Here is a 201,171-nt window from a genome sequence, read left to right as displayed (position 1 = left end):
GGAGCGCCGGAAGGGGTGCGTCCCGGAAACGCCCCAGTGGGGCGTTTCAGCACCGAACGCGCGTAGCGCCGGAAGGGGTGCGTCCCGGAAACGCCCCAGTGGGGCGTTTCAGCACCGAACGCGCGTAGCGCCGGAAGGGGTGCGTCCCGGAAACGCCCCGGCGGGGCGTTTCAGCACCGAACGCGCGTAGCGCCGGGAGGGGTGCGTCCCGGAAACGCTCCAGTGGGGCGTTTCAGCACCAACGCGCGTAGCGCAAAGTCTTTTGGTTGCTGTATTTGTGTTAGAATTTCGCACAATACATATTTATTATATTGATAATACTTTTTATGATCGATAATAATAGGCGCGCGAAAGCTCACTAAATATGTGTACCTGAGGATAAAATGAAATCAATCACTTCAATCGCCGCTGTTATTGTATTGACTGCCTGTGCAGCGCCTTTTCCAAAAGTCGAAACACCGGGGCTGACAACGCCCAAGATTAGCATGCTTTTCAATTTCCCCGAAGGATCCGTCTGCCGCGTTGAAACATCAGCAGGTACGCTTGAAATGGCAACGATACCGGGTGCAATCGATTTTCCGCAAGCGGACCGAACAGCGCCATCCTCCTGCGACCTGCCGGATGGGCGAACGGTCGCCATCACAGCACATAATTTCGTGCCCGAGAATAATCGCGTGGCAGGTATCACGGTTTATCCCGATGGACGTGCTTACATCACAAGCTCCACGGAAGATGGTGATTTGATCAACCTAGAGCCCGTTGACACCGTGAACTAAAGACCCGGCAACGTCTTATGTTCATATATGAGACGTTGCCAGTCGCACCGTGCGCCAGCGGATTGTCATTGCTCACCGTGTAAGAGCTAGCAACCGCGTTGGGTTGGGTAATTCCTTTCGCCTGAACAGGGTGAAATCTATCAATCCGCATCCCTTATATGTGGGCATGCGCGTGCTCATTCTCCTTCTGGCCATGGCCCTTCCTGCATCTGCGAACACCACCGTGTTCGGCGGTGTCATGGTCGAGAATGATTTTCAGGATGCCTTTACCCCGTGGGAGCTGAATCCCGATGAGCCGGGCTTCATCGGTATTGCGCGGTCTTATCCCGTTGCCAGCCGCTGGGGCCTCGATTTCGAGGTGGAGGGGCAGGTCGTGCGTCATTTCGGGCGGCAGGAGCATTGGGAGGTCAATGTCCCGCTGATCGGGCGCTATCAGTTTGACGGGGTCGTGGACAGTGTGGCGTGGGGCATCGGCGCAAGCTATGCGAGCGAGGAGCCGGATTTCGAGCGGGATCGCAACGGCAACGCGCAGCGCGCCCTGATCTATTGGGTGGCGGAACTGGCCTTTGCCGGGCCAGAGAATGGCCCGCAGCCCGTGCTGCGCCTGCATCACCGGTCCAACGGGTTCGGGCTGGTTGGCCCTGATGGCGGCTCGAACGCAATTGCCATTGGGGTGCGCCTGCCGCGATAACGCCGCTTGCCCTTCGATTCGCGGCCTGAAAGACTGACCGCAATCAAAGGAGCACCCTGTATGATCCGCGCCGCACTTCTCCCTATTCTGATGGTTAGCATGGCCTGTGGGCCTGCCTCCCTTTTGCCCGATGGCACGGTTTTGCCTGATGGCGATCTGAGCACCCTTGATGAAGCGCAACGCGGCGGCGTGTTCGCTGTGTTGGGGGGCATCACCGCGCCAGAGGATTTGCGCGTGGCCCAATGCGATCTCAGCTTTGACGATCAGCCGGAATTGATCGTGTTCGGCACCGGGCCAGACCAATGTGACGCCGCGACTGGCGACTGCCTCAACTGGGTTCTGGAGGCGACCGAAGACGGCTGGCTGCCGGTGATGGAAGGGGCGGGCAGTGTCCAGATTGCAATCTCCTCCAGCATGGGGCGGCCCGATCTTGTGACCACGCAAAACGATGGCGCGCTGATCGTGCAGAAATTCGATGGAGTCGCGTGGCGCGCCTCCCTTGAGGGGCTGATCTATGGTGAGGCCGAGGAAGATCTTGCCGGTTACGGCACCCCGGATGATTTCGGCTATCTGTCTGTTGCCTGGGGCGGGGAGGCATCGGATGTCGCCGCCTATCACGCCGCAAAGACGATCGTGGATCGCACGACTTTGGAGGTCGGTCTGGCGGATTTGAACGAGGATGGCGTGGCGGAGGTGATCCTGCGCTCCATCTCACAGGCCGGATGCGGGCGGGATGGCTGTGATCACTGGGTCTATGACGCGTCGGGCCCGTCACCCGCATTGCTAATGGAAGCACAGGGCACGGATATGGAGGTGCTTGCCACCTCCGCCAATGGATACCGCGATCTGGGATTATGGACCCGTGCGGGCCTGATGCTGCACCGGTTTGACGGGGCCGCGTACCGTTAGACCGGATCGAAAGTGCGCGTGTCCCCGTGGTATTCGTGCATTTCGCCTGATGCGATATTCACCCAGATGCCATGGACCGACAGCCGCTTTTCGTTGATCGCGTCCTGCACGAAGGGGAACGTCAGAAGGTTATCGACGGATACAAGAACGCCCTGATGCTCCAGCGCGGTAAGCTGCGCCGGGCGGCCCTCTTTCATGTCCTTCACAACCTCGAAACCGGGGGCGAGGATATCCATCCAGCGCCCGATAAAGCTTTTCTCTTCCATCAGTTCCGGGGCCGCGCCTGAACACATGTCAAAGCACGCCTCAACCCCGCCGCAGCCGGAATGCCCCATCACCACGATATGCGCCACGCCCAGCGCCTTGACCGCGTATTCGATTGCGGCGGACGTGCCGTGATGGTCATGATCCGGCGCATAGGGCGGGATCAGATTGGCCACGTTGCGCACCAGAAAGAAATCCCCCGGCTCCGCGCCGAACATCGCCATCGGGTCCACCCGGCTATCGCAACAGGACACCACCATGGCCCGCGGATGCTGCCCTCGCTCCGCCAGCGAGGCATACCACGCGCGGTTGTCGTTGAAGTCCGTCGCGCGCCAGCCATTCAGGCGCTTTGACAGATATCCGGGCAGAGGGCGAATGCGGTGCATGAAGTTTGGTTCCTTTCTGCGACCTTATTTCGGTAACCCAGCATTAACCTTCGCGCAAGTCTGCGCGATGTCTGAAAGGACTTGTTAAGACCTGCGCCCGATAACCGAGCGTGGGTGAAATGAGCGAAAGTTGGGACCATGGGTGGGGTAATCCGGCTTCCTGCACAGGATGCAGAGCTGGTTGATATGGATACGGTGCTTGGGCTGCAACGCAGCATGGCGCCGCTGGAATTCTCTGAAACACTGGATCGGGTGATCTTTGTGCTGACCCGCGACCTGTCGGTGACGGAACATGCCTGCCATTCCGGGGACTGGGGGCAGGTGAAACGATACGCGCTGGGCTTGGGTGAACTGAGTGCGGAGGTTGGCCTGATGCGGCTTGCGATGGTCGCGCGGGATCTCAGCCGCGTTGCGGACCGGGCCGATGCGGCGGCAACAGGGGCCGTTACGGCACGGCTTGTCCGGCTGGGGGAAGAATCCCTGTTTGCGCTTGTGTCCATTGCGGATCAGGGGCCTGACATCCACGCTTAACCGCGATAGCCTGCGCGCCAGATCGGACAGAACCCGACGAAGGAGGCAGGCTGATGACATCGGTTTTCGCGACAGGGTCCGTGGCGGACGCAATCCCATTGATCATACTGGACCCTGCCGGATTTGACCGCTGGCAGGAGGACGCCAGCGCCGAAGACCGCGGCATGGCGGATTTGCAGAAATTCACCGGCGCGCTCGGTGACAGGGCGCTTTTGCAGGATGGTGGGCGGTTGCGGGCCGTGCTGATCGGGTGGGGGGAGGCCAAGCGCCGCGCGCGGGGCCGCTTCCCCCTCGCCGCGCATCGGGCCCACTTACCGGAAGCCAGCTACCGCATCGCGGAGACACCAGAGGATTTCGATACGCTGCAAGAGGTCACCGGCTGGTGCCTTGCCGGGTATAGCTTCACCCGCTACGCCGGGCGCCCGGCAAACGCTGCCCTGCTCCATTGCCCCAAGGGCGTGGATGCCGCACGGATCACGGCGATGGTGGATGGCATTACGCTGACCCAGGATCTGATCAACACACCCGCCAATGACCTCGGCCCGGCCGGGTTGGAACAAGCCGTGGCCGACCTTGCCGAGCGGCACGGTGCCGCCCTGCGGGTGATCCGGGGCGATGACCTTCTGTCCCAGCACTTTCCGATGATCCACACGGTCGGGCGCGCTGCTGCCGAAGCGCCGCGCCTGCTGGACCTGACTTGGGGCGATGCGACCGCCCCCAAGGTGACGCTGGTGGGCAAAGGCGTCTGCTTTGACACAGGCGGGCTGAACCTCAAACCGGGTGCGTCGATGGGCCTGATGAAGAAGGATATGGGCGGTGCGGCCAATGCGCTGGGCCTTGCACATATGATCATGGCGCTGGGTCTGCCGGTGCGGCTGCGGCTGCTGATCCCGGCGGTGGAGAACGCCATCGGCGCAGGCGCGTTCCGCCCCGGCGACATCTTGCAAAGCCGCAAGGGCCTGACGGTGGAGATCAACAACACCGATGCCGAAGGGCGGCTGGTGTTGGCCGATGCGCTGGCGCTCGCCGATGAAGAAACGCCCGATCTGATGCTGTGCATGGCCACGCTGACGGGGGCGGCGCGCGTGGCGCTAGGCCCTGATGTGCCGCCCTTCTTCACCGATCAGGAGGGGCTGGCGCAGGATTTGGCACAGGCGGCCACGGCGCAGGCCGATCCCCTGTGGCGGCTGCCCTTCTGGGACCCGTATGAGCCGATGATCGAGCCGGGGATCGCGGACCTCGACAATGCGCCCGCGGGCGGCATGGCAGGGGCGATCACCGCCGCGCTGTTCCTGCGCCGCTTTGTCGAAAACGCCCGGAGCTTTGCCCATTTCGACCTCTATGGCTGGACGCCGGTGGCCAAACCCGGACGGGCTAAGGGTGGTGCCGCGCAGGGCATCCGCGCCATGCTCGCCGTGATCGAGGAGGGGCGCTGGCATGAAACATGATCCCCGTCTGACGCCCGCGCGCCCGGATATCGCGGCCGCACACCTTTCCGGCACGGTCAACTCCGACCGCTTCGTTGAGGGGCGGGCGATGCGCGTGGCGCTGCCACTGCTGCCGCTCACCATGAAGCCGGACCCGGAGGCGCCGCTCGACACGCAGCTCCTGTTTGGGGAGGTGTTCACGGTCTATGACGTGGATGACAATACTGGCCTTGCTTGGGGCCAGTCGGGGCGCGACGGCTATGTCGGCTGGGTGCCCCATGCGGGGCTGGAGCCACCGGCGACGCCGACCCATCACGTCACCCAACCCCTCGCGCTCCTCTACGCCGAGCCGGAGATGAAGGGCCGCCCGGTCGATGCGCTGCCCTATCTGGCGCAGGTCGAGGTGATCGGCCAATCGGGCCGCTGGCTGGAACTGGCAGAGGGTGGATGGCTGCCCGGTCGCCACCTGAGCGATGCGCCCGACAGGGGCGATTGGGTCACCTTGGCGGAGCGGTTCACCGACGCGCCTTACCTCTGGGGCGGACGGTCCGTCTTGGGCCTTGATTGTTCGGCGCTGGTGCAACTCGCGCGGATGGGCGCGGGCCATGACTGCCCGCGCGACAGCGACATGCAACAGGCGCTCGGCGCGGCGCTGCCGCTTGATGGCCCGTTTCAGCGGGGTGATCTGATGTTCTGGAAAGGGCATGTCGGGATCATGCTGGATGCGGAAATCATGCTGCACGCCAATGCGTTTCACATGGCCGTCCGGCAGGAGCGCCTGACCCTTGCCCGCGACCGGATCGCGGCGCAGGGGGATGGCCCGATGACGGCGGCCCGCCGCCTGTCCTAGCTTTTCGCTTTCACAAAAATATCCCCGCCGGAGGCATCAAATCTGGCGGCGTGCCCGCTCTCAGAACTGGTAGCGGTGAAGCTCCGCGCCATGGGTGCGCAGCCAATGCTGCGGGCTTTCATGACCGGGATAAAGCTGTTTGACCACGCGCCAGAACGCGGGCGAATGGTCCATATGCTCCAGATGGGCCACCTCATGCGCGGCGACGTAATCCAGCACTTCGGGCGGGGCCATCACCAGTCGCCATGACAGCATGATGTTGCCCTCAGACGTGCACGATCCCCAGCGTGAGCCGGTATCGCGCAAAGTGAGCCGCCCGAACCGCCGCCCGAGCACGCCGGAATGGTGGTCCAGCGCCTCAATCGCGCGGGTCCGTGCCAGCGTTTTGAGAAATCCGAGCGTTTGCCCACCAACCCGGGCCGCGGGGCCGGGCAGGATCAGCAGGTCACCATCCACGCGGATCGGGCCGGGGCCGATATGGACCGTGCGCATTTCCCCCTCGATGGGAAGGGTCGCGCCAAGGGTCACTGGCTGTGTGTCGGGCACCCGGGCCACGGCCCTGCGCAACCATGGCTCCCGATCCGTCAGGAAAGCGCGCGCAAGCGACAGGCGCGCGCTCTGCGGCAAAGTCAGCACCGGATCGCCACCAGTGGCTGGCACGCGCAGGGTCAGCCGCTTGGCACGGGTGGAGCGGCGCAGCACCACCGATATGGGGGGGCTGCCAATCTCGATCGTGGCAGGGTCGGTCAGCCGCGCACCATCATACGTTTGGCCCGGATAAAGTCGCGCACGCGCGGCTGGATCTCCTGCCGCCAGCGGGAGCCGTTGAACACCCCGTAATGGCCAACCTTGGCCTGAATATAGTGCTGCTTTTTCTCATCCGGGAGGTTCACGGCGAGGTCAAGCGCGGCTTCGGTCTGCCCCAGCCCGGTGATGTCGTCCTTCTCCCCTTCAATGGTGAGAAGCGCGATATCGGTGATCGCGCCCGGGTCCACCTTACGGTCGCGATAGACGTACTCACCGACCGCGAGCAGGCGTTTTTGGAACACACGCTCGATGGTTTGCAGATAGAAATCCGCCGTCAGGTCCATCACCGCCATATACTCGTCATAGAAGGACCGGTGCGCGGCGGCGCTGTCCCCGTCGCCCTTGATCAGATCGCGGAACTGGCGCAGATGCGCGTCCACATGCCGGTCCATGTTCATCGACATGAAGCCCGACAATTGCAAAAAGCCCGGATAGACCCGGCGCAAGAAGCCCTTGTTCGGGAAGGGCACGGTCACGACCACGTTGTTTTCAAACCATGACAGGGGCCGCCCGGTGGCCAGCTCATTCGGCTGCTTGGGATTGCGCGCGGTATCAATCGGGGAGCCCATCAGCGTAACGGAGGAGGGCCGCGCCGGATCCTTGTCCTCTGCCATGAGGGAGGCTGCGACCATCATCGGCACGCCCGGCTGGCAGACGGCCATAACGGCAGGACGCTCGCCATCCTTGGCGAGGTATTGGCACATCTCGATAAGGTAATCGACATAATCATCAAGGTCGAATTTCCCGTCCGACAGCGGCACGTCGCGGGCATCAATCCAATCGGTGATGTAGACGTCATGTTCCGGCAGCATTTTTTCGACGGTGCCGCGCAGCAGGGTCGCGTAATGGCCGGACATGGGCGCGATAATCAAAACCTTGGGGTCGTTGCGCGCCGCAGCATGGGGGGCGTCCCGCTTGAAACGAATCATATCGCAGAACGGTTTGGACCAGACTTTCTGCTCCACCACCGGCACGACCTCTCCGGCGACTTCGGTCTCTTCGATGCCGAATTCGGGCTTGGCGTAGCGGCGCGTTGCGTTGATGAACATCTCAAACGCTGCCGCTGTCGCCTTTGCCCCATAGGTTTGTGCGAAGGGGTTGAATGGGCTTTGCACCATTTCCTGACCCATCCGGGCAGCCTGTCGCATTGGGCCAACAGCCGCATGAGAAGCTTCATAAGCGTGATAGAGCATGGGTCATCCTTACCTAACGTGTCGCGCCTAGGGCAGCCGCAATCGGCATACTACAGTGTGCAGGTGCGAAATTAACCGCCATTCATACCGCTGCGCAACAAAATTACAGAAATATGACAAAAGTCTTTGTTTTGGATGAACACGCGGCGGTATCCGAACACGCCCGACAAGGTGCCAGCCATGGGTGCGGCAAAAGCCCGTCGAATCGGGCCAAAGCCTTTGACAACCACGCAAGGCTGTGGCACGTCGCACCATCTTGAGATGACCAATGCATTGAGGTTGACCATGCCCGAGCAGGAATGGGGTGTTAAGCGCACTTGTCTAAGCTGCGCGTCCCGCTTTTACGATCTGAATAATGATCCGTGCATCTGCCCCAATTGCGGCGCGGAAGCGGAGCTTGCGGCCTTCTCATTGTCCAAGAGCAAAGCGACCCAAGACGCCAAGGCAAAAGCCGCGGCCAAGGTGGAAGCCGCCAATCAGGTGGATGACGACGACGTGCTTGACGATGATGATGTCGATCTGGCGGATGATGACGTGCTCGTCGATGACGACGATGATGATGTCAGCCTTGATGACATCGCAGATGTCGCCAAAGACGACGACGACTGACTTTTGACTTGATCCTGTCGAGCGGGGAAAGTATCACCCCGCTCGCACCGCACGATGATCTGTGCACCGGGGCCTTAGCTCAGCTGGGAGAGCGCTTGCATGGCATGCAAGAGGTCAGGGGTTCGATCCCCCTAGGCTCCACCAATTTCCCTAAATCATAACCGATTGCCTGTTTGATTGAAGAACAGGCGAAGGCTTTTGAAGGCATGTTGCGTTGGTCGCGAAAACGGAGGGCGTGCAGGCGACGGGGTGGTGAACGGCAGCTTTTAAGCACAAAACCCCGGTTAGATCGCTTCTGACCGCAAGGTCGATGCGCGCTTTTTGAGCGTAAAGCCAAGGTCGATGTTGCGGATATCCGGCTGGGGGCCGCCTGCCGCGCGATCAAGGATGTATTGCGCCGCGCGCTCCCCGATCTCCACCCTTGGTGTATAGACCGACGTTATCGCGGGGTTCATCTGCGATGTGGTGCCCAGATCGTTGAAGCCGCAAATGCCGAAATCCTTTGGCACTGACAGATTGCGCCGCTGGCATTCCAGCCCGATCCCGACGGCAACATCATCATTGTTGCAAAACACGCCATCGCAATCGGGCACCTTGTCCAGCAATCCGGCCAGCAGGTGGCGCCCGATCTCCACGCTCGATTTTTGGGGTGTCGTGATAAACAATGCCGGGTCATAGATTTGGTGCTGGCGCATCACGCTCTCAAATCCGGCCATCCGCTGTTGGGTCCGCGGGTCCATCCGCGTCCCGACAAAGGCGATGCGTCGATATCCCTGATCGACCATGTGCTGCGCTGATGCGGCGGCAGCCTCGAAATTGGAAAACCCGACAATCACATCCACCGGATCATCTGTGGAATCCATAATCTGCACGACGGGGCAATCGACCGTTTCAAGCATGTTCCGCGACGTCTCCGTCTGGTCCACCCCCGCGATGATCAGGCCAACCGGGCTGAGCGACACGAATTTGCGGATCATCGCCTCTTCGGTCAACGGGTCGTAGCCGGTATTCCCGATCTGGATCGAATAGCCGGTTTTCTCAATCACGCTATTCGCCCCCGACAGGACATCCGCGAAAACGTAGTTCGAAAAGGACGGGACCAGAACCCCAATGATGGAGGAGCGGTTGGACGCCAGCGACGAGGCCGCCGGATTGGGCACATAGCCGAGCTTGTCGATGGCCTTGGCGATTCGTTCGCGCAGGGACTCGGACACCTTTTCAGGCTCGCGCAGGGCGCGGGATACGGTGATTGCGCTAACGCCAGCTTCAATCCCGACATCTATGAGCGTTGGTCTTTTCATAGGGTAATCATCAGATTTTGAAGGGTTTAAGGCAAGAAATAACTCCCCGAATTATCGTGATTGACACATGATTGCGCAATCATTTAGCGTATCTCACGGGAGGACAAAGCGTGCCGAAGCAAAACCAAAACGTGGCAATCGTCGTCATGGGCGTCTGCGGTGTTGGCAAAACATCCGTCGCGCGTGTCCTCGCGGGTACGCTGGAGGCGCGGTATATTGAGGCGGATGACTTTCACTCCCCCGAAAATCGGGAGGCGATGGCGCATGGTATTCCGCTCTCAGATGAAATGCGGTTTCCGTGGCTGAACCGGCTGGCGGAAGCGGCAGAGGCCGCGCGGGCGCATGGCCATGTGGTCATGGCCTGTTCGGCGCTCAAGCGCAGCTATCGTGATGTCCTGCGGGCCAAGATGGGGCAAGTGCAATTCCTGCACCTGACGGGGGAGCGGGGGATCATCGCGGATCGTCTCGGGAACCGCCGCGATCATTTCATCTCTCCTTCGCTGCTCGACAGCCAGCTCCAGACCCTTGAGGCGCCCACGGCGGACGAACACGCCATCGTCGTGGACGTGTCAGGGTCGCGGGAGGAAGTGGACCGGATCGTCGCCCAAAGGATCAACGACCTGCTTTTCCAGATTACCTGACCAACCAAACCAACACATAAACTTGGAGGAAAGACCAAATGCTCACCAACCTTAAGGCACTCACCCTCGCGGCGGCCGCGACGATCGGCATGACAGCCGCCGTTACGGCGCAGGATTATTCCTTGCGCTTTCAATCCTCGGACCCGGCGGGCAACCCGAATTTCGAGCTGAAAGTCGAATGGGCCGACAGCGTGAACACGCTGACCAATGGCCGCGTCTCGATTGAGATGCTGCCGGTCAATTCCATCGTTCAGCACACCGAAACACAAGATGCCGTCGCCGCCGGGATTATTGACGGCCACATCACCGACACGTCCTATTTCACGGGTAAGGACGCGGCATTCGGCCTGATCGCAAACCCGGTCGGCGCATGGTCCTCGCCCTATGAAATGTTCGCCTTCCTTGAATATGGCGGCGGCAACGAGTTGATGCGCGATTTGCTGGCACCTTATGGCCTGCATTTCATCGGCGCGACGACGCCCGGCCTTGAAGCCTTCATTTCCAAGGTGCCGCTGACGGGTGTTGATGACCTCGCGGGGCTCAAGATGCGCGCGCCTGAAGGGCTGGTCCAGCAGGTGTTTGCAGCAGCCGGTGCCGCACCCGTGAACCTGCCAGGGTCGGAAGTGTTCACCTCCCTCGACAAGGGCGTGATTGATGCGGCAGATTACACCGTGTTCTCCACCAACCACGCGCAGGGTATGCATGATGTGGCGACGCATCCGGTCTATCCCGGTTTCCATTCCATGCCGCTCGTCGAAGTGTCCATGAACAAGGCGACATGGGATTCCATGCCCGCTGACATTCAGGCGATCCTTGAAATGTCGGTCCGCGATTTCGCGCATAACATGGTCGGAAAGCTGGCAGCGCGCGACACGCTTGCCGTGGCCGAGGCGAATGCAGACCCGAACATCACCGTGCATAACTGGTCCGCGGCTGAGCGGGCCAAGTTCCGCACCATCGCGCAGGGCGAGTGGAGCAAGGTGGCGAGCCAGTCCGCCAACGCGCAGAAGGTGTTTGACGTGCTGACCGGATATCTGGTCGAGCAGGGCATGATCTCCCAATAACAAAAGCAATCGCCCCGTGGCATCACTGTCGCGGGGCCATTTCAAACACGGGGAGCGATCATGACCGAGGATATCGTAGAACGCCTGCATGAAGATCCGGGTGCGGACGTCCATGCGGGTGCACTAGGCCGGATCATCAACGCCGCCGGCATCCTGTTTGCCATCGGGCTGCTGGCGTCCGCCGCTATCCTCGTGATCGAGATTTTCCTGCGCTATGTCCTGAATGCCCCGACCATCTGGGCGCATGAGACAGTCATTTTCCTCACGGCGAGCGCGTTTGTGTATGGCGGGCTCTATGTTGTGGCGCGCAACGCGCATATCCGCGTCGTTCTGATCTATGACTTTCTGCCAAAGCGGCTGCGGCGCTATTTCGACATTGGCATTTCCGCGACCTGCTGCCTGTCCTCCGCGATGTTTGCGTGGGCGGCATGGAAAGGGGTGCAGCGGTCCATCTGGACACCGGCGGGGGATTTTCGGCTGGAAACCTCCGGCTCTGCCTGGAACCCGCCGACGCCCGGTCTGATCAAGGTGTTCCTTCTGTTTATCCTGATCGTGATGACAGTGCAGTTTCTTGTGCTCACGATCTCCTACATCAAGAAAAGAGCCTGAGATGGAGTGGCTGTCACTCATCCCCGATCTGAAATCCATGGGCATCGAATGGGCGACCTTCACGATGTTCCTGTCGCTGCTGGCACTGTTGTTGACCGGTATGCCGCTCGCCTTTGTCACGCTGCTGGTGGCGCTGATTTTCGCGCTTGGCTGGTTTGGCCCGATGGCAGTGCCGCTGATCACCAGCCGGATTTTCAGCTTCGTAAATTCCTTTGTCTTTGTGTCGGTCCCGATGTTCGTGATGATGGCCGCGATCCTGGATCGGTCGGGCATCGCGCGTGACCTGTTTGACGCAATGCGTCTGGTGGGCGGGCGTTTGCGCGGGGGCGTTGCGATCCAGACCCTTTTGGTCGCGGTGGTGCTCGCCGCCATGTCGGGCATTATTGGGGGGGAGGTCGTTCTGCTGGGCCTTCTGGCGCTGCCGCAGATGCTGCGGCTCGGATATGACCGCAGGCTGGCGATTGGGGTCTGTTGTGCGGGTGGCGCGCTTGGCACCATGATCCCGCCGTCCATCGTTCTGATCGTTTACGGGCTGACCGCGAATGTGTCGATTGGCGATCTGTTTACGGCCTCTTTCGTGCCCGGTTTGATGCTGGCGGGATTGTATGTCGTCTATATACTCGTGCGCGCCTATCTTAACCCCGAGGTCGCCCCGATCCCTGAACAGGGTGAAATCCCCCGCTCGGAGAAGCTGCGCCTTCTCAAGGGGCTGTTTCTGCCGTTTCTGGTGGTGTTTTTCGTGCTTGGCTCGATTTATGGCGGCATTGCCAGTGTGACGGAGGCGTCCGCTGTCGGCGTGCTGGGCGTTGCGCTGTCCACCGTCATTCGCGGCGAGTTCTCCTTTGGCCTCCTGTTGGGCGCGGCCCGTCAGACGCTGGCGACGGTGGGCATGATCGTCTGGATCGGGATCGGAGCGACCGCGCTTGTCGGGGTGTTCAACCTGATGGGCGGGATCAACTTTGTCTCGCAACTCATCACCGGTATCTCTGAAGAGCCGATCATCATCATCCTGTTCATGATGCTGATCTTGTTCGTCTTGGGCATGTTCCTGGATTGGGTGGGGATCGCGTTGCTGACGATGCCGATTTTTGTCCCGATTGTGGTGTCGCTTGGCTATGATCCGGTCTGGTTCGGGGTGGTGTTCGCGATGAACATGCAGGTCAGCTTCCTGTCACCGCCCTTCGGGCCAGCGGCGTTCTACCTCAAGAGTGTGGCCCCGGCAGGTATTTCGCTGGGGGAGATTTTCCGCGCTCTCCTGCCGTTCATTGGCCTCCAGATAGTGGCACTTGGCCTTTTGCTGGCGTTTCCCGGCATCACGTTGATCGAAGGGTTGTGATCGGGGCTGCCATTGCAGCCCCGCATCCGCCGCACACCGGACAATCACAAACCTACACAAGGGACCATTTGCGACCCGATATGTCGGGCGTTGGCCAGATGTGATCCGCAGCGACGCTTTTCCTGAAGCGATCATGCCCCGTTGCAGCATTCAGGACCAAACATGAAGACCCACGCGCAGGCCGTTGTCATCGGAGGGGGCGTGATCGGATGCTCCATCCTCTATCACCTCACGAAACTGGGATGGGCGGATGTTGTCCTCATTGAGCGGGACGAACTGACCTCTGGCTCCACTTGGCACGCGGCGGCCAATATTCACGGGCTGCATGACAGCACAAATATCAGCCGCCTCCAGCATTACACGATGCAACTCTACAACGATCTGGAAGCGGAAACGGGGCAAAGCTGCGGCGTGTTCCAACCCGGATCGCTCTATCTGGCGCAGACGGAGGAGCGGGAGCACCAGCTCCGCCTGCAAGAGGCCAAGGCCCGCCGATACGGCATGAACTTCCATGAAGTCAGCCGCGATGAGGCAGAGCGGCTGCATCCGCTTGTCAATTATGACGGCGTGCGCTGCATCATGTTCGAGCCGGATGGTGGCAATGTCGATCCCTCCGGTGTGACCAACGCCTATGCCATCGGCGCACGCCAGCGCGGCGCGGAGATTTACCGCTTCACCCCCGTGACGGGGACCGAGGCACAGCCAGACGGCACATGGGTCGTGCGCACGGACAAGGGCGATATCCGCACGCCTTGGGTCATCAATGCGGCGGGTCTCTGGGGGCGCGAGGTGGCGGCCCTTGCTGGGCTGACGCTGCCCCTCCAACCCACGGAGCACCAGTATTTCGTGACCGAGACCATCGCAGAGATCGCCACGATGGATCGCCGCCTTCCTTCCGTCGCGGATCGGGATGGGGAGTATTACCTGCGGCAGGAGGGTCAGGGCCTTCTCGTGGGGGCGTATGAAAAGGACGTGCGGTTCTGGGCGGAGGAGGGCACGCCGCTTGGTTTTGGTCATGAGTTGTTCGCTGATGACCTTGACCGGATCGAGGATAACATTATGCGCGCGATCGAACGGGTGCCCGCCGTCGGGGAGGCCGGGATCAAGCGGGTCATCAATGGCCCGATGATCTGGTCCCCTGATAGCAACGTTCTGTTCGGCCCGGTGCCGGAGATGACCGGCTATTTCTGCTGCAACGGGATCATTCCGGGGTTCAGCCAATCAGGCGGGATGGGCAAACTCGCCGCCGAATGGATCGTGGAGGGCGAGCCGACGCTCGATCTGTTTGGCTGGGACATGGCGCGGTTCGGCGCGTGGGCGGGGAAAGCCTTCACCAAGGCGCGGGTCGCGGATCAATACGCCAATCGGTTCAAGATACACTTCCCCAATGAGGAGCGCGATGCGGGCCGCCCCGTCCGCACCCGCCCCGCACACCCGATGCAGCAGGATATGGGCGCGGTGTTTGGCCTCAATTACGGTTGGGAGCATCCCCTGTGGTTCGCCGGCGAAGGTGAGCCGCGCCGCGAATCCCATGGCTTCACCCGGCAGAATTGGTGGGCTCAGGTGGGGCGAGAGGCCCGGATGCTGCGGGACCATGCGGGCATCATCGACATCTCCAATTTCGCGAAATACCGCGTGATGGGCCCGGGGGCAGAGGATTGGCTGAACGCCCTGTTCGCCAACCGGATGCCGCGCGCCGTGGGGCGGTCCTGCCTTACGCCATTGATCGGCAAACGCGGCGGCGTGGCGGGGGATTTCACCGTAACACGGCTGGGGGAGGAGGAATTCCTCATCATCGGCTCCGGCATGGCGGAGCGGTTCCACCAGCGGTTTTTCCGTGCAATCCCGCTGCCCCGTGGCACCACATTCGAAAGCCTGACGGAGGCACTGTGCGGCTTCAACGTTGCAGGCCCGAAATCGCGGGAGATGTTGCAGCGGCTGACCAACACGTCGCTCGAAACCGAAGAGTTCCGCTTCATGCGGTCCCAGCGCATCACGCTTGCGGGGGTGGAGGTGATCGCGCTGCGGGTCTCTTTCACTGGTGATCTGGGCTGGGAGTTGCATTGCGCGGCCGCCGATCAGGTCACGCTCTACACCGCCCTGCTGGAGGCCGGCTCATCCGTGGGTGCGGGGCCGGTGGGCAGCCGCGCGCTCATGTCCTTGCGACTGGAGAAGGGATACGGCTCATGGGGGCGCGAATACTCCCCCGAATACTGGCCACAGGAAAGCGGGCTGGCGGGCCTGATCAAGATGGATAAGGATTTCCTCAACAAGTCCGCCTATGCCGCCATTGCGACGCGTGCCGCGCGGGAGGAATTGGTGATCTTCGAGGTGGATGCGGGCGACACCGCGGCCAGTCAGGCCGATGCGACCGGTGGGGAGCCGATTTTCCTCACCGATGGGACGCCGGTTGGGCAGGTCAGTTCGGGGGCCTATGGCTATGGCGTCGATAAATCGCTCGCGCTGGGCTATGTGAAGGCCGGGCAGGTGCAGCCCGGCGACAGGGTTCATATCGCGATCCTCGGGCGGCCCCACCGGGCCATCCGGCTGGCCGCACCCCCGTTTGACCCCGATGGCGCAAGACTGCGCGCCTAGTCTAATCCAGACGGAGCGTGAAGGCCTCCCGCCCGAAATCCTGCCCGTTGATCCGCAGGCTCACGGCATGCTCGCCCGCGTAATAGGTGCGCGTCGTGATCGGGCGGATGGGGTGGCGCCGCTCAAGCCTGCGCTCGGCGCCGGGAGCGAGGGTCAGGGTCGTCCATTTGAACACTTTGGGTGACAGGCCCCCATGCGCTTTGCGGTGGTGGATGACGTAATCCAGCGCGATCTGCTGTTCCTGCGCGCTGGTGGAGCGCAGGTGAATGCCGAATTCAAGTGCTGCGCCCAAATCCACAATGGGGGTCGCGATGCGCAGATGCGGCGGCGCGATCTGTGGCGGCGCAAAACCGAATGTCGCAAGCGCGCCCGGATGCCCCTGTTTGATCAGCGTTCGGCAGGCGTGCCGCACGAGCCGCGCCCGGTCCGGCGATGCCCCGTCCATCCAGTCATGGGCAAGCCGGGCGATCCGGTTGGGGTGGTCCTTTGCGATGTCGTTCAGATGGTTCGCCACCGACCGCCGGACATAGTCCGACGGATCGTCCCGCAGCCGGGTGAGCAAGGGAAGGGTCAGCTCTGGCCGTTCGATCAGGGCATGCAGCCGCATCCCCCATGGCAGGCGCGGGCGTGTGCCTTCGCTGATCAGGCGGCGGACATGGAGGTTCGGATCGTCTATCCAACTGGCCATGATGCGTAACGCGTGCTCCGGGTCTTGCGCGATGAAGGGGCGCACGTCGAATTCCGCTGTTCCGCGTTTGGTCATGTCCCGCAAGGTGGCCAAGGCCTGCTCCATCGTGCCAAGCCCATAGCGCCCGATCACGGTGGTAAGCGGCCAGATGCCCCAGCCGCAGAGGCCCGCCTCATCGCTTTCCTTCGTTGCGTGGTCCTGCTCATCGGGATGCAGCATGGCAAGCAGGACGGCCTGCCGCGCGGTCGGATCGGTAGGCAAGGCGCGGTGCAGCGCCTCCGCCACCAGATCGACCCGCTGTTTCAACTCCAACGCATCAAGCTGTGAGATCAGCGGCGCGGCAAAGCGGTCCGCGTCAACGGTGCTGACATGCCGCGCCAAAATCCGGGCCGTAAGAGCCACCAGCTTTGGCGAGATGAAGGTCTTGAACGGCTCCGGCATGGGTCACTCCTTTCGGGTGAAAGAGCACAGAACCGGGCAGTGCTCCACCCCGGTTTCTGCTGTCTCAGGGTCCATCTGCATGAGCGAGAAATATTGCCCAGCTACCGGCGATGCCATCGCGCGCTGAAACACGGCGTCGGCTTGGACGCGGCTCTCCCATAGGATCACGTCGACAAACCGCCCGTCCTCCCGGCGGATCATGTCGCGGCGGATGAACCCATCCTGATGATCAAGGAAATCGCGCTGGAATGCGGCAGCGGCAGTGACGAGCTCCTGTTCGGTGACGCCGGGCGCGAGGGTGATGGTGGCCAGTTCAAGGATAGGGTCGGTCATGCGGTGTCCTTTGGTTCGAATTGCAATGACCGGGTTTTGTCGCAATAAAGTGTCAGAAAATGACATATATCTTGCGATGCTGACGACATGAAAACACTTGATCGGATCGACAGGTTGGAACGGCTGGAAAGCTGGCTCAAATCGGATGAGCCGCTGGTGTTGCACGACGCTGCGCGGGAGTTGGGCGTGTCGCTCCGCACGGTGCATCGTGATCTGGAGGTGCTGCGGCTCCGTGGTATCCCGGTGGAGGCGGATCGGGGGCGGGGCGGCGGCGTGCGCCTGCCGTCCTCATGGGGGATAGGGCGCGTTCGGCTGACCCGTGCCGAAACGCTCGATCTGTTGATCGGGCTGGCAATTGGGGAAAGCGCGCACGCGACGATGCAGATGGGCCATGCCGATGCGATCCGGCGCAAATTGCTGGCCTCGTTCTCTCATGCGGATCAGCGTCAGATCGGCGCGCTCCGCCGTCGCATCCGGGTCGGGCCGACCGCATCAGGCGCGATGGTCGGCACATTGGGCAGCACACCACAGCAGGTCAGCGATCCGCTGAAGGAGGCGTTCATTCTGGGGCGTGTCCTCACGATCCGCTATAAGGATGGACAGGCTGCGATGACCAGCCGACAGGTTGAGCCGCATTTCCTGCTGCACAATCCACCGATCTGGTACGCTGTCTGTTGGGATCATCTGCGCCAGCAAAACCGGACTTTCCGCTGCGACCGGATGCAGGGCGCCACCGTCACGGAACAGAGCTTCACCCCGCGTCCATGGTCCGCATTCGAAACGGATATGGTCGGCAATCCGACCCGTGAAATCTGACGATAAGGGGAGAGTGACACGACCGCGCATCTGCGCCGGACGATTGGTGCCCAGGAGAGGACTCGAACCTCCACATCCATACGAATACCAGCACCTGAAGCTGGCGCGTCTACCAATTCCGCCACCTGGGCAGGTGTCGTGAAGGGGCGTTTATCCTTGCGCGCGGGGGGTGTCAACGGGGTGTGAGCGGCAAGCGGCCCCTTCGATCAAAAAATCTGCGGCAGGGGTGTCAACGCTCCGCGAAGGGGCGCAACACGCTGGCGGCGCGCCGGATTTCGCGGGTGATCGGCGCGATGGCTTTTCCGACCATGCGGCTGGTTTGCCAATGTAGCGGCACGTCCAGCGGAGCCTCTGGCATCAGCGGCACAAGCCGCCCCGTGGCCAAGTGATCGGCAATCAGGATTTCCGGGTTCATGGCCCAGCCCATTCCTGCAAGCGTCGCCTCAACAAAGGGATGTGTGGCGGGGATCCAATGGCTTGGCGGGCGCAGGGGGCGGCCAAACGTGGCGCGCAGCCAGTCTGTTTGCAACGTGTCCTTGGGATCGAAGGTCATCATCGGCGCGTGTTTCAGCGCCTCCACTGTCACACCATCGGGAAACCAGCGCGCCATGAAAGCGGGCGAGGCGGTCGCGACATAGCGCATCACGGCAAGCGGATGGGAATCGCATCCTTGCACCGGTGCCGCGTGGGAGGTGATCGCGGCGCTGACCTTCCCTTCCCGCAGCCATGCAGCACTGTGGTCCTGATCGTCGATCACCAGATCGAACAGGATGCCGTCACAGGCGGCCATGCCGGGGATCAGCCATGTGGCAAGGCTATCGGCATTGACCGCAACACGCAGCGTGCTGAGCGCGGGGGCCGCGCCACCCAGATCGCGGTGCAGCATCTGCTCCAAGAGATCAACCTCTTCGGCATGGCGCAGGATGCGCTGCCCGGTTGGCGTCGGCAGACAGGGCTGACCACGCATGATGAGGACCGACCCAATCCGCTCCTCCAATGCCTTGACCCGCTGGGAAATGGCCGAGGGCGTGACCGATAACCGCTCCGCCGCGCGTTCAAAGCTGCCGGTTCGGATGACTTCGGTCAGGGCGGACATCTGCGCAGGATCAAGCATTAGAAAAATTGCATCACATGAAAAATCATTAATTCGCCTTATCATGCGCCAGCCGTTATCCCTCCTGCAAGTCACATTCTGGAGGGCCATCATGATCACCAATGCCGCTTTGCCCGGTTTCCTGCTCGCCATCAGTCTGATTGCGGCGATCGGGGCGCAAAACGCGTTTGTGCTGCGGCAGGGGATCCGGCGCGAGCATGTGTTCGCGATCTGCCTGACCTGTGCGCTGTCGGACGCGATCCTGATCACGCTGGGCGTGACCGGGTTCGGCGTGATCATGGAGCGCGCGCCATGGGTGCAGCCCCTGTTTCTCTATGGTGGTGTGGCGTTCCTGCTGGCCTATGGCGCGCGCAGTTTTCTGGCCGCGTGGCGCGGTGGTGCGGCGTTGGAGCCAGAGGGGCAGGGCGGCGCACTTGTGCCCGTGCTGCTGACCACGCTGGCGCTGACATGGCTCAATCCGCATGTCTATCTGGATACGGTGATCCTGCTTGGCTCCATCTCGACGCAATATGAGGGGCAAAAGCTCGCCTTTGCGCTGGGCGCGATCAGCGGGTCGTTCGTGTTTTTCTTCAGCCTTGGATATGGCGCGCGGATGCTGCGCCCCCTGTTCGCCAAGCCCGGCGCGTGGCGCGTTCTTGACGTGTTCGTCGGCTGCGTGATGTGGGCCATCGCGGCAAAGCTGGTGGTGAGCGCATGAAAAATGGCCCCGCTGAACACAGCAGGGCCAAGGTAGGTTAACCGCAGGCTAACCGGGCAGTCAGTTGGAACCCCTCTCGCAGGACCCCACCCGCATCTCTAGTGTTTCATCTCCGCACGGATCTGTTGACGCAGCAGGTCAATGGGTACGTTTTTGCCATCGCGCTTGAAGTACCAATAGGTCCAGCCATTGCAGCTTGGCGCGCCTTCCAGATGGGCCCCGACCTGATGGATGGAGCCTTTTGTGTCATGCGCCACAAGTGTGCCGTCGGCCCGTACCTTCGCGGAATGGCGCCCGTTCAGCGAATAGAGCTTGTCGCCCGCGTTCAGCATGCCCCGCTCAACCAGAGTGCCGAAGGGCACGCGCGGCTCCGCCCGTTTGGAGGTGCTGACCTCCAGCGCGTCCTTGTCCAGCCGCCGGATGCTGTCGATCCGTTTTGTGGCGACCTTGCGATAGGCCTCTTCCCGCTCGATGCCGATGAAATCACGGCCCAGCCGCTTGGCCACAGCGCCGGTCGTTCCGGTGCCGAAGAACGGGTCAAGCACCACGTCGCCCGGATTGGTCGTCGCCACAAGCACACGGTGCAGCAGGCTTTCGGGCTTCTGCGTCGGGTGCGCCTTGTCGCCGTTCTCATCCTTGAGACGCTCATGGCCCGTGCAGATCGGCAGCAACCAGTCGGAGCGCATCTGCACGCCGTCATTCATCGCCTTGAGCGCTTCATAGTTGAACGTGTATTTGCCCGCCTCGGATTTCGCGGCCCAGATCATCGTTTCATGCGCGTTGGTCAGGCGCTTGCCCCGGAAATTCGGCATCGGGTTCGATTTGCGCCAGACCACATCATTGAGCACCCAAAAGCCCGTGTCCTGCAACGACGCCCCGACGCGGAAAATGTTGTGATAGCTGCCAATGACCCAGATCGCGCCGTTCGGTTTCAGGATGCGATGCGCGGCCTTGAGCCAGTCGCGGGTGAACCGATCATAGGCGGCAAAGCTTGAAAACTGGTCCCACGCATCATCGACCGCATCCACCTTGGAATTGTCGGGCCGGTGCAGATCGCCCTTCAATTGCAGGTTATAGGGCGGATCGGCAAAGATCAGGTCCACCGATCCTTCCGGCAACTTGTTCATTTCCGCGATGCAATCGCCCGCAAGGATTTTGTTCAGCGGCAGGGGCGCCGCTGTTTGTTTGATGGTGGCCATGGGTTTGTCCCGATGTTGTGTGTCTGCCTATGACACTAAATGAGTCATCGGTGATTCGTTTGTCAATTATTTAATTGAATCAATGGCCTGCAATCCGTTCTTGACCCAATATCTTGTGTATGGGTTTGAACGAGCGTCTATGATGTGGGGTCACGCCGAGCCGTTCTAGCCCCGCGATATGCGCCGCCGTGCCGTATCCTGCGTTGGTTTCCCAGCCGTAACCGGGGTGTGCCTTCGCCAAATCAGCCATGATCCGGTCACGAGTGACCTTCGCCACGATGGAGGCCGCGGCGATCGACAGGCTGATACTGTCCCCCTTGATCACCGCCTGCGCGGGGCAGGGCAGATCGGGCGGCAGGCGGTTTCCGTCAATCAGGGCAAAGGCCGGCGCGTGTGGGAGGGCCGCAATCGCGCGGCGCATGGCCAGATAGGTGGCTTGCAGGATGTTGATCTCGTCAATCTCCGCCACGCTGGCAGACCCGATGCCGACCTGAGCCACCTCCATGATCTGCGGCACCAGCGCCTCCCGCCGCGCGGCGGTGAGTTTTTTGGAGTCGTTCAACCCCGGCGGAATGCGCGCAGGATCAAGGATCACCGCCGCCGCCATCACCGGCCCGGCCCATGGCCCACGACCAACTTCGTCGATGCCGCAGACGGGGGAGGGGTGGAGGCTTTCAAAGGATAGATCAGGCATGACCTTGCGTCGCACCCCGCAAACGCGTGGTCAAGCATTGTGACGTAGGCCGATGCTCGGGCCGCCCTGGAGTGCTTGTCGCGGCACCTTCCGTTTGATCCCGTCAGAGGAAGGTTTTCAAAACAGCGACAACTGATCGCCCGGCCGCACCGGAACCCGGAAGGCGGTGCAATCCAGTTCAGGCCGTTTCGCCGCCAGCCCTTCCCGACCACAGGCCACGGCGAAGCGGCGGGCGATCATTGCGGCATACACACCCTCACCACGCATCCGCTTGCCCCAATCGGCGGAGTAATCCTTCCCGCCATGCAATTCCTGCACATAACGCATGATGCGTTTGGCGCGTTTCGGATACGCCTCTTCCAGCCAGTCGCGGAACAGGGGTGCCACGGCACCGGGCAGGCGCAGCGTGATGTAGCCCGCACTTTCCGCCCCGGCGCGCGCGCCCGCGGCCAAAATCGCCTCCATCTCATGATCGTTGAGCGCGGGGATCACCGGGGCGAGGTTCACACCCACCGGAACGCCCGCCTTGGCCAAAGCCGCAATCGCGCGCAGCCGCACGGTGGGGGCAGACGCGCGCGGCTCCATCGCGCGATGCAGCTTGGTGTCGAGCGTCGTGACAGAGATTTGCACCCGCACCAGATTGTCCCGCGCCATGCGGCTCAGAATGTCGATATCGCGGGTGATCAGGCCGCCCTTGGTCGTGATCATCACGGGGTGGCGATACTTTGCCAGTACCTCCAGCACCCCGCGCATGATCCGCAACTCTTTCTCAACGGGTTGGTAGGGGTCGGTGTTGGTGCCAATCGCTATGGGGGCGACAGAATATCCGGGGCGGCGCAATTCCGCCTCCAGCAGTTTTGCGGCATCGGGCTTGGTGAAAAGCTGCGTCTCAAAATCCAAGCCAGCGGACAGGCCCAGATATTCATGCGTGGGCCGGGCAAAGCAATAGATGCAGCCATGCTCACAGCCTTTGTACGGATTGATCGAGCGGTCAAACGGCACGTCGGGCGATTGGTTGCGGGTGATGATCTTGCGCGCCTGATCAATGTAGAGGGTCGTACGGTGGGGCGTGTCCTCCGCCTCCTTCCAGCCATCATCCACCTTGGCCGTACTCAGCCGTTCAAATCGGCCAGCATTATTGCTGGTGGCCCCACGCCCCCGCCGTGCATCGGGCTGAATTTTCGATGGGAAAAGGTCGTCCATGCTTTGCTCCCTGAATGAGAACAAAATAAGAACATTTTAACCAAGAGGCAACGATTCTCAGGCGGGTTCCAACACCTGAAGCCGGTCGCTCAAAGGTGCGTTTCCATCAACCAGCTGATCCAGCGTCACATCCGACAGGACGGCATAAAACGCATCCAGCGCCTTGGAAAAATGGCCCTTCAGGATGCACACATCGGCAATCGGGCATGTGCAGGTCTCAGGCTCGAAACATTCGGCAAAGGGAAAATCGGATTCGATCGCCTTGACCACCTGTCCGATATTGATCCGTTCTGGTGCCCGCGCAAGCCGCACACCCCCTGCACGCCCCCGGACCGAGTCGAGGAATCCCAGCTTCGCCAGCCGGTGCACGATCTGCGCAAGGTGATGCTCCGACGCGTGGCTGGCCTGTGCAATATCGGCGCTGCGCAACAGTTTGCCCGGATTGACCGCGCAAATCATCAGCACGCGCAGGGCTTGGTTCGTTCGGATTGTTAGTCGCATTTTGAGCGCATCCTTTTCCCTAGAATGCGGTCTTATATCCGGTCTTTCAGGTTAGGGATTTGATTGAGGTCAAGCCATCGCGCGGCCCGCAGCCCGCCCTGAGAAGATGCAACCGCCAAGGAACGTACCCTCAAGGCTGCGATATCCATGCACCCCGCCACCGCCAAAGCCTGCAGCCTCCCCCGCCGCGAACAGGCCCGGGATCGGCTGACCGGTCGCATCCAGCGCGCGGGAGGACAGGTCCGTCTCGATCCCGCCAAGGGACTTGCGCGTCAGGATGTTGAGCTTGACCGCGATCAGCGGGCCATTGGCCGGATCAAGGATCGCGTGCGGCTTGGCCGTGCGGATCAGTTTGTCCCCGATATAGGTGCGGGCCTGCCGGACCGCATCCATCTGCCCATCCGACTGCGCCGCATCGACCGCAGAGGCATCGCGGGCCGCCGCTGCCTGCCGGATCGTCTCCGCCGTAAGCGGCACTTGCCCGATCTTGTTCATGCCCGCGACAAGCTCATCAAGCGTGTCTGCCACCACGAAATCCGCGCCATGCTCCTTGAACGCCTCAACAGGGCCGGTCGCGGCTTTGCCAAAGGCGCGTTTCGCGACCAGCGACCATTTCTTGCCCGTCAGGTCCGGGTTCTGTTCGGAGCCGGACAGCGCAAACTCCTTCTTGATGATCCCTTGGGTCAGGATGAACCACGAATGCTCATAGCCGCGTTTGCGCAATTCATGCAGCGCACCCAGCGTATCGAAGCCCGGCCAATTCGGATCGTTCAGCCGCGCCCCCGCCGCATCCAGCCACAACGAGCTTGGCCCCGGCAGGATACGGATACCGTGATGCGGCCAGATCGGGTTCCAGTTCTGCACGCCTTCCACATAGTGCCACATCCGGTCCTGATTGATCAGATGCGCACCTGCCGCCTGTGAGATGCCCAGCATCCGGCCATCCACATGATCCGGCACGCCGGAGACGAGGAAATCGGGGGCCGTGCCCAACCGCTCTGGCCAGTGCTGTCGTACCAGGTCGAAATTCCCGCCAATCCCGCCGGAGGAGACGAGCGTATTCTCTGCCCTTAGGCTGAAATCTCCGGTCTCCTCCCGATTGGTGGAGCCGCCCCGTTCGGCAGTGTCGTGGGCCAGCACGCGGCCCGACACACCTTTCACTGCGCCGCCCTCAACGATCAGCGCATCCACCCGGTGACGGAAGGCGAACCGCAACAGCCCCTTTTTCTCCGCCTCCCGCGCGCGCAGCACGAACGGCTCGATCACCCCCGGCCCGGTGCCCCAAGTGATGTGGAATCGCGGCACGGAATTGCCCGGCCCCTTATCGGCATACGCGCGCCGTTCGGCCCAGCCGACGATGGGGAAGAATTTGAAATCGCGGGCCTTGAGCCAGTCGCGCTTTTCCCCGGCGGCGAAGTCCAGATACGCCTCTGCCCAGCGGCGGGGCCAGCCATCTTCGTTACGATCAAAGCCTGCTGTGCGCATCCAGTCGGAATGAGCCTGATCGTAGCTGTCCTTGATACCAAGGCGGCGCTGTTCGGGTGTGTCGATCATGAACAATCCGCCAAGCGACCAGAACGCCTGCCCGCCCAGATGCTGTTCGGGTTCCTGATCGACCACGATCACCCGCTTGCCCGCATCGGTCAGTTCACACGCCGCGACAAGGCCCGCAAGCCCGGCACCAACAATCAAGGCATCAGCATCCATCAGCGGGGCATCGGGTTTGTCCCGTCCTTATAGGGGGTCCAGTCGGTAATCTCGGGGTAGTAGCGCGCGCGCCATGCCTTGACCCGTGGGTTCATCACCCGGCGGTAAAGCGGCGGCACATTCGCCAGCGCGACCATCAGCGGATAGCCATAGGGCAGCTGCGGCGCCTCCGCCTCGTCATAGGTTTGGAGCAAGGGGAACCGCCGGTCGGGCTTATAATGGTGATCGGAATGGCGCTGCAGGTTGATCAAGAACCAGTTCGTCACCTTATGCCCAGCGTTCCAGCTATGGTGCGGGCGGACCGGTTCATATTTCCCGTCACCAAGGTGTTTGCGCACCAAACCGTAATGTTCGACATAATTGACCAATTCCAGATGCAGCACCGCGACATAGGCCTGCAACGCCCATAGCGCGACCCCCCACCAGCCCGCAATCGCATAGGCCAGCAGCGCAAATCCAAGGCTGAACCCCAGATACCGCCAAAACGGATTGCGCCGCGCGTACCATGGCTGTCCCGCGCGGGCCAAAAGGGCGGCTTCGGCTTTCCAAGACGATGTCAGGCACTGCCAGAGAACCCGGATGAAAAAGCGGGGGAAGCCTTCATTATAGCGCGCGGTGACCGGATCGCGCGGCGTCCCGATATAGCGGTGATGGACCAGAAGATGCTCTGACCGGAAATGGCCATAGGCGACCATGGTCATCAACAGGTCGGCGGCCAACCGTTCCCACTTGTTCTTTTGGTGCATCAACTCATGAGCAAAGTTGATCCCGATCGCGCCGCTGACGATGCCGATCCCGGCCATCAGGCCCACGCTTTCCCATGTCCCCATCACGCGGCTGGCATAAGCGATGCCGCCGAACACGAGCGCAAATTGCATCGGCGGCCAGACCCAAGTGAGCATCTTGTGCCAGAACAGATCGGCATCGCTGTTCGGGTCGGGATTGGTCGTGTCCACTCCCGCCACCGCGTCAAGCAGGCTCAGCACGATCCACGCATAAGCCGGGATCAAAAGCATCCACCATCCACCAAGCAGCGCCAGCCCGACCACAACAGGGACAAGCGAAAAAGCCGTCAGAAACAGATAGGCAGGCGGGATCATGATGCTCCTCGGTTGCGTTTCGCAATCTTGCCCATGGAGCATCCGTTTCGGCAAGGGAGCAAGCGGTGGCTAACGCGACGTCACCCTTTTGCCGCCAGCCGGAATGCTTTCGCAAAAACCGTGGGCAAGTCGGTGGCCGTGATGCTGTGCTTGTCCCGAAACGTGCCGCGTGCGGGGATCGTATCTTCAGCCACCGACGCGGCGCGCACATCAAGGATCAGATGGAAATGGGTGAAGGTGTGCCGCACCTCCCCCACGCTGCGCCATTGGCCCGCACAGGGCGGCGTATCGGCGGCAGGAGTTTCCGCCCAATCCGTCGTGGGCAACGCGAGCATTCCGCCGAGCAGCCCCTTGTCGGGCCGCGTCTCCAGCAGGATCGCCCCATCGCCGCGCCGCGCGACATAGACGATCCCATGGCGAGTCGGCTTTGCCTTTTTCGGGCGTTTGCGCGGAAGCTCTGCAGCGATGCCCGCGCGCCGGCCTGCGCAGTCTGCCAGAATGGGGCAAATCCCGCAGGCCGGATTGCGCGGGGTGCAGATCGTAGCACCCAGATCCATGACCGCTTGCGCATGATCGCCGGGACGCAGCACGGGGGTGTGCCGGGCGGCAAGGGCGCGCAACGCTTCCTTGCTGTCTGGCAATGGCTCCTCCACGGCATGAAGGCGGGCCATCACCCGCTCGACATTGCCGTCAAGCACCGTGGCCTGCCGATCAAACGCGATAGAGGCGATTGCCGCCGCCGTGTAAGGGCCGATGCCGGGCAGGGTCAAAAGTGCGGCCTCGGTATCGGGAAACCGCCCGCCATGCTCGGCCACTACAACGCGCGCGCATTTGAGCAGGTTGCGCGCGCGGGCATAATAGCCAAGACCGGCCCATGCCTTCATCACCTCCTCATCCGCTTCGGCGGCGAGCGCGCCCACCGTGGGCCAGCGGCTGACGAAGCGCCGGAAGTAGGCCGTGACAGCGGCAACTGTGGTCTGTTGCAGCATGATCTCCGACAGCCAGACATGGTAGGGATCTGGGCGCTGCCCCGCGGCCTTGTCCGCTGGCCCGACGCGCCATGGCATCTCCCGCGCGGCGGAATCATACCAATCGAGCAGGCGCGCGCTGACTTCACGCATGTTTGACACCTCGTTTGCGACGTTTGCGGTGGCATCCGCTGCCGAGCCTGCTACCACTTGATCAACATGGGGGCCAGCATGGCGAAATCTGGAGCATCACCGGCGAATGGCAATGCAGGGCGGACAGCGCCCCGGCGGCGCTATCGGTTTGCTCAGACCGGATCGCTGGTGACGGCCCAGATCCGCAAGGTGGCCGAAAGCCGGGGCTTTGCCCAGATGCGCCTGCTCACCGAATGGGAGGAGGTTGTGGGACCAGAGGTCGCGCGCCTCGCCCGGCCAGAGAAGGTGGGCTATGCAAGGCAGGGAATGGGCGCGACGCTGCACGTATCCTGCCTGCCCGGTGCGGCGACGGATGTGCAGATGATGAGCACGACGATCCTGGAGCGGGTGAATGCCTGCTATGGCTATCGCGCGGTGACCAAGCTGCGCATCGTGCATGCCGCCGCTGCCGTCGGGATGGCTGAGCCCGCCGCTGCCTTTGTCCCGCGCAAACCGGAACCCAAACCGCGCCAGATCGCGCCGGAGGACCGCGCGCGCCTGCGCGACACAATCAACAGTATCGAGGATGAAGGCTTGCGCAACGCGCTCACCCTCCTAGATCAGAATTTGCACAATCAGAAGGATCGTTGACGATGACCATAGCCACCCCGACCCGCCGCAGCCTGCTTAAAGGCGTGGCTGCCGCGACCCTCGCCACCAGCGCGGGGCTGCCCGCCATGGCACAAGATATCGAAGTCACCGAAATGGTGCTGGGCGATGCCGACGCACCGGTTGAGGTGATTGAATACGCCTCGCTCACCTGCCCGCATTGCGCGCGCTTCCATACGGATGTGTTCCCGCAACTGCGCGCGAATTACATTGATACCGGAAAGGTGCGGTTCGTGTTCCGCGAGGTCTATTTCGATCGGTTCGGACTTTGGGGCGGTATGCTCGCGCGCTGCGATGAAAGCCGGTATTTCGGGGTGGTCGATCTGTTGCTGAAACAGCAGCAGGACTGGAGCGGCGCGGGCGATCCTGCAGCGATCGTGCAGGCCATGCGCCGCGTGGGCGCGCAGGCGGGCCTGAGCCAAGAACAGATGGAGCAATGCCTCAGCGATGGGGATAAGGCGCAAGCGCTGGTTGACGAATACCAGCGGAATGCCGAGCGCGACAATGTCCGTGGCACCCCGTCTTTCATCATCAACGGCACACCCTATGGCAACATGGGCTATGCCGCTTTCGCGCAAGCGATTGACGCCGAGCTTGACGGCTAAGGGGCTCTCCCGCTCGTCGTTCAGTCGCTGGCGCTCCCGCCTCCCGTTGGGGGTGAGGCCGAGAGACAAACGCTGCGGGGCAGCGTTTGCGCCCGAACGCGCGGAATGGAATGAAGCGCCGGGAAAGGCGCGGCTGCGCCGCGAGAAAGAAAGTTTGCGCTGAGGTGTTTGAGGAACAGGTGTGTTCCTCAAATCACCGTCTCAATTGTGAGTGTCACGATTCGCCCGCGCGTCAAGGCCGCTCGTTCCTCGGACCTTGACCCACGGCCGAATCGCGGGGGCTGCTCTTACACCGCCCCCCAAATTCACTTTCTTCAAATATCCCCAGCGCAGAGCGCATCGCGCCGCAAGGCGCGATCAGGCTGCGCGCGGACGTCGGTTGCGCTGACCACCCTTTGGGCCATTTGACCGGCGGTGTTGTTGACCGCCCGGTTTCTTGCCGCCACCGCCGCGCCGGTTTTGTGGTTTCGCACTAGGCTCCACCGCTGCGGGTTGGCCGCTTTCGACGCGGATGCTGATTTTCATCAGTTTCTCAACCGCGCGCAGCAGGCTCTGTTCGGACGGATTGCAGAATGCGATCGCCTCTCCGCCACGGCCCGCGCGGGCCGTGCGCCCGATCCGGTGGACGTAATTTTCGGCCACATCCGGCAGGTCGAAATTGTAGACATGGCTCACCCCCGGAATGTCGATCCCGCGCGCGGCGACATCCGTGGCAACGAGCACCTTCGTCTCACCCGATTTGAAGCTGCGGATCGCGCGTTCCCGCTGGCCCTGACTTTTGTTGCCATGGATCGAGTCCGCCGCGAAACCTTGCTCCACCAGATGCTTTTTCAGCTTCTCCGCGCCATGTTTCGTGCGGGAGAAGACCAGCGACAGGCCATCGGGGCTTTCTGCCAGCAGTTTCTTCAGCAGGGTGGATTTCTCTTTCTGCCCCACGAAATGCACCGATTGGCGCACCTTGTCCGCAGCCAGACCGGGGCGCGCGACTTCCACTCGCACCGGGTCTTTGAGGTAGCTTTGTGCCAGTTCCGCCATGTTTTTCGGCATGGTCGCCGAAAACAGCAGGGTCTGGCGCGGCTCTCCCAACAGCTTCGCGATTTTGCGCAGCGCGTGGATGAACCCAAGGTCAAGCATCTGGTCCGCTTCATCCAACACGAGGAAGGTCGCGGTGTTCAGTTGCACCGCGCGCCGGTCCACCAGATCAAGCAGGCGACCGGGCGTTGCCACCAGAATATCAGTGCCCTTGGACAGCACGCCAATCTGTTTGCCGATGGACGCGCCACCGACCACGACATTCACCCGCAAGTGAGAGTTCTTTACATAGGCGCGCAGGTTTTCCGCGATCTGGTTTACCAATTCGCGGGTCGGGGCCAGCACCAGCCCGCGCACCGTTTTGGGCGCGGGTTTGCCATGGAGTTTCGTCAGGTGATGCACCATCGGCAGGCCGAATGCTGCCGTTTTGCCGGTGCCCGTCTGGGCAAGGCCCATCACGTCGCGGCCTTCCAGCACATGCGGGATCGCCTGCATCTGGATCGGGGTGGGCGTGGTGAAGCCCTGTTGTTCAATGGTCTTGAGAAGATTGGGGGACAGCCCCAAATCGGAAAATTGTGTCAAAGCACATGCCTTTCAGGGGGCAAGCGCGCGTGTTTCGCGGCATGACCCGAATGATCTGCCCCGCCAATGGCAGGGTCAGTCGCGTATCGTTCTCACCCCGATGCTCGCATCTGGCCGGATGCCAATGATGCCGATGGGGCGACAGAACCCCGCGTGAAATGGGAACCGGTGAAGTTTATCGTCCTGTGCGCAAATAGGGCCACTCGCGGGGCCAAGGGCGCAGGCCGCTCACGCGGCGGCCGGGATACGATGACCCGCATATCGGCTTCGAGGGCTTCAAAGTCAAGCGGCGCAGGACTTGATCTGAAAATTAAATCGGGCCAAGATTTCGTCTCATGCCTCGCACACGTCGTGAGTTCAGCTATGAGGACAGTACTTCTCCTTGCCAGTTCCCTGATTGTTGCCGGATGCAGCGGCGACTTTGATCGTGCGGATGCGGCTGGCGATTTTGAGGCGCTGCTTCTCGGGTTTTCCCCAAATCAGATATCCGCCTGCGCTGGCGCGCCACGGGCAACGCGTGCCTTAGGCGCGGACGAAATATGGGTCTATGAATACCGCGCATTTGAGCGGGGGTATTACGACAAGGACTATATCGGGGTAACGGAGCTTGTCTTTACCGATGGGGAGGTGAGCGCGGTCGTCTATGGCTCCAACCACACCACCGATGGGATCGGACTGCCGCTCGCAGAGTCGGCCCTGCGCAATTTCAATGCTCCGATCTTTGCGAGGTGCTGATGCGATGTCTCCTTTTGGCATGTGTTGTGGTATTGGCCAGTTCGGGGGCATCGATGGCCTGCACGTCGGATGCGCCTCCTGCGAATATGAACGCGGTGTCCAGCCTGTCTGGTGATCGGCTTGGCTTACGCGCGCAGATTATCAGCGACATGGCAGCCTATTTTCAGTTGCGGCGCGATGGGTGCGATACGCTCGCCGCGAGCTACCGTGAGCGGGCGGAGAGCCTGAAACCCGCGCTGCGTGTTTTTACCAATCGCAGTCTGGCGGCTGCGAATGACGCGCAGGCGGCTGAAGGGGAATTACGCGGGTTAAACGTGCTTGCCCCAACGATGATCGAGTTGCAACGCCAGCAGAACCGTTCCTCCGGCACCGGGGGCGATGGCAATTTTGATGACGGCACATGCGTGCGCCAATGCCGGGACGGAACTTCGGTCACGGGCGTGATGACCCGGCAGGGGCAGTGTTTTTTTGAGGCGACCTGTCCGAACGGCTGACCGGCCTATCCCTGAAACAGCATCGTATCCGCGCCCTTCGCGTGGGGTGCTGGCTCAATATGGATCAGCACATCCCCGCCATGGACGAGCGGGGCCAGCGCGTCCTCGATCCGGTCGCAGATCACATGCGCGTCCTGCACGCTCATCCGGCCCGGCACCACGAGGTGCATCTCAACGGCAAGGCCCCGGCCAAGGGGGCGGACCTTGAGGTCATGTGCCTCCAGCGCGGGGCCAAGGTGCTGTGCCACCACCTGCTCGATCTCCTCCAGAGAGCCCGCATCCACCGTTTCATCCATCAACCCGGCGAGGGAGCTGCGCACCATCCGGTAGCCCGATGCCAGCACATGAATGCTGACCGCGATCGCCAGCACCGGATCAATCCAATACCAGCCTGTCGCAATGGCAAGCCCAAGCCCCGCCACCACGCCGATTGTCGTGATCACGTCGGTGTTGAGGTGGTGACCATCGGCTTTCAGCGCGGGGGAGCGGAGCGTGGTGCCGCGCCGGATCAGCACCCGCGCCCAGACAAGGTTGAGGATCGTGGCCAGCACAAGGGCCGCCATGCCGATGGGCGGCAGGCTCACTGGCGCGGGATTGAGCAGGGCGACAATCGCCTCACGCAGAATCAGAATGGCCGCGGCCAACACCAGCGCCCCCTCGACAATCGCGGCGAGGTATTCGGCCTTCTCATGCCCATGGGGATGGTTGGCGTCCGCCGGGCGCTGTGCGACGCGTACCGCAAACAGCGCCAAGAGTGCGGCAAGCACGTTGACCACACTCTCCAGCGCATCCGACAGCACCGCGACACTGCCGGTCGCGACATAGGCCGACAGCTTGATGCACAGAACAGCGACCCCGATCAGGATGCTGATCTGAGCCGTGCGCGTGATCTTTTGACTGCGGTGTTGCATGGCCCTAGTCGTAAAGCGGCAGGCGGAGGGCTGCAATCACGCAGCACCGATCACTTTTAGAACAATTCTAAAGAGGGTGCTTGATTCCGGCGCGCAGCAGGGCCAAATATGGGACAACTTAGATAGAGGTCTGCCAGATGTTTATTCAAACCGAAGCCACTCCGAACCCCGCGACGCTGAAATTCCTCCCCGGTCAAACGGTGATGGAGAGCGGCTCGGCAGATTTCCCGAGCATTGAGGCGGCTGCGGCCTCCCCGCTTGCGGGTCGTATCTTTGGGGTGGAGGGCGTCTCTGGTGTGTTCTTTGGCCCCGATTTCGTGACCGTCACCAAAACCGACGCGGTCGATTGGGCGCATATCAAGCCCGCGATCCTTGCCGCGATCATGGAGCATTACCAGTCCGGCGCACCGATCATCGAAGGCGATGCAGGCGCCGTTGGCCATGCCGAGCATGATGGCCCGGATGGAGAGATCGTGGGGCAGATCAAGACCCTGCTCGACACCCGCGTGCGCCCCGCCGTGGCGCAGGATGGTGGCGACATCACCTTCCACGGGTTTGATCGCGGCGTTGTCTATCTGCACATGCAAGGCGCTTGCGCGGGGTGCCCGTCCTCTACGATGACGCTCAAGATGGGGATCGAGAACCTGCTCCGCCATTACATCCCGGAAGTGACCGAAGTCCGCCCGGTTGGCGTCTAAGCCGCACACCGGGCCACTGACAGGGCGTTGTTATTGCGGGGCGATCGGGTTTGAGATCGACGCGGCTCCGCAAACGGCTGCCTATTGCCATTGCACCGATTGCAGGCGGCTGACCGGGGCACCGGTGGCCGCCTTTGCTGCTTTCGCGGCAGCGGATGTGACGTATCTGGATGCGGCGACCCATCTCAAGATGTCTGACGATGTGGAGCGCTGGCATTGCGGGCGCTGCGGGTCAGCCCTTGCCTCATGGTTCAGCTATTTGCCTGATCAAATCTATGTCCCCCTCGGTGTGCTGGACGCGGCGGGCAGTCTTGCGCCCACGGTCCATTGCCATGCCGACAGCGCGCTGCCGTGGTTGCATATCGCGGATGATCTGCCGCGCGTGATGGGCAGTGCGCGGGAGGTGCTGCACTCATGATCCTCGCCTTTGATACATCCGGCCCCTATTGCGCGGCGGCACTCCTCGCGGGGGATGAGGTGCGCGCCCATCGCCATGACGACATGGCGCGCGGGCAGGCAGAGCATCTGTTGCCCATGCTCGACGAGGTACTGGCGGCAGGCGGGGTCGCGTATTCCGATCTGACAGCACTCGCTGTCTGTACCGGACCGGGGAATTTCACGGGCATTCGCATCTCCGTCGCAGCGGCGCGCGGGCTGGGGATGGCGCTGGGCGTTCCGGTCGCGGGCGTGAGTATGCTGGAGGCGCTGGCCCATAACGTGCCGGGGGAGGTGCTTGTGACCCTCGACGCGCGGCGCGGCGCGATCTATGCGCAAGGGTTCCGGGATGGAGTCGCCGTGGCCGCGCCCGAATTGACCGATCAGGACAGCCTTGATCTAAGTCCCGGCGTCACCGTGTTGGGCTTCGCGGCCCCCGATGGCCCGCGCGTCACCATCGCCCCGACGGATGTGTTTGCCCGGATCGCCGCGACGCGGATTGCCGACGGCGCGCCCATCCCGCGCCCCGCCCCGCTCTATATCCGCCCCGCTGACGCCGCGCTGCCGAGTGAGGCCCCGCCCCGGATGCTCGACTGACCGATGGAGCATCTGGCAGCGATCCACGCGCAATCCTTCACCGACATGCCGCGCCCATGGTCGGCGACAGAGCTTGCCGATGTGGCCGCCAGCCCCGGCGCGATCCTGATTGAGGAGGCGCAGGGATTTGCCCTTGGCCGGGTGGTGATGGATGAGGCGGAACTGCTGACCATCGCCGTCGCCCCCGAGGCGCGCCGCGCGGGGCGGGGCGCACGGCTTTTGACGCGGTTCGAGTTGGCGGCACAGGAGGCGGGGGCGACGCGCGTGTTCCTTGAGGTCGCGGCGCGGAATGCGCCCGCACAAGCGCTCTACCTTTCCCATGGATATGCGCCTGTGGGCGCGCGGCGTGGCTATTACCGGGGGCAGGGTGGCGCGCAGGATGATGCGGTCGTGATGGCGAAATCGCTGACCGACGCGGAACTGTCACGGAACTGACATATGCCCGCGCTATCCGGCTGCGATAGCGAATTGAAGGCCTCTTATGTTGCGTATCCTTTTCCTGTGCACGGGCAACTCCGCGCGCTCAATTCTTGCCGAAGCCACGCTGAACGGGCGCGGCGGGGCGGCGTTTCGCGGCTATTCGGCGGGCAGTATGCCGACCGGGGCCGTGCAACCCTTCGCGCTGGAGGTGATCAAGGCGCAGGGATACCCCGCGACAGGCTATCGCTCAAAAAGCTGGGATGAATTCAGCGGCCCCGACGCCGTGCGGATGGATGGGATCATCACCGTCTGTGACAATGCCGCGGGCGAGGCATGCCCGCTTTGGCTTGGCAATCCGTCCACCGCCCATTGGGGCCTGCCCGATCCTGCTGCCGTGACCGGGCAGCGCGATGTGCAGCGCGCAGCCTATGCCAGCACGCATCAGGCGCTCGCTGCACGGATCGACGCGTTGATCGCGGCCAAACCCACTGCCGCCACGCTCGCCCCCACCCTGAAACGGATCGCGGCGGAATTCGCATGAGAGAATTGGTGGCAGAGGCGCTGGGCACCCTGCTGCTGGTCGCCACGGTGGTCGGCTCCGGCATCATGGCGGAGCGGTTGACCGATGACACGGCCCTTGCCCTCTTGGGCAACACGCTGCCCACGGGTGCGATCCTCGTGGTCCTGATCACCGTGCTGGGGCCCCTGTCGGGGGCGCATTTCAATCCGGCGGTGACCTTGGCGTTTCTGGTGCGCGGGCAGATCGCGGGCGGGCTGGCGGTCAAATATATCGCGGCACAGGTCGCGGGCGGCATCGCGGGCACCATCGTGGCGCATCTGATGTTCGACCTCGCACCCTTCGCGGCCTCCACCACGATGCGCACGGGTCTCAGCCAATGGTGGGCAGAGCTGGTGGCGACCTTTGGCCTTGTCTTCGTGATTTTCGGCGGGTTGCGGTCGGCCCCTGCTGCGGTGCCGTGGCTGGTCGGCCTTTATATCACGGCGGCCTACTGGTTCACCGCGTCCACCTCCTTTGCCAATCCGGCGGTGGCGATTGCGCGCGGATTCACGGATACGTTTTCCGGCATTCGTCCCCTGGACGTGCCGATGTTTGTGGTGATGCAATGCGTGGCAGCGATAATCGCGGCCCTGTTTTGCCGCTGGTTGTTTGCGGATAAACAGCCCCGCTAGGCCCCGTGGCCTTTCCAAATTCGGCGCAATGCAGCCCGGCTGTGAAATCAAACTGTCACATACCCAATAACCCGTCTTGCAGTGCAGCATAGCCGTGGGGTACGACTCGCGTGACTTCCACCCCATGGAAAGGGTTTTGCCATGGCAGACTTCCAGAAGATCCTAATAGCGAACCGGGGCGAGATTGCGATCCGTGTGATGCGGGCGGCGAACGAGCTTGGGAAACGGACCGTTGCGGTTTATGCGGAGGAGGACAAGCTGGGGCTGCACCGGTTCAAGGCGGATGAGGCCTACAAGATCGGGGAGGGGCTTGGCCCCGTGCAGGCCTATCTGAGCATTGAGGAGATCATTCGGGTTGCCAAGATGTCTGGCGCGGATGCGATCCATCCGGGCTATGGCCTGTTGTCGGAGAACCCGGATTTCGTGGATGCGTGCACCGAGGCGGGCATCACCTTTATCGGGCCGAAAGCGGAGACGATGCGCCAGTTGGGCGACAAGGCGTCGGCGCGCCGCGTGGCGATCGAGGCAGGCGTGCCCGTGGTCCCGGCCACCGAGGTTTTGGGCGATGATATGGACGAAGTGGCGCGGATGGCCGATGAGATCGGCTATCCCCTGATGCTCAAGGCGTCCTGGGGCGGCGGCGGGCGCGGGATGCGCCCGATCCATTCCAAGGATGAGTTGCGCGACAAGGTGCTTGAAGGCCGGCGGGAGGCCGAGGCCGCGTTCGGCAATGGCGAGGGCTATCTGGAGAAGATGGTCACCCGCGCGCGCCATGTGGAAGTGCAGATCCTGGGCGACAAGCAGGGCAATATCTACCACCTTTATGAGCGGGACTGCTCGGTCCAGCGGCGCAACCAGAAGGTCGTGGAGCGCGCGCCTGCGCCCTACCTTTCGCCGGCACAGCGCGAACGCATCTGCAATCTGGGCAAGAAGATCGCGGAGCATGTGGGCTATGAATGCGCGGGCACGATCGAGTTTCTGATGGATATGGAAACGGGGGATTTCTACTTCATCGAAGTGAACCCTCGCGTGCAGGTCGAGCATACCGTGACCGAAGAAGTCACCGGCATCGACATCGTGCGCGCGCAGATCCTGATCGCGGAAGGCAAACCGCTGGTCGAGGCGACGGGCACCGCATCGCAATATGATGTGGAACTGTCGGGCCACGCGCTGCAATGCCGGGTGACGACCGAGGATCCGCTCAACAACTTTATCCCCGATTATGGCCGGATCACCGCCTATCGCGGGGCGACTGGCATGGGCATCCGTCTGGACGGGGGCACGGCCTATTCCGGGGCGGTGATCACCCGCTTCTATGACAGCCTTCTGGAGAAGGTGACGGCATGGGCGCCCACGCCAGAGGCCGCGATTGCACGGATGGACCGGGCGCTGCGCGAATTCCGCATCCGGGGCGTGGCCACCAATATCGCTTTCGTGGAGAACCTGCTGAAGCATCCCAGTTTCCTTGATAACACCTATTCCACCCAGTTCATCGACACCACGCCGGAGCTGTTCGACTTCAAACGGCGCAAGGATCGGGCGACGAAAATCCTGCGCTATATCGCGGATATCTCCGTCAACGGGCACCCGGATGTGGCCGGTCGTCCGCGCCCGGCGGAGGGCGCGAAACTGCCCAAATCCCCCGATCTGCGCGCCGCAGCGCCCGCCGATGGCACCAAGCAATTGCTGGACCGTGAAGGCCCGCAGGCCGTCGCGGACTGGATGCTGGCGCAAAAGCAGCTTTTGCTGACCGACACCACGATGCGGGACGGGCACCAGTCGCTATTGGCCACGCGGATGCGCACGATTGATATGCTCAATGTCGCGGATGCCTATGCCCATAACCTGCCGCAACTGTTCAGCGTTGAATGCTGGGGCGGGGCGACGTTTGATGTGGCCTATCGTTTCTTGCAGGAATGCCCGTGGAAGCGGCTTGTCGATCTGCGTGAGCGGATGCCCAATGTGATGACGCAGATGCTGCTGCGCGCCTCAAACGGGGTCGGCTACACCAACTATCCTGACAATGTGGTTGAGAAATTCGTGGCGCAGGCCGCGGAAAGCGGTGTTGATGTGTTCCGCGTGTTCGACAGCCTCAACTGGGTGGAGAATATGCGCGTCGCGATGGACGCGGTGATCGAGGCGAACAAGGTCTGCGAAGGCACGATCTGCTACACCGGCGACATTCTGGACGCGGATCGCGCGAAATACGACCTGAAATACTATGTCGATATGGGCAAGGATCTGAAGGCCGCGGGCGCGCATGTGCTGGGTCTCAAGGACATGGCGGGCCTGTTGAAACCCGCCTCCGCCCGGGTGCTGATCAAGGCGCTGAAGGAAGAGGTCGGCCTGCCGATCCATTTCCACACCCATGACACGAGCGGCATCTCTGCCGCGACCGTGCTGGCGGCGGCAGAGGCGGGCGTGGATGCGGCGGATGCGGCGATGGACGCGTTCTCTGGCGGCACATCGCAGCCCACGCTCGGCTCCATCGTTGAGGCGCTGGAGAATACCGACCGCGCGACCGGGCTCGATATCGAGGCGATCCGCGCGATCTCCAACTATTGGGAAGGGGTGCGCGAGCAATATGCCGCGTTTGAATCCTCACTCAAGGCGCCGGCATCGGAGGTGTATCTTCACGAGATGCCGGGCGGGCAGTTCACCAATCTCAAGGCCCAGGCCCGGTCCCTGGGGCTGGAGGAGCGCTGGCACGAGGTCGCGAAATCCTATGCCGAGGTGAACCAGATGTTCGGCGATATCGTGAAGGTCACGCCCAGCTCCAAGGTCGTGGGCGACATGGCGCTGATGATGGTGACCCAAGGGCTGACCCGCGCCGAGGTTGAAGATCCAAAGACCGACGTGTCCTTCCCCGACTCGGTCATCGACATGATGCGCGGCAATCTTGGCCAGCCGCCGGGCGGCTTTCCCAAGGCGCTGGTCAAAAAGGTGCTCAAGGGCGACAAGCCCAACACCGAACGCCCCGGCGCGAGCCTGCCCCCGGTCGATCTGGAAGCCGTGCGCGCCGAAGTGTCGGCCAAGCTTGATGGCATGGAGATCGATGACGAGGATCTGTGCGGCTATCTGATGTATCCCAAAGTGTTCACCGATTACATGACGCGGCATCTGGAATATGGCCCGGTGCGCATCCTGCCGACCCATGTGTATTTTTACGGCATGGAGCATGGCGACGAGATCGAAGTGAGCCTTGCTCCGGGCAAGACCCTCAACATCCGCCTCTCCGCCATCGGGGAGACGAATGAAGAGGGTGAGGTCAAGGTGTTCTTCGAGCTGAACGGCCAGCCGCGCAACATCCGCGTCCCGAACCGCAAGGCGGCGGCCACGGCGGCGCGCACCCCGAAGGCTGACCCGACGAATGACGCCCATATCGCCGCCCCGATGCCGGGCGTCATCGCGTCGGTCGCGGTCACGCCCGGGCAAAAGGTGAAAGCGGGCGACATGCTCTTGACCATCGAGGCGATGAAAATGGAAACCGCAATCCACGCCGACCGCGACGGCACAATCAAAACCGTCCACGCCCCCGCAGGAAGCCAAGTCGACGCCAAAGACCTCCTCATCGAACTCGAAGCCTGATCCGACACCCTCCCCCGGCCACAGCCGGGGGAATTAGACCGGGGTGAACAACACGTCGAATTCCGAGAGAAAGACCTGTTCATACCCCAATTGCGCAAAGCTGCGGCTGATCCGATCATACCGCGCCTTTTTGTTGCGCCAAATCTCCATCACCACGGCGGGACGTTCACGGGCGATCAGCTTTTGCGCCCCGGCGAGCACCTGCTCCTCCATCCCTTCAACGTCAATCTTGATCAGGTCCACTTTGCCACGGATTTCATGATCCAATGTGCTGACCTCAAAATCGCCCTCTGGATCGGGGGTGAAGGCGGTCGCCCCCTGATTGCGCTTTTGATGACGGATCATCCGGGCGTGGCTGCGTTCCGCACCCAGCAGGGTTGGCTTGACCTTGGCCTTGCTGAGACCATTGAGGTGGAGGTTCCGCTCCAATGTCGCGCGCACGCTGTCCTGCGGCTCGAAACAAACGAGTTTCTCGACCCCCATCACGGCCCCGAAAAACACCGCGTGATTGCCGATATTGGACCCGACATCGACGACGGAGCGAATGCCGCTGAACCGATCCTTGATCTGGGACAGAACGGTGGATTCGTAGAATGTCTGCTGGGACAGGATGATTTGCTGGATGATGTCGCTCATCCCCAATGGCAGATAGAACTGAACCGGCGTCCCGTCATAGTCGAATGAGGTGATAAACCCGTTTTCCTCATGCTCCTGAATCATGATCTGGCGCGTGACCTTGGCCACGCGCTGTTCCAGATGCGCGAGTTTGGTGCGCAATTGGGTCAGATATTCGCTTTCGGTCTCGGGCATGGATTTCCTGACTGCTCGGGGGTGGTTGAACCACGCCGTTAATGCCCCATTTATACTCATCATGCGATGCTGGGTCTGCGCAAATCCTTCCAACCGGAGCAGATACCCTCACGTTTTGCGGAAATTTCGGGAATTGCCCTTGATCCCGACCCGCACAAGCCGAAATGATATAAGTAAGGAAGCGCGATTTGCGCGCCGGGATATGCCTCCCGGAATATGAAAGGATGATTGCGTCATGCCATCGTTTTCGCCCACGTTAGAGGCCGCCATTCACAACGCATTGAGCCTTGCGAATGCGCGCCGCCACGAACTCGCCACGCTGGAGCATCTGCTTCTCGCGTTGATTGATGAACAGGACGCAGCGCGGGTGATGAAAGCCTGCCGTGTGGACCTTGACCAGTTGCGCACCACGGTGACGAAATTCCTCGATGAGGAACTGGAGGCGCTGGTCTCTGACATTGAAGGGTCCGAGGCCGCCCCGACCACCGGGTTCCAGCGGGTGATCCAGCGCGCGGCGATCCATGTGCAATCCTCTGGCCGCACCGAAGTGACCGGCGCGAATGTGCTGGTCGCGATCTTTGCCGAGCGGGAAAGCCATGCCGCCTACTTCCTGCAAGAGCAGGACATGACCCGCTATGATGCGGTGAATTACATCTCTCATGGGGTGGCGAAAGATCCCGCGCATTCGGAGCCACGGCCCGTGACCGGGGCGGACGACCTCAATGACAACACCACGCAGGATGCCGAAGCGCCGTCAAAAGACGAAACCGCGCTCGCCAAATATTGCGTCGATCTGAACGCCAAGGCGCGCAAGGGCGACGTGGACCCGCTCATCGGGCGGGAAGAGGAGGTTGAGCGCGCGGTGCAGGTGCTGTGCCGGCGGCGCAAGAACAACCCGCTTCTCGTTGGCGATCCGGGCGTCGGGAAAACCGCGATTGCCGAAGGGCTCGCGCGGAAAATCGTCGATGGTGAAACGCCAAAAGTGCTTGAGAACGCGACGATCTATTCGCTTGATATGGGCGCGCTTCTTGCAGGCACCCGCTATCGCGGCGATTTCGAGGAGCGGCTCAAGGCCGTGATGAAAGAGCTTGAGGATCACCCCGACGCGGTGCTGTTCATCGACGAAATTCACACGGTGATCGGTGCCGGGGCGACCTCAGGCGGGGCGATGGATGCGTCCAACCTCCTGAAGCCCGCGCTGCAAAACGGCGGCCTGCGCTGTATGGGATCGACCACCTATAAGGAATACCGTCAGCATTTCGAGAAGGACCGCGCCCTGTCCCGCCGATTCCAGAAAATCGACGTGAAAGAGCCGACGGTCGATGACGCGGTGAAAATCCTCAAGGGTCTCAAGGCGATCTTTGAGAAGCATCACGACATCCGCTACACGAATGACGCGATCAAAACGGCGGTCGAAATGTCCGCCCGCTATATCCATGACCGCAAGCTGCCCGATAAGGCCATCGACGTGATTGATGAGGCCGGGGCCGCGCAGGCGCTGGTCGCGGACAGCAAGCGGCGCAAGACGATCACCGCGAAAGAGATCGAGGCCGTGGTTGCCAAAATCGCGCGCATCCCGCCGAAAAACGTGTCCAAATCCGATGCCGAAGTGCTCAAGGATCTTGAGGCGAGCCTCAAGCGGGTCGTGTTCGGGCAGGACAGCGCGATCATCGCCCTGTCCTCCGCGATCAAGCTCAGCCGCGCGGGCCTGCGGGAGCCGGAAAAGCCCATCGGCAACTACCTGTTCGCCGGGCCAACCGGTGTGGGTAAGACCGAGGTGGCAAAACAGCTTGCCGATACTCTGGGCGTTGAATTGCTGCGCTTTGACATGTCCGAATACATGGAAAAGCACGCGGTCAGCCGCCTGATCGGCGCGCCTCCGGGCTATGTCGGGTTCGATCAGGGTGGTCTGCTGACAGATGGCGTGGATCAGCACCCGCATTGCGTGCTGTTGCTTGATGAGATCGAAAAGGCGCACCCGGATGTGTTCAACATCCTGTTGCAGGTGATGGATCACGGCAAGCTGACGGATCATAATGGCCGTCAGGTCGATTTCCGCAATGTCGTGCTGATCATGACCTCCAACGCCGGGGCCGCTGAACAGTCGAAAGAGGCGATCGGCTTTGGCCGCGACCGTCGCGAGGGTGAGGACACCGCCGCGATTGAGCGGACCTTCACGCCGGAATTCCGCAACCGTCTGGATGCCGTGATCAGCTTCTCCGCCCTGCCGAAAGAGGTGATCCTCAGCGTGGTCGAGAAATTCGTGGTGCAGCTTGAAGCACAGTTGATGGACCGGAACGTGTCCATCGAACTGACCCGGCCTGCCGCCGAATGGCTCGCCGATAAGGGTTATGATGACAAGATGGGCGCGCGCCCCTTGGCCCGCGTGATCCAAGAGCACATCAAAAAGCCGCTGGCGGAGGAGTTGCTCTTTGGTCGTCTGTCGAAGGGTGGGCTTGTTCGGGTGATGGTGAAGGATGGCGAAATCCATCTGGAAATCACCGAAGAAGAAAAGAAACGCATCTCCGGCAGCAAACCACCGCTTTTGCCGGCGGATTGATCGGATCAGGCCGGGCACATCGCCCGGCCTTTTCAGTTTTGGGGGAGCCATGCGCGGCCTTATCCTTGCCTTGAGCCTTGTCACCTTGCCCGCGACGGCGGCGGAAATCGTCAGCGCCCGCTATGACGCGCCTACCACGCGTTACGCCCATGCGGTGCTGGGCGATGACGTGGAATATGGCGCGCTGGTGTTGGAAGTGCGGGATTGCGCCGCGTGCGCGGCGCGGGAGGTGACGCACACATTGCCCCAGAACCGGGTGTTTGAGGATCTTGCCCCACGGCTTGCCGATCTCGACGGCGATGGACTGCCTGAGGTGGTGACGGTCGAATCGGATGCGCGGCAGGGCGCGCAACTCGCCATCTACAGCGCCCGCGGCAAGATCGCAGAAACCCCGTTTATCGGCCGCTCCTTCCGCTGGCTCGCGCCTGCCGGGATCGCGGATTTCGACGGGGATGGGCAAAATGACATCGCCTATGTCGAAACCCCGCACTTAGGCAAAACCCTGCGGTTCTGGACCCTCCGCAATGGCGATTTGACCCAAATCGCCGCAACTGGCGGAGTGACGAACCACCGGATCGGGGAGGACTTCATTACCAGCGCCGTGCGCGATTGCGATGGGCGCGTGAGCGTGCTGATGGCGGATGCGCGCTGGCGGCGCGTGATCGGCACCCACCTTTCCCCTGATGGACCGGTGCAAACGGATTTCGGCCTGATGACCGACTTGGCGGGCCTTCGGGCGCTGGCAAGCTGTATGTGAGTTATTGCGGCAGGCGGTAGGCCAGCGCTTCCGCCACATGGCTGCGACCCACGCCATCTGCCCCGGCCAGATCGGCAATCGTGCGCGCGACGCGCAACACCCGGTGATAGCCACGTGCGGTCATCCGGTGCCGCTCCGCCACCTGTGACAATAAATCCTGCCCGGCCTGATCCGGCGTTGCCACACGATCCAACAGATCGCCCTCCGCATCCGCATTGACCCGCGCCGATGCGTGACCCTTGTACCGCTCCTCCTGTATCGCCCGCGCACGCGCCACCCGGCCTGCGATCTCCGCCGAGCCTTCGGCAGGGTTGGGCAGGGACAGATCGGCCATCGACACGGGCGGCACGTCCAGCCGGATATCGAACCGGTCAAGCATCGGGCCGGAGATACGGCCAAGGTAATCCTGACCGCAAAGCGGCACCTTTGCGCAGGCGCGCTCCGGCTCTGTCAGGTAGCCGCATTTGCACGGGTTCGCGGCGGCAACCAGCATGAATTTGCTGGGATATTTCACATGCGCATTCGCCCGCGCGACCGTGACATGCCCCGTCTCGATCGGTTGGCGGAGCGTTTCCAGCACGGTGCGCGGAAACTCCGGCAACTCATCCATGAAGAGCACACCGTTATGGGCAAGGCTGATCTCCCCCGGGCCAGCCCGCCGCCCGCCGCCGACAATCGCGGCCATGGACGAGGTGTGATGCGGCGCGCGATAGGGTCGCGCGCGGTCAATGCCCCCTTCGCTCAACAGCCCGGCAAGCGAATGGATCATGGAGGTTTCGAGTGCCTCCTCCGGCGTCAGAGGCGGCATCAGGGACGGGATACGTTCCGCCAACATGGATTTGCCGGACCCGGGGGAGCCGACCATCAGGATATGGTGCCGCCCGGCGGCGGCAACCTCAAGCGCGCGTTTGGCCCGCTCCTGCCCTTTCACATCGCGCATATCGGGCAGATCGGCCGGCTCGTTGACGGTGCCAGGTTTCGCGTGGGGCAGGGTCATGCGCCCGTTGAAATGGTTGACGATGGCCAAGAGGCTGGGCGCGGCGAGCACCTCCACCGCGCCGACCCAAGCGGCCTCCGCCCCACAGGCGGCAGGGCAGATCAGGCCGCAATCCTCCTCCGCCGCGCGCAGGGCTGCGGGCAGTGCGCCGATCACCGGCACCAGCGATCCGTCGAGGGACAATTCGCCAAGGGCGATGTTCTGCGCCACTTCCTCCGCCGGGATCACGTCCATCGCGGCCAAAAGCGCAAGGGCAATGGGCAGATCGAAATGGGAGCCTTCCTTGGGCAGGTCGGCAGGCGACAGGTTGATCGTGATCCGTTTGGACGGCAGCGCGAGGCCAAGCGCGGTGAGCGCGGCGCGCACCCGCTCTTTCGCCTCCGACACGGCCTTATCCGGCAGGCCAACGAGGGTGAAGGCGGGCAATCCGGGCGCGAGCGCGCATTGCAGCTCCACCGGGCGGGCCTCAACCCCCTGAAACGCAACCGTATATGCGCGCGCGACCATGACCCGTGAACCCTCATTTAACCACAGGGCAGGGTAGGGCGGTTATGCCTACCAAAAGGTTAACGCATGAGACGCAGGCGGAAGGTTAACGCGGCAGGATCGGCGGGGCCGCGTTGATCTCCGCGATGCCATAGCCCGCCAGTGCCTTATATTTGGCTGCATGATCTGCGAGGATTTGCGGGTCAATCACGTCCTCTATCCGGTCAAACACGCCGCCGCACGCGTCCTCCACCATCTGCATCACGGCATCCGGGCCAGAGCCGCGATTGGCCAGCGTCACAGCAGCGGTCCGGGGGCGCATCTCCGCCTCATAGGCATGTAGGGCATCGGGGGTCACGCCATGGGCGCGGATCACCGCGCCGATCTTGCGCGCGTCGATGATCGCGGTGGTCGCCCCGTTTGAGCCAACGGGATAGGTCGGGTGCGCGGCGTCCCCCATCAGGGTAACGGCGCCATGGGTCCAGCGGTCAATCGGATCGCGATCCACCATTGGGTATTCATAAACGGCCTCTGCGCCCCGGATCAGGCCCGGCACATCGAGCCAGCCGAAATCCCATTCCTCGAACGCGGGCAGAAAATCCTCCAGATCAGCCGCGCGGTTCCAATCCTCCCGCCGCCAGCCGCTGCTTGGGTCCACGGTCAGTTCCGCAATCCAGTTGATCGTTTGCAAGCCGTCCGCCCCCACCCCGCTGATCGGATAGGCCACGACACGCTGTGTCGCGTGCCCGCACAGCGCCATGGCCGCGCCGCCGCGAAATGGTGTCGCCCGCGTCGTTCCGCGCCAGAGGATCGCGCCACCCCAATGCGGCGCGCCCTCCTCCGGCACCATTTGCGCGCGGATCGCGGAATGGATGCCATCGGCCGCGATGACCAATGATCCCTCTACCGCGTCCCCGTCAAACAAAAGCCGCCCCTCCGGCGCAAAGCCCGTCGCGCGCGCGCCCGTCACGATGCACTCCGCCCCTGCGCGCGCGATCAACGCATCATGGAGCATCATCTGAAGCCGCCCGCGATGGACCGAGTATTGCGGCCACGCATAGCCCGCCGCCCGCCCGCGCGGCTCAATCCAGATCGGACGCCCCGTTTTGGTGTAAAAGCCGTATTCCTCCGTCGCGACGCCAATCGCGGCCAAATCCGCCTCCAGCCCCAGATCGTAGAGTTCCCGCACCGCGTTGGGCTGAATGTTGATCCCGACGCCAAGCGGGCGGATGTCGCGCACGGCCTCATAAATGCGAAATGGCACGCCGATCTGGTGCAAGGTCAGGCCCAGCGTCAGCCCCGCAATCCCGGCACCCGCAATCAGGATCATCGCTGGCCCGCCAGCGTCAAAGCGGCGTCAAGCACCGCGCGATCCCCGATATGGTTGGCAAGGATGAGGATCAGTTCGGCGTTGAGCGCGGCACTCTCCTCTGCCGTGAGGCCCTTATGCGCGGCCAAAAGGGCTGCGTAAAACCCGTCATGGTCGGGCAGGTTGGGTAGGGTGTTCAGGGCCATGGCCGCCCCTCCTTGTGGTGGCTGAGTGCTGTCGTGACCTCGGCTGCAGTGGCGGTGATCCAGCGTGCCGCCACCACCTGATCCGGGCGAATGAGATAGAGCGCGTTTGCCGCATCGCCCTGATACCGGGCGCGGGCGTTGTCGCCCGTGGGGTGCAAAACCGGCAGCCCGACATCGGGGGCATCGTGGTTGAACGCCAGCAGCGTCCAGCCGCGCAATTGATCCTGCAACCAGCCCTCGGCGACGGGCGCATCCGGTGCAACCATGCCCGGCGCAGCACCCACAGGCAGGTCCGCGTCCGGCCCAAGGCCGGGATAGGTGCAGGGCCGGGATAAGCGCCCGGAATTGACCCAAGCGCGCGCAAACGCGGCCTTCCCGGCCAGTCGCAGCACCGCATCGCGAAACACCCGCTCCGCCCCATCCTCGGGGGTCATGAACCGAGTCGCGCGGGTCGAGTTGGCGATGTTTTCATCCGCGCCGTGCTGGCGTTCGCGGTCATAGCTTTCCAGCAGGGTCTCAGGCCCACCTGCCAACACGGCGGCCAGTTTCCAGCCCAGATTGTCCACATCCTGCATTCCGCCATTCCCGCCGCGCGCCCCGAAGGGGGAGACGACATGCGCGCTGTCACCGACAAAAATCACCCGATCATGGACAAACTGATCCAACCGGCGGCATTGAAAGGTATAAACGCTCACCCAATCGAGCCGGAAATCGCTATGTCCCACGACCCGCTCGATCCGGGGGATGACGCGGTCGGGCTGACGCTCCGCCTCCGGGTCCGCGTCCCAGCCCAGTTGCAGGTCGATGCGGTAGATATTGTCGGGCTGTTTGTGGAGGAGCGCCGATTGACCGGGATGAAAGGTCGGCTCGAACCAGAAATGCCGCTCGGGCGGGAAATCGGCCTCCATCTCGATGTCCGCGATGAGGAAACGCTCCTCAAACAACTCGCCCTTGAAATCCAATCCCATCAGGCCGCGGATCGGAGAGCGCGCGCCATCGCAGGCCAGCAGATACTCCGCCTCCAGCCTGTAGGGGCCATCGGGTGTGCCGATTTCGGCCCGCACATGGTCCGATTGGCTGAGGGCTGTGACCCGGTTTTTGAACCGCAGGTCAATCAGCGGATGCGCAATCGCAGCCTCGGCCAGATACTGTTCCACATAATATTGCTGAAGGTTGATGAAGGCGGGCATCCGGTGCCCGTCCTCCGGCAGCAGGTCGAAATTGAACACTTCGCGGTCCCGGTGGAATGTGCGGCCGACCTTCCATGTCACGCCCTTCTCAAGGCAGCGTTCCGCGATGCCGAGCCGGGCGAAAATCTCAAGGCTGCGCTTGGACCAGCAGATCGCGCGGGAGCCGACGGACACCACGTCATTGTCATCCACCACGACAGAGCGCACCCCGTGATTGGCCAACTCAAGCGCCATCGCCAGCCCAATCGGCCCCGCGCCGACGATCAGCACAGGGTGACGCGGCTCTGGCGCGGTCAGGCCCGGTGGCGGGGCATAGGGAAACGGGCGGTAGTCATAGGCCATTGCGCAGCCCCCGGATCGCGCGCCACAGGGACCACGCAAAGAACCCGCCGCCGATCACCACGATCTCAATCGCGGCGGGGCCCATCCAGCCCCGGGTCAGCAAAAGCCATCCGATCACGGCAAAGCCTGCCACGCTGAGGCAAAGGTAGAACCAATGCTCCCCCCGTGACGGCCCGGTCATGCCTGTAGGCCTTCCCACATCTCGATATCGCGCTGCGCGGTCCAGATGCGCGGGTGGTCAAGGCCGCGTGCCTCGTCATAGGCGCGGGCAACGTTGAAGGGCAGGCAATGCTCATAGATCGCGTAATCGCTGAATTTCGGGTCGCATTCGGCGCGCACGGCGTCCCATGCTTCCTTGAGGCTGCCACCTCGCGCGGCGACGCGGGCCGCGGGGCGGTAGGTGCTGTCCACGAAATCGCGGGTGTTTTCAATCGCGGCGTTCACCATATCCTTGCCCACAAGCGCGTCGCCGCGCCCCGGTGCGATGGCGTCCACATCGAACCATTTGATCGCGTCGAGCGTATCGCCCCAATCGGCGAAATGCCCGTCGCCGCAATAACAGGCGGAGTGATACTCAACGATATCGCCCGTGAACATGACGTTCTGATCCGGCACATGGATCACGATATCCCCTGCCGTATGCGCCCGGCCCAGATGCATCAGATCGACCCGGCGATTGCCAAGGTAGACGGTCATGCTGTCGCTGAATGTGGTAGTGGGCCAAGTCAGGCCGGGGATGCTTTCATGCCCCTGAAACAGGCGGGGGAAGCGTTGAAATTCGCTGTCCCAATCCTCCTGCCCCCGCTCCACCACCATGCTGCGCGCGGTGTCGGACATCAGGATTTCGCGCGCGCCATAGGCGGATGCCCCCAGCACGCGCACGGCGTGATAATGGGTCAGCGCCAGATGGGTGATCGGTTTGTCGGTGACGGAGCGGATACACTCGATGACCTTCGCGGCAAGGCGCGGGGTCGCCTGCGCCTCCACCACCATCACGCTGTCATCCCCGATAATGACGCCGGAATTCGGATCGCCCTCCGCCGTGAAAGCGTAAAGCCCTTCGCCCACTTGCGTGAAACTCGTCTTCTTTTCCGTCAGGTCGCCCTGACTGGCAAATGCCTTGGCCATGCGGCCCTCCCCTATTTCAGTCCCGGTGTGCCGTCGAATTTCTTATCCAGCCCGTCCCAGCAGTCGATATAGTCATCCTGCAACGGTGCCTCATCCGCGGCAAAGCGTGTCAGATGCTGCGGAAACCGGGTCTCAAACATAAACGACATGGTGTTTTCCAGCTTTTCCGGTTTGAGATCGGCATTCGACGCGCCCTCAAAGGCCGGGCCATCAGGGCCATGGGGCAGCATCATGTTGTGCAAGGACATCCCGCCGGGGATGAACCCTTTGGGCTTCGCGTCATAAATGCCGAAGATGTTGCCCATCAATTCGGACATGATGTTCTTGTGATACCATGGCGGGCGGAATGTATCCTCTGCCACCATCCAGCGGTCGCGGAACAGGACAAAGTCGATATTGGCTGTGCCCTCCACCCCGCTCGGGGCGGTCAGCACCGTGAAGATCGACGGGTCAGGGTGGTCAAACAGCACCGCGCCGACGGGGCAATAGGTGCGCAGGTCGTATTTGCAGGGCGCGTAATTGCCATGCCACGCGACCACATCAAGCGGGCTGTGCCCGATGTGCGTTTCATGAAACTGGCCGCACCATTTCACGGTCACGGTGCTGGGGGCCTCATGGTCCTCAAAATGCGCAACCGGAGTTTTGAAATCGCGTCGGTTGGCCATGCAATTCGCGCCAATCGGGCCACGGCCCGGCAGCTCGAATTTCATGCCGTAGTTTTCACAGACAAAGCCGCGACACGGCCCCTCGATCACCTCCACGCGATAGACCAGCCCGCGCGGGATGATCGCGATTTCCTGCGGCTCAACCTCAATCACGCCAAGCTCGGTGCAGAATCGCAACCGCCCCTCTTGCGGCACGACCAGCATTTCGCTGTCGGCGGAGTAGAAATACGCGTCCTTCATGCTTTCGGTGACCAGATAGATATGGCTCGCCATGCCGACCTGCGTGTTCACATCGCCTGCTGTGGTCATGGTGCGCATACCTGTCAGCCATGTCAGCGGCGCGTCCGTATGCGGCACCGGATCCCAGCGATATTGGCCAAGGCTGGTGACATCTTCGACCACATGCGGGGCTGATTTCCAGTAGGGCAGGTGGGTGCGCCGGAACCGCCCGGTATGCTTCACCGATGGGCGGATGCGGTAGCACCATGTCCGCTCATTCTGGTGGCTGGGGGCGGTGAAGGGCGTGCCGCTCAACTGCTCCCCATAAAGGCCATAGTTGCATTTTTGCGGGCTGTTCATCCCCTGTGGCAGCGCGCCGGGCAGGGCCTCCGTCTCGAAATCATTGCCGAAGCCGGGCATGTAGGCGAGCGTGTTCTTGGACATGCGGTGTCTCCCCTGATCCGTCGTTGGCAAAGTGATACGGAACCAATTGTTGCATGTGCAACAAGTTTTTGTCTGGACCTGATCAGCGCCACCTGCCACCACCATGCGGAACAAAACCAGCAGGCGGCGCGTATTCCTTTTATGACTGGCATTTCCCCCGATCCAGAGTTCCTGCTGACTGCCGAGGAGGCGTTTCCGGCGCTGGAGCGGATGTTTCTGGACGCGCAGGATGAGATCAGCGGCGGCTTTCGCATCTTCGACCCAGATACAAAGCTGCGCCATGCCAGCGATGTGGGGGAGACGTGGTTTGACCTCATCGCACATACGCTGGCGCGTGGCGTGCGTATCCGGATGGTTTTGGCGGATTTCGACCCGATTGCGGCCCCCGCGTTACACCGCATGGCATGGTGCGCGGTGCGCCAATGGCGAGCGGCCGCCGAAGCGTCGGGTCAGCCTGATCTGCTGGACATAAGGGCGGCGCTCCATCCCGCGCGGGTGGGGCTTGGCTCCCGGATGCTGCTGTTGCCAGTGATCCAGTCCTATTTGCGAAAGGAGCGGCGGCGCCTTGCTGCCCTGCCGCAAAAGGAGCGGGACACCGCGATCCGCGACATGCCCGGCCTGCGCCCGTGGCTTGAGAGCGGCGTGCTGTCGCGCCCGACGATCCTGCCGCCTTTGCATCCGGCGACACATCACCAGAAACTCGCCGTGATGGACCGCAGCCGCCTGTTCATCGGCGGGATTGACGTGAACAATCGCCGCTATGACACGCTTGACCACGCGCGCGCGGCCAAATCCACTTGGCACGATGTGGCGGTGATCGTCGAAGGCCCAGTCGTGGCGGAGGCCTGCGCCCATCTCGACACTTTCGTCGCTGTGTCGCGGGGGGAGCGGCCGCCGCCCTCCCACCAGCACCTTTTGACCACCCTGTCACAGGCGCAGCCCGGCAGCCCGCGTGGCCTGTCCCCGCGCCCGGTGGTGGATACGCTCTATCAGGCGACGCTCGCGGAAATCGCGCGCGCCGACCATCTGATTTATCTGGAGACGCAGTTTTTCCGGGATCAGCGGCTGGCGCGCGCACTGGCGGAGGCCGCGCGGGCCAAGCCTGATCTGTCGCTTGTCCTGATCCTGCCTGCCGCGCCGGAGGATGTGGCCTTTCACGGCTCCGAAGGGCCGGATGCCCGCTATGGTGAGCACCTTCAGGCCAAAGCGGTGGAGGTGGTGCGCCGCGCCTTTGGCCCCCGCGCGCTGATCGGCAGCCCGGTGCAGCCCCGGCGGAAAGACAGCGACGCGCGGGACACGGCAGAGGGCGCGCCGCTCATCTACGTCCATGCGAAGCTGTCGATATTCGACAATGCGCGCGCGATTGTGTCCTCCGGCAATCTGAATGGCCGCAGCATGGAATGGGATACGGAAGCCGGTGTGTGCCTCACCCGCCGCGACGATGTGGAGCGGCTCTCCGCGCGGGCCTACCGGCACTGGTTCGGGCAGGAGTTGACCGCCGCCGAAATGGCCCCTGCCGCTGCCGCGCGCGTGATGGCCGATGCTGCCGTTGCGAACGCGGCGCGGCCACCCGAGGACCGCGATGGCTTCATCGTGCCCTATGACAGGCGCCCGGCGCGGCGATTTGGCTGGCATCTGCCGTTCATTCCGCCGCAGATGGTCTAAGCGTTACATCAAATGCCTTCTGCGGCTGATAGCGTAACATAAATATTGCACCACGCCCGAATCCCCCTTACCCTGTTGCTCTAACAGGGGAGGTGCCGATGTACGCGCAGATGGTCAAATCCACCGGCAGCGGGGTCAAACCGCTCGATGAAATGTCACCCCAAGAGCGTGCCTTTCAGGAACGCATCGACCGTGGTGAGAAGATTGAGCCGAAGGATTGGATGCCCGACGGCTATCGCAAGACCCTGATCCGCCAGATCGGGCAGCATGCCCATTCCGAGATTGTCGGCCAACTCCCCGAAGGCAATTGGATCACCCGCGCCCCGACGCTGGAGCGTAAGGCCATTCTGCTCGCGAAAGTGCAGGATGAGGCGGGCCATGGTCTGTACCTGTATTGCGCGGCGGAAACCCTTGGCGTCAGCCGGGATGAGTTGACCATGGCACTGCTGGAGGGACGGATGAAATACTCCTCCATCTTCAATTATCCGACGCTGACATGGGCCGATATGGGCGCGGTTGGCTGGCTCGTCGATGGGGCGGCGATCATGAATCAGGTGCCGTTGCAGCGCACCTCCTACGGCCCCTATGCCCGCGCGATGGTGCGCATCTGCAAGGAGGAATCGTTCCACCAGCGGCAGGGCTTCGACATCATGATGAAGATGGCCAAGGGGACGGAGGCGCAGCGCAAAATGGCGCAAAATGCGCTTGACCGGTTCTGGTTCCCGGCCCTGATGATGTTTGGCCCATCCGATAAGGACAGCGTGCATTCCGCGCAAAGCATGGCGTGGCGGATCAAGATGAACACCAATGATGAACTGCGCCAGAAATTCGTCGATCAGACGATGCCGCAGATCGACTACCTTGGCCTGACCTGCCCCGACCCGGATATCGCATGGAACGCGGACAAGGGCGGCTATGACTTTTCAGAGCCGGACTGGTCAGAGTTTTTCGATGTGCTGCGCGGCAATGGCCCCTGCAACGCGGACCGGATGCAAGCCCGGCGAAAGGCGTGGGAGGATGGCGCATGGGTCCGCGATGGGCTGATGGCGCACGCGGCCAAAAAATCCGCACAGATGGCCGCAGAATGACCGAAACACGCAGCGAATGGCCGCTCTGGGAGGTCTTTATCCGCGGTCAACACGGCCTGTCGCATCGTCATGTCGGCAGTCTGCACGCGGCGGATGCGAAAATGGCGATGCACCATGCGCGCGACGTCTACACCCGCCGGAACGAGGGCGTCAGCCTCTGGGTCGTGCCCGCCGCTGCGATCACGGCAAGTGCGCCGGGCGACAAGGGGCCGATGTTTGAGCCATCGAATGACAAGGTTTATCGCCACCCCGATTTCTTCGACATTCCCGACGACGTGGGGCCGATGTGACGGCGCTGTTTGAGGGGTTATTGCGGCTTGGCGACACCACTCTGATCCTGAGCCACCGGGTGTCCGAATGGTGCGGGCACGCGCCTGCACTGGAGGAGGATATCGCACTTGCCAACACCGCGCTTGACCTGATCGGGCAGGCGCAGATGTGGCTTGGCCTTGCGGCGGAGGTGGAGGGGGCGGGCCGCTCTGCCGATGATCTGGCCTATCTGCGGGACGTGTGGGAATTTCGCAATTTCCTGCTGGTCGAACGCCCGAATGTGGATTTCGGCCACACGATCATGCGGCAATGTCTGTTCGATCAATGGAATGGTTTGATGTTAAACCATTTGAGTGGTTCGACGGATGACCGCATCGCCGCCATCGCACAGAAAGCCGCGAAAGAGGCCGCGTATCACACTGAGCGCTCCGCCGATCTGGTCATCGCGCTGGGCGACGGGACAAAGGAAAGCCACGCGAGGATGCAATCCGCGCTCGACGCGTTCTGGCCCTATGTGGGGGAGATGTTCACGGCCGATCCTGTCGATACGGAGCTGGCGCGCGATGGCGTGTTCCCAGATCTCGCAAGCCTGCGTGCCCCATGGGATGCGCGGATTAATGAGATTTTCGCCAGCGCGACCCTTCACAAACCGGACAGCGCTTTCGCCCATCAGGGTGGCAAATCGGGCAAGCACACCGAGCATCTGGGCCATCTGTTAACCACGATGCAATGGCTCCAGCGCGCCTATCCGGGGGCGACATGGTAGCCACCGCGGCAGAGGTTTGGGCCGTGCTTGCGACCGTGCCGGACCCGGAAATCCCGGCAATCTCCCTCGTTGATCTGGGTGTGATCCGCGCTGTTGAGTGGCAGAATGATCTGCTCACGGTGACGCTAACGCCGACTTATTCCGGCTGCCCGGCGACCCGCGTGATCGCGATGGATGTGGAGGTTGCGCTGCGCGATCATGGTGTCCAAAACCTGAAACTTGAAACACAGCTTGCCCCGCCATGGACGACCGATTGGATAAGCGATGCCGGGCGCGCTAAGCTTGAAGCCTACGGGATCGCCCCGCCTCAGCCAGCTGGTGGTCCTGCCCATTGTCCGCTTTGCAAATCGCAAGCCGTTGAACGGATTAGTCAATTCGGCTCCACCCCGTGTAAGGCGCAATGGCGGTGCCAGACCTGCCTTGAACCCTTCGACTATTTCAAATGTATCTGAAAGGCGCGTCATGGCCCGTTTTCATCCCCTCACCGTGACCGCCATTCACCGCACCATCCGCGATGCCGTCGCGGTCACACTCGCCCCGCCGGCAGATGCAGATTTCAGCTTCACCCAAGGGCAATACCTGACCTTTCGCCGTCAATTCGACGGCGCGGAACTCCGCCGCTCGTACTCCGTTTGCGCCGCCGAAGGAGATGCCCTGCAAGTGGGGATCAAGCGGGTGGAAGGGGGCACCTTCTCCACATGGGCCAATACCGAATTGCGGGTCGGTGACGTGATCGAGGCGATGCCGCCGATGGGCAAGTTTCACGCGGGCGTTAACCACGGGAAACGCCTGCTGTTCTTCGCCGGTGGCTCCGGGATCACGCCGATCCTGTCGATCCTGCGCACCACATTGCGCGATGATCCGGACGCAGATTGTACGCTGGTTTATGCCAATCGGGCGATCAACACGATCATGTTCCGGGAGGACCTGGAGGAGTTGAAAAACACCCATCTGGGCCGCTTCACCCTGATCCATATTCTTGAGAGTGATGCGCAGGATATCGACCTGTTCACCGGTCGCGTGGATGCCGAGAAATGCGCGGCTCTGTTCACCCATTGGATTGATCTTGAGCGCATGGATACGGCATTTATCTGCGGGCCGGAGCCGATGATGCTGACGATTTCAGAGGCGCTCCAGCAAAATGGTTTAGCCAAGGACCAAATTCGTTTCGAATTGTTCGCATCGGGCCAGCCGGGGCGGGCTAAGCGCCCGGCAGCCTCTGCCACCATCGCCCAAACCGGCGCGCAGGCGACGATCACCCTCGACGGCGCCGCCCGCGAAATCACCATCGCGCCGGGGGATACGGTGCTCGATGCCGCACTCGCCGCCGATCTTGATGCGCCGTTTTCCTGCCGGGCTGGGGTGTGTTCCACCTGCCGTGCGCGCGTGACCGAAGGCGAGACTGAGATGATCGCGAACCACGCATTAGAGGATTACGAAGTCGCGCAAGGATATGTGCTGACCTGCCAATGCCTGCCGCGCAGCCCGGTGATCCGGCTTGTCTACGACCATTAAATCCGGGGCACACCGCCCAGAACCATATCGGCCACGGTGCGCGCATATGAGGCGCGCGCGTCCTCCGTCTCATCCCGGTTCCACATGTAAAACCAGTTGAGCATGCCGAACACGGCCATCGTCGCCTCCCGCAATTTGCGCGCGTCTCCGGCAAATGCATCGGGGGCCGTCCGGGTCAGCGCGCGGGACATGTGCATCACCAGATCGCGCTGATAACCACGCAACACTGCCTGTTGCGCATCCGGGAGGGCAGAAAGGCCCGTCTGTTGCACCCGGTGTTCATTGTCGGATCCCGCATAAGCGCGCAGGATCGCCGCGATCAGCGCGTGCAAATCTGCATCCGGCGCTCCGTCCAGCGGGACGGCGACAACCTGATCCCGCAACCCATGCAAATAGCTGTCGAGCACGTCGAACAGCAGCGCATCCTTGCCCGGGTAATAGTGGTAAATCGCCGCTTTCGACACGCCACAGGCCTGCGCAAGCTGGCTCATCGACGCGCCATCGACGCCCTGTTCGGCAAACAGGCGCGCGGCCTCCCGCAACAGGCGGTGGCGTTTGGCGTCGTGATCCTTGGCGCGGGGGCGGGGCATGGTTAATCCTTGGGGCGGCTGTCACGCAGGCGCTGCGCTTTGCCCTCGGACCGGGGGACGCCACCGGGGGTGGCGACGGCGATGTCACAGGTCACGCCAATGATGCTCTTGATCTGATGGGACAAGGCGCGCGCCGCACCCGCGCGGGCCGCGTCATCCGCCTGCTCGGGCAGGGCCTCCACATGCACACGCAACGCATCAAGCCGCCCATCGCGATAAAGCTCCAACTGGAAATGCGGGCTGAGGCCGGGAGTGGCGAGCAACACTTCCTCAATCTGGGTCGGAAACACGTTCACGCCACGCAGATTGATCATATCGTCAGATCGCCCGGTGATCTTTTCCATCCGCCGCATGGTGCGCGCGGTGCCGGGCAACAGCCGGGTCAGATCGCGGGTGCGGTAGCGGATCATCGGCAACGCCTCTTTCGTGAGTGTTGTGATCACAAGCTCCCCACGCTCGCCCTCCGCCACTGGCTCTCCGGTCTCGGGGTTGATGATTTCGGGGTAGAAATGATCCTCCCAAAAGTGCAATCCGTCCTTTGTCTCCACGCATTCATTGGCGACACCCGGCCCCATGATTTCCGACAGGCCATAGATATCGACGGCATGCATGTCGAACGCGTCCTCAACCTCCCGCCGCATCGCGTTGGTCCATGGCTCCGCCCCGAACACGCCCACCTCAAGGGAGGTGTCGCGCGGGTCAATGCCCTGCTCCCGAAACGCATCCAGAATGTTGAGCATGTAAGAGGGTGTGACGAGGATCGTGGTCGGTTTGAAATCCTGAATGAGCGTCACCTGCCGCGCGGTCATCCCGCCTGATACGGGCACCACCGTGCAGCCCAGCCGCTCCGCCCCGCCATGCGCGCCAAGGCCCCCGGTGAACAACCCGTACCCATAGGCGATATGCGCCACATCGCCCGCGCGTGTGCCACTTGCCCGTAGGGAGCGGGCCATCAGATCGGCCCAGTTTGACAGGTCATGCGCGGTGTAGCCCACGACCGTCGGTTTGCCCGTCGTGCCGGAGGACGCATGAAGCCGCGCAATCCGCTCCCGCGGCACCGCAAACAGGCCGAACGGATAATGATCGCGCAAGTCCTGCTTCACCGTGAACGGGAATTTCGCAATATCTGCAAGAGCTTGCAGATCATCCGGGTGCACCCCCGCCGCGTCAAACCGCGCGCGATACATCGGCACATTGTCATAGGCATGGCGCAGCGACCAGCGCATCCGTTCCAGTTGCAGGGCGGTGATTTCGTCGCGCGACGCGGTTTCGATCGGGTCCAGATCGCCGGGTTTGGGCGAGAGGTCTTTCATGCGGTGCCCTCCTCGAAATGGGTGCCGCCAATGATGCGGGAGCCGCCCCGGAAATGAGCGATTTCGGTGCCGTCCTGCCGGGTTACGGTCACGTCATAGATGCCATTGCGTCCGACAAGGCTGACCTCCCGCGCGGTCGCGGTCAGCCGATCACCCGCCCGCGCGGGGGCTGTGTAAGTGATCGAATTGGCTTGTGCGACCGCGATCTGATTGCGGCTGTTACAGGCAAAGGCAAAGGCGCTGTCAGCAAGCAAAAACGTCACGCCGCCATGGCAGGTGTCATGCCCGTTCGTGTGGTGCTGTGCGACGGTGAGGGACATCACCGCGCGCCCCTCTCCGACCGCGTCCAGCGACAATCCGGCCCATTTCGACGCGTCATCCCGTGCCCACATGGCATCGGCGCAGCGTCTGGCGCGCTCGTCCCCCGTCATGCGATCCTCCCCATGCTTTTGCGAAAACGTTTGCATAAGCCGACCGGTCGGTCAATAAATTCCTGACCCCAAGATGGAGATGCAGACATGACCGTCCAACAGGTGCAAAGTTTCGCCGCTGGCCAGTGGATCGTCCCCGGCGCGGGCGCACGGCCCATCCGCTCCGCCATCACAGGGGAGGTCATCGCAGAGGCCGGGGGGCCACTGGACCCGGCCGCGATGATTGCCTTCGCCACCGAAAAAGGTGGCCCCGCGCTGCGCGCAATGACCTTCCACGACCGGGCCAAGATGCTGAAGGCCTTGGCGCTTTACCTGCGGGAGCGGCGTCAGCCCCTCTATGACCTGTCATTTCATACCGGCGGCACCATGGCCGATCACCGGACCGACGTGGATGGCGGGATCGGCACGATGCTGGTCATCGCGTCCAAAGGGCGGCGCGAAATGCCGGAGGGGCATGTCTATCTCGATGGCGGGGTGGAGCAACTGTCGCGCAACGGCACCTTCCTTGGCCAGCATATTTGCACGCCATTGCAGGGGGTTGCGATCCATATCAACGCGTTCAATTTCCCTATCTGGGGGATGCTGGAAAAGCTCGCGCCGACCCTTCTGGCCGGGATGCCCGCCATCGTGAAACCCGCCACGACCAGCGGTTATGTCGCCGCCCGCGCGGTGGAGATGATGATGGATAGCGGCCTTTTGCCGGAGGGGGCTGTGCAGCTTGTCTCCGGGTCTGCGGGCGGGCTGCTGGATCATCTGGGAATGCAGGATGTGATCAGCTTCACCGGGTCTGCGGCCACCGCCGACATGCTGCGCGGCGGGGTTATGGGGCAGGGTGCCCGGTTTTTGGCAGAGCAGGACAGCCTTAATGCCTCGATCCTTGGGCCGGACGCGCTGCCCGGCACCCCGGAGTTTGACCTTTTCATCCGGGAGGCAACGGCGGAGATGACCGCGAAAGCCGGGCAGAAATGCACTGCCATCCGCCGCATGATCGTGCCACAGGATGCGACCGAAGCGGTGCTTGACGCGCTGAAAACCAACCTCGCCGCAATCACCATTGGCGATCCGCGCGAGAAAACCACCCAGATGGGCGCGCTCATCTCCACCGATCAGCGCGACGATGTGCTGGCGAAGGCGGCCCTCATCGGGGCGGAGGCCGAATGCGTCTATTCCGCTGACGCGGTGCCGGAGGATGGCGCCTTCATGGCGCCGATGTTGTTCCACTGCGCCGATCCCGATGCCGCGCAAACCATTCATAAGACCGAGGCTTTTGGCCCGGTCGCGACCGTAATGGGCTACCGCGATCTGCCCCATGCCATCACGCTCGCCAATCGGGGGGAGGGGAGCCTTGTGACCTCTCTCATCACCCATGATACGGGTGTCGCCCGCGACGTGGCGCTGGGCATCGGCAGCTATCACGGGCGGCTCTATATCAATGACCGTACCAGCATGGCGGAGGCGACGGGCCACGGCTCCCCCTTGCCGCATATGGTCCATGGCGGGCCGGGCCGCGCGGGCGGTGGGGAGGAGTTGGGCGGTATCCGTGGCGTGATGCATTACATGCAGCGCACGGCGGTGCAGGCCAGCCCCGATATGCTCACCGCGATCACCGGGCAATGGGTGCCGGGTGCGGCAGAGCAGACCGCCCCAGCCCACCCCTTCACCCGCAGCTTTACCGATTTGCAGATTGGGGAGACGCTTATCACCGATCCGCGCACCGTGACGCTGGACGATATCGAGCATTTCGCGACGTTCACGGGCGATACGTTCTATGCCCATATGGACGACGCGGCCGCCGCCGCAAACCCGTTCTTCCCCGGTCGGGTGGCGCATGGATACCTTCTGCTGTCCTTCGCGGCGGGTCTGTTTGTGGAACCGAATGTGGGGCCGGTGCTGGCCAATACGGGGCTCAACACGTTGCGCTTTCAAAAACCCGTCAGCCCCGGCGATGCGATCCATGTGCGCCTGACTGTCCGGCGAAAAACCCGCCGCACCGATACCTATGGGGAAGTCCGCTGGCATGTCACCCTGTTCAATCAGGATAGCGATCAGGTGGCGGAATATGAGCTTTTGACGATGAACGCCTATTGACGCCTCGCACCCGCCGCGCGCATCACGGGGACCATGACACAGGACGCAACACAGGCGATTGAGACTCTCACGGCCCTTGGCGATATCAAGGTCTGGTCGCTGATCGTCACGGTGTTGGGGGATCGCGCGCTTGACGGGCGGTTCATCCCGTCCGCGCAGATCGCGGCGGTGCTGGAGCCGATTGGGGTCAAGCCCGACGCGCTGCGCGTGTCGCTCCACCGGTTGCGCCGGGACGATTGGGTGGTCAGCCGTCGCGTGGGCCGAACCAGCGAATATGCCCTCTCCACCAAGGGGATTTCGATCAGTCGCCGTGCAGCACACCGGATCTATGCCGCCGCGCCTGCGCGGGATGATTGGGTGATGATCGTTGCCGACACGGCCGAGCAGCAGGAAATGTTCAGCGCAAGGCCGGGTGCCGCGCGGCTCACGCCCGATGTGTTTCTGGTGCCGAACCTGCCGCCCTGCGGCGCCAATCTGACCGCCAAGGCGACATGGCCGCTGCCGGGCTGGGCGGTTGCGCGCATTGTCGAGCCGGATGTCTGGCAGGGTTATGAGCGGCTGGCCATTGTGGTGCGGATGATCCGCCGGACCGTGGCGCAGGCAGAGCCGGGCATGCAGGACGCGATCCGCATTCTGGTCCTGCACCAATGGCGGCGTCTGGTGCTGCGGCACCCCGATGTGCCCGATGCGGCCATCGGTGGGGCTTGGCCCGGCGCGATCTGCCGGGCGGAGGTGCAGCACCTTCTGGCGCTGATCCCGCGCGCGGGCTCTGCGTGACGGGGATGCGCCCGATTGCCTTTCCTCAGATATGACGATTTAATCGAACCGTTCTCAATTACAGAATGGTTGGGCGATGAATTACACACATTTGCGGGCCTTTTGGGCCGTGGCGCATGAAGGATCGCTGACCCGCGCCGCCGGGCGGCTCAACGTCGCGCAATCGGCCCTTTCGACCCAGATACAGGCGCTGGAACAGAGGATGGGGCAGGCGCTGTTTGAGCGGCGCGGGCGCGGGCTGCACCTGACGGAGGCAGGGCGCATCGCGCTTGACCATGCCGATGTGATCTTTGCCACCGCGGAGGAGCTGACCGCCACGCTCGCCAGCCAATCCGGCCCCCGGCAGATCCTGCGGGTGGGGGCACTCGCGACCCTGTCGCGGAACTTCCAGCTTGAGTTTCTGGCGCCCATCCTTGGCAAACCGGGGGTGGAGGTGGTGCTGCGCTCCGGCGGGATGGCCGATCTTCTGGCCGCGTTGGAGGCGCACCGGCTTGATGTGGTGCTGCTGACGACCGTGCCGCCGCGCGACGCGGCAACGCCATGGGTGGTGCATCCGATTGACACGCAATCAGTGAGCCTTGTCGGCACGCCCGAACGGATTGGAGAGGCCAAAACCCTCGCCGCGCTGTTGGATCAGCCGCTCATCCTTCCGTCCGTCGAAAGTGGCATCCGCATGGGATTTGACCGGCTGGTCGATCAGCACAAACTGCGCCCCAATGTGGTGGCGGAGGCGGATGACATGGCCATGCTCCGCCTGCTCGCGCGGCAGGATATCGGCATCGCGCTGGTGCCGCCCATCGTCGTGCAGGACGAACTGAAAAGTGGTAAACTCGTTGAGGCGCTCGCGCTCGACGGGGTGCAGGAGGCGTTCTCCGCCGTGACCCTGTCGCGCCGCTTTCCCAACACGCTCTTGCAGGATGTGTTGCCCTCGGCAGCCAAGTAATCTTTGCCCATTTCCATCTCAATTGCCCAATAAACCGCCAGCTTCTCAAAAATCATACGCTCGCCTGCCCCCTGTGAGGCGATGATCGTTGACCACTCCGTCGCGCGTGCCTGATCAATCGGGCATTCGAGTTGAACCTGACCCCTTTGTTCGAGGCTCCCCAGTTGGTCAACACGCTGAAGATTTTGGTGATTGATCTCAACACGGATCGTGGAGAAGAGATCGTCGCGGCCTTGTCACAAGATGACACTGTGACCGTGGTGCTGCGCCGTGGCGCGGGCGGGCTTGTCCGCGATCTGGAGGAGATTGCCCCCGATCTTGTGCTCATCGACATGGAGCATCCCAACCGCGACACGATCGACGCGCTGACCGTGGCGACCGCCCCGCTGGACCGGCCCGTCGCGATGTTCGTTGACCGCTCGGGCAAGGCGCTGATGCAGGCGGCGGTGGCGGCGGGGGTGTCGGCCTATGTCGTCGATGGCTTGCGGGCAGAACGGGTACGCCCGGTGCTTGATATGGCCATCGCCCGGTTTCATGAGGTGGACCGGTTGCGCAAGGAGCTGCGCGCCACCCAGACCGCGCTGTCGGAGCGTAAGACCATCGACCGCGCAAAGGGGCTGTTGATGTCCGCCCGTGGCCTCAGCGAAGAAGAGGCCTACGCCCTGTTGCGCAAAACCGCGATGGACAAGGGAAAGCGTGTGTCCGACGTGGCAGAGGCGCTGATCTCAGCGGCGGAGTTGCTGCAATGATCGGCGCGGATGTCTCCCTCGGGTTTATTCCGCTCACCGACGCGGCCCTGCCGATCATCGCGCTTGAGATGGGCTTCGCGGCGGAGGAAGGCGTGGCCCTCACGCTGGTGCGCGAAACCAGTTGGTCCACGATCCGGGACAAGATCGCGCTGGGGGTCTATCCAGCGGCGCATATGCTGGCGCCCCTCGCGATTGCCATGTCCGCCGGGGTGGGGCCGATGCGCGCCGGGCTGGTCGCACCGATGCTGCTGGGCACCAATGGCGATACGCTGACCGCGCGGCCCGATTTTGCCGACCGGCTTGTCGAGCATGGCGCGCGGTTTGGGGATGCGATGGCGACGGGGCGAGCGCTGGTGAAATGTGCTGATCCCGGCGGGTTGCGCGTCGGTGTGCCGTTTCCCCATTCGATGCATCAGGAACTTGTCCGCCTGCTGGTCGAACGATCCGGCGGGGATGTGTCTAAGGTGACGTTCCTCACTGCCCCGCCCAAGGTGCTGCCCGAAGTGCTCAAGGCGGGAGAGGTTGATGTGTTCATGGTCGGTGAGCCATGGGGCAGCGTCGCTGTTGAGCGCGGCGCGGGCGAAATCCTGCTCTCGGGCGCGGATATCTGGACGGCCTCGCCCGAAAAGGTGCTCGCACTTCAGGCTGACTGGGCCATGGCGCATCCCGACACGATGGATGCGCTTGTGCGTGCGCTCTACCGCGCGAGCATGTGGCTGACGGTCAGCGGCAATCTGGGTGTCGCGGCTGAAATTCTGGCGCTGCCGCATTACCTCGACGCGTCGCCCATGACGATTGAGCGCGCGCTCTTGGGGCGATTGCAATTGCGCCACAGCGGGGCGACGGTGGACGCCCCCGACGTGATCCGCCTGTCTGGTCTGGGCGCGCTCTATCCATGGCAAAGTGCAGCGGCCTTCATCGCGGAGCGCGCGGCCCCTGCCTGGGGGATCAGCCCGATCAGGGCGCAGGCCGCCGCACTTGAAACCTTCCGCCCCGATCTGATGCACCGCGCGCTTGGCCCGCTGCATGTCTCCGTCCCGATGGCGCACGCGCGAATCGAGGGGCGAACGGAACTCGGTGTTTCCGTGCCCGGAACATCCGGCCCGGTGCGCGTCGGGCGCAGCGGCTTCTTTGACCGAAGCGAATTTCACCCGCAGACCTAGACTATTTTTTGTGCATCAGATGCGAATTTTGGCCAAATTTTGCACTGCAACACAAAAACTGCTCGCAAATGCAACATCCCACTTGACGAAAAATCCCCGGATTCGCAGGATTAGGGCATAGGACAACGATGTCCGCCTGCGACCTCGTAGATGGGGTCACCCAACCGAGCAAAGCCGCTCATTCCACGCTGAACCCATCGGGCCAGCGCGTGAATGGACGGCTTTTTTGTTTTTTACGGTCTGAGGAGACTGGATATGACCTTCAAGAAACCCATCGCGATTGTCGCGTCGCTCTTTATGAGCACATCCGCCTTTGCCCAAGGTGAGATGATCTTTCCCGAAATCGACGAGCTGACCTTCGGCTTTATCAAGCTGACGGATATGGCCCCGCTCGCCGTGGCCTATGAGCTTGGCTATTTCGAGGATGAGGGGCTCTATGTCACGCTTGAGCCGCAGGCGAACTGGAAAGTGCTGCTTGACGGCGTGATCGACGGCAACCTGCACGGCGCGCATATGCTCGCCGGTCAGCCGCTTGCCGCCACGATCGGCTACGGGACGGAGGCGCATATCGTCACCCCCTTCTCCATGGACCTGAATGGAAACGGCATCACGGTTTCCAACGAAGTGTGGGACATGATGAAGCCGCATATCCCCCATGACGCGGATGGCAAACCGATCCATCCAATCTCTGCCGAGGCATTGGTGCCGGTTGTCGAGGAATTCAACAATCAGGGCGAATCGTTCCGCATGGGCATGGTGTTCCCTGTCTCCACGCACAATTACGAATTGCGCTACTGGCTTGCCGCAGGTGGCTTGCACCCCGGCCTTTACTCGCCCGAGAACACCACCGGCCAGATTGACGCCGATGTGCTTCTGTCCGTCACCCCGCCGCCGCAGATGCCAGCCACGATGGAGGCAGGCACGATCCACGGCTATTGCGTGGGTGAGCCATGGAACCAGCAGGCGGTGTTCAAGGGGATCGGAGTGCCGGTCATCACCGATTACCAAATCTGGAAGAACAACCCCGAAAAAGTGTTCGGCATGACCGCCGAGTTTGTTGAGGAAAACCCCAACACCGCGCTTCTGGTGACCAAGGCGCTGATCCGTGCCGCGATCTGGCTTGACGAGAATGACAACGCCAACCGCCCCGAAGCGGTGGAGATCCTGTCCCGCCCCAACTATGTCGGCGCGGATGCGGATGTGATCGCGGCTTCCATGACCGGGACGTTCGAGTTTGAAAAGGGGGACGTGCGCGACATCCCTGATTTCAACGTGTTCTTCCGCCACTACGCGACCTACCCGTTCTATTCCGACGCGATCTGGTATCTGACGCAGATGCGCCGCTGGGGTCAGATCCCCGAGGCCAAGGACGACCAGTGGTATTTCGATGTCGCGGAAAAGGTGTATCGCCCCGATATCTACATGCAGGCCGCACAGATGGTGATCGACGCGGGCTATGCCTCCGCTGAGGATTTCCCCTTTGGCACCAATGGCTTCAAGGAGCCGACGAATGCCTTCCTCGATGGCGTGACCTATGATGGCACCCAGCCCAACGCCTATATCAACAGCCTGACCATTGGCCTGTCGGGCGTTGAGACGGTGTCCTCCCTCGCGGCCCAGTAAGGCCCTCGCTGACCGGGCGGTGTCCCTGCGCCCGGTCAGCCCCTTTTCCCCAGTCCTTTGAGCCGGAGCGACCCATGACCGCCCTGACCGATCCCGAACTCAATGCCGCGCGTGACGCCCGGCGCGAACGCAACTTCACCCGCATCAACAAGGCCGACGGCACGTTCAAGGTGCTGGGTCTGAGCTGGATCACGCCGCTGCTGAAAATCATCGCGGGTGACAATCCGCGCAGCAATCTGGCCGATATCTGGCGCCTTTTGGGTGTGCCGCTCTTGGCGATTGCGGTGTTTCTGATGGCTTGGGGCACGCTGGCCCCGCGGGTGCAAACGTCGCTCGGTGCGATCCCCGGTCCTGCGCAAGTCTGGGAGCAGGTCGAGGTGCTCCATGGCGAGGCAGAGCGCGAATGGGCCAAAGAGGCCGAATTTTTCGAACGGCAGGAAGCCCGCAATCAGGCCCTGCGTGAGGCAGGCCATGAGGACCGCATCCGCGAGCGCGCCTATACTGGCGCCCCCACCTATTACAGCCAGATTTGGACGTCGCTCCAGACCGTGTTCTTCGGCTTTCTGATCGCGACCGCCGTCGCGGTGCCCATCGGGATCGCCTGTGGTCTGAGTGCCACGTTCAACGCCGCGATGAACCCGATCATCCAGATTTTCAAGCCGGTCTCACCGCTTGCATGGTTGCCGATTGTCACCATGGTCGTCTCTGCCGTCTACACCACGCAGGATGGCTGGTTCGAGAAGGCGTTTCTGACCTCCGCCATTACGGTCACGCTGTGCTCTCTCTGGCCGACGCTGATCAACACCGCGCTGGGTGTGGCGAGCATCGACAAGGACCTCGTCAATGTGGGCCGGGTGCTGAAACTCGACACCAAGACGCGCATCCTCAAGCTGGTGCTGCCCTCGGCGCTGCCGCTCATTTTCACCGGGCTGCGGCTGAGCCTCGGTGTGGGCTGGATGGTGCTGATCGCGGCGGAAATGCTGGCGCAGAACCCCGGTCTTGGCAAATTCGTCTGGGACGAGTTCCAGAACGGCTCATCCGACAGTCTGGCCCGGATCATGGTGGCCGTCCTGACCATCGGCATCATCGGCTATCTTCTGGACCGGTTGATGTTCGCGATCCAGTCCATGTTCACCTTCTCAAGCCAGCGGTGATCGGTATGAGCATCCTGTCCCTTAAGAATGTCTATAAAGGATATGGCGCTGGGCCGATCCTGAAGGATGTGAGCCTCGATGTGGCCGAAGGCGAGTTTGTCGCGGTGCTGGGCTTCTCCGGCACGGGCAAAACCACGCTGATGAGCTTGCTTGCGGGGTTGGAATTGCCCGATCAGGGCAGCGTCACCTTCCGAGGCGAGCCGGTCACCGGCCCCTCCCCCGAACGGGGGCTGGTGTTCCAGTCCTACTCCCTGATGCCGTGGCTGACCGTGACCGGCAATGTGGCGCTCGCCGTGGATGCCGTCCATGCCGACAAGTCCAAGGCTGAGCGGGCGGAGATCGTCGATCACTACACCACCATGGTGGGCCTGTCCCACGCGGTGGACCGCCGCCCGGCGGAGCTGTCAGGCGGGATGCGCCAGCGCGTGGCCGTCGCCCGTGCGCTGGCGATGCGCCCGGATGTGCTGCTGTTGGATGAGCCGCTATCGGCGCTTGATGCCCTCACCCGCGCGAATTTGCAGGATGAGATCGAGGTCATCAGCCAGATCGAAAAGAAAACCATCGTCCTCATCACCAATGACGTGGACGAGGCGATCCTGCTCGCGGATCGGATCATCCCGCTCAATCCCGATGGCACCTTTGGGGAGGCGTTCACCGTCACCATCCCCCGCCCCCGCGACCGCACCGCGATGAATGACGATCCGGTGTTCAAGGCGCTGCGCGGCAAGGTCACGCAATACCTCATGGATGTGGGCATCGCGGCCAAGGCCGAAGGCACCCGCAACCTGCCCGATGTGACAGCCGTCCATCACATGACCCCGAAAGTCTATCGCGAAGCAGCCGAGCCGGTGGTCAAGAACGACGCGCGGTATCTGCAATTCTCTAAGGTGCATAAGGTCTATCCCACGCCCAAAGGCCCGCTCACGGTGGTGGAGGATTTCGACCTGACGCTGCGCAAGGGGGAGTTCATCTCCATCATCGGGCATTCTGGCTGCGGCAAGTCCACGGCGCTGACCATGGCGGCGGGCCTCAACGAGATTTCCAAAGGGGGCATCATCCTTGACGGCACCCATGTAGAGGGCGCGGACCCGGAGCGCGCGGTGGTGTTTCAGGCACCCTCCCTCTTTCCATGGCTGACCGCGAAAGAGAACGTCGCGATCGGCGCGGACCGCGTTTATCCCAAGGCGACGCAGGCCGAGCGGCAGGAGGTCGTGGAATACTATCTGGAGCGCGTCGGCCTTGCCGATGCGATGGACAAGCCCGCCGCTGACCTGTCGAACGGGATGAAACAGCGGGTCGGGATCGCGCGGGCCTTTGCCCTCTCCCCGAAACTCCTGCTTCTGGATGAGCCATTCGGGATGCTCGATAGCCTTACCCGCTGGGAATTGCAGGAAGTGCTGATGGAGGTGTGGTCCCGCACCCAAGTCACCACGATTTGTGTCACCCATGACGTGGATGAGGCGGTTCTGCTGTCTGACCGCGTGGTGATGATGACCAATGGTCCCCGCGCCACCATCGGCAAGATCATGGATGTGAACCTGCCGCGCCCGCGCACCCGCAAGGCGCTGTTGGATCACCCCGATTATTATCGGTATCGCGGCGAAGTGCTTCAATTCCTTGAGGATTACGAGCACGGCCACACCCCCAAACCCAAGCCGACACAAGCGTCGAGCGTCGCGGCGGAGTGAAAGACATGACCCAACATATCGTTGTGATCGGGGCTGGCATGGCGTCTGGCCGGATGCTGGAGCACCTGTTTGACGCGGGCGCGGATGTGCACGTCACGCTTTTCGGGGCGGAGCCGCGCGGGAACTATAACCGCATCATGCTCTCCCCCGTTTTGTCGGGCGAGAAAACCTTTGAGGAGATCGTCACCCATGACTCCGATTGGTACGCTGCCCATGGCGTGACGACCCGGTTTGGGGAGCATATCACCGCCGTCGATCCGGTCGCCAAAACGGTGGCCACGGGCCAAGGGCCCTTGTCCTACGACAAGCTCGTCATCGCCACGGGCTCCGATCCGTTCATCATCCCGGTGCCGGGCAAGGATTTGCCGGGTGTCATGGCCTACCGCGATCTTGATGACGTGGAGCGGATGAAATCCTATGCCGCCAAGCCGGGTGCCAAGGCCGTCGTCATCGGCGGTGGTCTTTTGGGTCTTGAGGCCGCAGCGGGGCTGAAGGCGCAGGGCATGGACGTGACCGTCATCCACCTTGCCGGTCACCTGATGGAACGGCAGCTTGACCCGGCGGCGGGATACCTTCTCAAGCGCGAACTGGAACTGCGCGGGATCAAGGTGCTGCTGGAGGCCAACACTGCCGAATTGCGCGGCACGGACCATGTCGAGGCGGTGTTGTTGAAAGATGGCCGCGTGATTGAGGCCGATATGGTCTGCATGGCCGTTGGCATCCGTCCCGCAACCGCGCTTGGCACCGCCTGCGGTATCGCTTGTGAGCGGGGCATCATCGTGGATGACCAGATGCGCACGGTGGACCCGGATATCCTCGCCATTGGCGAATGCGTGCAGCATCAGGGCCAAATTTTCGGCCTTGTCGCCCCGCTCTATGATCAGGCGAAGGTCGCCGCGAAAACCCTGATGGGGGAGGAGGCGGCGTTCACGCCTCCCATGGTCTCCACGAAGTTGAAGGTGACGGGCGTTGATCTGTTTTCCGCCGGGGATTTCGCCGATGGCGATGATCGCGAAGAGATCGTGTTCCGCGACGCCGCGCGCGGGGTCTATAAACGTCTCATTCTCGCGCAGGACCGGATCATCGGGATCGTCATGTATGGCGACACTGCCGATGGCCCTTGGTTCCTGCAAAAGCTGAAGGATGGCGAGGATATCTCGGAGGGGCGCGATACGCTCATCTTTGGTCAGAACTACGCCGGAGGTGCCCCGCTGGACCCTATGGCGGCCGTTGCAGCCTTGCCGGATGAGGCAGAGATTTGCGGCTGCAACGGCGTCTCCAAAGCGATCATCCTTGCCGCGATTGCGGGTGGCGCGGGCAGCCTTGCCGAGGTGACGGCAAAGACGAAGGCCAGCACCTCCTGCGGCTCCTGCGCGGGGCTGACGGCGCAGGTCGTCGCCCTTGGCCTTGGCGATGATTTCGTGATCCCGGCAGAGGCGGGCATGTGCGGCTGTACCGATCACAGCCATGAGGACGTGCGCCGCCTGATCGTCGCGGATGGCATGAAATCCATTCCCGAAGTGATGCAGAAACTGCACTGGACCTCATCGGGCGGCTGCGCTAAATGCCGCCCCGCGCTGAATTACTACCTCCTATGCGCATGGCCCGAGGAGTATGCCGACCACGCGCAAAGCCGCTTCATCAACGAGCGGGTGCACGCGAATATCCAAAAGGACGGCACCTATTCCGTCGTGCCGCGCATGTGGGGCGGGATCACGACGCCTGATGAGCTGCGCGCGATTGCCAATGCCGCCGACAAATACAATGTCCCGACGGTCAAGGTCACAGGCGGCCAGCGGATCGACCTTCTGGGCGTCAAGAAAGAGGATCTGCCTTCGATGTGGGCCGATCTCAATGCCGCCGGGATGGTGTCGGGCCACGCCTATGCCAAGGGGCTGCGCACGGTGAAAACCTGCGTCGGCACCGATCATTGCCGCTTTGGCACGCAAGACAGCACCGGCCTTGGCATCAAGATCGAAAAGGCGCTCTGGGGCGCATGGTCCCCGCATAAATTCAAGCTCGCCGTCTCCGGCTGCCCCCGCAACTGTGCGGAGGCGACATGCAAGGATTTCGGCGTCGTGTGCGTCGCGGAGGGCTATCAGCTTCATGTCGGCGGGGCTGCGGGGATGGAGGTGAAAGCCACCCAACTCATGTGCACCGTCGCCACCGAAGAAGAAGCAATCGAGTATTGCGCCGCCTTCTACCAACTCTACCGCGAAGGGGCGCGCTATCTCGACCGGCCATGGAAATGGATTGACCGCGTCGGCCTTGATCACATCATCGAAAAGGTGGTGGAGGACGCAGACAGCCGCACGGCCCTCGCCGCCCGGTTCTTCCACTCCCAAAAATATTTCCAGACCGATCCATGGGCAGAACGGGCCGGGGGCAAGGACGCCCACGAATTCACCCCGCTTGCCGATCTGACACAGGTGGCCGCAGAATGACCCGCTTTATCGACATTGGACATTTGGACGACATCCCCACCGAAGGGGCGCGGGTCGTCAAAACACCGCTTGGATGCGTGGCCGTGTTCCGCACCGCGCAGGATGAGGTCTTCGCGATTGATGACCGCTGCCCGCATAAGGGCGGGCCATTGTCCAACGGCATCCAGCATGGCCGCAGCGTGACTTGTCCGCTGCACAATTGGGTCATCTCGCTGGAAAGCGGGATGGTCGAGGGCATGGATGAGGGGCAGGTGGCCACTTGGCCCGTCGAGGTTCGTGGGGGCCGCATCCTGATGGATGTGGCACGACTCGATCAGGCGATGGCTGCCGAATGACCGGGGCGGGGGGCATCCGCACGACCTGTGCCTATTGCGGGGTCGGCTGTGGCGTCGTGATGACCCCCGATGGCGCGGGCGGATTTTCCGCCCGTGGGGATGAGGACCATCCCGCGAATTTCGGGCGGCTCTGCTCGAAAGGGGCCGCTCTTGGTGAAACACTGGGGCTTGAGGGGCGCTTGCTTGCACCCATCGTTGATGGGGTGGAGGCTGATTGGGATACGGCCCTTGACCGGGTCGCCACCGCATTCAGTCAAGCGATTGCGGAGCATGGGCCCGATAGCGTCGCTTTCTACGTCTCGGGCCAGTTGCTGACCGAAGATTACTACGTCGCCAACAAGCTGATGAAGGGCTTTATCGGCTCGGCCAATATCGACACCAATTCGCGCCTGTGCATGGCGTCCTCTGTCGCCGGTCACAAACGCGCCTTTGGGGAGGATGTGGTCCCCGGCACCTATGCCGATCTGGAGGAGGCCGATCTGATCGTGCTCACCGGATCGAACCTTGCGTGGTGCCATCCGGTGTTGCACCAGCGGATTCTCGCAGGCGGGGCGAAGGTCATCGCGCTTGACCCCCGGAGCACGGTGACGGCGGACAGTGCTGATCTGCATCTGCCGCTCAAGCCCGGCTCGGACGTTCTGTTCTGGTCCGGGCTGATGGGTTATCTGCGCGCGCATGGGCATTGGAACGCGGATTTCGCGGGTCATGTCGATGGGCTCGATCCCGCCATGCCCTATCCCACCATACCCGAGGTCGCCGCTGGCACCGGCTTGTCCAGCACTCAGATTGCGGAGACCTACGCGCTTTGGGCCGCGACCAAGCGTGTCGTCACGATTTATAGCCAAGGGGTCAATCAGGCCACCGATGGCTCTGACCGGGTGAACGCGATCCTTGATTGCCACCTTGCCACGGGGCGGATCGGCATACCCGGCGCGGGGCCGTTTTCGGTGACCGGTCAGCCCAACGCGATGGGCGGGCGGGAGGTCGGCGGCTTGGCCAATATGCTGGCCGCCCATCTTGATCTGGAAAACCCCGCGCATCGCGCCGCCGTGCAATCCTATTGGGCCAGCCCCACCATCGCGGACAAACCGGGGCTGAAGGCCGTTGATCTGTTTGACGCCTGCGCCGATGGCCGGATCAAGGCGCTGTGGATCATGTGCACCAATCCCGCGGTGTCCCTGCCAAAGGCCGACGCGGTGCGCGCGGCCATTGCCAATGTGCCCTTCGTGGCTGTCTCCGATATCGAGGCAGAGACCGACACGACCCGGCTGGCCCATGTCCTTTTGCCCGCGCTGGGATGGGGGGAGAAGGACGGCACTGTCACGAATTCTGAGCGCCGCATCTCCCGCCAGCGCGCCTTTTTGCCTGCCCCCGGTGCGGCTCGTGCCGACTGGTGGCATATGGCGGAGGTCGGCAAGCGGATGGGCTGGGCAGACGCGTTCAACTGGTCCTCCCCGGCAGAGATTTTCGCCGAATATGCCGCGATGACAGCACTGTCCGTGTCCTTTGGCAAAAAGCTGGACCTCACCCCGCTCGCGCATGTGGACTATGACATGATGGCACCGGTGATGTGGCCCGTGGGTGGCGCGGAGCGTCAGTTTGCCGATGGCGCGTTCCCATCGGGCAAGGCGCGCATTCTGTCGCCCCGCGCCGGTGCCGCGCCAAATGCTGTCGAGTTTCACCTCAACTCTGGCCGTGTGCGCGACCATTGGCACACGATGACCCGCACCGGGCGCAGCGCCACGCTGTCGCTCCATATCGCGGAGCCGTTCGTTGAGATGCACCCGGCGGATGCAGCGACGCTCGGTGTGGCCCCCGCGAGCCTTGTGCGCCTGTCGAATGCGCATGGTGACGTGACCCTGCGCGCGCTGATCTCGGACCGCACATCCCCCGGCACGCTGTTCGCTCCGATCCATTGGACGGGGGAGACGGCATCTGCTGCGCGGATCAATATCCTTGTGGAGGGTGCGACCGATCCGGTGTCGGGCCAACCTGCGCTGAAAGCCGGGCGGGTGACGGCGACGGCCCTCAATCCTGCGTGGTACGGTTTTGCCGTGTCAGCCGCGAAACCCGTGGCCAACACGGCCTATTGGGCGCGGGCGCGCACCTCTCATGGCTGGCAAATGGAACTGGCGGATATGGCCCCGACGCAGGATTGGACGGCCTTTGCGCAAGCCCTGATCGGTGCGCCCGCCAGTGACCCGATCACCGTCGAGGACCGCAAAAGAGGCATCGCCCGCGTGGCCCTGATGCAGGATGGCGTGCTTGTCGGGGCGTTCTTCGCCGCGCCTGATCCCGTTTCCCTGTCGCGCGGGTTCTTGCGGGATCTCATCGGGCAGGGCGACGCGCAGGCGGCCCTTGCGGGTCGTCCGGGCGCGGGGATGCCTGATCCCGGCCCGACGGTCTGCGCCTGTTTCGGGGTGGGTCTCAACACCATTCTGACCGCGATCAAGGGTGGTGCCGCCACGGTTGAGCAGATCGGCGCGGCGCTCAACGCAGGGACCAATTGCGGGGCCTGCCGCCCCGAAATGGCAGCCCTTCTTCCTCAACAATCCATCGCTGCGGAGTAGCCCGATGCAGACCTTCCCCATGTTCCTCAAAATGTCCGGTCGCCGTGTCATCGTGTTCGGCGGGGAGGAGGAGGCCGCGCAGAAAACCCGGCTAATGCTCAAGACCGAGGCCGAGATTGTCGTGGTGGCCGAAAGCCTTTGCCCCGAATTGGCCGAGCTTGCGCGCGCGGGCCGGGTGATCCACCACGCGCCCGCGATCACGGCGGACGGGATCAGCGGGGCTGTGCTTGCTTTTTGTGCGTCGGGTTGCCCCGGCGCGGATGCGGCTCATGCGGCCCTTGCGCGGGAGGCGCGCGTGCTGGTCAACGCGGTGGATCAGCCGGACCTGTGCGACGCCTTCACCCCCGCCATCGTGGACCGCGACCCGGTGGTCGTCGCCATCGGCACCGAAGGCACCGCGCCGGTGCTGGCCCGCCGGATCAAATCGAAGCTGGAGACGGAACTGGAGCCGAACCTTGGCCGGTTCGCCGCGTCCCTTGGCCGGATGCGCGGCATGGTCGCCCACCGCGTGCAAAAGGACGCGCGCCGCGCGTTCTGGGCGTGGGTCTGGGATGTGCTGCGCCCCCTTCATGCCTCGGGCGCTGAGGATGAGGCGCTCAACCGGATGACGGAGGCGGCACTTGCAGGCCGCGCGCCGGATGCCGCGCGCGCCGGGTCCGTGTCGCTTGTGGGTGCCGGGCCGGGCGGGGTGGACCTCATTACCTTGCGCGGGCTGCGCCGCCTGCAAGAGGCCGATGTGATCTTGCATGACGCGCTGTCTGACCCGGAGATTCTGGAGTTGGCCCGCCGCGATGCCGAACGGATCGACGTGGGCAAAATCTGCGGCGATACCAAGCGCCCCTCCGCGTGGCAGCAGGACCGCATCGCCCGGCTGATGGTGCAACACGCGTCAGAGGGCAAGCATGTCGTGCGCCTCAAATGCGGTGATCCGGGCCTCTTTGGACGCGCGCGCGAGGAGATGGACGCCTGCGACGCCGCAGGCATCCCGGTGGAGATCGTGCCGGGCATCACTGCCGCCTTCGCCGCCAGCGCGGAGTTCAACGCCGTGCTCACCGAACGCCATGAGATCGACGCGATCACGCTTGCCTCCGCGCGCAAGGCAACCGGCGCGGCCTGTACCTCAGCCGCCCCGACCCTGCGCCCCGGCGGGGCAATCGCCTATTACATGGGCGTGCGCGAAGCCGCCGCGATTGAGGCCGGGTTGTTGCAAACCTGCCCCGCCGATCTGCCCTGCCAGATCGTGAGCCGCGCGGGCTACGCCGACGCGCGCAGCGTCACGACGACCCTGTCGGACCTTTCCGGCACGATTGAGCGCGATGGCATCAAAAGCCCCGCGATCCTGTTCGTGAAATGGCCAACCAGCCATGGGGTCGCTGCGGCAACGGCCCCCGTTGCCCGCGTGCTACACGCCTGATCAGCCCAACAGGTCCGCGAAAACGCCAAGGAGTTGGTGCTTGAGGATCTTGCCGGTGGCTGCCGCCGGGAGCCGCTCTGTCACGATGATCCGCGCGGGGCGCTTATAGGCTGTCAGCCGCTTGGCCACGAAATCCATCAGGGCGGCTTCGGTCAGGGTTGTGTCCTCGGTCTGGACGAAGCCGAGCACCTCCTCATTGCCGTCCACTGGCCGCCCGATCACCGCTGCAAAGGCGACGGATGGATGCTCGTTCAGCGCCGCCTCCACCTCCTGCGGATAAACGTTGAAGCCGGAGCGGATGATCAATTCCTTCGCGCGCCCCACGATGGTCAGCCGCCCCTCCGCATCCATCCGGCCCAGATCGCCGGTGCGCAGAAAGCCGTCAGCGCGCAGCGCCATCGCGGTGTCCCTTGATGCCTCGAAATAGCCGCGCATGATATGCGGGCCACGGGTCAGCACCTCCCCCACGCCATCCGCGCCGGGCGCGTCGAGGGTGACGTCAACCCCCGGCAATGGCGCGCCCACGCTGATATCGGGCGAGCCGATGGGATTGCGGGTCGCCGCGATCCCGGCGGTGCTTTCCGTCATGCCATATCCGTTTTGCAACGGCAGGCCATAGAACGCCTCCGCCGCGCGTTTCCATTCGGGGTCCAGCGGTGCTGCGCCCGAGGAGACATAGCGCAGCGCCGATCCCTCCAGCCGCGCAAATCCCTGCGCCCGGACATATTGCATCAACAGCGCATGCATCTGCGGCACGGCGGGCAGGATCGTCACATCCTGTTGCAATGCCCCGAACAGCGCCTCCGGTGTGAAGCGGTGGTGCAAGCGGATCGTGGCACCCGCATGGGTCGCCGCCATGATCATGGAGGCCAGCCCGAACACATGGGTGATCGGCAGCGCGCCATAGACCACATCGCCCACCCCCATGCCCCGCAACTCTGCCGAGGCTTTGGCGGCAAATCGCAGATTGTCATGGGTGAGCATCACGCCCTTAGGCTGCCCGGTTGTCCCGGTGGTGTATAACATGACCGCGACGCCTGCCTCCGCGCTGGGGTTGCTCGCATGGGGCAGCGTGAGGTGATAGCGCCCGGCGCCCGTGTCCACCGCGTGCGCCTCATGGCGGGTGGCATGGCCCTCCCCACCCAAGGCAAAGAGCACCGCGCGCGGGCGGGCATGGGCAATGATCCGGTCCAACTCTGCATCAGAGAGCCGCGCATTCACCGGCACCGCCCAAGCGCCGAGCCGCGCTGCCGCGAAAATCGCGATAATGGCGCGGGCGCAATTCTCCGTCACGATGAGCACCCGGTCGCCCGCGCGCACGCCTTGAAGGGCAAGAAGGTCAGACAGGCCCGACGATCCGGCTTGCACCTTGCCATAGCTGTGGCGCGTGTCGTGCCCGGTGATCAGCATCACCCGCTCTGCGGGCTGCGCGTCGAGCATTGCGTGGATCATGCGGCCCCTCCCAACCGGGTGAGTGCTGCCCGCGCCTCCGCCTCAATCCCCGCGATGATATCGGCCATCGGTGCCGCCTCGTGGGTGAGGCCAAGCGCTTGTCCCGCCGACAAAAGCCCCTTTGTCACATCGCCGGTCTGATAGGCTCTCCGCCCGATCTGGCCGGAGATATGGGGCATCAGATCGGCAATCGGAATGTCCGGGTCCGCGGCCTCCATCTCTTGCACAAGGCGGGTGGTTTCATTGGCGAGCGTGCGGATCGTGTTGCGCTTTGACTGCAGGGTCAGGGCAGTGTCCAATTCGGTCGCGTTGATCAGCGCGGCCTTGTATTCGGGATGCACGCGCAGTTCATCGGCCACCAACAGCCGCGTGCCCATCACCACACCAGCCGCCCCCATGGCAAGTGCCGCGACAAGCTGCGATCCGGTCCCGATGCCCCCGCCGATCAGGTAGGGAATGCGCAACCGCTGCTCTGCGAGGGCGGCGTTCACCATGGTGCCGATCATGTCCATCCCCGGATGCCCGCCGCATTCCGCGCCCACGATGCTGACCATATCCACGCCCACGGATTGCGCCTTTTGCGCGTAGCGCACGCTTGGCACCTTATGCAGCACGGTGATGCCTGCGTCCTTGAGGATGGGCAGGAACTCTTCTGGGTTGCGGCCCGAGGTCTCCACATGCCGCACGCCCGCATCCGCGATCAGGCGGAACGTGTCGGCGGTGCGCGCGGGGTCCACCAGCTTCGGCAGCATGGAGACATTGACCCCAAAAGGCCGCCCCTCACAGAGCCGCGCGCATCGTGCGATTTCCGCGCGCAGGTCCGCCAGATCGGGAAAACTCGCCGCCGTGATGAAGGAGATGATGCCGGCATGGGCGCAGGCGGCAACATAGTCCGCATCCGACAGCCACATCAGCCCGCCCGCAACGATCGGCAATCGGATGCCATAGCTGCGGGTGACGGCGGTCTCGGGCAGGCTCATATGCGGGTCTTTCTGAAATCGGCGGGGCGCTTGCCCAAGAACGCGTCGATCCCTTCGATCCCGTCGGGGGAGGTGACGGCATGGGCCATCGCGTCCCGCTCGTGATCGAGATGGGTGGCGGGGTCCGTGTGCGCCGCACTTGTCATCAATGACTTGATCGTGGCCTGCGCCCCGCCCGCCCCGGTGGCGAGGGTATCCGCCAGCGCGCAGGCGGTGGCCAACGCATCGCCCGGATTACAGAGCCGGTTTATGGCCCCTAGCGCATAGAGCCGCTCCGCCGGGATCGGTGTGCCAAAAAGGAGCGCTTCCGCCACCATCGGGCGGGGCAGGCGGGTGAGCAGCGCATGGGTCAGGCCACCATCCGGCGTCAGCCCCGCCTTGACATAAGCGGCGGTGAAGCGTGCCTCCCGGCTCGCCACGATCAGATCAGCGGCAAAGGCCAGCGACATGCCCGCCCCCGCAGCACCCCCCTCCACAGCGGCCATGACCGGTTTGGGGCAGGACCGGATGCCCCGAATAAGGTCGTGCAACTGATCCACACGCGCGCGGCGCTCCGCCTCTGGCAGGGTGCGACGCTCCCGCAGGAGGTTCAGATCGCCCCCGGCACAAAAGAAATCGCCCGCGCCGGTCAGGATCAGGCAGGCGATGCCCGGGTCACTTGCGGCGTCCTCCAGCGCCAAGGCAAGGGTCGCGTAATAGTCCGGCGACAGGGCATTGCGGCGCGCGGTGTTGTGGTTCGTCACGATCAAGGACGCTCCGGCGCGGGTGCGCGTGGCAAGGGTCATGTGCGGCTCCTTTCGGCTGACGCCGAAGCCTTCGGCTTGGATATTTGGAGAAAGTGAAACATGGGGGCGGGTCACGTCGCGGAGAGGGCGATAAACCGGGCGAGGTGGTGGTCCTCATCCCCGAATTTGTGATCCGCCATCACCATGCGTTTGGCGAAATGGGCAAGCGCGTATTCCGCCGTCATCCCGATGCCGCCATGAAGCTGGATCGCCTCCTCCGCCATCAGCCGGGCGGTGCGGCCCATCAGGTTTTTCGCCGCAGAAATGTGGCGCGCCTCCTGATTGGTGCCAAGCTGGCCAGCCGCGTTGATGACCGCAGAGCGGGCTTGCTCCAGTTCAATCGCGAGATCCGCCATGCGGTGTTGCAGGACCTGAAACTTACCCAAAGGGCGGCCGAATTGCTGGCGGGTCTTAAGATGGGTGATCGTGAGCGCCATCGCCGTTTCCATCGCGCCAAGCGTGTCGGCCATGCAGGCCAGCGTGGCGCGTGCGATGTGCCGCTCCAACAGTGGCAGCGCGCCAGTCAGCAGGGTGTTTGCCGGGGTGGCGTCCAGCCGAAGCTCCGCCGCGCGCATCCCGTCCGCCGTGGGATAGGCCGTCAGGCTCAACCCGTCAGCCCCGCGCGGAACCAGCGCCAGCGTCACGCCCTCCGGCCCAAGGGCCGTCACCAGAAACAGATCCGCCGCCTCCGCGTGGCCGACCAGTGATTTATGCCCCGAAAGCCTGTCCTCCGTCAGGCGGGTCGTGCGCGGCGACAGGTCATAGCGGCCATCGGGCTCCAGATAGGCAAGGGTCACGATCAGTTCCCCCGCGATGATCCGCGCGACCAGATCACCATGTCCCATCTCCGCCAGCAGCCCCCCGGCGATGAGCGCCTCCATCATTGGCTCAAGCGCGCCCGCGCGGCCCAATTCCTCAAACACCAGCGCGATGTCAAACCCCGCGCCGCCAAAGCCGCCCTGATCCTCCCCAAACAGGGCCGCCACCGCGCCCAGATCAGCCAGATCGCGCCAGATATCGCGATCGAACCCGGCCTCTGCGGCGATCAGCGCGCCGCGCCTCTCCGCGCTATACCGATCCGTGAGGAAGCGGCGCAGGCTGTCCTGCATCATCTGGCGGTCTTCGGTGAGCGTGAAATTCATGGCGCGCCCCTCACAGCCCAAGCACCTGTTTGGCGATGATGCTGCGTTGCACCTCGTTCGAGCCGCCAAAGATGGAAAGTTTGCGATTGTTGAAGTATTGCGCAGTGACCGGGCGCGCATAGTCCGGCGCGATCCCGTCATTGGCCCCCTCCAACCCTTCAGAGACGAAAGGCAGCGCCATGGGGCCAAGCGCGCGGCGGGTCAGGTCGTTGATCTCCTGCCGGATCACGGTGCCCTTGACCTTGAGCATGGAGCTGTCCGCCCCCGGTGCCTGCCCGCGTGCCGCGGCTGACAGGATGCGCAGATTGGTCGTGGACAGCGCCATCAGGTCAATCTCCACCCGCGCAAGGCGCGCGGCGAAAAGCGGGTTGTCGATCAGGCGGCCCGCGCCGTCCCGTTCGGCATGGGCGATGCGCTTGAGCGTCTCAAGCCCCGCATTGGAAAACCCGATCCCGGCGATATTCGTGCGCTCATGGGTCAGCAAGAATTTGGCATAGGTCCAGCCCTTATTCTCCTCCCCCACCAGATTGGCCACGGGCACACGCACATCGTGAAAGAACACCTCGTTCACCTCCGCCCCGCCGTCGAGCAGCACGATAGGCCGCACGGTCACACCGGGAGAGGCCATGTCGATCAGCAGGAACGAAATCCCCTCCTGCGCCTTGGCCGTGGGGTCCGTGCGCACAAGGCAGAAAATCCAGTTCGCGTATTGGCCAAGGGTCGTCCAAGTCTTTTGCCCCGTGACGACGTAGTCATCGCCATCGCGCACCGCGCGGGTTTTGAGCGACGCAAGGTCCGATCCCGCGCCCGGTTCCGAGTAGCCCTGACACCACCAATGCTCCCCGTTGAGGATACGCGGCAGGAAATGCTCCTGCTGCGCTTTTGTCCCGAAATGCTGCAACACCGGCCCCAGCATCGTCAGGCCAAAGGGCACGATGCGCGGGGCATGGGCGCGGGTGGTTTCCTCCTCAAAGATATGCCGCTCGGTCGCTGTCCATTCCGCGCCGCCAAAGGCCTTGGGCCAGTTCCCGGCGAGCCATCCGCGACCGTTCAGGATGCTATGCCACGCCTCGTGATCCTGTTTCGAGAGAGGGCGGCCCAGCCGGACTTTCTCGGACAGGTCGCGCGGCAGGTGTTCAGCCAGAAAGGCGCGGACCTCCTCGCGAAATGCGGTCTCCTCCGCCGTGTAGGTCAGGTCCATCGCTGTCCCCTAATGCATCTCAAGAAGGCCCGCCGCCCCCATGCCGCCGCCGATGCACATGGTCACGACGCCGAGTTTCGCCCCACGCCGCCGCCCCTCATGCGCCATATGGCCCGCAAGCCGTGCACCGGTCATGCCGAACGGATGCCCGATAGAGATGGAGCCGCCATTGACGTTATAAATCTCAGGATCAATCCCGAGTGTGTCGCGGCAATAAAGCGCCTGACTGGCAAACGCCTCGTTCAATTCCCACAGGTCGATATCCTCCACGCGCAGCCCATGCCGGGCCAACAGGCGCGGCACGGCGAAGACGGGGCCAATGCCCATCTCATCCGGCTCACACCCCGCCACGGCAAACCCGCGAAAGGTGGCAAGCGGTGTCAGGCCCGCGGCCTCTGCCGCTTTCCGCTCCATCAGTATGAGCGCCGCCGCCCCGTCCGACAATTGCGAGGCGTTCCCGGCGGTGATGAACTTATCCTCCCCCTTCACCGGCTTGAGGCTTTGCAACCCTTCGAGCGTGGTGGAGGGGCGGTTGCATTCGTCTGCCGTGATCTGCACCGCGTGTTCGGTCACTTCCCCCGTCTCATTGTCCTTGCGCCGCATCACCGTGTCCATCGGCACGATTTCCGCGTCAAACCGCCCGGCCTCCTGCGCTGCTGCAGTGCGCTGCTGACTGGAAAGCGCATAGGCATCCTGCGCCTCCCGGCTCACGCCATAGCGCGCGGCGACGATATCGGCGGTGTCGATCATCGGCAGGTAGAGGTCTGGCTTATGCGCCATGATCCAGTCGTCGGGGATGTCGCGCGGCGGCGGCTGGGTGGTGGAGATACTCTCGATCCCGCCGGCAAGCACACACTCCGCCCCGTCCTGCACGATATATTGCGCGGCCATCGCGATCGCTTGCAGGCCGGACGCGCAAAACCGGTTGACGGTCATGCCTGACACGGTGACGGGCAGCCCCGCGCGCATGGCGATCTGACGCGCGATGTTGCGGCCCGTGCCTGCCTCGGGATAGCCGCAGCCCCAGATGCTGTCCTCGATCATCGCGGGGTCAATCCCCGCGCGGGCAATCGCGGCCTCCGTCGGCACGCCGCCCAGTGTCGCGCCATGGGTCGCGTTGAACGTGCCGCGATGCGCCTTTCCGATGGGTGTGCGGGCGGTTGAGACGATGACGGCTTCGCGCATGATGCGGCTCCTATCCATTCAAACTGTCGAAACTGGCGCCGCGCGCGACCAGATCGGTCAGCAGCGGCGCAGGGTGCCAGAAATGCGGGTCGTCTTGGGCGAACGCCTCGATATCGGCAAGGATGCTCGGCAGGCCGCGCATATCCGCGTATTTCATCGGCCCACCCCGCCAGCGCGGAAAGCCGTAGCCATACAGCAGCGTCACATCCACATCGAGCGGGCGGGCCGCGATGCCATCCCCCACCACCTTCGCCGCCTCATTGATCATCGCGGCCATGTAGCGGCGCTGAATGTCCTCCGCCGTGAAGGCGCGCGGCGTGATCCCGCGCGCGGCCCGGTCCGCGTCGATCATCGCGGCCACCTGCGGGTTCGGGACGGGGCGTTTTGGGTCGGTATAGTCATAAAACCCCCGCCCGGTTTTGCGCCCGAACCAGCCCTCTTCGCACATCATATCGGCAAATTTCGCGATCCGGTCGTTAGGGTGCCGCAAGGGTGCGAGCCGCTTTCGCGTCGCCCAGCCGATATCAAGCCCGGCGAGATCGCTCACCGCGAACGGTCCCATGGCAAAGCCGAAATCGACCATCGCGGCGTCAATCGCGTAAGGCGTGGCCCCCTCCAGCACCATATGATCCGCCGCCATCCGGTAGCTCGCCAAAATCCGGTTCCCGATGAACCCGTCACAGACCCCGGCGCGCACCGCGACCTTTTTCAGCCGCTTGGCAAGCGCAAAGCCCGTCGCCGTCACCTCCGGCGCGGTATGCTCGGCCACCACGACCTCCAACAGCCGCATCACATGCGCGGGGGAGAAGAAATGCAGCCCGATCACATCACCGGGGCGGGCGGTCACGGCGGCAATCTCGTTGATGTCGAGATAGCTCGTGTTCGTCGCCAGAATGGCCCCGGGCTTGCAGTGTTGATCGAGGGCTGTGAAGATCGTTTTCTTGACCGCCATATCCTCGAACGCGGCCTCGATCACCAGATCGGCGTCAGCAAGGGCCGCATATTCGGTGACGCAAGTCAGCCGGTCGCCGAGCAGCGTGTCGCGCGCAGGCTCCGTCAGTTTACCGCGTGCCACGCTGTCGCCAAGGATCCCGGCGATGCGCGCATGGGCGGCCCCCCGGGCCGCCTCCGTTTGCTCCACCAATGTCACGGAAAGGCCATTGAGCAGAGCCGCCGCCGCGATCCCCGCGCCCATCGTGCCGCCACCAATGACCCCGATCCAGGCCACATCGCGGGGCGTCACGCCCGCAATCTCCGGCAGCTTTCCGACCTTGCGCTCGATAAAGAACGCGTGGATCAGCCCCTCCCGCTGGGGCGATGCCATGAGGCCGGAAAACAACTCCCGCTCCCGCTTCAGCCCCGCATCAAAGGGCAGGGTGAACGCGGCCTCCACCGCGTCCACGCATGTGACAGGCGCGATCTGCCCGCGCGTTTTTGCGGCGACTTTGGCGCGCCATGCATCGAACAACGCCGGATCATGCGGCGCTGGGGCGATGCCCCGCGTCGGGCGCGGCCCGGCGCCCTCAACGAGTAAGCGACGGGTGAAGCGCAGCCCTGCCTCCTCCGGGCTGCCGTCCTCTATCGCGTCAATGAGACCGATGCGCAGCGCCTCCGTCGCGCTGATATGTTTGCCCGTTGTGATCATGTCGAGCGCCGCCTCGGCCCCGGTCAGGCGCGGCGTGCGTTGCGTGCCGCCAGCGCCCGGCAGGATGCCCAACAGCACCTCCGGCAGGCCGACCTTCGCCCCCGGCACGGCGACGCGGTAATGCGCACCCAAAGCCACCTCCAGCCCGCCGCCCAGTGCCGTGCCGTGAAGTGCTGCGACCACCGGCTTTCCCGCCGCCTCGATCCGGTTGACCACATCCGGCAGGCCCGGTGCGGCCAGTGGCTTGCCAAACTCGGAAATATCCGCCCCCGCGATGAATGTGCGCCCGTCCCCAAGGATCAGGATCGCGTCCGCGCCGTCATCCGCCAGTGCCCGCGCAAGCCCCGCGTCCAGCCCCGCACGCACGGCCTGCGACAGCGCATTCACGGGCGGGTTTTGCACGCGCAGCACGGCGATGCGGTCGGTAACGGAATAGGCGACTGGCTCGGTCATGCGGGGCTCCTTATCCGCGGCGCACAAGGGCGGGCGGTGTTCCGGTGGCGTGTTCCAATTGGCGCACGGCGTCGCGCAGGCGCGGGCCGACCTCCGATTGCGCGCGCGCATCGCTCAAATCTTCGGCCATCGCGCCACAGGTGAAGGCGACCGGCTCGGCAAAGGCGCGGCTGCGATAGGGCACAGCGACCGCGTTGATCGTGGGCGTATAGCGATCCGCCAAGGGCACGGTGACAAACCCGTCCCGGATCATCTGGCCATAGGCGTCCCGCGCCGGGCCATCCCCGTCGGGAAGGGCTGCCAGCACCGCATGGCCGGAGGCAGAACCGACAATCGGGATGCGCTGCCCCACATCCAGCCAAATCGACGACACGCCCGCAGGCCGCCATGTCTTCATCAAGAGCATCTTCGCATCGTCCCGCACGGCAAGCACCACGAGCGTGCCCGTCTCATCGGCCAAGGGCTGCATGATCGGGTCCGCCACGTCCACAAACCCGACAGAGGCCGCCGCGATATTGCCAAGCGCCAGCAGCGCGGGGCCGGGGCGGTACTTCTCCCCCCATCCCGCATGGCTGAGATAGCCAAGGCTGTGCAGCGTGAACGTGAGGCGCGACACGGTCGATTTCGGCAGGCCGGTGCGCGCCGCGATCTCCTGATTGCCCAAGCCATCGTCTGATGCGCGAAAGGCGCGCAGCACCGCCATCCCCCGCGCCAAAGTGGTGGCAAAGCGGCGATCGGTTTCATCCGGCTTTGGGGTCATATCCATGCGATACCCAGTCGAAATTCCATTATGCAGAATTTTGTTCTGCATAATACACATATCGGTACGATCCATCGCCCCGCGATGCAATGAAAATCAGAACCGAACGCGCAAGGATACGATCTGGAATGGCGTTAGCGGGAGGGTCACATCCGGGCCATCTGAGGGCAGCGGCGCGCCCGCATCCTCCTCCAACAGGTTCACCGGCTGGACGGAGCGTGGCGCATCGGCAAAGCGGATCGTCACTGGCCCGCGCCGCCTATGCGCCTCAAACAGGCGCACGATCAGGCCGTCGCCATCCTCCGCCGGTTTGACGGTCTCGACCACCACATTGGGCTCAAGCGCCGCGACCAGTGCGCGCCCGTCGCCTGTCCCGCCGATCAGGCGCGGCGGCATGTTCAGCTCATAGGCTTCTGCCAGCACGTCCCCGCGCCAACAACCTTCATGCGGCAGCAGCGCATAGGTGAACACATGCCGCCCCTGATCCGCGACCGGATCGGGCATGGTCGCGGATTTGATCAGCGACAGGCGCATCACATCCTCGCGGATATCATAGCCATATTTGCAGTCATTGAGCAGGGCCACGCCGTAGCCCTCCTCGCTCAGATCGGCCCATCTATGGGCGGGCACCTCGAATTTTGCGTAGTCCCACAGGGTGTTGCGATGGGTGGGCCGCTCGATACTGCCCCATTGGATTTCATAGGTTGCATTGGGGCTGAACACCTGCACCGGGAACGCGACCTTGAGCAAAAGATGGGTTTCGTGCCAATCGACTTCCGTGACGAAATCAATCCGTTTGGAATGCGGGGTCAGGCGGATGACCTGCGCCACGCGGCTGTTGCGGTAGGAGCGCTCAATCCGCAGTGCCACCCGCAATGGTCCACTTTCCACGATCTCACAGCGTGTCAGGCCAGTGATGACCTCCCCCCGATCTTCGAAAAACGCGTCGATATCCCATGCGTCCCATGAGATCGGGCGATCCTCGAACACTTGCAGACGGTTCCCGGCCTCTCCGGGTTTGAGCACCTCGCGCTGGGCGGTTTTGTCATAGATGCGGATTAGGTCCGCATCGGCGGAGAATTCCAGCCGGATAAGCGCATTCTCCATTACCGTGCCGGTCGCGTCTTGCGCGATTGACAGCCCTGCTTGTGGGGTCTCTGGTGCTGGATCGGACACGGAATAGGGCGGCAGGGTCTGCTGAATGAGGATGCCGTCCTCGGCATTTTGCGTGACACCGTCGACCATCGTGTCATGCGGCAGGGTGACGGTGCGTGTCTTGGCAAACGGGATCGTATTAGCCAGCGCCGTGCCACCGTTCAGCGGGTGCACTTCGGCCAGCAGCGCGTCGATCCGCGCGTAATCCTTGCGGGCGTCGTCAAACACCTCCGTGATCGACGTGCCGGGCAGGATATCGTGAAACTGGTTCAGGCAGATCAGTTTCCACGCTTCGGTGAGCGCATCGCGCGCCACCGCCCCACCTGCGCGCGCGGCCAGAAACTCCGCGTCATGGGCCGCGATTTCCGCCTTGCGGTTGGCGCGTTTGATCCAGCCTTGCGACGTCAGAACGCCACGATGCCCCTCCAGATACATCTCATCCGCCCATGTGGCGAGATGCGGGGCCTCCCCCTCGATCGCCTCGAAAAACGCGCGCACGGTGGAGAATTCGAGCTTCGGCACCCCCGGCATGCCCTGCCATGCCTCCGCCCGGCGGATCAGTTGCCCGGTCGGCCCGCCGCCCCCGTCGCCATAGCCGTAACAGATCGGCAGATCGGAGATACGCTCTTTGACGGTAGAGCTTTGCCATGTGCCGATGACCTCCTCCCCGCTGAGGTCGGATTTGTAATTGGTGGGGAAGGGCAGGTGCTGCACGCTGCGCGGCGTGGTCAACGAATGGGTCAGCACCTCCGTCCCGTCGATGCCCTGCCACATGGTCGTGCTGGCAGGGATCTGGTTGTATTGGTTCCAGCTTGCCTTGTTGGTGAGCATCCATTTCAGCCCAGCCTGTTTGATAAGCTGGGGCAGGCACCACGACAGGCCGAATGTATCGGGCAGCCACAAGACGGGCGTTTCCACCTCCCCGAACGTGTCGCGGAAATAGCGGCGCCCGAGCAGGAGTTGCCGCACCAATGCCTCCCCACCGGGGATGTTGGTGTCACACTCGACCCACATGCCGCCCATGACCTCCCAGCGGCCTTCAGCGACGCGGGCGCGGATGCCGTCGAAAATCTCCGGGTAGTCTTGCGCGGTATAGTCGTAGAGCTGCGGCTGCGAATGGCTGAACGTGTAATCCGGGAACCGTTCCATCAGGCGCAGGACGTTGGAATAGGTCCGCGCGTTCTTGCGCCGGATCTGGCTGATCGGCCACAGATAGGCGATGTCCATATGCGCATGGCCAATCGCGTGCAGCGTCACGTCCATCGGCTGCCCGGCCCGGGCCAAGCCCACCTCCAGCGCCTCCGCCGCGCGGGGGATGGAGCGGTAGAACGCGTCCCCCAGCGGATCGCGCGTATCCAGTTGCAGGAAGGCTGCATCAAGCGCGTTCAGGATGCGGTGCTTTTCCGGCCGATCATCGCTGAGCTTGCGCGCCACATCCAGCGCCACCTCCGCGCGGGACAGGAAATCGCGCGTCGCAAGGTCGATGGAGACGACGGCGCAGGGCTTCATGAACAGCTTTGACTGATCCGTCGGATCAGGGGGCCAGCCGGACAGGCCGGTCCAGCCATGCAATTCGATCCGGTGGGGATGACCGTCCGCCAAGTCTTGCGGCAGATAGATCGTGTGGTGATACCGATCCGCGGAGGCATAGGGCACCCCGTCGATGTAAAGCAGGCTCTCGGGATGGGTGAAGATATCCCCCGCCTCCCCCATCGGCAGATGCAGCGCGATCTTGCCACTGGTCCAGCCGCGCGGGATCGTGATTTCGCTGACCATGAGGTAGTTGAGGTTCTGCCCACCCCAATAGCTGTCCCACGGGATCACCTCCCATCCGCTGGCATCCGCGCCCAGGGGCGGCTCTGCCTCGGCACTGGTGAGCCGGGTGATGCGAAACGGGGCAAAGGGCAGCCGGTCGCGGAAGATCATCCGCTCCACCAGCTTGATCCGCTTGCCGATCTTTTGGGTCGTGAACCGCCGGTCGTGGGTCATGCAAATTGCGTGCTCAGGTTAAAGCCATCGACATCACCGCGATAGATCGTCGGCTGCACCTCTGCTTTGGCAAGATGCGCCTCCGCGTCGAACCGGTTGGAGGTGCCCCAGGCGCGGTTCATGTCCGGCCATGGGATCGAGTCGATCAAGAGCTGCGTATAGGGATGCTGCGGATTGCCGATCACCTCCTTCGGCGGGCCGGCCTCCGCCACCCGCCCGTGATAGAGCACGATCACATAATCGGACACATGATAGGCGGTCGCCAGATCATGCGTGATGTAAAGGATCGAAATCCCGTATTTGTCCTTGAGATCATAGATGTTCTTGAGGATTGAGGCCCGCAGGGACGCATCCACCATCGACACCGGCTCATCCGCGATCAGCAGCTTGGGGGACAGCATCAGCGCGCGCGCCACGATCAGGCGCTGGCGCTGCCCGCCCGACAATTGGTGCGGATAGCGGCGCAGAATGAGGTCGGGGTCCAGACCCACGGCCTGACAGGCCTCCTCCATCGCCGTTTGGGTATGGGCATCCGATTGCGACAGGCCGAACCGTTTGAACGGGAATTTCAGCGCATGTTCCACCCGGTAGAACGGATTGAAACAGGCATAGGGGTCCTGAAACACCGCCTGCACGTTCTTGCGAAAACCAAGCGCCTCTGACGTCGATAGCCGCGAAATGTCCTTGCCCTCAAACAGCACCTGCCCGTCGCTTGGCTCGTTGAAGCCCAGCATCAGACTGCCCATCGTGGACTTGCCCGATCCCGATTGCCCAACGATGGAGATGATCTGCGGCACGTCCCCTTCCAGCGTGAAACTCATCGGTTGCAGTGCCGTGACATTGCCATAGCGCTTCGTCACATTGCGAAACTCCAACAGCGGCTCCGGCCCGGTTTTCTGGGACGCGGGCGCGGCCACCGCCGGGGACAGGAACGTCTCCCCGCCCACCAGAGGCACCGATGAAATCAGGTCTTTGGTATAGGGATGCTGGGGGTTTTCGATGATCTGGCGGGTCGTGCCATGCTCGACGAGCACGCCATCTTTCAGCACGGCCAATTCATCTACCGATTGCGCCATCAGGCCCATATCGTGGCCAATCAGGATCAGCCCGCAGCCGATGCGCGTTTGCACCTCTGTCAGCGTCTCCATCACCTGCCGTTGCGTGACCACATCCAGTGCCGATGTCGGCTCATCCGCGATGATCAGTTCGGGCGTCAGGATCACACCCAGCGCGATACAGACCCGCTGTTTCATCCCGCCCGACAATTCGTGCGGATGCAGTCGCCCGACGCGTGCCGGGAGGCCCACGCTTTCAAGCGCTGCATCCGAGCGGGAGCGGAGCGTGGCGAGGTCGGTCTTACCCTCATGCGCCACAATCGCGTCCCACATCTGGTTTTCCACCCGCATCACCGGATTGAGCGAATTCATCGCACCTTGGGGGATGTAGCTGACCCGGCGCAGGCGCGCGCGGCGCATTTCCTCCTCCGACAGGGTGAGCACGTTGGTCTTGTCCTGCCCCAGCAGGATCTCCCCCGAGGATACCCGCCCTGGTGCCGCGAGCATCCGCATGATGGCGAGCGCCGTTGTCGTCTTGCCCGACCCGGACTCGCCGATAAACCCGACCTTGACGCCCGGATTGATCGTCAGCGACAGGGATTTCACGGCATTCACGATCCCCGCAGGCGTGGGGAAGTCGATCGACACGTCTTTCATCGTCAGCACGGGGGATGTCATGACAGCTTCCTCAAACGGGGGTTGGAAATCTCATCAAGCCCAAGGTTGATGAGCAACAGGCCAATGAACATCACTGCGAGCAGCAGCGTCGGGATACCCCACCACCACCACAGGTTCTGAATAAGCGCGCCTGCATTGATCGCCTCATAGATCGTGCGCCCTAGCGTCGGGATGCGCTGCGGGCCAAGGCCCAGCACCTCCAGCCCCACGGCTGTCACGATGGAGGTGGTGACATTCGCGATGAAGGAGCCAAACAGGTACGGCACCAGATTGGGCAGCATTTCGCGAAACATGATATGCGGGGTGGAGGCGCCAGACAGTTGCGCCATCTGCACATAGCCGGAGGTCCGCATCGACAGCACTTGCGCGCGGATCAGGCGCGTGGGCGATTGCCACACGAAACACGCGATCAAGAGCGCCATCATCGTCAAGCTCACATCCCCATATGCCGCCTGAAACACCACGAGGATCAGCAGAGGCGGGATCGTGATCATCACGTCCGACAGGATGCGGATCGTGTCATCCGTGCGCCCGCCCACGAACCCGGCGGTAAAGCCCAGCGTGATCCCCACGCTCATCCCGATAAGGGAGGCGAGCATCCCCACAAACAGCGAATTTGGCGCGCCCATGATGATGAGCGCCAGAATATCGCGCCCGCCCCCATCGGTGCCCAAGGGATAATCCCACACGCCTTCCTGCCGCCGCAGGTTCTCAAATCCGACGGGTGGCAGTTTCAGTGGGGTGGAGCCGGTGAACACCAGATCAAGGTTCCACACGAACCGCCCGAGGATGCCGAGGGCGATGATGAACAGAAGCAGGCTCGCGCCCCAGATCAGCTTGGGGTTCAGCCATGGATTGTCGAACCGGCGCATCCGCTTGGCGGTGGCGCGGTCGGCGCGGGTCTGCGGGCTTTGATCGGTCGAGGTCATCAGGTGTCCCCCTCATGCCGGATGCGCGGATCAATGAATGGATAGATCAGATCGACAAGGAACACCGACACCGCCGTCATCAGGATGATGACATAGCTGATCCCCTGAATGACCGGGAAATCCTGATCGAGGATCGCGTCATACAAAAGTTTGCCCATGCCGTTATAAGCAAAGATGCGCTCCACCAGCACTTGCCCCGCGACCAGCAACCCGATCTTGAGCGCAAAGGCGGTGATCTGCGGCAGGATCGCGTTGCGGATCATGTAGCGGTAGAGGATATAGCGCGGGCGCAGGCCCTTTGCCTCCGCGAGTTTCACATAATCCTCCCCCTGCACGGTGATCATCAGCCCGCGCATTCCAAGCGCCCAAAAGCCGAAGGTCACGATCACGATGGACACGGCAGGCAAAAAGCCGTGATGCAGCACGCTTTGCACGAACGACCATGTCCAGCCCGGCTCCACCGTCAGGCCATAGGCACCCGTCAGAGGGAACCACTGCAATTGCGCCGAAAAGACCCACATCAAGAGCAGGCCCGACAGGATCGGTGGGATCGAGGTGAACACCATCGCCGCCGGAATGGCGACCTTCACCAGATTGGGGGAGCGTTCCCACACCATCAGCGCGCCCAGAAGGTTGCCGATGACAAAGGTGATGACCAGCGACAGGATCATCAGGCCAAGCGTCCACGGCAGGGCGCTTGCGATCAGTTGGGAAACCGGCGTCGGAAAGCTCGCGGTCGAGAGGCCGAAATCGAATGTCAGCGCCCCGCCCAGATATTTGAGGTATTGGATCAGCAATGGCTGGTCGATGCCCATGGAGGCGCGCAATTGCGCCAAAATCTCATCGGCATTCGCGACAGAGCCCGCACCAGCGGCCATCCGTCCGAGCGCGATTTCCGCCGGGTCAACGGGGGACAGGCGCGGAATGATCCAGATCAGCGTCGCCGCGATCCAGACGGTCAGCAACAGCGTGATCACGCGATTGATCAGGTATGATCGCGGAATACGACCCATATGCGTGTCTCCCCAGATGATGTGAATGGGATGCGGCGGGCACCGACGCGCCCGCCGCTCAGGTCTGAGACGTTACTCAGCCTTTTCCAGATTGTGGATGATCTGGTGGGTGTGGTTCCACCAGAATGCTGGATGGTTGTAGTTGTTCTCAACCGTCGGCCAGCCCGTCCAGTAGGTGGTGTTGTAGGGCAGCAGTTTCGCGGCCTGCACCAGCGGGATGAACGGCATTTCCGCATCCAGGTACTGATAGGCTTCGGCCACCATCGCCGGGATCGCCGGATCGCCCATGCCAAGGCCACCCATCTCATCCACGATTGCGGTATAGGCCGCCGCCGCGTCACTGTTCCAACGGGCCGTGTTGTTAAAGCCCGGAGACCGCTCACCCACCGGCACAACCGAATGGTTGGTATAGCGGGTCATCGACGCCCATGGCTCGTTCACGGACGAACAGGACAGCCAGCTATAGCTCATCTCATAGGCACCGAAGGGCAGCACCTCACCCCAGAACACGCCGTTCTCCACGGGAACGGAGCGCGCGGCGATGCCTGCCCGATTGAGCTGCTCGACCACCACGTCGATGGTCCGGGTGTATTCGGTGGAGGCGGAGTTGACGTGGATGTCCACGCTCAGATCCTCACCATCCTTCTCATAGATCCCGTCCGATCCCATGGAGTAGCCTGCCGCCTCGATCAGCGCCTGGCCTGCCGCGACATCCGCCGATGCCGGCAGGCCATACCCGGCCTCGACAACCGCGTCGATGAACGGCGCCATGGAGCCGTATTGCGCGAACATCGTCTGCGACGCGACCGTGGTGCCCTCATAGGCGACATTCACGATCTGGTTGCGGTCGATGATATGGGCCACGGCCTTGCGCATATTCGCGTCATCCCATGGCGCGACGGTGGTGTTGATCTCCAACTGGCGCGCGCAGGGATCGGGCCATGCGTAAGGATAGCCGTTATGCCATGCGATCACGTTCGGGTTGCGGGCCTGAATGGCCTCGAACGTGCCGATGGTGACGTTTTGCGCCGCGTCGATCTGGTTTGAGGCCATCAACTGCGCGCGGCTTTCCTCGCCACCCGTTTCCAGCCAGATCAGGCGCAGCGGCTCCGGCAGGTCCATGAACCCGGTCTTGGCACCCCACCAATTGTCGTTCCGGTCCCAAATCGCCCGGTTCGTCGCGGCAGAGGTGAAGGTATAGGGCCCGGTGCCAATCGGCTCGGCAAAGGCGAAGGTCGCGGGATCTTCCACCTCAGACCAGATATGCTCCGGCATGATGAGGAAAGAGCCGAAAATCCGCACGCCGAAATTCTCGACATGGAAGCGCGGGTTGGGGTTTTGCAAGGTGAACTTGACCGTCAGATCGTCGATCTTTTCGACCATGGCGACCTGACCCCGGATCGTCGCGGCCTCCCGCTGGGACAGCTCCTCATTGCCAAGCGCCATGTTCACGGTGAACACCACATCATCGGCGTTGAATGCCTCTCCATCGGACCATTCCACACCCTCACGGATCGACAGGGTCCATTCGGTGAAATCACCGTTCGGCTCGAATGCGGTGCCCAGCCACGGGTCAAGGTTGCCGGTCTCATAATTCAGGATAAAGAGCGGCTCCCACATCGCCTGATGTGCGCCGTGCTGCCGCTTGGTCCCGGATGTGAACCAGTTGAAATTGCCCGGATCCTTGATCGTGCGATCCAGATCGAAGATCACCGTGTCCTCACGCGCGACATCCTGCGCAAGGGCCGCACCCGATGTCAGGGCGAGCGCTGCGGCGGATGCCAGCATGACCATTTTGGTCAGTCTCATGTGTTTTCCTCCCATGGTTGGATGCGCCAGTCGCATCCTGTGATCAACGGGCGTTCATGCACCCGTATTCTTTTGCCCGTCAGCGCGCGTAGTCCATGACCAATACGCGGGTGCTGTCGGGAATATCGTCTGCGGTCAGCTCCACCTCGTGATTGCAGGCGAAATCGACCGCCTCATCCTTGAAATGGCTCAGGAAACTTTCGATCCACATCGTGTTGCGCGGGCGATAGGTGAGCGTGCGGAAATGCATCGGGATCACCAGCTTGGGCTGCACCCGGTGGATCATCTTCATCAGGTCGGGCAATTCGATGGTCAGATACCCGCCCGCCAGCGCGAACAGCACATCCACATCCTCGAAAAACGCGATCTGCTGATCGGTGAGCGGATTGCCCACATCCCCCATATGCGCAAATTTGATCCCGTCGAGGGTGAAACGGTACATCCCGTTTTGCCCCGGCACCGCGTGTTCCGGGTGGTGGTCCCATTCCGCGGCCTCAATCGCGGTGACCTCCAGCCCGGCAGCATGGCCGCGCCCACCCGTTTGCGCGATCTTGAGCGCGTTCAGCACCTCCGGCGCGCCTTGGATCAGATCGGCCCGGCAATGCGCGTCATCATCATCGGACGAAATCAGAACCAGATCGGCACTTTCGGTAATGGGGGCATAGCCGACACCTTCGGGCGTATAGGGATCGGTAATGACAATCGGCCCCTCATGGGGCGTCAGTCGAAACGATGCGTGGCCATACCATTTGATCTTCATGAAGGTGCCTTAGTTGTTGCCCACGACATGCGGGCTGGTGGTTTTCGTGATGTCGTTGTTGTCGGGGCGGGGATGGGTCCGCCATTGGCCGGACGTGTCCTCGCCCCGACACAGGATCGCCTCGACCCCTTTGGCCCAGGCCGCATCCGTGATCCGCACCTCCGGGCTACAATAGCGCAGGGTGAGGCCACAGCGTCGGCGATCCGAATGGTTGGGCAGGGAGCCATGCACCAGCATGTCCGCATGCATCGACATCTGCCCGGCCTTGAGCGCGTTGGTGAAGGGCGCGCCCAGCGCCTCCGCGCCGTCCGTCTCAATGTGGAACACGCTCTCGCCCTGCGCCGCCCGCACCTTCAGCGCCCCTTGCGCATGGGTGCCGGGGATAAAGCGCATCGCGGAATTGGCCTCATCCGCATCATCAATGGCAAGCCAGACCGTGACCGTCCGCGCGGGGCTGAGCGACCAGAAGGACGCATCCTGATGCCATGGCACGGCCCGCGCATCGCCGGGGGCTTTTGACAGGATGGCACTGGCCCAGCACAGGATATTCGGCCCGATCAGATCCTCCAGATGGTCAAGAATCCGCGCATTTGTGCAGATGTCCCATAGGCCAGAGAGCCGCGCCTGATAGCAATTCACGCCATAAGCGCCCGCCTCCCCCATATCGGCCATAAGCCCGTTGAGGTAGCTGCGAATCTCTGAAATCTCATGCGGATCAAAGATATCGAAGGGCTGCATGAACCCCAATTCGTTATATTTCTCAATATCTTGAGGCGTAAGGACGCGTGGCGCGTCATTGACGACCGGCTTGAATGATAAGTCCCGCTCTATGTCCAGCATATGCGCCTCCCCTTTGGTATGACGTTAGCCAGATTGACGGTCATGAAAGAGGGCGGGGCTTGACATTTATGTGTGGTATTTTGACTTAATGCCTATGCATTGTGCGCCAAACGCTGCATAGATAGGCATCATGAAAAACCGCATGTTCTCGATTGACTCGTATCTGCAACCGCATGAGTCGTTTCATTTCGCGCGCAAGCTCTTGGATGCCAAGCCGCCCCGCTTTGCCCATTACCACGATTATTATGAGCTGTTCATCGTGGAGAAGGGCGCGGTCAATCACTGGGCCAATGGCCGGGACGAGCGGTTGGAGGCAGGCACCATCGCCTGTATCCGCCCCGCCGATGTGCATCATGTGAGTGCGGCCGCAGACACGGGCGCGCAGATCATCAACGTAATGTTTCGCACCGATACCGCCGATCATCTGGTCCGCCGCTATGGTGCCGATCTGGAAAACCACTTCTTCTGGTCAACGGAGCCGCAACCGGCGACCTATACCCTGTCCGGCCCCCGGTTCGAGCGGGGGGTGAACCTGTCTCTTGATCTTCAAACCACCCGCCGCAGCCTTGCCCGGATTGAGCGGTATCTTCTGGCGATCATGACCGGGGTGGTGGACCTGTCCGAGCAGTCGGACCCGACCCTGCCTGGCTGGCTGATCCAGGCCTGCGCACAGGCCCGCCTGCCGGAGGTGTTTCGCGAAGGGGCGGCAGGGTTCGTGATGGCCGCCGGGCGCGGGCACGAGCATGTTTGCCGCAAGACAAAGGAGCATCTGGGCGTCACCCCATCCGCCTATATCAACCAGATCCGCATGGAATACGCGGCCCATATGCTGCGCTCAGAGGATATCACCGTCTCCGGCGTGGCGGAGCTTATCGGGATGGAAAACCTCAGCCATTTCTACCGCACGTTCAAAAACCACTACGGCATCACCCCCCGCGCGTATCGTCACCAGCACCAGAAAAGCCCGTTCTAGCGGAACACACCCGCATACTCCGCCCGAAGAGCCGCTTTTTGCACCTTGCCCATCGTGTTGCGCGGCAGTGCGTCGATCAGGGCGATGTGGCGGGGTTGTTTGAACGCGGCGAGCTTCTCGCGGCAGGCCCCGCGCAGGGTGTCCAGGTCCACAACCGCGCCCTGCTCCGGCACGATCAGCGCCACCGGGCTTTCGCCGAAATCGGGATGCGGCGCGCCGATTACGGCCGATTCCAGCACACCGGGTTGCGCATCCAGCACGTCCTCCACCTCCTTGGGGTAGATGTTGAACCCGCCAGAGATGATCAAATCCTTGCCCCGTCCCACGATCTGCACATAGCCGTCCGGGTCCATCAGCGCCAAATCACCCGTGATGAACCAGCCATCGGGGCGCAATTCCTCCGCCGTCTTTTCCGGCATCTGCCAATAACCCTGAAACACGTTTGGCCCGCGCACTTCGATCACGCCGATCTCCCCCGCTGCGACCTCGGCCCCGTCCGCCATGATCCGCACTTCCACACCCGGCAGGGGCGGGCCGACAGTGCCCGCGCGCCGCTCCCCGTCATAGGGGTTGGAGGTGGTCATGTTCGTCTCCGTCATGCCGTAGCGTTCCAGAATACGGTGCCCGGTCCGGGCCTCAAACTGGCGATGCGTCTCCGCCAAAAGAGGGGCGGAGCCGGAGGTGAACAATCGCATCCCTGCCACCAGATCAGCGGTGAAACGCGGGTCGTCCAACAGGCGGGTATAGAAGGTCGGCACGCCCATCAGGCTCGTCGCACGCGGCAGGTCCGCGATGATCTGGTCCCGGTCGAATTTCGGATGAAACAGCATCGCCCCGCCCGAGAGCAGCATCACATTGCTCGCCACAAACAGGCCATGGGTGTGGAAAATCGGCAGCGCGTGGATCAGCACATCCTCCGCCGTGAACCGCCACGCCGCGACCAGCGTTTCCGCGTTTGACAACAGGTTATGCTGGCTCAACATCGCACCCTTTGAACGCCCCGTCGTGCCGGAGGTGTAGAGGAGTGCGGCAAGGTCATCCGGCCCGCGCGCCACGGTCTCAAACGCCGCCGACTGACCGGCCGCTGCCGCGTCGAATGCGTCCATCCCCATCAGGGTGGCATCCCCCGCAATGGGCGCAAGCCGCGCACGGGCCGCATCATCGCACAGCATCAATCGCGCCCCGGAATCCCCCAGAAAATACGCAACCTCATCAGGGGTGTAGCCCGTGTTGAGCGGCAAAAACACTATCCCAGCCCGGACGCAGGCCGCATAAACCGCGAGCGCTTGCGGGCTTTTCGCGGCCTGAAGCACCAGCCTGTCCCCCGCCCTCAGCCCCAGCGTGGTGAGCGCATTGGCATAGCGCGCCGCGAGGGTCAGGAACCGGTCATGGCTCCACACCGCGCCATCCGGTGTTTCCAAAAACCGCGTCTCAGCGCCATGGTGCCGCCCGAACAGGGCGTCGTAGAGGGGATTGGTCATGCCCGGCCTTTCGTCATTGCCCGCGCAGGATGACCCAAACGCACGCCGGGTTCAAACCCGTCAGATCACGCCAAAGGCCGCGATTGCGGTGGCCACTTTGCGGTAGCCCGCGATATTGGCGCCCCGCCGATAATTGATCCGGCCCCCGGCGCGGCCCTCATCGCGGGCAGTGTCGTGGATCTGGGTCATGATCCGCATGAGCGCGCGGTCCACTTCCTCAGCCGTGCTGAATTGGCCATGGGCGTTTTGGCTCATTTCCAGCCCGGAGATGGCCACGCCGCCCGCATTTGTCGCCTTGCCGGGGGCGTAAAGGATGCCTGCCTCCTCGACCGCGGCAAGTGCGTCTGCCGTGAGCGGCATATTCGCACCTTCCGCGATCAGTTTCACGCCGCCCGCCATGGCCGATTTTGCGGCCTCTGCGTCCATCTCATTCTGGGTGGCACAGGGCAGGGCGATATCGGCCTCGAACTGCCATGGCAGCGCGCCCTCGTGGAATGTCAGGCCAAGCGCCTTTGGCGGGTTCGACAGATCGCCCCCGGCGGCTTTCTGCGCGCGCACCCACGCGACCGCGTCCTGATCCATGCCGTCCGCGCAATGCACGGTGCCGGATGTGTCAGACATTGTGACGACGCGCGCGCCCTCGACAATCGCTTTCTCCGCCGCATGGGTCGCCACGTTCCCCTTGCCGGAGATGGCGATGCGCTGCCCTTCTAGCAAATCCCCTTGTTCGCTGAGCATCGCGGCCACGAAATAGATCAAGCCATAGCCCGTCGCCTCCACCCGCATCGCGGAGCCGCCAAAGGCCTGCCCTTTGCCCGTCAATGCGCCCTGAAACAGGCCGTGATGCTTCTTATACGCCCCGAAAAGGTAGCCGATCTCGCGCGGGCCGACATTGATGTCGCCTGCGGGCACGTCCTCATCGGGGCCGATATGATGGGCAAGCTCGGCCATGAAGGCTTGGCAAAACCGCATGATCTCCCCTTCAGAGCGGCCCTTGGGATCGAAATCCGCGCCGCCTTTTCCGCCGCCCAAGGGCAGGCCCGTGAGCGCGTTCTTGAACACCTGCTCGAAGGCGAGGAATTTCAGGATCGACGGCTGCACGCTGGGGTGAAACCGCAGCCCACCCTTGTAGGGTCCGATGGCGTTCGACATCTGCACCCGCCAACCCCGGTTGATCTGGAGCGTGCCCGTATCGTCCTCCCATACGACGCGAAAGGTGATGATCCGGTCTGGCTCCGTCAGTTGTTCGAGGACACGTGCGGCGGCGAATGCGCTGTTGGCTTTCTCCACCGTCAGAACGTCCTCTGCGACTTCTTCCACCGCCTGAAGGAACGCGTCCTCCCCCGGATTGCGGTCGCGGATGGTGGTCATGAAGGTCTCGACAAGTTCTGAGCGGGTGGCCATGCGTGGCTCCTGTTTTGTGGTCTGTTGCGAGGTTAACCGCTGGCCGCGGGGCATTGTTCCTTGGGTGCGTCACTGCGTCAGCAGCGCCCGTAGGGCCGCTTCGCCCTGTCGCAATCCGGCTCGTGGCGTGGGGCGTAGGGTGTCCAGCCGCGCGATCCGCGCCTCCGGGGGCAGGTCTGTCAGCGCGATCACGTCCGGGTGGATGTAGCTGTCGCGCGCGATGCTGACCGTGTTGTGGAGCCGCGCGGCAGCGGCCTCCGCCATGTCCTTGATCGTCAGCGGGCCATCGGCGCGGTGCGCGGTGATAAAAGCCGCAAGCGTGCCATGCCATGTGCGAAACGTCTTGGCGGTCGTGCCGTCGCCCGCGACCTCCGCCAGCAGCGCATTGACCTGATCGGAGCGGACCATCCGTGCGCGCCCCGCATCGTCAAGCCATGTGATCAGCTCCGCCCCCGGCAGATCATCGAATTTCTGGAACGCACGCGCCAGCCGCGACCCAGTGAGCGATTTGCGCACCCGCCGCCCACCCTTCGCGGTGTAGCGCAGCGCGATGCGCCCCTCAGCGACATCAAGGTGATCGGAGCGTAGCGTCGTCGCCCCATAACTACCATTCTCGGCGGTGTAGTCAGGATGCCCGAGCCGCAGCGCCCCCCGATCCAACAGCGCAAGCACGGCGGCCAGCGCCAGCCGCTCCTCCCCCGCATCGGCGCGCAGCCCCTCCGCGATCCGGCGGCGCAGGGCGGGCAGCCGCTCGCCAAACGCGGCGAGCCCGTCATATTTGGCCCGCGCGCGATATGTCGCCCAGTCTGGATGATAACGGTATTGCTTGCGCGCCCGCGCATCCCGCCCCGTGGCCTGCAAATGACCAAGCGGTTCGGGGCAGAGCCACACGTCCTCATAGGCGGGCGGCACCGCAAGCGCGTTGAGCCGCGCCCGCTCCGTCTCCGCGTCAATTCGCGTGCCATCGGGCGCGGTATAACTCCACCCTCGCCCTGCGCGCCGCCGTGTGATGCCGGGGCGGGTGTCGGGGTAATAGATCAGGCCGGGCGGTGCGCTGCTCACGCGGGGTCAAGCTCCGTGATGGACTTGAGCACCTGATCGCCATCCTCCTGCTCAATAAGGAAGGCTGGTTCGTCTTCGCTTGCGTCCCGCGTCACTTCTGTCCCGCTGAGGGTCCGGGTGACCTTGCTGGTGAACCGCTCCGTCACGCGACCGGTGCCGGTGCCGTTCCCCCAGTTCCATTCTACCGTATCGCCAACCGTGATATTGGCCATGATGATCCTCCGTTCTTGCCGTGGTGGATCAACAGGTAGGGCGCCGTTTGGTTCCTGCGACTAAACGTCGATATACCCCTCATCGGTTTTCAGCCGATGCCGGATCGTGTTGGCCTGACCCAAGGTTTGTTCCAGAAAACAGCCCTTTTTCGCGGCCTCAATGAGGGCGGTGGTTTTCTCGATCGGGTCGGGGCTGTCCAAGAGGATATCAATCTCGAAACTCTTTGGCCCGGTTTCATAAACCCGTCCGGCTTTGGCCCAGTCCCAGACAACGCGGGTCTCTACCTTCAGATCGTCAATCGTCACATCGAGCCGTTTGGCGAAGGCGCGGATTTGCGTCATGATGCAGCCCGTCAGACCCGCCACGAACAGCGCCAAGGGCGGCGGCGCGGTCGCATCCCCGCCATGAAACGGTCCCTCATCACTGGCAAGGCTGAACCGCTCCACCATCGGGCGGGACATCACCACATCCAACTCATTGCGCATCTTGCCCGTCGCCGTGCCGTAGCAGTCAAACTGCACCTCCGCGCGGTCGGGCATCGTGTCTGGTGTGCTCATTTGACGATCCTGTTGGTGAGGGTGCCGATCTTCTCAATGGTGAGGGAAAACGTGTCACCGGGTGCAAGCCGTTTGCCGATCTCCAGCCCGCAGCCCGTGCCGACCGTGCCGGACCCGATGACCTCCCCGGGATAGAGCGTTTCGGAGCGGGAGATATGCGCGATGATCTTCGCAAAGGAATGGTGCATGTTGCGGCTGTTCCCGCCGCCCCACCGCTCTCCGTTGATGACTGCCTCCATCTCAAGCGCGGCTGGATGCGGCACCTCGTCGGCGGTCACGATCCATGGGCCAAGGATATTGCCTGTGTCGAAATCCTTGCCTTTCGCGGGGCCAAGCTGGCCTGCCATTTCCACCATCTGCGCATCCCGCGCGGACACGTCATTCAGCACCGTATAGCCAAAGATATGGCCCGGCGCGTCCGCCTCTGAAATATCCGTGCCGCCCTTGCCGATCACGATGGCAAGCTCCAACTCGATATCCAGAAACTCCGCGTAATTCGGCCAGCGCACATCCTCCCCATGGCCGATGAACGACATGCGGTTGCCCTTGTAATACACAGGCTGATCGTACCAGACGGGCGGAATGGCGAAGGGCCGCCCGGTCATCTTTTCGGCGGCGGCGAAGGAGTTTTTCAGATGCTCCTCAAACACCAGACAATCGCGGTATTGCACGGGCTTGATCGGGCAGCGGTGGGTTACGTCCGACAGGTTGAGCACGGCGTGATCCGGCGCTGCCGCCAGTGCTGCGCGCGCGGCCTCTAGCCCGGCCTCCCCCGCCTCAACCAGCGATACCATATCCGCGAAACAGGCCTCATCCGATGCAGCGGCCAGGTCCAAAACATGCGCGTCATCCAATACCGCCACCACGCGCGCGCGGCCCGCGGCCTCTACCGTTCCCAGTCTCATCCTTCATCCTCCAATATGGCCACGGCGCGGGTGAACCCGGCTGAGGCGCGTTTGATCTTCACCGGGAAGCAGGAAATCGTGAACCCGGTCGCAGGCAGCGCCTCAAGGTTCGACAGCTTCTCCATATGGCAATAACCGGTGTGCATGGACGCGCGATGCCCCTCCCAGATGATCGAAGGATCATGGGTTTCCGCCCAGCGTTTCGCAGTGTGGGAGAATGGCGCGTCCCAGCTCCATGCATCGGTGCCCGTCACCCGCACACCGTGATCGAGCAGAAACAGCGTCGCCTCCCGCCCCATGCCGCAGCCGCTATCGACATAATCGTCATGGCCATAGCGCGCGCCCGCCGCCGTGTTCACGACCACGATATCCAAGGGGCGGAGGGTATGGCCGATCCGGTCCAACTCCGCGCGCACTTCATCCGCACGCACCACATAGCCATCGGGCAGGTGCCGGAAATCGAGCTTCACACCGGGGTTAAAGCACCATTCCAGCGGCACCTCATCAATCGTCGCGGCGGGCTTTCCGCCATCCATCGTCGAATGATGGTGATAGGGCGCATCAAGATGCGTGCCGTTATGGGTGGAGACGTTCATCATCTCCACCGCCCAGCCTTCGCCGCCCGGCAAATCCTCCGCCGTGAGACCGGGGAAGAAGCTGGCCACCTGCGGCGCTGTCATCTTGTGATCGAGGTAGTTGATCTCTGGCAGCATGATCGGTGGGTCGGATTTGATCCCGGCCTCCAGCGCCACGGAGATATCAATGAAACGGCGTGCCATCTGGCCCTCCCTCCTAATGCGGTAACAGCCCGGTTGCGATCCATGGGAAGGCGAGCACAAGTGCCAGCACCACGACCATCAACCCGGCAAAGGGGGCTGCCCCTTTGAAAATATCGCCCAAGCTGATCGTCGGATCATCGAGCGTGGATTTGATGACATAGACGGATATGCCAAAGGGCGGCGTCAGCAATCCAATCTCCACCGCCAGCACCGTCACGATCCCGAACCAGATCAGATCAACCCCCATCGGCCCCACCACCGGCAGCATCAGCGGCACGAGGATCAGCATGATCGAGGAGCTATCAAGGATCATGCCCATCGCGATCATCACCGCGACATACAAAAGGATCAATGCCCAAAATCCGATCTCAGCCGTCGCGACATAGCTGCCAAAGCCCGCAGGCACGCCGGAAAAGGCCAGCATCCGCGAATACATTTGTGCCGCGATAATGAGAAAACAGATGGAGGCGGTGACAAGCCCGGTCTCCACCAGCACTTTCCACAAACTGCGCAGGGTGAGGGTCCGCTTCATCAGCCCAAGGATGAGCGCGCCAATCGCCCCCATCGCGCCCGCCTCCACCGGTGTGAAGATGCCCGCATAAATCCCGCCCAAAACCAGCACGATCAGCGTGGCAATCGGCAGGCCCTTGCCGAGCACCTCGCGCCGCGACAGACCGGGCGTATCCCCATCATCGGGCGTGCCGACAAAACCGGGGGTGAAGATCGCCATCGCGATGATCCCGCCCGCGAAAAACAGCGCCAGCAGCAGCCCCGGCCCGATGCCCGCGATGAACAAATCCCCGATGCTTTGCTCCGTCAGGATACCGTAGAGAATGAGCAAAAGGCTCGGCGGGATCATCATTCCCAGCACCGAACTGCCCGCAACCACCCCCACGGCAAAGCGAGGATTATAGCCGTGCCGGATCATCTGCGGCACCGCGATCTTGGTGAACACGGCGGCGGATGCGATGGAAATCCCTGTGATCGCGGCGAAGATCGCATTCGCGCCAACGGTGCCGACGCCAAGCCCGCCCTTGATCTTGCGAAACAGGCTGTTGGCCACGTCGAACGCATCCCGGCCAAGGCCCGCTTCCGACACCAGAAAACCCATCAGCACGAACAGCGGCACCACACCGAAGAAATAGCTCGCAATCGCGTCATTCGCCGCCAGTCCCAGTAGCTTTGACGCCAAAATGGGGGAGCCTTTGATGGCCCAGACCCCTAGGAAAGAGCACAGGATCAGCGCAATCGGCACATATAGCCCCGACAGCACCAAAACGCCCATGCCGCCAAGGGCCAGCAACCCGATGTCAAACGGGGTCATGTGCCATATCCATATCGCCGCGCGATGCGGGCCAGAAATTGCAGAACGAGCATACTGCCCCCGATCAGGATCATCGCTTTCACGGGCCAGACGGGGGCGGTGAAATCCCCCACCGCGCCGACAAATTCACCCCGCTCAAACGCGCGGGTAAAGATCGGCCATGTGGCGTGCACGATGGTGCCGACAACGAACATCGCGGCCAGATCGAACAGGCTCAACAGGGCGCGGGCCGTTCGGGGGGCGCGCCGCTCCAGCATGTCGGTGAACGCCTCCGAGCGGGTCATCCGCCCCGCGCGCAGCGCCTGCGGGATTTGCAGAAACACGATCGCCACGATGCTGAGCGTCACCATCTCCGGCACGCCCGAGAGCGGCGCGCCCATCAGGTTGCGCCCCAGCACATCCGCCCCGATCAGCACCATCAGGGCCGCGATCAGGAGCGAGCCTATGACATTGAGCCCCTGCGTCGCGCCATCAAGCACACGCAGGGGCAGGGGATCACGGGACAAGGGTTACTCCATGTCCCAGTTGCGCAGGGGTGTCGCACCCGCGTCGCGCATCGCGTTCATGTAAAGCTCAAGGATCTCCGTCCCTTTCTTGCCCTGCGCATCAAGGGACGCGGCCCATGTCTGTGCGGCGTTGTCCATGCCAGCGGCCCACGCGGCGCGCATCTCTGGCGAGGCGTCGGTCACGGTGGCACCCTGCGCGGCCATCGTGGTCAGCGATGTCTCCACCGCGCCTTCGAGCGCATCCATATACCACGCCTGTGCGGCATCGGCCCCGGCAGTGAGGGCGGCCTGCACGTCAGCGGGCAGCCCGTCATACCAATCCATATTGGCACACAGCGCCCCGGAGAATTGCGCGCCCAGCCCCGCCTTGGTCACATATGGCGCCACCTCATAGAGCTTGCCCGGCAACGCGGCGGAGGCAAACACGATCACCCCGTCATACACTCCCGTTTTCAACTCGTTGTAATAGGTCGTCAGGTTGCCCGACACGCCAACAGCACCCGTGCCCGACAGCCAGTTGATCGCGGGCCCCGGTGCCGCGATCTTGCGCCCATCGAGATCGGCGAGGCTCTCCACCGGGAAATCGGTCATCAAGAGATAGTCATCAATCCCCACCGGCGCGCCCAGATAGACGACATTGTTGTCGGCATAGGCTTCGGTCATGCGCGGATCGGTCTTGTGCAGATCATGCATCAGCGCGTTTACCCCGCGGGCATCATCGCTCACGAAGGGGGTGTAGTAGGTGACGTTCTGCACGGCGAGTTTCGCGGGATCAAACAGCGATGAGCAAACGCCGATTTCCGCGAGCCCCACCTCGACCGCCTCCAATTCCTCCCCCACACCGGCGATCGCGCCGCCATATTGCTCGGAGAAGGTCATGGAATGGCCGGAGCCTTCAAGCTCTGCCTGCACGGTCGGAATGAAACTTTCCGAAATCATCCGCACCCAGCGAAACACCGGCGGATGCCCCGCCGCGATGGTGGCGTTATAGCTTGCGGTGACGCCTGCCGTGGGGATGGCTGCAATCGCGGCAGCAACGGTCAGTCCTGTCAGTTTGTTCATGTGATCCTCCCTAGTGGATATGAATGGCCCCGCTGGCTTTGCGCCTTATGTCGGGGTGGTCTGGTCCTTCTCGATCAGGCCGCGCAATCCGGCGGCGGCATGAATTGTCAGATTGCGGATGATATCCTCGGTCTCATCGGGGTGGCGCGTGGCAAGACGCTCGCGCCGCCCGTCCCGGCTGACACTCGCGATCAGCATCCCGATGGCAAAGGTATAGGCCCATGTGATCGCGTCCTTGCTGGCCCCCGGTGCGGCGTCCTGCAAGGCGGCGATGAATCTGCGCGCAATCGGGTCGTAATGCTCCTGCACCAGCGCCTGATCCCGCGCGCCCCCTACGGCAAGCCCTGCGAAAATCCGGGCATAGACCTTACCGCCCCCTTCCTCGCCCAAGGGCGGGCGGAAAAGGGCGTCGAAAATCCGCTCGATCCGGTCGGGCGCGTCCACGGGCACGGCATCCAGCAGCGCCTGACGCCCCGCATTGATGAGCGAGGACCGCCGCGCGATCACTGCCGCATACAACCCTTCCTTGGTGTCGAAATGATAATGGATCAGCCCCTGCGCGACGCCTGCCGATTGCGCAATCGCCTTCATCCCCACGCCGCCGAACCCCGCTTCGGAAAACGCGGCCTCCGCTGCATCAAGGATACGCTCCTGCGCGGCGGTAAAGGTGTCGTGCTGGCGTGCGGCTGATTCCATACCTCACGATAGCAAGGCTGACTGATCAATCAATCAGTTTTTATTTCACACCAAATCGCGCTGATAAAATCTATTTTCTCAATTACTTAACAAAAAGCCCGCGCGGCGTGCCCGTCAGAAACTCCGCCCCCTTTTCTGTCACCAGCACGGGCTCCGTGATCTCGATCCCCCCATCGTCGAGCCACAGCGCGGGCATGAAATGAAACACCATGCCTGCCGCGATCACCGTGGTGTCGCCTGCCCGGAAGGATGCTGTCCGCTCCCCCCAATCGGGCGGATAGCTCAACCCGATGGGATAGCCGCAGCGGCTGTCCTTGCTGAAGCCGAACCGCGCCAGCGTGCCGTTGAACGCGGCGGCCACATCTTCGCACAGCTTACCGGGCCGCAGCACCTCCATCGCCGCGCGCGTGGCCTCCAAAACGGCCTCCTCCGCCCGCCGATACTGCGCCGGGGGCTCCCCGAAAAACAGCGTCCGCGATTGTGGCGCGTGATAGCGGCGATGAACGCCTGCCAATTCGAAAAACGTGGGCTCGCCTGCGCGCAGGGGCTGGTCATCCCATGTCAGATGCGGGGCGGTGGCATCCATGCCCGAGGGCGCCATGGGCACAATCGCCGGATAATCGCCCCACGCCCCCTCCACCCCGCGGATACCGGTGCGGTAGATCTCCGCGATGAGGTGATGCTTGGGCATCCCCGGTTCGGCCTGCTCCAGCATCGCGCGATGCATCTGCTCCACGATGCGGGCGGCCTGCCGGATATAGGCGATCTCCCGCGGCGATTTCACGATCCGCTGCCAGTTCACCAATCCCGTCGCATCCTCCAGATACGCCTCCACCCGGCCTGACAGAACATCATGCGCCTTGGCCGAGTAATAATAATTGTCCAACTCCACCCCGATCCGCCGCCCGCCCAGATCGGCAATCACCCGCGCCAGATCCTCCATCGGATGCTGATCGGGGTTTTGCACATACCGATCCGCATAGCTGCGAATACTGTCCGTACCTGCCATGAACACGGTCCGCGCCGCGCCTGCGGCATCCATCCCGCGCCCCCACCAGACCGGCGCGTCCTCCAGCGGCAGGATCACGGCCTGATGCACATAAAACGACCAGCCGTCATAGCCGGTGAGCCACGCCATATTCGACGGATCAGACACGACAAGCAGGTCGAGCCCCCGCCCCGCCATCGCCGCCCGCGTGCGCGCGATCCGCGCCTTATACTCGGATGTCTCGAAATTCGGGGAATGGGTGGTCATGGCGCGTCCTCCTTGCGCCACGATCAGCCCCAGATGCGCGCCCTGTCAATCACGCGCTTCCCACACCCATTTCAGTTTCTACAAATATCCCGACGCAACGCGGGCAAAAGAGCATTCGGCCTACAGGGCACGCATATACACATCAAATTCCACATCCGTGACCCGCGTGCGCAGCGTGTCCATCTCCTGATGCTTCATCAGCGCATAGACCCGCTGGAATTCCGCGCCCAGCGCCCGCGCGATGAACGCATCTTCCTCAAACGCGGCCACGGCCCGTCCCCAGCCAAGCGGCAGGGGCGCGCCATGCGCCTCCGTGGGCTCGCCTTCCACCGCTGGCCCCGGATCGGCCCTCTCGTCAAGGCCTTCCAGCACCGCTTGCAGGATCACGGCGAGCACCAGATAGGGGTTCGCGTCCGATCCCGGCACCCGATGCTCCACCCGCGCGCCCGCGCCCATGGTCGTCGGCACCCGCAGCGCCGTGCCGCGATTATCAAGACCCCATGCCGCGATCGTCGGCGCATAGGATCCCGGTGCCAGCCGCCGGAAACTGTTGAGATGGGGCGCAAACACAAGCGTGGAGGCGGGCATCACGTCGCGCAATTTCGCCACCACTCCGGCAAGCGAGGGGTTCAACACGCCCTCCTCCGCGCCAGAGAACAGGTTGCGCCCGTCCTTGTCCAACAGGCTCACATGGAAATGCATGCCCGAGCCGGACTGATCGCCATAGGGTTTCGCCATATAACAGGCTTCCATCCCATTCGCGCGCGCCACCCCGCGCAATGCGTATTTCAAAAGGATCGCCTGATCCGCCGCGCCCACCGCATCATTCGTATGCGCCAGATTGATCTCGAACTGCCCCGGCCCGAACTCGGCCAGCGCGGCATCCGCATCCGCGCCCAGCGCCTGTGCCGCGTTGCGCATGTCGTTCAGGATCGGCACGAACGGGTCTTGCACCGACAGCCGGTAGACCTGCGCATCCAGCAAACGGTCCCCCGTCATCGGGGAGATCGGCGGCTGCCCGCGTCCGCCCGCATCGCGCTGCGCGTCCATCAGATAAAACTCAAGCTCCGGTGCCACCACCGGGGTCAGCCCGCGCGCCGTGAACCGTGCCACGACCGTCTCCAGCACCTGACGCGGATCATAGGGGTTCGCGCTGCCATCGGCCATCATCAGCGACATCAGCGCCACCGCCTGATTGCCCCCGCCCCATTGCGCGGGGCCAAAGGCCACGAGCTTGCCCACGCCGTCAGGATCGCCCACATCAATCGCCAGTCCCGCGCCCTCGGTATCTTGCGACAGCACATCAAGGTTATGGGTGGAGATGGGCATCCGCACCCCGCCAAACAGCTTATCGGCCTGATCCGCTGGCAAATGCTTGCCCCGCGCCACGCCATTCATGTCTGGAAACACAAGCTCGATTATCTCGATACCAGTGAGGTCGATATCTGCGGGCGTCATGCCGCGTCCTTTCGTGCTGTCAATATGACAAAGGGGGAGATGTCACCGGACAGGCCGGTATCGCGCCCCTCGCGCTCTGTCTCGATACGGAACCCCGCGCTGGTGAGCAAGCCGCGCAATTCCGCAACCGTATAGAAGGCATAGTTGCGGCCCATCCGGTCCCGCTCCATCCCCTGATCCCCGGTTTTCATCCCGATATGAAACAGCCCACCCGGTGTCAGGGCATGGTGGATCGCGCTCAGGTGCCGGGGCAAGTCCGCCCTGTCGGCATGGAGCAGGCTGAAATTGGCCCAGATGCCATCAAAGGTTTGCGAAAAGTTAATATCGTCAAAGGTTTGCACCTCCGCCGCGATCCCAAATGTTTCGCGCGCGAAACAAACCATCTGTTCCGACGCGTCCCATGCGGTGACCTGAAATCCCGCATCGCGCATCATTGCTGCCGAATTCCCCGGCCCGCAGCCAAGGTCCAGAACTGCCCCGCCCGGTGTCACCCCGTCCATGAAGCGCTGCAAATCGGCGTCCGGCGTGTCGCGGCTGACCAAACTGGCGTATTTCTGCGCCTGCGCGTCATAAACGGCGATGGTCTCAGGATCGCTCATGCAGGGGCCTCGGCGTAGAGGCACAAGAGTTGCAGCGCCACCGTCGCCCCGGCAAGCGACGTGATCTCCGCCACGTCATAGGCGGGGGAGACCTCGACCACATCACCGCCCACGATATTGATCCCCGCCAATCCGCGCAGGATCGTCATCGCCTGATGGGTCGTCAGCCCGCCCACCACGGGCGTACCGGTGCCCGGTGCGCAACTGGGGTCCAGCGCGTCAATGTCGAAGGTGACATAGCACGGGCGATCCCCGACCCGCGCCTTGATCGCGGCGATTGTGTCGGCCAGCGGCGTCTCATGGACGGTGATCGCATCGCGGATTTCGATCCCCATCGGATCGTCATTGGTGGTGCGGATGCCCACCTGAATGGAGCGGGCAGGATCAATGATCCCTTCCTTCACCGCGTGATAGAACATGGTGCCATGGTCGATCCGCTTGCCGTCATCTTTCCAAGTGTCGGTATGGGCATCGAACTGGATCATCCCCAATGGCCCATGTTTCGCGACATGCGCCTTCAGCGACGGATAGGTGGTGAAATGATCCCCGCCGATCAGCAGCACGCGCGGCACCTCTGCCAGCACGCCCGCAATCGTGGCCTCGATATGATCCGGGACGTCCTGCGGGTGGCCCGCGTCGATATAGATGTCGCCCCAATCGCCCACGCTCAGCCGCTCAAACGGGTCAAAGGCGCTGGGCCAGGCGCGCGACCAAGCAAGCTGGCTTGAGGCCGCCCGCACCCCGCGCGGGCCGAACCGCGTGCCGGGCCGATTGGTGACGGAGGTGTCGAACGGCACGCCCATCACCGCCACATCCAGCCCCGCCGGATCGCGGGTCAGCTTGCGCCGACAGAATGACAGCGCACCGGAATACATCTGCTCATCATGCGTGGTCGCCCAAGTGTCGCGGGCGGTAAAGGCGTAGTCTTTGCGTGGGTCGGTCATTGGAATTCCATGATGCTGACTGCCGTGCTTGACCGCTGCGGCAATTGTGATCACAGATTGTCCATGACCCCGCGCGAGACACAAGAGCAAATCCCAACGCCCCCCGTCGGTACTGCCCATGACCGGGTGTACCGCAAGCTGCGCACGATGATCCTGCATGGGGAGGTCGCGCCGGGGGCGAGCATGACCATTCGGGGCATCGCAGAACAACTCGGCACCTCGACCATGCCCGTGCGGGAATCCCTGCGGCGGCTGGTGGCCGAGGGCGCGCTGACGATGAGCAAGTCGGGCCGCATCTCGACCCCTGAATTGACCAATGACCGGATTGAGGAACTCGCCTCGATCCGCGCGCTGCTGGAGCCGGAATTGGCCGCCCGCGCCTTGCCGCGGGCGCATCTGGCATTGATCGAGCGGTTGCAGGCGCTGAACCGCCAGATCGCCACGCTGGTACAGGATGGCGCGCGTCAGGGCTATGTCCGGGCCAATCTGGAGTTTCACCGCACGCTCTATTTGCGCGCACAGGCCCCCGCGATGCTGGCGCTGACGGAAACGGTATGGCTGCAATCAGGGCCGACCTTGCAGGCGCTCTATGCGAAACAACAGCAGACCCGATCCGTGGAGGCGCATCAGAAAATCATCGCGGCGCTGAAAGCAGGCGACGAGCCGGGCCTGCGCCTTGCCGTGCGCGCAGACGTGACGGGCGGCTTGCGGATGCTGGTGAGTTGAGGCGCGCGGCGGCGGCTCTCCTGATCTTGTCGCCCGGATTCAAGCGCAAAGCGCGCCGGGCGATCGTCGGACCGGCCCCACGGGCCGACGATTTTGCGCAATTCGCGGATCGCTAAGAGGTTAGCCTATCATGACGGGGATAAATCGCGCGGCGGCTCTGTGGATCGTCGTCCCCCGGTCCGCCGACCGCCCGGCGCGCGCCGCTGGTCCCATCGGTGTTGCCGACGGGCATTTTCCGACTAGTGTTGATCTTAGCCTCAATCATCATGGTGCGATCATGCTGCGATCCGTGTTCCTTGCGTTTCTATTGCTCCTGCCCCTGGCCGTGCAGGCGGATGAGCCGTTTCAGACCGGGCTGTGCGGTGACGTGCGGGTCACTGGCTGGCCGGTCGCGGAGGTCACGGGGGAAGGGGGCTGCGGCATTGTTGAGCCGGTGCGGCTTGCCTCTGTCGCGGGTGTGCGGATTGAGGGGGAGGCGCTGGTGTCCTGCGCCTTCGCCCGGACGCTCGCGGATTGGGCGGAGGCTCCGGCGCTCAATGGCCCGCGCCCCGTGGTGGCGCTGCGCAGTTCTGCCGCCTATGTCTGCCGCCCCGTGACCGGGGGTGCTGCGCTGTCGAACCACGCCTATGGCATGGCGATGGATGTCACAGGCTTCATCCTGCCCAACGGGCGGGAGGTTTCGGTGCGGGACGGCTGGAACGAGGCATGGCGGCGCGGCTTTCTGGAGAACACCTATGCCGCGGCCTGCAACAGGTTTGATACCGTGCTTGGCCCCGACTTTGACGCCGCACATGCCGACCATTTTCACCTTGATCTGGAGCCGGGCGGGTGGGCAGCGGCATACTGCCGCTAGGCAAACGGGATTTCGTGTGGTAAATAAATTTTACCAATTTTGAGGAAGCCCTGCCAATGCCACCGACCAATCCCCGCGTCGCCCTGTTCGCGACCTGCCTTGTGGACATGTTTCGCCCCTCTGTCGGGTTCGCGACCGTCAAGCTGCTTGAGGAGGCCGGCTGCGAGATCCATGTTCCCGAAGCGCAGACCTGCTGCGGCCAGCCCGCGTGGAATTCAGGCGACCGGGAAACCGCGCGCGATATTGCAAAACAGGTGATCGTCGCGTTTGAGGGGTATGATTACACGGTGCTTCCCAGCGGCTCCTGCGGGGCAACCATCGCGAAGGACTATCCGGCGATGTTTGACGAGGGCGACCCGTGGCGCATCCGGGCAGAGGCGCTGGCGCGCAAAACCTTCGAGATCACGAGTTTCCTCACAGATGTGATGGGGGTTGAGACCGTCGCGGCAGAGGTGCCGCGCCTTGTGACCTATCACGACAGCTGCTCCGGCCTGCGGTCGCTGGGAGTGAAGGCGCAGCCGCGCAAGCTGCTGGCCTCTGCCGGGGTATCGGTGCGGGAGATGGAGGAAAGCGAGGTCTGCTGCGGCTTTGGCGGCACGTTCTGCGTGAAATATCCCGACATTTCCAACAGCATGGTGAATGATAAGGTCACGAATGCAACGGCCACCGGGGCAGAGATGCTGCTGGCCGGGGATTTGGGGTGCCTGATGAACATGGCCGGTAAGGCCAGCCGGGATGGAAAGCAGATCGAAGTGCGGCATGTGGTGGAAGTGCTGGCAGGCATGACCGACACGCCCGCGATTGGGGAGGGGCAGGGATGACTTGGCAACGGATGACGACAGAAGGCCAGCGCCCGGCCCGGCGGGGAGGGCGTGAAGCGCCCGCCCCGTGGGGGGCGGGACGGGCGCTGGCCGGGTCTTACGCCCCGGCAAAAGCACAGGAACCCACCCGATGACCGTTCAATCCACCACCCCGCAATTCAAGCAGAACACCAAGGACGCGCTGAAAAACGCGAACCTCCAGACCGCGCTGCGCGACACCCGCAACGGCTTTGTCGGCAAACGGGCCGCGGCGCGCGAAAAGATGGGTGTTGACGAGTTTGAGGGTCTGCGCGACGCCGCGCGCGATCTGAAGAACCACACGCTCGCCAATCTCGATGTGTATCTTGAGATGTATGAAGAGCAGGTCCGGGCCTCTGGCGGGCATGTCCATTGGGCCAAAACGGCGGAGGACGCGCAGCGCATCGTGCTCGATATTTGCCGCAAGGCCGACGCCAAGACGGTCAACAAAGGCAAGACGATGATCTCCGAGGAATGCGGGATCAATGACTTTCTTGCGGAGAATGGCATCAAACCGGTCGAAACCGATCTGGGCGAATACATCATCCAGCTGCGCGGCGAACACCCCAGCCACATCATCGCGCCTGCCGTTCATGTCACGGTGCCGGAGGTGCGCGACGAGTTTCGCAAGGCGCACACGCATCTCGATGCGGATCGGAACCTTGATGGTCTGGACACCCTGTTGAAAGAAGCGCGCGGCGTGCTGCGCGAAAAGTATTTCGAGGCGGAGGTCGGCATCACGGGTGCCAATATGCTGATCGCGGAAACGGGGCAAAGCATCATCGTCACCAATGAGGGCAATGGCGATCTGAGCCAATCGCTGCCGCGTGTGCATATCGTGATGGCCAGCTTAGAGAAGATCGTGCCAACGCTCGAGGACAGCGCCACGATCCTGCGTGTGCTTGCCCGCTCTGCCACGGGGCAGGATATGAGCGTCTACACCACGTTCAGCAGCGGCCCGCGCCGCGCGACCGACCCGGATGGGCCGGAGGAATATCATGTTGTGCTCTTGGACAATGGGCGCACCGATATGATCGGGACAGAGTTTCAGGACATGCTGCGCTGTATCCGCTGCGGGGCCTGTATCAACCATTGCCCGGTCTATCAGACGGTCGGCGGCCATGCTTACGGCTGGGTCTATCCCGGCCCGATGGGATCGGTGCTGACGCCGAGCCTCATTGGTGTGGAGGAAGGCGGGCAATTGCCCAATGCCTCCACCTTCTGTGGGCGGTGCGAAAGCGTGTGCCCGATGCGTATTCCGCTGCCGAAGATGATGCGCCACTGGCGGGAGCGGGAATTTGAGAAGAACCTCACGCCCTCCGCGATGCGCTATGGGCTGAAAGCATGGGCTTTTGTGGCCAAGCGGCCATGGCTCTACCGCGTGAAAACCCGCGCGGCGATCATGGCGCTGGGCCTTCTGGGGCGGCGAAAGGGGCGGTTTGCCGCGCTCCCCTTGGCGTCCGGCTGGACGGGTGGGCGGGACATGCCCGCGCCGGAGGGCGATACCTTTATGGCGCAATGGAAAGCGGGGAAACGGCCATGAGCGGACGCGACGAGATCATGCAGAAGCTGACCCGAACGCTGGATCAGGGCGATGGCCGCGCGGCCCGTCAGGCGGCGGTGCGCGCGCATATGGCCAAACCGGGCGGGCCAGTCCCGTCCATCGCGCGGGAGGAGGACGCGGTGGGCGCGTTCATCGAGCGGGCGATCAAGGCGGACGCGACCGTGAGCCGGATCGCGAGCGCCGACGATCTGCCAAAGGCACTGGCGGAGGAGTTGCGCAACCGCAACCTGCCCGCCGCGATCCGCCATGGGGCCGACCCGATGTTTGCGGGCCTTGACTGGGGCGGGCTGGAGACGAGCGTCGGCATTGGTCGGATCGAAGAGCCCGCGACCTTGAGCCGGGCGGAATTCGGGGTGGCCGAGACCGGAACCTGCGTGCTCGCCTCGGGCGCGGACAACCCGGTGACGCTGACCTTTCTGGGGGAGACGCATTTCGTGGTGCTCGATGCGGGCGATATCCACAAGGGATATGAGGATATGTGGGCGGCGCTGCGCGCGCGCGGGCTGACCCCCCGGACGGTGAACATGGTGACGGGGCCAAGCCGCTCCGCCGATATCGGGCAGCAATTGCAGCTTGGGGCGCATGGGCCGGTGGCGCTGCATGTGTTCGTGATCGGATGACGCCCTCGGAGGCCGAAGCCTATGCGCTGAGCCTGCCCGGCACCTTTATGGTCGTGCAATGGATGGGATCGCATGTGTGCAAAGTGGGCACGGCGGACAAGAACAAGGTCTTTGCCATCTTCGCGGGCGAAGGGGAGGGGCGTGTGACGCTGAAATGCGCGGATGAGGAAACCGCGCGCTTCCTCATTGAGATCGGGGCGGCGACAAAGGCGCCCCATTTACCCCGTGGCGGGTGGATCGCGCTGAATGTCGCGGATGTCGGGGATGAGGAGATGCGCGAGCGGCTCATGACGTCCCATGCGGTGCTGAAAGCCAGCCTGCCCAAATCGGTGCAGGCGGCGTTGGGATAGAAGGCGACCGGGCATCCCTTGAGCAAGGCGCGCTCCCGCACGTCGGCTTCGCCTCCCTTTGGGCCGGGCCGGCGCTGCGCGCCGGTTTAAGATTGCGCTGAGGTGTTTGAGGAACAGGTGTGTTCCTCAAATCACCCGTTCAATTGTGGGTGTCACGATTCGCCCGCGCGTCAAGGCCGCTCGTTCCTCGGACCTTGACCGACGGCCGAATCGCGGGGGGCGCTCTTACTTCGCCAGTCCCAATTCACTTTCTTCAAATATACCCCGCCGGAGGCACCCGCACGCGTCAGCGGGCGGCCTTTCCCGGCGCTTCATTTCATTCCGCGCGTTCGGGCGCAAACGCTGCCCCGCAGCGTTTGTCTCTCGCCCTCACCCCAACGGGAGGACGGAGCGCAAGCGACGGAACGACGGGCGGGAGGGCCTACCTTTCGGGCAGGGGGATGAACTCATCCTTATCGTCTGGCGGCAATTGGAAGCGGCCATGCGCCCAATCGCCCGCGGCCCAGGCGACTTTGGCTGCTTCGATCTTGTCCTTGCTCGACGCCACAAAGTTCCACGAGATATATCGTGGGCCGTTGAGCGTTTCCCCGCCCAAGAGCATCAGCCGCGCCCCGCGCTCCCCTGCCTTGACAGTAATCGCATCGCCGGGGCGGAAGACCATCATTTGCCCCGTGGCAAAGCGGTGGCCCGCGATCTCGATCTCTCCGTCCACAACATAGAGCCCGCGATCCTCGTGCCCCTCGGGCAGCGGCAATCGTGCGCCCGGTTGCAGCACCGCATCGGCATAGAACATCTCTGAGAATGTCTTGACCGGCGCTTTCTCACCCCATGCGGTGCCGAGGATCAGGCGCACCTCTTTCCTTTCCCCCTCCAGGAGCGGTAATGCGTCCTTGGGTTGATGTTCAAAACTGGCGGGAGCCTCTTCCTGTGCTTCGGGCAGGGCGACCCATGTCTGAATGCCAAACAGCGAATGCCGCCCGGCCCGCGTTTCAGGGGATGTGCGCTCGGAATGGGTCACGCCATGGCCCGCCACCATCCAATTGACGGCCCCGGGATAGATCATCTGGTTGGTGCCGAGGCTATCGCGGTGCTGAAACTCCCCCTGATAGAGGTAAGTCACGGTGCCAAGCCCGATATGCGGATGCGGGCGCACGTCGATCCCGCCATCAGTGATGAACTCCGCCGGGCCCATCTGATCGAAAAAGACGAACGGGCCGACCATCTGCCGCTTGGGCGATGGCAGCGCGCGCCGCACCTCAAACCCGCCAAGGTCACGGGCGCGCGGCACAATCAGGGTTTCAATACTGTCGAGGCTGCCCGCGTCGGGGCAGTGGGGTTCGATGCCGGGATTCCAGCTCATCTCATGTCTCCTATCGGTTCAGCACGTCAGCCCAATCGGGGTGACGGCGAAATTGCGCAGCGGCAAATGGGCAAAGTGGCAACAGCTTGCGCCCCTCGGCCCGGGCCGCGATCACGGCGGCTTCGACGAGTTTCACGCCCACGCCCTGTCCGCGGAACGCGTCCGGCACTTCGGTATGGTCAATGATCCAGAGGGTTTCGCTGGCCTGAGAATAGGTCATCTCCGCCTCCTGCGCGCCCGCACGATAGACATATCGCCCCTTTGAGCCGGAATGTTCGTGTGTGATTGTCATGTCAGCCTCCTGTTGACCTCCAAGATAGGCACCTGCGGTCGTCAATCAATGGAAAACAAAAATACATAATGACACATATTGTGTACAATTTGGATACAAAAGGTGAAGGCAAATCAGTCTGCGCCTTTCCCGGGACGCAGATGCAGGCTACATGCAGTGTCAGGTGACGGAACAAGGGGCAGTCGGCGTGCGAGTATTGGTATCAGGCGGCGCCGGCTATATCGGCACACATACGCTTCTTGATCTGTTGGCAGACCGGCATGAGGTGTGTGTCGTCGATAATTTCGTCAACAGTCATCCAGAGGCGCTGAACCGTGTCGCGCGCCTGTCCAACGCAACCTTTCAGGTGGAGCGGGCGGACATGACCGATGTGGGACGGATCAGCGCGATCTGTGCGGCATTCCAGCCCCATGCCGTGATCCATTTTGCCGGGTTGAAGGCCGTGAAGGACAGCATCCTGTCGCCGGTCGAATACTACCAAGCCAATGTGCAGGGAACGCTGAACCTGTTGCGCGCCATGGATGGGGTCGGGTGCAGGCGAATCGTGTTTTCGTCCTCCGCCACGGTTTATGGTTTGCCCCAGTATCTGCCGTTTGACGAGGCGCATCCCTGCGCGCCGGTCAATCCTTACGGGCGCAGCAAGCTGTTTGTGGAGGAAATCCTGCGCGATTGGGCCGCTGCGCGCGATGCCTCCGCCCTGATCCTGCGCTATTTCAATCCGGTTGGCGCGCATCCATCAGGGCAAATCGGAGAAGACCCGAATGATGTGCCGAACAATCTGATGCCCTTCATCGCACAAGTGGCCGTGGGGCGGCGGGCGCGGTTGTCGGTATTTGGTGGGGACTATGAGACGCGCGATGGCACGGGCGAGCGCGACTATATCCATGTCAGCGATCTGGCGGAGGCGCATGTGCGCGCGCTGTCCTCTTGTGAAGGGAAACAGGGGGCAGAAACGCTCAATATCGGGCGCGGGGCCGGGGTGACGGTGTTGGAGCTTGTCCGCGCGTTCGAGGCCGCATCGGGGCGGAGTGTTCCTTACGACATCGTGGCGCGGCGCGCAGGCGATGTGGCGTCAAGCTATGCCGATGCCAGCCGCGCGAAAGAGGTGCTGGGCTGGGAGGCCCGGCGGGGCGTGGCGGAGATGTGCGAAAGCGTCTGGCGCTGGCAATCGGCCAATCCCGATGGGTATGCCGGATAGGCCCCGCCAGAGACTTTTATGCCTCCGGCGGGAGGTATTTTCAGAAAAAAGAAATCACAAGGTGACCTCTTGCGCCTTGCCCTGCTCTTTTGCGAGGCGGGCGGCGGCGGAGGCAACGGCAAGATCCTGCAAGCCGACGCCGGTGCCGTCAAAGAGCGTGATCTCCTCATCGGAGGTGCGGCCCGGATGATCGCCATTGATCACATGACCGATGGGGGTGATGTCGCCCTCTTTCAGCGTGCCATTGGCGATGGCGTGTTGCGCCTCCCCTATGCTGACAGACTGCGCAATCTCATCGGTGAACACGGTGGCGGCGGCGAGGATGGCCGGATCGACCTCCTGCTTGCCTTTCGTGTCCGTGCCCATGCAGGCGATATGGGTGCCCGGCTTGATCCAGTCGCGCATAAGGAGCGGCTCGAACGCGCTGGTGATCGTGATGATCACATCCGCCTGCGCGCCAAGCTCCTGCTGCGTGACAGCCTCAAAGGGCAGGCCCAGTTCCGCCGCGACAGCGCCGAGTTTCGGCAGCATGTCGGGATGCGGGTTCCACGCCACGACACGCTCGAAATCGCGCTGTTCGGCGGCGGCGCGCAGTTGGAATTGAGACTGGTGGCCCGCGCCGACCATGCCCAACACCTTCGCATCCTTGCGCGCGAGATGCGCAATGGACACAGATGACGAGGCCGCCGTGCGCACCGCCGTGAGGTAATTGCCCCCCACAAGCGCGCTGAGCATGCCCGTGTCCGGGTCAAACAGGAACACGGTCGATTGGTGATTGGTCAGGCCCTTCGCCATGTTGCCGGGCCAAAAGCCGCCCGATTTCACGCCAAGGGCCAGTCCCGCCCGGTCAAACCCCGATTTGAACCCATAGAGCGCATCGGCATGGCCGATTGCTTCGCGGATGACGGGGAAGTTATAGGCATCGCCGCGTGACATCGCGGCGAACACCTGTTCCACGGCTGTGAAGGCATCGGCGCGGCCGATGACCTCCTGACAGACCTCTTCGGAGACGATCAGCATCAGTACGCCAGCCCCCGTGCGGTGACGGGCCAGACCGTCTCGACCTTGCCGCCGCGCACGCCGACATACCAGTCATGCACATTGCAGGTCGGGTCGCAGTGACCGGGAACAAGGCGCAGCTTGTCATTCACCTTGAGCACCCCATCCGGGTCCGCGATCACGCCATGCTCATCCGAGCATTTGACGTATTTCACATCGTCGCGGCCAAAGATGAAGGGAAGCCCCGAATCCACCGATTGCGCCTTGAGACCGGCATCACAGATCGCCTTGTCCGCCTTGGCGTGGGACATGACGGAGGTCAGGATAAAGAGCGCGTTTTCCCACTCCCCCTGGTCAATGCGGTTGCCGTCCTTATCAAGGATACGGCCATAATCCGCGTCCATGAACGCATAGGAGCCGCACTGCAATTCGTTATACACGCCCGAATTGCCCTCGAAATAATAGGAGCCGGTGCCGCCGCCGCCGACGATATCGCAGTCGATGCCTTCGGATTTCAGCGTGTCGACCGCGTCTTTCACCATTGCCACGGCGATGTCGATCTTGGCCTTGCGCTCGTCATAGGAATCGAGGTGCTGCATGGCGCCCTGATAGGCCTGGATGCCCGCGAATTTCAGGCCCTCCGCCGCGTCGATGGCCTTGGCCAGCGCGACGACTTCGGGCGTGGAGGTCACGCCGCAGCGGCCTGCGCCGCAGTCGATCTCCACAAGGCATTCGATCTGCGTGCCATGCTTGACCGCCGCTGCCGACAGGTCCGGCACGTTCGCGAGATCATCGACGCAGCAGATCGCGCGCGCGCCAAGTTTCGGGATGCGCGCAAGGCGGTCGATCTTGGCCGGGTCGCGGACCTGATTGGATACCAGCACGTCCTTGATGCCGCCACGGGCGAAGGCTTCTGCCTCAGACACTTTCTGACAGCAGACGCCACAGGCGCCACCAAGCTCCTCCTGCATTTTTGCCACATCGACGGATTTGTGCATCTTGCCGTGTACGCGGTGGCGCATGCCGTGCGCCTTGGCCCAATCGCCCATCTTTTTGATGTTGCGCTCCAGCGCGTCAAGGTCGAGCACGAGGCAGGGCGTCTGAATGTCGGCCTCATCCATGCCGGGCTTGGCCGGGATGTCATAGCCAACTTCATACTGATCGAGTGGGGTCATATCTTTCATGTGTCGTCTCCCGTTCTGTCTAAGTTAGACCTGCATCCAAGGCAGTTTTTTCAGATCGACGTTGCCGCCGGTGATGATGACGCCGACACGTTTGCCCGCGAACATCTCTTTATTCTTTAGGATCACGGCCAGCGGCACGGCGCAGCTTGGCTCGATCACGATCTTCATCCGCTGCCATGTGAGGTACATGGCGTCCACGATCTCCTCCTCTGTGGCGAGCAGCACGTCGTTGACGTAGTTCGACACGAAATGCCATGTGCGCGGGCGCAAGGACACTTTCAAGCCGTCCGCAATGGTTTGCGGGCTGTCATCCTCGATCATTTCGCCAGCGTGGAAAGACCGGTACACGTCGTCTGCGTTCTTTGGCTCTGCCGCGATGATCTTGGTGTTCGGGCTGAGTTCTTGCGTCGTCAGGCAGGTGCCGGAGATCATGCCGCCGCCGCCGATGGGGGCCACGATCGTGTCCAGCCCCTCAACCTCCTCATAGAGTTCCTTGGAACAGGTGGCCTGCCCGGCGATCACGCGGTGATCATTGTAGGGATGCACGAAATCGGCACCCGTGCGGGCGACCAGTTCCTCAAGCATCGCTTCGCGCGCCGCCGTTGACGGCTCGCATTCCAGCACTTCGCCGCCATAGCCGCGCACGGCGGCTTTCTTTGCTTCAGGCGCTGTGCGGGGCATCACGACCGTCGCCTTGATCCCGCGCCGACCAGCGGCATAGCTCAGGGACAGCGCATGGTTGCCGGATGAATGGGTGGCGACACCGCGTGCGGCCATCTCATCGCTGAGGCCGAACACGGCGTTTGATGCGCCGCGCACCTTGAACGCGCCCGCCTTCTGGAAGTTCTCACATTTGAAGAACAGCTCCGCCCCGGTCAGGTCGTTGAAATAGGTGGAGGTCAGCACGGGCGTGCGGTGGATATAGGGGCGCACCCGGTCATGGGCGGCCAGCACATCGTCGTAGGTGGGGATATACATGTTGCTCATATCATTCATGGGGGTCACTCCGCTGCCATGGCGAGCGGCGCGCCGGTTCTGTAATACTCCTGAGCAGCGGCAACGCCCGCGCCCAGTTCGATGGGATAGTTCAGATCGGCCATGCACATCTCGATCGTTGCCAGACCAGACAGCGCCATCGTGGGCGTCAACGAGCCGAGATGCCCGATGCGGAATGCCTTGCCCGCCATTTCCCCAAGGCCGACGCCAAAGGACACGCCATAGGTGTCATAGGCATGGTTGGTGAGCGCATCACTGTCGAACCCTTCGGGCACATAGATCGCGCTGACGGTTTCGGAATACAGCTCGGGCCGTTTCGCAACGAGGCTCATGCCCCATGCGCTGACCGCGCGGCGCACGCCTTCGGCCAACCGCGCGTGCCGGGCATAGACGTTATCAAGCCCCTCTGCGGTCAACATATCGAGGCTTTCGCGCAGGCCAAGCAGCAGGTTCACCGGTGGAGTATAGGGATACCCGCCCCCTGCATTCGCTGCCGCCATCTGTTTGAAATCGAAGAAGGACCGCGTGCAGGCCGCCGCGTCGCAGGCCGCCAGCGCCTTTTCACTGACACCGCAGATCGCCATGCCCGTGGGCAGCATGAAGCCCTTTTGCGAGCCTGCGACGGCAACATCGACGCCCCATGCGTCCATCTCAAAGGGCATCGAGCCGATGGAGGACACGCCATCCACGAACAACATCGCCGGATGATCGGACGCATCGATCGCTGCACGGATCGCCCCGATGTCAGAGCGCACGCCGGTTGCCGTCTCGTTATGGGTGGCAAGAACCGCCTTGATCCGGTGGGACTTATCCGCGGTCAGCGCGGCCTCAAACCGGTCGGCCTGTGCGCCTTCGCCCCATTCGGCCTCGATAATCTCGACATTCAGGCCATGGTCCTGACACAGCAGAATCCATTTGTGGCTGAACATGCCATAGCGCGAAATCAGGACCGTATCGCCGGGGTTGAGGCAGTTCGTCACCGCAGCCTCCCAACCGCCGGTGCCGGAAGCGGGGAAGGTGATGACCTTGCCCTTTGTGGTGCCGAACACCTGCTTGGCGTCCTCAAGGATCGGATGGAACACGTCCACGAAATCAGGCGCGCGGTGATCCCATGTCTGCGCGGCCATCGCGAGGCGCAGGCGATCGGGGATATTCGTCGGACCGGGGATGAAAACCGGGTTTTGGCCGTTCATGGCGTATCCTCCTTGGTTTTTTGATTGGACCTAGAATACGGGAGCTACCGCTTTTTGCAATTTTTCTGAAAAAATATTCCAAAAAATAAAAAAATATATTGAAGCTAATGAAAACATTGGGTTAGGATTTTCCAAAATGGGATATCTGGAAATAGTTGAAAAAAACTTTCGTCCGATAAATCCGCACTAGAAACCAATGAGAGCCACAATGGCACATGCACCGAATCGCAAAAGAGGCCGTCCGCGCAGCGCCGAAGCCGACACCGCGGCACCGATTCAGGCGCTGGATCGGGGGTTGATGGTGCTGGCCGCGCTTGCGCGGGAGGAAACGGCGACGCTCACCGAACTCAGCCTGAGCGTCGGTCTGCCGCCCTCCACCGCGCACCGCATTCTGATCACGCTGCAACGGCACGGCTATGTCGAATTGGACGAGGCGACGCAGACATGGATGATCGGGGTGGAAAGTTTCCGCATCGGCTCATCATTTCTGCTGCGCACCAACGTGGTGGAGGCCGCGCGCAACGCGATGCGCCACTTGATGGAAGCAACGGGGGAGACGGCGAACCTCGCCATCGGGGATAGCGGCGATGTGGTGTTCGTGTCTCAGGTCGAGACGCATAATCCGATCCGTGCCTTCTTTCGCCCCGGCACGCGCGGGCCAATGCATTCGTCCGGCATCGGCAAGGCCTTGTTGGCGGAAATGCCCCGCGCGGAGGTCGAAAAGATATTCCAGCGGAAAGGATTGCCCGAGTTCACGGCAAAGACGATCACCGCGCCCGGCGCGCTTTTCGCCAATCTGGAGGAAACCCATGCGCGCGGCTGGGCGCTGGATGATGAGGAGCGGTATCTGGGGATGCGTTGCGTTGCAGCCCCGATTTTCAACGCGCATGGGGAGGCCATTGCGGGGATTTCGGTGTCCGGCCCGACGGTACGCTTTCCCGACCGGGTAGTGGCGGAGTTCGGCCCGCGCGTGCGACAGGCCGCAGCGGAGGTCACGCGCCTGATCGGCGGGGTGGGGGCTTGAGGATAAGTTGAGCATGACTTTGCGGTCCTTTGACGGACCGGAATCAAGGCGAAGCCGCCGGTCCAGCGGCCGCCCGCCCCCAGGCGGCCGCTGTGCGACGTGGCAAGCAGCGGTGCGGTCAGCAGATCTGGTGAGATAAAGCGTGCAGCCCAGATGCCTGTGCGGCCTCCTCGGGCGGCCGCTGGACCGGCGCCTTCGGCGCTGATCGGTCCAGGAAGGACCGGCTCAGGTCATCGCAAAGGAGAGCGACCCGACGCCTTCCACCGTGCAGTCCACCCGATCTCCGGCGACAACTGGCCCAACGCCCGCTGGCGTGCCGGTGAAAATCAGATCGCCCGGCGCAAGGGTAAAGAGCCGCGACAGGGTCGCGATGACCTCCGGCACGGACCAGATCAACTGGTTCAAATCGCCCTCCTGACGGCGCGCACCATTCACGTCCAGCGCAACGGCACCCTCTGCGGGATGGCCAATCTCCACCGCTGGCTGGATCGGGGAGATTGGGGCCGAATGCTCGAACGCTTTGCCGACCTCCCAAGGACGCCCGGCCTTCTTGGCCTGTGCCTGCAAGTCCCGCCGCGTCAGATCGACGCCCACGGCATAGCCGAACACATGCGACAGCGCGGTCCCTTCCGGGATATCCACCCCGCCGGAGCCAAGGGCCACGACCAGTTCCACCTCATGATGCAGATCCTGCGTGGCCACGGGATAGGGCACCGTCGCACCAAGGATCAGGTTGTCGGGGTTCTTTTGGAAAAAGAACGGCGGCTCCCGATCCGGGTCATGGCCCATTTCGCGCGCATGGGCGGCGTAATTGCGGCCAACGCAATAGACGCGCCGCACCGGAAAGCCCGAATCGCGGCCCGATATGGGCAGCAGCGTCGTTGGGGCAGGGGGGAAAAGCGGGGTCATGGCATATCCTTGCGATAACGGGTGAGCGGCGCGCGCTCTGCTTCGGTCAACTCGGCCTCAAGATAGGCCCAGACGCGGGCCTTGTCCTGTGCATTCAGGCGCTGTTGGTGAAAGGTAAAGTTCTGCGGATCATCTGCGGTCTGTGGCCCGCCGCCGCGCTTTTGATTGACGGCATAGGATGCGCGGCTCGCACGGGCCAGCGCATCCCATTCGGCGGCCATGTCATCGACGGAGGGCGCCATGTGCTCCGGCAAGCCCAGATGCAGGATAGCGGCGCGCATGGCGGCGGGGTCTGTCGTCAGGTCTTCGTAATAGGCCACGCGCTTTGGGCCGGGATGCCGTGCGAAATAGCGTAGGTTGCCGACATATCCCGCCATGGCGGGCAGGGCCTGATCGGCCATGCGCACATAGCTTTCCAACGGATCGCGCAGGATCAGGAGAAGCGGGCCATGCGCTGCGGCCTCAGGCACGGGCCGATGAGACGCGGCGGCAAACGCCCCAAGCTGCCCTTCCGCGTCATGGCTGCGCAGGAAGGCGGGTTGCGGCTGCGCCCGCCGGTCGATCAGGCTGGTGATGCCGGGGGTGCGCAGGGCCCAGAAATGCTCCACGCAATAGCGCAGCCAGTTGAGGCCACTGCGCGGGGCAGAAATGACATATCGGCTGCGAAACTCCATGGCGCGGAGCCTATCCGCTGGCGCGCGCCACGACCACCTCCGTTCCCCAATCCGCGCATTTCCGGGCCAGGGGGGTGGGCAGGGGCGCGTCGGTATAGAACGTGTCAATCGCTGAGAGGGAGCCGATCCGCGCGGGCGCGCTGCGCTGAAATTTGGACCGGTCCGCGATCAGCATCGTTTTGCGCGATTGACGGATGATCGTTTGGCTGACGCCCACTTCCTGCACGTCAAAATCCAACAGATCGCCATCCCCATCAAGGGCAGAGCATCCGATCACCGCCATATCCACCTTGAACTGTTCGATGGTGGAGATCGCCATGCGCCCGGTCAGCCCGCCATCGGCGCGGCGCAGAGTGCCGCCCGTGAGGATGATCTCACAGCCCTTATTGGCCGACAGGATCTGCGCCACGTTCATATTGTTCGTCACCACCACCAGATTGCGGTGGCTGAGCAGTTCGCGCGCCAGCGCCTCCGTACTGGTGCCGATGTTGAGAAACAGCGAGATATCTTCGGGGATGTCGGCGGCGCAGGCGCGCGCGATCGCTATCTTCTCCGCTTCAAACAGGGTCTGGCGATCCTGATACCCGATATTGCTGACGCCAGAGGACAGGACAGCCCCGCCATGGACCCGCTCCAACAGGCCCTGTTCGGCCATGTCGTGCAGATCGCGGCGGATGGTCTGCACGGTCACGTCAAACCGCGCGGCAAGGTCATCGACGACAACCTTGCCTTCATCCCGCGCGATCTGCGCAATCTCCCGCTGGCGAAAGGAAGTGGCCATCAGACCGTCATCGTCGCCTTCACCGCGCGGCCCCATGCGGCGTATTTCGCGTCCCGCGTGCCCGCGTCCATATTCGGCTCGAATCTCTGCTCCAATGCCCAGTTGGCGGCGAACCCGTCCATATCCGGGTAAAGCCCCGCGCGCATCCCCGCGACCCACGCAACGCCAAGCGCCGTGGTTTCGAGCACTTTGGGCCGGTCGACCGGTGCGTCGATAATGTCTGACAGGAACTGCATCGCCCAATCGCTGGCACTCATCCCGCCATCGACGCGGAGCGAGGCATCGCCATCGGCGCTTTCCCAATCGGCATGCATCGCTTCTAGCAGATCGCGGGTCTGGTAGCCGACGCTTTCCAGCGCGGCCTTGGCAAATTCCTCCGGCCCGGAATTGCGCGTCAGGCCATAGACCGCGCCGCGACATTCCGCATTCCAATAGGGCGCGCCCAGCCCGGTGAAGGCCGGGACAAGGATCACGTTTTGCTGCGGATCAGCGGCATCGGCGAGCGGTTGCGTTTCCTTCGCTTCACGAATGATTTTCAGCCCATCGCGCAGCCACTGCACCACGGCCCCCGCGATAAAGATCGAGCCTTCCAGCGCATAGGTCGGCTTGCCATCAAACTGATAGGCGATGGTCGTCAAGAGCCGGTTTTTGGAGGCAACCGGCGTGTCGCCCGTGTTCAACAGCGCAAAACAGCCCGTGCCATAGGTCGATTTCAGCATCCCCGGCTTGAAGCAGGCCTGCCCAAGCGTCGCCGCCTGCTGATCGCCCGCAACGCCAAGGATCGGGATTTCGCGGCCAAACAGATCGGGCCGGGTCATGCCGAAATCGGCGGCGCAGTCTTTCACCTCCGGCAGCATTTCCATGGGGATATCGAACAGCTCACAGATCGAGGTGCTCCAGCGCCCTTTGCGGATATCGTAGAGGAGCGTGCGCGCGGCATTCGTGGCGTCCGTGACATGGGACGCCCCGCCGGTCAGCTTCCAGATCAGGTAGCTGTCCACGGTGCCGAACAGCAATTCGCCGTTGCGCGCGCGGTCCCGCGATCCTTCGACATGATCGAGTATCCATTTCAGCTTGGTGCCAGAGAAATAAGGATCAAGCAGCAGGCCCGTGCGGTCGGTGAACATCGGCTCATGGCCAGCCTCGCGCAATTCGCGGCAGAAATCCGCCGTGCGTCGGTCCTGCCAGACGATCGCGTTGTGGATCGGTTTGCCGGTGGCTTTTTCCCACACCACCGTCGTTTCGCGCTGGTTGGTGATGCCGATCCCGGAAATCGCATCGGCCCCGATCCCGGCCTTTTCAATCGCGGCCCGGCAGACAGCGGCGGTGGTGGACCACAGGTCAGAGGGGTCATGCTCCACCCAGCCGCTATCGGGGTAATGCTGCGGAAATTCCTCCTGCGCGCTGGCAATCGGCTGAATGTCCTTGTCAAACAGGATCGCCCGGCTGGAGGTCGTTCCCTGATCAATGGCGAGGATATGGGTCATGGCGAAATCTCCCTGTCGTTGTTTTTATCGGTTGGCCTGCATCCAGTCATCAAGTGCCTGGATCTGCTCCGGCGTCATGCGCAATCCCATTTTGGAGCGGCGCCAGACCACATCTTCGGCGCGGCGGGCATATTCATGGGTCATGAGCCAGCGGATTTCCCGCTCCGTCAGCGTGGCACCAAACGCTGTGCCAAGCGCGGCGGCGGTGGTCGCGCCGTCTAGCATGGTGTCCGCTTCGGTCCCGTAGGCACGGATCAGGCGGCGGGCCCAGAATGGGTCAAGGAAGGGATATTTCGCCTCCAGTTCCGCAATCAGACGGGCCACATCCCCCACAGGGAAATCGCCGCCGGGCAGGGGCACTTCGGAGGTCCAGTCGCCCGGCGTGCCGGGGAAGAAAGGCGCGATCTTGGCCATCGCCTGCTCCGCCAGTTTGCGGTAGGTGGTGATTTTGCCGCCGAACACGCTCAGCAAGGGCGCGCCATTGTCATCGACACTCAGCACATAATCCCGCGTCGCCGCCGTCGCGGATTTGGCACCGTCATCATAGAGCGGGCGGACGCCGGAATAGGTCCAGACCACATCATCGGTGGTGATGTCGCGCTTGAGGTATTTGTTCACGAAGTCGATCAGGTAATCCCGCTCCTCCGGCGTGCAGACGGGCTTTTGATCCAATTCATTATGTTCAGCATCAGTGGTGCCGATCAGGGTGAAATCGGTCTCATAGGGAATGGCGAAGATGATGCGCCCATCCTCCCCCTGAAAGAAATAGCACTTGTCGTGGTCAAACAGCCGCTTGGTCACGATATGGCTGCCGCGCACGAGCCGGATGCCTTCGGTCGTGTTGAGGCGGATGGTCTGGCGCACGATGTTCTCCACCCATGGGCCGCCTGCATTGACGATCATCTTGGCGGTGTGGGTGGTCTGCTCGCCCGTGGTCACGTCCTCTGTCACGATGCGCCACAGATCGCCGTCGCGATCCGCGCTCAGCACCTTGGTGCGGGTCATGACGCGCGCACCGCGCTGTTCCGCATCGCGGGCGTTGAGCACGACAAGCCGGCTGTCCTCGATCCAGCAATCGGAATACTCATAGGCTTTGACGAATTTCGGGTCGAGCGGTGCGCCCTCCGGCGTGCCGGGCAGATGCAGCGTGTCCGTGCCGGGCAGGATTTTACGCCCCCCCAGATTGTCATACATGAACAGCCCCAGCCGGATCAGCCATGCGGGCCGCCGCCCCTTCATCCATGGCATCACGGTGTTCAAAAGCTTCGACGTGGGCGTTTCATTCTCGAACCGCATATCGGCGTGATAGGGCAGGACGAACCGCATCGGCCAGCTGATATGGGGCATGGCCTTCAACAGGGTTTCCCGCTCCACCAGCGCCTTTTTCACGAGGTTGAACTCGAAATATTCAAGATAGCGCAGGCCACCATGAAACAGCTTGGTCGAGGCCGAAGAGGTCGCCCATGCCAGATCGTTCATCTCCGCCAAGGCAACGGACATGCCACGGCCCGCCGCGTCTCGCGCGATCCCGGTGCCGTTGATGCCCCCGCCGATGATGAACAGGTCATATGTGTCGTCTGACATTGCGTGCTCCCCTCGCATTTCGTGATTTTGTCTCATCACAAGGCTAACGCACGGTCAAGAACGAAAGTTCGTTTTTGTTCGCTTTGTGCGCGAATGTCACGGGCCGTGACGTTTCGTATCGGATGAGCGCGCGGGGGCTATACTTTGGGGAGCGAAGGCCGTAGGGCCGGAGCCTTACATGCCGGAGCACCCCAGACTTATGACCGCCCAGATCGTCTCGACCCTTGCTGATGCCCTTTCCGAAAAGGGATATGACACCCTGACCCCTGTCCAAATTGCCGTAAGCGACCCTGAATTGGGGGAGGCGGACCTGTTGGTGTCCGCGCAGACCGGATCGGGCAAGACGGTTGGCTTTGGCCTTGCCATCGCGCCGACGCTGTTGGGCGACAAGGATCAGTTCGGTTATGCGGGCGCGCCGCTTGCGCTGGTGATTGCACCGACCCGCGAATTGGCGATGCAGGTGAAGCGGGAACTGGAATGGCTCTATGCCAAGGCCGGGGTCCGCGTGGCCTCCTGCGTTGGCGGGATGGACCCGCGCGAGGAACGCCGCGCGCTGGGCCGTGGCGCGCATATCGTCGTGGCCACTCCGGGCCGCCTGCGCGACCATATTGAGCGCAGTGCCGTGGACATGCACGCCCTGCGCGCCGTGGTCCTGGATGAAGCGGATGAAATGCTTGATCTCGGGTTCAGCGAGGATCTGGAGTTTATCCTCAGCCACGCTCCCGAAAACCGCCGCACGCTGATGTTCTCCGCCACGGTGCCCAAGGGCATCGCCCAATTGGCCAAGACTTATCAGAAACCCGACGCGGTGCGGGTCACCACACAGGCGGAAAAGAAGCAGCACGCGGATATCGAATACCGCGCGCTGACCGTCGCGCCCTCGGATACCGAAAACGCGATCATCAACGTGCTGCGCTACTATGAGGCGCCCAGTGCGATCGTGTTTGGCAACACCCGTGCGATGGTCGCGCGCCTGACCGCGCGCCTGTCCAATCGCGGCTTTTCGGTGGTGTCCCTGTCGGGTGAATTGAGCCAGAATGAGCGGACCCATGCGCTGCAAGCCATGCGCGACGGGCGCGCGCGGGTCTGTATCGCGACGGATGTGGCCGCGCGCGGGATCGACCTGCCCAATCTGGAACTGGTGATCCATGCGGACCTGCCGACCAATGCCGACACGCTGTTGCACCGCTCCGGGCGCACGGGGCGCGCGGGGCGCAAAGGGGTCAGCACGCTGATCGTGCCCCATCGCGCGCGTGGCAAGGCAGAGCGCCTGCTGAAATTCGCGCGGCTTGAGGCGACATGGGCCCCGGCTCCGTCGGCTGATGAGGTGATGGCGCAGGATGAGGCGCGGCTTTTGGCGGATCCCGCGTGGCATGAGCCGGTACCCGAAGGCGCGCAACCGCTTGTGTCCAAATTGGCGGAGACATTCAGCGCGGAGCAGTTGGCCGCGGCCTATGTCGCCCTCTACCAATCCCGGCATTCCGCGCCCGAAGACCTCGCGCCAACCGAAGCAGCCACTGGACCGCGGGATCATAAGGCATTTGACGACGCGATCTGGTTTGCCCTGTCTGTCGGATCAAAGGATCAGGCGGAGGCGCGCTGGCTTTTGCCGATGCTCTGCCGGATGGGCGGCATCACGCGCACGGATATCGGCGCGATCCGGGTGCAGGACAAGCAAACCTTCGTGCAAATCGCCCCGGCAAGCGCTTCGGGCTTTCTGGATAGTCTGGGCGCGAAGCGCGAACTCGACGGCGGTATCCGGGTGACGCAACTCGACAAAGCACCCGATCTCCCATCCGAGCGGCCCCGCGCAGCACCTTGGAGCAAAGACGGGAAAAAGCCCTTCCGTAAGCCCGGACGGCCAAAACCCGAAGGGTTCAAGGCGCGCAAGGCCAAAGGCGGCAAACCTGCGCCAAAACATGACGGCACCAAGCCCCACAAGCCGCGCAAACCCCGCAAGTAAGCGCTCCCGCACGTCGCTGCCTCATCAAAGATGAGGCCGCTCCCCTTGGGGTGAGGGCGAGAGGCAAACGCTGCGGTGCAGCGTTTGCGCCCAAACGCGCGGAATGGAATGAAGCGCCGGGAAAGGCGCGGCTGCGCCGCGAGAAGGGAAGATTGCGCTGAGGTGTTTGAGGAACAGGTCTGTTCCTCAAATCACCCTTTCAATTATGGGGTTACGATTCGCCCGCGCGTCAAGGCCACTCGTGCCTCGGACCTTGACCCACGGCCGAATCGCGGTGGCTGCTCTAGCGCCGCCCGTCCCAATTCACTTTCTCCAAATATACCCCGCCGGAGGCACCGCCGCGCCGAAAGGCGCGGCGCCCGGCCAAACGGGAGGACGGAGCGCAGCGACGGAACGACGGGCGGGAGAGCGCCCTTACCGAAGGCGATCGCGCAGGGCGTAGTAACTCATTGCCAGTGCCAGAAGCGGCGTGCGCAAAACGCGCCCCCCGGGAAACGGAAATTGCGGGATTGCCGCCATCGTCTCAAACCCATCTGCTTGCCCAAGCAGGGCATCGGCCATCAGCTTTCCTGAGAGCGTCGCCAGCGCCACGCCATGCCCGGAATATCCCGCTGCGGACAGGATGTTTGGCGTCACCCGCATCAGATGCGGTAGACGTCGCACCGTGATCGCCAGCGTCCCCCCCCAGCCATAGTCGATCCGGGCGCCTGCAAGCTGTGGAAATGTCTCCAGCATCGGGCGGCGGACGAATGCCTTGATATCCTTGGGAAAGCGGTAGCCATAACTCTCCCCCCCGCCGAACAGAAGCCTGCCATCCGCGCTCAACCGGTAGTAGTTCACCACAAATTTCGCGTCCGCCACCGCGATATCGGATGGGATCAGGTCGCGCCCGGCATTGGGCAGGGGTTCGGTGGCGAGGATGAAGTTGTTGATCGGCATCGCCCGCCCGGCCACCTCCGGCACCAGATCGCAGTGATAGCCATTGGCGGCGAGGATCACATGATCGGCAGTGATCCGGCCCGAGGTCGTCTCCACCCCCGCTGGATCACCACGGTAGAGCGCGGTAGCGCGCGTGTTCTCATATATCCGCACGCCAGCCGCCGCGCAGGCCTCCGCCAGACCGATCGCGTATTTCAGCGGGTGAAGATGGGCCGCGTCCTGATCCAGCACCCCTTCGGCATAAGCGTCGGTCTGGACATGCGATGCCACGGCGTCGCGCGGGATATAGCTCAGCCCCGTCGCGCCGAAATCGCGCGCCATCGTCTCGACATAGGCCTCTAGGCCATCGGGTTTCTGGCTCATATGCGCGACGCCGGGTTTGAGGTCGCAGGCCATCTTGTGCTCCGCGATCAGGGATTTGACCAGCGCCTTGGCGTCCTCCCCCAACGACCACAGCGCGCGGGCGCGATCCAGCCCGAACATCTTGGCCATATCGGGGGCGTCCACACGTTGCCCGCCGCTCATCTGCCCACCATTGCGGCCCGACGCGCCCCAGCCCACGCGATGCGCGTCGATCAAGGTCACATCGGCCCCGGCCTGCGCCAGATGCAGGGCTGCCGACAGCCCGGTATATCCCGCGCCGATCACGCAAACATCGCAACGCCTATCTCCATCCAGCGCGGGCAGCACCGCGCGCGGCGGGACGGACGCTGCATAATAGCTGTCAGGGTACACCCCTGGCCGATCGTTGGAGTAGAGCAGGCTCATGGCGTGCGGAACGCACCTTCGGCCTTGGCCTGCGCCATGCCCTCATCCAGCGATTGCCACGCGAGTTCGACCAATCGGTCAATCTCGGTATGGCTGATCGTCAGCGGCGGGGAGATGATCATCTTGTCCCCCACATGCCGCATCACCAGCCCATTGGCAAAGCAGCGCTCCCGCGTCATCAGCCCCACGGTCCCGGTATTGGCAAAGGGCGCGCGGGCCGCCACATCAGGGGTCAGTTCAAGCGCCCCCATCATCCCGCAAATCCGCGCCTGTCCCACCATCGGGTGATCGGCAAGCATGTGCCATTTCGCGGCGAGGTAGGGGGCAGTGTCCTCGGCCACTTGCTCCACGATCTTCTCTTCCTGAAGGATACGGATATTCTCCAGCGCCACGGCTGCGGCCACAGGGTGCGAAGAGTAGGTGTAGCCATGGTTGAACTCGCCGCCCTCCTCAATTACCTGCGCCACGCTTTCGCGCAAGATCGAGCCGCCGATGGGTTGATAGCCGGACGACATGCCCTTCGCGATGGTCATGATATCCGGGTCTATGTCATAGGTTTCAGAGCCAAACCAGCGGCCCGTGCGGCCAAATCCGGTGATGACCTCATCCGCGATCAGCAGGATCTCACGCTCCCGGCAGATGCGGGAGATTTCGGGCCAATAGGTTTCGGGCGGGATGATCACGCCGCCCGCGCCCTGCACGGGCTCCGCGATGAAGGCCGCGACGCGATGCTCCCCAATCCGGTCGATCGCCTCTTCCAGTTGCCGCGCGCGGGCAAGGCCGAATTCCTCCGGGCTCAGATCGCCGCCTTCGGCCCACCAATGGGGTTGGTCGATATGGGTGATGTCAGGGATCGGCAGACCCCCTTGCGCGTGCATCGGGGCCATGCCGCCAAGGCTCGCTGACCCGACGGAGGAGCCGTGATATCCATTCTTGCGCGAGATGATGACGGATTTGTCGGGCTTGCCCAATGCTGCCCAGTAATGCCGCACCAGCCGGATATTGGTGTCATTGGCATCCGACCCGCCGCTGGCGAAGAACACGCGGTTCTTATCCCCCGGGGCGATCTCAGCGAGCTTGGCACTCAATTCCACGGCGGGCGGATGGGTGGTCATGAAAAACGTGTTGTAGAACGGCAATTGCTGCATCTGGCGATAGGCCACATCGGCCAGTTCGCGGCGGCCATAGCCGATATTCACGCACCACAAGCCCGCCATGCCATCAAGGATCCTGTTCCCCTCGCTGTCCTGCAGCCACACGCCATCCGCGCGCGTGATCACCCGCGCGCCCTTGGCCCGCATCTCCGCCGTGTCGGAAAAGGGGTGGATGTGGTGTGCGGCGTCGAGCGCGCGCAATTCTTGGGTCGTCAGATGATTGTCGAGGCTCATGATGTGCTCCAATGTTCAGCTTGGATCATGAGTGGAATTCCGAAGGAAGGGCAAGGGGGCATGAAGGGCGTGGTCCCGCCCCGCGTCCCGGCCCTATTGCTGCGGCGGATATTCCAGCGCGTCGAGCCTGTAGCCATTGGCGATGAACACAGCCTCCGCCGCCGCGCGCTGCTCTGCCGTGATCTGCGGCGTGCGGGCAAGGATCCAGCCCGTTGTGCCTGCTGGCGCGCCGATCACGGCCACGGTGTAATCCGGGGTCAGGCCCAGCACCCAATAATCCCCCCAGACACCCGGCAGCCATGGGGTGAAGGTCACTTCCAACTGGCCCGGCCCCGCGACCCGGGCGATCCCGTCAGCGCTGCTGATCGGGCCGTCGAGCGTCTCTTTCCGGCAGGCATTTGTCACATCCACCTTGCCGTCCTCGCGCAGCGTATAATCCGCCGTCGCTGCGACGCAGCCACGTTCAAAGAAATTGGGATAGCGGGCGATTTCATACCAGCGGCCTGCATAGCGGTTCAGGTCCACCTCCTCCACCGTAGTCATCGGCACGGATCTGTCGCGCTGCACGTCGCCACAGGCGGCCATCAGGAGAAGCGGGAGGATCAGGATCATACGCATGGGGACATAGATAGCACACCCGGTTGCTTGACCCACCCCCCTTTGCCCCACTAAGGAAGCGCGACTGTCTCAATTAAGATCGGAGCGCCCCGGCTATGGGTTTCAAATGCGGTATCGTCGGCCTGCCGAATGTGGGCAAATCCACTCTGTTCAACGCGCTCACCCGCACGGCGGCGGCACAGGCGGCGAATTTCCCGTTCTGCACGATTGAGCCGAATGTGGGCGATGTGTCAGTGCCCGATGCGCGGCTCGATAAACTCGCTGCAATCGCGAAATCCAAGCAGATCATTCCCACGCGCCTGACGTTTGTCGATATTGCGGGCCTTGTGAAAGGGGCGAGCCGGGGGGAGGGGCTGGGCAATCAGTTCCTCGCCAATATCCGCGAAACCGATGCCATCGCCCATGTGCTGCGCTGTTTTGAGGATGACGACGTGACCCATGTGGATGGCCGCGTCGATCCGATCTCCGACGCGGAAACGATCGAGACGGAATTGATCCTTGCCGATCTTGATAGCGTGGAGCGGCGGCGCGCGAACCTCCAGCGCAAGATCCGCGGCGGCGATAAGGACGCGAAAGAGCAGGAGGAGCTGCTGTCCCGCGCGCAAGCCCTGCTGGAGGAAGGCAAACCTGCCCGCATGGTCGAGATTTCCGATGAGGAGCGCAAAGCATGGAACATGCTTCAGCTTTTGACCGCAAAACCGGTGCTCTATGTCTGTAATGTCGAGGAAAGTGCGGCGGCTACTGGCAATGCCCTGTCCGAAAAGGTCGCGGCCATGGCAGCAGAGCAAGGCGCGCTGTCTGTCGTGATCTCTGCGGCGATTGAAGAGGAGATTGCCCAGCTTGACGATGAGGAGCGCAGCGAATTCCTCACCGATCTGGAATTGGAGGAAGCGGGTCTCGACCGGCTGATCCGCGCGGGCTACGAATTGCTCGATTTGCGCACTTATTTCACCGTCGGCCCGAAAGAGGCGCGGGCCTGGACGATCCCCGCAGGCACCAAAGCACCGCAAGCCGCGGGCGTGATCCATGGCGACTTTGAGCGCGGCTTTATTCGCGCGGAGACCATCGCTTATGACGATTATATCGCGTTCAACGGCGAAACGGGTGCAAAGGAAGCCGGTAAAATGCGCGCGGAAGGCAAAGCCTACACCGTGGCGGACGGGGATGTGCTGCACTTCCTGTTCAACACCTGATTGCGGTCTCTCAGATACTTTTATGCCTCCGGCGGGGTATATTTAAGGAAAGTGAAACGATTTTGGGTTTGGAATAGCCCCACGGTACAGGCGGGGACGCCGATGAACGTGAAAGTGAAAGGCACCCTGTCTCCGATCGTGAGGCAGGGTGTTTTCAATTCACTTTCTTCAAATATACCCTGCCGGAGGCATCGCCGTGCCGAAAGGCGCGGCGCGGTTCCCCGCGCTTCATTCCATTCCGCGCGTTCGGGCGCAAACGCTGCCCCGCAGCGTTTGTCTCTCGCCCTCACCCCAACGGGAGGAAGGAGCGCAAGCGACTGAACGACGGGCGGGAGCCGCCTTTGCATTGACACCCGTGCCCAATCCTCTATACCGCGCGCGTTGCGGGTGCTTACACCCCTGGAGGATCCTCGCAGCGATAAACCTGATTTATGGAGCAAGACAATGGCATCGACCAATTCTCTCGACGCCACGTCGCGCGAAGGCACCGGCAAAGGGGCTGCCCGGGCTGCGCGACGTGAGGGGCTGATCCCCGGCGTTATCTACGGTGGCGGCACAGATCCGCAGCCGATCAATGTGAAATTCAACGAGCTTCTGAAGCTTCTGAAGAAGGGCAAATTCATGTCCACGCTTCTGAAGATCAAGGTCGATGGTAAGGAAGAGACCGTGATCTGCCGCGCAGTGCAGCGCGATGTGGTCAAGGATTTGCCGACCCATGTCGATTTCCTCCGCCTCTCCGCGAAGTCGCGCATCAACCTCTACATCCCGGTTGAGTTCGCCAATGAAGACACCTGCCCCGGCCTCAAAAAGGGCGGCGTGTTGACCGTGGTGCGCAACGAAGTTGAGCTGAAAGTGACCGCAGGCAACATCCCCGAGACGATCGTTGCCGATCTGGCGAACGTCAATGTGGGCGATGTCATCAACATCTCCGATATCGACCTGCCGGCAGGTTCGCGCCCGATGATCACCGACCGTGACTTCGTGATCGCCAACATCTCCGCTCCGTCGAGCCTCCGGGCCGCGGATGACGAGGACGACGCCGAAGGCGGCGACGAGGACGCGGCCGCAGAGGAATAATCCTCTCCGTCCATCCAATCGGGAGGGGCCGCACCACATAAAGTGGCGCGGCCCTTTTCATTTGCGCTATAGCGGGGGCAGGAGGGCACGCCATGAAACTCTTTGCAGGGCTGGGAAATCCCGGCGCGAAATACGCGGGCAACCGGCACAATATCGGCTTTATGGCCGTGGACCGGATCGCGGGGGATCACGGCTTTGCCCCGTGGCGCGCGAAGTTTCAGGGGCAGGTGACAGAAGGGCGGCTCGGCTTGGAAAAGATCATCCTCCTGAAACCTGCCACGTTCATGAACCTGTCCGGCCAATCCATCGGAGAGGCGATGCGGTTTTATAAACTGACCTCAGAAGATGTTGTCGTGTTCCATGACGAGTTGGACCTTGCCCCCGGCAAAGTGCGCGTCAAGCATGGCGGCGGACATGCGGGGCATAACGGGCTGCGCTCTACCCATCAGCATATCAGCCCGGATTACGCGCGGGTGCGGCTCGGCATCGGGCATCCGGGGCATAAGGATCGCGTGTCGGGCTATGTTCTGGGGGATTTTGCCAAGGCGGATCAGGACTGGCTTGATGATGTGCTGCGCGGTGTGTCGGATGGGGCGGCTGATCTGGCCGCGGGGGATGACGCGGGCTTTATGAATGCGGTCGCGCGCCGCGTCGTGCCGCAACGCCCCAAACCCGCGCCCAAACCGCAGCCCTCCGCACCAGAGGCCCCCGAGGCCGCGCCAGAGCCACCTGCCTCCCCGCTTGATCGGCTCAAGGCACATTTTTCGCGGCGTTGATCTGCGTCAACGAAAGGGGCGCTGGGTCATGGCACGGATGAAACATGACACAGAAACATGCCTTTGCCCAAGCGGGCCTCTTCGACCGATCCGTGCCGCGCTATACCAGCTATCCCGCGGCCAATCATTTTGGTGCGGTGTCCGAGGACACTTATCGCGGCTGGCTGGCAGATTTGCCCGCGGGGCCAATCTCCCTTTATGTGCATATCCCGTTTTGTGAGCGGCTTTGCTATTTCTGCGCCTGCCGCACGCAGGGTGTGAACAGCGCGGGCCCCGTGATCGCCTATCTTGAGACATTGGAGCAGGAGATCGCGATGCTGGCGCAAGCGCTGCCTGACGGCGTGACCGTGGGGCGGATGCATTGGGGCGGCGGGACGCCCACGATCCTGACGCCCGCGCAGATCGCAGCATTGAGCGGGATGCTGCGCGCAGCGCTTCCTTTTGAGCCAGACGGCGAATTTTCGGTGGAGATTGACCCGGCCTGTGTCGATGACGCGAAACTTGATGCGCTGATTGCAGCGGGGCTCAATCGCGGCTCTGTCGGGGTGCAGGATTTCGCGCTGCCGGTGCAGGAGACCATTGGCCGTCTGCAAAGCGTGGAGGAGACGACCCACGCGATGCGCTATCTGCGGGAGCATGGCGTGACGAGCATGAACGCCGATCTGGTGTACGGCCTGCCGCGCCAAACCATGGACAGCCTTGGCGCGACGCTCGATCAGATCATTGATCTGGGGCCGGAGCGGATCGCGCTTTATGGCTATGCCCATGTGCCATGGATGTCGAAGCGGCAGCGGGTGATCCCGGAGGACACGCTCCCGGATCCGCAAACGCGGCTCGCCATGGCGGAGTTGAGCGCGGATCGGCTGACCGCCGCTGGATATGTGCCGATCGGCATCGACCATTTCGCAAAGCCGGGAGACGGGCTGGCCCGCGCGGCGGCAGGTGGCACGTTGCGGCGGAATTTTCAGGGCTATACGGATGATACGATGGGCGCGCTGATCGGGCTTGGCGCGTCGTCGATCTCTCGGCTTCCGGGGGGATATGGGCAGAATGCGCCCGCGACCCCGGCTTGGGCCGAGCGGGTGAAGGCCGGGCAATTGCCCGTGATGCGCGGTCTTGCCCTGTCAGCGGATGACAGGCTGCGCGCGCGGGCGATTGAGTGCCTGATGTGTGACTTCCGGCTCGATTTCGCGGCCCTGTCGGCGGAGATGCGGATGCCGGTCACGGCCCTCATGGCGGAGGCTGCGGAAGTGGCGCAGCGCTGGCCCTTTGCCGTGACGTTCACCGATGGTGTTCTGACAATCGCGCCGGAGGCCCGGGTCATGACCCGCCTGATTGCGGAGACGTTCGACGCCTATGCCGATGCCACCAAAACGGCAAACAGCCGCGCGATCTAACCCCCCAGATCGCGCGGCCGTCGCTGCCCCCAATTTGGACCCCTCTGATCAGCTTGCGCGGGCGACCTCCACCGTTGCGCAGCTTTCAAACTTTGGTTCCTGCCCGAGCAATGTTGCTTCATAGGCTTTCAGGGCAGCGTTCGCATCGAACTCGATCTTGAGCAGAAGATCGGCCGTGCGGTCCACATCGTCGGCATCCGCCGCGCCAGTGTTGAGCGCGGTGGCAAGTTGCGCCCGCGCAAGGTCGAAATCGTCGCGGATGCACTGGATGGCATCAAGCGTGGTGCCAGATGCAGCGATGACACGCGCGTCGTCGCTGCCGCGCACCGCGAGGTCAATCGACTGATCGAGAAAGTCGAGCGTGTTCTCAAGCATATCGCGCGCGGCTGCCGCGTCGAATGCCGGGCTGGCCATCTTGCAATGCGCGAGCGCCACCTTGTTGGCGAGCATCCGCATCCGCGCGAGGTTGTTCATCGTGTTCGTCTCGAACGGGGTCAGGCGCCCCACGCCATAGACCCGGACAAGCGCGCCCACGAATTTCTCAAGCGGCTCAAGCAGGGCAGGCTCTGCATTCACGAGGCCGCTCAGATACGCATCCGGCATTTCGCCACGGGTGCTGTAGCGCGCGTAGTTGGACAGGACCACCCACTGCTCTTCCACATCCTTGAAATAGTGGAGCGGGCGCGGCGCGCGCACGGCGGGGATGTCCCCCTCCCCATTGCGGATCAAGTCGAGTGTTGCTTCGAATTTCGCGATGTCGCGCTGCATCCGCTCAACATCGCCAGAATGCGCCCCGATATTGATGTGGCAGGAATGGGCAACCATGCGTTCCACCAGCGCACGCTGGTAGCCGGCACGATCCAGAATTTCGATCGCTTGTGCGTCAACGCTGAGGGACTGAGCCGAAGCGCCCGCAAACGGGACGGTGCAGATTAAAAGAGCGGCCGCAGCCGCCTTGCCTAGTCGAGAAATTACCATTTTTGTCACCCTATCATTGCCCTTGGCCACCCCCATAAACGACGTGCCGGCCACCTCACGCGCCTGTGATGTGCCTCGGAATTAATCAAGATTGTGACTGAAAAAAGGCAAACTTACGCGCAGGTCAGTTTTTCACGGTAAATAATATTCAAGGTTGCGAATTTCTGAAACTTACAACTTTCGCGGGTGTGGGTTATGCAAAATGTGCAGATTTGTGGAGTGAGGTTTCCACAGACCGGAAACGAAAAAATGCGCCGCGGTGAGGCGGCGCATTCTGGTCGTTGATCCTCGTGAGAGGGGCGTTAGCTGATTCGTCCAAGCAGCGCATCTAGGGATGCCTTTGCATCGCCATACCACATGCGGCTGTTCTCTTTGTAAAAGAGCGGGTTCTCGATCCCGGAATAGCCGGTGCCGGACCCCCGCTTGGAGATGAACACCTGCTTGGCTTTCCAGACCTCCAGCACGGGCATGCCCGCGATGGGGGAGCCGGGATCCTCTTGGGCGGCAGGGTTCACGATGTCATTCGCGCCGATGACGAACACCACGTCCGTGTCGGGGAAGTCTTCGTTGATCTCATCCATTTCCAGCACGATGTCGTAAGGCACCTTCGCCTCCGCCAAGAGCACGTTCATGTGGCCGGGCAGGCGGCCCGCGACGGGGTGGATCGCGAAGCGGACATTCTTGCCCTTGGCCCGCAGACGCTTGGTCAGTTCCGAGACGGAGCTTTGTGCCTGTGCCACGGCAAGGCCATAGCCCGGCACGATGATGATGTTGTCCGCTTCCTCCACGGCAGAGGCCACGACATCGGTATCGGTCGCGACCATCTCTCCGTCGATCTCCTGCTGGGTGGATGCGACCGCGCCGAACCCACCAAGGATCACAGAGATAAAGGAGCGGTTCATCGCCTTACACATGATGTAGGACAGGATCGCCCCGGAGGAGCCGACCAGCGCGCCCACAACAATCAGAAGGTCATTGCCCAGCGAGAAGCCGATCGCCGCCGCCGCCCAGCCGGAATAGCTGTTGAGCATCGACACAACGACCGGCATATCCGCGCCACCGATCCCCATGATGAGGTGATAGCCGATGAACAGCGCACAGATCGTCATCACGATCAGCGGGAACGCCCCGCCACCGTTGAAATAGGCCGCAAGACAGAACAGCGAAATGATCGCCGCACCCGCGTTGAGCATATGCCCGCCGGGCAGCTTTTTCGCGGCGGTGTTCACCTTGCCCGCCAGTTTGCCATAGGCAATCACGGAGCCCGTGAAGGTCACGGCCCCGATGAAGATACCAAGGAACAGCTCGATCCGCAGGATGTTGACCTCCAGCGCATCCTTCTTGGACAAGAGGGCTGCGAAGCCTTCAAGTGCGGCGCGCCCCTCCACATCCATGGCCATGACGCGGCCCAGTTCGATATGCGCGATAAAGCCCACGAACACCGCCGCAAGACCCACGAGGGAGTGCATCGCGGCGACAAGCTCGGGCATTTGGGTCATCTGCACCCGCATGGCAAGCTGATAGCCAATCGCCCCACCAAGCGCGATCAGGATGATCGACGCGCCCGCCATGCCCGTGCCGGGGCCGATGAGCGTGGCCACAACGGCCAATCCCATCCCGACGATGCCATACCAAACGGCGCGTTTTGCGCTTTCCTGTCCAGACAAGCCACCAAGGCTAAGGATAAAGAGGACAGCCGCGACGACATAGGCCGCTGTTGTAAATCCGAATTCCATTGTCCCTACCCCTACTTACGATTTCTGGAACATGGCGAGCATGCGCCGTGTCACGAGGAAGCCGCCAAAAATGTTGATGCCGGTCATGAACACGGCAGCCGCCGCGAGGAAAATGACAAGCCCCGATCCAGAACCGATCTGCATCAGCGCGCCCAGAATGATGATCGACGAGATCGCGTTGGTGATCGCCATCAACGGGGTGTGGAGCGAGTGGCTCACATTCCAGATCACCTGGAACCCGATAAAGACGGACAGAACGAACACGATGAAGTGCTGCATGAAGCTCGGCGGTGTGATCATCCCCATCAGGAGCGTCACGGCAGCCATGGCGCCCAGCAGGGTCACCTGGTTTTTGGTCTGCGCCTTGAACGCGGCTTGTTCTTCGGCGCGCTTTTCCTCTGGCGTTTTCTCTTTCACCTTTTCCTTTTTGACCGCCGCGATGGCCTTTGTCTTGGGCGGGGGCGGTGGGAAGGTGACAGCACCGGCATGGGCCGCTGTCGCGCCCCGGATCACGTCATCTTCCATGTTGATGTTGATCTGGCCGTCCTTCTCGGGGGTCAGGTCATCCATCATGTGCCGGATGTTGGTGGCATAAAGCGTGGAGGATTGGGTGGCCATGCGGCTCGGGAAATCGGTGTAGCCGATGACCTTCACGCCATTGGCGCTCTCCACGATCTCGCCCTCAACCGTCAGATCACAGTTGCCGCCCTTTTCTGCGGCAAGGTCAACGACGACGGAGCCGGGCTTCATCGCGGCGACCATATCCTCAAGCCAGAGCTTGGGCGCGTCGCGGCCGGGGATCAGCGCGGTGGTGATGACGATGTCGATCTCCGGTGCAAGCTCGCGGAATTTCTCAAGCTGCTTTTCGCGGAACTCGGGGGAGGAGGGGGCGGCATATCCGCCCGTCTCTGCGCCGTCGGTCTGTTCTTCATCGAAATCGAGGAACACGAATTCGGCACCCATGGATTCGATCTGCTCCGCGACTTCAGGCCGCACGTCAAAGGCATAAGTAATCGCGCCAAGCGACGTTGCCGTGCCGATTGCGGCCAATCCAGCGACGCCCGCGCCCACAACCAGAACCTTCGCCGGGGGCACCTTGCCCGCCGCCGTGATCTGCCCGGTAAAGAAGCGGCCAAAGTTATTGCCCGCCTCGATCACCGCGCGATAGCCCGCGATATTCGCCATCGACGACAGCGCGTCCATCTTTTGCGCGCGGGAGATCCGGGGGACCATATCCATCGCGATCACGTTGGCGCCCTTATCGGCCAGCTCCTTGAGCATGTCGCCGTTTTGCGCGGGCCAGAACATGGAGATGACCGTCTGGCCTTCGCGAATGCTCTTGACCTCTTTCGCCTCGGGGCCACGGACCTTCACGACGATATCAGCGGTTTTCCAAAGGGTTGCAGCCGTTTTCACGACCTTGACGCCTGCGGCTTCATAATCGGCATCGCTGAACCGGGCGGCTTCGCCTGCGCCGGATTGCACGATGCATTCATATCCAAGTTTCTGAAGCTGTGTCGCACTTGCCGGGGTCAGGGCGACGCGCGCCTCCCCCGGTGCGATCTCTTTTGGTGCGCCTATGATCATGTGGTCGGGCCTCCTCGTCATGAGTTACGCAAACGGGCATTTGCCCGGAAGGAAAGCGGCCCGTTGCACCTGCGTGGGGCCGATGTATACTATTGAATACACTCGCGGAATCGTGCGGTTGTACCCTTTGTCTAGCGCAATACCGCATCTTTGCTGCAACGCAAAGGTGCGCGACGTTGCGTTGTATCGCAGGCGCGCGCTTTTGGGCTGATGGGCGGGGTGCTGCTGTCGGTGACAACGCGGCTTTACAAGCAAAATTTTATTTGCTTAATCTGACCTAAGATTATCAGTAATTTGCGATGTATTATGTTCAGAAAAGCAATTAATCTATACAAATCGAGTTTTCGGAATATTGTTTTGATCTATGGCGGGGGTTTTGTGTTCGTTGAGGCCCTCAATCTCTTTTTTGAAGCGTCCGATTTTGTGAATATGGTCCCTTACCTGATCATATCAAGCTATGTGATTCTGAGTATACACTTGAAATATCTATCCGATTCTAGTCTTTCCAAATTTGATCCAAAATTAGCCAGTGCGTTTTTGATAAGGTATATGGGCCTATTTCTATTTTTATTTGTAATTCTTATTCTGTTTTTCGTCATTGGGCAATTAGTGGGAAGTGTTGGTCTATTTATCGGCTATGCGATAGCGATTTCGCTCCTCATGTTCATTGTTGCCGGAACTGTTTTTCCAGCGATCGTTTTGGACGGAGATAAATCCATCTCTGCTGCAATTCGCCGGGGCCGGCAGAATTTCTGGTTGATACTGAAGCCAATGTTGATCTGGATGTTGCCAACATTTTTATTGGTTGTGTTTGTGTTGCTTCTGCTCGTCTTCATCCAGTCCTTTCTTGAGGGACAGTTCAGTTCTGTTGCCATTGGGGATACGACGCTCATTGAGCTCATTTTCGCGTTTATAGGCGGGGTGCTCGGCTATTTCCTGTCAGCCGTTGGTGTGGTCATCCTGTGTGACGCCTACAAGGCCATCAAGGCTAAGGAAGCCGCTGCTGAGAGCGCCTGATCGGATCAATCCTGTCGCCCCGGCACGCGAAATCCATTGGTGAATCACTCTCGGGTCATGCTATATCTCGTGGCATGACCTACACCGACCGCAACATATCCGCGCCGCGCCGCCCGATCCGGCAGTTAGATGACGCCAGTGCCAACCGGATTGCCGCTGGTGAAGTGGTGGAGCGGCCCAGTTCGGTGGTCAAGGAACTGGTCGAGAATGCAATGGATGCGGGGGCCACCCGGATCGACATCGCGATTGCCGATGGAGGCAAGACGCTGATCCGTGTCACCGATGACGGGCAGGGCATTCCGGCAGAAGAATTGCCGCTCGCGCTGTCGCGTCATGCGACGTCCAAAACAGACGGCGCTGATCTGTTCAACATCCGGTATCTCGGGTTCCGGGGGGAGGCGCTGCCCTCCATCGGGTCGGTTGCGCGGCTCACCATCACCAGCCGGGTGCAGGGGGCGGAGGCGCATTCCCTGCATGTGTCGGGGGGGCAGATCGGCGCGGTCAAGCCTGCCGCCCTGACCCGGGGCACCGTCGTTGAAGTGCGCGATCTGTTTCACGCCACGCCCGCACGGCTGAAATTCCTGCGGTCTGACCGGGCAGAGGTGCAGGCGATCAATGACATGGTCAAACGGCTGGCCATGGCCGCGCCCGAGATCGGCATGACCCTGCGCGATGTGTCGGGTGGCGGTGAGGGGCGCGTGACCTTCAGCGTGGAGCGGCAGGGCGGTGATCTGATCAGCGTGCGGGACGCCCGGCTTGCCGCGATCATCGGGCGGGATTTCGTGCAGAATGCTGTCACTGTGGAGGCCGAGCGGGACGGCGTGCGCGTCAGCGGGCTGGCCGGATTGCCAACCTATTCGCGGGGGGCGGCGGTGGCGCAGTTCTTCTTTATCAATGGGCGGCCCGTGCGGGACAAGCTGCTGATCGGTGCGCTGCGCGGAGCCTATGCCGATTTCCTGAGCCGGGATCGGCACCCGGCGGTGGCGCTGTTCATCGACTGCCCGCCCGAGCGGGTGGATGTGAATGTGCATCCGGCCAAGGCCGAGGTGCGGTTTCGCGAGCCGGGCGTGGTGCGGGGGCTGATCATATCGGCACTCAAACACGCGCTGGCGGAGGCCGGGCATCGCGCGTCCTCCACTGTGGGGGCGGCGATGCTGGGCGCGATGCAGCCCAAGCCTACCGGCCCCTATCAGGCGCCATTGCGCCCCAGCACGGGCGCGCGGATGTCGGCCTATGAGGCACAGGCCCCGGCGGCGGGGATGGCCGAGAGTGCCGCAAGCTGGACCTCTGGCCGGGTAGAGGCCACCCCGGTGGAGGTGCCGGATACACCCGCCGCAGACGCGCTCCCCTTGGGGGCCGCGCGCGCGCAGGTGCATGAGAACTACATCATCGCGCAGACCGCGCAAGGCATCGTCATCGTCGATCAGCACGCAGCCCATGAGCGGCTGGTCTATGAGCGGCTCAAACGCCAGATGGCAGAGCGGGGCGTTCCAGGTCAGGCGCTGCTGATCCCCGAAGTGGTGGAGATGTCAGAAGCCGACCGCGCCCTTCTGTTGACCCATCAGGAGATGCTGGAGACAGCGGGCCTGCGGATAGAGCCATTTGGCGGCGGGGCCGTCTGCGTGCGCGAAACGCCCGCGCCGCTTGGGGTGATCAACGCCGAGGCACTGTTGCGCGATGTGCTTGATGAATTGAGCGACGGGGGAGGGGCCACGCTGGTGCAGGAGCGGATCGAGGCGGTGTTGTCGCGCATGGCCTGCCACGGCTCTGTCCGGTCGGGGCGGCGGATGAGCGCGCAGGAGATGGACGCGCTGCTGCGGGAGATGGAGGCGACGCCCCATTCCGGGCAATGCAACCACGGCCGGCCGACCTATGTGTCGCTCGATCTGAAAGACATCGAACGACTGTTCGGGCGAACAAGCTAAGGCGCGCTCCCGCATGGTGCGCCCTCATCACAGATGAGGCTGCACCCATTGGGGGTGGCCGCGCCATACGGCGCGGCGATGCCTCCGGCGGGAGGTATTTTTGGAAAAAAGAAAACGGGGGCAGCCGCCGGGCTGGGGGCGAGGGTGTGGTGTGCCATGCGCGGCATTGGTGGGACGGTGCCTCTGGAGGGTATTCAGCGAAGCAAGGGGCATGCGGCCCGCATTGCGCATGTCTGTGCCAGTGTCATTGCCAATCAGCGGGGGCTATGACCGCGTAATCGCTTGCATTGGTTTGGAGATCAGACCGCATCCAGAGGGCGGTGGGGCAGATCGGCAACACTCTTGCGGTATACAATTGTTTTCTTTGGTTCTGTTTCAGCCAATGGGTGCAAAACCGTTTCGTCTGCTCTAGCTAGCCCATAACGCATGTTAATTGGAGGCGGTCATGGATCCGCGCGTCATCCCCGATCACCCCCAGCGCTATGAGCTGTCAAACGAGCTTCACGCCCGCCCCTTCCCCGAGATCAAGGGGCCTTGCCGGGCGGTGCATATCACCATCATGTCCGATGACGGGCCGGAGCGCGATCCCGAGCTTGACCGTGCGCATCTGGTGGCCCTGCTCAACCGCTATGGCGCGCAGCATCCGTCGCCGGATGCGAACCATTATTTCGGGCCATTGGGGACGGTGCAGCTCAAATGGGAGCGGCACACGGAGTTTGTGACCTATACGCTCTTTGCCGAAGGGGTGGCGGACACGCCCTTTGACGGCTCGACCATGCGGATATTCCCCGATGACTGGCTGGCGGAGGCACCGGGGACGGTGCTGACCTCCGTTCTAGTGCGGGTCGAAGTGGCCAAGACGATCGAGCATGCAGAAGGCAAGCTCAAGAACGGCATCACCCGGCATTTCGCACCCGAATCCATCGCCGTGGCGAAGGTGGTCGATGACAGCGCGCTGGTGATGAGTGATTTTCGCATTCATGAGCAGGGGCAGGTGCGGTTCGCCGTCTATGTCACCCCGGATGTCGGCCCGCGCCGGATCGGGCGGATCGTGCAGCGATTGCTGGAGATCGAGACCTATAAATCCGGCGCGATGCTCACATTGCCGGTGGCGCGGGACGTGGCGCGCAAGGTGAACGCGCTGGACCGGGAATTGTCCGAACTGGTGCGGACCATGGCCAGTCAGGACGGGGAGGCGGATACGCAGACGCTTGATCGGTTGCTGATGATGTCTGCCGATCTAGAGGCGCTGAGCGCCAATTCCGCGTTCCGGTTCGGCGCGGGCGGGGCCTATGCCGCGATCATGAACCAGCGAATCGAGGTGCTGCGTGAAAAGCGGGTCGCGTCCCGCCAGACCTTCGGGGAATTCATGATGCGCCGGTTCGAGCCCGCGATGCGGACCTGTCAGAGTGCGGAGCGGCGGCTGGTGGAACTGGCCGCGCGGACGGAACGTGCGGCGAACCTGTTGCGCACCCGCGTCGATGTGGGGTTGGCGCAGCAGAACCGCACCCTTCTGGAAAGCATGGACCGGCGCGCGGCACTGCAACTGCGCTTGCAGGAAACGGTCGAAGGGCTGTCGGTGGTCGCGATCAGCTATTATGCGGTGAGCCTTGCGGGGTATCTGCTGGCCCCGTTCGGGGAGGCGCTGGGCATCTCAAAATCCGCCGTGGTGGCGGTGGTCACGGTGCCGGTGATCTTTGCCGTTTGGGCCTTTGTCCGGCGGATCCGGCAGGGCATCGAGAAACGCAAGGACTAGGCGCGGCTCCAGCCGGGGCAGCGCCCCGGCTGCCCGGCCCAAAGGGTGCGGCCCGTCAGGGCCAGTCACCGTGCGGGAGCGCCCTTAGAAGTTGTCCTTGCGGGTGCGAACCTCGCGGAACACTTCGGCGGCATCGGCGCCTTCCATCCCGATGGCCTTTTGCAACTCGGGCAGATGCGCGCGCAGGAACGGATTGGTCGCTTTCTCATCTGACAACAGGGAGGGCACGGTAAATGCGCCCTTGTCGCGCGCGGCCTTGATCGCGGCGACGCGCGTTTGCAGGGCCGCATTGTCGGGCTCGATCGTCAGGGCGAATGCTGCATTGCTGCTGGTATATTCATGGCCAGAGCACACAACCGTCTGATCGGGCATCGCGATGAATTTCTGCATCGTGGTCCACATCATCGCCGCGTCCCCTTCAAACAGGCGGCCACATCCCAGTGCCATCAGACTGTCGGCAGAGAACACGATGTTATCGTCGAAGAAGTGAAAGGCGATATGCCCAACAGTATGGCCCGACACATCGAGCACATGTGCGACCGTGCCGCCAAACAGGATCGTATCCCCATCCGCGACCGCCTGATCGAGCGGGGGCAGGCGATGCGCATCGGCAGAGGCCCCCGTCACCTTCGCACCATATTTCGCGACCAGATCGGGCACGCCGTCGATATGGTCAGGGTGGTGATGGGTCAAAAGGATCTCATCAAGGGTCCAGCCCCGCGCCTCCAGCTCTGCGATGATCGGGCCGCTTTCCGGGGCGTCGATCAGGGCGACGCGGCCGCTGTCCTCCTCCCGAAGGAGAAAGGCGTAGTTGTCGGACAGGCACGGGATCGTCACAAGTTCAACGGGCATTGGCAGGCTCCTTGGAATTACGGTAGCGTTTGGCGCAACACTCGCCCAAAGGCTGGGCAAACGCAAACAAGGACCGTCAAAGTGCATCTCGATGTCGTCGATCTGAAAGCGTTTTATTATCGCACGCCCTTGGGCCGCTGGGTGCAATCCGTGTTGCAGGCCCAATTGCGCGCGCTGTGGCCCGATGTGAAAGGATGCAGCGTTGAGGGGTTCGGCTTTGCCGCGCCTTATCTGCGCCCCTTCATGACGGAGGCCGAACGCGTGATCAGCCTGATGCCCGCAGAGCAGGGCGCGATGCACTGGCCGACCGGGCAGCCGAACCTGACCTCACTGGTGGAGGAGACCGAATGGCCGATCCCGGCAGGGCGGATCGACCGGTTGCTCGTGGCCCATGGTTTGGAGACATGCGAGCGGCCGGGGGCGCTGATGGATGAGATGTGGCGCGTTCTGGCCCCCGGTGGGCGAGTGCTGTTCATCGTGCCGAACCGCACCGGCATCTGGGCGCGGCGGGACGCGACGCCCTTTGGCTATGGCCGTCCTTATTCGTTCAGCCAGCTTGACCGGCACCTGCGCCGCCACCGGTTTGAGCCGACGCGGCATGTGGGCGCGCTTTATGCTCCACCGAGCTATGGCCGCACGATGCTCAAGATGGCAGGCACGGTTGAGGGGATCGGCGCGCGGCTCAGGCCACAGCACCTTGCCGGTGTGCTGATCGTGGAGGCCACCAAACAGACATATGCGCCTGTCAAAGGGATCGAAGCGCGCGCCCGGTCGCCGCTCAAGGTGCTGGGCGATCTGGCCAAACCCTCCCCCGAACCAAGTGCAGGAATGAGGGGATTCGGCCCCTCGCGGCGGGATCACAGGGGGTGAAACTGCCCTTCACTGCGCATTTCTTGGTATATCGGGGTGTTCAAAGCGTCGCACTTGGCCCCAGATGTGGGCAAACGCACTGATTTCAAACGATAAAAGCTAAATTCCTAGGCATGGACCCGCATATTGTCAGACGCAATTCCGTCTGCTATCACCCCGCCAATTCCTAAGCAGGGCTGCCAAGAGTGGCCTAACGCAAACCGGTCCGGGGGGTCACCTTCGGGCCTAATCAGTAAGGGTGGGGTACCTTTGGCCGCTACAGCGACAATCGTCTCCGGAGTTGCGGGTCGCTATGCGACAGCACTCTTTGAAATTGCGCAGGAGGGCGACCAGCTTTCCGAAGTTGAGCGCAATCTGACTGATCTGGAAGCCGCATTGCAGGACAGTGCCGATCTGCGCGACCTGATTTCCTCGCCGCTCTATAGCCGCGAAGAGCAGGGCCGGGCGATGGGTGCCGTGACCGCGCAGATGGGCCTGAGCCAGATCGTTTCCAACACAGTGGCCCTGATGGCGAGCAAGCGGCGTCTTTTTACGCTGCCGGACGTGATCAAGGGTGTTAAGGCGCTGGCAGCCCAAGCCCGTGGTGAAGTCACCGCGGATGTCGTGTCCGCCGCGCCAATGACCGATGCCCAGAAAGAGGCGCTCACCAGCGCGCTCAAGGCATCCGTCGGGTCAGAAGTCGTCGTTAATGCGACCGTTGATGAAAGCCTCATCGGCGGTCTTGTTGTAAAAGTGGGATCCCGCATGATTGATACGTCGATCAAGGCGAAACTCGCATCCCTGCAGAACGTTATGAAAGAGGTCGGGTGACATGAGCATTCAGGCAGCAGAAATCTCTGCGATCCTCAAGGAGCAGATCAAAAACTTTGGCCAAGACGCCGAGGTGGCCGAAGTTGGCCGGGTTCTGTCCGTTGGGGACGGTATCGCGCGTGTGCACGGGCTGGACAGCGTTCAAGCCGGTGAAATGGTTGAATTCCCCGGTGGTATCCGCGGAATGGCGCTGAACCTTGAGATCGACAACGTGGGTGTCGTGATCTTCGGCTCCGACGCGGGCATCAAGGAAGGCGACACCGTCAAGCGCACGAACTCCATCGTGGACGTGCCCGCCGGGAAGGGCCTGTTGGGCCGCGTTGTTGACGCGCTCGGCAACCCGCTCGACGGCAAGGGCCCGATCGAGGCGGCAGAGCGCCGCGTCGCGGACGTGAAAGCGCCGGGCATCATCCCGCGTAAATCCGTGCACGAGCCGATGTTCACTGGTCTCAAGGCCATTGACGCGCTGATCCCGGTTGGCCGTGGCCAGCGGGAACTTATCATCGGCGACCGTCAGACCGGCAAGACCGCCGTGGCGCTCGACGCGATGCTGAACCAGAAATCCTATAACGACGCGGCAGGCGACGACGAGAGCAAGAAGCTCTACTGCGTTTATGTCGCTGTCGGTCAGAAGCGTTCCACCGTGGCGCAGCTGGTGAAAAAGCTCGAAGAGACGGGCGCGATGGCCTACTCCATCGTTGTGGCCGCGACCGCATCCGATCCGGCACCGATGCAGTATCTTGCACCGTATTCCGCAACCGCGATGGCCGAGTATTTCCGCGACAATGGCATGCACGCGCTGGCGATCTATGACGATCTGTCGAAGCAGGCCGTGTCCTATCGTCAGATGTCCCTCCTGCTGCGTCGCCCGCCGGGCCGTGAAGCGTATCCGGGTGACGTTTTCTACCTCCACTCCCGCCTGCTGGAGCGTTCTGCGAAGCTGAACGAGGACAACGGCGCTGGCTCCCTGACGGCCCTGCCGATCATCGAGACCCAGGGTGGGGACGTGTCCGCGTTTATTCCGACCAACGTGATCTCCATCACCGATGGTCAGATCTTCCTTGAGACGGAACTGTTCTTCCAGGGTATCCGCCCTGCTGTGAACACTGGTCTGTCGGTTTCGCGGGTGGGTTCGTCCGCTCAGACGAAAGCGATGAAATCGGTCGCAGGCTCCATCAAGCTGGAACTGGCGCAGTACCGCGAAATGGCAGCGTTCGCGCAGTTCGGGTCCGACCTTGACGCGGCAACGCAAAAGCTGCTGAACCGTGGTGCCCGCCTGACCGAGCTGTTGAAGCAGGCGCAGTATTCGCCGCTGACCAATGCCGAGCAGGTTATCGTGATCTATGCAGGGTCCAACGGTTATCTCGATGGGATCAAGGTCAACCAGGTGAAGGCGTTTGAAGACGGCCTTCTGGCAGACCTGCGCAACAACCACGCTGATCTGTTGAACGACATTCGCGACAATGACCGCAAGGTTTCGGGCGAGTTGGAAGATAAGATCAAGGCGGTTCTCGACGGGTACGCCAAGACGTTCGCTTGATCCGGAAACTCTAAGGGAAGGGAGCAAGGCATATGCCGAGCCTCAAGGACCTGAAAATCCGGATCGACTCGATCAAATCGACCCGGAAAATCACCAAGGCGATGCAAATGGTCGCCGCCGCGAAACTGCGTAAAGCGCAGGACGCGGCGGAGGCTGCACGCCCCTATGCCGACCGGATGGACGCTGTTCTGGGCAACCTCGCCTCTGCGGCGGCGAACTCCCCGACGGCGCCGACCCTGCTGCGCGGCACCGGTTCCGACAATGTGCACCTGCTGGTGGTCGCAACGGCGGAACGGGGCCTCTGCGGTGGTTTCAACTCCTCCATCGTGAAGCTCGCCCGCACCCATATCGCCAAACTGCTTGGCGAAGGCAAAACGGTGAAAGTCATCACCGTGGGCAAAAAGGGGCGCGAGCAGCTTCGTCGGGATTACAGCGCGCATCTGATTGACCATGTCGATATGAGCGGTGTCAAAAAGCTGGGCTATGCCGATGCGCAAGCGATCGCGCGCGACATCCTTGGCCGGTTTGACGCGGGCGAGTTTGATGTGGCGACGCTGTTCTTCTCCCGGTTTGAATCGGTCATCAGCCAGAAGCCGACCGCGCTTCAGGTGATCCCGGCCGTGTTCGAGGGCGAAGGCGATGCCGCCGGCACCAACTATGAATACGAGCCGGAAGAAGAGGCGATCCTTGCCGACCTTTTGCCGCGCTCCATCGCGACCCAGATCTTTACCGGGTTGCTCGAAAACGCAGCCTCCGAGCAGGGCGCGCGGATGTCCGCAATGGATAACGCAACCCGCAACGCAGGCGAGATGATCGACAAGCTGACGATTGAATTCAACCGCACCCGTCAGGCGGTCATCACGAACGAACTTATTGAGATCATTTCGGGCGCGGAAGCGCTCTGAACGTAACGGAGACGAGACATGGCAAATGTTGGTAAAATCACTCAGGTGATCGGCGCCGTTGTCGATGTGCAGTTTGAGGGGGCGCTTCCGGCGATCCTGAACGCACTTGAAACGGATAATAATGGAACCCGGCTCGTCCTTGAAGTCGCGCAGCACCTTGGTGAGAACACCGTGCGGACGATCGCGATGGATGCGACCGAGGGCCTTGTCCGCGGTCAGGAAGTGACCGACACGGATGGTCAGATCCGCGTGCCGGTGGGTGACGCGACGCTTGGCCGGATCATGAACGTGATCGGCGCGCCGGTGGACGAAAGGGGCCCGGTTGACGCGACCGAAACCCGCTCGATCCACGGTGAGGCACCGACGTTTGAAGAGCAGTCCACCTCCTCCGACATCCTCGTGACGGGGATCAAGGTGATCGACCTTCTCGCGCCCTATTCCAAGGGTGGTAAGATCGGTCTGTTCGGCGGTGCGGGCGTGGGTAAGACGGTTCTCATTCAGGAGCTGATCAACAACATCGCGAAAGTGCACTCCGGCTATTCCGTGTTTGCGGGTGTGGGTGAGCGGACCCGTGAAGGGAACGACCTTTACTACGAATTCATCGAATCCGGCGTTATCAACGCGGACGATCTGACGAAGTCCAAAGTGGCGCTCGTCTACGGTCAGATGAACGAGCCGCCGGGTGCGCGTATGCGTGTGGCGCTGTCCGGTCTGACCATGGCGGAACAGTTCCGCGATCAGTCCGGGACCGACGTTCTGTTCTTCGTTGATAACATCTTCCGCTTTACGCAAGCAGGGTCCGAGGTGTCGGCACTTCTGGGTCGTATCCCGTCCGCGGTGGGCTATCAGCCGACGCTCGCAACCGACATGGGTGCGATGCAGGAGCGGATTACCTCCACGAAAGCAGGCTCCATCACCTCCGTGCAGGCGATCTATGTGCCTGCGGATGACTTGACCGACCCGGCGCCGGCGACGTCCTTCGCGCACCTCGATGCGACGACGGTTCTGTCCCGTGCGATTTCCGAGCTTGGCATTTATCCGGCGGTTGACCCGCTCGACTCCACCTCCCGGATCCTTGATCCGCAGGTTGTGGGTGAAGAGCATTATCAGGTCGCCCGTGACGTGCAGGGTATCCTTCAGCGCTACAAGTCCCTGCAGGATATCATCGCGATCCTCGGGATGGACGAACTGTCGGAAGAGGATAAGCTGACCGTGGCCCGTGCCCGTAAAATCCAGCGTTTCCTGTCCCAGCCGTTCGACGTGGCCGAAGTGTTCACCGGTTCGCCGGGTGTGCAGGTGCCGCTTGAGGACACGATTGCCTCGTTCAAGGCGGTTGTCGCGGGCGAGTATGACCACCTTCCCGAAGGTGCGTTCTACATGGTCGGCGGTATCGACGAAGTGATTGCGAAGGCTGAAAAGCTCGCAGCAGACGCAGCGTAAGAGGGGGCCAATATGGCCAATACCATGCAATTCGACCTCGTATCGCCAGAGCGCGCGTTGGCTTCGCAAGAAGCCACCGCCGTGCAGATCCCCGGTATCACGGGTGATCTGACCGCGATGCCGAACCACGCGCCGTTCCTGACGACGCTGCGCCCCGGTGTGCTCGAAGTGCATAACGGGTCCGCGTCCGAGGCGTTCGTCGTGACCGGCGGCTTTGCCGAGATTTCGGAAACCTCCGTTTCCGTGCTGGCAGAGCAGGCCGTGCCCAAGGCGGATGCCAGCGCAGAGATGCTCGCACAGCTCACCGCAGATGCGGAGGCGCTTTTGGAAGCAGCAGGCGACGAAAATCGCGCCGCCGCGGCCCAGCGTGTCAACGATCTCAAGGTGCTCGCAGCCCAGCTTTAACGGGTTTCGGCTTGAAGTTAGGAAAAGGCTCCGCCAAGGTTTGGCGGGGCCTTTTTCGTTTCGGACCAGACATATGCGGCGCTTTGCAAGCAACCAGATCGGGATAGAGAGCGGCCAGCGGGTTCTGTTTGATCACTTCTCTTATCCGACAGAAATGTGGACCGGCAGCGGCGCACGACAGGTGGCGCAAAGCGTCACCTTTTCGGAACCATTTCTAGAAGTTCCAGATGTCACTATTGCCATCACCATGCTCGATCAGCACGGGGAGACCAATCTGCGCATTGATGTGCGCGCGGAGGACGTGACGGTGACCGGCTGCACCCTTATCGCGGAGGTCTGGCAGGACACGCGCATCGCGCGGCTGCGACTCGCATGGCGCGCCATCGGGCCGGTCGCCGACCCGGATGAATTCTGGGACGTGTGAGACGTTAGCGCGTCAGCGCCCGCACGACGCCTTCGAACGGTCCGTGCCGCCATCGTAGGCTCCACAGATAGGACGCGGCCACCGCCATTGGGGAGAAGGCTATCGCCCAGATCAGCGCCTCCGTCCCGGTCCCCGCGCCGATCCGGCCAAAGGCTTCCATCGTCCCCATCCCGATCACGATATGCGCGATATAATGGGTCAGCGTATGCTGACCGGCAGGCAGGATGATCCGGGCTATATGCAGCCTGTCCAATGCAGCGGCGGTTCTGAGGCAAAGCCCGATGGCGCAAACGGCCCAGCCGCTTCCGGCCAGACTGTAGAGCGGGCCGGGGGGCAGCGGCTCTGTCAGCAGGATTTCGGCCAATTCCGGGTCCGCAATCGAACCGACAAGCAGGAAGGAGGCCAGTTCCGCGATCAGGGCTACGCCCAGCCCGCCCAGGATCATGCGCATCTGCACCGCCGGCACCGCCAATGGCGCGCGCGCCAGCATCAGCCCCAACAGCAGAAAACTCAACCATGGCACCACAGGGTGCCAGCCGTTGAACAGCAGATTGCGGGCAAACCCGTCGATGGTCCAAAAGCCGTGATAGGTCAGCGTCTCCCAATCCCAACCGGCCTCGTAATCAAACACATCCGTCAGCACGACAAACAGGAGCGGCAGCGTGGCGGCAAGGAGCGCGATCAGATAAGTCCGCGCCCAAAGTAGAGGCAGGGCGGCCAGGAAATAAACAGCGTAGTAGTGGATGATATCCGCCGGAAAGATCGCCATATTGGCAAGCCCGATCGCCATGAGCGCCGCTGATCTGATAAGGGTCCGGCGGATCGCTTCGCGCTGAGCGAGCCGCTGCATCCCCAGTGCAAAGCCAATCCCCGCAAGCACGACAAACATCGCCGCCGCGCGCCCCTGCAACAGGTCAGCAAGCGTGGACGAGGGTGATCCGGCCCGCACCACAACCACATCGAAATTCACGATGATCATCCCGACCAGCGCGCAGAACCGGGCAATATCAAGGCCGATAAGGCGGTTGCTCTGCATGTCTTGGCCCAGATGGCGCGCGCCGGGGGTGCGAGATTACACGCCCGGATAGAACGCCTCATAAATCGGGCTCAGGGTCTTTTCCCCGAACAGGGACGAAACCGATGTGCCGTTCGAGATGTTCAGGATTGCCTGTGCCAGCATCGGTGCGACGGGCACGATGCGGATGTTTTTGGCCTTCACCACCGGGGCGGGCTGCTCGATGGAATCGGTGACGACGAGGGATTTCAGGACCGAGGTCGTGATCCGCTCCACCGCCGGGCCGCTGAGCACGCCGTGGGAGATATAGGCGTGCACCTCCTTGGCCCCTTGCTCTTTCAACAGGGCGGCGGCTTTGCACAGGGTGCCTGCCGTGTCGCAAATATCGTCTACGATGATGCAGACGCGGTCCTTGACCTCACCGATCACGGTCATTTCCTCGACCACGCCGGGTTTGGAGCGGCGCTTGTCCACGATGGCGAGGCCTGCGTTGATCCGCTTGGCCAATTCGCGCGCGCGCGCCACGCCGCCCACATCGGGGGACACAACCGTGACTTCCTCAAGCGATTTGAAATTGTGCATGATGTCGAGCGCGAACACCGGGGAGGCATAGAGGTTATCCACCGGAATATCGAAAAAGCCTTGGATCTGCCCTGCGTGCAGATCGAGTGTCAGAACCCGGTCAATCCCGGCCTCCGTGATCAGGTTCGCCACCAGCTTGGCGGAGATGGGCGTGCGCGCCGATGTCCGACGATCCTGCCGCGCATAGCCGAAATAGGGAATCACCGCCGTGATCCGCTGCGCGGACGACCGGCGCAACGCATCCGCCATGATCAGCAGTTCCATCAGGTTGTCATTGGCGGGATTGGACGTGGATTGGATGATGAACATGTCCTCATCGCGGACATTGTCATACACTTCGACAAAGATTTCCTTGTCATTGAAACGCTCTACCCGCGCATCGACCAGATTGACCGGGCTTCCCCGATAGACAGACATCCGTTTGGCGATGTTTCCGGCGAGTTTTGGATTGGCGTTGCCGGAAATCAGCTTGAGGTTCAGGTCAGCTTTCATGGGAATGGGCCTTGCGCAGGGATCGGTTGCCGCAGCGTTTAGCACCCACACCCCCCCTTGCAAAGCCTTTGGATCGGGCCATGATGCCTCAACCCAAAAATTCGGAAAGGACACGTCATGGCGCATATTGATTACTACCTCTTTCTGCTCTCCCCCTTCACCTATCTCAGCGGGATGGAGATGGAGGAGATCGCCGCGCGCCATGGGGCGACCGTGACCTATAAGCCGTTCATCCTGATGGACGTGTTCGCGGAGACAGGCGGCACGCCCCTGCCGCAGCGGCACCCGTCCCGGCAGAAGTATCGGCTTCAGGAACTCGCGCGGATCGCGAAGATGCGCAAAATGCCGATCAACCTGCACCCGGCCCATTGGCCGACCAACCCGGTGCCAGCATCCGCCGCGATCATCGCGGCGCAAAACGCAGGCGGCGGGGATGTGGGCAAGCTTACCTTCGCATTGTTGCGCTCCGTCTGGGCGGATGAGCGCAACATCGCGGAGGAGGACGTGATCCGCGATTGCCTCAGCGAGGCCGGGTTTGACCCGGACATCGCGGCCTCCGCGCTGTTCTCCAGCACCGACACCTATGAGCGGAACACGAAAGAGGCAATCGAGGCGGGCGTGTTTGGCGCGCCGAGTTATGTCGTCGGGGACGAAGTGTTCTTTGGTCAGGACCGGCTTGCCTATCTGGATGCGCATCTGGCGGAGCAATGATCCTCGGCGGCGTTGAAACCGGGCTGACGCGCGTGGGGCAGGACGGACCGCGCGTGATCCTGTCCCATTGCTCGCTCGCCCATTCAGGTGCGTGGAAGCCGCTCTTGTCGGCGCTGCCCGCGATGCGCGCGGAGGCGCTTGATCTGCCGGGGCATGGGGCCACTGGGCGCGATCCTGCCCGCACGATTGAGCGGCAGGCCGCCGATGCGGTGCTTGATCAGTTGGGGGAGGGGCCAGCGCATTTGATCGGCCACAGTTTCGGCGGGCGGGTGGTGTTGCGCGCGGCGCTAGAGCGGCCGGATGCAGTCGCCTCCCTCACGCTGATCGAGCCGATGATGTTCCACCTTTTGGCCGACGCGGGCGATCCCCTTTATGCAGAGGAGGAGGCAGCGGCGGGCGTTTGGGCGACCTGTCTGGAGGCCGGAGATACCGATGGCGCGGGCCGTGCCTTTTCCGCGTTGTGGGGCAATGGTGCGCGTTGGGAGGACACGCCGGAACGCCAGCGCCGCTATGCCGCCGACCGGATGCACCTTATTCGCGAGGCCGGGCCAGAGGTGATGGGCCATCCGTCGGGGCAGATCACGCTCTCCGATATTGCGGGTCTGCCCCTGCCGATCACCCTGTTTGCAGGGGCCGAAACGCGGGCCGGGGCCATCGCCATTTGCGACCTGATTGCGGGGGCAACGGGGGCTGCTTTTCACCGGATACCGGGGGCTGGTCACATGGTGCCGATCACCCATCCGGGGGCGGTGGCGCAACTCCTTACACCCGTTCTGAGCCGCATTTAGGCGTTGGAAATGACGCTCAGGAATTCCTCGACCATCTCATCGGTCGTGGCCCAGTTGCAGACCAGCCGACAGGACAGGGGCTCATGATCGGGGCCGTCGAGCGATTGGTTGAACGGCCAAAGGTAGTATTGCGCCCCTGCCGCCATCGCCGCGCGATGCGCGCCGCGCGGGAAGGCCGCGAAAATCTCGTTCCCGTCCACCGGGTGCAACATGGATGCGCCCTCAAGTGCGAGGATGCCGTCTGACAGTTTGCGGGCGGCGGCATTCGCGCGCCGCGCCAGTGACAGCCATAGATCATCGGTCATATAGGCTTCCATCTGCGCGCTCAGATAGCGGTGTTTGGAGAACAGATGCGCCCCGCGTTTCCGGCGCAACTCAAATTCCCACGCCTTCGCCGGATCGAAAAAGATGACCGCCTCAACGCCGAGCAATCCGTTCTTCGTGCCGCCAAAGGAAAGCGCGTCAACGCCCGCTTTCCATGTCATATCCGCGGGCGTGGCATTGGTGCCGACCAGCGCGTTGGAAAAGCGCGCGCCATCCATGTGGAAGGGCAGATCGAATTCCTTGGCGATGCTGCTGAGGGCTGCGACCTCATCGGGGGTATAGGCGGCCCCGCTTTCCGTCAGGTTGGTGATCGACACGGCCCCGCGCTGCACGGTGTGCACAAAGCCATGATCGGTGCCCTCGATTGCGGCGCGCAGGGTCTCCGGCGCGATTTTGCCGTGGTCGCCGGGCAAAAGCTGTAGCTTGGCCCCGCCGGTGTAGAATTCGGGCGCGCCGCATTCGTCCTCCTCGATATGGGCGGCCTCATGGGTGTAGACACGCGCCCATGGCGGGCAAAGGCAGGCGAGGCTCAGGACATTGGCTGCGGTGCCCGTGGCCACGAGATGCACCATCGCGTCGGGCGCTTCGAACGCCTCGCGGATCAGGCTGCGCACGGTGTCCATGATCGGGTCATTGCCATAGGGCGCGGCGTAACCCTCATTGGCGCGCATCAGGGCGGCCATGACCTCGGGTGCGGCGGGGCCTGCATTGTCGGATGAGAAAATCATGATGTGTCCTCCGCGGCCATGTCTTCGATGATGTAGTTGGGAAGGTCGTCTTCATCGACTTGATATTCGGGCGTGACGCGGCCTGCCACTGAATGCCCGGCCTGCGCCACACTCTTGGGCGTGCCGGTCAAGAGCGGGTGCCAATCGGGCAGGGATTTGCCCTCCCAAAGCCGCCGATAGGCGCAGCTTGCGGGCATCCAAACGGCGATATCGTCGATATTGTCGGGGGTGATGACGACGCAATCCTTCACCAATTGCTTGCGCAGGGGATAGTTGCCACACCGGGCAGTGTCGCAATCCAACAGGCGGCAGGAGACGTCGGTGTAATGCACTTTCCCGGTATCCTCATCCTCTAGCTTCAAGAGGCAGCATTTGCCGCACCCATCACAGAGCGCCTCCCATTCAAGGCGCGAAAGGGTGTCGAGCGGTCGGGTCCAGAATTTTGGGCGCAGTGTCATGGGGGCATGTAACCGCGATCCGGGGGGAAGGGAAAGGGCTCCCGCCCGTCGTTCAGTCGCTGCCGCTCCTTCCTCCCGTTGGGGTGAGGGCGAGAGACAAACGCTGCGGGGCAGCGTTTGCGCCCGAACGCGCGGAATGGAATGAAGCGCAGGGAAAAAGATAGAATGCGCTGAGGTGATTTGAGGAACAAGTCTGTTCCTCAAATCACCCGCTCAATTGTGGGGGTTACGATTCGCCCGCGCGTCAAGGCCGCTCGTTCCTCGGGCCTTGACCCACGGCCGAATCGCGGGGGCTGCTCTGGCAACAGCAGATCCAATTCACTTTCTTCAAATATACCCCGCCGGAGGCATCGCCGCGTCAGTGGCGATTTCTATGGATCGGTGAGGATTTTGCGGGCCTGTTGGACATCCTGGCCCATCTGCGCAATCAGGGGATCAATCCCGTCGAATTTCAGTTCGGGGCGCTGGAACGCCACCAGCGCCGTAGACATCTGCGCACCGTAAAGATCACCGGAGAAGTCCATCAGGAACACTTCCAGATTCGGCGCGTGATCCCCGAATGTCGGGCGCGAGCCGAGGGACGCGCAGCCGTGATAGCTGCCCTGATGCGGGCCATCCAGCACGTCCACGAGCACGGCATAGATCCCGAACCGGGGCAGGTGCAGCCCTTCCATGGAGATATTCGCGGTCGGAAAGCCCAATTCCCGCCCGCGTTTGAAGCCATGCTCCACCGGGCCGTCGATCCGGTGCCAATGGCCCAGCATCGCGGCGGCGCGCGCGGGGTCGCCATCGCTCAATGCCGCACGGATCGCGGTGGAGGAGACCGGCGCGTCGCCTTCGGTCAGAAGGGGGGCTGCGGTCACGTCAAATCCCATCTCGCCGCCCAATTGGCGCAACGTGTCCACATCCCCGGCGCGGCCTTTGCCAAATCGGAAATCGGTGCCGACGACGAGATGCCGGATGCCAAGCCCATCCCTTAGGATCTGGCCCCCGAATGCCTCCGGCGACAGCCCGGCAAGGGCCGCATCAAAGGGCAGTTCATAGACGACATCCACGCCAAGCTTGTCCAACCGGTGCAGCCGGGTCGTGCTGTTCATCAGCCGGAACGGCGCGCTGTGGGGGGCGAAGTAGCTGCGGGGGTGCGGCTCGAACGTGATCACGCCAAGCGGAGCGCCGTCACGCCGGGCGAGGTCGATCACCGACCGGTGGCCCAGATGCACACCATCGAAATTGCCCATGGCAACAGAGGCGCCCTGCGATCCGAGCGGAACCTGAGTGTCATGGAAAACCTGCATGAGCCTCCCCGGCGCGGGTGCCGGGGCGCGGCCCGGTCAGTCGAACTTGTTGGATGGGGCCAGCACGAGCGCCTCCCCCTTCAGCACGGTGGTATCGCCCACCTCGGCCCGGCAATCAAGCGTCACGCGGCGGCGGCTGTGGTCAATCTCGCGCACTGTCACGGTCGCCTCCACCGTGTCGCCGGGGCGAACGGGGGCGAGGAATTTCAGCGTCTGGCCCAAATAGACCGTGCCATGACCGGGCAACTGCTCCCCGATCACGGCGGAGATCAGGCCAGCGGTCAGCATCCCATGGGCAATCACACCGCCAAAGATCGTGTCCTGCGCGTAAGCCTCATCAAGATGCACCGGGTTGTGATCGGTCGAAAGCTCCGCAAACAATTCGATATGGCGCTGGGTGATGGTTTTCATCACGGACCGGGACATGCCGATTTCGAGGTCTTCCACACAGATGGTGCCGCGCTGGATTTGGGTGCCCTGATCAAACATGAAAACCTCCTTCGTGTTGCGCTGCAGTATAGCGCGAAAGAAATCATCGCGCAAGTTTATTTCGTAAAGATGAACACTAGAGTGATAAAATGTCGCGCATAACGCGCGACGCGCGATCAGATCGACTTTTCTCTTCGTGGATCGGCGGGGATGGGGGACACTCACCCCCTCACCAAGAGGAGAAGATCATGGAACTCGGGGCCTTTTCGCTCAGCCTCAACGTGAAGGACATCGCCGCATCGCGCGCCTTCTACGAAAAGCTGGGATTTGCGGTGTCTGGCGGGGATCAGGCGCAGGGCTGGCTGATCCTGCGCAATGGCGACACGATCCTTGGACTGTTCGGCGGATTTATCGAGCGCAATACGCTCACCTTCAATCCCGGTTGGAGCCAAAGCGCGGAGGCGGTCGATCCGTTCACCGATGTGCGGGATCTGCAAAAGAGCCTCAGGGAGCGGGGCGTCGCCTTTCATGAGGAAGCGGACGAGGCCACGTCAGGCCCCGCGCATTTCGTCATCATCGACCCGGATGGTAATCCGATTCTCGTCGATCAGCATCGCTGATCAGCGCAGCGCCCCGATGCTCATGGTCGGCGTCAGTTGTGCGTCACGGATGAAGGCGCGCAGCTTGTCCGGGTCGGGCTGATCGGTGGTGCCGGTTTCCTCCCGCGCGAGGCCGCCAGTGACGAACAGGCTGTCCATATCCTCCCCCACAGCGCCGCGAATATCGGTGTGGATGCCATCCCCGATGCACAGGATGCGGTCATCCGCGATGCGTTTGCCGCCCGTCACTTCGATCAGGCGCTGGCGGGCGAGGTCATAGATGGGCGCGTGGGGTTTGCCGAAATAGCGCGCGTCGCCGCCCGCATCCTCATAGGCGCGGGCAATGCCGCCGGCGCACCAGATCCGCTTATCCCCCTTATCGACGAAGATGTCAGGGTTCGCGCAGAGCATTTTCAGCCCTTCATTGACGCCAAAGAGGATTTCTTCGCGGTAATCCTCCGGCGTTTCGGTGTCGTCATCGTAAAGCCCTGTGCAAACGATGCCTTCGGCCTCATTGCGGGGAACGCGGGTGATGTTTGCCTCCGGGTAAGAACGGGCCAGCGTTTGAAAGAAACTCTCGTCCCGGTCCGGCCCGATATGCCAGACCTTGCGCCCAAAGGCACCTGCGGCAAGCGCCGCGAGGGCTGCATCGCCAGAGCTTGCCACCGCCTGATAGAGCGCGCGATCAACGCCCATCGCGTCAAGCTGCTGATAGACGCCATCGCTGGGCCGGGGCGAATTCGTCAGCAGAACGACAATGCCGCCCCCGTCGCGGAATGCTTCCAATGCCGCCACGGCCTCAGGGAAGGGGCGCACGCCATTATGCAGGCACCCCCACAGATCGCAGAACACCGCGTCATACTGGAGTGCCACCTCAGAGAGGGAGGAAAGGATGCGTGTCATGCGTATACCTATTTCAATTGAGGGGGAGTCGCGTCACCGTGAACCCCGCGTCGCTCAGAAGCTGCAACAGACCGGTTTGCCGGGGCAGATGCAAGGCACCCGCGATCACCGCAATCTCATCCGCGTTGTCTGTCGCCTCAAGGATGCGGGGCAGCCACGCGGCATTGCGATCGCGCAATAGCCCCTCATCCAATTGGCCAAGCAGTTCGGGGGTCGCGGTGTCGGTGTCGTCCTCCGCCGCGACATGCTCCATCAGGAAGAACAACAGGAGCGGGCGTTCTTCCTGCCAAGTGTTGCGGGCGGTGATGAAGGAATTGTTGAGGTCCGCAACCCCGTCGATGGATTGGCGCAGAAGGGCAAGCTGATCCTCCTCCGACTGGTCAGAGAACACATCAAGGGCAGTTTGCGCGTCCTCAAGGCTGCGGGTCGGGATGCCGCTTTCCAGTGCGATTGCCTCTAGCCGCTGGTCGAGGCTGGCGCGGCCCTGCCGCTGCGCGTTGATCTCACAGGCGGGCACGGCCAGAAACAGCGTGGCAAACCATGGGCTGAATTGATCTACGGCGGCGCTAGGCATTCCAAGGGCAGCCGCCGCCTCCGACAGAATGGCCCAGCGGTCCGCCGTCAATTCACTGCTGAGCGGGGGGCCATCGGGGCGCAGATGGTTGCGGGTATCGGCCTGCATATCCGCGCGCAAGGCCTGCTGATCGGCAAGGGTCGATTCCAGAAACACCAGATCGGCACCCGCCACCCGCTCCGCGATCAGGGCAGGCACGTCAGGGGCCGCGGAATGGAGTGTGCCAAAGAGCGTGATCCGGTCGGCGCCGCGCGTCGCCTCATAGGCGATCCCCTCGCCAAAGGGTTCGTCCCGCACCCGCATCAGCAGATCGTCCAGCACTTCAGGTGCGATTTCCGCCCGCAGGTCGGTCCCGGTGCAGGCCTCCTGCGCGTGTGCTGCGCCAAGGCTGATGCCAATCACAAAGGAAAAGGCCAAGGTTACGACGCGCATCATGGACAAACCCCTTTCGTGACTGCCGCCCGAGTATGCCCAGCCGCGCGGCGGGAGCAACCAATTGCATCTGGCCCTTTGTCGGGGGCGGCGCGCGACGGTGCCGAAACCCGCAAAGCGGCCCACCAATCCCCTTGACACTCGGCCTGCGTCTTTCTACCTACGCTCCGTTAGCACTCGGCGGCAGTGAGTGCTAATAGTACGACCGCCGCCGGAATGTTGAACCTTATTTAGGGAGAAAGAGATGAACTTCACCCCCCTCCACGATCGCGTGTTGGTCCGTCGCCTCGAAGGCGAAGAGAAAACCGCAGGCGGCCTGATCATCCCCGACAGCGCGAAAGAGAAGCCCTCCGAGGGTGAGATTGTCGCGGTTGGCGCAGGCGCACGGGACGAAGACGGCGATCGTATCGCGATGGATGTCAAAGCAGGCGACAAGATCCTGTTCGGCAAGTGGTCCGGCACCGAGATCAAGATCGACGGCGAAGACCTCCTCATCATGAAAGAGAGCGACATCCTCGGCATTCTGGGCTGATCCCGGACCGACGGACCTTCTTTCAAGATCAACGAACATTAAGGAATAAAACTCATGGCTGCTAAAGACGTGAAATTCGGCACCGACGCACGGAACAAGATGCTCAAGGGCGTCAACATCCTTGCAGACGCGGTGAAAGTGACCCTCGGCCCGAAAGGCCGCAACGTGGTCCTCGAAAAATCCTTCGGCGCACCGCGCATCACCAAAGACGGTGTGTCCGTGGCGAAAGAGATCGAGCTTGAGGACAAGTTCGAAAACATGGGCGCCCAGATGGTGAAGGAAGTTGCTTCCCGCACCAACGACACCGCAGGCGACGGCACCACCACCGCGACGGTTCTGGCGCAAGCCATCGTCAAGGAAGGCATGAAATCCGTGGCCGCTGGCATGAACCCGATGGACCTCAAGCGCGGCATCGACCTTGCCGTGGCAAAAGTCGTCGAGGGCATCAAATCCGCAGCGCGCGAAGTGGCGGACAGCGATGAAGTCGCACAGGTCGGCACCATTTCCGCCAACGGCGAAGCAGAGATCGGCCGCCAGATCGCGGACGCGATGCAGAAAGTCGGCAATGACGGCGTGATCACCGTGGAAGAGAACAAGGGCCTTGAGACCGAGACCGAGGTCGTTGAGGGCATGCAGTTCGACCGCGGCTACCTCTCCCCCTACTTCATCACCAACCCCGATAAGATGGTTGCAGAGCTCGACGATGCAGTGATCCTGCTGCACGAGAAGAAGCTCTCCTCCCTCCAGCCGATGGTGCCGCTGCTTGAAACCGTGATCCAGTCCGGCAAGCCGCTCCTCATCATCGCGGAAGACGTGGACGGTGAAGCACTCGCCACCCTCGTGGTGAACAAGCTGCGCGGCGGCCTCAAGATCGCTGCTGTGAAGGCACCGGGCTTTGGCGATCGTCGTAAGGCCATGTTGCAGGATATCGCGGTTCTGACCGGCGGTCAGGTGATCTCCGAAGACCTCGGCATGAAGCTGGAGAACGTGACCCTCGACATGCTCGGCACCGCCAAGCGCATCTCCATCACCAAAGACGAAACCACCATCGTCGATGGCGCAGGCGACAAGCCGGAGATCGAAGCACGCGTTGCACAGATCAAGCAGCAGATCGAAGAAACCACCTCTGACTATGACCGTGAGAAGCTCCAGGAGCGTCTGGCGAAGCTCGCGGGCGGTGTCGCAGTGATCCGCGTTGGCGGCTCCACCGAAGTGGAAGTGAAAGAGCGTAAGGACCGTGTCGATGACGCGCTGAACGCAACCCGCGCGGCCGTTCAGGAAGGTGTTGTTGTGGGCGGCGGTGTCGCTCTCGTACAGGCTGGCAAGGCGCTCGAAGGCATGGAAGGCGCAAACGCTGACCAGAACGCCGGCATCGCAATGGTGCGTCGCGCGCTCGAAGCACCGCTGCGCCAGATCGCAGAGAACGCAGGCGTCGATGGCGCGGTTGTCGCGGGCAAAATCCGCGAAAGCAGCGACCTGTCCTTCGGCTTCAACGCACAGACCGAAGAGTATGGCGACATGTTCAAGTTCGGCGTGATCGACCCCGCAAAGGTTGTCCGCACCGCACTTGAGGACGCGGCATCCGTTGCCTCCCTGCTGATCACCACCGAAGCGATGGTCGCAGACAAGCCCGAGAAGCCGGGCGCCGGTGGCGCAGGCATGCCCGACATGGGCGGCATGGGCGGCATGGGCGGCATGATGTAATCATCCGCTCTCACCACCTGAGAGACATTGAAACGGGGGGCCATGTGCCCCCCGTTTTGCATTTGGCGCAACCCGGCGTGGAGTGGTTTGACCTCGCTTCAACGCTGGATACACGCATCGGTTGTGCCGGCATTCCCCCAAAGGCCCTTTTCTGCTATCCTTGGCGGCGTCTTATGTTGGGTTTGGGGAGTATTCTCATGAAATATCTTGGGCTCGCGGCCATCAGCCTGTTCGCTGTGACGGCCTGTTCCGACGTCACTTACATCGACAATCGGCTCGCGGCAAAACTGATGTTCAACGGGCAGACCTATGACGTCTATGAGGCGGTGCAGGTTGATGAGGCGGGAGGATCGACAGCGGGGGGCGTTTATGAAACGCGCCGCACTGTGTTCCGATTGTTTCCCGAAGGCGTGGACCCTCAGATCGACGCGACGACCACTGGCATGATGTTCGGTGCGAACCGCGAAATGGACGTCTGTTCCGGCTCCCTAGAAGCCTGTCGCGAACGGTTTTTGCTGACGCTGAGCGAACGTGCGCGCCAGTTGCAGGAACAAATCCTGACCGAGGGCGACGATTACTAACGCGCCACTTCCGCACCCGTCGCAAAACTGTGCGCCGCCGCCCCCTGTTGCGTGGGCGGGGAGGGTGCTATCGTCCTTCCAAACATGACGAAGGGCTTTCCCCATGACATTCCGGCACCTCCTTCCCTTTGTGTTCCTCTTGACTGCGGTCATGCCCGCCGCTGGACAGGATCAGGACACCAGCAGCTATACGCTCGGTTCGGATCGGTTCAGCGCGGGCGCGATTGTCAGCACGGACGGGCAGACCGGGCTTGACGATGTGTTCCTGACAGGCGCGACGGTGGAACTTGATACCGCGATTGACGGGGATGCGTTCCTTCTTGGCTCCACCGTGACGGTGAGCGCGCCAGTGGCGGGCGATGTCTATGGCGCGGGCGCGATTGTGGATGTGAACGCTCCGGTGGCGGGTGATCTCACAGTGATGGGGCAAACCATCCGGTTGACGGCCCCGGTGACGGGGGATGTGCGGCTCGCAGGTCAACGCATCACGCTGGACGCGCCGATCGCGGGCAATGCGCTGCTTGCCGGGGAGGAGGTCATCCTCAATTCCATCATCACGGGCGATGTGACCGTGGGGGCCGAGAGCCTGACCTATGGCCCGGAGGCGCGGATCGACGGCGTGCTGACCCTGAGCGACCGTGACGACATCGTGCCGGAGGCCGTCAGCACCCGCGTGACTATCACCGAGAGCCGCTTTGAGCCGAAGCCTGATCTGGGATTTGCGGCCTTTCTGCTGTCCGTGGTGATCCGCGCGGCCATCGTGGCGGGCATCATCATGGCCGCGAATGTCACGCTGCCCCGCCAATTCGCCACATGGGAGATGCGGATCGTGGATAACCCCGAACGCGCGCTGGGCGACGGGTTCCTGACCATGGCCATGCTGATCGGGGCGATGCTGCTTTTGGCGATCACGCTGATCGGGCTGGTGGCGATGCCGGTTTTTGTGGTGCTGATCGGGTTTGGCTGGATCATGGGCTATATCTTTGGCGGCTATGGCGTCGCGGCACTGATCTGGGACCGGCTGAAACAACCCTTGCCGCAGACCGTCTGGGGCGCGGGCATGATGGGGGCTGCGGGGGCTGCGGTGATGATGCTCTTGGCGAAAATTCCTTATGTCGGCTGGCTGGTTGTTGTGCTCGTGGTGCTGACCGGGATCGGGGCCGTGATGTCCGCCCGGATGGACAGGCTGCGCGGGCGCGGATGAGGCTTTTCCTCGCCGTTGCCCTGACGATGGTCGCCTTTGCGGCCAATTCGGTGCTGAACCGGGCGGCCCTGGCTGACGGGGCCATTGGCCCCGCCGCCTTTGCCGCGATCCGGCTGGGATCGGGTGCGCTGGCTTTATGCCTGATCGTGGCCATCCGGCGGGAGGGATTTGGCCTTGCGCCGCGCAATGGCACCATGGCGCTGGCGCTGTTGGCCTATATCCTTGGCTTTTCCTTCGCTTATCTGAGCCTTGATGCAGGGCTTGGCGCGCTGATCCTGTTTGGCGGGGTGCAGATCACGATGTTTGCAGGCGCGCTGATCGCGGGGGAGGCCGTACCGCGCCGCCGTTGGCTGGGCGCCGGGATCGCGTTTGCCGGGCTTGTCGTGCTGTTCGCTCCGGGGGCCGCGGGGCCTGATCCGGTCGGCGTGCTGTTGATGAGCATCGCGGCAATCGGTTGGGGCATCTATTCGTTGAAAGGGCGCGGTGTCGCCGCCCCGTTGCCCGCGACGGCCGTGAATTTCGCGCTCGCCAGCCCGGTTGCACTGCTGTTGGTGCTGCTGATCCCGGATACGGTGCCCATGAGCGCGCCGGGCGTGGTGCTCGCCGTCGTCTCGGGGGTGGTGACCTCTGGCCTTGGCTATGCGCTGTGGTATGCAGTGCTGCCCCACCTGCGCGCGACGGTGGCGGGGGTGGCGCAACTCACGGTGCCGATCATTGCGCTTGGCGGTGGGGTGGTGTTTTTGGGCGAAGGGCTCACGCTTGGCTTTATGCTGGCTGCGGTGATGGTTCTGGGCGGTGTTGCGGTGTCGCTGGGGAAAGCATGATACTCAAGGGCAAGGTTCTGACCCCGGAGGGCTGGGCCGATCAGATCGGGGTCACGGGCGGCGTGATTGGCGACAGTGACGGGCGCGTCGTGGACCTGCCCGGCTGCCTGATCCTGCCGGGATGTGTCGATCTGCACGGCGATGGGTTCGAGCGCCACCTCGCGCCCCGGCGCGGCGCGGTCGGGGATATGCGCGCGGCGCTTCATGCGGTGGAGGTGGAATTGGCCGCAAATGGCATCACCACCGCAATGCTCGCCCAATTCTTCAGTTGGGAAGGCGGGATGCGTGGACCGGATTTCGCGGAACGCTTCGCTGCCGCCTTGGACGCGCAAAGCACGATGGTCGATATGCGGATGCAGTTGCGGTTCGAGACGCATCTGCTGGATCAGGTGGAGCGCGCTATGGCGCTGATCGCGCGGCATGATGTCGGCTATGTCGTCTGGAACGATCATGTCCCCCACGCGGCGCTCGCCAAGGGCAAACGCCCGCCGCGCCTGACGGGACAGGCGCTCAAAAGTGGCCGCAGCCCGGAGGCGCATCTGGCGCTGTTGCAATCGCTTGCGGAGCGGGGCGCGGATGTGCCGGCGGTCCTCGCGGGGATGGGAAGGGCGCTCCGGCAGCGCGGGACACTGATCGGTTCGCATGACGATGATACGGCGGAGCGGCGCGCGCAATTTCGGGCGCTGGGCGCGGGGATATCCGAGTTCCCAGAAACCCGCGCGGCAGCGGAGGCCGCTAAAAGTGGTGGCGACGCCGTGATCCTTGGTGCTCCGAATGTGGTGCGTGGCGGCTCGCATAAGCAGAACGCCAGCGCGCAAGATCTGATCGCGGAGGGTCTGTGTGATGCGCTGGCATCGGATTATCACTACCCGTCGCTTATCGCGGCGGCGTTCGCGCTGGCGGATCGCGGGATTTGCGATATCGCGGCGGCATGGAGGCTGATCTCCCACAGTCCGGCTGAGGTTATCGGTCTTTCGGATCGGGGCGCGCTGTCACCGGGCCGCCGCGCGGATGTGATTGTCCTGCGCGAGGAGACGAGACAGGTGGAGGCGTGCTTTGTTGCGGGCAAAGTGGCATTCCTCACGGGCGACGTTGCGGCCCGGTTGACACAGTAGCGCTCCCGCCCGTCGTTCAGTCGCTGACGCTCCTTCCTCCCGTTTGGCCGGGCCGGCGCTGCGCGCCGGGTTAAGATTGCGCTGAGGTGTTTGAGGAACAGGTTTGTTCCTCAAATCACCCGCTCAATTGTGCGGCTACGATTCGCCCGCGCGTCAAGGCCGCTCGTTCCTCGGACCTTGACCCACGGCCGAATCGCGGGGGCTGCTCTGTTAACGCAAACCCCAATTCACTTTCTTCAAATATACCCCGCCGGAGGCATCGCCGCGCCGTCAGGCGCAGCTCCCCATCCACTTAAAACAGCCAGCCGATCGGACCCCACGCGCGGGGCATACGGGCGGGTAGAAGGGCGCGGATGCCGTTATTGGCGAAGCGGTTGCAATCGAGCGCCTCGTGCACCCCGGTCGTGCGCGCACCCTCGATGGTCGTGCTGACCATGGAGCGGGAATAGAAAGGTGCCGTTTCAAAGGTCATCTCATGCCGGGCTTTGGCCCCCTCATCCCCGCGTGTTTCGCGCTTCACGGCCCAGAGGGTTGTAGGAAGCGTGGCTTTTGGTGGTGGTGTCGCCTCCCTCACGGTGCCATCGCGCCCGAATTGCAACGATACCGACAGATCGCGCCCGTCCCGGGCCTCCACATCATAGAATGTGCGTGCGCCATCCCCATGCGGAAAGCGGCCCCATGTCCAGTAGCGGAAGTCCCGTTCAAGCGCACTGGTCCCGAAATTCGCATCGAGATAGCCATGCCCCTGCCAGCGCAAGCCGGGATTATCGAAATCCACCTCGATATGCGCCGATGGGGCGAAGGGGCGCCAAACATGGTTGGGGTGCAGGGCCACTTCGATATCCGTCACCGCCTCTGGCCGGATCCTGACCGTGCCGCGCATGGGCAGCATTCGGGGCATTGCGCGCTCATTCACCTCAACCGTGAACACCTCCCCGTCCCAATGCATTGACGAGGGGCCGACGGTGAAGCTGTCGGCCTCTTGCTGCACCGCGCCCTTGCCGCGCTCGGTCATGCACCAGCGGCGCGGTGGGCCGTAGAGGGCGACGTTGATCGCGGAATGGTTCAGCGGGTCGCGCCGTCCGCTCCACGCGTAATAGGGGGAGAAAACCGACCCTATGAAACCGATGATCGTGATGCCGTTGCGGCCATCGTCGCTGATCCCGTCGAGATACCACCAGGCGTAGCCATCGGGATCGACGCGGATGTCAAAGCGTGGTCCGCCATGATCGCCGCGGCCGCGTGCCGGCCGGACAAGGCTGCCATCGGCACGCCCGGCCCCGGATGGCATCCGCCCCCCGCCAGATAGAGCCCCCTGATCCGGCTGCGCGCCGTTGGGCGGCTGAATGTCTTGAGCGGCCCGTGGGGATGCGCCCCGTAAAGTGCCCCGCCCGTCCCCGGAAACAGGCTGGCGAAGCGGTCGGGCGTCGTCAGCCCGGTCGGAGATGTGCTCAGCGTCAGGCCCGCTTCGGCCAATTTCTGTGAAACGATCGTCTGGCATTGCTCTTTCTCCTGCTGGGAGGGGATGTGGTGGTCCCCGTCGGCGGGGGCATTCATGATGATCTGAAGCCGCTCTGCCCCGGTCGCGCCGGGCCGGTCCTGCGCGCAGATATACAGCGTCGGGTCGCGTGGCGTGCGGCGGTGCTGGAACAGGTCGCTGAACTCATCCACGCTAGAGCGGCCAAAGAACACGGTATGATGAGAGAGGGGAAAGCCGGAAACTTCGCTCGCCCATGTCCAGACCCAAGCGGAGAGCGCGCGGTCCTTGGCGCGCAGGGAAGGGGCCGCGCCTGCGCCCTCCGGCCCGAGTAGGCCCGCGCCAAGCGCTGCCGGATCGCCATTGAACAGCACTTTTGACGCCCGCACCGTCTGCCCGGTCTCAAGGCTCAGCCCGGAAATCGCGCCCTGTGCCGTGGCCACGCGCGCCACGCCGCTATGGTAATGAAACGTCGCGCCCTGCGCCCGCGCGAGCCGTTCCAGCGTCAGGGCAAGCTGGTGCATCCCGCCTGTCACGCGCCAGACGCCGCGCTGTTCGCTCGCCCAGATCAGCATCAGGATCGCAGGTGACAGAAGCGGGCTGCCACCAACGTAGGTCGCATATCGCCCGAAAAGCTGGCGCAGGCGCGGGTCGGTGAATTGCCGACCGAGTGCGCTCCAAAGCGTCGAAAGCGGGGCCATCGCGGGCAAAAGCTCCGCCGCGCGGGGGGCCACGGCGCGTGTTACCGAAAGGGCCGTGGGCGTGGGGTGGCGCATCACGGGCGCGTCGAACGCGTCAAACAGCAGGTTGGCGCGTTTGGTGAACGCGGCGAAGCGTTGTGCTTCGGTCCCTCCGGCGAAGGCGGCGACGGCCTCCTCACTGGCGCGCGGGTCGGCAAAGAGGTCAAGCGTGCTGCCATCCGGCCAGTGATGACGGGCCAGGACGTCACAAGGTGTCAGCGTCAATTCAGCATCAAGCGACAGGCCAACCCGGTCAAACAGCGCCTCGAACACGGGCCGCATGGTGAACACGGTTGGCCCCGCATCCACCGGCCCCGCATCGCTGGGGACGGTCCGCATCTTGCCACCCGGCCCTGCGTGCCGCTCATAGACCTGCACGTCATATCCCGCGTGGGACAGCTCAAGGGCTGCCACCAGCCCGCCGATGCCTGCGCCGATAATGTGGATCCTATTGTCCGATGTTTGGCCGATATGACCACTCCTTGCCGCTTATCTGTAACCCATCGTTGACGGAATCGCCCCTATGTGTCCATATTAATTGACACTATGCTTGTAAATCCAAGCGAACACATACCGAAAGGGGCTGCTATGCCAGCGCAATTTGCTGCACGGATCGAACGCACGTTGGAGGCAGCGGCTGCGCGGGCGGAAACCCCGGATGCCCCGCCCAAGCTGGCTGCCGCGATGCGGCACGCGCTGTTTCCCGGCGGCGCACGGGTGCGGCCGCAACTGGCGCTCGCTGTTGCGATGGCGTGCGGCGATGATTGCCCGGAATTGTCGGATGCGGCGGCGGCCTCCATTGAACTGATCCACTGCGCCTCGCTCGTTCATGATGATTTGCCAATGTTCGATGACGCCGATATCCGGCGCGGCAAACCGTCGGTGCATAAGGCGTTTTCGCAGCCGATTGCGCTGTTGGCCGGGGACGCGATGATCGTCGCGGCCTTTGATGTGCTGGCGCGGGAGGGGCATTTTCAGCCCGGACGGCTGGCCGCACTTGTGGGCACGCTGGCGCGCGCAACAGGGGTGCCAAACGGGATTTGCGCGGGGCAGGGCTGGGAGAGCGAAGAGCATATCGAGCTATCCGCCTATCACCGGGCCAAAACCGGCGCATTGTTCCGCGCCGCGACCACGATGGGCGCGCTTGCCGCCGGGGCCGAGCCTGCGCCGTGGCGCGAATTGGGCGACCGGATCGGAGAGGCGTTTCAGGTCGCCGATGACCTGCGCGATGCGCTGATGACATCAGAGGAACTGGGCAAACCCGTTGGTCAGGATGAAGTGCACCAGCGGCCCAATGCCGTGGCGCTTTTGGGTGTCGATGGCGCGGTGGGCAAGCTGAAGGACATTCTGGGCGGGGCCGTTGCCTCCATCCCCGATTGTCCGGGCAAGCTCGTGCTGACGAAGATCGTCGAGGCGCAGGCGGCGCGGCTGGTTCCGGCACCCTTTGCCACCTCCGCCGCCTAGTGGTTGCCCTTCCGCAAGATCGCGGCACGCCGCCCCGGCAGGGCGGATGGTTCTACCGCTGGCGCACCGCAAAGATCGCGGACCCCGCGTTTCAGGAGTGGGCGGCGCGGTTTCCGCTGACCCGTCCTTTCGTGCGCAAACAGGCCGAGGCGCTTTACGATCTGGTTGCCGGTTTTGTGTATAGCCAAGTGCTGCATGCCTTCGTGGAATTGGACATTCCGCGCCGTCTGATGACCCGCCCCCGCAGCGCCGATGCGCTCGCGCCGGAAATCGGGCTGACGCCGGAGGCCACGCGTCGCTTGCTTCAGGCGGCTGTCGCGATCGGTTTGTGCCGCGTCCGGCATGGAAAATATCGGCTGAGCCAAATGGGTGCGGCCCTGATCGGCGCGCCCGGCGTGATTGAGATGATCCGCCACCATCCGCAATTCTATCAGGATGTGGCCGACCCGGTCGCCCTGTTGCGGGGGGAAGTGGACACCAATCTGAGCAAATATTGGGGCTATGTTGGCGGGGCGCAGACCCATGACATGCAAGAGGACATCGCCGCGCCCTATTCGGCGCTGATGGCGGTGTCTCAGGCCATGGTCGCGGCGGAAACGCGGGCGGCCTATCCGATGGATCGGCATAAGGTGCTGCTTGATATCGGCGGCGGGGAGGGGGCGTTTGTCTCTGCCATGCTGGCCTATGCGCCGGACCTGCGCGGGATCGTGTTTGACCTGCCTGCCGTGGCGGAGCGGGCGACGGCGCGGCTGGAGCGTGAGGGCCTCTCCCGGCGGGCAGAGGCCACGGGCGGCAGCTTTCTGACCGATCCGATCCCTCAAGGCGCCGATCTGATTTCCCTCATCCGGGTTTGTTATGACCATCAGGACGACGTGGTGCGTGCGCTGTTGCGCAAAATCCGCAAGGCGCTGCCACCGGGCGGGCGATTGCTGATTTCTGAGCCGATGTCCGGCGGGGATCGGCCGACGCGACCGGGCGACGCCTATTTCGGCTTTTATACCGCTGCGATGAGCACCGGGCGGCCCCGGTCGCTCGCTGAACATGCGGCCAATCTCGAAGAGGCCGGGTTTTCCGATGTGAAGGCCCATCCGACGGCGCAGCCCTTCATCACGCAGGTGATTTCTGCCCGGGCCGACTAACCCGTTGGTCTCTTTTAAAAATGAAAACCGTAATTGACAGTTTGCAGTGTCAGTTTAAAGTTACACATAGCGAAAACCCGCCTGACACATGGCGGAAAGAAGAACACAGGGAGAACGAGGAGGATGGGAATTCACATGCAAACGACAGCCGTTCTCCTTGAGGGTGCCGAGCGTTTGAGCCTCGATGCGATCCCCCTCAATGACCCGCAAGATGGCGATATCGTTGTAGAAATCGCACATTCCGGCATTTCCACAGGAACCGAAAAACTGCTCTGGACGGGCAAGATGCCGGCCTTTCCCGGCCTGTCTTACCCGCTGGTGCCGGGCTACGAATCTGTGGGTGAAGTGATCGAGTCGACACCGGGCGCGGGCCTGCGAGTCGGCGATCATGTGTTTGTGCCGGGCGCAAATTGCTATGGCGAGGTGCGCGGCCTGTTTGGTGGCGCAGCGCGCCGCTTGGTGACGCAAGCGAACCGGGTGCAGAAAATCGACGCCGGTTTCGGGGCGGAAGGTGCCCTGCTGGCGCTTGCCGCGACGGCCCGTCACGCGATTGCCGGGCTGCGCAACGATCTGCCCGACCTCATTATCGGCCATGGTGTGCTGGGCCGGATGCTCGCGCGTCTTGTCGTCACTGCAGGTGGCCCCGCCCCGACCGTATGGGACATCAACCCGGACCGCATGTCCGGCGCGCAGGGTTACCGGGTCATTCACCCCGATGACGACCCGCGCCGCGATTACAACACGATCTGCGATGTGTCGGGCGCGCCTGACATCCTCAATCAACTGATGGGCCGGATCACCAAGGGCGGGGAGATTATCCTCGCAGGCTTCTATCAGGAGCCACTGAATTTCGCCTTTCCCCCCGCGTTCATGAAAGAGGCGCGCATCCGCGTGGCCGCTGAATGGACGCCGGAGGATCTGGCCGTGACGCGGATGCTGGTCGAGCAGGGCGATCTGTCGCTCTCTGGCCTCATCACCCACACCGCCGACGCGCGGGATGCGGACACGGCCTATGCCACCGCGTTCAACGACGCGAATTGTCTGAAAATGATACTGGACTGGAGCACCGTAGCATGAGCCTTGATGAGAAGATCCCCGATCTGAAATCCCGGGACGCAGCGCTGCGGGCCGAAGCCCATGAGCCAACGCTCGAAGTGCCGACGGCAGAACCAACGAGCAAGACCCAGATCATCGCGATCTATGGCAAAGGCGGAATCGGCAAATCCTTCACGCTCGCGAACCTCTCATGCATGATGGCCGAGCAGGGCAAGCGTGTTCTGCTGATTGGCTGCGATCCGAAATCCGATACCACCAGCCTTTTGTTTGGCGGCAAGGCCTGCCCGACGATCATCGAGACCTCCACCGAAAAATCCCTTGCGGGGGAAGAGGTGAAGGTCGGTGATGTCTGCTTCAAGAAAAACGGCGTGTTCGCCATGGAACTTGGCGGGCCGGAAGTGGGCCGGGGCTGTGGCGGTCGCGGGATCATTCATGGGTTCGAGCTCCTGGAAAAGCTGGGCTTCCATGACTGGGACTTCGACTATGTCCTCTTGGATTTTCTGGGCGACGTGGTGTGCGGCGGCTTTGGCCTGCCCATCGCGCGGGACATGGCGCAAAAGGTGATCGTGGTCGGCTCGAACGATCTGCAATCCCTCTATGTGGCGAATAACGTCTGCTCGGCGGTGGATTACTTCCGCAAGATGGGCGGGAATGTCGGCGTTGCAGGCATGGTCATCAACAAGGATGACCATTCCGGTGAGGCGCAGAAATTTGCGGCCTCCGTCGGTATTCCGGTGCTCGCCGCGATCCCGGCCAATGACGATCTGCGCAAGAAATCCGCGAATTACGAGATTGTCGGCACCGCCGCCTCCCAGTGGGGGGAGTTGTTTGCCGGGTTGGCCGAACAGGTCGCCGGTGCCCCGCCCGTGCGCCCGACGCCGCTGTCTCAGGATGGGCTGATTGCGCTGTTTGACGGGAAAGACACTGGCGAAGGTGTCGTTCTGGTCCCCGCCACGGATGAGGATATGCGTGGCAAGGCGTCCACGCCCAAGCAATCGCTTGAAGTGGTGTATGACGATGTTTGACCTTGCCTCCCTCGACCGCGCCGAAGCCGCCCTTTGCGCCTGCACCGGCAAAGCCGCCGACGCGATGCCAAGCCGTCAGGGTGAGGCAAAAGCCGAAGCCAAATGCCCCGTATCCCATGAGACCGCGCAGAAATGCCCGGTCGCCCATGGTGCGCACTCGTGAGCGGTGAAACCAAATATGACGCCGCAGGCGAGGCAGAGGTGCTGACTGGCACCGCCGTCCCGGCGGAGCCATCGGGGGCCATGCCCACCGATGGACTTGGCTGTCATTCCGGGTCGGAGATGAAAAAGGCGGCGGAGATGTCGGGCCAGTCCGAACTCCTTGCCAAATATGCCGAAGACTACCCACAAGGCCCCCATGACAAACCACAAAGCATGTGCCCGGCCTTCGGCTCCTTGCGCGTTGGATTGCGGATGCGGCGGGTGGCAACGGTGCTGTCAGGCTCGGCCTGCTGTGTCTATGGCCTGACTTTCGTGAGCCATTTCTACGGCGCGCGCCGGTCTGTCGGCTATGTGCCGTTCAACTCGGAATCGCTCGTGACCGGAAAGCTGTTCGAGGACATCCGCGAAAGCGTGTTCAAAATGGCCGATCCTGAGAAATACGATGCGATTGTCGTGACGAACCTCTGTGTTCCCACCGCGTCCGGCGTGCCATTGCGGCTGCTGCCCGATGAGATCGACGGCGTGCGCATCATCGGGATCGACGTGCCGGGCTTTGGCGTGCCGACCCATGCGGAGGCGAAGGATATCCTTGCCGGTGCGATGCTCGAATACGCCCGCAAGGAAGTGGAGGCTGGTCCCGTCCCCGCCCCCGTCGGTGGCCGCGAAGATCGCCCGACCGTGACCCTGCTCGGCGAGATGTTCCCGGCTGATCCGATGATGATCGGCGCGATGCTGGAGCCTATGGGCCTTGCTGCTGGACCGACCGTCCCGTGCCGCGAATGGCGTGAGATGTATGCAGCCCTTGATTGCGGCGCGGTGGCCGCGATCCATCCGTTCTATACTGCGGCTGTGCGCGAATTTCAGCGCGCGGGCCGCCCGATTATCGGGTCTGCACCTGTGGGGGCGGATGGGACTGCCGCGTGGCTTGATAAGATCGGGGATGCGTTTGGCATTGCCGCTGACAAGGTCGCGATGTCCAAGAATGCGATGGTGGGTGCTGTGCGCGGTGCCCTTCAAGGGGCGAAGATTGACGGCACGATTACCTTGTCGGGCTATGAAGGCTCCGAACTGCTGGTTGCCCGCCTGCTGATCGAAAGCGGCGCGCATGTGCCCTATGTCGGCACCGCTTGCGCCAAATCGCCATGGTCCGCTGAGGATTGCGCCTGGCTTGAGGATAAGGGCGTCACGGTGAAATTCCGCGCGTCGTTGGAAGATGACTGCGCCGCGATGGAAGCGATCAAGCCTGACCTCGCCATCGGCACCACGCCGGTCGTGCAAAAGGCGAAAGAGCTGACCATTCCGGGGCTTTACTTCACCAACCTCATCTCCGCGCGCCCGCTGATGGGGCCAGCGGGGGCAGGCAGCCTTGCGCAGGTGGTGAACGCAGCGATTGCGAACAAAGATCGCTTTGACACGATGAAGGACTTTTTCGAGGGCGTCGGCACGGGGGACACCGCTGGCGTTTGGGAGGGCACACCGAACGTGCAGCCCGATTTCCGCGAAAAGAACCTCAAGAAGATCGAGAAACGCGCCCGTGCGGCCAAAGCGGCGGAGATGATATGAATTCGTCATTCGCATCCCGCTTGACCCTTTCGCCCGGCGGCACCGCCGGGCAGCGCCCGACCGCCCCCTCGGGCGGGCGCTTCGCGCGACGCCCGCGGACGGTCGCTGCCCTCTCCTCCTATCAGGGGGGCGCGACATGCTAGTCCAAGATCACGACCGCGCTGGCGGATATTGGGGCGCTGTTTACGCATTCTGCGCGATGAAGGGCCTGCAAGTGGTTATCGACGGCCCGGTGGGCTGTGAAAACCTGCCCGTGACCTCCGTCCTGCACTACACCGACGGTCTGCCGCCCCATGAATTGCCTATCGTGACGACGGGTCTGGGCGAAGAGGAGCTTGGCCGTGCCGGGACCGAGGGCGCGATGAAGCGTGCTTGGGGTACGCTTGATCCCGCGCTTCCGGCGGTGGTTGTGACCGGCTCCATCGCGGAGATGATCGGCGGTGGGGTGACACCGCAAGGCACCAATATCCAACGCTTCCTGCCGCGCACCATCGACGAGGACCAATGGGAATGCGCGGATCGCGCGATGACCTGGGGCTTTACCGAATTTGGTATGACCAAGGGCCGGATGCCCAAGGAAAAGAAGCGCGACGAAGGTGCAAAGCCGCGCGTCAACCTGCTTGGCCCGATGTACGGCACGTTCAACATGCCCTCCGATCTGGCCGAAATTCGGCGTCTGGTTGAAGGGATCGGCGCTGAGGTCAACATGACATGGCCGCTGGGATCGCATATCGCGGATGCCGCACGGCTGGTCGATGCGGACGTGAATGTCGTGATGTACCGCGAATTTGGCCGTGGCCTCGCGGAAGTGTTGGACAAGCCGTATCTGCAAGCACCCATCGGCATCGACAGCACCACGAAATTCCTGCGCAAGCTCGGTGAGCTTCTGGGCCTTGATCCCGAGCCGTTCATCGAGCGGGAAAAGCATTCCACGATCAAACCCGTTTGGGATCTGTGGCGGTCGGTCACGCAGGATTTCTTTGCCACTGCGGAATTCGCGATTGTCGCGAACGAGACCTACGCGCGCGGCATCCGCAATTACCTTGAGAATGATCTGGGCCTGCCTTGCGCCTTTGCCGTGGCCCGTGTGCGCGGCAAAAAGACGGATAATGACGAAGTGCGCGCGATGATGCATCAAAAGCGCCCGCTGATCGTCATGGGCTCGATCAACGAGAAAATGTATTTGGCGGAGATGAAGGCCGGTTTCGGCCCGGCCCCTGCCTTTATCCCCGCGAGTTTCCCCGGTGCCGCGATCCGGCGGCACACTGGCACGCCCTTTATGGGCTATGCCGGGGCGACCTATCTGCTTCAGGAAGTGTGCAACGGTCTGTTTGACGCCCTGTTCCACATCCTGCCCTTGGGCAGTGACATGGACAGTGCCGAGGCCACGCCGACGACCCTGCGCCAAGAATTGCCATGGGATACGGAGGCTCAGGCCGAGCTTGACCGCATCGTCGCCACCCATCCGATCCTTACCCGCATTTCCGCCGCCAAATCCCTGCGCGACGCTGCCGAGAAAGCAGCACTCGATGCCGGGGCGGAGCGTGTGGACATAACGACGGTCGCGAAACTGCGCCCGCAAACCCCGACAGGAGACTGACATGGCTTCGCTTGACCACAAGCAGTTTGAAGACGCGACCCCGGTGGCCCATGCCCGCCATCGCCGTGGAGAGGGCCTCGAATACCGTGTGTATTTCACACTGATTTTCGCAGCGTCCCTGCCCATCGCGGCAGTGCGTGTCCTGATCCCGTCCGCCCGCCGCCGCGCCTTTGGCGTCAGCCGTGAGCGCCGGACGATCTGGGGCGAAGCAAAGGTGATGGCGAATATCGTCACGCCACTGATTTTCTCGGTCTGACGATGCGTCGGACCGAACATGAATTTTCTTTGGGGCAACCCAGGGAGAACGGTGGGGCGCTTCCCACCATCCTGGCCGCGAGGACACCAGCGGCGCCGGCTCAAATCCGGAGGACAGCATAATGGCTGACAACACGACACTGTCGTTTACCGGGCTCACCGACGAGCAGGCACAGGAGCTTCACAGCGTTTACATGAGCGGACTTCAATTGTTCTCCGCAGTAGCGATCGTGGCGCACCTGGCCGTGTTCATCTGGCGTCCCTGGTTCTGAGGAAGGATAGAAAATGAACAAGTTCTACAAGATCTGGCTCGTCTTCGATCCGCGTCGCGTGTTCGTGGCACAGGGTATCTTCCTGTTCCTGCTCGCAGCGATGATCCACCTCGTGCTCTTGAGCACCGAGCATTACAACTGGTTCGAACTCGCAGCCATGGGCTGATCCACGGTTTCGAACCCGTTGTGACAGTCGCGGGCGGAGGATGCTCCCCCATCGCCCGCGACAACCCAAAGTTCAACTACGGCGCCTGACTGCCAAGTGTGGCCGACGCCCCCGTCTAGCGGAGAGTACGCTCATGGCTATGCTCAGTTTCGAGAAAAAATATCGCGTCCGCGGTGGCACGTTGATCGGCGGAGACCTATTCGATTTCTGGGTCGGGCCGTTCTATGTTGGCTTCTTCGGCGTCACGACAATCTTCTTTGCGGCCCTGGGCACGCTTATGATCCTGTGGGGCGCGGCCCTGCAAGGTGAGTGGAACCCGTGGCTCATCAACATCGCCCCACCGGACCTGTCCTATGGTCTGGGAATGGCTCCGCTGGAATATGGCGGCCTGTGGCAGATCATCACGATCTGTGCCCATGGCGCGTTCATCAGCTGGGCCCTGCGGGAAGTTGAAATCTCCAAAAAGCTGGGCATCGGCTATCATGTGCCGATTGCATTCGGTGTGGCGATCTTTGCCTATACCACGCTCGTGGTGTTCCGGCCCATGCTGATGGGTGCTTGGGGGCATGGCTTCCCATACGGGATTTGGAGCCACCTCGATTGGGTGTCCAACACCGGCTATCAATACCTGCACTTCCACTACAACCCGGCGCATATGTTGGCGGTGACGTTCTTCTTCACCACGACGCTGGCGCTCGCGCTGCATGGCGCACTGGTCCTGTCCGCAGCGAACCCAGGTGGGGATCGTGAAGCCAAGACACCCGATCACGAGGACACGTTCTTCCGCGATTTCATCGGGTATTCCGTCGGCACGCTGGGCATTCACCGTGTGGGCCTGTTGCTCGCTCTAAACGCAGGCTTCTGGTCCGCTGTCTGCATCGTCATTTCCGGCCCGTTCTGGACCAAAGGCTGGCCCGAATGGTGGAACTGGTGGCTTGAGCTGCCAATCTGGGGCCATGTGGGCTGAACCTGAGAGAGGATGAAAACAATGGAATATCAAAACATCTTCACGCAGGTGCAGGTCGAGGGGCCGCCCGAAATGGGCACCAAGACCCTCGATGGAGCGGAGAATTTCCGCTACGGCACCCCGTGGTTCAGCCGGCTCGCCGGCGCCATCGGAAACGCGCAGATCGGGCCGATCTATATCGGCTGGTTCGGGGTCGTTTCCATCATCACGGGCACGCTCTGGGCGAATATCATCGGGTTCAACATGCTGGCGCAGGTCGGCTGGTCGATCCCTGAGTTCATCCGGCAGCTGTTCTGGCTGGCACTTGAGCCGCCATCGGCCGAATATGGCCTGTCGATGCCGCCCCTGAATGATGGAGGCTGGTATATCATCGCGAGCTTCTTTCTGCTCATTTCGGTGATCTCATGGTGGATCCGCTCCTACCTTCGGGCGGTCAGCCACGGGATGGGATACCATGTCTGCTGGGCCTTTGGTGCGGCGATCTGGTTGTTCCTCGTGCTGGGCCTGTTCCGGCCGATCCTGATGGGAAGCTGGGCCGAGGCTGTGCCCTATGGCATCTTCCCGCATCTGGATTGGACCACCGCGTTCAGCCTTCGTTATGGCAACCTGTTCTATAACCCGTTCCACGCGCTCTCCATCGTGTTCCTCTATGGCTCCACGCTGCTGTTCGCGATGCACGGGGCGACCATTCTGGCCGTCACCCGGCTGGGCGGGGACCGCGAATTGGAGCAGATCTATGATCGCGGCACGGCGTCCGAGCGGGCAGCCCTTTTCTGGCGCTGGACCATGGGCTTTAACGCCACGATGGAAGGCATTCACCGCTGGGCGTGGTGGTTTGCGGTACTGACCCCGATCACGGGTGGTATCGGCATCCTGCTCACCGGAACGGTGGTCGATAACTGGTATCTCTGGGCGGTCGAGCACCATTATGCCCCGGAATATCCGTTCGCCTTCTTTGCACCCACACCGAACGGAGGCTGATCTGATGGACTTCAACGATAAATCTAGCCTCTGGGCAGCGATTGGTGGACAGTTCGCCGTTGGTGCCATCGTCGCGGGCGTCGTCTTCTTTGGCTCTATTGCCTATGTCGGCGTTCCCTACTGGTTCGGCAAAACCGTGGTCCCGACTGAATCCGAGCAAATCGGGTTCCGTGGGGTCGCCATGGGGGTGACGAAATTCGAGAGCGAAATCGAACAGCAGGTGGCGGACAATGAGTACGTCCCCTATTTCGAGGAGCCCTATCCCCCGGCGGACGGCGAAGAGCTGATGCGCGATATCGACTTCTATGAGAACGTGCAGGTTCTGGGCGGTCTGACGGAGGCGAATTTCAACCGTCTGATGGGGGCGATCACCGAATGGGTCAGCCCCGAGCAGGGGTGCACCTATTGCCACGCCGACGATGGCAACATGGCCTCGGATGAGAAATATACCAAGGTCGTGGCCCGGCGGATGATCCAGATGAACTGGACCATCAATGACGGCTGGGGCGCGCATGTGAACGCATCCGGTGAGGGCGTGGGCGTGACCTGCTATACCTGTCACCGGGGGCAGAACGTGCCGGAATACATCTGGTTCTCCTCCGTCCCGCATGAGAATGTCGGCCCGTCGGCGGCCTATCAGAACCGGGGTGTGGAACAGGTGGCCTATAGCTCCCTGCCCACGGATGCGATCGAGCGGTATCTGGTGAACTATGAGCCGATCTCCGTCTCCTCCTATGTGCCGCGGGAGCCAAGCGAAGGCACGGCCAGCATCCAGCATACCGAGCGGACCTATGCGCTCATGATGCACTTCTCTGAAAGCCTTGGTGTGAATTGTACCTATTGTCACAACAGCCGCGCGTTCTATGACGCAGAGCAGGTGACGCCGTACCATTCCACAGCACTTCTGGGGATCGCGATGGTTCAGGAACTCAACAATGAGTATCTGATCCCGCTTCAGGGCGAATACCCGGACAACCGGCTTGGGCCGCTTGGCGATGCGCCCAAAGCGTATTGCGCGACCTGCCACCAGGGGGCGAACCAGCCTCTCTTGGGTGCAAATATGCTCGATCAGTGGCCAGAGCTTGTGTCGCCCGAACCGGTCTATGAGGAGGCCGCTGCAACGCAGTGACTTCTGGACCAACGGAAATGAGACAGGGCGTGGCGCAAGCTGCGCCCTTTTTCATTGGGAGCGCTCCCGCACGTCGCTGACGCTCCCTTTGGGCCGGGCCGCCGCATGTGCCATGCGGCGGGTGCCTCCGGCGGGAGGTATTTAAGGAAAAAAGAAACCGCAAGGGCGCGCTGAGAGAAGGGTGGTATTGCGTTGTAATCACGCCATTATCGGGTGAAACAGATGGCAGGATGAAGAAGGAAGGGAGCCCAGATATGGCCCGCACCCCCGCGCAAGACTGCGCCAGCATGGCCGAGTTGCGGCTTGGTATTGATGAGATTGACCGCGCCCTGATCGCGCTGTTGACCGAGCGGAGCGGCTATATCGACCGGGCCGTGGACCTCAAGAAAATCGAAAGGCTCCCAGCCCGCACCGTGGATCGTGTGCAGCAGGTGATCGACAATGTGCGCGGGCTCGCCGAGGCACAAGGGCTTGACCCGCAACTGGCCGAGGACATGTGGCGCGTGATGATCGAATGGGCCATCGCGCGCGAGGAGGTGCATCTGGGGAGCGGTATTCCGGGCGGTGACGCGTCATGAGTATCGAGACATGGATCGCATTCGTGCTGGCCAGCGCCATGGTTGTGGTCATCCCCGGACCGAATGTGGTGCTGACGGTTACCCATGCCCTGCGTGACGGGCGCAGGTCGGGCTGGGCGACCGTGCCGGGCGTGGCGCTTGGCGCGCTGGTGGGGATGTCCGTCTCCCTTGCCGGAGCCGGGGCGGTCTTGGCCGCGTCCGCGACGGCCTTCACAGTGATGAAGCTGCTGGGGGGCTGCTATCTGATCTGGATGGCGATCCAGCTGTGGCGTGCGCCTGCAACGGATATCACGGCGGGTGAAGCACCAGAGCTACCGTTTGGGCGGCTGTTCGTGCGCTCCTTTCTGATCAGCGTTCTAAATCCGAAAGGGCCGATCTTCTACATCGCGTTCGTGCCGCAATTCGTGGATACGAGCGCGCCGGTGGCGCTGCAATTCGGGGTGCTTGTGTTGAGTTTTGTCGGTGTGGCGCTGATCAACAGCCTGTGCTGGCTTTACGGTGCATCCGCGCTGCGCGCACTGTTTGCAGCGCCCCGGCGGATGCGGATCGTGCAGCGGGTGAGCGCGTCGGTTCTGGGGCTCGCGGGGGCGGCGACGCTGCGCGTCTCCCGCCCCGTCTGAGGGTCAGTTGCGGATCGCGTCGAGCATCCGCTGGACGTTATCGGGATCCGCGTCGGGCGTGATGCCGTGGCCAAGGTTGAAGATATGCGGGCCACCGGAGAACGCCTTGCACGTCGCCTTGACCGCATCAACCAGCGCATCGCCGCCCTGCACCATAAAGAGCGGGTCCATGTTGCCCTGCGTGCATGTCTTGGTCTGCACATTGGCGGCCGCCCATGCCGGATCGACGGAGGTGTCCAGGGCCACGGCCTGCACATCCACCGCATCGGCATAGGTCGCGTAATTGCCGCCCGCGCCACGGGGGAAGCCGATGATCGGCACATCGGGGTGCTTTTCGCGGATCGCGGCCACGATCTTTTGCGCGGGGCGGACCGCGTAGCGCTCAAATTCGAGGCCGGGCAGTGCACCGGCCCAGCTGTCGAACATCTTGACCACCTCGGCCCCGGCGTCGATCTGGGCGATCAGGTACTGGGCGGTCGCGTCGGTGATAAGGTCCATCAGCGCGTCGAATGTCGCCCTGTCCCCATACATCAGCCGCCGGGCGGGGGCCTGATCGGGCGTGCCGCGCCCGGCGATCATATAGGTCGCCACGGTCCATGGCGCACCGGCAAATCCAATGAGGGTGGTCTCTTCGGGCAATTCGCGGCGCAGCATCTTCACCGTTTCATAGATCGGGTGCACGACGTCATGCACATCCCCAGCGGCGCGCAGTTTCGCGAAATCCTCAGCATTTTGGACGGTCGAGAGGCGCGGTCCCTCGCCCTGCACGAATGTCAGATCAGCGCCAAGCCCCTGTGGGACCAACAGGATATCGGCAAACAGGATCGCCGCGTCAAAACCATAGCGCCGGATCGGCTGGAGCGTCACTTCGGTGGCAAGCTCCGGGTTATAGCACAGATCGAGGAAGCTGCCGGCCTGCGCCCGGGTCGCGCGGTATTCCGGCAGATAGCGCCCGGCCTGTCGCATCATCCACACGGGCGGCACGGCTTGGGTTTCGCCCGCGAGCGCTTTCAGGATCGTCTTAGTGGGAGCCATTGGGATACCTTGGTCTTGGAACGCGCGGATCAGGCCGCGCTTTGATTGAAAATCTGGTCGGCGTGCTGCGCGAGGTAGATCGCGAGCCACGGGGTATAGGATTTCGGATCCGTCTCGATCCGGGTGCGCAATTCATCAAGCGTCACCCATTCGGTCGCGTGCACCTCATCCGGGTTCGGCGCAATGGAAAGCGACCCTTCGGACGCATCGCCGACAAAGACGGAAACGACCTCATGCTCTGTCAGACCGCCGCCAACCTCGGCGCGGTATTCAAGCTGCCCGCGCGGGCGCAGGGGGAGGCCGGAAATGCCAAGCTCTTCGTTCAGGCGGCGCGCGGCACACCGCGCCATCGACTCGCCCCAATGGGGATGGGTGCAGCAGGCATTCGCCCAAAGGCCCGGCGTGTGATATTTCGTCAACGCGCGTTGCTGGATCAGCGTCTTGTCCCCGTCCATCACGAACACCGAAATCGCCGGGTGGCGCAGCGCGCGGGCATGGACGGCGAGCTTTTCGACGGGGCGCAGCACGCCCTCCTCCCAGGCGGGTATGAGGATATCGCTACTCATGACGCGGGGATCAATCGGGCAAGGTGCAGGCAATTCTTGGCAAAGATGCGCAGATGCGCGATCGGTTTGGCGAAAACGAGTTGTTTGTGCATATAGGCCTCGAATGTCAGGCGCTGCACGTCGATATCGTTGCACAGGGTCACGAAACGCTCACGCCGGTCATCGGAGCGATACCACGTGTCCTGCATCCGGCCAAGCACGCGAAACACCATGCCGTGCTCCCGCATGAAACGGCGACGGGCAAGGCGCAGGTAGCGGCCATTGTTCTTGGCCAGCGCCATGTGGCCCGCTTCCGCCGCGCGGCGGCCACAGCACATGGCGTAATAGATCCCCTCACCCGACGACGGGGCCACGACGCCCGCCGCGTCGCCCGCGACCAGCACATCCTTGCCATTGTCCCAGCGTTTCATCGGCTTCAAGGGAATTGGCGCGCCTTCGGTGCGGATGGTTTCGCAATGCGTCAGGCCACTATCGGCGCGCAGTTGCGCGGTGGCGACCTTCAGATCGAAGCCCTTGATCCCCGTGCCCATCCCGACGGAGGCATTCTCCCCATGCGGAAACACCCAGCCGTAGAAATCGGGGGAGATCGCGCCGTTATAGACCACATCGCAGCGGCCCGCGTTGTATTTAGGGGCCTCGTCATGGTTGGCCGGGGCCTTGATGATTTCGTGATAGGCGATGACATAGGTGATGTCGCCGCCATCTGGGATTTCCTGTTTCGCCACGTTGGAGCGCGCGCCATCCGCGCCGATCACCAAGCGGGTCTTGAGCCGAACAGGCTCCGCGCCCGCCTCTTTCGGGCGGTAGGAGACAAAGGTATCGCCGCCCTCCCGCTCCACTTTCAGGTAAGTTCCGGTGAGGCGCGTGGCCCCGGCCTCTGCCGCGCGGACGCGGAGGAATTCGTCGAAATGCTCCCGGTCCACCATGCCGACATAGCCGTTCTCGATGGGGATATCGACATGCGCGCCTTTGGGGGAGATCATGCGCGCGGTGTCAATCTTGGCAACCAGTTGCGCGTCGGGGATGTCGAAATCACGCACGCAGCGGGGCGGGATCGCGCCGCCGCAGGGCTTGATCCGGCCTGCCTTATCAAGGAGCGCCACGGTCCAGCCATTGCGCGCCAGATCCATTGCCGTCGTCGCCCCGCATGGGCCACCACCGATCACAACTGCGTCGAATTCCATGCTCATTCTCCCGGAACCATCTGTGCTGTGCCGCGCTCCGGCACCGAGAAACCAATTTTTGCCGCCAAGAGGGCAGAGATCAGGAACAATCCGCCTTCGGCGATGAACACCGTGCCGTAAGCCAGCGGCAGGTCGGGCGTGAGGCTGCGCATCACATCGACGGCCACCGTACCCAAGAAAGAGCCAAGCCCGAACGCCACCGCCTGCGCCGCGCCAAACACTCCCATCCGTGTGCCTTCGCGCGCGCGATCCCCGCCCGTGGCCAGCATCATCATCGCGCCAATGGCCGCCACCGCGAATGCGCCATTCGTCAGCCCAAGGAGGAACACATTGGCCGTCACGGGCCAGTCCGCGCCGCTTTGCCCGCCAAGCCCAAGCGCGATCAACGCCACGCCTGACCCCATGCAGCCGCCCACGACCCACGCGCGCACCGGGATGGTCACGAAGCGGCGCAACAGCGTGCCCGATATCAGCACCAGCAGCATCCCCGTCAGCGCGCCCGCGTGCTGCATCCCGCCAAGTTTCGTGCTGTCCCCCGGTGTCATGCCGAACACATGCCCGCCATAAGGCTCAAGGATCAGGTCTTGCGTGTTATAGGCCAGCATCGCGGCGAACACGAAGATGGAGAAAGAGCGCGCGACCGGGTCATTCCAGACCTCTGCAATCGCTGCGCGAAAGTCGCCCTTGCCCTCTTGCGCGGTGGCCACCGCGCCACGCTCCTGCCCCCAAACGCCAACGAGGCACAGGGTCATCGCAATTGCGCCAACAATCGCGGTGACAGCGATCAGGCGGGTGTGGGAATAGGGATCAAGGTTGATGCCCGCGACGATGCCCGTCACGGCAAGCCCGGCAATCATCATGATCCACACGGCGGAGCCTGCCGCCGCCTTTCGCTCATCCGCGACGCGCATCGCCAGAAGTGCCAAAAGGTTCGTGGCCGACGAGCCGAGGCCAAAGCCGATGAGGACAAACGCCCCCACCGCAATCAGAACGCCAAGTGCGGTGTTTCCGTCCATCACCGCGATGGACATCGACGCCAGCACCGCGCCCGCGACCAGCACGGCCATGCCGCCAATGATCCAGCGGGTGCGCGCAGCGCTCACATCGGCAGAATGCCCGAATTTCGGGCGCATCATCTGGGTGCCCTGGTATAAGGCGACCAGCAGCCCCGGCAGGATCGCGGGCAAAGCCAGCTCCACCACCATCACCCGGTTCATCGTCGCCGTGGTCAGTACGATGATGGAGCCAAGCGCCATCTGCACCAGCCCCAGCCGCATGATCCCGAGCCATCCGAGCGGTTTCATACCATCCCCCCGAGTGCAAAGGCCGTGGCCATCATGCCAGTGACATAAAGGGCGACGCCGGTTGCGTTATACCATGGCGCGTTGGCCTTCGGGTCGCGCAGCAGCTTGCGCATGGCCATGAATTGCAGTGCGAGCACGGCGATGATCCAAGCCGCGCCGATGGGCTGACCCCACAGGATCAGCAGGCCCAGCACGACAACCTGCGGCACGGCCATGACCCAGCAGGCCAACCGCGCGGCACGCTCGGGGCCAAGGGTGACGGGCAAGGAATTCACGCCCTGTTGGGTGTCCCCCTCTATCGCCTTGAAATCATTGAGGGTCATGATGCCATGCGCACCAATCGCATAGAGTGCCGCGACGATAACCACTTCCCAGCGGACCCATCCCGCGCCACTCGCCGCCGCCATGACAGCCGCGCCGGTGAACCACGGAAGCCCCTCATAGCAGAGGCCAACCACCCCCGGTCCAACCCAGCCGGAGCGTTTCAGGCGCACCGGTTCCGCCGAATAGGCCCAGGCGCAGATCACGCCAAAAACGGTCGCGGCAAACCCCAACGGGCCAAGCAAAGCGCCGACGGCGAGCGAGATTCCGGTCCAGATCCACGCGATGTAGAGCCCCCAGCGCCCCGGCATCCGGCCCGATGGGATCGGGCGCTCAGGCTCGTTGATCGCGTCCACATGACGGTCACACCAGTCATTCGCGGCTTGGCTCATCGCGCAAACGATCGGCCCGGCCAGCACCACGCCCAGCAGCGCAAGCCCCCAATGATCGCGGATCGGCACGCCAGACGACACGACCCCGCACATATAGGCCCACATCGGTGGGAACCATGTCACGGGTTTCAGGAGTTCAAGCACCGTTGCCGGGGCTGGGTATCTCCGTGGGTGTATGTTCGTCGTTACGCTCATAGTGTCAACTAAAGCTAACACTTGAGTTTTGAAACGCAAGGATTCTGTGACGCTTGGCACCCGGCTTACGGCGCCCTAAACGGCACCATCCCGCTGCGAGATGCAGCAGGCTGGAGGGCCTTCATAGGAGGGGAGGGATTATTCTTCGACCTTGTCGGATTGTCCGATCAGCCCGAATTTCCGCAGCTTCACATAAAGGCTCTGGCGGCTCAGCCCGAGCATTTCAGCGGCAGAGGCCCGGTTGTTGCCAGTCAACTGGAGCGCCGTCTCGATGCACATCCGCTCAACCACATCGGTTGTGGAGCGGACCAGCTCTTTCAGCGGGGCAGTGCCGACAAGCTCCATGATATGCTCCACCGATTCCGGGGAAACAGGCTGGGTGCTGCCGCGCCCGGCTTCGAGCCGGGACACGTCCCTCAGGATAAAGCCAAAGCCGCGCTTGTCCCGGCCGGGCAGGTGGGTCGTCGAAATCTCAACCGGCGTGGTGCTGCCAAAGGTCGAGCGCAGATTGGTGGAATAGCAGGTCAGTTTGCCGTGTTCCTGCGCGTTGGTCAGCATCACGTTGAGGTCCACTCCGGGCCGGCCCAGAAACTGCGACAACGACACCCCGGACAAGGTATCTGCCACCGCGACATCGGCCATGGACAGGAACGCCTCGTTGCACTGCTGGATATTGCCCGCGCGATCCGTGATCACCACCGCGTCGGGCGTGTGGTGGAACAGCGTGTCGAGCGCCTCTTCGATTGCGATGCCACTGGCCGTGGCGGCCTGCTGACGGTTGAGGCGGCACAGAACATATGTCTCCGTCGCCGCGCGGAACAGCACGCAGTTCAGATCATAGACAGTGCGCCCATCGCGAGAGCGGACCGTAAGATCGGTCGCCTGACCGGTCGCGCGCACGGACGCGAGGGTCGCGACAATCTCACGGTGGGAGCTGTCGGAGAATTCCTGCTCGAACACCGCGTTGGTCAATTCCCGCGCCGGGCGGCCCAGCATCGTGGCAGCGGTCGGGTTCGCGTCCACGATGCGCCCGGATTCCGCGTCCATCACGACAAGCGCTTCGGTGGAGGTTTCGAACAATACGCGGTAGCGGGTCTCAATCTGGCGGAACCGCTCGTAATCCTGCTCAAGCGCCAGTTGCGCCTTAACCAGCCGGTCCTGCAATCGCGACACGGAGCGCAGATCGCGGCCCAAGAGCACGATGTGGTTTTCCGGCCCGGTCCGCACAGCGGAATAGCGCACCGGAAATTCCGATCCGTCGGGCATCAGGTGGTTTACTTCGCGCCAATGGGGCGTGCCGCCGCCATCCGCCTGCACCAGCAATTCCTGAATCTTGTGGCGGCTGTCCTCGGTCACGAGGTCTTGCAACCGCGCGCCGTTCCAATGTTCGAGGATGTCGGGGGTAAAACTTTCTGCCCCCACGGAAATGTCGTGGATGACACCATCTGGTGATACGACGAATGCAACGTCGGATGATGTCGATATCATCTTCCCGATTGCCGATGCATCAACGGCCGAAAAACGGTCCGGATTGGCAAAGAAGAGGCTCGCTTTGTTCACAACGTGCTTTCTGGTCTATCTCGCAAGGCGCGGGATGCGCCTTGTTCACATAGTCACTTAGGTGTCTTGGAACCGTAATACGACGTTTTTGTCAAGGAAATGGGTCAGTTCCTCAAAGCTGGATGACCACAGATCAACCTTATGCGCCGCTCTCTCGGGTTCGTGACAGGCGGCAAGCATACCGCCCACGAGAATGGGTGTTTTGACCCGGGCCTGTGCCAATGCGGCAAGGGCCTCGTTCAGGTGGTCAATCGCGATCCGTCCACCACAGGACAGGCCAACAGCTTCGAAAGTGCCGGTGGCCATTTTCGCGACAATCTCCTCCGGCTCCGCCGCGCCCATTGAATGGGTGGCATAGCCAAGTTTCTCAAGCCGCGCGCACAGCAAAAGCAGGCCAAACAGATGGCTTTCCTTCGGCAGGGTCGCAAACAACAGCCGTGCTTTCGGGATCACCGGCGGGGAGCCGACATAGGCGCAGCGATGATGGTGCAGCACGATCTGTAGGTTCGTATAGGCAAAGGTCATGTCCGCGAAGGAGATGTCATCCTGACACCATTGCTCTCCCAGCGCGACGCTGATCCGTGCAAAGACACTCTCAAACAGGTGATCGACCGTTAGTCCCCGCGCACAAAGGCGGCTGACATATGCAAGCGCCTCATCGGGGGTCGCACGGACCATTTCAGCGCAGATCGAGGGGATATTCACGTCAATCTGCCCGGCCTTTCGAATGTCCTGCGGGGTGCGCACGCGCCGGACCTCCTGCAATACGGAACGCAGAAACGGCCGAGCGCGGTTTTCCGCGCCCAATACGGTCTGGTCGTCCACATCTCGCAGTCGCAGGTCGTCCATGCTTTCTGTCCTTCGGGCGGAATTGGCCGATAACCCAGAGTTTTTCGTTCTTGTATATGGGGAAGTGTGCGGGTGCGGCTCAGTGCATGTCAATTAATATTGACACTAGGTAGCAAATCGAAACCAAATAGCCCTCTTTACAGGTCAGTTAGGCCGGTTTGGTCCTGAAACGCAAGTGTTTCATATTAAATTTGATGAAATCCATACCGTTTAGAAACCGACTCTGGAGGACGTCTATCTAGACTTACATTCACGCGACAGGCGCACGCAAAAGTGTAAGTTTAATTTGACACTTGCCGTAGGAACGATACCCTAGCCGTCAGACAACCAAATGACTGGCGAGGAAATGGAATGACGACCGAAACGGTCAGCTCTGGCGCGAAACGGCCCCTCTATACGCCTGAGCAGCGCAAGCGGCGGGACGCCTCTGTTTGGACGACCGTTCAGGGTGTGCTTGCCCCGATCCAATTCGTCGCCTGCGCCATCTCCATCGGGTTTGTCCTGCGCTACCTCTGGACGGGGGAGGGCTACGGCATTGCGACCGCCTCAATCATCGTCAAGACGGGGCTACTCTACACCATCATGGTGACCGGGGCGATTTGGGAAAAAGTTGTTTTCGGTCAATACCTTCTGGCGCCCGGATTTTTCTGGGAGGACATGGTCAGCTTCGCCGTGATCGCCATTCACACCGCCTATCTTTGGGCGCTGTTCAATGGGGTTGATCCGGTCACGCAGATGGCGATCGCGCTGGTTGCCTACACGCTCTACATCATCAACGCGGCGCAGTTCGTTTGGAAGCTGCGGGTCGCCCGTCTGGAGGGTCGGCTATGAACGTTCAGGCGCGCCCCGGGTGCCTTGATGCGCCCGTTCTCAAGCAGCGCGGACAGCGCGAAGTTTTCTGCGGATTGACGGGAATCATCTGGCTGCACCGTAAGATGCAGGACGCGTTTTTCCTCGTTGTCGGCTCCCGCACCTGTGCGCATCTGCTGCAATCAGCGGCAGGCGTGATGATTTTTGCGGAGCCGCGTTTCGGCACCGCGATCATGGAAGAGGTCGATCTTGCGGGCCTTGCTGACGCGAATGAGGAACTGGATCGGGAGGTCGCGCGCCTGCTGGCCCGCCGCCCGGATATCAAGCAACTCTTCCTCGTGGGCTCTTGCCCGTCTGAGGTGATCAAGCTCGACCTGTCCCGCGCGGCGGAGCGTCTGACGACAGAGCACGCGCCGCATGTTCGGGTGCTGAGCTATTCCGGCTCCGGCATCGAGACCACGTTCACCCAAGGAGAGGACGCCTGCCTGACGTCGATGGTGCCGGTGCTGCCCCATACGGATGAAAAGCAGATCCTGATGGTCGGATCGCTCCCCGATGTGGTGGAGGACCAATTGGTCGGCTATCTGCGCGACATGGGTATTCCCGTGGGCGTGCTGCCAAGCCCGCGCCGGGATGGCGCGCCGGGCGTGGGGCCGAACACGCATATGCTGCTTGCGCAACCCTTCCTTGGCGAAACCGCCGGTGAATTGGCCAAGCGGGGGGCGAAACATATCGCCGCTCCCTTCCCCTTTGGTGTGGAGGGGACAACCGCATGGCTCAAGGCCGCGGCTGATCTTTTCAACGTGCCGCAGGACGTGTTCGACCGCGTCACTGGTGCCGCCCGCCAGCGCGCTGAAAAAGCCGTGGCGCAGGTGGCCGAAGGATTGCGGGGCAAGAGCATCTTTTTCTTCCCCGACAGCCAGCTTGAAATACCGCTGGCCCGGTTCCTCACCCGCGAATGCGGGATGACGCCATTGGAGATCGGCACGCCCTATCTGCATCGGGAGCATATGGACCCGGAACTGGCGCTGATCCCGGCTGGCCCCGTCATTTCAGAAGGGCAGGACGTGGATTTGCAGCTTGATCGCTGCCGTGCGGCGCGCCCCGATCTGACCGTTTGCGGCCTTGGCCTCGCCAATCCGTTGGAGGCCGAGGGGCTGTCGACGAAATGGGCCATCGAATTGGTGTTCAGCCCCGTGCACGGCTATGAGCAAGCCGCCGATCTGGCCGCCCTCTTCGCTCGCCCGCTCAAGCGGAAAGAGGCGGTGAAGATATGAAACTCCAAGTCTGGACATATGAAGGCCCACCCCATGTGGGTGCCATGCGCGTCGCCACTGCGATGAAGGGGCTGCATTACGTTCTGCACGCGCCGCAGGGCGATACCTACGCGGACCTGTTGTTCACGATGATCGAGCGGCGCAACCACCGCCCGCCCGTGACCTACACCACGTTTCAGGCCCGCGATTTGGGATCGGATACCGCAAGCCTGTTCAAGGAAAGCTGTCAGGACGCCTATGACCGGTTTAAGCCAGAGGCGATGATCGTCGGCGCGTCCTGCACGGCGGAACTCATCCAGGATGATCCGGGCGGTCTGGCGGAATCGATGGATTTCCCGGTGCCGGTGATCGCGCTTGAACTGCCCTCCTACCAGCGCAAGGAAAGCTGGGGCGCGGCGGAGACATTCTATCAGATCGTGCGCCGTTTGGCCGTGCCGCAAGAGAAAATCGCGGGACCATCCTGCAATATTCTGGGGGGCACGGCGCTTGGTTTTCACAACCGCGACGATGTGCGCGAAATCCGCAGCCTGCTGGAAGAGGCGGGCGTGCGGGTGAATGTGGTCGCCCCGCTGGATGCGCGCCCCTCTGATATCGCGCGGCTGGCGCAGGCGGATTTCAACGTGATGCTCTATCCCGAAACGGCAGAGCTGGCCTGCCGTTGGCTCGAAAAAGAGCGCGGGATGCCCTACACCAAAGTGGTGCCGATGGGTGCCGGGGCCACGCGCGATTTTCTGAGCGAAGTCGAGCAGATCACGGGCCAGATGCTGGAACTTGACGACAGCCGGATGCGCCTGCCGTGGTGGTCCCGATCCGTTGACAGCACCTATCTGACGGGCAAGCGCGTGTTCATCTTTGGCGATGCGAGCCACGCCATTGCCGCCGCGCGTGTCGCGCGCGACGAGATGGGGTTCGAGGTGGTTGGCCTTGGCTGCTACAACCGAGAATTCGCCCGCGATGTGCGCAAAGCGGCAAAGGAATACGGCGTCGAGCCATTGATCACCGACGACTATCTTGAGGTGGAGGACGCGATTGCCGCCGCCGCCCCTGAGCTGATCCTAGGCACCCAGATGGAGCGACATATCGGCAAGCGGCTCGGCATTGGTTGCGCCGTCATTTCCGCCCCGTTCCATGTGCAGGATCATCCTGCCCGCTACTCCCCCGTGATGGGGTTTGAGGGCGCGAATGTGCTCTTTGACACATGGGTGCATCCGCTCGTGATGGGGCTGGAGGAGCATCTGTTGACCATGTTCCGTGAGGATTTCGAGTTTAACGAAGCCTCCGGCGCGTCTCATCACGGCGCAAAGCCCACGATGCGCGATCTGGATGCAGCACCGCAGGCGGATGTCGCCGTGATGGAGCGCCCCGTCGAGGGCGCGCCGGCATGGGCCGCCGATGGCGAGAAAGAACTCAAGAAAATTCCGTTTTTCGTCCGTGGAAAGGCCCGCAAGAACACCGAGCTTTACGCCGCCGAACGCGGCATCACCCCGATCACCCGCGAAACCCTCTATGAGGCAAAAGCCCATTATGCAAGGTAAGCTGACCCCTCCGGCAGCGCCCGCGCTGCACCTCACGATCATCACGCTGGATGCGCATGCAACCGGCCCGGTGACCCGTGCGCAGGAGCGGATGCAAGAGGCGATGCCGGGGTTGAAGATCACTGCCCATGCAAGTGCGGAATGGGCCGAAAACCCCGCCGCCCTTGAGGCAGCAAAGGCCGATGTGGCGGATGCCAATATCATCGTCTGCAACCTCATCTTCATCGACGAGCATATCAAGGCGATCCTGCCCGCGATCGAAGCCCGCCGCCCCCATGCTGACGCGGTTGTTGGCTGTGTGAGTGCCGCCGAGATCGTCAAGCAGACCAAGATGGGCAAACTCGATATGGCCGAGCCGGATAACGGCATGACGGCCCTTTTGAAGAAATTGCGCGGGTCCAAGAAACCCTCTGCGTCGTCTGGCGAAAAGCAGATGGCGATCCTGCGCCGCCTGCCGAAAATCCTGCGCTTCATCCCCGGAAAGGCGCAAGATTTGCGCGCCTATTTCCTGACGATGCAATATTGGCTCGCGGGCTCCGACGACAATGTCGAGGCGATGCTGCGCTTCCTGATCGACAAATATGCAAGCGGGGCGCGCGCGGTCTATCGCGGTGCACTCGATCCGGCGGAGCCCGTGGTCTATCCCGATTGCGGTGTCTATCACCCCGACCTGCCGGAGCGGATCACGGAGGACGCATCGCGCCTTCCCAGCCCGGCAAACCCGGTCGCGACCATCGGTCTGTTGCTGATGCGCTCCTATGTTTTGAGCGATGATGCCGCCCATTATGATCGGGTGATCCGCGAGTTCGAGGCCGCGGGCGTGCGGGTGATCCCGACCTTTGCAGGCGGTCTTGATGGCCGCCCCGCGATTGAGAAATTCCTCAAGGTCGATGGCAAAACCATCGTCGATGCCTGCGTGTCCCTGACCGGGTTCAGCCTTGTCGGTGGGCCGGCCTATAATGACAGCGATGCGGCTGAGGAAGTGCTCGCTGATCTGGATGTGCCCTATATCTCTGCCCATGCGATTGAGTTTCAGACGCTCCAGCAATGGGGGGGCTCTGGCGGGGGGCTCAGCCCTATTGAGACGACGATACTTGTTGCCCTGCCTGAGTTGGACGGCGGTACGGTGCCAACCGTGTTTGGCGGGCGGCTGAGTGCAGAGGCATGTCAGGGCTGCCATTACCAATGCAAGGCCGCACCGGGCGATAAGGCGATGGCGCCATGCCCCGAGCGGATCGAAAAGCTTGTCGCGCGCACGACCAAACTGGCCAAACTGCGCCGCTCGCGCGAAGCGCAGCGTAAGGTGGCCGTTGTCCTTTATGGCTTTCCACCGAATGCGGGGGCGGTCGGGACCGCCGCCTATCTGTCGGTGTTCGAGAGCCTGTTTAACACGCTCACCCGGATGAAATCCGAAGGCTACACCGTCGATGTGCCCGCCAGTGTTGATGCGTTGCGCGCCGATATCCTTGATGGCAACGCCAAGCAGCTTGGGACAGAGGCGAATGTCGCCGCGATGATCCCGGCGGACCGGATCGTATCCGAAGATCCGTTCCTCACCGATATCGAAGCCGTCTGGGGCCCCGCACCGGGCAAGGCGCAGGCCGATGGGCGCAACGTGTTCGTGCTGGGTAAGCACTACGGCAACGTGTTCGTGGGCGTGCAGCCGACCTTCGGTTATGAGGGCGACCCGATGCGGTTGCTGTTCGAGAAGGGCTTTGCCCCGACCCACGCGTTCAACGCCTTCTACCGCTACCTGCGTGAAGAGTTCGCAGCCGATGCGGTCCTGCATTTCGGGATGCATGGCGCGCTCGAATTCATGCCGGGCAAGCAGGTGGGCATGTCCGAGCAGTGCTGGCCGGACCGGCTGATCGGGGATTTGCCGAACATCTACCTTTATGCTGCGAACAACCCGTCCGAGGGCACGCTGGCCAAGCGCCGCTCGAACGCGACGATCGTGACCCACCTGACACCGCCGGTCACGCAGGCAGGGCTTTATAAGGGCCTTTTGGACCTCAAGGACAGCATCGACCGCTGGCGCAAATCCGATGACGAGCCGGGCGATCTGGCGGAGGTCATTCAGGCGCAGGCATCCGAGTTGGACCTCGCCCATGCAGACCCGCTTTGGACCGATCCGGGGGCGGAGATTGACGCCCTGCGCGCACGCCTCACCGAATATGAGGAAAGCCTGATCCCCTCAGGCCTGCACATCGTTGGCCGTCCGCCCGAAGGGCAGGCTAAGGCCGATCTCTTGGATGCCATGCGCTCCGTCGAGGGGGCAGTGGAGGATGATATCGCCCTTGCCGATATGCTGATCGGGGAGGACCATGAGCTTCCCGGCCTGATGCGCGCATTGGGTGGCCATTACATCCGGCCCGTGCCGGGTGGCGATGTGCTGCGCTCACCCGCGATCCTGCCCACGGGGCGGAACATCCATGCCTTCGATCCGTTCCGGATGCCCTCCGCCTTCGCGCTGGAGGATGGCAAGAAGCAGGCCGCACGGCTGCTCGCCAAATACGCGGAGGCCGGCAATCCGCCGCCGCAAAGCGTGGCGATGGTGCTGTGGGGTGCGGATAACATCAAATCCGATGGTGGCCCCATCGCGCAGGCGCTGGCGCTCATTGGGGCGCAACCCCGTTTTGACGGCTATGGCCGCCTTGCAGGTGCCGAACTGATCCCGGTCGAGGAATTGGGCCGCCCGCGCGTGGATGTGGTGATGACGCTGTCGGGTATTTTCCGCGACCTGCTGCCCTTGCAGATCAAGATGCTGGCGGAGGCGGCCTACCTCGCGTCCCAGGCGGATGAGCCGGAATGGCTGAACCCCATTCGCGCGCATACGCTGAAATACATGGGCCGCGATGGCAGCGATTTCGACACCGCCGCGCTGCGCGTGTTCTCCAATGCCGAAGGGGCTTATGGCTCCAATGTCAACGTGCTCGTCGATAGCGGCGCGTGGGACGAGGAGGACGAGCTTGCCGACGCATATGAGAACCGCAAAGGCTTCGCCTATGGCGTCGATGGCAAAGCAAAGGACGCGCGGCCACTGCTGAAAGCGATGCTCGCGGATGTGGATCTGGCCTATCAAAACCTTGAAAGCGTTGAGTTGGGCGTCACCACGGTGGACCATTATTTCGACACGCTGGGCGGGATTGGCCGTGCGGTGAAGCGCGCCAAGGGCGGCGGTGAGACCCCCGTTTTCATTGGCGATCAGACCAAGGGGCAGGGCGCCGTGCGCACGCTGACCGAACAGGTCGCGCTCGAAACCCGCACGCGCGCGCTGAACCCCAAGTGGTTTGAGGCGCTGATGGTCCATGGTCATGAGGGCGTGCGCCAGATCGAAGCGCAGGTCACCAACACGATGGGCTGGTCCGCCACCACGGGGCAGGTCGATCCATGGGTCTACAAACGCCTGACTGAGACTTTCGTCCTTGATGAGGAAATGCGCCGCCGCATGGCGGAGCTGAACCCGCAGGCCGCAAGCCGCGTGGCGTCCCGCCTCATCGAGGCCTCCGAACGGAATTACTGGCAGCCGGACGCAGATATGCTCGCGGCCCTGCAAGACAGCGCAGACGAACTCGAAGATCGCCTTGAAGGCGTCTTCATGCCGACAGCGGCAGAATAGGGAGCTTGAGAACACATGGCCTTGGATAAATCCCCCCCGAATTTACGCGGACAGGACGGCGAAGGCTCGGTGCAAGTGCATCAGGAGCCGGACCTCAAGATTGAGGGCGCGAAGGTATTTGCGGTCTACGGCAAGGGCGGGATCGGGAAATCGACCACCTCGTCAAACCTGTCGGTCGCGTTCACCAAAATGGGCAAGCGGGTGCTGCAAATCGGCTGTGACCCAAAGCATGACAGCACGTTCACGCTCACCAAATGCCTGATGCCGACGGTGATTGACGTGCTTAAGGACGTGGATTTTCACGCGGAAGAATTGCGGCCCGAGGATTTCGTCTATGAGGGCTATAATGGTGTGAAATGTGTGGAGGCCGGTGGCCCCCCCGCTGGTACTGGCTGCGGCGGTTATGTCGTTGGTCAAACCGTGCGCCTGTTGAAACAGCATCACATGCTTGAGGACACGGATGTCGTCATTTTCGACGTGCTCGGCGATGTGGTCTGCGGCGGGTTTGCGGCACCCTTGCAGCACGCTGATCGCGCGCTGATCGTCACGGCCAATGATTTTGACTCGATCTACGCGATGAACCGGATCATCGCGGCGGTGCAAGCCAAGTCAAAAAATTACAACGTGCGGCTTGCGGGCTGCGTGGCCAACCGCTCGAAAGATACCGATGAGGTGGACCGCTATTGCCGCGAAGTGGGCTTCAACCGGCTGGCGCATCTGCCAGACCTCGATGCCATCCGCCGCTCCCGCCTGAAA

Annotated in this window: 190 protein-coding genes and 2 tRNA genes (1 of these 192 cut by a window edge); 99 read left to right on the top strand and 93 right to left on the bottom strand. The window is 62.7% G+C overall.

Translation table 11 applies throughout. From position 1 onward, the window contains the following. Window positions 1-383 precede the first annotated feature (383 nt). The 3 genes from FHS89_RS01215 to FHS89_RS01205 all read left to right on the top strand — a co-directional run bounded on the left by FHS89_RS01215 (window position 384) and on the right by FHS89_RS01205 (window position 2,376). A complete protein-coding gene (locus tag FHS89_RS01215; RefSeq protein ID WP_184007640.1) occupies window positions 384-776 on the top strand; it encodes a hypothetical protein in 393 nt (130 codons plus the stop codon). Between the two features lie 166 nt (window positions 777-942). Further along, the gene (locus FHS89_RS01210; RefSeq protein WP_184007638.1) at window positions 943-1,467 is read left to right on the top strand and encodes a hypothetical protein; all 525 of its coding nucleotides are present in this window, start codon (window positions 943-945) and stop codon (window positions 1,465-1,467) included. Window positions 1,468-1,527: 60 nt separating this feature from the next. Then, the gene (locus FHS89_RS01205; RefSeq protein ID WP_184007636.1) at window positions 1,528-2,376 is read left to right on the top strand and encodes a hypothetical protein; all 849 of its coding nucleotides are present in this window, start codon (window positions 1,528-1,530) and stop codon (window positions 2,374-2,376) included. Here the strand turns inward: FHS89_RS01205 and FHS89_RS01200 are convergent. Next, window positions 2,373-3,026, bottom strand: coding sequence for a carbonic anhydrase (locus tag FHS89_RS01200; protein WP_184007634.1), 654 nt, complete (start codon window positions 3,024-3,026; stop codon window positions 2,373-2,375). The two genes, FHS89_RS01205 and FHS89_RS01200, sit on opposite strands and share 4 nt — an antisense overlap. Window positions 3,027-3,164: 138 nt before the next feature. On the opposite strand from FHS89_RS01200, the gene FHS89_RS01195 reads away from it, so the two are divergent. From FHS89_RS01195 to FHS89_RS01185, 3 genes are read left to right on the top strand one after another with little or no spacing between them, the layout of a single operon-like run. Then, complete coding sequence (locus tag FHS89_RS01195) at window positions 3,165-3,557, top strand: hypothetical protein (RefSeq protein ID WP_184007632.1); 393 nt, start codon at window positions 3,165-3,167, stop codon at window positions 3,555-3,557. Window positions 3,558-3,610: 53 nt separating this feature from the next. After that, complete coding sequence (locus FHS89_RS01190; protein ID WP_184007630.1) at window positions 3,611-5,005, top strand: leucyl aminopeptidase family protein; 1,395 nt, start codon at window positions 3,611-3,613, stop codon at window positions 5,003-5,005. Next, entirely contained in the window at window positions 4,995-5,834 is an 840-nt protein-coding gene (locus tag FHS89_RS01185; protein ID WP_184007628.1) for a C40 family peptidase, read from the top strand. The genes FHS89_RS01190 and FHS89_RS01185 overlap by 11 nt, the downstream gene beginning before the upstream one ends. A gap of 60 nt (window positions 5,835-5,894) precedes the next feature. Here FHS89_RS01185 and FHS89_RS01180 read toward each other — a convergent pair whose 3' ends face one another. Then, window positions 5,895-6,536, bottom strand: coding sequence for a M48 family metallopeptidase (locus FHS89_RS01180; protein ID WP_343051301.1), 642 nt, complete (start codon window positions 6,534-6,536; stop codon window positions 5,895-5,897). A 44-nt stretch (window positions 6,537-6,580) separates the two neighbouring features. Then, on the bottom strand, window positions 6,581-7,834 hold the full coding sequence (locus tag FHS89_RS01175) for a polyhydroxyalkanoate depolymerase (RefSeq protein ID WP_184007626.1): 1,254 nt from the start codon (window positions 7,832-7,834) through the stop codon (window positions 6,581-6,583). 285 nt (window positions 7,835-8,119) lie between these two features. On the opposite strand from FHS89_RS01175, the gene FHS89_RS01170 reads away from it, so the two are divergent. Both FHS89_RS01170 and FHS89_RS01165 read left to right on the top strand, forming a co-directional pair. After that, a complete protein-coding gene (locus tag FHS89_RS01170) occupies window positions 8,120-8,443 on the top strand; it encodes an FYDLN acid domain-containing protein (RefSeq protein ID WP_184008421.1) in 324 nt (107 codons plus the stop codon). Window positions 8,444-8,511: 68 nt separating this feature from the next. Then, window positions 8,512-8,587, top strand: a tRNA-Ala gene (locus FHS89_RS01165). A gap of 140 nt (window positions 8,588-8,727) precedes the next feature. On the opposite strand, the gene gntR is transcribed toward FHS89_RS01165, so the two are convergent. Next, window positions 8,728-9,744, bottom strand: coding sequence for an HTH-type transcriptional regulator GntR (gntR, locus tag FHS89_RS01160; RefSeq protein WP_184007624.1), 1,017 nt, complete (start codon window positions 9,742-9,744; stop codon window positions 8,728-8,730). Between the two features lie 110 nt (window positions 9,745-9,854). Between gntR and FHS89_RS01155 the strand changes: the two genes are divergently transcribed. From FHS89_RS01155 to FHS89_RS01135, 5 genes are all read left to right on the top strand, one after another. Next, the gene (locus tag FHS89_RS01155) at window positions 9,855-10,385 is read left to right on the top strand and encodes a gluconokinase, GntK/IdnK-type (RefSeq protein WP_221229197.1); all 531 of its coding nucleotides are present in this window, start codon (window positions 9,855-9,857) and stop codon (window positions 10,383-10,385) included. A 38-nt stretch (window positions 10,386-10,423) separates the two neighbouring features. Beyond that, window positions 10,424-11,449, top strand: coding sequence for a TRAP transporter substrate-binding protein (locus FHS89_RS01150; protein ID WP_184007622.1), 1,026 nt, complete (start codon window positions 10,424-10,426; stop codon window positions 11,447-11,449). A 60-nt stretch (window positions 11,450-11,509) separates the two neighbouring features. Then, entirely contained in the window at window positions 11,510-12,058 is a 549-nt protein-coding gene (locus tag FHS89_RS01145; RefSeq protein WP_184007620.1) for a TRAP transporter small permease subunit, read from the top strand. A 1-nt stretch (window position 12,059) separates the two neighbouring features. Beyond that, on the top strand, window positions 12,060-13,394 hold the full coding sequence (locus FHS89_RS01140; RefSeq protein ID WP_184007619.1) for a TRAP transporter large permease: 1,335 nt from the start codon (window positions 12,060-12,062) through the stop codon (window positions 13,392-13,394). Window positions 13,395-13,556: 162 nt separating this feature from the next. Continuing rightward, window positions 13,557-15,989, top strand: coding sequence for a GcvT family protein (locus FHS89_RS01135; RefSeq protein ID WP_184007617.1), 2,433 nt, complete (start codon window positions 13,557-13,559; stop codon window positions 15,987-15,989). Between the two features lies 1 nt (window position 15,990). Here FHS89_RS01135 and FHS89_RS01130 read toward each other — a convergent pair whose 3' ends face one another. After that, window positions 15,991-17,118 carry a DNA alkylation repair protein gene (locus tag FHS89_RS01130; RefSeq protein WP_184007615.1) on the bottom strand — a complete coding sequence of 376 codons (1,128 nt, stop codon included), beginning with the start codon at window positions 17,116-17,118 and terminating at the stop codon, window positions 15,991-15,993. A 3-nt stretch (window positions 17,119-17,121) separates the two neighbouring features. Then, complete coding sequence (locus tag FHS89_RS01125) at window positions 17,122-17,451, bottom strand: hypothetical protein (RefSeq protein WP_184007613.1); 330 nt, start codon at window positions 17,449-17,451, stop codon at window positions 17,122-17,124. Between the two features lie 87 nt (window positions 17,452-17,538). Here FHS89_RS01125 and FHS89_RS01120 point away from each other — a divergent pair, with 87 nt between their 5' ends. Beyond that, the gene (locus FHS89_RS01120; RefSeq protein WP_184007611.1) at window positions 17,539-18,267 is read left to right on the top strand and encodes a helix-turn-helix transcriptional regulator; all 729 of its coding nucleotides are present in this window, start codon (window positions 17,539-17,541) and stop codon (window positions 18,265-18,267) included. Window positions 18,268-18,311: 44 nt separating this feature from the next. Here FHS89_RS01120 and FHS89_RS01115 read toward each other — a convergent pair. Then, window positions 18,312-18,398, bottom strand: a tRNA-Leu gene (locus FHS89_RS01115). Window positions 18,399-18,496: 98 nt separating this feature from the next. Beyond that, the gene (locus FHS89_RS01110) at window positions 18,497-19,381 is read right to left on the bottom strand and encodes a LysR family transcriptional regulator ArgP (RefSeq protein WP_184007608.1); all 885 of its coding nucleotides are present in this window, start codon (window positions 19,379-19,381) and stop codon (window positions 18,497-18,499) included. Between the two features lie 43 nt (window positions 19,382-19,424). Here FHS89_RS01110 and FHS89_RS01105 point away from each other — a divergent pair, with 43 nt between their 5' ends. Beyond that, entirely contained in the window at window positions 19,425-20,078 is a 654-nt protein-coding gene (locus FHS89_RS01105) for a LysE/ArgO family amino acid transporter (protein WP_246413501.1), read from the top strand. A gap of 98 nt (window positions 20,079-20,176) precedes the next feature. On the opposite strand, the gene FHS89_RS01100 is transcribed toward FHS89_RS01105, so the two are convergent. The 7 genes from FHS89_RS01100 to mutY all read right to left on the bottom strand — a co-directional run bounded on the left by FHS89_RS01100 (window position 20,177) and on the right by mutY (window position 27,603). Then, on the bottom strand, window positions 20,177-21,277 hold the full coding sequence (locus FHS89_RS01100; protein WP_184007607.1) for a site-specific DNA-methyltransferase: 1,101 nt from the start codon (window positions 21,275-21,277) through the stop codon (window positions 20,177-20,179). A 79-nt stretch (window positions 21,278-21,356) separates the two neighbouring features. After that, window positions 21,357-21,971: a ribonuclease HII gene (locus tag FHS89_RS01095; protein WP_184007606.1), complete on the bottom strand. Its 615-nt coding sequence runs from the start codon at window positions 21,969-21,971 to the stop codon at window positions 21,357-21,359. A gap of 117 nt (window positions 21,972-22,088) precedes the next feature. Further along, complete coding sequence (locus FHS89_RS01090; protein WP_184007604.1) at window positions 22,089-23,174, bottom strand: PA0069 family radical SAM protein; 1,086 nt, start codon at window positions 23,172-23,174, stop codon at window positions 22,089-22,091. 57 nt (window positions 23,175-23,231) lie between these two features. After that, entirely contained in the window at window positions 23,232-23,675 is a 444-nt protein-coding gene (locus tag FHS89_RS01085) for an RrF2 family transcriptional regulator (protein ID WP_184007602.1), read from the bottom strand. Between the two features lie 69 nt (window positions 23,676-23,744). After that, window positions 23,745-25,382 (bottom strand): FAD-binding dehydrogenase, encoded by a 1,638-nt coding sequence (locus FHS89_RS01080; protein ID WP_184007600.1) that lies wholly within the window; start codon window positions 25,380-25,382, stop codon window positions 23,745-23,747. Further along, window positions 25,382-26,482: an alkane 1-monooxygenase gene (locus FHS89_RS01075; RefSeq protein WP_184007598.1), complete on the bottom strand. Its 1,101-nt coding sequence runs from the start codon at window positions 26,480-26,482 to the stop codon at window positions 25,382-25,384. Before FHS89_RS01075 ends, FHS89_RS01080 begins: the two co-directional genes overlap by 1 nt. Before the next feature lie 80 nt (window positions 26,483-26,562). Continuing rightward, complete coding sequence (mutY, locus tag FHS89_RS01070) at window positions 26,563-27,603, bottom strand: A/G-specific adenine glycosylase (protein ID WP_184007596.1); 1,041 nt, start codon at window positions 27,601-27,603, stop codon at window positions 26,563-26,565. A 78-nt stretch (window positions 27,604-27,681) separates the two neighbouring features. Between mutY and FHS89_RS01065 the strand changes: the two genes are divergently transcribed. Then, a complete protein-coding gene (locus FHS89_RS01065) occupies window positions 27,682-28,233 on the top strand; it encodes a DUF721 domain-containing protein (RefSeq protein ID WP_184007594.1) in 552 nt (183 codons plus the stop codon). Window positions 28,234-28,235: 2 nt separating this feature from the next. After that, window positions 28,236-28,856 carry a DsbA family protein gene (locus FHS89_RS01060; RefSeq protein ID WP_184007592.1) on the top strand — a complete coding sequence of 207 codons (621 nt, stop codon included), beginning with the start codon at window positions 28,236-28,238 and terminating at the stop codon, window positions 28,854-28,856. A 357-nt stretch (window positions 28,857-29,213) separates the two neighbouring features. Here the strand turns inward: FHS89_RS01060 and FHS89_RS01055 are convergent, their stop codons facing one another. Then, on the bottom strand, window positions 29,214-30,470 hold the full coding sequence (locus FHS89_RS01055; RefSeq protein ID WP_184007590.1) for a DEAD/DEAH box helicase: 1,257 nt from the start codon (window positions 30,468-30,470) through the stop codon (window positions 29,214-29,216). 363 nt (window positions 30,471-30,833) lie between these two features. Here FHS89_RS01055 and FHS89_RS01050 point away from each other — a divergent pair, with 363 nt between their 5' ends. After that, on the top strand, window positions 30,834-31,205 hold the full coding sequence (locus tag FHS89_RS01050) for a hypothetical protein (protein ID WP_184007589.1): 372 nt from the start codon (window positions 30,834-30,836) through the stop codon (window positions 31,203-31,205). Between the two features lie 86 nt (window positions 31,206-31,291). Then, window positions 31,292-31,699 carry a hypothetical protein gene (locus FHS89_RS01045; protein ID WP_184007587.1) on the top strand — a complete coding sequence of 136 codons (408 nt, stop codon included), beginning with the start codon at window positions 31,292-31,294 and terminating at the stop codon, window positions 31,697-31,699. Window positions 31,700-31,704: 5 nt separating this feature from the next. Here the strand turns inward: FHS89_RS01045 and FHS89_RS01040 are convergent, their stop codons facing one another. Then, window positions 31,705-32,610 (bottom strand): cation diffusion facilitator family transporter, encoded by a 906-nt coding sequence (locus FHS89_RS01040; protein WP_184007585.1) that lies wholly within the window; start codon window positions 32,608-32,610, stop codon window positions 31,705-31,707. Between the two features lie 137 nt (window positions 32,611-32,747). Between FHS89_RS01040 and FHS89_RS01035 the strand changes: the two genes are divergently transcribed. From FHS89_RS01035 to FHS89_RS01005, 7 genes are all read left to right on the top strand, one after another. Further along, entirely contained in the window at window positions 32,748-33,308 is a 561-nt protein-coding gene (locus tag FHS89_RS01035) for a NifU family protein (RefSeq protein WP_184007583.1), read from the top strand. Further along, the gene (locus FHS89_RS01030) at window positions 33,298-33,726 is read left to right on the top strand and encodes a GFA family protein (protein ID WP_246413499.1); all 429 of its coding nucleotides are present in this window, start codon (window positions 33,298-33,300) and stop codon (window positions 33,724-33,726) included. The genes FHS89_RS01035 and FHS89_RS01030 overlap by 11 nt, the downstream gene beginning before the upstream one ends. Next, window positions 33,723-34,340 (top strand): tRNA (adenosine(37)-N6)-threonylcarbamoyltransferase complex dimerization subunit type 1 TsaB, encoded by a 618-nt coding sequence (gene tsaB / locus FHS89_RS01025; RefSeq protein WP_184007581.1) that lies wholly within the window; start codon window positions 33,723-33,725, stop codon window positions 34,338-34,340. Before FHS89_RS01030 ends, tsaB begins: the two co-directional genes overlap by 4 nt. A gap of 3 nt (window positions 34,341-34,343) precedes the next feature. After that, window positions 34,344-34,775 carry a GNAT family N-acetyltransferase gene (locus FHS89_RS01020; protein ID WP_184007579.1) on the top strand — a complete coding sequence of 144 codons (432 nt, stop codon included), beginning with the start codon at window positions 34,344-34,346 and terminating at the stop codon, window positions 34,773-34,775. A gap of 46 nt (window positions 34,776-34,821) precedes the next feature. Continuing rightward, window positions 34,822-35,301, top strand: a complete 480-nt coding sequence (locus FHS89_RS01015; RefSeq protein WP_184007576.1) for an arsenate reductase ArsC — start codon at window positions 34,822-34,824, stop codon at window positions 35,299-35,301. Further along, complete coding sequence (locus FHS89_RS01010; RefSeq protein WP_184007574.1) at window positions 35,298-35,951, top strand: MIP/aquaporin family protein; 654 nt, start codon at window positions 35,298-35,300, stop codon at window positions 35,949-35,951. Before FHS89_RS01015 ends, FHS89_RS01010 begins: the two co-directional genes overlap by 4 nt. Before the next feature lie 141 nt (window positions 35,952-36,092). Beyond that, the gene (locus FHS89_RS01005; protein WP_184007572.1) at window positions 36,093-39,539 is read left to right on the top strand and encodes a pyruvate carboxylase; all 3,447 of its coding nucleotides are present in this window, start codon (window positions 36,093-36,095) and stop codon (window positions 39,537-39,539) included. Between the two features lie 33 nt (window positions 39,540-39,572). Here FHS89_RS01005 and FHS89_RS01000 read toward each other — a convergent pair whose 3' ends face one another. Next, window positions 39,573-40,349, bottom strand: coding sequence for an FkbM family methyltransferase (locus FHS89_RS01000; RefSeq protein WP_184007570.1), 777 nt, complete (start codon window positions 40,347-40,349; stop codon window positions 39,573-39,575). 235 nt (window positions 40,350-40,584) lie between these two features. Between FHS89_RS01000 and clpA the strand changes: the two genes are divergently transcribed. Together clpA and FHS89_RS00990 are read left to right on the top strand one after the other, a co-directional pair. After that, window positions 40,585-42,909 carry an ATP-dependent Clp protease ATP-binding subunit ClpA gene (gene clpA, locus FHS89_RS00995; RefSeq protein WP_184007568.1) on the top strand — a complete coding sequence of 775 codons (2,325 nt, stop codon included), beginning with the start codon at window positions 40,585-40,587 and terminating at the stop codon, window positions 42,907-42,909. Between the two features lie 49 nt (window positions 42,910-42,958). After that, a complete protein-coding gene (locus FHS89_RS00990; RefSeq protein ID WP_184007567.1) occupies window positions 42,959-43,666 on the top strand; it encodes an FG-GAP repeat domain-containing protein in 708 nt (235 codons plus the stop codon). A 1-nt stretch (window position 43,667) separates the two neighbouring features. Here FHS89_RS00990 and FHS89_RS00985 read toward each other — a convergent pair whose 3' ends face one another. From FHS89_RS00985 to hmgA, 7 genes are all read right to left on the bottom strand, one after another. Next, complete coding sequence (locus tag FHS89_RS00985) at window positions 43,668-45,170, bottom strand: YifB family Mg chelatase-like AAA ATPase (protein ID WP_184007565.1); 1,503 nt, start codon at window positions 45,168-45,170, stop codon at window positions 43,668-43,670. 85 nt (window positions 45,171-45,255) lie between these two features. Then, entirely contained in the window at window positions 45,256-46,479 is a 1,224-nt protein-coding gene (locus tag FHS89_RS00980; protein WP_184007563.1) for a flavin-dependent oxidoreductase, read from the bottom strand. Beyond that, window positions 46,476-46,664, bottom strand: a complete 189-nt coding sequence (locus tag FHS89_RS00975) for a DUF2783 domain-containing protein (RefSeq protein ID WP_184007561.1) — start codon at window positions 46,662-46,664, stop codon at window positions 46,476-46,478. The genes FHS89_RS00980 and FHS89_RS00975 overlap by 4 nt, the downstream gene beginning before the upstream one ends. Continuing rightward, window positions 46,655-48,196: an FAD-dependent oxidoreductase gene (locus FHS89_RS00970; protein WP_184007558.1), complete on the bottom strand. Its 1,542-nt coding sequence runs from the start codon at window positions 48,194-48,196 to the stop codon at window positions 46,655-46,657. Before FHS89_RS00970 ends, FHS89_RS00975 begins: the two co-directional genes overlap by 10 nt. Next, window positions 48,186-48,377: a hypothetical protein gene (locus FHS89_RS00965; protein WP_184007556.1), complete on the bottom strand. Its 192-nt coding sequence runs from the start codon at window positions 48,375-48,377 to the stop codon at window positions 48,186-48,188. Before FHS89_RS00965 ends, FHS89_RS00970 begins: the two co-directional genes overlap by 11 nt. Continuing rightward, entirely contained in the window at window positions 48,374-49,324 is a 951-nt protein-coding gene (locus FHS89_RS00960) for an MBL fold metallo-hydrolase (RefSeq protein ID WP_184007554.1), read from the bottom strand. The genes FHS89_RS00965 and FHS89_RS00960 overlap by 4 nt, the downstream gene beginning before the upstream one ends. An 11-nt stretch (window positions 49,325-49,335) precedes the next feature. Further along, a complete protein-coding gene (gene hmgA / locus FHS89_RS00955; RefSeq protein ID WP_184007552.1) occupies window positions 49,336-50,652 on the bottom strand; it encodes a homogentisate 1,2-dioxygenase in 1,317 nt (438 codons plus the stop codon). Window positions 50,653-50,793: 141 nt separating this feature from the next. On the opposite strand from hmgA, the gene FHS89_RS00950 reads away from it, so the two are divergent. From FHS89_RS00950 to FHS89_RS00925, 6 genes are all read left to right on the top strand, one after another. Then, window positions 50,794-52,317, top strand: coding sequence for a phospholipase D-like domain-containing protein (locus FHS89_RS00950; protein WP_184007550.1), 1,524 nt, complete (start codon window positions 50,794-50,796; stop codon window positions 52,315-52,317). 98 nt (window positions 52,318-52,415) lie between these two features. Next, window positions 52,416-53,405 carry a 1,2-phenylacetyl-CoA epoxidase subunit PaaA gene (gene paaA / locus FHS89_RS00945; protein ID WP_184007548.1) on the top strand — a complete coding sequence of 330 codons (990 nt, stop codon included), beginning with the start codon at window positions 52,416-52,418 and terminating at the stop codon, window positions 53,403-53,405. Continuing rightward, the gene (paaB, locus tag FHS89_RS00940; RefSeq protein ID WP_184007546.1) at window positions 53,402-53,695 is read left to right on the top strand and encodes a 1,2-phenylacetyl-CoA epoxidase subunit PaaB; all 294 of its coding nucleotides are present in this window, start codon (window positions 53,402-53,404) and stop codon (window positions 53,693-53,695) included. The genes paaA and paaB overlap by 4 nt, the downstream gene beginning before the upstream one ends. Continuing rightward, window positions 53,692-54,441: a 1,2-phenylacetyl-CoA epoxidase subunit PaaC gene (gene paaC, locus FHS89_RS00935; protein WP_184007544.1), complete on the top strand. Its 750-nt coding sequence runs from the start codon at window positions 53,692-53,694 to the stop codon at window positions 54,439-54,441. The genes paaB and paaC overlap by 4 nt, the downstream gene beginning before the upstream one ends. Continuing rightward, on the top strand, window positions 54,435-54,893 hold the full coding sequence (gene paaD, locus FHS89_RS00930; RefSeq protein WP_184007542.1) for a 1,2-phenylacetyl-CoA epoxidase subunit PaaD: 459 nt from the start codon (window positions 54,435-54,437) through the stop codon (window positions 54,891-54,893). Before paaC ends, paaD begins: the two co-directional genes overlap by 7 nt. A 10-nt stretch (window positions 54,894-54,903) precedes the next feature. Continuing rightward, window positions 54,904-55,956 carry a 2Fe-2S iron-sulfur cluster-binding protein gene (locus FHS89_RS00925; protein WP_184007540.1) on the top strand — a complete coding sequence of 351 codons (1,053 nt, stop codon included), beginning with the start codon at window positions 54,904-54,906 and terminating at the stop codon, window positions 55,954-55,956. On the opposite strand, the gene FHS89_RS00920 is transcribed toward FHS89_RS00925, so the two are convergent. From FHS89_RS00920 to paaI, 3 genes are read right to left on the bottom strand one after another with little or no spacing between them, the layout of a single operon-like run. Next, window positions 55,953-56,546 carry a TetR/AcrR family transcriptional regulator gene (locus tag FHS89_RS00920; protein ID WP_184007538.1) on the bottom strand — a complete coding sequence of 198 codons (594 nt, stop codon included), beginning with the start codon at window positions 56,544-56,546 and terminating at the stop codon, window positions 55,953-55,955. The genes FHS89_RS00925 and FHS89_RS00920 overlap by 4 nt on opposite strands. Before the next feature lie 2 nt (window positions 56,547-56,548). Next, window positions 56,549-57,859 (bottom strand): phenylacetate--CoA ligase PaaK, encoded by a 1,311-nt coding sequence (gene paaK, locus FHS89_RS00915; protein WP_184007536.1) that lies wholly within the window; start codon window positions 57,857-57,859, stop codon window positions 56,549-56,551. Beyond that, the gene (gene paaI, locus FHS89_RS00910) at window positions 57,856-58,290 is read right to left on the bottom strand and encodes a hydroxyphenylacetyl-CoA thioesterase PaaI (RefSeq protein ID WP_184007534.1); all 435 of its coding nucleotides are present in this window, start codon (window positions 58,288-58,290) and stop codon (window positions 57,856-57,858) included. Before paaI ends, paaK begins: the two co-directional genes overlap by 4 nt. An 87-nt stretch (window positions 58,291-58,377) precedes the next feature. On the opposite strand from paaI, the gene paaZ reads away from it, so the two are divergent. From paaZ to cysG, 12 genes are all read left to right on the top strand, one after another. Next, window positions 58,378-60,378 (top strand): phenylacetic acid degradation bifunctional protein PaaZ, encoded by a 2,001-nt coding sequence (gene paaZ / locus FHS89_RS00905; protein WP_184007532.1) that lies wholly within the window; start codon window positions 58,378-58,380, stop codon window positions 60,376-60,378. 33 nt (window positions 60,379-60,411) lie between these two features. Continuing rightward, window positions 60,412-61,155 (top strand): PaaX family transcriptional regulator C-terminal domain-containing protein, encoded by a 744-nt coding sequence (locus tag FHS89_RS00900; RefSeq protein WP_184007530.1) that lies wholly within the window; start codon window positions 60,412-60,414, stop codon window positions 61,153-61,155. Window positions 61,156-61,231: 76 nt separating this feature from the next. Then, window positions 61,232-62,098, top strand: a complete 867-nt coding sequence (locus FHS89_RS00895) for a LysR family transcriptional regulator (RefSeq protein ID WP_184007528.1) — start codon at window positions 61,232-61,234, stop codon at window positions 62,096-62,098. Window positions 62,099-62,244: 146 nt separating this feature from the next. Then, on the top strand, window positions 62,245-62,847 hold the full coding sequence (locus FHS89_RS00890) for an ANTAR domain-containing response regulator (RefSeq protein WP_246413497.1): 603 nt from the start codon (window positions 62,245-62,247) through the stop codon (window positions 62,845-62,847). Then, window positions 62,844-64,010 carry an ABC transporter substrate-binding protein gene (locus tag FHS89_RS00885; protein WP_184007526.1) on the top strand — a complete coding sequence of 389 codons (1,167 nt, stop codon included), beginning with the start codon at window positions 62,844-62,846 and terminating at the stop codon, window positions 64,008-64,010. The genes FHS89_RS00890 and FHS89_RS00885 overlap by 4 nt, the downstream gene beginning before the upstream one ends. Window positions 64,011-64,307: 297 nt before the next feature. Then, window positions 64,308-65,633, top strand: a complete 1,326-nt coding sequence (locus FHS89_RS00880) for a CmpA/NrtA family ABC transporter substrate-binding protein (RefSeq protein ID WP_246413534.1) — start codon at window positions 64,308-64,310, stop codon at window positions 65,631-65,633. A 74-nt stretch (window positions 65,634-65,707) separates the two neighbouring features. Then, window positions 65,708-66,787: an ABC transporter permease gene (locus tag FHS89_RS00875; RefSeq protein ID WP_184007522.1), complete on the top strand. Its 1,080-nt coding sequence runs from the start codon at window positions 65,708-65,710 to the stop codon at window positions 66,785-66,787. Between the two features lie 5 nt (window positions 66,788-66,792). After that, on the top strand, window positions 66,793-68,475 hold the full coding sequence (locus FHS89_RS00870; RefSeq protein ID WP_184007520.1) for an ABC transporter ATP-binding protein: 1,683 nt from the start codon (window positions 66,793-66,795) through the stop codon (window positions 68,473-68,475). Between the two features lie 5 nt (window positions 68,476-68,480). Next, on the top strand, window positions 68,481-70,919 hold the full coding sequence (gene nirB / locus FHS89_RS00865) for a nitrite reductase large subunit NirB (RefSeq protein WP_184007518.1): 2,439 nt from the start codon (window positions 68,481-68,483) through the stop codon (window positions 70,917-70,919). Next, a complete protein-coding gene (gene nirD / locus FHS89_RS00860; RefSeq protein ID WP_184007516.1) occupies window positions 70,916-71,254 on the top strand; it encodes a nitrite reductase small subunit NirD in 339 nt (112 codons plus the stop codon). The genes nirB and nirD overlap by 4 nt, the downstream gene beginning before the upstream one ends. Further along, window positions 71,251-73,824: a nitrate reductase gene (locus tag FHS89_RS00855; protein WP_184007513.1), complete on the top strand. Its 2,574-nt coding sequence runs from the start codon at window positions 71,251-71,253 to the stop codon at window positions 73,822-73,824. Before nirD ends, FHS89_RS00855 begins: the two co-directional genes overlap by 4 nt. 4 nt (window positions 73,825-73,828) lie before the next feature. Continuing rightward, complete coding sequence (gene cysG, locus FHS89_RS00850; protein ID WP_184007511.1) at window positions 73,829-75,238, top strand: siroheme synthase CysG; 1,410 nt, start codon at window positions 73,829-73,831, stop codon at window positions 75,236-75,238. Here cysG and FHS89_RS00845 read toward each other — a convergent pair whose 3' ends face one another. The 15 genes from FHS89_RS00845 to FHS89_RS00775 form a co-directional block, all read right to left on the bottom strand. Then, complete coding sequence (locus FHS89_RS00845) at window positions 75,239-76,690, bottom strand: class I adenylate-forming enzyme family protein (RefSeq protein WP_184007509.1); 1,452 nt, start codon at window positions 76,688-76,690, stop codon at window positions 75,239-75,241. Next, entirely contained in the window at window positions 76,687-77,670 is a 984-nt protein-coding gene (locus FHS89_RS00840) for an NAD(P)H-dependent flavin oxidoreductase (protein ID WP_184007507.1), read from the bottom strand. The genes FHS89_RS00845 and FHS89_RS00840 overlap by 4 nt, the downstream gene beginning before the upstream one ends. Next, window positions 77,667-78,455, bottom strand: a complete 789-nt coding sequence (locus tag FHS89_RS00835; protein WP_184007505.1) for an oxepin-CoA hydrolase, alternative type — start codon at window positions 78,453-78,455, stop codon at window positions 77,667-77,669. Before FHS89_RS00835 ends, FHS89_RS00840 begins: the two co-directional genes overlap by 4 nt. Before the next feature lie 71 nt (window positions 78,456-78,526). Further along, a complete protein-coding gene (locus tag FHS89_RS00830; RefSeq protein WP_184007503.1) occupies window positions 78,527-79,597 on the bottom strand; it encodes an acyl-CoA dehydrogenase family protein in 1,071 nt (356 codons plus the stop codon). Window positions 79,598-79,607: 10 nt separating this feature from the next. Beyond that, on the bottom strand, window positions 79,608-80,798 hold the full coding sequence (locus FHS89_RS00825) for an acyl-CoA dehydrogenase family protein (RefSeq protein ID WP_184007501.1): 1,191 nt from the start codon (window positions 80,796-80,798) through the stop codon (window positions 79,608-79,610). Between the two features lie 9 nt (window positions 80,799-80,807). Further along, window positions 80,808-81,983 carry an acetyl-CoA C-acyltransferase gene (locus tag FHS89_RS00820; RefSeq protein ID WP_184007499.1) on the bottom strand — a complete coding sequence of 392 codons (1,176 nt, stop codon included), beginning with the start codon at window positions 81,981-81,983 and terminating at the stop codon, window positions 80,808-80,810. Between the two features lie 10 nt (window positions 81,984-81,993). Continuing rightward, window positions 81,994-84,081, bottom strand: coding sequence for a 3-hydroxyacyl-CoA dehydrogenase NAD-binding domain-containing protein (locus tag FHS89_RS00815; protein ID WP_184007497.1), 2,088 nt, complete (start codon window positions 84,079-84,081; stop codon window positions 81,994-81,996). A 10-nt stretch (window positions 84,082-84,091) separates the two neighbouring features. Further along, window positions 84,092-84,847 (bottom strand): IclR family transcriptional regulator, encoded by a 756-nt coding sequence (locus FHS89_RS00810; protein ID WP_246413495.1) that lies wholly within the window; start codon window positions 84,845-84,847, stop codon window positions 84,092-84,094. Window positions 84,848-84,937: 90 nt separating this feature from the next. After that, window positions 84,938-87,985, bottom strand: a complete 3,048-nt coding sequence (locus FHS89_RS00805) for an alpha-mannosidase (protein WP_184007495.1) — start codon at window positions 87,983-87,985, stop codon at window positions 84,938-84,940. Then, a complete protein-coding gene (locus FHS89_RS00800; RefSeq protein ID WP_184007494.1) occupies window positions 87,982-89,718 on the bottom strand; it encodes an ABC transporter ATP-binding protein in 1,737 nt (578 codons plus the stop codon). The genes FHS89_RS00805 and FHS89_RS00800 overlap by 4 nt, the downstream gene beginning before the upstream one ends. Beyond that, window positions 89,715-90,647, bottom strand: a complete 933-nt coding sequence (locus FHS89_RS00795) for an ABC transporter permease (protein WP_184007492.1) — start codon at window positions 90,645-90,647, stop codon at window positions 89,715-89,717. The genes FHS89_RS00800 and FHS89_RS00795 overlap by 4 nt, the downstream gene beginning before the upstream one ends. Next, window positions 90,647-91,660, bottom strand: a complete 1,014-nt coding sequence (locus tag FHS89_RS00790) for an ABC transporter permease (protein ID WP_184007490.1) — start codon at window positions 91,658-91,660, stop codon at window positions 90,647-90,649. Before FHS89_RS00790 ends, FHS89_RS00795 begins: the two co-directional genes overlap by 1 nt. Before the next feature lie 72 nt (window positions 91,661-91,732). Then, the gene (locus tag FHS89_RS00785; protein WP_184007488.1) at window positions 91,733-93,469 is read right to left on the bottom strand and encodes an ABC transporter substrate-binding protein; all 1,737 of its coding nucleotides are present in this window, start codon (window positions 93,467-93,469) and stop codon (window positions 91,733-91,735) included. A 79-nt stretch (window positions 93,470-93,548) separates the two neighbouring features. Next, window positions 93,549-94,229: an MBL fold metallo-hydrolase gene (locus FHS89_RS00780; protein WP_184007486.1), complete on the bottom strand. Its 681-nt coding sequence runs from the start codon at window positions 94,227-94,229 to the stop codon at window positions 93,549-93,551. Window positions 94,230-94,238: 9 nt separating this feature from the next. Beyond that, entirely contained in the window at window positions 94,239-95,069 is an 831-nt protein-coding gene (locus FHS89_RS00775) for a phytanoyl-CoA dioxygenase family protein (RefSeq protein ID WP_184007484.1), read from the bottom strand. A gap of 142 nt (window positions 95,070-95,211) precedes the next feature. On the opposite strand from FHS89_RS00775, the gene FHS89_RS00770 reads away from it, so the two are divergent. Further along, entirely contained in the window at window positions 95,212-96,042 is an 831-nt protein-coding gene (locus FHS89_RS00770) for an AraC family transcriptional regulator (RefSeq protein WP_184007481.1), read from the top strand. Here FHS89_RS00770 and FHS89_RS00765 read toward each other — a convergent pair. The 15 genes from FHS89_RS00765 to speB form a co-directional block, all read right to left on the bottom strand. Beyond that, the gene (locus FHS89_RS00765; RefSeq protein WP_184007479.1) at window positions 96,039-97,523 is read right to left on the bottom strand and encodes a malonate--CoA ligase; all 1,485 of its coding nucleotides are present in this window, start codon (window positions 97,521-97,523) and stop codon (window positions 96,039-96,041) included. The genes FHS89_RS00770 and FHS89_RS00765 overlap by 4 nt on opposite strands. Window positions 97,524-97,583: 60 nt before the next feature. Continuing rightward, a complete protein-coding gene (gene gdhA, locus FHS89_RS00760; protein WP_184007477.1) occupies window positions 97,584-98,927 on the bottom strand; it encodes an NADP-specific glutamate dehydrogenase in 1,344 nt (447 codons plus the stop codon). Between the two features lie 69 nt (window positions 98,928-98,996). Next, complete coding sequence (locus FHS89_RS00755; protein WP_184007475.1) at window positions 98,997-99,989, bottom strand: DNA topoisomerase IB; 993 nt, start codon at window positions 99,987-99,989, stop codon at window positions 98,997-98,999. Next, window positions 99,986-100,201 (bottom strand): hypervirulence associated TUDOR domain-containing protein, encoded by a 216-nt coding sequence (locus tag FHS89_RS00750; protein ID WP_184007473.1) that lies wholly within the window; start codon window positions 100,199-100,201, stop codon window positions 99,986-99,988. The genes FHS89_RS00755 and FHS89_RS00750 overlap by 4 nt, the downstream gene beginning before the upstream one ends. 60 nt (window positions 100,202-100,261) lie before the next feature. Next, window positions 100,262-100,759 carry an OsmC family protein gene (locus FHS89_RS00745; RefSeq protein ID WP_184007471.1) on the bottom strand — a complete coding sequence of 166 codons (498 nt, stop codon included), beginning with the start codon at window positions 100,757-100,759 and terminating at the stop codon, window positions 100,262-100,264. Further along, on the bottom strand, window positions 100,756-101,664 hold the full coding sequence (locus FHS89_RS00740) for a fumarylacetoacetate hydrolase family protein (protein WP_184007469.1): 909 nt from the start codon (window positions 101,662-101,664) through the stop codon (window positions 100,756-100,758). Before FHS89_RS00740 ends, FHS89_RS00745 begins: the two co-directional genes overlap by 4 nt. Next, on the bottom strand, window positions 101,661-102,443 hold the full coding sequence (locus FHS89_RS00735) for a cyclase family protein (protein WP_184007467.1): 783 nt from the start codon (window positions 102,441-102,443) through the stop codon (window positions 101,661-101,663). The genes FHS89_RS00740 and FHS89_RS00735 overlap by 4 nt, the downstream gene beginning before the upstream one ends. A gap of 13 nt (window positions 102,444-102,456) precedes the next feature. Then, on the bottom strand, window positions 102,457-103,767 hold the full coding sequence (locus tag FHS89_RS00730; protein WP_184007465.1) for a TRAP transporter large permease: 1,311 nt from the start codon (window positions 103,765-103,767) through the stop codon (window positions 102,457-102,459). After that, the gene (locus tag FHS89_RS00725) at window positions 103,764-104,273 is read right to left on the bottom strand and encodes a TRAP transporter small permease subunit (protein WP_184007463.1); all 510 of its coding nucleotides are present in this window, start codon (window positions 104,271-104,273) and stop codon (window positions 103,764-103,766) included. Before FHS89_RS00725 ends, FHS89_RS00730 begins: the two co-directional genes overlap by 4 nt. Window positions 104,274-104,276: 3 nt before the next feature. Next, on the bottom strand, window positions 104,277-105,335 hold the full coding sequence (locus FHS89_RS00720) for a C4-dicarboxylate TRAP transporter substrate-binding protein (protein ID WP_184007461.1): 1,059 nt from the start codon (window positions 105,333-105,335) through the stop codon (window positions 104,277-104,279). A gap of 45 nt (window positions 105,336-105,380) precedes the next feature. After that, window positions 105,381-106,031 (bottom strand): TetR/AcrR family transcriptional regulator, encoded by a 651-nt coding sequence (locus FHS89_RS00715; protein ID WP_184007459.1) that lies wholly within the window; start codon window positions 106,029-106,031, stop codon window positions 105,381-105,383. An 82-nt stretch (window positions 106,032-106,113) separates the two neighbouring features. Further along, window positions 106,114-107,286 (bottom strand): M24 family metallopeptidase, encoded by a 1,173-nt coding sequence (locus FHS89_RS00710; protein ID WP_184007457.1) that lies wholly within the window; start codon window positions 107,284-107,286, stop codon window positions 106,114-106,116. A gap of 120 nt (window positions 107,287-107,406) precedes the next feature. Beyond that, window positions 107,407-108,744, bottom strand: coding sequence for a glutamine synthetase family protein (locus FHS89_RS00705; RefSeq protein WP_184007455.1), 1,338 nt, complete (start codon window positions 108,742-108,744; stop codon window positions 107,407-107,409). After that, window positions 108,741-109,343: a class I SAM-dependent DNA methyltransferase gene (locus tag FHS89_RS00700; protein WP_184007453.1), complete on the bottom strand. Its 603-nt coding sequence runs from the start codon at window positions 109,341-109,343 to the stop codon at window positions 108,741-108,743. Before FHS89_RS00700 ends, FHS89_RS00705 begins: the two co-directional genes overlap by 4 nt. Next, window positions 109,340-110,287: an agmatinase gene (gene speB / locus FHS89_RS00695; RefSeq protein WP_184007451.1), complete on the bottom strand. Its 948-nt coding sequence runs from the start codon at window positions 110,285-110,287 to the stop codon at window positions 109,340-109,342. Before speB ends, FHS89_RS00700 begins: the two co-directional genes overlap by 4 nt. 63 nt (window positions 110,288-110,350) lie before the next feature. On the opposite strand from speB, the gene FHS89_RS00690 reads away from it, so the two are divergent. The 6 genes from FHS89_RS00690 to FHS89_RS00665 all read left to right on the top strand — a co-directional run bounded on the left by FHS89_RS00690 (window position 110,351) and on the right by FHS89_RS00665 (window position 115,239). Then, entirely contained in the window at window positions 110,351-111,013 is a 663-nt protein-coding gene (locus FHS89_RS00690; protein WP_184007449.1) for a GntR family transcriptional regulator, read from the top strand. Window positions 111,014-111,143: 130 nt separating this feature from the next. Then, window positions 111,144-111,866, top strand: coding sequence for an extensin-like domain-containing protein (locus tag FHS89_RS00685; RefSeq protein WP_184007447.1), 723 nt, complete (start codon window positions 111,144-111,146; stop codon window positions 111,864-111,866). A gap of 56 nt (window positions 111,867-111,922) precedes the next feature. Next, window positions 111,923-112,687, top strand: coding sequence for a (Fe-S)-binding protein (locus tag FHS89_RS00680; protein ID WP_184007445.1), 765 nt, complete (start codon window positions 111,923-111,925; stop codon window positions 112,685-112,687). A 130-nt stretch (window positions 112,688-112,817) separates the two neighbouring features. After that, the gene (locus FHS89_RS00675) at window positions 112,818-114,248 is read left to right on the top strand and encodes a lactate utilization protein B (protein ID WP_184007443.1); all 1,431 of its coding nucleotides are present in this window, start codon (window positions 112,818-112,820) and stop codon (window positions 114,246-114,248) included. Then, window positions 114,245-114,889 carry a LutC/YkgG family protein gene (locus FHS89_RS00670; protein WP_184007441.1) on the top strand — a complete coding sequence of 215 codons (645 nt, stop codon included), beginning with the start codon at window positions 114,245-114,247 and terminating at the stop codon, window positions 114,887-114,889. The genes FHS89_RS00675 and FHS89_RS00670 overlap by 4 nt, the downstream gene beginning before the upstream one ends. Then, complete coding sequence (locus FHS89_RS00665) at window positions 114,886-115,239, top strand: MmcQ/YjbR family DNA-binding protein (RefSeq protein WP_184007439.1); 354 nt, start codon at window positions 114,886-114,888, stop codon at window positions 115,237-115,239. Before FHS89_RS00670 ends, FHS89_RS00665 begins: the two co-directional genes overlap by 4 nt. Before the next feature lie 421 nt (window positions 115,240-115,660). On the opposite strand, the gene FHS89_RS00660 is transcribed toward FHS89_RS00665, so the two are convergent. Both FHS89_RS00660 and FHS89_RS00655 read right to left on the bottom strand, forming a co-directional pair. Then, complete coding sequence (locus tag FHS89_RS00660) at window positions 115,661-116,599, bottom strand: pirin family protein (protein ID WP_184007437.1); 939 nt, start codon at window positions 116,597-116,599, stop codon at window positions 115,661-115,663. A gap of 10 nt (window positions 116,600-116,609) precedes the next feature. Then, window positions 116,610-116,891 carry a GNAT family N-acetyltransferase gene (locus tag FHS89_RS00655; RefSeq protein ID WP_184007435.1) on the bottom strand — a complete coding sequence of 94 codons (282 nt, stop codon included), beginning with the start codon at window positions 116,889-116,891 and terminating at the stop codon, window positions 116,610-116,612. Window positions 116,892-117,078: 187 nt separating this feature from the next. On the opposite strand from FHS89_RS00655, the gene galE reads away from it, so the two are divergent. After that, window positions 117,079-118,089 (top strand): UDP-glucose 4-epimerase GalE, encoded by a 1,011-nt coding sequence (gene galE, locus FHS89_RS00650; protein ID WP_184007433.1) that lies wholly within the window; start codon window positions 117,079-117,081, stop codon window positions 118,087-118,089. A 54-nt stretch (window positions 118,090-118,143) separates the two neighbouring features. Here the strand turns inward: galE and bhcD are convergent, their stop codons facing one another. Genes bhcD through bhcA form a run of 4 tightly spaced genes read right to left on the bottom strand, consistent with a single transcriptional unit; the run spans window position 118,144 to window position 122,461 of the window. Continuing rightward, window positions 118,144-119,109 carry an iminosuccinate reductase BhcD gene (gene bhcD / locus FHS89_RS00645; RefSeq protein ID WP_184007431.1) on the bottom strand — a complete coding sequence of 322 codons (966 nt, stop codon included), beginning with the start codon at window positions 119,107-119,109 and terminating at the stop codon, window positions 118,144-118,146. Then, window positions 119,109-120,272: a 3-hydroxy-D-aspartate aldolase BhcC gene (bhcC, locus tag FHS89_RS00640; RefSeq protein WP_184007429.1), complete on the bottom strand. Its 1,164-nt coding sequence runs from the start codon at window positions 120,270-120,272 to the stop codon at window positions 119,109-119,111. The genes bhcD and bhcC overlap by 1 nt, the downstream gene beginning before the upstream one ends. Before the next feature lie 24 nt (window positions 120,273-120,296). After that, window positions 120,297-121,268 carry a beta-hydroxyaspartate dehydratase BhcB gene (gene bhcB / locus FHS89_RS00635; protein ID WP_184007427.1) on the bottom strand — a complete coding sequence of 324 codons (972 nt, stop codon included), beginning with the start codon at window positions 121,266-121,268 and terminating at the stop codon, window positions 120,297-120,299. A 5-nt stretch (window positions 121,269-121,273) separates the two neighbouring features. Further along, complete coding sequence (gene bhcA / locus FHS89_RS00630) at window positions 121,274-122,461, bottom strand: L-aspartate--glyoxylate aminotransferase BhcA (protein ID WP_184007425.1); 1,188 nt, start codon at window positions 122,459-122,461, stop codon at window positions 121,274-121,276. Between the two features lie 208 nt (window positions 122,462-122,669). On the opposite strand from bhcA, the gene bhcR reads away from it, so the two are divergent. Beyond that, the gene (gene bhcR, locus FHS89_RS00625) at window positions 122,670-123,485 is read left to right on the top strand and encodes an HTH-type transcriptional regulator BhcR (RefSeq protein WP_184007423.1); all 816 of its coding nucleotides are present in this window, start codon (window positions 122,670-122,672) and stop codon (window positions 123,483-123,485) included. Window positions 123,486-123,710: 225 nt separating this feature from the next. On the opposite strand, the gene FHS89_RS00620 is transcribed toward bhcR, so the two are convergent. The 5 genes from FHS89_RS00620 to glpD are packed head-to-tail and all read right to left on the bottom strand — an operon-like array spanning window position 123,711 to window position 128,920. Continuing rightward, window positions 123,711-124,394: a fumarylacetoacetate hydrolase family protein gene (locus tag FHS89_RS00620; RefSeq protein ID WP_184007421.1), complete on the bottom strand. Its 684-nt coding sequence runs from the start codon at window positions 124,392-124,394 to the stop codon at window positions 123,711-123,713. Then, a complete protein-coding gene (locus FHS89_RS00615) occupies window positions 124,391-125,068 on the bottom strand; it encodes a hypothetical protein (protein WP_184007419.1) in 678 nt (225 codons plus the stop codon). Before FHS89_RS00615 ends, FHS89_RS00620 begins: the two co-directional genes overlap by 4 nt. A gap of 10 nt (window positions 125,069-125,078) precedes the next feature. Further along, complete coding sequence (locus FHS89_RS00610) at window positions 125,079-125,849, bottom strand: DeoR/GlpR family DNA-binding transcription regulator (protein ID WP_184007417.1); 771 nt, start codon at window positions 125,847-125,849, stop codon at window positions 125,079-125,081. Beyond that, complete coding sequence (gene glpK, locus FHS89_RS00605) at window positions 125,849-127,336, bottom strand: glycerol kinase GlpK (protein ID WP_184007415.1); 1,488 nt, start codon at window positions 127,334-127,336, stop codon at window positions 125,849-125,851. Before glpK ends, FHS89_RS00610 begins: the two co-directional genes overlap by 1 nt. 24 nt (window positions 127,337-127,360) lie before the next feature. Next, window positions 127,361-128,920 carry a glycerol-3-phosphate dehydrogenase gene (gene glpD / locus FHS89_RS00600; protein WP_184007413.1) on the bottom strand — a complete coding sequence of 520 codons (1,560 nt, stop codon included), beginning with the start codon at window positions 128,918-128,920 and terminating at the stop codon, window positions 127,361-127,363. A 199-nt stretch (window positions 128,921-129,119) separates the two neighbouring features. Between glpD and FHS89_RS00595 the strand changes: the two genes are divergently transcribed. Beyond that, window positions 129,120-130,883, top strand: coding sequence for a DEAD/DEAH box helicase (locus FHS89_RS00595; protein ID WP_221229193.1), 1,764 nt, complete (start codon window positions 129,120-129,122; stop codon window positions 130,881-130,883). 414 nt (window positions 130,884-131,297) lie between these two features. Here the strand turns inward: FHS89_RS00595 and FHS89_RS00590 are convergent, their stop codons facing one another. From FHS89_RS00590 to FHS89_RS00580, 3 genes are all read right to left on the bottom strand, one after another. Next, a complete protein-coding gene (locus FHS89_RS00590; protein ID WP_184007411.1) occupies window positions 131,298-132,590 on the bottom strand; it encodes an NAD(P)/FAD-dependent oxidoreductase in 1,293 nt (430 codons plus the stop codon). Further along, on the bottom strand, window positions 132,587-133,981 hold the full coding sequence (locus FHS89_RS00585; protein ID WP_184008407.1) for an aminotransferase: 1,395 nt from the start codon (window positions 133,979-133,981) through the stop codon (window positions 132,587-132,589). Before FHS89_RS00585 ends, FHS89_RS00590 begins: the two co-directional genes overlap by 4 nt. Window positions 133,982-134,071: 90 nt before the next feature. Then, window positions 134,072-134,590 (bottom strand): lipocalin family protein, encoded by a 519-nt coding sequence (locus FHS89_RS00580; protein ID WP_246413493.1) that lies wholly within the window; start codon window positions 134,588-134,590, stop codon window positions 134,072-134,074. Window positions 134,591-134,691: 101 nt separating this feature from the next. On the opposite strand from FHS89_RS00580, the gene ychF reads away from it, so the two are divergent. From ychF to hemN, 4 genes are all read left to right on the top strand, one after another. Further along, on the top strand, window positions 134,692-135,789 hold the full coding sequence (gene ychF / locus FHS89_RS00575) for a redox-regulated ATPase YchF (protein ID WP_184007407.1): 1,098 nt from the start codon (window positions 134,692-134,694) through the stop codon (window positions 135,787-135,789). A gap of 381 nt (window positions 135,790-136,170) precedes the next feature. Further along, entirely contained in the window at window positions 136,171-136,866 is a 696-nt protein-coding gene (locus FHS89_RS00570; RefSeq protein WP_281376634.1) for a 50S ribosomal protein L25/general stress protein Ctc, read from the top strand. Between the two features lie 92 nt (window positions 136,867-136,958). Continuing rightward, window positions 136,959-137,642, top strand: coding sequence for an aminoacyl-tRNA hydrolase (gene pth, locus FHS89_RS00565; protein WP_184007405.1), 684 nt, complete (start codon window positions 136,959-136,961; stop codon window positions 137,640-137,642). 44 nt (window positions 137,643-137,686) lie between these two features. Then, a complete protein-coding gene (gene hemN / locus FHS89_RS00560) occupies window positions 137,687-139,039 on the top strand; it encodes an oxygen-independent coproporphyrinogen III oxidase (RefSeq protein WP_184007403.1) in 1,353 nt (450 codons plus the stop codon). A gap of 48 nt (window positions 139,040-139,087) precedes the next feature. On the opposite strand, the gene FHS89_RS00555 is transcribed toward hemN, so the two are convergent. The 3 genes from FHS89_RS00555 to FHS89_RS00545 form a co-directional block, all read right to left on the bottom strand. Next, window positions 139,088-140,017 (bottom strand): hypothetical protein, encoded by a 930-nt coding sequence (locus tag FHS89_RS00555; protein ID WP_184007401.1) that lies wholly within the window; start codon window positions 140,015-140,017, stop codon window positions 139,088-139,090. A gap of 302 nt (window positions 140,018-140,319) precedes the next feature. Next, entirely contained in the window at window positions 140,320-141,753 is a 1,434-nt protein-coding gene (locus tag FHS89_RS00550; protein WP_184007399.1) for an NAD(P)(+) transhydrogenase (Re/Si-specific) subunit beta, read from the bottom strand. A gap of 15 nt (window positions 141,754-141,768) precedes the next feature. After that, window positions 141,769-143,340 carry a Re/Si-specific NAD(P)(+) transhydrogenase subunit alpha gene (locus tag FHS89_RS00545; RefSeq protein WP_184007397.1) on the bottom strand — a complete coding sequence of 524 codons (1,572 nt, stop codon included), beginning with the start codon at window positions 143,338-143,340 and terminating at the stop codon, window positions 141,769-141,771. A 549-nt stretch (window positions 143,341-143,889) separates the two neighbouring features. Here FHS89_RS00545 and FHS89_RS00540 point away from each other — a divergent pair. From FHS89_RS00540 to FHS89_RS00530, 3 genes are all read left to right on the top strand, one after another. Beyond that, the gene (locus FHS89_RS00540; RefSeq protein WP_184007395.1) at window positions 143,890-144,357 is read left to right on the top strand and encodes a hypothetical protein; all 468 of its coding nucleotides are present in this window, start codon (window positions 143,890-143,892) and stop codon (window positions 144,355-144,357) included. Window positions 144,358-144,431: 74 nt separating this feature from the next. Continuing rightward, window positions 144,432-146,282 (top strand): DNA mismatch repair endonuclease MutL, encoded by a 1,851-nt coding sequence (gene mutL / locus FHS89_RS00535; protein ID WP_184007392.1) that lies wholly within the window; start codon window positions 144,432-144,434, stop codon window positions 146,280-146,282. A 445-nt stretch (window positions 146,283-146,727) separates the two neighbouring features. Continuing rightward, the gene (locus FHS89_RS00530) at window positions 146,728-148,038 is read left to right on the top strand and encodes a DUF3422 family protein (protein ID WP_184007390.1); all 1,311 of its coding nucleotides are present in this window, start codon (window positions 146,728-146,730) and stop codon (window positions 148,036-148,038) included. Between the two features lie 84 nt (window positions 148,039-148,122). On the opposite strand, the gene gloB is transcribed toward FHS89_RS00530, so the two are convergent. Then, on the bottom strand, window positions 148,123-148,890 hold the full coding sequence (gene gloB, locus FHS89_RS00525; protein ID WP_184007388.1) for a hydroxyacylglutathione hydrolase: 768 nt from the start codon (window positions 148,888-148,890) through the stop codon (window positions 148,123-148,125). Between the two features lie 81 nt (window positions 148,891-148,971). On the opposite strand from gloB, the gene FHS89_RS00520 reads away from it, so the two are divergent. The 7 genes from FHS89_RS00520 (at window position 148,972) to FHS89_RS00490 (ending at window position 155,284) form a co-directional block, all read left to right on the top strand. Further along, entirely contained in the window at window positions 148,972-149,760 is a 789-nt protein-coding gene (locus FHS89_RS00520; protein WP_184007386.1) for a methyltransferase domain-containing protein, read from the top strand. Between the two features lie 249 nt (window positions 149,761-150,009). Then, entirely contained in the window at window positions 150,010-150,570 is a 561-nt protein-coding gene (locus tag FHS89_RS00515) for a F0F1 ATP synthase subunit delta (RefSeq protein WP_184007384.1), read from the top strand. A gap of 1 nt (window position 150,571) precedes the next feature. Then, a complete protein-coding gene (gene atpA / locus FHS89_RS00510) occupies window positions 150,572-152,110 on the top strand; it encodes a F0F1 ATP synthase subunit alpha (RefSeq protein WP_184007382.1) in 1,539 nt (512 codons plus the stop codon). 32 nt (window positions 152,111-152,142) lie between these two features. After that, window positions 152,143-153,015: a F0F1 ATP synthase subunit gamma gene (locus tag FHS89_RS00505; protein WP_184007380.1), complete on the top strand. Its 873-nt coding sequence runs from the start codon at window positions 152,143-152,145 to the stop codon at window positions 153,013-153,015. Window positions 153,016-153,033: 18 nt separating this feature from the next. Then, the gene (gene atpD, locus FHS89_RS00500) at window positions 153,034-154,455 is read left to right on the top strand and encodes a F0F1 ATP synthase subunit beta (protein WP_184007378.1); all 1,422 of its coding nucleotides are present in this window, start codon (window positions 153,034-153,036) and stop codon (window positions 154,453-154,455) included. A gap of 12 nt (window positions 154,456-154,467) precedes the next feature. After that, the gene (locus FHS89_RS00495; protein WP_184007376.1) at window positions 154,468-154,860 is read left to right on the top strand and encodes a F0F1 ATP synthase subunit epsilon; all 393 of its coding nucleotides are present in this window, start codon (window positions 154,468-154,470) and stop codon (window positions 154,858-154,860) included. Between the two features lie 73 nt (window positions 154,861-154,933). Further along, window positions 154,934-155,284, top strand: a complete 351-nt coding sequence (locus FHS89_RS00490; RefSeq protein WP_184007374.1) for an H-type lectin domain-containing protein — start codon at window positions 154,934-154,936, stop codon at window positions 155,282-155,284. 4 nt (window positions 155,285-155,288) lie between these two features. Here the strand turns inward: FHS89_RS00490 and FHS89_RS00485 are convergent, their stop codons facing one another. Further along, complete coding sequence (locus FHS89_RS00485) at window positions 155,289-156,320, bottom strand: heparan-alpha-glucosaminide N-acetyltransferase domain-containing protein (protein ID WP_184007372.1); 1,032 nt, start codon at window positions 156,318-156,320, stop codon at window positions 155,289-155,291. 36 nt (window positions 156,321-156,356) lie between these two features. Continuing rightward, on the bottom strand, window positions 156,357-157,373 hold the full coding sequence (locus FHS89_RS00480; protein WP_184007370.1) for a ribose-phosphate pyrophosphokinase: 1,017 nt from the start codon (window positions 157,371-157,373) through the stop codon (window positions 156,357-156,359). A gap of 117 nt (window positions 157,374-157,490) precedes the next feature. Between FHS89_RS00480 and FHS89_RS00475 the strand changes: the two genes are divergently transcribed. Next, window positions 157,491-158,084 carry a 2-hydroxychromene-2-carboxylate isomerase gene (locus FHS89_RS00475; RefSeq protein ID WP_184007368.1) on the top strand — a complete coding sequence of 198 codons (594 nt, stop codon included), beginning with the start codon at window positions 157,491-157,493 and terminating at the stop codon, window positions 158,082-158,084. Beyond that, window positions 158,081-158,872 carry an alpha/beta fold hydrolase gene (locus FHS89_RS00470; RefSeq protein WP_184007366.1) on the top strand — a complete coding sequence of 264 codons (792 nt, stop codon included), beginning with the start codon at window positions 158,081-158,083 and terminating at the stop codon, window positions 158,870-158,872. Before FHS89_RS00475 ends, FHS89_RS00470 begins: the two co-directional genes overlap by 4 nt. On the opposite strand, the gene FHS89_RS00465 is transcribed toward FHS89_RS00470, so the two are convergent. From FHS89_RS00465 to FHS89_RS00450, 4 genes are all read right to left on the bottom strand, one after another. Next, window positions 158,869-159,924 (bottom strand): threonine aldolase family protein, encoded by a 1,056-nt coding sequence (locus tag FHS89_RS00465; RefSeq protein ID WP_184007363.1) that lies wholly within the window; start codon window positions 159,922-159,924, stop codon window positions 158,869-158,871. The two genes, FHS89_RS00470 and FHS89_RS00465, sit on opposite strands and share 4 nt — an antisense overlap. Next, entirely contained in the window at window positions 159,921-160,382 is a 462-nt protein-coding gene (locus FHS89_RS00460) for a YcgN family cysteine cluster protein (RefSeq protein ID WP_184007361.1), read from the bottom strand. The genes FHS89_RS00465 and FHS89_RS00460 overlap by 4 nt, the downstream gene beginning before the upstream one ends. A 371-nt stretch (window positions 160,383-160,753) precedes the next feature. Beyond that, a complete protein-coding gene (locus FHS89_RS00455) occupies window positions 160,754-161,677 on the bottom strand; it encodes a bifunctional riboflavin kinase/FAD synthetase (protein WP_184007360.1) in 924 nt (307 codons plus the stop codon). A 36-nt stretch (window positions 161,678-161,713) separates the two neighbouring features. Then, entirely contained in the window at window positions 161,714-162,166 is a 453-nt protein-coding gene (locus FHS89_RS00450) for a MaoC family dehydratase (protein WP_184007357.1), read from the bottom strand. A 188-nt stretch (window positions 162,167-162,354) separates the two neighbouring features. On the opposite strand from FHS89_RS00450, the gene FHS89_RS00445 reads away from it, so the two are divergent. Next, window positions 162,355-162,726, top strand: coding sequence for a VOC family protein (locus FHS89_RS00445; RefSeq protein ID WP_184007355.1), 372 nt, complete (start codon window positions 162,355-162,357; stop codon window positions 162,724-162,726). Here FHS89_RS00445 and FHS89_RS00440 read toward each other — a convergent pair whose 3' ends face one another. Together FHS89_RS00440 and FHS89_RS00435 are read right to left on the bottom strand one after the other, a co-directional pair. After that, window positions 162,727-163,608 carry a TIGR01459 family HAD-type hydrolase gene (locus FHS89_RS00440; RefSeq protein ID WP_184007353.1) on the bottom strand — a complete coding sequence of 294 codons (882 nt, stop codon included), beginning with the start codon at window positions 163,606-163,608 and terminating at the stop codon, window positions 162,727-162,729. Between the two features lie 13 nt (window positions 163,609-163,621). After that, complete coding sequence (locus tag FHS89_RS00435) at window positions 163,622-164,617, bottom strand: TraB/GumN family protein (protein ID WP_184007351.1); 996 nt, start codon at window positions 164,615-164,617, stop codon at window positions 163,622-163,624. A 241-nt stretch (window positions 164,618-164,858) separates the two neighbouring features. Between FHS89_RS00435 and groES the strand changes: the two genes are divergently transcribed. The 6 genes from groES (at window position 164,859) to FHS89_RS00405 (ending at window position 170,574) form a co-directional block, all read left to right on the top strand. After that, window positions 164,859-165,146, top strand: coding sequence for a co-chaperone GroES (gene groES / locus FHS89_RS00430; protein ID WP_184007349.1), 288 nt, complete (start codon window positions 164,859-164,861; stop codon window positions 165,144-165,146). Window positions 165,147-165,200: 54 nt separating this feature from the next. Further along, window positions 165,201-166,850, top strand: coding sequence for a chaperonin GroEL (groL, locus tag FHS89_RS00425; RefSeq protein ID WP_184007347.1), 1,650 nt, complete (start codon window positions 165,201-165,203; stop codon window positions 166,848-166,850). 197 nt (window positions 166,851-167,047) lie between these two features. Then, a complete protein-coding gene (locus FHS89_RS00420) occupies window positions 167,048-167,431 on the top strand; it encodes a hypothetical protein (protein ID WP_184007345.1) in 384 nt (127 codons plus the stop codon). 103 nt (window positions 167,432-167,534) lie between these two features. Beyond that, complete coding sequence (locus FHS89_RS00415) at window positions 167,535-168,635, top strand: DUF8173 domain-containing protein (protein WP_184007343.1); 1,101 nt, start codon at window positions 167,535-167,537, stop codon at window positions 168,633-168,635. Then, complete coding sequence (locus FHS89_RS00410; RefSeq protein WP_184007341.1) at window positions 168,632-169,459, top strand: DMT family transporter; 828 nt, start codon at window positions 168,632-168,634, stop codon at window positions 169,457-169,459. Before FHS89_RS00415 ends, FHS89_RS00410 begins: the two co-directional genes overlap by 4 nt. Then, a complete protein-coding gene (locus FHS89_RS00405; protein ID WP_184007339.1) occupies window positions 169,456-170,574 on the top strand; it encodes an alpha-D-ribose 1-methylphosphonate 5-triphosphate diphosphatase in 1,119 nt (372 codons plus the stop codon). Before FHS89_RS00410 ends, FHS89_RS00405 begins: the two co-directional genes overlap by 4 nt. 292 nt (window positions 170,575-170,866) lie before the next feature. Here FHS89_RS00405 and FHS89_RS00400 read toward each other — a convergent pair whose 3' ends face one another. After that, window positions 170,867-171,589 (bottom strand): carotenoid 1,2-hydratase, encoded by a 723-nt coding sequence (locus tag FHS89_RS00400; RefSeq protein WP_246413491.1) that lies wholly within the window; start codon window positions 171,587-171,589, stop codon window positions 170,867-170,869. 101 nt (window positions 171,590-171,690) lie between these two features. Further along, window positions 171,691-173,229, bottom strand: a complete 1,539-nt coding sequence (gene crtD, locus FHS89_RS00395) for a 1-hydroxycarotenoid 3,4-desaturase CrtD (protein WP_343051323.1) — start codon at window positions 173,227-173,229, stop codon at window positions 171,691-171,693. Between the two features lie 150 nt (window positions 173,230-173,379). Between crtD and FHS89_RS00390 the strand changes: the two genes are divergently transcribed. The 15 genes from FHS89_RS00390 (at window position 173,380) to FHS89_RS00320 (ending at window position 185,768) form a co-directional block, all read left to right on the top strand. Further along, window positions 173,380-174,255, top strand: a complete 876-nt coding sequence (locus FHS89_RS00390) for a polyprenyl synthetase family protein (protein WP_184007337.1) — start codon at window positions 173,380-173,382, stop codon at window positions 174,253-174,255. After that, a complete protein-coding gene (locus tag FHS89_RS00385; RefSeq protein ID WP_184007335.1) occupies window positions 174,255-175,394 on the top strand; it encodes a methyltransferase in 1,140 nt (379 codons plus the stop codon). Before FHS89_RS00390 ends, FHS89_RS00385 begins: the two co-directional genes overlap by 1 nt. 135 nt (window positions 175,395-175,529) lie before the next feature. Continuing rightward, window positions 175,530-176,471, top strand: coding sequence for a chlorophyll synthesis pathway protein BchC (gene bchC, locus FHS89_RS00380; protein ID WP_184007333.1), 942 nt, complete (start codon window positions 175,530-175,532; stop codon window positions 176,469-176,471). Further along, window positions 176,468-177,475 carry a chlorophyllide a reductase iron protein subunit X gene (locus FHS89_RS00375; RefSeq protein ID WP_184007331.1) on the top strand — a complete coding sequence of 336 codons (1,008 nt, stop codon included), beginning with the start codon at window positions 176,468-176,470 and terminating at the stop codon, window positions 177,473-177,475. The genes bchC and FHS89_RS00375 overlap by 4 nt, the downstream gene beginning before the upstream one ends. Beyond that, the gene (locus tag FHS89_RS00370) at window positions 177,462-177,638 is read left to right on the top strand and encodes a hypothetical protein (protein ID WP_184007329.1); all 177 of its coding nucleotides are present in this window, start codon (window positions 177,462-177,464) and stop codon (window positions 177,636-177,638) included. Before FHS89_RS00375 ends, FHS89_RS00370 begins: the two co-directional genes overlap by 14 nt. Continuing rightward, window positions 177,635-179,200 carry a chlorophyllide a reductase subunit Y gene (gene bchY / locus FHS89_RS00365; RefSeq protein WP_343051296.1) on the top strand — a complete coding sequence of 522 codons (1,566 nt, stop codon included), beginning with the start codon at window positions 177,635-177,637 and terminating at the stop codon, window positions 179,198-179,200. Before FHS89_RS00370 ends, bchY begins: the two co-directional genes overlap by 4 nt. Window positions 179,201-179,336: 136 nt before the next feature. Further along, complete coding sequence (bchZ, locus tag FHS89_RS00360) at window positions 179,337-180,800, top strand: chlorophyllide a reductase subunit Z (RefSeq protein ID WP_184007324.1); 1,464 nt, start codon at window positions 179,337-179,339, stop codon at window positions 180,798-180,800. Window position 180,801: 1 nt separating this feature from the next. After that, on the top strand, window positions 180,802-181,056 hold the full coding sequence (gene pufQ / locus FHS89_RS00355) for a cytochrome PufQ (protein WP_184007322.1): 255 nt from the start codon (window positions 180,802-180,804) through the stop codon (window positions 181,054-181,056). Window positions 181,057-181,177: 121 nt separating this feature from the next. Then, entirely contained in the window at window positions 181,178-181,327 is a 150-nt protein-coding gene (gene pufB / locus FHS89_RS00350; protein ID WP_184007320.1) for a light-harvesting antenna LH1, beta subunit, read from the top strand. A 13-nt stretch (window positions 181,328-181,340) separates the two neighbouring features. Then, the gene (pufA, locus tag FHS89_RS00345; protein ID WP_184007318.1) at window positions 181,341-181,493 is read left to right on the top strand and encodes a light-harvesting antenna LH1, alpha subunit; all 153 of its coding nucleotides are present in this window, start codon (window positions 181,341-181,343) and stop codon (window positions 181,491-181,493) included. 133 nt (window positions 181,494-181,626) lie between these two features. Continuing rightward, window positions 181,627-182,460, top strand: a complete 834-nt coding sequence (pufL, locus tag FHS89_RS00340; RefSeq protein ID WP_184007316.1) for a photosynthetic reaction center subunit L — start codon at window positions 181,627-181,629, stop codon at window positions 182,458-182,460. A gap of 12 nt (window positions 182,461-182,472) precedes the next feature. Beyond that, window positions 182,473-183,441 carry a photosynthetic reaction center subunit M gene (pufM, locus tag FHS89_RS00335; protein WP_184007314.1) on the top strand — a complete coding sequence of 323 codons (969 nt, stop codon included), beginning with the start codon at window positions 182,473-182,475 and terminating at the stop codon, window positions 183,439-183,441. 4 nt (window positions 183,442-183,445) lie between these two features. Next, on the top strand, window positions 183,446-184,570 hold the full coding sequence (gene pufC / locus FHS89_RS00330; protein WP_184007312.1) for a photosynthetic reaction center cytochrome PufC: 1,125 nt from the start codon (window positions 183,446-183,448) through the stop codon (window positions 184,568-184,570). Window positions 184,571-184,824: 254 nt separating this feature from the next. Then, on the top strand, window positions 184,825-185,148 hold the full coding sequence (locus FHS89_RS00325) for a chorismate mutase (RefSeq protein ID WP_184007310.1): 324 nt from the start codon (window positions 184,825-184,827) through the stop codon (window positions 185,146-185,148). Further along, a complete protein-coding gene (locus tag FHS89_RS00320; RefSeq protein WP_184007308.1) occupies window positions 185,145-185,768 on the top strand; it encodes a LysE family translocator in 624 nt (207 codons plus the stop codon). Before FHS89_RS00325 ends, FHS89_RS00320 begins: the two co-directional genes overlap by 4 nt. 3 nt (window positions 185,769-185,771) lie before the next feature. Here the strand turns inward: FHS89_RS00320 and hemE are convergent, their stop codons facing one another. The 7 genes from hemE to FHS89_RS00285 all read right to left on the bottom strand — a co-directional run bounded on the left by hemE (window position 185,772) and on the right by FHS89_RS00285 (window position 193,174). Continuing rightward, window positions 185,772-186,803, bottom strand: coding sequence for a uroporphyrinogen decarboxylase (gene hemE, locus FHS89_RS00315; RefSeq protein ID WP_184007306.1), 1,032 nt, complete (start codon window positions 186,801-186,803; stop codon window positions 185,772-185,774). 29 nt (window positions 186,804-186,832) lie between these two features. Beyond that, window positions 186,833-187,369, bottom strand: a complete 537-nt coding sequence (gene idi / locus FHS89_RS00310; protein ID WP_184007304.1) for an isopentenyl-diphosphate Delta-isomerase — start codon at window positions 187,367-187,369, stop codon at window positions 186,833-186,835. Next, window positions 187,366-188,553: a geranylgeranyl diphosphate reductase gene (locus tag FHS89_RS00305; RefSeq protein WP_184007302.1), complete on the bottom strand. Its 1,188-nt coding sequence runs from the start codon at window positions 188,551-188,553 to the stop codon at window positions 187,366-187,368. The genes idi and FHS89_RS00305 overlap by 4 nt, the downstream gene beginning before the upstream one ends. Before the next feature lie 2 nt (window positions 188,554-188,555). Further along, complete coding sequence (locus FHS89_RS00300) at window positions 188,556-189,857, bottom strand: BCD family MFS transporter (protein WP_184007300.1); 1,302 nt, start codon at window positions 189,855-189,857, stop codon at window positions 188,556-188,558. After that, entirely contained in the window at window positions 189,854-190,765 is a 912-nt protein-coding gene (gene chlG / locus FHS89_RS00295) for a chlorophyll synthase ChlG (RefSeq protein WP_184007298.1), read from the bottom strand. Before chlG ends, FHS89_RS00300 begins: the two co-directional genes overlap by 4 nt. A gap of 138 nt (window positions 190,766-190,903) precedes the next feature. Continuing rightward, on the bottom strand, window positions 190,904-192,253 hold the full coding sequence (ppsR, locus tag FHS89_RS00290; RefSeq protein ID WP_184007296.1) for a transcriptional regulator PpsR: 1,350 nt from the start codon (window positions 192,251-192,253) through the stop codon (window positions 190,904-190,906). A gap of 129 nt (window positions 192,254-192,382) precedes the next feature. Continuing rightward, window positions 192,383-193,174 (bottom strand): cobalamin B12-binding domain-containing protein, encoded by a 792-nt coding sequence (locus tag FHS89_RS00285; RefSeq protein WP_184007294.1) that lies wholly within the window; start codon window positions 193,172-193,174, stop codon window positions 192,383-192,385. 351 nt (window positions 193,175-193,525) lie between these two features. On the opposite strand from FHS89_RS00285, the gene bchF reads away from it, so the two are divergent. The 5 genes in view from bchF to bchL are tightly spaced (at most 15 nt apart) and all read left to right on the top strand, a layout consistent with a single transcriptional unit that may run on beyond the window. Next, on the top strand, window positions 193,526-194,005 hold the full coding sequence (bchF, locus tag FHS89_RS00280; RefSeq protein WP_184007292.1) for a 2-vinyl bacteriochlorophyllide hydratase: 480 nt from the start codon (window positions 193,526-193,528) through the stop codon (window positions 194,003-194,005). Further along, entirely contained in the window at window positions 194,002-195,261 is a 1,260-nt protein-coding gene (locus FHS89_RS00275; RefSeq protein WP_184007290.1) for a ferredoxin:protochlorophyllide reductase (ATP-dependent) subunit N, read from the top strand. Before bchF ends, FHS89_RS00275 begins: the two co-directional genes overlap by 4 nt. Beyond that, complete coding sequence (bchB, locus tag FHS89_RS00270; RefSeq protein ID WP_184007288.1) at window positions 195,258-196,796, top strand: ferredoxin:protochlorophyllide reductase (ATP-dependent) subunit B; 1,539 nt, start codon at window positions 195,258-195,260, stop codon at window positions 196,794-196,796. The genes FHS89_RS00275 and bchB overlap by 4 nt, the downstream gene beginning before the upstream one ends. Continuing rightward, complete coding sequence (locus FHS89_RS00265) at window positions 196,786-200,415, top strand: magnesium chelatase subunit H (RefSeq protein WP_184007286.1); 3,630 nt, start codon at window positions 196,786-196,788, stop codon at window positions 200,413-200,415. Before bchB ends, FHS89_RS00265 begins: the two co-directional genes overlap by 11 nt. A gap of 15 nt (window positions 200,416-200,430) precedes the next feature. Next, window positions 200,431-201,171, top strand: the 5' portion of a protein-coding gene (bchL, locus tag FHS89_RS00260) for a ferredoxin:protochlorophyllide reductase (ATP-dependent) iron-sulfur ATP-binding protein (protein WP_184007284.1). The gene runs 156 nt beyond the window's last position; the window shows 741 of its 897 coding nt (coding positions 1-741); its start codon is at window positions 200,431-200,433; the stop codon falls past the right edge of the window.

Origin of the sequence: Rubricella aquisinus (genome assembly GCF_014199445.1) — a bacterium.
Taxonomy (GTDB): domain Bacteria; phylum Pseudomonadota; class Alphaproteobacteria; order Rhodobacterales; family Rhodobacteraceae; genus Rubricella; species Rubricella aquisinus.
Note: the sequence above shows the minus strand (reverse complement) of the source record. Positions and strands in the feature narration are given on the sequence as shown.

What these genes read in the sequence shown, in the direction of transcription:
- FHS89_RS01090 (WP_184007604.1), bottom strand. Translation starts at nt 23,174, where the DNA reads ATGGACGACCTTTTCCCATCGAAAATTCAGCCCGATGCACGGCGGGGG.
- FHS89_RS00975 (WP_184007561.1), bottom strand. Translation starts at nt 46,664, where the DNA reads ATGGCCCTGAACACCCTACCCAACCTGCCCGACCATGACGGGTTTTAC.
- ychF (WP_184007407.1), top strand. Translation starts at nt 134,692, where the DNA reads ATGGGTTTCAAATGCGGTATCGTCGGCCTGCCGAATGTGGGCAAATCC.
- paaB (WP_184007546.1), top strand. Translation starts at nt 53,402, where the DNA reads ATGACCGAAACACGCAGCGAATGGCCGCTCTGGGAGGTCTTTATCCGC.
- FHS89_RS00475 (WP_184007368.1), top strand. Translation starts at nt 157,491, where the DNA reads ATGGCGCATATTGATTACTACCTCTTTCTGCTCTCCCCCTTCACCTAT.
- gloB (WP_184007388.1), bottom strand. Translation starts at nt 148,890, where the DNA reads ATGCCCGTTGAACTTGTGACGATCCCGTGCCTGTCCGACAACTACGCC.
- paaZ (WP_184007532.1), top strand. Translation starts at nt 58,378, where the DNA reads ATGACCGTCCAACAGGTGCAAAGTTTCGCCGCTGGCCAGTGGATCGTC.
- mutY (WP_184007596.1), bottom strand. Translation starts at nt 27,603, where the DNA reads ATGCGTGAAGTCAGCGCGCGCCTGCTCGATTGGTATGATTCCGCCGCG.
- tsaB (WP_184007581.1), top strand. Translation starts at nt 33,723, where the DNA reads ATGATCCTCGCCTTTGATACATCCGGCCCCTATTGCGCGGCGGCACTC.
- FHS89_RS00300 (WP_184007300.1), bottom strand. Translation starts at nt 189,857, where the DNA reads ATGAAACCGCTCGGATGGCTCGGGATCATGCGGCTGGGGCTGGTGCAG.
- FHS89_RS00965 (WP_184007556.1), bottom strand. Translation starts at nt 48,377, where the DNA reads ATGACCGGGCCGTCACGGGGGGAGCATTGGTTCTACCTTTGCCTCAGC.
- pufA (WP_184007318.1), top strand. Translation starts at nt 181,341, where the DNA reads ATGAACAAGTTCTACAAGATCTGGCTCGTCTTCGATCCGCGTCGCGTG.
- FHS89_RS00815 (WP_184007497.1), bottom strand. Translation starts at nt 84,081, where the DNA reads ATGACCGAGCCAGTCGCCTATTCCGTTACCGACCGCATCGCCGTGCTG.
- FHS89_RS01150 (WP_184007622.1), top strand. Translation starts at nt 10,424, where the DNA reads ATGCTCACCAACCTTAAGGCACTCACCCTCGCGGCGGCCGCGACGATC.
- hmgA (WP_184007552.1), bottom strand. Translation starts at nt 50,652, where the DNA reads ATGTCCAAGAACACGCTCGCCTACATGCCCGGCTTCGGCAATGATTTC.
- groL (WP_184007347.1), top strand. Translation starts at nt 165,201, where the DNA reads ATGGCTGCTAAAGACGTGAAATTCGGCACCGACGCACGGAACAAGATG.
- FHS89_RS00960 (WP_184007554.1), bottom strand. Translation starts at nt 49,324, where the DNA reads ATGGCCAAGGCATTTGCCAGTCAGGGCGACCTGACGGAAAAGAAGACG.
- FHS89_RS00705 (WP_184007455.1), bottom strand. Translation starts at nt 108,744, where the DNA reads ATGACGCCCGCAGATATCGACCTCACTGGTATCGAGATAATCGAGCTT.
- FHS89_RS01175 (WP_184007626.1), bottom strand. Translation starts at nt 7,834, where the DNA reads ATGCTCTATCACGCTTATGAAGCTTCTCATGCGGCTGTTGGCCCAATG.
- bhcC (WP_184007429.1), bottom strand. Translation starts at nt 120,272, where the DNA reads ATGAAAGATATGACCCCACTCGATCAGTATGAAGTTGGCTATGACATC.
- FHS89_RS00275 (WP_184007290.1), top strand. Translation starts at nt 194,002, where the DNA reads ATGAACGTTCAGGCGCGCCCCGGGTGCCTTGATGCGCCCGTTCTCAAG.
- FHS89_RS00950 (WP_184007550.1), top strand. Translation starts at nt 50,794, where the DNA reads ATGACTGGCATTTCCCCCGATCCAGAGTTCCTGCTGACTGCCGAGGAG.
- FHS89_RS01105 (WP_246413501.1), top strand. Translation starts at nt 19,425, where the DNA reads ATGCGCCAGCCGTTATCCCTCCTGCAAGTCACATTCTGGAGGGCCATC.
- FHS89_RS01015 (WP_184007576.1), top strand. Translation starts at nt 34,822, where the DNA reads ATGTTGCGTATCCTTTTCCTGTGCACGGGCAACTCCGCGCGCTCAATT.
- FHS89_RS00925 (WP_184007540.1), top strand. Translation starts at nt 54,904, where the DNA reads ATGGCCCGTTTTCATCCCCTCACCGTGACCGCCATTCACCGCACCATC.
- paaI (WP_184007534.1), bottom strand. Translation starts at nt 58,290, where the DNA reads ATGACGGGGGACGAGCGCGCCAGACGCTGCGCCGATGCCATGTGGGCA.
- FHS89_RS01110 (WP_184007608.1), bottom strand. Translation starts at nt 19,381, where the DNA reads ATGCTTGATCCTGCGCAGATGTCCGCCCTGACCGAAGTCATCCGAACC.
- FHS89_RS01140 (WP_184007619.1), top strand. Translation starts at nt 12,060, where the DNA reads ATGGAGTGGCTGTCACTCATCCCCGATCTGAAATCCATGGGCATCGAA.
- FHS89_RS00665 (WP_184007439.1), top strand. Translation starts at nt 114,886, where the DNA reads ATGACGCCCTCGGAGGCCGAAGCCTATGCGCTGAGCCTGCCCGGCACC.
- FHS89_RS01120 (WP_184007611.1), top strand. Translation starts at nt 17,539, where the DNA reads ATGAAAACACTTGATCGGATCGACAGGTTGGAACGGCTGGAAAGCTGG.
- FHS89_RS00405 (WP_184007339.1), top strand. Translation starts at nt 169,456, where the DNA reads ATGATACTCAAGGGCAAGGTTCTGACCCCGGAGGGCTGGGCCGATCAG.
- FHS89_RS00555 (WP_184007401.1), bottom strand. Translation starts at nt 140,017, where the DNA reads ATGGTAATTTCTCGACTAGGCAAGGCGGCTGCGGCCGCTCTTTTAATC.
- FHS89_RS00845 (WP_184007509.1), bottom strand. Translation starts at nt 76,690, where the DNA reads ATGATCCACGCAATGCTCGACGCGCAGCCCGCAGAGCGGGTGATGCTG.
- FHS89_RS01215 (WP_184007640.1), top strand. Translation starts at nt 384, where the DNA reads ATGAAATCAATCACTTCAATCGCCGCTGTTATTGTATTGACTGCCTGT.
- FHS89_RS01005 (WP_184007572.1), top strand. Translation starts at nt 36,093, where the DNA reads ATGGCAGACTTCCAGAAGATCCTAATAGCGAACCGGGGCGAGATTGCG.
- FHS89_RS00980 (WP_184007563.1), bottom strand. Translation starts at nt 46,479, where the DNA reads ATGATCCTGATTGCGGGTGCCGGGATTGCGGGGCTGACGCTGGGCCTG.
- glpK (WP_184007415.1), bottom strand. Translation starts at nt 127,336, where the DNA reads ATGACCCATATCCTCGCCATTGATCAGGGAACGACCTCCAGCCGGGCG.
- bhcA (WP_184007425.1), bottom strand. Translation starts at nt 122,461, where the DNA reads ATGAACGGCCAAAACCCGGTTTTCATCCCCGGTCCGACGAATATCCCC.
- FHS89_RS01145 (WP_184007620.1), top strand. Translation starts at nt 11,510, where the DNA reads ATGACCGAGGATATCGTAGAACGCCTGCATGAAGATCCGGGTGCGGAC.
- clpA (WP_184007568.1), top strand. Translation starts at nt 40,585, where the DNA reads ATGCCATCGTTTTCGCCCACGTTAGAGGCCGCCATTCACAACGCATTG.
- FHS89_RS00745 (WP_184007471.1), bottom strand. Translation starts at nt 100,759, where the DNA reads ATGAGCACACCAGACACGATGCCCGACCGCGCGGAGGTGCAGTTTGAC.
- FHS89_RS00490 (WP_184007374.1), top strand. Translation starts at nt 154,934, where the DNA reads ATGCGGCGCTTTGCAAGCAACCAGATCGGGATAGAGAGCGGCCAGCGG.
- bhcR (WP_184007423.1), top strand. Translation starts at nt 122,670, where the DNA reads ATGGCACATGCACCGAATCGCAAAAGAGGCCGTCCGCGCAGCGCCGAA.
- FHS89_RS00285 (WP_184007294.1), bottom strand. Translation starts at nt 193,174, where the DNA reads ATGGACGACCTGCGACTGCGAGATGTGGACGACCAGACCGTATTGGGC.
- FHS89_RS00670 (WP_184007441.1), top strand. Translation starts at nt 114,245, where the DNA reads ATGAGCGGACGCGACGAGATCATGCAGAAGCTGACCCGAACGCTGGAT.
- FHS89_RS00465 (WP_184007363.1), bottom strand. Translation starts at nt 159,924, where the DNA reads ATGATTTTCTCATCCGACAATGCAGGCCCCGCCGCACCCGAGGTCATG.
- FHS89_RS01050 (WP_184007589.1), top strand. Translation starts at nt 30,834, where the DNA reads ATGAGGACAGTACTTCTCCTTGCCAGTTCCCTGATTGTTGCCGGATGC.
- chlG (WP_184007298.1), bottom strand. Translation starts at nt 190,765, where the DNA reads ATGAGCGTAACGACGAACATACACCCACGGAGATACCCAGCCCCGGCA.
- FHS89_RS00985 (WP_184007565.1), bottom strand. Translation starts at nt 45,170, where the DNA reads ATGGTCGCGCGCGCATATACGGTTGCGTTTCAGGGGGTTGAGGCCCGC.
- groES (WP_184007349.1), top strand. Translation starts at nt 164,859, where the DNA reads ATGAACTTCACCCCCCTCCACGATCGCGTGTTGGTCCGTCGCCTCGAA.
- FHS89_RS00735 (WP_184007467.1), bottom strand. Translation starts at nt 102,443, where the DNA reads ATGGCACGCCGTTTCATTGATATCTCCGTGGCGCTGGAGGCCGGGATC.
- FHS89_RS01170 (WP_184008421.1), top strand. Translation starts at nt 8,120, where the DNA reads ATGCCCGAGCAGGAATGGGGTGTTAAGCGCACTTGTCTAAGCTGCGCG.
- FHS89_RS00680 (WP_184007445.1), top strand. Translation starts at nt 111,923, where the DNA reads ATGCCACCGACCAATCCCCGCGTCGCCCTGTTCGCGACCTGCCTTGTG.
- FHS89_RS00720 (WP_184007461.1), bottom strand. Translation starts at nt 105,335, where the DNA reads ATGAACAAACTGACAGGACTGACCGTTGCTGCCGCGATTGCAGCCATC.
- FHS89_RS00675 (WP_184007443.1), top strand. Translation starts at nt 112,818, where the DNA reads ATGACCGTTCAATCCACCACCCCGCAATTCAAGCAGAACACCAAGGAC.
- pufL (WP_184007316.1), top strand. Translation starts at nt 181,627, where the DNA reads ATGGCTATGCTCAGTTTCGAGAAAAAATATCGCGTCCGCGGTGGCACG.
- bhcB (WP_184007427.1), bottom strand. Translation starts at nt 121,268, where the DNA reads ATGAATGATATGAGCAACATGTATATCCCCACCTACGACGATGTGCTG.
- FHS89_RS00545 (WP_184007397.1), bottom strand. Translation starts at nt 143,340, where the DNA reads ATGATCATAGGCGCACCAAAAGAGATCGCACCGGGGGAGGCGCGCGTC.
- FHS89_RS00655 (WP_184007435.1), bottom strand. Translation starts at nt 116,891, where the DNA reads ATGACAATCACACACGAACATTCCGGCTCAAAGGGGCGATATGTCTAT.
- FHS89_RS00440 (WP_184007353.1), bottom strand. Translation starts at nt 163,608, where the DNA reads ATGACACGCATCCTTTCCTCCCTCTCTGAGGTGGCACTCCAGTATGAC.
- FHS89_RS00435 (WP_184007351.1), bottom strand. Translation starts at nt 164,617, where the DNA reads ATGATGCGCGTCGTAACCTTGGCCTTTTCCTTTGTGATTGGCATCAGC.
- atpD (WP_184007378.1), top strand. Translation starts at nt 153,034, where the DNA reads ATGGCAAATGTTGGTAAAATCACTCAGGTGATCGGCGCCGTTGTCGAT.
- FHS89_RS00795 (WP_184007492.1), bottom strand. Translation starts at nt 90,647, where the DNA reads ATGACCTCGACCGATCAAAGCCCGCAGACCCGCGCCGACCGCGCCACC.
- FHS89_RS00400 (WP_246413491.1), bottom strand. Translation starts at nt 171,589, where the DNA reads ATGACCGAGCGCGGCAAGGGCGCGGTGCAGCAAGAGGCCGACAGCTTC.
- FHS89_RS01200 (WP_184007634.1), bottom strand. Translation starts at nt 3,026, where the DNA reads ATGCACCGCATTCGCCCTCTGCCCGGATATCTGTCAAAGCGCCTGAAT.
- FHS89_RS01195 (WP_184007632.1), top strand. Translation starts at nt 3,165, where the DNA reads ATGGGTGGGGTAATCCGGCTTCCTGCACAGGATGCAGAGCTGGTTGAT.
- FHS89_RS00495 (WP_184007376.1), top strand. Translation starts at nt 154,468, where the DNA reads ATGGCCAATACCATGCAATTCGACCTCGTATCGCCAGAGCGCGCGTTG.
- FHS89_RS00325 (WP_184007310.1), top strand. Translation starts at nt 184,825, where the DNA reads ATGGCCCGCACCCCCGCGCAAGACTGCGCCAGCATGGCCGAGTTGCGG.
- mutL (WP_184007392.1), top strand. Translation starts at nt 144,432, where the DNA reads ATGACCTACACCGACCGCAACATATCCGCGCCGCGCCGCCCGATCCGG.
- FHS89_RS00690 (WP_184007449.1), top strand. Translation starts at nt 110,351, where the DNA reads ATGACCCCGCGCGAGACACAAGAGCAAATCCCAACGCCCCCCGTCGGT.
- bchC (WP_184007333.1), top strand. Translation starts at nt 175,530, where the DNA reads ATGCAAACGACAGCCGTTCTCCTTGAGGGTGCCGAGCGTTTGAGCCTC.
- FHS89_RS00460 (WP_184007361.1), bottom strand. Translation starts at nt 160,382, where the DNA reads ATGACACTGCGCCCAAAATTCTGGACCCGACCGCTCGACACCCTTTCG.
- FHS89_RS00840 (WP_184007507.1), bottom strand. Translation starts at nt 77,670, where the DNA reads ATGAGCCTGCCCGAGACCGCCGTCACCCGCAGCTATGGCATCCGATTG.
- bchZ (WP_184007324.1), top strand. Translation starts at nt 179,337, where the DNA reads ATGCTAGTCCAAGATCACGACCGCGCTGGCGGATATTGGGGCGCTGTT.
- FHS89_RS00870 (WP_184007520.1), top strand. Translation starts at nt 66,793, where the DNA reads ATGAGCATCCTGTCCCTTAAGAATGTCTATAAAGGATATGGCGCTGGG.
- FHS89_RS00880 (WP_246413534.1), top strand. Translation starts at nt 64,308, where the DNA reads ATGAGCACATCCGCCTTTGCCCAAGGTGAGATGATCTTTCCCGAAATC.
- FHS89_RS01040 (WP_184007585.1), bottom strand. Translation starts at nt 32,610, where the DNA reads ATGCAACACCGCAGTCAAAAGATCACGCGCACGGCTCAGATCAGCATC.
- FHS89_RS00420 (WP_184007345.1), top strand. Translation starts at nt 167,048, where the DNA reads ATGAAATATCTTGGGCTCGCGGCCATCAGCCTGTTCGCTGTGACGGCC.
- FHS89_RS00470 (WP_184007366.1), top strand. Translation starts at nt 158,081, where the DNA reads ATGATCCTCGGCGGCGTTGAAACCGGGCTGACGCGCGTGGGGCAGGAC.
- FHS89_RS00770 (WP_184007481.1), top strand. Translation starts at nt 95,212, where the DNA reads ATGTTCTCGATTGACTCGTATCTGCAACCGCATGAGTCGTTTCATTTC.
- FHS89_RS00875 (WP_184007522.1), top strand. Translation starts at nt 65,708, where the DNA reads ATGACCGCCCTGACCGATCCCGAACTCAATGCCGCGCGTGACGCCCGG.
- FHS89_RS00730 (WP_184007465.1), bottom strand. Translation starts at nt 103,767, where the DNA reads ATGACCCCGTTTGACATCGGGTTGCTGGCCCTTGGCGGCATGGGCGTT.
- FHS89_RS00785 (WP_184007488.1), bottom strand. Translation starts at nt 93,469, where the DNA reads ATGAGACTGACCAAAATGGTCATGCTGGCATCCGCCGCAGCGCTCGCC.
- nirB (WP_184007518.1), top strand. Translation starts at nt 68,481, where the DNA reads ATGACCCAACATATCGTTGTGATCGGGGCTGGCATGGCGTCTGGCCGG.
- FHS89_RS01185 (WP_184007628.1), top strand. Translation starts at nt 4,995, where the DNA reads ATGAAACATGATCCCCGTCTGACGCCCGCGCGCCCGGATATCGCGGCC.
- FHS89_RS01080 (WP_184007600.1), bottom strand. Translation starts at nt 25,382, where the DNA reads ATGGATGCTGATGCCTTGATTGTTGGTGCCGGGCTTGCGGGCCTTGTC.
- FHS89_RS00790 (WP_184007490.1), bottom strand. Translation starts at nt 91,660, where the DNA reads ATGGGTCGTATTCCGCGATCATACCTGATCAATCGCGTGATCACGCTG.
- bchB (WP_184007288.1), top strand. Translation starts at nt 195,258, where the DNA reads ATGAAACTCCAAGTCTGGACATATGAAGGCCCACCCCATGTGGGTGCC.
- FHS89_RS00445 (WP_184007355.1), top strand. Translation starts at nt 162,355, where the DNA reads ATGGAACTCGGGGCCTTTTCGCTCAGCCTCAACGTGAAGGACATCGCC.
- FHS89_RS00685 (WP_184007447.1), top strand. Translation starts at nt 111,144, where the DNA reads ATGACGGGGATAAATCGCGCGGCGGCTCTGTGGATCGTCGTCCCCCGG.
- pufC (WP_184007312.1), top strand. Translation starts at nt 183,446, where the DNA reads ATGGACTTCAACGATAAATCTAGCCTCTGGGCAGCGATTGGTGGACAG.
- FHS89_RS00305 (WP_184007302.1), bottom strand. Translation starts at nt 188,553, where the DNA reads ATGGAATTCGACGCAGTTGTGATCGGTGGTGGCCCATGCGGGGCGACG.
- FHS89_RS00810 (WP_246413495.1), bottom strand. Translation starts at nt 84,847, where the DNA reads ATGGATATGACCCCAAAGCCGGATGAAACCGATCGCCGCTTTGCCACC.
- FHS89_RS00455 (WP_184007360.1), bottom strand. Translation starts at nt 161,677, where the DNA reads ATGCAGGTTTTCCATGACACTCAGGTTCCGCTCGGATCGCAGGGCGCC.
- FHS89_RS00660 (WP_184007437.1), bottom strand. Translation starts at nt 116,599, where the DNA reads ATGAGCTGGAATCCCGGCATCGAACCCCACTGCCCCGACGCGGGCAGC.
- pufB (WP_184007320.1), top strand. Translation starts at nt 181,178, where the DNA reads ATGGCTGACAACACGACACTGTCGTTTACCGGGCTCACCGACGAGCAG.
- FHS89_RS00480 (WP_184007370.1), bottom strand. Translation starts at nt 157,373, where the DNA reads ATGAAAGCTGACCTGAACCTCAAGCTGATTTCCGGCAACGCCAATCCA.
- FHS89_RS01085 (WP_184007602.1), bottom strand. Translation starts at nt 23,675, where the DNA reads ATGCGACTAACAATCCGAACGAACCAAGCCCTGCGCGTGCTGATGATT.
- FHS89_RS00800 (WP_184007494.1), bottom strand. Translation starts at nt 89,718, where the DNA reads ATGACATCCCCCGTGCTGACGATGAAAGACGTGTCGATCGACTTCCCC.
- FHS89_RS00550 (WP_184007399.1), bottom strand. Translation starts at nt 141,753, where the DNA reads ATGGAATTCGGATTTACAACAGCGGCCTATGTCGTCGCGGCTGTCCTC.
- FHS89_RS00540 (WP_184007395.1), top strand. Translation starts at nt 143,890, where the DNA reads ATGGGCCTATTTCTATTTTTATTTGTAATTCTTATTCTGTTTTTCGTC.
- FHS89_RS01020 (WP_184007579.1), top strand. Translation starts at nt 34,344, where the DNA reads ATGGAGCATCTGGCAGCGATCCACGCGCAATCCTTCACCGACATGCCG.
- FHS89_RS01190 (WP_184007630.1), top strand. Translation starts at nt 3,611, where the DNA reads ATGACATCGGTTTTCGCGACAGGGTCCGTGGCGGACGCAATCCCATTG.
- glpD (WP_184007413.1), bottom strand. Translation starts at nt 128,920, where the DNA reads ATGTCAGACGACACATATGACCTGTTCATCATCGGCGGGGGCATCAAC.
- ppsR (WP_184007296.1), bottom strand. Translation starts at nt 192,253, where the DNA reads ATGATATCGACATCATCCGACGTTGCATTCGTCGTATCACCAGATGGT.
- hemN (WP_184007403.1), top strand. Translation starts at nt 137,687, where the DNA reads ATGACACAGAAACATGCCTTTGCCCAAGCGGGCCTCTTCGACCGATCC.
- paaA (WP_184007548.1), top strand. Translation starts at nt 52,416, where the DNA reads ATGTACGCGCAGATGGTCAAATCCACCGGCAGCGGGGTCAAACCGCTC.
- FHS89_RS00530 (WP_184007390.1), top strand. Translation starts at nt 146,728, where the DNA reads ATGGATCCGCGCGTCATCCCCGATCACCCCCAGCGCTATGAGCTGTCA.
- gdhA (WP_184007477.1), bottom strand. Translation starts at nt 98,927, where the DNA reads ATGGCCACCCGCTCAGAACTTGTCGAGACCTTCATGACCACCATCCGC.
- FHS89_RS00825 (WP_184007501.1), bottom strand. Translation starts at nt 80,798, where the DNA reads ATGGACCTGACCTACACGGCGGAGGAGACCGCATTTCGCGAGGAGGTC.
- FHS89_RS00765 (WP_184007479.1), bottom strand. Translation starts at nt 97,523, where the DNA reads ATGACCAATCCCCTCTACGACGCCCTGTTCGGGCGGCACCATGGCGCT.
- FHS89_RS00835 (WP_184007505.1), bottom strand. Translation starts at nt 78,455, where the DNA reads ATGACCCTTGCCACGCGCACCCGCGCCGGAGCGTCCTTGATCGTGACG.
- pth (WP_184007405.1), top strand. Translation starts at nt 136,959, where the DNA reads ATGAAACTCTTTGCAGGGCTGGGAAATCCCGGCGCGAAATACGCGGGC.
- cysG (WP_184007511.1), top strand. Translation starts at nt 73,829, where the DNA reads ATGCAGACCTTCCCCATGTTCCTCAAAATGTCCGGTCGCCGTGTCATC.
- FHS89_RS00920 (WP_184007538.1), bottom strand. Translation starts at nt 56,546, where the DNA reads ATGCCCCGCCCCCGCGCCAAGGATCACGACGCCAAACGCCACCGCCTG.
- FHS89_RS01000 (WP_184007570.1), bottom strand. Translation starts at nt 40,349, where the DNA reads ATGCCCGAGACCGAAAGCGAATATCTGACCCAATTGCGCACCAAACTC.
- FHS89_RS00410 (WP_184007341.1), top strand. Translation starts at nt 168,632, where the DNA reads ATGAGGCTTTTCCTCGCCGTTGCCCTGACGATGGTCGCCTTTGCGGCC.
- FHS89_RS01065 (WP_184007594.1), top strand. Translation starts at nt 27,682, where the DNA reads ATGGCGAAATCTGGAGCATCACCGGCGAATGGCAATGCAGGGCGGACA.
- FHS89_RS00990 (WP_184007567.1), top strand. Translation starts at nt 42,959, where the DNA reads ATGCGCGGCCTTATCCTTGCCTTGAGCCTTGTCACCTTGCCCGCGACG.
- FHS89_RS00610 (WP_184007417.1), bottom strand. Translation starts at nt 125,849, where the DNA reads ATGGCCACTTCCTTTCGCCAGCGGGAGATTGCGCAGATCGCGCGGGAT.
- pufM (WP_184007314.1), top strand. Translation starts at nt 182,473, where the DNA reads ATGAAAACAATGGAATATCAAAACATCTTCACGCAGGTGCAGGTCGAG.
- FHS89_RS00620 (WP_184007421.1), bottom strand. Translation starts at nt 124,394, where the DNA reads ATGACCCCGCTTTTCCCCCCTGCCCCAACGACGCTGCTGCCCATATCG.
- FHS89_RS01075 (WP_184007598.1), bottom strand. Translation starts at nt 26,482, where the DNA reads ATGATCCCGCCTGCCTATCTGTTTCTGACGGCTTTTTCGCTTGTCCCT.
- paaK (WP_184007536.1), bottom strand. Translation starts at nt 57,859, where the DNA reads ATGAAAGACCTCTCGCCCAAACCCGGCGATCTGGACCCGATCGAAACC.
- FHS89_RS01035 (WP_184007583.1), top strand. Translation starts at nt 32,748, where the DNA reads ATGTTTATTCAAACCGAAGCCACTCCGAACCCCGCGACGCTGAAATTC.
- FHS89_RS00820 (WP_184007499.1), bottom strand. Translation starts at nt 81,983, where the DNA reads ATGCGCGAAGCCGTCATCGTCTCAACCGCCCGCACACCCATCGGAAAG.
- FHS89_RS01210 (WP_184007638.1), top strand. Translation starts at nt 943, where the DNA reads ATGCGCGTGCTCATTCTCCTTCTGGCCATGGCCCTTCCTGCATCTGCG.
- FHS89_RS00485 (WP_184007372.1), bottom strand. Translation starts at nt 156,320, where the DNA reads ATGCAGAGCAACCGCCTTATCGGCCTTGATATTGCCCGGTTCTGCGCG.
- FHS89_RS01045 (WP_184007587.1), top strand. Translation starts at nt 31,292, where the DNA reads ATGAACGCGGTGTCCAGCCTGTCTGGTGATCGGCTTGGCTTACGCGCG.
- FHS89_RS00715 (WP_184007459.1), bottom strand. Translation starts at nt 106,031, where the DNA reads ATGGAATCAGCCGCACGCCAGCACGACACCTTTACCGCCGCGCAGGAG.
- FHS89_RS00580 (WP_246413493.1), bottom strand. Translation starts at nt 134,590, where the DNA reads ATGATCCTGATCCTCCCGCTTCTCCTGATGGCCGCCTGTGGCGACGTG.
- FHS89_RS00855 (WP_184007513.1), top strand. Translation starts at nt 71,251, where the DNA reads ATGACCGGGGCGGGGGGCATCCGCACGACCTGTGCCTATTGCGGGGTC.
- FHS89_RS00590 (WP_184007411.1), bottom strand. Translation starts at nt 132,590, where the DNA reads ATGAGCCTGCTCTACTCCAACGATCGGCCAGGGGTGTACCCTGACAGC.
- FHS89_RS00780 (WP_184007486.1), bottom strand. Translation starts at nt 94,229, where the DNA reads ATGAAGATCAAATGGTATGGCCACGCATCGTTTCGACTGACGCCCCAT.
- nirD (WP_184007516.1), top strand. Translation starts at nt 70,916, where the DNA reads ATGACCCGCTTTATCGACATTGGACATTTGGACGACATCCCCACCGAA.
- FHS89_RS00710 (WP_184007457.1), bottom strand. Translation starts at nt 107,286, where the DNA reads ATGACCACCCATTCCCCGAATTTCGAGACATCCGAGTATAAGGCGCGG.
- FHS89_RS00265 (WP_184007286.1), top strand. Translation starts at nt 196,786, where the DNA reads ATGCAAGGTAAGCTGACCCCTCCGGCAGCGCCCGCGCTGCACCTCACG.
- FHS89_RS00390 (WP_184007337.1), top strand. Translation starts at nt 173,380, where the DNA reads ATGCCAGCGCAATTTGCTGCACGGATCGAACGCACGTTGGAGGCAGCG.
- bhcD (WP_184007431.1), bottom strand. Translation starts at nt 119,109, where the DNA reads ATGCTGATCGTCTCCGAAGAGGTCTGTCAGGAGGTCATCGGCCGCGCC.
- FHS89_RS00450 (WP_184007357.1), bottom strand. Translation starts at nt 162,166, where the DNA reads ATGTTTGATCAGGGCACCCAAATCCAGCGCGGCACCATCTGTGTGGAA.
- FHS89_RS01095 (WP_184007606.1), bottom strand. Translation starts at nt 21,971, where the DNA reads ATGCCTGATCTATCCTTTGAAAGCCTCCACCCCTCCCCCGTCTGCGGC.
- FHS89_RS01125 (WP_184007613.1), bottom strand. Translation starts at nt 17,451, where the DNA reads ATGACCGACCCTATCCTTGAACTGGCCACCATCACCCTCGCGCCCGGC.
- FHS89_RS01130 (WP_184007615.1), bottom strand. Translation starts at nt 17,118, where the DNA reads ATGCCGGAGCCGTTCAAGACCTTCATCTCGCCAAAGCTGGTGGCTCTT.
- FHS89_RS00320 (WP_184007308.1), top strand. Translation starts at nt 185,145, where the DNA reads ATGAGTATCGAGACATGGATCGCATTCGTGCTGGCCAGCGCCATGGTT.
- FHS89_RS00415 (WP_184007343.1), top strand. Translation starts at nt 167,535, where the DNA reads ATGACATTCCGGCACCTCCTTCCCTTTGTGTTCCTCTTGACTGCGGTC.
- bchF (WP_184007292.1), top strand. Translation starts at nt 193,526, where the DNA reads ATGACGACCGAAACGGTCAGCTCTGGCGCGAAACGGCCCCTCTATACG.
- FHS89_RS00775 (WP_184007484.1), bottom strand. Translation starts at nt 95,069, where the DNA reads ATGCTGGACATAGAGCGGGACTTATCATTCAAGCCGGTCGTCAATGAC.
- FHS89_RS00895 (WP_184007528.1), top strand. Translation starts at nt 61,232, where the DNA reads ATGAATTACACACATTTGCGGGCCTTTTGGGCCGTGGCGCATGAAGGA.
- FHS89_RS00700 (WP_184007453.1), bottom strand. Translation starts at nt 109,343, where the DNA reads ATGAGCGATCCTGAGACCATCGCCGTTTATGACGCGCAGGCGCAGAAA.
- gntR (WP_184007624.1), bottom strand. Translation starts at nt 9,744, where the DNA reads ATGAAAAGACCAACGCTCATAGATGTCGGGATTGAAGCTGGCGTTAGC.
- FHS89_RS00830 (WP_184007503.1), bottom strand. Translation starts at nt 79,597, where the DNA reads ATGAATTTCACGCTCACCGAAGACCGCCAGATGATGCAGGACAGCCTG.
- FHS89_RS00370 (WP_184007329.1), top strand. Translation starts at nt 177,462, where the DNA reads ATGACGATGTTTGACCTTGCCTCCCTCGACCGCGCCGAAGCCGCCCTT.
- FHS89_RS01135 (WP_184007617.1), top strand. Translation starts at nt 13,557, where the DNA reads ATGAAGACCCACGCGCAGGCCGTTGTCATCGGAGGGGGCGTGATCGGA.
- FHS89_RS00885 (WP_184007526.1), top strand. Translation starts at nt 62,844, where the DNA reads ATGATCGGCGCGGATGTCTCCCTCGGGTTTATTCCGCTCACCGACGCG.
- FHS89_RS00970 (WP_184007558.1), bottom strand. Translation starts at nt 48,196, where the DNA reads ATGGCCTATGACTACCGCCCGTTTCCCTATGCCCCGCCACCGGGCCTG.
- hemE (WP_184007306.1), bottom strand. Translation starts at nt 186,803, where the DNA reads ATGGCTCCCACTAAGACGATCCTGAAAGCGCTCGCGGGCGAAACCCAA.
- FHS89_RS00375 (WP_184007331.1), top strand. Translation starts at nt 176,468, where the DNA reads ATGAGCCTTGATGAGAAGATCCCCGATCTGAAATCCCGGGACGCAGCG.
- FHS89_RS00505 (WP_184007380.1), top strand. Translation starts at nt 152,143, where the DNA reads ATGCCGAGCCTCAAGGACCTGAAAATCCGGATCGACTCGATCAAATCG.
- FHS89_RS01060 (WP_184007592.1), top strand. Translation starts at nt 28,236, where the DNA reads ATGACCATAGCCACCCCGACCCGCCGCAGCCTGCTTAAAGGCGTGGCT.
- idi (WP_184007304.1), bottom strand. Translation starts at nt 187,369, where the DNA reads ATGAGTAGCGATATCCTCATACCCGCCTGGGAGGAGGGCGTGCTGCGC.
- FHS89_RS01205 (WP_184007636.1), top strand. Translation starts at nt 1,528, where the DNA reads ATGATCCGCGCCGCACTTCTCCCTATTCTGATGGTTAGCATGGCCTGT.
- pufQ (WP_184007322.1), top strand. Translation starts at nt 180,802, where the DNA reads ATGGCTTCGCTTGACCACAAGCAGTTTGAAGACGCGACCCCGGTGGCC.
- FHS89_RS00900 (WP_184007530.1), top strand. Translation starts at nt 60,412, where the DNA reads ATGACACAGGACGCAACACAGGCGATTGAGACTCTCACGGCCCTTGGC.
- atpA (WP_184007382.1), top strand. Translation starts at nt 150,572, where the DNA reads ATGAGCATTCAGGCAGCAGAAATCTCTGCGATCCTCAAGGAGCAGATC.
- FHS89_RS01100 (WP_184007607.1), bottom strand. Translation starts at nt 21,277, where the DNA reads ATGGCCACCATCAAACAAACAGCGGCGCCCCTGCCGCTGAACAAAATC.
- speB (WP_184007451.1), bottom strand. Translation starts at nt 110,287, where the DNA reads ATGACCGACCCACGCAAAGACTACGCCTTTACCGCCCGCGACACTTGG.
- FHS89_RS01010 (WP_184007574.1), top strand. Translation starts at nt 35,298, where the DNA reads ATGAGAGAATTGGTGGCAGAGGCGCTGGGCACCCTGCTGCTGGTCGCC.
- FHS89_RS00615 (WP_184007419.1), bottom strand. Translation starts at nt 125,068, where the DNA reads ATGGAGTTTCGCAGCCGATATGTCATTTCTGCCCCGCGCAGTGGCCTC.
- FHS89_RS00805 (WP_184007495.1), bottom strand. Translation starts at nt 87,985, where the DNA reads ATGACCCACGACCGGCGGTTCACGACCCAAAAGATCGGCAAGCGGATC.
- FHS89_RS00740 (WP_184007469.1), bottom strand. Translation starts at nt 101,664, where the DNA reads ATGAGACTGGGAACGGTAGAGGCCGCGGGCCGCGCGCGCGTGGTGGCG.
- FHS89_RS00750 (WP_184007473.1), bottom strand. Translation starts at nt 100,201, where the DNA reads ATGGCCAATATCACGGTTGGCGATACGGTAGAATGGAACTGGGGGAAC.
- FHS89_RS00595 (WP_221229193.1), top strand. Translation starts at nt 129,120, where the DNA reads ATGACCGCCCAGATCGTCTCGACCCTTGCTGATGCCCTTTCCGAAAAG.
- paaD (WP_184007542.1), top strand. Translation starts at nt 54,435, where the DNA reads ATGGTAGCCACCGCGGCAGAGGTTTGGGCCGTGCTTGCGACCGTGCCG.